General features: G+C 70.9%; 196 protein-coding genes, 6 tRNA genes, 2 pseudogenes and 2 riboswitches (2 of these 206 running past the window's edge). Of the genes and pseudogenes, 95 read left to right on the top strand and 109 right to left on the bottom strand.

What is annotated here, in order from left to right:
* Positions 1 to 417, top strand: partial view of a helix-turn-helix transcriptional regulator gene (locus AC0VY3_RS06325; protein ID WP_475549160.1) — the 3' portion only. It extends 618 nt beyond the left edge of the window; only the last 417 of its 1,035 coding nucleotides appear in the window; the start codon falls outside the window, past its left edge; the stop codon is at positions 415 to 417.
* Here the strand turns inward: AC0VY3_RS06325 and AC0VY3_RS06320 are convergent.
* Positions 378 to 737 carry a hypothetical protein gene (locus tag AC0VY3_RS06320; protein ID WP_475549159.1) on the bottom strand — a complete coding sequence of 120 codons (360 nt, stop codon included), beginning with the start codon at positions 735 to 737 and terminating at the stop codon, positions 378 to 380. The two genes, AC0VY3_RS06325 and AC0VY3_RS06320, sit on opposite strands and share 40 nt — an antisense overlap.
* Before the next feature lie 133 nt (positions 738 to 870).
* Between AC0VY3_RS06320 and AC0VY3_RS06315 the strand changes: the two genes are divergently transcribed.
* Together AC0VY3_RS06315 and AC0VY3_RS06310 are read left to right on the top strand one after the other, a co-directional pair.
* Positions 871 to 1,668, top strand: a complete 798-nt coding sequence (locus tag AC0VY3_RS06315; RefSeq protein WP_475549158.1) for a helix-turn-helix domain-containing protein — start codon at positions 871 to 873, stop codon at positions 1,666 to 1,668.
* Complete coding sequence (locus AC0VY3_RS06310) at positions 1,661 to 1,882, top strand: DUF397 domain-containing protein (RefSeq protein ID WP_475549157.1); 222 nt, start codon at positions 1,661 to 1,663, stop codon at positions 1,880 to 1,882. Before AC0VY3_RS06315 ends, AC0VY3_RS06310 begins: the two co-directional genes overlap by 8 nt.
* 38 nt (positions 1,883 to 1,920) lie before the next feature.
* On the opposite strand, the gene AC0VY3_RS06305 is transcribed toward AC0VY3_RS06310, so the two are convergent.
* The 3 genes from AC0VY3_RS06305 to AC0VY3_RS06295 form a co-directional block, all read right to left on the bottom strand.
* Positions 1,921 to 4,308, bottom strand: coding sequence for an ATP-binding cassette domain-containing protein (locus AC0VY3_RS06305; protein WP_475549156.1), 2,388 nt, complete (start codon positions 4,306 to 4,308; stop codon positions 1,921 to 1,923).
* A 111-nt stretch (positions 4,309 to 4,419) separates the two neighbouring features.
* Positions 4,420 to 4,833: a VOC family protein gene (locus AC0VY3_RS06300; protein WP_030085396.1), complete on the bottom strand. Its 414-nt coding sequence runs from the start codon at positions 4,831 to 4,833 to the stop codon at positions 4,420 to 4,422.
* A gap of 10 nt (positions 4,834 to 4,843) precedes the next feature.
* Complete coding sequence (locus AC0VY3_RS06295; protein WP_030085393.1) at positions 4,844 to 5,263, bottom strand: helix-turn-helix transcriptional regulator; 420 nt, start codon at positions 5,261 to 5,263, stop codon at positions 4,844 to 4,846.
* Positions 5,264 to 5,492: 229 nt separating this feature from the next.
* Between AC0VY3_RS06295 and AC0VY3_RS06290 the strand changes: the two genes are divergently transcribed.
* Genes AC0VY3_RS06290 through AC0VY3_RS06280 form a run of 3 tightly spaced genes read left to right on the top strand, consistent with a single transcriptional unit; the run spans position 5,493 to position 8,562 of the window.
* A complete protein-coding gene (locus tag AC0VY3_RS06290) occupies positions 5,493 to 6,650 on the top strand; it encodes an acyl-CoA dehydrogenase family protein (RefSeq protein WP_103511841.1) in 1,158 nt (385 codons plus the stop codon).
* 17 nt (positions 6,651 to 6,667) lie between these two features.
* On the top strand, positions 6,668 to 7,552 hold the full coding sequence (gene tesB / locus AC0VY3_RS06285; protein WP_103511840.1) for an acyl-CoA thioesterase II: 885 nt from the start codon (positions 6,668 to 6,670) through the stop codon (positions 7,550 to 7,552).
* A gap of 38 nt (positions 7,553 to 7,590) precedes the next feature.
* Complete coding sequence (locus AC0VY3_RS06280) at positions 7,591 to 8,562, top strand: cation diffusion facilitator family transporter (protein WP_103511839.1); 972 nt, start codon at positions 7,591 to 7,593, stop codon at positions 8,560 to 8,562.
* Positions 8,563 to 8,615: 53 nt separating this feature from the next.
* On the opposite strand, the gene AC0VY3_RS06275 is transcribed toward AC0VY3_RS06280, so the two are convergent.
* On the bottom strand, positions 8,616 to 9,437 hold the full coding sequence (locus AC0VY3_RS06275) for a phosphatase (RefSeq protein WP_103511838.1): 822 nt from the start codon (positions 9,435 to 9,437) through the stop codon (positions 8,616 to 8,618).
* A gap of 387 nt (positions 9,438 to 9,824) precedes the next feature.
* Between AC0VY3_RS06275 and AC0VY3_RS06270 the strand changes: the two genes are divergently transcribed.
* Both AC0VY3_RS06270 and AC0VY3_RS06265 read left to right on the top strand, forming a co-directional pair.
* Positions 9,825 to 11,597, top strand: a complete 1,773-nt coding sequence (locus tag AC0VY3_RS06270; RefSeq protein ID WP_475549155.1) for a glycosyltransferase family 2 protein — start codon at positions 9,825 to 9,827, stop codon at positions 11,595 to 11,597.
* 23 nt (positions 11,598 to 11,620) lie between these two features.
* Positions 11,621 to 14,656: an acyltransferase family protein gene (locus AC0VY3_RS06265; RefSeq protein ID WP_475549154.1), complete on the top strand. Its 3,036-nt coding sequence runs from the start codon at positions 11,621 to 11,623 to the stop codon at positions 14,654 to 14,656.
* Here the strand turns inward: AC0VY3_RS06265 and AC0VY3_RS06260 are convergent.
* From AC0VY3_RS06260 to AC0VY3_RS06250, 3 genes and pseudogenes are all read right to left on the bottom strand, one after another.
* A pseudogene (locus tag AC0VY3_RS06260) lies at positions 14,634 to 14,816 on the bottom strand (SbtR family transcriptional regulator); the annotation flags it as partial. The gene AC0VY3_RS06265 and the pseudogene AC0VY3_RS06260 sit on opposite strands and share 23 nt — an antisense overlap.
* Positions 14,817 to 14,872: 56 nt before the next feature.
* Positions 14,873 to 15,538: a GOLPH3/VPS74 family protein gene (locus AC0VY3_RS06255; RefSeq protein WP_475549153.1), complete on the bottom strand. Its 666-nt coding sequence runs from the start codon at positions 15,536 to 15,538 to the stop codon at positions 14,873 to 14,875.
* Positions 15,539 to 15,657: 119 nt separating this feature from the next.
* Positions 15,658 to 16,275: an SACE_7040 family transcriptional regulator gene (locus AC0VY3_RS06250; protein WP_103511834.1), complete on the bottom strand. Its 618-nt coding sequence runs from the start codon at positions 16,273 to 16,275 to the stop codon at positions 15,658 to 15,660.
* Positions 16,276 to 16,395: 120 nt separating this feature from the next.
* Between AC0VY3_RS06250 and AC0VY3_RS06245 the strand changes: the two genes are divergently transcribed.
* From AC0VY3_RS06245 to AC0VY3_RS06230, 4 genes are read left to right on the top strand one after another with little or no spacing between them, the layout of a single operon-like run.
* Positions 16,396 to 18,018, top strand: a complete 1,623-nt coding sequence (locus AC0VY3_RS06245; RefSeq protein ID WP_475549152.1) for a carboxyl transferase domain-containing protein — start codon at positions 16,396 to 16,398, stop codon at positions 18,016 to 18,018.
* Between the two features lie 7 nt (positions 18,019 to 18,025).
* Complete coding sequence (locus tag AC0VY3_RS06240; RefSeq protein WP_475549151.1) at positions 18,026 to 19,978, top strand: acetyl/propionyl/methylcrotonyl-CoA carboxylase subunit alpha; 1,953 nt, start codon at positions 18,026 to 18,028, stop codon at positions 19,976 to 19,978.
* Positions 19,975 to 20,946 (top strand): hydroxymethylglutaryl-CoA lyase, encoded by a 972-nt coding sequence (locus tag AC0VY3_RS06235; protein WP_181011061.1) that lies wholly within the window; start codon positions 19,975 to 19,977, stop codon positions 20,944 to 20,946. Before AC0VY3_RS06240 ends, AC0VY3_RS06235 begins: the two co-directional genes overlap by 4 nt.
* Positions 20,947 to 20,954: 8 nt before the next feature.
* Positions 20,955 to 22,121, top strand: a complete 1,167-nt coding sequence (locus AC0VY3_RS06230; RefSeq protein ID WP_103511830.1) for an acyl-CoA dehydrogenase family protein — start codon at positions 20,955 to 20,957, stop codon at positions 22,119 to 22,121.
* Between the two features lie 234 nt (positions 22,122 to 22,355).
* Here the strand turns inward: AC0VY3_RS06230 and AC0VY3_RS06225 are convergent, their stop codons facing one another.
* The 3 genes from AC0VY3_RS06225 to AC0VY3_RS06215 form a co-directional block, all read right to left on the bottom strand.
* A complete protein-coding gene (locus AC0VY3_RS06225) occupies positions 22,356 to 26,705 on the bottom strand; it encodes a GH92 family glycosyl hydrolase (RefSeq protein WP_475549150.1) in 4,350 nt (1,449 codons plus the stop codon).
* A 228-nt stretch (positions 26,706 to 26,933) separates the two neighbouring features.
* Positions 26,934 to 27,476, bottom strand: coding sequence for a DUF1707 SHOCT-like domain-containing protein (locus AC0VY3_RS06220; RefSeq protein WP_475549149.1), 543 nt, complete (start codon positions 27,474 to 27,476; stop codon positions 26,934 to 26,936).
* Positions 27,477 to 27,529: 53 nt separating this feature from the next.
* Positions 27,530 to 27,976 carry a winged helix-turn-helix transcriptional regulator gene (locus tag AC0VY3_RS06215; RefSeq protein WP_103507833.1) on the bottom strand — a complete coding sequence of 149 codons (447 nt, stop codon included), beginning with the start codon at positions 27,974 to 27,976 and terminating at the stop codon, positions 27,530 to 27,532.
* Positions 27,977 to 28,193: 217 nt separating this feature from the next.
* Between AC0VY3_RS06215 and AC0VY3_RS06210 the strand changes: the two genes are divergently transcribed.
* The 10 genes from AC0VY3_RS06210 to glmS all read left to right on the top strand — a co-directional run bounded on the left by AC0VY3_RS06210 (position 28,194) and on the right by glmS (position 39,937).
* On the top strand, positions 28,194 to 29,621 hold the full coding sequence (locus AC0VY3_RS06210; protein WP_475549148.1) for an MFS transporter: 1,428 nt from the start codon (positions 28,194 to 28,196) through the stop codon (positions 29,619 to 29,621).
* Positions 29,622 to 29,753: 132 nt separating this feature from the next.
* Positions 29,754 to 30,413: a GNAT family N-acetyltransferase gene (locus AC0VY3_RS06205; RefSeq protein WP_475549147.1), complete on the top strand. Its 660-nt coding sequence runs from the start codon at positions 29,754 to 29,756 to the stop codon at positions 30,411 to 30,413.
* A 119-nt stretch (positions 30,414 to 30,532) separates the two neighbouring features.
* Complete coding sequence (locus AC0VY3_RS06200; RefSeq protein ID WP_475549146.1) at positions 30,533 to 31,447, top strand: siderophore-interacting protein; 915 nt, start codon at positions 30,533 to 30,535, stop codon at positions 31,445 to 31,447.
* A gap of 156 nt (positions 31,448 to 31,603) precedes the next feature.
* The gene (locus AC0VY3_RS06195; RefSeq protein WP_103507829.1) at positions 31,604 to 33,052 is read left to right on the top strand and encodes a pyridoxal phosphate-dependent decarboxylase family protein; all 1,449 of its coding nucleotides are present in this window, start codon (positions 31,604 to 31,606) and stop codon (positions 33,050 to 33,052) included.
* Positions 33,036 to 34,313, top strand: coding sequence for a lysine N(6)-hydroxylase/L-ornithine N(5)-oxygenase family protein (locus AC0VY3_RS06190; protein ID WP_475549145.1), 1,278 nt, complete (start codon positions 33,036 to 33,038; stop codon positions 34,311 to 34,313). The genes AC0VY3_RS06195 and AC0VY3_RS06190 overlap by 17 nt, the downstream gene beginning before the upstream one ends.
* Positions 34,310 to 34,894, top strand: coding sequence for a GNAT family N-acetyltransferase (locus AC0VY3_RS06185; protein ID WP_242741943.1), 585 nt, complete (start codon positions 34,310 to 34,312; stop codon positions 34,892 to 34,894). Before AC0VY3_RS06190 ends, AC0VY3_RS06185 begins: the two co-directional genes overlap by 4 nt.
* On the top strand, positions 34,891 to 36,669 hold the full coding sequence (locus AC0VY3_RS06180) for an IucA/IucC family protein (RefSeq protein ID WP_103507826.1): 1,779 nt from the start codon (positions 34,891 to 34,893) through the stop codon (positions 36,667 to 36,669). Before AC0VY3_RS06185 ends, AC0VY3_RS06180 begins: the two co-directional genes overlap by 4 nt.
* A gap of 119 nt (positions 36,670 to 36,788) precedes the next feature.
* Positions 36,789 to 37,670 carry a DUF4429 domain-containing protein gene (locus AC0VY3_RS06175; protein WP_103507825.1) on the top strand — a complete coding sequence of 294 codons (882 nt, stop codon included), beginning with the start codon at positions 36,789 to 36,791 and terminating at the stop codon, positions 37,668 to 37,670.
* Positions 37,671 to 37,756: 86 nt separating this feature from the next.
* Positions 37,757 to 38,032: a hypothetical protein gene (locus tag AC0VY3_RS06170; protein WP_103507824.1), complete on the top strand. Its 276-nt coding sequence runs from the start codon at positions 37,757 to 37,759 to the stop codon at positions 38,030 to 38,032.
* Between the two features lie 75 nt (positions 38,033 to 38,107).
* On the top strand, positions 38,108 to 39,937 hold the full coding sequence (gene glmS / locus AC0VY3_RS06165) for a glutamine--fructose-6-phosphate transaminase (isomerizing) (RefSeq protein WP_475549144.1): 1,830 nt from the start codon (positions 38,108 to 38,110) through the stop codon (positions 39,935 to 39,937).
* A 153-nt stretch (positions 39,938 to 40,090) separates the two neighbouring features.
* On the opposite strand, the gene AC0VY3_RS06160 is transcribed toward glmS, so the two are convergent.
* Positions 40,091 to 40,612: a universal stress protein gene (locus AC0VY3_RS06160; RefSeq protein ID WP_103507822.1), complete on the bottom strand. Its 522-nt coding sequence runs from the start codon at positions 40,610 to 40,612 to the stop codon at positions 40,091 to 40,093.
* 1,039 nt (positions 40,613 to 41,651) lie between these two features.
* Between AC0VY3_RS06160 and AC0VY3_RS06155 the strand changes: the two genes are divergently transcribed.
* The 3 genes from AC0VY3_RS06155 (at position 41,652) to AC0VY3_RS06145 (ending at position 43,678) form a co-directional block, all read left to right on the top strand.
* Entirely contained in the window at positions 41,652 to 42,869 is a 1,218-nt protein-coding gene (locus tag AC0VY3_RS06155; protein WP_103507821.1) for a helix-turn-helix domain-containing protein, read from the top strand.
* A gap of 10 nt (positions 42,870 to 42,879) precedes the next feature.
* Positions 42,880 to 43,485 carry an oligoribonuclease gene (orn, locus tag AC0VY3_RS06150; protein WP_030085331.1) on the top strand — a complete coding sequence of 202 codons (606 nt, stop codon included), beginning with the start codon at positions 42,880 to 42,882 and terminating at the stop codon, positions 43,483 to 43,485.
* 120 nt (positions 43,486 to 43,605) lie between these two features.
* A tRNA-His gene (locus AC0VY3_RS06145) sits at positions 43,606 to 43,678 on the top strand.
* Positions 43,679 to 43,775: 97 nt separating this feature from the next.
* On the opposite strand, the pseudogene AC0VY3_RS06140 reads toward AC0VY3_RS06145, so the two are convergent.
* The 10 genes and pseudogenes from AC0VY3_RS06140 to AC0VY3_RS06095 form a co-directional block, all read right to left on the bottom strand.
* Positions 43,776 to 44,010 (bottom strand): annotated as a pseudogene (locus tag AC0VY3_RS06140) (lytic polysaccharide monooxygenase); the annotation flags it as partial.
* Between the two features lie 134 nt (positions 44,011 to 44,144).
* Complete coding sequence (locus AC0VY3_RS06135; RefSeq protein ID WP_475551646.1) at positions 44,145 to 46,232, bottom strand: TerD family protein; 2,088 nt, start codon at positions 46,230 to 46,232, stop codon at positions 44,145 to 44,147.
* A 197-nt stretch (positions 46,233 to 46,429) separates the two neighbouring features.
* Positions 46,430 to 47,467, bottom strand: a complete 1,038-nt coding sequence (locus AC0VY3_RS06130) for a LacI family DNA-binding transcriptional regulator (RefSeq protein ID WP_242741948.1) — start codon at positions 47,465 to 47,467, stop codon at positions 46,430 to 46,432.
* Positions 47,468 to 47,634: 167 nt separating this feature from the next.
* The gene (locus AC0VY3_RS06125) at positions 47,635 to 49,104 is read right to left on the bottom strand and encodes a GH1 family beta-glucosidase (RefSeq protein ID WP_103507819.1); all 1,470 of its coding nucleotides are present in this window, start codon (positions 49,102 to 49,104) and stop codon (positions 47,635 to 47,637) included.
* Positions 49,105 to 49,173: 69 nt separating this feature from the next.
* Positions 49,174 to 50,094: a carbohydrate ABC transporter permease gene (locus AC0VY3_RS06120; RefSeq protein ID WP_103507818.1), complete on the bottom strand. Its 921-nt coding sequence runs from the start codon at positions 50,092 to 50,094 to the stop codon at positions 49,174 to 49,176.
* Positions 50,095 to 50,108: 14 nt separating this feature from the next.
* Positions 50,109 to 51,107 (bottom strand): carbohydrate ABC transporter permease, encoded by a 999-nt coding sequence (locus AC0VY3_RS06115; RefSeq protein WP_103507817.1) that lies wholly within the window; start codon positions 51,105 to 51,107, stop codon positions 50,109 to 50,111.
* A 151-nt stretch (positions 51,108 to 51,258) separates the two neighbouring features.
* Positions 51,259 to 52,581, bottom strand: a complete 1,323-nt coding sequence (locus tag AC0VY3_RS06110) for an ABC transporter substrate-binding protein (protein WP_103507816.1) — start codon at positions 52,579 to 52,581, stop codon at positions 51,259 to 51,261.
* Between the two features lie 688 nt (positions 52,582 to 53,269).
* Positions 53,270 to 54,745 (bottom strand): glycoside hydrolase family 18 protein, encoded by a 1,476-nt coding sequence (locus AC0VY3_RS06105; protein ID WP_475549143.1) that lies wholly within the window; start codon positions 54,743 to 54,745, stop codon positions 53,270 to 53,272.
* A gap of 183 nt (positions 54,746 to 54,928) precedes the next feature.
* Complete coding sequence (locus AC0VY3_RS06100) at positions 54,929 to 56,368, bottom strand: sensor histidine kinase (RefSeq protein WP_475549142.1); 1,440 nt, start codon at positions 56,366 to 56,368, stop codon at positions 54,929 to 54,931.
* On the bottom strand, positions 56,365 to 57,096 hold the full coding sequence (locus AC0VY3_RS06095; RefSeq protein WP_475549141.1) for a response regulator transcription factor: 732 nt from the start codon (positions 57,094 to 57,096) through the stop codon (positions 56,365 to 56,367). Before AC0VY3_RS06095 ends, AC0VY3_RS06100 begins: the two co-directional genes overlap by 4 nt.
* A 134-nt stretch (positions 57,097 to 57,230) precedes the next feature.
* On the opposite strand from AC0VY3_RS06095, the gene AC0VY3_RS06090 reads away from it, so the two are divergent.
* Complete coding sequence (locus AC0VY3_RS06090) at positions 57,231 to 57,785, top strand: hypothetical protein (RefSeq protein WP_242741952.1); 555 nt, start codon at positions 57,231 to 57,233, stop codon at positions 57,783 to 57,785.
* A gap of 39 nt (positions 57,786 to 57,824) precedes the next feature.
* Here AC0VY3_RS06090 and AC0VY3_RS06085 read toward each other — a convergent pair whose 3' ends face one another.
* Both AC0VY3_RS06085 and AC0VY3_RS06080 read right to left on the bottom strand, forming a co-directional pair.
* Positions 57,825 to 58,778 (bottom strand): spermidine synthase, encoded by a 954-nt coding sequence (locus AC0VY3_RS06085; RefSeq protein ID WP_475549140.1) that lies wholly within the window; start codon positions 58,776 to 58,778, stop codon positions 57,825 to 57,827.
* 77 nt (positions 58,779 to 58,855) lie between these two features.
* Positions 58,856 to 59,344, bottom strand: coding sequence for a hypothetical protein (locus AC0VY3_RS06080; RefSeq protein WP_308462578.1), 489 nt, complete (start codon positions 59,342 to 59,344; stop codon positions 58,856 to 58,858).
* A gap of 243 nt (positions 59,345 to 59,587) precedes the next feature.
* On the opposite strand from AC0VY3_RS06080, the gene AC0VY3_RS06075 reads away from it, so the two are divergent.
* The gene (locus tag AC0VY3_RS06075; protein ID WP_475549139.1) at positions 59,588 to 61,060 is read left to right on the top strand and encodes a tetratricopeptide repeat protein; all 1,473 of its coding nucleotides are present in this window, start codon (positions 59,588 to 59,590) and stop codon (positions 61,058 to 61,060) included.
* 342 nt (positions 61,061 to 61,402) lie between these two features.
* On the opposite strand, the gene AC0VY3_RS06070 is transcribed toward AC0VY3_RS06075, so the two are convergent.
* On the bottom strand, positions 61,403 to 61,999 hold the full coding sequence (locus AC0VY3_RS06070) for a histidine phosphatase family protein (RefSeq protein WP_103511155.1): 597 nt from the start codon (positions 61,997 to 61,999) through the stop codon (positions 61,403 to 61,405).
* Between the two features lie 248 nt (positions 62,000 to 62,247).
* Between AC0VY3_RS06070 and AC0VY3_RS06065 the strand changes: the two genes are divergently transcribed.
* The 7 genes from AC0VY3_RS06065 to AC0VY3_RS06035 all read left to right on the top strand — a co-directional run bounded on the left by AC0VY3_RS06065 (position 62,248) and on the right by AC0VY3_RS06035 (position 68,967).
* Positions 62,248 to 63,273: a phosphatase PAP2 family protein gene (locus tag AC0VY3_RS06065; RefSeq protein WP_103511156.1), complete on the top strand. Its 1,026-nt coding sequence runs from the start codon at positions 62,248 to 62,250 to the stop codon at positions 63,271 to 63,273.
* A 106-nt stretch (positions 63,274 to 63,379) separates the two neighbouring features.
* On the top strand, positions 63,380 to 64,414 hold the full coding sequence (locus AC0VY3_RS06060) for a hypothetical protein (RefSeq protein WP_475551645.1): 1,035 nt from the start codon (positions 63,380 to 63,382) through the stop codon (positions 64,412 to 64,414).
* On the top strand, positions 64,405 to 66,069 hold the full coding sequence (locus AC0VY3_RS06055) for a hypothetical protein (protein WP_475549138.1): 1,665 nt from the start codon (positions 64,405 to 64,407) through the stop codon (positions 66,067 to 66,069). Before AC0VY3_RS06060 ends, AC0VY3_RS06055 begins: the two co-directional genes overlap by 10 nt.
* Before the next feature lie 67 nt (positions 66,070 to 66,136).
* Entirely contained in the window at positions 66,137 to 67,471 is a 1,335-nt protein-coding gene (locus AC0VY3_RS06050; protein WP_475549137.1) for an AAA domain-containing protein, read from the top strand.
* 199 nt (positions 67,472 to 67,670) lie between these two features.
* On the top strand, positions 67,671 to 68,012 hold the full coding sequence (locus tag AC0VY3_RS06045; protein WP_098025437.1) for a hypothetical protein: 342 nt from the start codon (positions 67,671 to 67,673) through the stop codon (positions 68,010 to 68,012).
* Between the two features lie 204 nt (positions 68,013 to 68,216).
* Entirely contained in the window at positions 68,217 to 68,903 is a 687-nt protein-coding gene (locus AC0VY3_RS06040) for a bifunctional DNA primase/polymerase (protein ID WP_103511159.1), read from the top strand.
* A tRNA-Lys gene (locus tag AC0VY3_RS06035) sits at positions 68,894 to 68,967 on the top strand. The genes AC0VY3_RS06040 and AC0VY3_RS06035 overlap by 10 nt, the downstream gene beginning before the upstream one ends.
* A gap of 64 nt (positions 68,968 to 69,031) precedes the next feature.
* Here the strand turns inward: AC0VY3_RS06035 and AC0VY3_RS06030 are convergent.
* Positions 69,032 to 70,273, bottom strand: coding sequence for a M6 family metalloprotease domain-containing protein (locus tag AC0VY3_RS06030; protein ID WP_103511160.1), 1,242 nt, complete (start codon positions 70,271 to 70,273; stop codon positions 69,032 to 69,034).
* 386 nt (positions 70,274 to 70,659) lie between these two features.
* On the opposite strand from AC0VY3_RS06030, the gene AC0VY3_RS06025 reads away from it, so the two are divergent.
* The gene (locus tag AC0VY3_RS06025; RefSeq protein WP_103511161.1) at positions 70,660 to 72,600 is read left to right on the top strand and encodes a putative bifunctional diguanylate cyclase/phosphodiesterase; all 1,941 of its coding nucleotides are present in this window, start codon (positions 70,660 to 70,662) and stop codon (positions 72,598 to 72,600) included.
* Positions 72,601 to 72,636: 36 nt separating this feature from the next.
* Here the strand turns inward: AC0VY3_RS06025 and AC0VY3_RS06020 are convergent, their stop codons facing one another.
* Positions 72,637 to 73,782, bottom strand: a complete 1,146-nt coding sequence (locus AC0VY3_RS06020) for an LLM class flavin-dependent oxidoreductase (RefSeq protein ID WP_475549136.1) — start codon at positions 73,780 to 73,782, stop codon at positions 72,637 to 72,639.
* Between the two features lie 142 nt (positions 73,783 to 73,924).
* On the bottom strand, positions 73,925 to 74,689 hold the full coding sequence (locus AC0VY3_RS06015; protein ID WP_103511163.1) for a maleate cis-trans isomerase family protein: 765 nt from the start codon (positions 74,687 to 74,689) through the stop codon (positions 73,925 to 73,927).
* Positions 74,690 to 74,938: 249 nt separating this feature from the next.
* Between AC0VY3_RS06015 and AC0VY3_RS06010 the strand changes: the two genes are divergently transcribed.
* Positions 74,939 to 75,958, top strand: a complete 1,020-nt coding sequence (locus tag AC0VY3_RS06010; protein WP_475549135.1) for a D-2-hydroxyacid dehydrogenase — start codon at positions 74,939 to 74,941, stop codon at positions 75,956 to 75,958.
* Here the strand turns inward: AC0VY3_RS06010 and AC0VY3_RS06005 are convergent.
* Positions 75,930 to 76,397 (bottom strand): hypothetical protein, encoded by a 468-nt coding sequence (locus AC0VY3_RS06005; protein ID WP_475549134.1) that lies wholly within the window; start codon positions 76,395 to 76,397, stop codon positions 75,930 to 75,932. The genes AC0VY3_RS06010 and AC0VY3_RS06005 overlap by 29 nt on opposite strands.
* Positions 76,398 to 76,620: 223 nt before the next feature.
* On the opposite strand from AC0VY3_RS06005, the gene ehuB reads away from it, so the two are divergent.
* From ehuB to AC0VY3_RS05970, 7 genes are all read left to right on the top strand, one after another.
* Positions 76,621 to 77,523, top strand: coding sequence for an ectoine/hydroxyectoine ABC transporter substrate-binding protein EhuB (gene ehuB / locus AC0VY3_RS06000; protein WP_103511166.1), 903 nt, complete (start codon positions 76,621 to 76,623; stop codon positions 77,521 to 77,523).
* 18 nt (positions 77,524 to 77,541) lie between these two features.
* Positions 77,542 to 78,273: an ectoine/hydroxyectoine ABC transporter permease subunit EhuC gene (gene ehuC, locus AC0VY3_RS05995; protein WP_103511167.1), complete on the top strand. Its 732-nt coding sequence runs from the start codon at positions 77,542 to 77,544 to the stop codon at positions 78,271 to 78,273.
* Positions 78,270 to 78,911, top strand: coding sequence for an ectoine/hydroxyectoine ABC transporter permease subunit EhuD (ehuD, locus tag AC0VY3_RS05990; RefSeq protein WP_103511168.1), 642 nt, complete (start codon positions 78,270 to 78,272; stop codon positions 78,909 to 78,911). The genes ehuC and ehuD overlap by 4 nt, the downstream gene beginning before the upstream one ends.
* Positions 78,901 to 79,758, top strand: a complete 858-nt coding sequence (ehuA, locus tag AC0VY3_RS05985; protein ID WP_103511169.1) for an ectoine/hydroxyectoine ABC transporter ATP-binding protein EhuA — start codon at positions 78,901 to 78,903, stop codon at positions 79,756 to 79,758. The genes ehuD and ehuA overlap by 11 nt, the downstream gene beginning before the upstream one ends.
* Positions 79,759 to 79,926: 168 nt before the next feature.
* Positions 79,927 to 80,685 carry an IclR family transcriptional regulator gene (locus AC0VY3_RS05980; RefSeq protein WP_475549133.1) on the top strand — a complete coding sequence of 253 codons (759 nt, stop codon included), beginning with the start codon at positions 79,927 to 79,929 and terminating at the stop codon, positions 80,683 to 80,685.
* Positions 80,686 to 80,748: 63 nt separating this feature from the next.
* Entirely contained in the window at positions 80,749 to 81,309 is a 561-nt protein-coding gene (locus tag AC0VY3_RS05975; protein ID WP_475549132.1) for a hypothetical protein, read from the top strand.
* 86 nt (positions 81,310 to 81,395) lie between these two features.
* Positions 81,396 to 81,469: transfer RNA gene (locus AC0VY3_RS05970), tRNA-Lys, on the top strand.
* 60 nt (positions 81,470 to 81,529) lie between these two features.
* On the opposite strand, the gene AC0VY3_RS05965 is transcribed toward AC0VY3_RS05970, so the two are convergent.
* From AC0VY3_RS05965 to AC0VY3_RS05950, 4 genes are all read right to left on the bottom strand, one after another.
* Positions 81,530 to 83,182, bottom strand: coding sequence for an AMP-binding protein (locus AC0VY3_RS05965; protein ID WP_475549131.1), 1,653 nt, complete (start codon positions 83,180 to 83,182; stop codon positions 81,530 to 81,532).
* Positions 83,183 to 83,208: 26 nt separating this feature from the next.
* A complete protein-coding gene (locus AC0VY3_RS05960) occupies positions 83,209 to 83,799 on the bottom strand; it encodes a lytic polysaccharide monooxygenase auxiliary activity family 9 protein (protein WP_069757057.1) in 591 nt (196 codons plus the stop codon).
* A 227-nt stretch (positions 83,800 to 84,026) separates the two neighbouring features.
* The gene (locus tag AC0VY3_RS05955) at positions 84,027 to 85,778 is read right to left on the bottom strand and encodes an SPFH domain-containing protein (RefSeq protein WP_475549130.1); all 1,752 of its coding nucleotides are present in this window, start codon (positions 85,776 to 85,778) and stop codon (positions 84,027 to 84,029) included.
* Between the two features lie 761 nt (positions 85,779 to 86,539).
* Entirely contained in the window at positions 86,540 to 87,832 is a 1,293-nt protein-coding gene (locus AC0VY3_RS05950; protein WP_475549129.1) for a peptidoglycan-binding protein, read from the bottom strand.
* Positions 87,833 to 88,024: 192 nt separating this feature from the next.
* On the opposite strand from AC0VY3_RS05950, the gene AC0VY3_RS05945 reads away from it, so the two are divergent.
* The 3 genes from AC0VY3_RS05945 to glxA all read left to right on the top strand — a co-directional run bounded on the left by AC0VY3_RS05945 (position 88,025) and on the right by glxA (position 92,489).
* Positions 88,025 to 88,098, top strand: a tRNA-Lys gene (locus tag AC0VY3_RS05945).
* 534 nt (positions 88,099 to 88,632) lie between these two features.
* On the top strand, positions 88,633 to 90,555 hold the full coding sequence (locus tag AC0VY3_RS05940) for a glycosyltransferase family 2 protein (protein WP_475549128.1): 1,923 nt from the start codon (positions 88,633 to 88,635) through the stop codon (positions 90,553 to 90,555).
* Positions 90,552 to 92,489 (top strand): radical copper oxidase GlxA, encoded by a 1,938-nt coding sequence (gene glxA / locus AC0VY3_RS05935; protein WP_475549127.1) that lies wholly within the window; start codon positions 90,552 to 90,554, stop codon positions 92,487 to 92,489. Before AC0VY3_RS05940 ends, glxA begins: the two co-directional genes overlap by 4 nt.
* Positions 92,490 to 92,588: 99 nt before the next feature.
* Here glxA and AC0VY3_RS05930 read toward each other — a convergent pair whose 3' ends face one another.
* The 14 genes from AC0VY3_RS05930 to AC0VY3_RS05865 all read right to left on the bottom strand — a co-directional run bounded on the left by AC0VY3_RS05930 (position 92,589) and on the right by AC0VY3_RS05865 (position 107,249).
* Positions 92,589 to 93,635, bottom strand: a complete 1,047-nt coding sequence (locus AC0VY3_RS05930) for a glycoside hydrolase family 6 protein (RefSeq protein WP_103512130.1) — start codon at positions 93,633 to 93,635, stop codon at positions 92,589 to 92,591.
* Between the two features lie 328 nt (positions 93,636 to 93,963).
* Positions 93,964 to 94,707 (bottom strand): class F sortase, encoded by a 744-nt coding sequence (locus AC0VY3_RS05925; protein ID WP_475549126.1) that lies wholly within the window; start codon positions 94,705 to 94,707, stop codon positions 93,964 to 93,966.
* Between the two features lies 1 nt (position 94,708).
* Positions 94,709 to 95,275: a hypothetical protein gene (locus AC0VY3_RS05920; protein WP_475549125.1), complete on the bottom strand. Its 567-nt coding sequence runs from the start codon at positions 95,273 to 95,275 to the stop codon at positions 94,709 to 94,711.
* 107 nt (positions 95,276 to 95,382) lie between these two features.
* The gene (locus tag AC0VY3_RS05915; protein ID WP_103512133.1) at positions 95,383 to 96,234 is read right to left on the bottom strand and encodes an HAD-IIA family hydrolase; all 852 of its coding nucleotides are present in this window, start codon (positions 96,232 to 96,234) and stop codon (positions 95,383 to 95,385) included.
* A 74-nt stretch (positions 96,235 to 96,308) separates the two neighbouring features.
* Positions 96,309 to 97,850 carry an alkaline phosphatase family protein gene (locus tag AC0VY3_RS05910; RefSeq protein WP_475549124.1) on the bottom strand — a complete coding sequence of 514 codons (1,542 nt, stop codon included), beginning with the start codon at positions 97,848 to 97,850 and terminating at the stop codon, positions 96,309 to 96,311.
* Between the two features lie 134 nt (positions 97,851 to 97,984).
* A complete protein-coding gene (locus AC0VY3_RS05905) occupies positions 97,985 to 99,040 on the bottom strand; it encodes a 2-aminoethylphosphonate ABC transporter substrate-binding protein (protein WP_475549123.1) in 1,056 nt (351 codons plus the stop codon).
* Positions 99,041 to 99,076: 36 nt separating this feature from the next.
* Positions 99,077 to 99,874 (bottom strand): ABC transporter permease, encoded by a 798-nt coding sequence (locus AC0VY3_RS05900; RefSeq protein WP_103512136.1) that lies wholly within the window; start codon positions 99,872 to 99,874, stop codon positions 99,077 to 99,079.
* The gene (locus AC0VY3_RS05895) at positions 99,861 to 100,793 is read right to left on the bottom strand and encodes a 2-aminoethylphosphonate ABC transporter permease subunit (RefSeq protein ID WP_103512137.1); all 933 of its coding nucleotides are present in this window, start codon (positions 100,791 to 100,793) and stop codon (positions 99,861 to 99,863) included. Before AC0VY3_RS05895 ends, AC0VY3_RS05900 begins: the two co-directional genes overlap by 14 nt.
* Positions 100,790 to 101,914 carry an ABC transporter ATP-binding protein gene (locus AC0VY3_RS05890; protein ID WP_475549122.1) on the bottom strand — a complete coding sequence of 375 codons (1,125 nt, stop codon included), beginning with the start codon at positions 101,912 to 101,914 and terminating at the stop codon, positions 100,790 to 100,792. The genes AC0VY3_RS05895 and AC0VY3_RS05890 overlap by 4 nt, the downstream gene beginning before the upstream one ends.
* Positions 101,911 to 102,642, bottom strand: coding sequence for a phosphonatase-like hydrolase (locus AC0VY3_RS05885; protein ID WP_103512139.1), 732 nt, complete (start codon positions 102,640 to 102,642; stop codon positions 101,911 to 101,913). The genes AC0VY3_RS05890 and AC0VY3_RS05885 overlap by 4 nt, the downstream gene beginning before the upstream one ends.
* A gap of 23 nt (positions 102,643 to 102,665) precedes the next feature.
* The gene (locus tag AC0VY3_RS05880) at positions 102,666 to 103,790 is read right to left on the bottom strand and encodes a TIGR03364 family FAD-dependent oxidoreductase (protein ID WP_475549121.1); all 1,125 of its coding nucleotides are present in this window, start codon (positions 103,788 to 103,790) and stop codon (positions 102,666 to 102,668) included.
* Positions 103,791 to 103,930: 140 nt separating this feature from the next.
* Positions 103,931 to 104,737: a GntR family transcriptional regulator gene (locus AC0VY3_RS05875; RefSeq protein ID WP_475549120.1), complete on the bottom strand. Its 807-nt coding sequence runs from the start codon at positions 104,735 to 104,737 to the stop codon at positions 103,931 to 103,933.
* A 121-nt stretch (positions 104,738 to 104,858) separates the two neighbouring features.
* Positions 104,859 to 105,932, bottom strand: coding sequence for a peptidase (locus AC0VY3_RS05870; RefSeq protein WP_475549119.1), 1,074 nt, complete (start codon positions 105,930 to 105,932; stop codon positions 104,859 to 104,861).
* Positions 105,933 to 106,136: 204 nt separating this feature from the next.
* Positions 106,137 to 107,249, bottom strand: a complete 1,113-nt coding sequence (locus AC0VY3_RS05865; protein WP_103512142.1) for an ROK family transcriptional regulator — start codon at positions 107,247 to 107,249, stop codon at positions 106,137 to 106,139.
* A 74-nt stretch (positions 107,250 to 107,323) separates the two neighbouring features.
* Between AC0VY3_RS05865 and AC0VY3_RS05860 the strand changes: the two genes are divergently transcribed.
* Complete coding sequence (locus tag AC0VY3_RS05860) at positions 107,324 to 108,478, top strand: Gfo/Idh/MocA family oxidoreductase (RefSeq protein WP_103512143.1); 1,155 nt, start codon at positions 107,324 to 107,326, stop codon at positions 108,476 to 108,478.
* Positions 108,475 to 108,954, top strand: coding sequence for a heme-degrading domain-containing protein (locus AC0VY3_RS05855; protein WP_103512144.1), 480 nt, complete (start codon positions 108,475 to 108,477; stop codon positions 108,952 to 108,954). Before AC0VY3_RS05860 ends, AC0VY3_RS05855 begins: the two co-directional genes overlap by 4 nt.
* 66 nt (positions 108,955 to 109,020) lie before the next feature.
* On the opposite strand, the gene AC0VY3_RS05850 is transcribed toward AC0VY3_RS05855, so the two are convergent.
* The 4 genes from AC0VY3_RS05850 to AC0VY3_RS05835 all read right to left on the bottom strand — a co-directional run bounded on the left by AC0VY3_RS05850 (position 109,021) and on the right by AC0VY3_RS05835 (position 112,266).
* Positions 109,021 to 109,881, bottom strand: coding sequence for a fumarylacetoacetate hydrolase family protein (locus AC0VY3_RS05850; RefSeq protein WP_103512145.1), 861 nt, complete (start codon positions 109,879 to 109,881; stop codon positions 109,021 to 109,023).
* 137 nt (positions 109,882 to 110,018) lie between these two features.
* Positions 110,019 to 110,789, bottom strand: coding sequence for a YidC/Oxa1 family membrane protein insertase (locus AC0VY3_RS05845; RefSeq protein ID WP_103512146.1), 771 nt, complete (start codon positions 110,787 to 110,789; stop codon positions 110,019 to 110,021).
* Between the two features lie 151 nt (positions 110,790 to 110,940).
* Positions 110,941 to 111,273 carry a DUF6412 domain-containing protein gene (locus AC0VY3_RS05840; protein WP_103512148.1) on the bottom strand — a complete coding sequence of 111 codons (333 nt, stop codon included), beginning with the start codon at positions 111,271 to 111,273 and terminating at the stop codon, positions 110,941 to 110,943.
* A gap of 249 nt (positions 111,274 to 111,522) precedes the next feature.
* Positions 111,523 to 112,266, bottom strand: coding sequence for a class E sortase (locus AC0VY3_RS05835; protein WP_475549118.1), 744 nt, complete (start codon positions 112,264 to 112,266; stop codon positions 111,523 to 111,525).
* A 356-nt stretch (positions 112,267 to 112,622) separates the two neighbouring features.
* Between AC0VY3_RS05835 and AC0VY3_RS05830 the strand changes: the two genes are divergently transcribed.
* The 6 genes from AC0VY3_RS05830 to AC0VY3_RS05805 all read left to right on the top strand — a co-directional run bounded on the left by AC0VY3_RS05830 (position 112,623) and on the right by AC0VY3_RS05805 (position 121,130).
* Complete coding sequence (locus tag AC0VY3_RS05830; protein WP_475549117.1) at positions 112,623 to 113,627, top strand: SEC-C domain-containing protein; 1,005 nt, start codon at positions 112,623 to 112,625, stop codon at positions 113,625 to 113,627.
* Between the two features lie 211 nt (positions 113,628 to 113,838).
* On the top strand, positions 113,839 to 115,368 hold the full coding sequence (locus tag AC0VY3_RS05825) for an ATP-binding protein (RefSeq protein WP_475549116.1): 1,530 nt from the start codon (positions 113,839 to 113,841) through the stop codon (positions 115,366 to 115,368).
* 474 nt (positions 115,369 to 115,842) lie between these two features.
* The gene (locus AC0VY3_RS05820) at positions 115,843 to 118,332 is read left to right on the top strand and encodes a Z1 domain-containing protein (protein WP_475549115.1); all 2,490 of its coding nucleotides are present in this window, start codon (positions 115,843 to 115,845) and stop codon (positions 118,330 to 118,332) included.
* Between the two features lie 13 nt (positions 118,333 to 118,345).
* Entirely contained in the window at positions 118,346 to 118,786 is a 441-nt protein-coding gene (locus AC0VY3_RS05815) for a very short patch repair endonuclease (RefSeq protein ID WP_475549114.1), read from the top strand.
* Positions 118,783 to 119,736 carry a DNA cytosine methyltransferase gene (locus AC0VY3_RS05810; protein WP_475549113.1) on the top strand — a complete coding sequence of 318 codons (954 nt, stop codon included), beginning with the start codon at positions 118,783 to 118,785 and terminating at the stop codon, positions 119,734 to 119,736. The genes AC0VY3_RS05815 and AC0VY3_RS05810 overlap by 4 nt, the downstream gene beginning before the upstream one ends.
* Positions 119,737 to 119,807: 71 nt before the next feature.
* The gene (locus AC0VY3_RS05805; protein ID WP_475549112.1) at positions 119,808 to 121,130 is read left to right on the top strand and encodes a DNA cytosine methyltransferase; all 1,323 of its coding nucleotides are present in this window, start codon (positions 119,808 to 119,810) and stop codon (positions 121,128 to 121,130) included.
* On the opposite strand, the gene AC0VY3_RS05800 is transcribed toward AC0VY3_RS05805, so the two are convergent.
* Genes AC0VY3_RS05800 through AC0VY3_RS05790 form a run of 3 tightly spaced genes read right to left on the bottom strand, consistent with a single transcriptional unit; the run spans position 121,052 to position 125,063 of the window.
* Positions 121,052 to 121,954: a DUF6339 family protein gene (locus tag AC0VY3_RS05800; RefSeq protein WP_475549111.1), complete on the bottom strand. Its 903-nt coding sequence runs from the start codon at positions 121,952 to 121,954 to the stop codon at positions 121,052 to 121,054. The two genes, AC0VY3_RS05805 and AC0VY3_RS05800, sit on opposite strands and share 79 nt — an antisense overlap.
* Positions 121,951 to 122,943 (bottom strand): hypothetical protein, encoded by a 993-nt coding sequence (locus tag AC0VY3_RS05795; RefSeq protein ID WP_475549110.1) that lies wholly within the window; start codon positions 122,941 to 122,943, stop codon positions 121,951 to 121,953. The genes AC0VY3_RS05800 and AC0VY3_RS05795 overlap by 4 nt, the downstream gene beginning before the upstream one ends.
* Positions 122,940 to 125,063 (bottom strand): helix-turn-helix domain-containing protein, encoded by a 2,124-nt coding sequence (locus AC0VY3_RS05790; protein WP_475549109.1) that lies wholly within the window; start codon positions 125,061 to 125,063, stop codon positions 122,940 to 122,942. Before AC0VY3_RS05790 ends, AC0VY3_RS05795 begins: the two co-directional genes overlap by 4 nt.
* 609 nt (positions 125,064 to 125,672) lie before the next feature.
* On the opposite strand from AC0VY3_RS05790, the gene AC0VY3_RS05785 reads away from it, so the two are divergent.
* The 5 genes from AC0VY3_RS05785 (at position 125,673) to drmB (ending at position 137,920) form a co-directional block, all read left to right on the top strand.
* Positions 125,673 to 126,026, top strand: coding sequence for a hypothetical protein (locus AC0VY3_RS05785; protein ID WP_475549108.1), 354 nt, complete (start codon positions 125,673 to 125,675; stop codon positions 126,024 to 126,026).
* Positions 126,027 to 126,142: 116 nt separating this feature from the next.
* Complete coding sequence (locus AC0VY3_RS05780; protein ID WP_475549107.1) at positions 126,143 to 130,915, top strand: DEAD/DEAH box helicase; 4,773 nt, start codon at positions 126,143 to 126,145, stop codon at positions 130,913 to 130,915.
* On the top strand, positions 130,912 to 132,825 hold the full coding sequence (locus tag AC0VY3_RS05775; protein ID WP_475549106.1) for a UvrD-helicase domain-containing protein: 1,914 nt from the start codon (positions 130,912 to 130,914) through the stop codon (positions 132,823 to 132,825). Before AC0VY3_RS05780 ends, AC0VY3_RS05775 begins: the two co-directional genes overlap by 4 nt.
* A complete protein-coding gene (locus AC0VY3_RS05770; protein ID WP_475549105.1) occupies positions 132,822 to 136,079 on the top strand; it encodes a helicase-related protein in 3,258 nt (1,085 codons plus the stop codon). Before AC0VY3_RS05775 ends, AC0VY3_RS05770 begins: the two co-directional genes overlap by 4 nt.
* The gene (gene drmB, locus AC0VY3_RS05765; RefSeq protein WP_475549104.1) at positions 136,076 to 137,920 is read left to right on the top strand and encodes a DrmB family protein; all 1,845 of its coding nucleotides are present in this window, start codon (positions 136,076 to 136,078) and stop codon (positions 137,918 to 137,920) included. Before AC0VY3_RS05770 ends, drmB begins: the two co-directional genes overlap by 4 nt.
* An 8-nt stretch (positions 137,921 to 137,928) precedes the next feature.
* Here the strand turns inward: drmB and AC0VY3_RS05760 are convergent, their stop codons facing one another.
* Positions 137,929 to 138,543 carry an ATP-binding protein gene (locus tag AC0VY3_RS05760; RefSeq protein WP_475551644.1) on the bottom strand — a complete coding sequence of 205 codons (615 nt, stop codon included), beginning with the start codon at positions 138,541 to 138,543 and terminating at the stop codon, positions 137,929 to 137,931.
* Positions 138,544 to 138,789: 246 nt separating this feature from the next.
* Here AC0VY3_RS05760 and AC0VY3_RS05755 point away from each other — a divergent pair, with 246 nt between their 5' ends.
* Positions 138,790 to 139,635, top strand: a complete 846-nt coding sequence (locus AC0VY3_RS05755; protein WP_475549103.1) for a helix-turn-helix domain-containing protein — start codon at positions 138,790 to 138,792, stop codon at positions 139,633 to 139,635.
* A complete protein-coding gene (locus tag AC0VY3_RS05750; protein WP_475549102.1) occupies positions 139,635 to 139,823 on the top strand; it encodes a DUF397 domain-containing protein in 189 nt (62 codons plus the stop codon). The genes AC0VY3_RS05755 and AC0VY3_RS05750 overlap by 1 nt, the downstream gene beginning before the upstream one ends.
* A 126-nt stretch (positions 139,824 to 139,949) precedes the next feature.
* On the opposite strand, the gene AC0VY3_RS05745 is transcribed toward AC0VY3_RS05750, so the two are convergent.
* Both AC0VY3_RS05745 and AC0VY3_RS05740 read right to left on the bottom strand, forming a co-directional pair.
* The gene (locus tag AC0VY3_RS05745; protein WP_475549101.1) at positions 139,950 to 140,798 is read right to left on the bottom strand and encodes a helix-turn-helix domain-containing protein; all 849 of its coding nucleotides are present in this window, start codon (positions 140,796 to 140,798) and stop codon (positions 139,950 to 139,952) included.
* Between the two features lie 25 nt (positions 140,799 to 140,823).
* The gene (locus AC0VY3_RS05740; RefSeq protein ID WP_475549100.1) at positions 140,824 to 141,576 is read right to left on the bottom strand and encodes a DUF6879 family protein; all 753 of its coding nucleotides are present in this window, start codon (positions 141,574 to 141,576) and stop codon (positions 140,824 to 140,826) included.
* A gap of 282 nt (positions 141,577 to 141,858) precedes the next feature.
* On the opposite strand from AC0VY3_RS05740, the gene AC0VY3_RS05735 reads away from it, so the two are divergent.
* The 8 genes from AC0VY3_RS05735 (at position 141,859) to AC0VY3_RS05700 (ending at position 149,237) form a co-directional block, all read left to right on the top strand.
* The gene (locus AC0VY3_RS05735) at positions 141,859 to 142,101 is read left to right on the top strand and encodes a DUF397 domain-containing protein (RefSeq protein WP_475549099.1); all 243 of its coding nucleotides are present in this window, start codon (positions 141,859 to 141,861) and stop codon (positions 142,099 to 142,101) included.
* Positions 142,102 to 142,191: 90 nt separating this feature from the next.
* Positions 142,192 to 142,641, top strand: coding sequence for a hypothetical protein (locus AC0VY3_RS05730; RefSeq protein ID WP_475549098.1), 450 nt, complete (start codon positions 142,192 to 142,194; stop codon positions 142,639 to 142,641).
* Positions 142,642 to 142,692: 51 nt separating this feature from the next.
* Positions 142,693 to 143,310 carry a hypothetical protein gene (locus AC0VY3_RS05725; protein WP_475549097.1) on the top strand — a complete coding sequence of 206 codons (618 nt, stop codon included), beginning with the start codon at positions 142,693 to 142,695 and terminating at the stop codon, positions 143,308 to 143,310.
* 575 nt (positions 143,311 to 143,885) lie between these two features.
* On the top strand, positions 143,886 to 144,248 hold the full coding sequence (locus AC0VY3_RS05720) for a CU044_2847 family protein (protein ID WP_475549096.1): 363 nt from the start codon (positions 143,886 to 143,888) through the stop codon (positions 144,246 to 144,248).
* Positions 144,249 to 145,667 (top strand): S1 family peptidase, encoded by a 1,419-nt coding sequence (locus tag AC0VY3_RS05715; RefSeq protein ID WP_475549095.1) that lies wholly within the window; start codon positions 144,249 to 144,251, stop codon positions 145,665 to 145,667.
* A 119-nt stretch (positions 145,668 to 145,786) separates the two neighbouring features.
* Complete coding sequence (locus AC0VY3_RS05710; protein WP_475549094.1) at positions 145,787 to 146,770, top strand: endonuclease/exonuclease/phosphatase family protein; 984 nt, start codon at positions 145,787 to 145,789, stop codon at positions 146,768 to 146,770.
* Positions 146,771 to 148,072: 1,302 nt separating this feature from the next.
* Positions 148,073 to 148,627 (top strand): hypothetical protein, encoded by a 555-nt coding sequence (locus tag AC0VY3_RS05705; protein WP_475549093.1) that lies wholly within the window; start codon positions 148,073 to 148,075, stop codon positions 148,625 to 148,627.
* 286 nt (positions 148,628 to 148,913) lie between these two features.
* Positions 148,914 to 149,237, top strand: a complete 324-nt coding sequence (locus AC0VY3_RS05700; RefSeq protein WP_475549092.1) for an Ig-like domain-containing protein — start codon at positions 148,914 to 148,916, stop codon at positions 149,235 to 149,237.
* On the opposite strand, the gene AC0VY3_RS05695 is transcribed toward AC0VY3_RS05700, so the two are convergent.
* Both AC0VY3_RS05695 and AC0VY3_RS05690 read right to left on the bottom strand, forming a co-directional pair.
* A complete protein-coding gene (locus AC0VY3_RS05695) occupies positions 149,228 to 149,728 on the bottom strand; it encodes a hypothetical protein (protein WP_103511380.1) in 501 nt (166 codons plus the stop codon). The genes AC0VY3_RS05700 and AC0VY3_RS05695 overlap by 10 nt on opposite strands.
* A gap of 158 nt (positions 149,729 to 149,886) precedes the next feature.
* Entirely contained in the window at positions 149,887 to 150,723 is an 837-nt protein-coding gene (locus AC0VY3_RS05690) for an alpha/beta fold hydrolase (RefSeq protein ID WP_475549091.1), read from the bottom strand.
* A gap of 140 nt (positions 150,724 to 150,863) precedes the next feature.
* Between AC0VY3_RS05690 and AC0VY3_RS05685 the strand changes: the two genes are divergently transcribed.
* Positions 150,864 to 151,172, top strand: coding sequence for a hypothetical protein (locus AC0VY3_RS05685; RefSeq protein ID WP_242742005.1), 309 nt, complete (start codon positions 150,864 to 150,866; stop codon positions 151,170 to 151,172).
* Between the two features lie 158 nt (positions 151,173 to 151,330).
* Here the strand turns inward: AC0VY3_RS05685 and AC0VY3_RS05680 are convergent, their stop codons facing one another.
* Entirely contained in the window at positions 151,331 to 152,782 is a 1,452-nt protein-coding gene (locus tag AC0VY3_RS05680) for a DUF445 domain-containing protein (protein ID WP_475549090.1), read from the bottom strand.
* A 142-nt stretch (positions 152,783 to 152,924) separates the two neighbouring features.
* Here AC0VY3_RS05680 and AC0VY3_RS05675 point away from each other — a divergent pair, with 142 nt between their 5' ends.
* Positions 152,925 to 154,172, top strand: a complete 1,248-nt coding sequence (locus AC0VY3_RS05675) for an SGNH/GDSL hydrolase family protein (protein ID WP_475549089.1) — start codon at positions 152,925 to 152,927, stop codon at positions 154,170 to 154,172.
* A gap of 89 nt (positions 154,173 to 154,261) precedes the next feature.
* On the opposite strand, the gene AC0VY3_RS05670 is transcribed toward AC0VY3_RS05675, so the two are convergent.
* From AC0VY3_RS05670 to AC0VY3_RS05655, 4 genes are all read right to left on the bottom strand, one after another.
* Positions 154,262 to 154,981 (bottom strand): DUF1707 SHOCT-like domain-containing protein, encoded by a 720-nt coding sequence (locus AC0VY3_RS05670; RefSeq protein ID WP_475551643.1) that lies wholly within the window; start codon positions 154,979 to 154,981, stop codon positions 154,262 to 154,264.
* Positions 154,982 to 155,127: 146 nt separating this feature from the next.
* On the bottom strand, positions 155,128 to 156,147 hold the full coding sequence (locus tag AC0VY3_RS05665; protein ID WP_242742008.1) for an ABC transporter ATP-binding protein: 1,020 nt from the start codon (positions 156,145 to 156,147) through the stop codon (positions 155,128 to 155,130).
* A 17-nt stretch (positions 156,148 to 156,164) separates the two neighbouring features.
* Positions 156,165 to 157,049: an ABC transporter permease gene (locus AC0VY3_RS05660; RefSeq protein WP_475549088.1), complete on the bottom strand. Its 885-nt coding sequence runs from the start codon at positions 157,047 to 157,049 to the stop codon at positions 156,165 to 156,167.
* Complete coding sequence (locus tag AC0VY3_RS05655) at positions 157,042 to 157,842, bottom strand: ABC transporter permease (RefSeq protein ID WP_475549087.1); 801 nt, start codon at positions 157,840 to 157,842, stop codon at positions 157,042 to 157,044. Before AC0VY3_RS05655 ends, AC0VY3_RS05660 begins: the two co-directional genes overlap by 8 nt.
* Positions 157,843 to 158,054: 212 nt before the next feature.
* Between AC0VY3_RS05655 and AC0VY3_RS05650 the strand changes: the two genes are divergently transcribed.
* Entirely contained in the window at positions 158,055 to 160,442 is a 2,388-nt protein-coding gene (locus AC0VY3_RS05650) for a transglycosylase domain-containing protein (RefSeq protein WP_475549086.1), read from the top strand.
* 48 nt (positions 160,443 to 160,490) lie between these two features.
* Here AC0VY3_RS05650 and AC0VY3_RS05645 read toward each other — a convergent pair whose 3' ends face one another.
* The 3 genes from AC0VY3_RS05645 to AC0VY3_RS05635 form a co-directional block, all read right to left on the bottom strand.
* Positions 160,491 to 160,811 (bottom strand): DMT family transporter, encoded by a 321-nt coding sequence (locus tag AC0VY3_RS05645; RefSeq protein WP_018488630.1) that lies wholly within the window; start codon positions 160,809 to 160,811, stop codon positions 160,491 to 160,493.
* Between the two features lie 36 nt (positions 160,812 to 160,847).
* Positions 160,848 to 160,906: riboswitch (guanidine-III (ykkC-III) riboswitch) on the bottom strand.
* A 74-nt stretch (positions 160,907 to 160,980) separates the two neighbouring features.
* Positions 160,981 to 161,322, bottom strand: coding sequence for a GroES family chaperonin (locus AC0VY3_RS05640; protein ID WP_103511390.1), 342 nt, complete (start codon positions 161,320 to 161,322; stop codon positions 160,981 to 160,983).
* A 67-nt stretch (positions 161,323 to 161,389) separates the two neighbouring features.
* Positions 161,390 to 161,710 (bottom strand): DUF3618 domain-containing protein, encoded by a 321-nt coding sequence (locus AC0VY3_RS05635; RefSeq protein WP_103511391.1) that lies wholly within the window; start codon positions 161,708 to 161,710, stop codon positions 161,390 to 161,392.
* Between the two features lie 142 nt (positions 161,711 to 161,852).
* Between AC0VY3_RS05635 and bcp the strand changes: the two genes are divergently transcribed.
* The 5 genes from bcp (at position 161,853) to AC0VY3_RS05610 (ending at position 165,743) form a co-directional block, all read left to right on the top strand.
* Complete coding sequence (bcp, locus tag AC0VY3_RS05630; RefSeq protein WP_103511392.1) at positions 161,853 to 162,320, top strand: thioredoxin-dependent thiol peroxidase; 468 nt, start codon at positions 161,853 to 161,855, stop codon at positions 162,318 to 162,320.
* A 200-nt stretch (positions 162,321 to 162,520) separates the two neighbouring features.
* Positions 162,521 to 164,017 carry a glycine betaine/L-proline transporter ProP gene (proP, locus tag AC0VY3_RS05625; RefSeq protein WP_103511393.1) on the top strand — a complete coding sequence of 499 codons (1,497 nt, stop codon included), beginning with the start codon at positions 162,521 to 162,523 and terminating at the stop codon, positions 164,015 to 164,017.
* 169 nt (positions 164,018 to 164,186) lie between these two features.
* Positions 164,187 to 164,822 carry an HNH endonuclease signature motif containing protein gene (locus tag AC0VY3_RS05620; protein WP_475549085.1) on the top strand — a complete coding sequence of 212 codons (636 nt, stop codon included), beginning with the start codon at positions 164,187 to 164,189 and terminating at the stop codon, positions 164,820 to 164,822.
* Positions 164,819 to 165,655, top strand: a complete 837-nt coding sequence (locus AC0VY3_RS05615; protein ID WP_475549084.1) for an HNH endonuclease signature motif containing protein — start codon at positions 164,819 to 164,821, stop codon at positions 165,653 to 165,655. The genes AC0VY3_RS05620 and AC0VY3_RS05615 overlap by 4 nt, the downstream gene beginning before the upstream one ends.
* Before the next feature lie 12 nt (positions 165,656 to 165,667).
* Positions 165,668 to 165,743: transfer RNA gene (locus AC0VY3_RS05610), tRNA-Leu, on the top strand.
* Positions 165,744 to 165,799: 56 nt separating this feature from the next.
* Here AC0VY3_RS05610 and rdgB read toward each other — a convergent pair.
* The 4 genes from rdgB to AC0VY3_RS05590 all read right to left on the bottom strand — a co-directional run bounded on the left by rdgB (position 165,800) and on the right by AC0VY3_RS05590 (position 168,076).
* Positions 165,800 to 166,402: an RdgB/HAM1 family non-canonical purine NTP pyrophosphatase gene (gene rdgB, locus AC0VY3_RS05605; RefSeq protein WP_103511396.1), complete on the bottom strand. Its 603-nt coding sequence runs from the start codon at positions 166,400 to 166,402 to the stop codon at positions 165,800 to 165,802.
* Positions 166,403 to 166,445: 43 nt separating this feature from the next.
* A complete protein-coding gene (locus tag AC0VY3_RS05600) occupies positions 166,446 to 166,835 on the bottom strand; it encodes a hypothetical protein (protein WP_103511397.1) in 390 nt (129 codons plus the stop codon).
* A gap of 123 nt (positions 166,836 to 166,958) precedes the next feature.
* Positions 166,959 to 167,696, bottom strand: coding sequence for a ribonuclease PH (gene rph, locus AC0VY3_RS05595; protein WP_018512386.1), 738 nt, complete (start codon positions 167,694 to 167,696; stop codon positions 166,959 to 166,961).
* Between the two features lie 146 nt (positions 167,697 to 167,842).
* Positions 167,843 to 168,076, bottom strand: a complete 234-nt coding sequence (locus tag AC0VY3_RS05590; RefSeq protein ID WP_010062050.1) for a PTS sugar transporter subunit IIB — start codon at positions 168,074 to 168,076, stop codon at positions 167,843 to 167,845.
* Positions 168,077 to 168,295: 219 nt separating this feature from the next.
* Here AC0VY3_RS05590 and AC0VY3_RS05585 point away from each other — a divergent pair, with 219 nt between their 5' ends.
* Both AC0VY3_RS05585 and AC0VY3_RS05580 read left to right on the top strand, forming a co-directional pair.
* On the top strand, positions 168,296 to 169,555 hold the full coding sequence (locus AC0VY3_RS05585; protein ID WP_103511398.1) for a PTS transporter subunit EIIC: 1,260 nt from the start codon (positions 168,296 to 168,298) through the stop codon (positions 169,553 to 169,555).
* Positions 169,556 to 169,817: 262 nt separating this feature from the next.
* On the top strand, positions 169,818 to 171,083 hold the full coding sequence (locus AC0VY3_RS05580; RefSeq protein ID WP_103511399.1) for a PTS transporter subunit EIIC: 1,266 nt from the start codon (positions 169,818 to 169,820) through the stop codon (positions 171,081 to 171,083).
* A 96-nt stretch (positions 171,084 to 171,179) separates the two neighbouring features.
* Here AC0VY3_RS05580 and AC0VY3_RS05575 read toward each other — a convergent pair whose 3' ends face one another.
* A complete protein-coding gene (locus tag AC0VY3_RS05575) occupies positions 171,180 to 171,671 on the bottom strand; it encodes a GNAT family N-acetyltransferase (protein WP_181011021.1) in 492 nt (163 codons plus the stop codon).
* Positions 171,672 to 171,714: 43 nt separating this feature from the next.
* A complete protein-coding gene (locus AC0VY3_RS05570) occupies positions 171,715 to 172,467 on the bottom strand; it encodes an MBL fold metallo-hydrolase (RefSeq protein ID WP_103511400.1) in 753 nt (250 codons plus the stop codon).
* 214 nt (positions 172,468 to 172,681) lie between these two features.
* Between AC0VY3_RS05570 and AC0VY3_RS05565 the strand changes: the two genes are divergently transcribed.
* Positions 172,682 to 173,197: a type II toxin-antitoxin system PemK/MazF family toxin gene (locus AC0VY3_RS05565; RefSeq protein ID WP_103511401.1), complete on the top strand. Its 516-nt coding sequence runs from the start codon at positions 172,682 to 172,684 to the stop codon at positions 173,195 to 173,197.
* Positions 173,198 to 173,462: 265 nt separating this feature from the next.
* On the opposite strand, the gene AC0VY3_RS05560 is transcribed toward AC0VY3_RS05565, so the two are convergent.
* From AC0VY3_RS05560 to clpS, 10 genes are all read right to left on the bottom strand, one after another.
* Complete coding sequence (locus tag AC0VY3_RS05560; RefSeq protein ID WP_475549083.1) at positions 173,463 to 174,413, bottom strand: PLP-dependent cysteine synthase family protein; 951 nt, start codon at positions 174,411 to 174,413, stop codon at positions 173,463 to 173,465.
* A complete protein-coding gene (locus AC0VY3_RS05555) occupies positions 174,413 to 174,691 on the bottom strand; it encodes a MoaD/ThiS family protein (RefSeq protein WP_006124874.1) in 279 nt (92 codons plus the stop codon). The genes AC0VY3_RS05560 and AC0VY3_RS05555 overlap by 1 nt, the downstream gene beginning before the upstream one ends.
* Positions 174,692 to 174,803: 112 nt before the next feature.
* The gene (locus AC0VY3_RS05550) at positions 174,804 to 174,917 is read right to left on the bottom strand and encodes a putative leader peptide (RefSeq protein WP_475549082.1); all 114 of its coding nucleotides are present in this window, start codon (positions 174,915 to 174,917) and stop codon (positions 174,804 to 174,806) included.
* Between the two features lie 69 nt (positions 174,918 to 174,986).
* Complete coding sequence (locus AC0VY3_RS05545; protein WP_103511403.1) at positions 174,987 to 175,784, bottom strand: ABC transporter ATP-binding protein; 798 nt, start codon at positions 175,782 to 175,784, stop codon at positions 174,987 to 174,989.
* A 94-nt stretch (positions 175,785 to 175,878) separates the two neighbouring features.
* Positions 175,879 to 176,919, bottom strand: a complete 1,041-nt coding sequence (locus AC0VY3_RS05540) for a FecCD family ABC transporter permease (RefSeq protein WP_242742022.1) — start codon at positions 176,917 to 176,919, stop codon at positions 175,879 to 175,881.
* Positions 176,916 to 177,908 (bottom strand): ABC transporter substrate-binding protein, encoded by a 993-nt coding sequence (locus tag AC0VY3_RS05535; protein WP_103511405.1) that lies wholly within the window; start codon positions 177,906 to 177,908, stop codon positions 176,916 to 176,918. Before AC0VY3_RS05535 ends, AC0VY3_RS05540 begins: the two co-directional genes overlap by 4 nt.
* Positions 177,909 to 177,966: 58 nt before the next feature.
* A riboswitch (cobalamin riboswitch) is annotated at positions 177,967 to 178,080 on the bottom strand.
* Between the two features lie 77 nt (positions 178,081 to 178,157).
* Positions 178,158 to 178,580: a M67 family metallopeptidase gene (locus AC0VY3_RS05530; protein ID WP_030087623.1), complete on the bottom strand. Its 423-nt coding sequence runs from the start codon at positions 178,578 to 178,580 to the stop codon at positions 178,158 to 178,160.
* Between the two features lie 136 nt (positions 178,581 to 178,716).
* On the bottom strand, positions 178,717 to 180,171 hold the full coding sequence (locus AC0VY3_RS05525; RefSeq protein ID WP_475549081.1) for an amino acid permease: 1,455 nt from the start codon (positions 180,169 to 180,171) through the stop codon (positions 178,717 to 178,719).
* Positions 180,172 to 180,586: 415 nt separating this feature from the next.
* A complete protein-coding gene (locus AC0VY3_RS05520) occupies positions 180,587 to 181,198 on the bottom strand; it encodes a DUF2017 domain-containing protein (protein ID WP_103511407.1) in 612 nt (203 codons plus the stop codon).
* Positions 181,199 to 181,259: 61 nt separating this feature from the next.
* On the bottom strand, positions 181,260 to 181,577 hold the full coding sequence (gene clpS / locus AC0VY3_RS05515) for an ATP-dependent Clp protease adapter ClpS (RefSeq protein WP_010062069.1): 318 nt from the start codon (positions 181,575 to 181,577) through the stop codon (positions 181,260 to 181,262).
* Between the two features lie 79 nt (positions 181,578 to 181,656).
* Between clpS and AC0VY3_RS05510 the strand changes: the two genes are divergently transcribed.
* Positions 181,657 to 182,982, top strand: a complete 1,326-nt coding sequence (locus tag AC0VY3_RS05510; protein WP_103511408.1) for a nicotinate phosphoribosyltransferase — start codon at positions 181,657 to 181,659, stop codon at positions 182,980 to 182,982.
* A 218-nt stretch (positions 182,983 to 183,200) separates the two neighbouring features.
* Complete coding sequence (locus AC0VY3_RS05505; RefSeq protein WP_103511409.1) at positions 183,201 to 183,791, top strand: isochorismatase family protein; 591 nt, start codon at positions 183,201 to 183,203, stop codon at positions 183,789 to 183,791.
* 34 nt (positions 183,792 to 183,825) lie between these two features.
* Here AC0VY3_RS05505 and AC0VY3_RS05500 read toward each other — a convergent pair whose 3' ends face one another.
* Both AC0VY3_RS05500 and AC0VY3_RS05495 read right to left on the bottom strand, forming a co-directional pair.
* Complete coding sequence (locus AC0VY3_RS05500; protein WP_103511410.1) at positions 183,826 to 184,251, bottom strand: hypothetical protein; 426 nt, start codon at positions 184,249 to 184,251, stop codon at positions 183,826 to 183,828.
* A gap of 124 nt (positions 184,252 to 184,375) precedes the next feature.
* Entirely contained in the window at positions 184,376 to 186,778 is a 2,403-nt protein-coding gene (locus AC0VY3_RS05495; protein WP_242742029.1) for an immune inhibitor A domain-containing protein, read from the bottom strand.
* Positions 186,779 to 187,201: 423 nt separating this feature from the next.
* Here AC0VY3_RS05495 and AC0VY3_RS05490 point away from each other — a divergent pair, with 423 nt between their 5' ends.
* Positions 187,202 to 187,516 carry a hypothetical protein gene (locus AC0VY3_RS05490; RefSeq protein ID WP_242742030.1) on the top strand — a complete coding sequence of 105 codons (315 nt, stop codon included), beginning with the start codon at positions 187,202 to 187,204 and terminating at the stop codon, positions 187,514 to 187,516.
* Positions 187,517 to 187,523: 7 nt separating this feature from the next.
* Here AC0VY3_RS05490 and AC0VY3_RS05485 read toward each other — a convergent pair whose 3' ends face one another.
* Positions 187,524 to 188,192, bottom strand: a complete 669-nt coding sequence (locus AC0VY3_RS05485) for an RDD family protein (RefSeq protein ID WP_475549080.1) — start codon at positions 188,190 to 188,192, stop codon at positions 187,524 to 187,526.
* 132 nt (positions 188,193 to 188,324) lie between these two features.
* A complete protein-coding gene (locus AC0VY3_RS05480) occupies positions 188,325 to 189,935 on the bottom strand; it encodes an RDD family protein (RefSeq protein WP_475549079.1) in 1,611 nt (536 codons plus the stop codon).
* 247 nt (positions 189,936 to 190,182) lie between these two features.
* Here AC0VY3_RS05480 and AC0VY3_RS05475 point away from each other — a divergent pair, with 247 nt between their 5' ends.
* A complete protein-coding gene (locus tag AC0VY3_RS05475) occupies positions 190,183 to 190,665 on the top strand; it encodes an SsgA family sporulation/cell division regulator (protein WP_103511592.1) in 483 nt (160 codons plus the stop codon).
* A 22-nt stretch (positions 190,666 to 190,687) separates the two neighbouring features.
* On the opposite strand, the gene AC0VY3_RS05470 is transcribed toward AC0VY3_RS05475, so the two are convergent.
* On the bottom strand, positions 190,688 to 192,055 hold the full coding sequence (locus tag AC0VY3_RS05470) for an FAD-binding oxidoreductase (RefSeq protein ID WP_103511593.1): 1,368 nt from the start codon (positions 192,053 to 192,055) through the stop codon (positions 190,688 to 190,690).
* A gap of 97 nt (positions 192,056 to 192,152) precedes the next feature.
* Here AC0VY3_RS05470 and AC0VY3_RS05465 point away from each other — a divergent pair, with 97 nt between their 5' ends.
* Positions 192,153 to 193,868, top strand: coding sequence for a tetratricopeptide repeat protein (locus tag AC0VY3_RS05465; protein WP_475549078.1), 1,716 nt, complete (start codon positions 192,153 to 192,155; stop codon positions 193,866 to 193,868).
* Between the two features lie 113 nt (positions 193,869 to 193,981).
* Here the strand turns inward: AC0VY3_RS05465 and hppD are convergent, their stop codons facing one another.
* Entirely contained in the window at positions 193,982 to 195,127 is a 1,146-nt protein-coding gene (gene hppD / locus AC0VY3_RS05460) for a 4-hydroxyphenylpyruvate dioxygenase (protein WP_103511594.1), read from the bottom strand.
* A gap of 122 nt (positions 195,128 to 195,249) precedes the next feature.
* Between hppD and AC0VY3_RS05455 the strand changes: the two genes are divergently transcribed.
* The 8 genes from AC0VY3_RS05455 (at position 195,250) to AC0VY3_RS05420 (ending at position 201,952) form a co-directional block, all read left to right on the top strand.
* Positions 195,250 to 195,729, top strand: coding sequence for an Lrp/AsnC family transcriptional regulator (locus AC0VY3_RS05455; RefSeq protein WP_103511595.1), 480 nt, complete (start codon positions 195,250 to 195,252; stop codon positions 195,727 to 195,729).
* 53 nt (positions 195,730 to 195,782) lie between these two features.
* A complete protein-coding gene (locus tag AC0VY3_RS05450) occupies positions 195,783 to 196,430 on the top strand; it encodes an ABC transporter permease (protein WP_030087600.1) in 648 nt (215 codons plus the stop codon).
* Entirely contained in the window at positions 196,423 to 197,691 is a 1,269-nt protein-coding gene (locus AC0VY3_RS05445) for a betaine/proline/choline family ABC transporter ATP-binding protein (RefSeq protein ID WP_475549077.1), read from the top strand. The genes AC0VY3_RS05450 and AC0VY3_RS05445 overlap by 8 nt, the downstream gene beginning before the upstream one ends.
* Positions 197,688 to 198,557: an ABC transporter permease gene (locus AC0VY3_RS05440; RefSeq protein ID WP_103511597.1), complete on the top strand. Its 870-nt coding sequence runs from the start codon at positions 197,688 to 197,690 to the stop codon at positions 198,555 to 198,557. Before AC0VY3_RS05445 ends, AC0VY3_RS05440 begins: the two co-directional genes overlap by 4 nt.
* A gap of 86 nt (positions 198,558 to 198,643) precedes the next feature.
* Positions 198,644 to 199,534 carry a glycine betaine ABC transporter substrate-binding protein gene (locus AC0VY3_RS05435; RefSeq protein ID WP_258047348.1) on the top strand — a complete coding sequence of 297 codons (891 nt, stop codon included), beginning with the start codon at positions 198,644 to 198,646 and terminating at the stop codon, positions 199,532 to 199,534.
* A 76-nt stretch (positions 199,535 to 199,610) separates the two neighbouring features.
* Complete coding sequence (locus AC0VY3_RS05430; RefSeq protein ID WP_475549076.1) at positions 199,611 to 200,264, top strand: helix-turn-helix domain-containing protein; 654 nt, start codon at positions 199,611 to 199,613, stop codon at positions 200,262 to 200,264.
* 64 nt (positions 200,265 to 200,328) lie between these two features.
* Entirely contained in the window at positions 200,329 to 200,535 is a 207-nt protein-coding gene (locus tag AC0VY3_RS05425) for a hypothetical protein (protein WP_103511599.1), read from the top strand.
* 25 nt (positions 200,536 to 200,560) lie between these two features.
* The gene (locus AC0VY3_RS05420) at positions 200,561 to 201,952 is read left to right on the top strand and encodes an MFS transporter (protein WP_475549075.1); all 1,392 of its coding nucleotides are present in this window, start codon (positions 200,561 to 200,563) and stop codon (positions 201,950 to 201,952) included.
* Here AC0VY3_RS05420 and AC0VY3_RS05415 read toward each other — a convergent pair.
* From AC0VY3_RS05415 to AC0VY3_RS05400, 4 genes are all read right to left on the bottom strand, one after another.
* Positions 201,912 to 202,700, bottom strand: coding sequence for a S16 family serine protease (locus tag AC0VY3_RS05415; RefSeq protein ID WP_475549074.1), 789 nt, complete (start codon positions 202,698 to 202,700; stop codon positions 201,912 to 201,914). The two genes, AC0VY3_RS05420 and AC0VY3_RS05415, sit on opposite strands and share 41 nt — an antisense overlap.
* A 204-nt stretch (positions 202,701 to 202,904) precedes the next feature.
* Positions 202,905 to 203,549 (bottom strand): IclR family transcriptional regulator, encoded by a 645-nt coding sequence (locus tag AC0VY3_RS05410; RefSeq protein WP_030087587.1) that lies wholly within the window; start codon positions 203,547 to 203,549, stop codon positions 202,905 to 202,907.
* A 500-nt stretch (positions 203,550 to 204,049) separates the two neighbouring features.
* Complete coding sequence (locus AC0VY3_RS05405) at positions 204,050 to 205,834, bottom strand: DEAD/DEAH box helicase (protein ID WP_103511606.1); 1,785 nt, start codon at positions 205,832 to 205,834, stop codon at positions 204,050 to 204,052.
* 197 nt (positions 205,835 to 206,031) lie between these two features.
* Positions 206,032 to 207,543, bottom strand: a complete 1,512-nt coding sequence (locus AC0VY3_RS05400; protein WP_475549073.1) for an MFS transporter — start codon at positions 207,541 to 207,543, stop codon at positions 206,032 to 206,034.
* A 218-nt stretch (positions 207,544 to 207,761) separates the two neighbouring features.
* Between AC0VY3_RS05400 and AC0VY3_RS05395 the strand changes: the two genes are divergently transcribed.
* Positions 207,762 to 207,836: transfer RNA gene (locus AC0VY3_RS05395), tRNA-Cys, on the top strand.
* A 79-nt stretch (positions 207,837 to 207,915) separates the two neighbouring features.
* On the opposite strand, the gene AC0VY3_RS05390 is transcribed toward AC0VY3_RS05395, so the two are convergent.
* From AC0VY3_RS05390 to AC0VY3_RS05315, 16 genes are all read right to left on the bottom strand, one after another.
* On the bottom strand, positions 207,916 to 208,665 hold the full coding sequence (locus AC0VY3_RS05390; RefSeq protein ID WP_475549072.1) for a hypothetical protein: 750 nt from the start codon (positions 208,663 to 208,665) through the stop codon (positions 207,916 to 207,918).
* Between the two features lie 64 nt (positions 208,666 to 208,729).
* Positions 208,730 to 209,428, bottom strand: coding sequence for a hypothetical protein (locus AC0VY3_RS05385; protein WP_475549071.1), 699 nt, complete (start codon positions 209,426 to 209,428; stop codon positions 208,730 to 208,732).
* Between the two features lie 5 nt (positions 209,429 to 209,433).
* On the bottom strand, positions 209,434 to 211,815 hold the full coding sequence (locus AC0VY3_RS05380; protein ID WP_475549070.1) for a hypothetical protein: 2,382 nt from the start codon (positions 211,813 to 211,815) through the stop codon (positions 209,434 to 209,436).
* A 17-nt stretch (positions 211,816 to 211,832) separates the two neighbouring features.
* Positions 211,833 to 212,267 carry a hypothetical protein gene (locus AC0VY3_RS05375; RefSeq protein WP_475549069.1) on the bottom strand — a complete coding sequence of 145 codons (435 nt, stop codon included), beginning with the start codon at positions 212,265 to 212,267 and terminating at the stop codon, positions 211,833 to 211,835.
* A gap of 227 nt (positions 212,268 to 212,494) precedes the next feature.
* Complete coding sequence (gene mycP, locus AC0VY3_RS05370; protein WP_475549068.1) at positions 212,495 to 213,829, bottom strand: type VII secretion-associated serine protease mycosin; 1,335 nt, start codon at positions 213,827 to 213,829, stop codon at positions 212,495 to 212,497.
* Positions 213,830 to 213,852: 23 nt separating this feature from the next.
* Positions 213,853 to 215,268: a hypothetical protein gene (locus AC0VY3_RS05365; protein ID WP_475549067.1), complete on the bottom strand. Its 1,416-nt coding sequence runs from the start codon at positions 215,266 to 215,268 to the stop codon at positions 213,853 to 213,855.
* A gap of 72 nt (positions 215,269 to 215,340) precedes the next feature.
* Positions 215,341 to 215,883, bottom strand: coding sequence for a hypothetical protein (locus tag AC0VY3_RS05360; protein ID WP_103509849.1), 543 nt, complete (start codon positions 215,881 to 215,883; stop codon positions 215,341 to 215,343).
* Between the two features lie 127 nt (positions 215,884 to 216,010).
* A complete protein-coding gene (locus AC0VY3_RS05355; protein WP_181010915.1) occupies positions 216,011 to 218,371 on the bottom strand; it encodes a xanthine dehydrogenase family protein molybdopterin-binding subunit in 2,361 nt (786 codons plus the stop codon).
* Between the two features lie 58 nt (positions 218,372 to 218,429).
* Positions 218,430 to 220,082, bottom strand: coding sequence for a (2Fe-2S)-binding protein (locus AC0VY3_RS05350; protein ID WP_475549066.1), 1,653 nt, complete (start codon positions 220,080 to 220,082; stop codon positions 218,430 to 218,432).
* On the bottom strand, positions 220,079 to 220,975 hold the full coding sequence (locus AC0VY3_RS05345; protein ID WP_242742056.1) for an FAD binding domain-containing protein: 897 nt from the start codon (positions 220,973 to 220,975) through the stop codon (positions 220,079 to 220,081). The genes AC0VY3_RS05350 and AC0VY3_RS05345 overlap by 4 nt, the downstream gene beginning before the upstream one ends.
* 339 nt (positions 220,976 to 221,314) lie before the next feature.
* A complete protein-coding gene (locus AC0VY3_RS05340) occupies positions 221,315 to 223,018 on the bottom strand; it encodes a beta-N-acetylhexosaminidase (protein WP_475549065.1) in 1,704 nt (567 codons plus the stop codon).
* A gap of 4 nt (positions 223,019 to 223,022) precedes the next feature.
* On the bottom strand, positions 223,023 to 223,871 hold the full coding sequence (locus tag AC0VY3_RS05335) for a carbohydrate ABC transporter permease (protein WP_010062110.1): 849 nt from the start codon (positions 223,869 to 223,871) through the stop codon (positions 223,023 to 223,025).
* Positions 223,868 to 224,854 carry a carbohydrate ABC transporter permease gene (locus AC0VY3_RS05330; RefSeq protein ID WP_242742058.1) on the bottom strand — a complete coding sequence of 329 codons (987 nt, stop codon included), beginning with the start codon at positions 224,852 to 224,854 and terminating at the stop codon, positions 223,868 to 223,870. The genes AC0VY3_RS05335 and AC0VY3_RS05330 overlap by 4 nt, the downstream gene beginning before the upstream one ends.
* 2 nt (positions 224,855 to 224,856) lie before the next feature.
* Entirely contained in the window at positions 224,857 to 226,161 is a 1,305-nt protein-coding gene (locus AC0VY3_RS05325) for an extracellular solute-binding protein (protein WP_242742059.1), read from the bottom strand.
* Positions 226,162 to 226,404: 243 nt separating this feature from the next.
* On the bottom strand, positions 226,405 to 226,701 hold the full coding sequence (locus tag AC0VY3_RS05320; protein ID WP_006124925.1) for a DUF3039 domain-containing protein: 297 nt from the start codon (positions 226,699 to 226,701) through the stop codon (positions 226,405 to 226,407).
* A 40-nt stretch (positions 226,702 to 226,741) separates the two neighbouring features.
* Positions 226,742 to 227,302 (bottom strand): YqgE/AlgH family protein, encoded by a 561-nt coding sequence (locus AC0VY3_RS05315; RefSeq protein ID WP_103506921.1) that lies wholly within the window; start codon positions 227,300 to 227,302, stop codon positions 226,742 to 226,744.
* A gap of 287 nt (positions 227,303 to 227,589) precedes the next feature.
* Here AC0VY3_RS05315 and murA point away from each other — a divergent pair, with 287 nt between their 5' ends.
* Positions 227,590 to 228,088, top strand: partial view of a UDP-N-acetylglucosamine 1-carboxyvinyltransferase gene (gene murA / locus AC0VY3_RS05310; RefSeq protein WP_007450559.1) — the start only. The gene runs 842 nt beyond the window's last position; the window shows 499 of its 1,341 coding nt (coding positions 1-499); its start codon is at positions 227,590 to 227,592; the stop codon falls past the right edge of the window.

Below are 228,088 nucleotides of genomic sequence, written 5' to 3'. Positions count from 1 at the left end.
ACCCTGGACGAGCCGTTCGAGCCGCCCATCGCCTTCGACCTGGCCGCCTACTGGGGCGACCACCTCACCGGCTTCCATGCCCGGCTGCACACGGGCGAGGCCGTCGTACGCCTGTCGCCGCGCGGCGTCGCCCGGGTCCGCGAGCGGCTGGGCCAGGTGACGGACAGGGCTGTCACCGAGACCGGGACGGCCGAGGCGGACGGCTGGATCCGGGCCACCATCCCCATCGAGTCGCTCGACCACGCCCATGCGGAGTTCCTGAAGCTGGCCGCCGATCTGGAGGTAGTCGAACCCGCCGAACTACGCGACCGCCTCGCCGCCACCGCCCGCGAACTGGCCGCCCTCTACGGCACGGAGGCAGCCCCCGTACCGCGGCCTCAGGGCCGCAGCCGGACCATCCCCGGGCCGGACGGATGATCGGGCTCGAAGGCGTCCGGAATGCCCAGCCTCAGGCCACGGCTCCGGGCGACCCGGTGCACGTCCCGCAGCGAGTGCGCCAGTGCGGCGGCGACATGGCGGAGCTGTACGGTCGTGGACCCGTCGTCCGCGACCATGTCGTCCGCGACCATGTCGTCCGCGTGGTCGAGGAGTTCGTACGCCATGCCGAGCTGCATGGCCTCGACCTTGTCGGCCTCACGCGAGACCTTGCCTTCGCCGTTGCCGACGACGTAACACGGCCTGCCCGTCGTTCCGGTCCAGGGGAGCAGGCGGACGGTGTCCAGCGGTTGTTCCTTCATGAGGGCGTCAACTCCGTGAGCGGTGGGGGTGAATTCTTCGCTGCGTAGCGATCCACTCACAGCGTGCGAGCGGCGCGGCTAGGCTCGCCAGAGGGTTTGTGGTGACACCGCGTTCGTCGCACGGGAGTTGGCTGTGAGTAACACCTATGGCACATGGTTGAAGGCGCAGCGCGAAGCGGCCGGCCTGACGCAGCAGCAGCTCGCGGACCTGGCGTTGATGACGCGGTCGCACATCTCGCACATCGAGGCGGGGCGTCGCATGCCGAGCGAGGAGGATGCCCGGCGGCTCGACATGGCCCTGGGGACGGGCGATGTGCTGACCACCTTCCGGCCTGGCGCGGACAATGAAGTACTAGCGAATTACTTCGCACCTGTACAACACCTTGAGCAGCAAGCGACGGTGATCCGAGAGTTCGCGCCCTCGTTGGTTCCGGGAATCCTTCAGACCGAGGCGTATGCACGAGCGGTTCTCGGCAGGGCGTTTCCCTCGATGAGCCCTGCCGAACGTGACAGGGCGGTTGTCGCACGCCTGAAACGCGCCCAGATCCTCGAGAACCCGGCAACACCAGTGGTCTGGGCAGTGCTCGACGAGGCAGTGCTACGACGCCCGGTCGGCGGTGCCGCAGCCATGGCCGAGCAGATCGACCACATCGTCGCTCTGACGGAATCGGAACGCATCCGTACGCATGTACTTCCGCTGGGACTCGGATACCACCCGTTGCTGGACGGGATGCTGACGTTGATGTGGTTCGACGACCAGCCTCCGGTCGCCTACAGCGAAGGGCTGCGGATGGGGAAGCTGCACGATTCGCCGTCCGTGGTCGAGGCGTTCCAGGGCAACTACACTCTCGGCCTGAGCGACGCGCTGCCGCTGAAGGAGTCTCTGGCAGCGATGAAGGCGACATCGAAGGGCTTCAGAGACCATGGCTAGCGAAACCGTCCCGATGACGCCGCTCCTCGACAACTGGCGCAAGTCGTCCTACAGCAACGGTGACAGCGGCAGCTGCCTGGAGGTCCAGGACCACCACCCCACCGCCGTCCCCGTCCGCGACTCCAAGGTCCCCGGTGGGCCCGCCCTGCTCATCCCCGCCGCCGGGTGGGCCTCCTTCGTGGACGCGGTCAAGCGCGGGGCCCTCTCCGCCTGATCCGCAAGACGGAAGACAGGCGGAGAGGGCCCGACGCCTCACTCCCCCACGTACTCCGCCAGGTGCTCGCCCGTCAGGGTCGAGCGGGCCGCGACCAGGTCGGCCGGGGTGCCCTCGAAGACGATCTTGCCGCCGTCGTGGCCCGCGCCGGGGCCGAGGTCGATGATCCAGTCGGCGTGGGCCATGACCGCCTGGTGGTGCTCGATGACGATCACCGACTTTCCGGAGTCGACCAGGCGGTCCAGCAGGCCGAGCAACTGCTCCACGTCCGCGAGGTGCAGGCCGGTGGTCGGCTCGTCGAGGACGTAGACGCCGCCCTTGTCGGCCATGTGCGTGGCCAGCTTCAGGCGTTGGCGTTCGCCGCCGGACAGGGTGGTGAGCGGCTGGCCGAGGCTGAGGTAGCCGAGGCCGACGTCCGCGAGGCGGTCGAGGATCTTGTGGGCCGCCGGGAGGGCCGCCTCGCCGGAGCCGAAGAACTCCTCGGCCTCGGTGACCGACATCGCGAGGACCTCGCTGATGTCGCGGCCGCCGAGGTGGTAGTCCAGGACCGACGGCTGGAACCGCTTGCCCTCGCAGTCCTCGCAGGGGCTGGAGACGCTGGCCATCATGCCGAGGTCGGTGAAGATGACGCCCGCGCCGTTGCAGGTGGGGCAGGCGCCCTCGGAGTTGGCGCTGAACAGGGCGGGCTTCACGCCGTTGGCCTTGGCGAAGGCCTTGCGGATCGGCTCCAGGAGGCCCGTGTACGTGGCCGGGTTGCTGCGGCGGGAACCCTTGATGGGGCTCTGGTCGACCGAGATGACGTTCTCGCCCGCCGGGATCGAGCCGTGGACGAGCGAGCTCTTTCCGGAGCCGGCGACACCGGTGATGACGGTGAGGACGCCGAGCGGGATGTCGACGTCGACGTTCTGGAGGTTGTGCGAGGTCGCGCCGCGGATCTCCAGCGCGCCGGTGGACTTGCGCACCTCGTCCTTGAGGGCGGCCCGGTCGTCGAGGTGGCGGCCGGTGACGGTGTCGGAGGAGCGGAGGCCGTCCAGGGTGCCTTCGAAACAGACGGTGCCGCCCGCCGTACCGGCCCCGGGGCCGAGGTCGACCACGTGGTCGGCGATGGCGATGGCCTCCGGCTTGTGCTCCACGACCAGGACCGTGTTGCCCTTGTCGCGCAGGCGCAGCAGGAGGTCGTTCATGCGCTGGATGTCGTGCGGGTGGAGGCCGATGGTGGGCTCGTCGAAGACGTAGGTGACGTCGGTGAGCGAGGAGCCGAGGTGGCGGATCATCTTGACCCGCTGGGCCTCGCCGCCGGACAGGGTGCCGGAGGGGCGGTCCAGGGCGAGGTAGCCGAGGCCGATCTCCACGAAGGAGTCCAGGGTCTGCTGGAGGGCTTCGAGGAGCGGCGCGACCGAGGGTTCGTCCAGGCCGCGGACCCATTCCGCGAGGTCCCGGATCTCCATCGAGCAGGCGTCGGCGATGGAGATCTCCTTGATCTTCGAGGAGCGGGCGCCCTCGGTGAGCCGGGTGCCCTCGCACTCGGGGCAGGTGGCGAAGGTGACCGCGCGGTCGACGAACTCCCGGATGTGGGGCTGCATCGCCTCGCGGTCCTTGGACAGGAACGACTTCTGGATCTTGGGGATCAGTCCTTCGAAGGTGAGGGTGGAGCCCTCGACCTTCACCTTGGTCGGCTCCTTGTGGAGGAAGTCCTGCATCTCCCGCTTGGTGAACTTGGCGATCGGCTTGTTCGGGTCGAGGAAGCCCGACTCGGCGTAGATCCGTACGGTCCACCAGCTGTCCGACTTCCAGCCGGGGATGGTGAACGCGCCCTCGGCGATCGACTTGGAGTCGTCGTAGAGCTGGGTGAGGTCGATGTCGGAGACCGTGCCCCGGCCCTCGCAGCGCGGACACATGCCGCCGGTGCGGCTGAAGGTCGCCTTCTCCGCTTTCTTGTTGCCGCGTTGGACGGTGATCGCGCCACTGGCCGTCACCGAGGGGACGTTGAAGGCGAACGCGCCGGGCGGGCCGATGTGCGGCTTGCCGAGCCGGCTGAAGAGGATGCGGAGCATGGCGTTGGCGTCGGTGGCGGTGCCGACGGTGGAGCGGGGATCGCTGCCCATGCGCTGCTGGTCGACGATGATCGCGGTCGTCAGGCCGTCGAGCACGTCGACGTCGGGGCGTGCCTGGGTGGGCATGAAGCCCTGGACGAAGGCGGGGTAGGTCTCGTTGATCAGCCGCTGGGACTCGGCGGCGATGGTGCTGAAGACCAGTGAGCTCTTGCCCGAGCCGGAGACACCGGTGAACACCGTCAGCCGGCGCTTCGGCAGCTCGATGCTGACGTCCTTCAGGTTGTTCTCCCGCGCACCGTGCACGCGGATCAGGTCGTGGCTGTCGGCAGCGTGCGGCGCGGGCGGCTGCTGGGTCTTCGTTCGCGGAGCCATGCTCGTCGTCTCTCCAAAACTGGCCGTTGCTGGTGCGCGGAGCCTGCTGTCCGTGCATGGGGGCCGGGGCCCGACGTGCCGGGCTCCGGCCCCTGGGGGCGGGGGCGGGTGTTACTTCTTGGCCTGGGTGATGCGCAGCATGTTGCCGGAGGGGTCGCGGAAGGCGCAGTCGCGGACGCCGTACGGCTGGTCGATCGGCTCCTGGAGCACCTCGCCGCCCGCCGCGCGGACCTTCTCGAAGGCCGCGTCCACATCGTCCGAGGAGAGGATGACGCCGCGCAGCATGCCCTTGGCGAGCAGCTCGGCCATGGTCTGGCGGTCGGCGGCCGGGGCGTTCGGGTCGGCGAGCGGGGGCTCCAGGACGATCTCCACGTCCGGCTGGGCGGGAGACCCGACGGTCACCCAGCGCATGCCTTCGAATCCGACATCGTTGCGTACCTCCATTCCCAGGGCGTCGCGGTAGAAGGCGAGCGCCTTGTCGTGGTCGTCGACGGCGATGAAGCACTGCGAGAGCTTGATGTCCATGGATTTCACGCTACGGGCGGGGCCTCCGATCCGCTTCTCCATTCCTGACCGGTCGCGTGAGCATCTTGGCGACGCAGGCGGGGATGGTCTCCCCGGCGTCGTGGGGGCGGGCCCGGTAGGCGCTCGGGGTCTCGCCGACCAGCTCCGTGAAGCGGGAGCTGAAGGAGCCCAGCGACGTACAGCCGACGGCGAAGCAGACGTCCGTGACCGACAGGTCGCCCCGGCGCAGCAGGGCCTTGGCCCGCTCGATGCGGCGGGTCATGAGGTAGCTGTACGGCGTCTCGCCGAAGGCAGCGCGGAAGCTGCGGGAGAAGTGGCCGGGGGACATCAGCGCGTCGCGGGCCAGCGCGGGGACGTCGAGCGGCTCGGCGTACTCGCGGTCCATGCGGTCGCGGGCCCGGCGCAGCCGGACCAGGTCCTCCAGCCTCACTCCCCCACCGTCCTCCCGCCGACTTCGCCGTCTCCCCTCGATACTCCCCCACTCCACTGACAATCGGGCCGCCCCTTGGCCTTCTCGGCCTCCGCCGGGTCCGTCGCGTGCCGAGCATCACCCTGGACAGCGACCACAACCGGCGGGTAACTTCGAAGGGAGTCTGAGCAAGCGCTTAGCCATGTTCCGCGAGTTTCCGCGAATCGACTGCCGATCTAGGAGGCATCCCGTGCGCCGTACGGTATTCAACGAGGACCACGAGGCGTTCCGGGAGACCATCCGCGCCTTCATCGCGGCCGAGGTCGTGCCGGTCTACGACGAGTGGTTCGCCGCGGGCCAGGCGCCGCGCGACTTCTACCTCAAGCTGGGCGAGCTGGGCATCTTCGGCATCGAGGTGGACGAGGAGTACGGCGGCGCGGGCATCGACTCGCACAAGTACGAGGCCGTGATCTACGAGGAGACCGCCCGTGCGGGCGTCTCCTTCGGCGGCTCCGGCGTGCACACGCTGCTCGGCCTCCCGTACATCAAGATGCTGGCCACCGGCGAGCAGAAGAAGCGCTGGCTGCCGAAGTTCGCGAGCGGCGAGGAGATGTGGGCCCTCGCGATGACCGAGCCGGGCACCGGCTCCGACGTCGCGGGCATGAAGACCACCGCCAAGCTCTCCGAAGACGGCACGCACTACGTCCTCAACGGCTCCAAGACCTTCATCACCGGTGGCGTCCACGCCGACCGCGTGATCGTCTGTGCCCGCACCGCCGCCCCGCGCGAGGACGACCGCCGCTTCGGCATCTCCCTCTTCGCCGTCGACACCAAGTCCGAGGGCTACTCCGTCGGCCGCAAGCTCGACAAGCTGGGCCTGCGGGTCTCCGACACCGCCGAGCTGGCGTTCGTCGACGTCAAGGTCCCGGTCGAGGACCTGATGGGCGAGGAGAACAAGGGCTTCGGCTACCTCGGCACCAACCTGGCCTCCGAGCGCTGGGGCATCGCCTTCGGCGCGTACGCCCAGGCCGCGGCCGCCGTCCGGTTCGCCAAGGAGTACGTGCAGGACCGCACGGTCTTCGGCAAGACCGTCGCCTCCTTCCAGAACACCAAGTTCGAGCTGGCCGCCTGCCAGTCCGAGGTGGACGCGGCCCAGGCCGTCGCCGACCGCGCGCTGGAGGCCCTGGACGCCGGTGAGCTGACGGCGGCGGAGGCCGCCTCCGCGAAGCTGTTCTGCACCGAGGTCGCGCACCGCGTCATCGACCGCTGCCTCCAGCTGCACGGCGGCTACGGCTTCATGAACGAGTACCCGATCGCCCGCCTGTACGCGGACAACCGGGTCAACCGCATCTACGGCGGCACCAGCGAGGTCATGAAGTCGATCATCGCCAAGTCCATGGGCCTGTAAGGGATTATCTTCCTTCCATGAACGAGAGCCCCGATCCCCTGCTCGATCTGCTCCACCTGCTCGACCTGGAGCAGATCGAGCGGGACATCTTCCGGGGCGAGAGCCGCAGCGCGCTCGTGCCCCGGGTGTTCGGCGGCCAGGTCGCGGCCCAGGCGCTCGTCGCCGCGGGCCGCACCGTCCCCGCCGAACGGGGAGCCCACTCCCTGCACTCCTACTTCCTGCGGGCCGGCGACCCGGGCGCGCCCATCGTCTACACCGTCGACCGGATCCGCGACGGACGGTCCTTCACCACCCGCCGGGTCGTCGCCGTCCAGCACGGGCAGCCGATCTTCCACCTCTCCGCGTCCTTCCAGACGCACGAGGAGGGCATGGAGCACCAGGCCCCCATGCCCGCCGCCCCGGACCCGGAGACCCTGCCGACGGCCGCCGAGATGCTGCCCCGGTACGCGGACCGCTTCAGTGATCCCGGCGTCGTGGACCGGCTGATCGAGGCGCGCCGGGCGGTGGACCTGCGGTACGTGGACGAGCCGCCGTTCGCGACGGTGGGCGAGGCGCGCGAACCGCGTTCCCAGGTGTGGTTCCGGACGAACGGCAAGCTCGCCGACGACCCGCTGCTGCACGTCTGCCTGGCCACGTACGTCTCCGACATGACCCTGCTCGACTCGGTGCTGCTCGCCCACGGGCGGGGCGGCTGGACGGTCGGGGACGTGGTCGGCGCGAGCCTGGACCACGCGATGTGGTTCCACCGGCCGTTCCGGGCGGACGAGTGGCTGCTGTACGACCAGGAGTCGCCGTCGGCCTCCGGTGGCCGGGGACTGGGCCAGGCCCGTATCTACACCGCCGACGGACGCCTGGCGATCACGGTCATCCAGGAAGGCGTGGTCCGCGTTCCCCGGGGATGAGCACCGTCTGAGGTGTCATTTCGGACATACTCCCCACCATGAGTGACGCGGAAGCGGGCAGTGAGGCGGCTGATGGCGGGGAGTCCACTTTCACGGTGATCGTGGCGGCCGCCGCCAACCTCGGCATCGCCGTGGCGAAGGCCGTCGCCGGGCTGATCAGCGGCTCCAGCGCGATGCTCTCCGAGGCGGCGCACTCGGTCGCCGACACCGTCACCGAGGTCATGCTCCTCACCGCGCTCAAGCGCAGCGGGAAACCGGCCGACGAGGACCACCCCCTCGGTTACGGCCCCGAGCGCTACATCTGGGCGATGCTCGCCTCCATCGCCACCTTCGTCGGCGGGGCCGTCTTCTCGGTCTACGACGGGGTGCACACGCTGGTCGCGGGCGAGGAGCTGGGCGATCCGCTCGTCTCCTACCTCGTCCTCGGCGTCGCCTTCCTGCTGGAGGGCTACTCGCTGCGCACCGGGGTCAAGCAGGTGCGGCGCGAGGCGTCACGGCTGCGGGTGCCGGACACGTACTACCTGCGGCACACCCCGGACACCGCGGTGAAGGCCGTGGTGATGGAGGACTCGGCGGCCCTGATCGGCCTGCTGCTGGCGGCCGGCGGCCTGCTGGGCGGGCAGCTCTCCGGCTCGGGCGTCTGGGACGGGATCGCGTCCTGCCTGATCGGGGTTCTGCTGGTGTACGTGGCGTGGGTGCTGGGCCGCTCCAACGCGCAGCTGCTCATCGGGCGGCCGCTGCCCCGGGCGATGCGGCTGGGGGTGCGCGAGGAGCTGCTGTCGGTGCCGCACATCGTGGACGTACTGGAACTGACCACGCTGATCCAGGGGCCGGCCGAGATCCTGATCGCCGCGAAGATCGACTTCCGGGACATGGCCACCGCCCCGGAGGTCGAGTGGGCCTGCGAGGAGGCGGAGGCACAGCTGCGCGAGCGGTTCCCGTCGGTCCGGCGGGTGTATCTGGACCCGACACCGGGGCGGGCGCAGCGGCTGCGGCGCGGCGGTTCCTGAGCGACACCGGTCGCGGCGGGCCGGAGCCCGGCCGCTCCTGAGGCCCGCAGCGCCTACGCGGCCGGCTCCTCGGCGACCGGCTCCAAGGGCTCCTCCTCCAGCAGCCCCGCCGCGTGCAGCAGGTAGTCCGTCATCGGGTCGTAGAAGCGCGGGTCGGTGACATGGTCGTCCAGCGGGACCGTGACCTGGAGGGCGCCCTCCGACTCGCCGAGGAAGAGGGCCGGGTCGTTGCAGTCCGCGTAACCGATCGCGTCCAGCCCGCGCTGCCCCGCGCAGCCCGCCCAGCCGTGGTCGGCGACGACCAGGTCGGGCAGCGGGCGGCCCAGGTGGGCCAGGGCGTCCAGGACGGCGGCCATCGGGGCCGGGGAGTGGGTGTGCCAGAGGGTCGCGCCGCGTTCCAGCATCGCGACGTCGGCGAACTGGACGACCAGCCCCTCGTCCGCGATCAGCCCGGACGGGATACGGACGATCTCGCAGCCCGCGCGGCGCAGCGCGTCCGCCGTCTGCCGGTGCACGTCCAGCAGGCCGCCCGGGTGCCCGGTGGCGAACAGGACCCGCTCGCGGCCGTCGGCGGCCTTGCGCAGCCGGGCCGCCATCCGCTCCAGGGCGTCGACCGTCAGCTCGGGGTCGATGGTGTCCTGGCCCTGCCGGTGCGCCGGGTCGTCGTTGACGCCGCAGCGCTCTGCCATCACGGCGAGCACGTCCTGCTCGTCGGTCCAGCGGTCGCCGAGCTCCAGGCCCAGCCAGTAGTGGCGGTCACCGTTGGCGAGCTTGCGGTAGTGGGAGAGGTTGTTGTCGCGTGGCGTGGCGACGTCCCCCGCGATACGCGTACGGACGAGGTGGTCGACGAGGGCGGCGCGGCTGGGTATCGGCATGGACCCATTGTGCCGCCCGGTGTGCGGGGCGTGCCCGGTGTCTTGACCGTCGGACGGTCCGGGGCCCGGCGGGCGTGCGGTCAGCGGCCGGTCCGCGCCGGCTCCGGCTTCCGGCCCCGGCGTGCGGTCCGCGCCCGGTCCACGCCCGGCCCGGCAAGTCTTCCGGGACTGTTCACCCTCGCGTGACCTGCCTCTTCCCCCGCCGGACGGGCGTCGGGCTCGAATGGAATCACCCAGAGGTCTGGACCAATTAAGTCGCGCCAATCCGATGTCTCATTCCGTCCGCCGCAGCCCTACCGGGCAAGTGGTCTATACCTTTGACAGTAAGGTGGGCCACCCGGAGACGGGCACAGAAAAACGGGTACATACGCAGCCGTGGGGGGCTTTATGACCATGCATCACCTTCCGCAACCTCCGTCCGACGACGAGCTCTACTGGTACTTCGGGCCACAACACCGGTGGGTGCTGGTGAGCAGCTCGCTGGCCTTCGTGTTCACGGCGGCGACGATGTTCACCTTCGCGTTGCGGACCCCCGCGCTGTGGGCGTTCCTCGCGGTCCTCGGGCTGAACCTGGCCGCCCTGCTGCTGTCCTCCGTCAACAGCCTGCGGCAGCGCCGGCTGACCCGGGCCTCGCACGAGGTGCTCGTCCGCGCCTGGCGGCCCGCCGCGCTGCCGGCCGTCGACCTCTACCTGCCGACCTGCGGCGAACCCCTTCCCGTCCTCGCCAACGCCTACCGCGCGGTCGCCGCCCTCGACTGGCCCGACGCGCTCACCGTCTGGGTGCTGGACGACGCCGACCGGGCCGAGGTGGCGGCCCTGGCGGCCGAGCACGGCTACCGGTACGTCGTCCGCCCCGACCGGGGGCACCTGAAGAAGGCCGGGAACCTCAACCACGCCCTCACCCTGTCCGACGCCGAGTTCATCGCGATCCTGGACGCGGACTTCGCGCCCCGGCCGGACTTCCTGCGCCACCTGGTCCCGTATCTCGCGGACCCCGCCGTCGGCATCGTGCAGAGCCCGCAGTGCTTCGACACCGACGCGGGCATGGACTGGATCCAGCGCGCCGCCGGGGCCGCGCAGGAGTGGTTCTTCCGCTGGATCCAGCCCTCGCGGGACGCCAGCGACGCCGCGATCTGCTGCGGCAGCAACGCCGTCTACCGGCGCGCCGCGATCGACCTGGCGGGCGGCTTCGCGCGGCTCGACCACAGCGAGGACCTGTACACCGGACTCGCCCTGCACGAGCGGGGGTTCCGCACCCAGTACGTCCCGGTCCTGGTCGCCAAGGGCACCTCGCCCGACACCGTCACCTCGTTCGTCAACCAGCAGTACCGGTGGGCGATGGGCAACCTGCACCTCCTCGGCACCCCGGTCCTCAAGCGGATGAAGGCACCCTGGCGGATGCGGCTCTGCTTCTACGAAGGCGTCGTCGGCTACCTGACCACGGCCGTGAACACCTTCGCCGCTCCGCTGCCGCCGCTGGTGATGATGTTCTGGTACCCCGACCACGTCCGGCCCTGGCACGTCCTGCCGCTGCTCGCGCCGCTGTGGCTGTGGCATGTGCTGCTGCCCCGGATCAGCCGGACCCGGTGGCGGGTGGAGGTGATCCGCGCCAACGTCCTCACCAGCGTGGCCGCCGCCACCGCCTTCTGGCACACCCTGCGCGGCCGCAGTGCCGCCTGGGTGCCCACGGGGGCGCGGAGCAGCGGGAGTTCGGGCTCGATGGCTCGCCGGGTGGTGGGCGTCTCGCTGGTCTGGCTGGTCCTGTCCAACGGGGCAGCCGCCGGTGGCCTCGCGCTGGCCGTGGCCCGTAACGGCTGGGAGCCCAACTGGGGCCTCGGCCTCTATCTCCTGGTCCAGTTGCAGATCAACATGCCGCTGATCCGGGACCTGTCGGCCGAGCTCCGCCCGCCCGCGCCGACCGGGAAGCCCCTCGCCGAAGCCGGGCCCCGGTCCGGGTCCAGGTCCGGGTCCGGGTCCAGGTCCAGGTCCGGGTCCAGGTCCAGGCCCCGGTCCTGGTTCACGTCCGGGTCGCGGTCGGTCGCCCGTACGGGCATGCTGCCCCGCCGCTGGCCCGAGGCACTCGCCGCCTCCGCCGTCCTCCTGCTCACCGGTCTGATCGCCTCCGGGTGGGTCAACCCGATGCTCCCGTGGCTGAGCTGAGCCATACCGAAAGGCGCCACCCGATGCCCTTCCTCCTCGCCCACGGCCCACGCCGTAAGCGATCCACCGCCCCCCACCCGGCCGACCCGGGCGGTCCGGCCCGCCCGATCCGCTCGGGCGGCGAGTCCGGGCCCAGTCCGCACCGGTCCACGTTCCGGCCCGACATCGAAGGGCTGCGCGCGGTCGCCGTCCTGGCCGTGCTCGCCTTCCACGCCCAGATACCGGGAGCGGCGGGCGGCTTCGTCGGCGTGGACGTCTTCTTCGTCATCTCCGGCTACCTGATCACCGGGCTGCTGGTCCGGGAGGCGATCACCACCGGCCGGATCCGGCTCGGCGACTTCTTCTCCCGCCGGGCCCGCCGGCTGCTGCCCTCCGCCGCCGTCGTCCTCGCTGCGGTCGCGGTCGCCGGGGCGTGGCTGACCGTACCGCTGCTCCGCGCCGACCTGGAGCACGACGTCCTCGCCGCCGCGCTGTCGGTCGCCAACTGGCGGTTCGTCTCCCAGCAGACCGACTACCTCGCCGCCGGGCACGACCAGAGTCCACTGCTGCACTTCTGGTCGCTCGCCGTCGAGGAGCAGTTCTATCTGTTCTGGGCCCCGCTGCTGGCGGTGATCGTGCTGGTAGCCGCCCGTGCGGTGCGCCGGGGCCGGGCCGTGCGCGCGGTCGTGGCGCTCGTCACCGCTGCCGTGGCCGTCGCCTCGTTCGCGCTGTCCCTGCACTGGACGCGGGACTCCGTCTCGCTCGCGTACCTCGGAACGCCGTCGCGGGTCTGGCAGTTCGCCGTCGGCGCGCTGCTGGCGCTGCTGCCCTGGCATCTGCTGCGCGGGCCGCGTCCGCTGCGGCTGGTGTGCGGATGGGCGGGGGCCGCGGCGATCGTCTGGTGCGTCGTGGCGTACGACGCGTCGACCCCGTACCCCGGTCACGCGGCGCTCGTCCCGACCCTGGGCGCGGCCGCCGTCATCCTCGCCGCGATCCCGGGTCGGGGCGAGCGCGACGCCCAAGGGGCCCACGGCGTCGGGCGGTTGCTCGCGGGACGGGCCCCTCGGGCGGTCGGGCGGCTCTCCTACACCCTGTATCTGTGGCACTGGCCGGTGCTCGTCCTCGCCGAGGCGCGGCTCGGCTCGCTCGGCTGGCCCGCGAAGACGGCGCTGACGCTGGCCGCCGTGCTGCCCGCCCTCGCCACGATGCGCTGGGTCGAGCAGCCGCTGCGCCGCAGCCGTACCGTCTCCGAACTCCCGCGCCGGGGACTGGCGGTGGGGATCTCGGCCATCGTCCTGCCGGTCGTCCTCGCACTCGTCGTCGGCACCACGACCCTGCAACTGATGGACCCGGCCACCCAGGTCGACGTCAAGGGCCTCCCGCCGGGTGCGGTCGCCGGACCCTCGCTGCTCGCCCGCGCCGACGGCTCCCCGCTCACGGACGGCCCTCCGGTGCCGGGCCCGGCCCAGGCCCGCAAGGACTTCCCGCCGGACGGGGCCTGCCAGGTCGCCCCGGCGGTGACGCGCAGCCCGGAGTGCCTGTTCGGGGCGGTGGACAGCCCGGACCGCATCGTGCTGCTCGGCGACTCGCACGCCGGCCAGTGGTTCTCCCCGCTGCTCTCGCTGGCCTCCCGGCGCGGCTGGGCGCTCCAGGAACTGGTGAAGCAGGGCTGCCCGCTGCCGGAACTCACGGTGAGAAGCCCTCAGTTGGGCCGCGTCTACCGCGAGTGCGACAGCTGGCGGGCCGACGCCCTGGACCGGCTGCGTACGGGGCCGAGGCCCCGGCTCATCGTGATCGCCTCCCTCAACCGCTACACCGCCGACGAGAAGGCCCTGATCGCCGCCTGGGAGAAGACGCTGGAGCCGCTGCGGGCGACCGGCGCCCCGATCGTGTACATCGAGGACACCCCCGTACCGGGCACGGACGTTCCGGCGTGCGTCTCCGGCGCCCCGGACGACGCCGCCGGCTGCGCGTTCAGCCGGGCCGACGCGCTTCCGGCCGACCCGCTGGCGCGGCGGATCGCGGCGGGCGCGGTGCCGGGTGTACGGTCCGTCGGCGTGAACCCGGTGCTGTGCCCGGGCGACGGCCCGACCTGCCCCGCGGTACGGGACCGGATCCTGCTCTACCGCGACGACGCCCATCTGACGAACGTGGCGGCCACCGTGCTGGCCCCCCGGCTGGAGCGCCTGCTGACGGAGTCGGGCGCGCTGCCTCCGGCCGGTGCCACCGGCCCCGCAGCACCCGCTCCCGGGAAGGACGGCTGGGCCGAGCTGCTGCGGGACGACTTCGACGGGCCGAAGGGGAGCCGCCCCTCCCCCGCGAACTGGCAGTACGACCTGGGCACGTGCTACCCCGGATGCCCAGCGCCGCAGTGGGGCACCGGCGAGATCGAGACCATGACCGACTCGACCGACAACGTGCGCCTGGACGGCCGGGGCGTACTGGAGATCGTGCCCACCCGGAAGGCCGGGCAGTGGAGTTCGGGACGGATCACGACCGTACGTTCCGACTACGCGCCGCCGCCCGGCGGAGTGCTGCGGATCGAGGCGTCCATCGCCCTGCCGGACGTGACCGGGCCGGAGGCGGCGGGCTACTGGCCCGCGTTCTGGACCCTGGGCGGCTCGTTGCGCGACGGATACACCGGATGGCCGGGCGTGGGTGAGCTGGACGTGATGGAGTCGGTCAACGGCCGCGACAGCGTGTTCGGTTCGCTGCACTGCGGGGTCCTGGACGGCGGCCCGTGCGAGGAGCCGGTGGGGCTGACATCGGGTCCGCAGCCCTGCGCGGACTGCCGTACGGCGTTCCACACGTACGCCGTCGAGGTCGACCTCTCCCCCGGCGCGGAGGAGGTCCGCTGGTACCGGGACGACCGGGTGTACCACCGGGTGCGGGCCGACACGATGGACACGGAGACCTGGAAGCGGGCGGTGGACCACGGGGTGTTCCTGATCCTGAACGTGGCGATCGGCGGCAAGCTGCCGGAGGCGGACGGCGCGACGGCGGGCCCCGCGACCGAGCCCGGCCACCCGATGCGCGTCGACCACGTCACCGTCTCGGTCAGGAGGCCGGGCTCGGGCTGAGGCCTTCGACGGCGAGGGTGAAGAGGCGGCCGGCCCGGACCGACGGTTCGGCGTGGTGCTCGGTGGCCGGGGCGATCCCGACGACGAGGGTGATCAGGTCGTGGAAGGTGACGCCCGGCCTGACCACGCCGTCGCGCAGGGCGCGGTGGAGCAGCGGGGCGGGCGGCGCCCCGAAGACTCTGTCCGGCGGCCTGAGGGCGCTCGGAGGACCCTGTTCTACGACACCACGGTGAGGACCGTCACCACGGTCACCGCGGAGATCGCCGCCTGAAGGTTGCGGATCGCCTCGCGCACGCTCACGCCCGCCCAGTGGCCCTCGACGATCTCGGCCATGCGCGGGGCGACCTGCTTCTTCGGCAGGCCGGGGAACGTCTGCGGGTGCATGCCCGTCGCGTGCACCAGGGCGACGAGCGCGGTGGTGCGGGCGTCCGGCTCGGCGCCGTGCAGCACCACGGCGGCCAGCCGGGCGCGCAGCTCGCGTTCGACGGTTCCGTCCGCCTCCGGGTAGCGGCGCACCGGGAAGACGCCGAGGGCCCGGTGCTTCTCCTCGGTCACCAGACCGCGGGCGCAGAGGCTCGCCACGACGTCCTGCGAGCCCTTGGCGTGTTCCCGGGTCAGCCAGTCGGTCACCTTGCGGCTGCTGGAGGCCCCGTGGACCCAGCGCGCCAGCCGGTCGAGCCGGCCGTCCAGCAGGGCGTCGCCGGTCGGCGTGGGGTCGAAGACCTCGACGCGGCCGCCCCTCACCGTGACGCGCCCCGCCATGACCAGCTCCAGGAGCATGCCGGCCGCCACGCCCCAGCGGGCGGCGGTCTCCCCCTTCGCCGCGCCGGTCTCGTCGTCCAGCGACAGCAGCATGATCTCTTCGCCCAGTGAGACGGTCATGGTGCGGCTCCCCGATTTCGTAGCGTTGCGACCGGTCGTGGCGTGTCGACCGGAGAGACGTACGCACCCCGCCCGGGGTTGCCCGGAACCCGGTGCGGCCCGGGAGAGGAAGCCGCTGCTCAGGAGGGCTCCGCCGCGGCGAAGGCACCCCGGGCCAGCCGGTGCAGCAGCGCGGCGGTCGCCGCCCGGCCGGGCAGGGCGTCCGGGCGGGCCAGGTGCGGGGTGGAGTTCAGCAGGCCGAAGACGGCGTGCACGGTGACGCGGGCCCGGTTCTCGGCCAGCGCCGGATACAGGGCGCGGACGACGCCGACCCAGACCTCGACGTACTCGCGCTGAAGCCGGCGCACCCGCTTGCGGTCCGTGTCGCGCAGCCGGTCCAGCTCCCGGTCGTGGAGGGTGATCAGGGGGCGGTCGTCGAGGGCGAAGTCGATGTGGCCCTCGATGAGCGCGTCCAGCAGGGCCTCCGGGGAGCCGTCGCCCCGGGACTCGTCCTCCGCCACCCGCAGCCGTCCGCCCTCCAGGAGGCGCTCGCTGATGCCCACCAGCAGTTCGGCGAGCATCGCGTCCTTGCCGGGGAAGTGGCGGTAGAGGCCGGGGCCGCTGATCCCGACGGCGGCGCCTATCTCGTCGACGCCGACACCGTGGAAGCCGCGCTCGGCGAAGAGGCGGGCGGCCTCCCGGAGGATCTGCTCGCGGCGGGTGGGAGCCGCGACGCGGGCGGCGGCATGGGTGCTCATGAGGATTCATTCTAGACAGGGTCGTTAGCGCTCGTTAACCTGAGGGAAACGCGTTAACGCTCATTAACAGCATGTCAACGCCATTTCACTACTGCGGTACGGGCAAGGGGGCTCGACACGATGCAGCAGGCACCGGTCCTGGCGAGCGCGGCCGATCCCGCCTCGGAGGCCTGGCAGGCCAACGAGGCGGCTCATCGCGCGCTCTCCGACGAGCTGACGGGACGGCTCGCCACGGCGCGGCTGGGCGGGGGTGAGAAGGCGCGGGCCCGCCACGAGGCGCGCGGCAAGCTGCTCCCCCGGGACCGGGTGGACACCCTTCTCGACCCGGGCTCGCCGTTCCTGGAGCTGGCCCCGCTGGCGGCGAACGGGATGTACGGGGACCAGGCGCCCGCCGCGGGCGTCATCGCGGGCATCGGGCGGGTCTCGGGCCGCGAGTGCGTGATCGTCGCCAATGACGCGACCGTCAAGGGCGGCACGTACTACCCGATGACCGTGAAGAAGCACCTGCGCGCGCAGGAAGTGGCGCTGGAGAATCGTCTCCCCTGCCTCTATCTGGTCGACTCGGGCGGCGCGTTCCTGCCCATGCAGGACGAGGTCTTCCCCGACCGGGACCACTTCGGGCGGATCTTCTACAACCAGGCCCGGATGTCGGGGGCGGGCATCCCGCAGATCGCGGCGGTGCTGGGCTCCTGCACGGCGGGCGGGGCGTACGTCCCGGCGATGAGCGACGAGGCGGTCATCGTGCGCAACCAGGGCACGATCTTCCTCGGCGGCCCGCCGCTGGTGAAGGCCGCGACCGGCGAGGTCGTGACGGCGGAGGAGCTGGGCGGCGGCGAGGTCCACTCCCGTACGTCGGGGGTCACCGACCATCTCGCGGAGGACGACGCGCACGCGCTGCGGATCGTCCGCAACATCGTCGCGACCCTCCCGGACCGGGCCCCGCTGCCCTGGCCGGTCGAGCCGGCCGAGGAGCCGAAGGTGGACCCGGCGGGGCTGTACGGGGCCGTGCCCGTGGACTCCCGCACCCCCTACGACGTACGCGAAGTGATCGCGCGCGTGGTGGACGGCTCCCGCTTCCAGGAGTTCAAGGCGGAGTACGGCCAGACGCTGATCACCGGCTTCGCCCGGATCCACGGCCACCCGGTCGGGATCGTCGCGAACAACGGCATCCTGTTCTCCGAGTCGGCCCAGAAGGGCGCGCACTTCATCGAGCTGTGCGACCAGCGCGGCATCCCGCTGCTCTTCCTCCAGAACATCTCCGGCTTCATGGTCGGCCGGGACTACGAGGCGGGCGGCATCGCCAAGCACGGCGCGAAGATGGTCACGGCGGTGGCCTGCACCCGGGTGCCGAAGCTGACGGTCGTGGTCGGCGGTTCGTACGGCGCGGGCAACTACTCCATGTGCGGCCGGGCCTACAGCCCCCGCTTCCTGTGGATGTGGCCGAACGCCAAGATCTCGGTGATGGGCGGCGAGCAGGCGGCCTCCGTCCTGGCCACCGTCAAGCGCGACCAGCTGGGCGACGACTGGAGCGCCGAGGACGAGGAGACGTTCAAGGCCCCGATCCGCGCCCAGTACGAGACCCAGGGCAATGCGTACTACGCGAGCGCCCGGCTCTGGGACGACGGCGTGATCGACCCCGTGGACACCCGCCAGGTGCTGGGCCTCGCCCTCACGGCCTGCGCCAATGCCCCGCTGCCCCAGAAGGACCCGGCCGGTCCCGGCTTCGGCGTCTTCCGGATGTGAGGAACAGATGACGATGTTCGACACCGTTCTGGTCGCCAACCGCGGCGAGATCGCGGTCCGGGTGATCCGGACCCTGCGGGAGCAGGGCGTGCGCTCGGTCGCGGTCTTCAGCGACGCGGACGCGGACGCCCGGCATGTACGGGAGGCGGACACGGCGGTACGGATCGGCCCGCCGGCCGCGTCGGAGAGCTATCTGAACGTGCCGGCGCTGCTGGAGGCGGCCCGCCGCACGGGCGCGCAGGCGGTCCACCCCGGGTACGGATTCCTGGCGGAGAACGCCGAGTTCGCCGCCGCCTGTACGGACGCGGGGCTGGTCTTCATCGGCCCGCCCGCCTCGGCCATCTCGCTCATGGGCGACAAGATCCGGGCCAAGGAGACGGTCGCGGCGTACAGGGTCCCGGTGGTGCCTGGCTCCTCCGGCAGCGGTCTGACCGACGCCCAACTGGAGGAAGCCGCACGGGAGATCGGCACCCCGGTCCTGCTGAAGCCCTCCGCGGGCGGCGGCGGGAAGGGCATGCGCCTGGTCCGCGACGCGGCGGTGCTGGCGGAGGAGATCGCGGCGGCGCGACGGGAGGCCCGCGCCTCCTTCGGTGACGACACGCTGCTCGTCGAGCGGTGGATCGACCGCCCGCGCCACATCGAGATCCAGGTGCTGGCCGACGCCCACGGCAACGTGATCCACCTGGGCGAGCGCGAGTGCTCGCTCCAGCGCCGCCACCAGAAGATCATCGAGGAGGCCCCGAGCGTCCTGCTGGACGCGGAGACCCGGGCGGCGATGGGCGAGGCGGCCGTGCAGGCGGCGCGCAGCTGCGGCTATGTCGGTGCGGGGACGGTGGAGTTCATCGTCCCGGGCAACGACCCGGCCTCGTACTACTTCATGGAGATGAACACCCGCCTCCAGGTCGAGCACCCGGTGACCGAGCTGATCACCGGCCTGGACCTGGTGGAGTGGCAGCTGAGGGTGGCGTCGGGCGAGCACCTCCCCTACACACAGCAGGACATCGGCCTGACCGGCTGGGCGATCGAGGCGAGGGTCTGCGCCGAGGACCCCGCCCGGGGCTTCCTGCCCTCCGGCGGTACGGTGCTGGCGCTGCGCGAACCGCAGGGCGGCGGGGTGCGGACGGACTCGGGGCTCAGCGAGGGCGTGCCGGTGGGCAGCCTGTACGACCCGATGCTGTCGAAGGTCATCGCGTACGGCCCCGACCGCGCGACGGCCATCCGCAAGCTGCGGGCGGCCCTCGCGGACACGGTGATCCTGGGCGTCCCGACCAACGCGGGCTTCCTGCGCCGCCTGCTGGCCCATCCGGACGTGGTCTCCGGCGACCTGGACACCGGGCTGGTGGAGCGCGAGGCGGAGGGCCTGGTGCCGGACGGGGCGCCGGACGAGGTGTACGCGGCGGCCGCGGCGGTGCGCCGGGAGGCGCTGGAGCCCCGGCCGGACGCGGACGGCTGGACGGACCCGTTCTCGGTGCCGAGCGGGTGGCGTACGGGGGGTGTGCCTGCGGCTCTCAGGTTCCCGTTGCGCGTGTCGGGACATGAACCCGTTACGCACAGCGCCCCCGTCGGCGCGAAGGTCACGGCCGACCGGGTCACGGTCGAACAGGACGGCGCAGTAGTTCACTTCCACCGCTCCGGCGACTGGCTCGGCCGGGACGGCGACACCTGGCACGTCCAGGACCACGACCCGGTGGAGGCGTCCCTCAGCGGGGCGGGCCGGGGCGGGGCGGACACGCTGGCGGCCCCGATGCCGGGCACGGTCACGGTGGTGAAGGTGGCCGTTGGCGACGAGGTCGAGGCGGGTCAGAGCCTGCTCGTGGTGGAGGCGATGAAGATGGAACACGTGATCGCGGCCCCGCACGCGGGGACGGTCACCGAGCTGGACGTCACGGCGGGCGCGACGGTGGCGATGGACCAGATCCTGGCGGTCGTGGTCCCGGTCGCCGACGGGGAGGACGCATGAGCGCGCGAGGACTCCCCATGAAGGTCCCGGCCCCGGGTCTTCCCTCCCGGGTCCGCATCCACGAAGTGGGCGCACGTGACGGCCTGCAGAACGAGAAGGAGACTGTCCCGACCGAGGTGAAGGCGGAGTTCATCCGCCGCCTGGCGGTGGCGGGCCTGACCACCATCGAGGCGACGAGCTTCGTGCACCCGAAGTGGGTGCCCCAGCTGGCCGACGCTGAAGCCCTGTTCCCGCTCCTCGGCGACATCGCGGACGTGGGCGACGTCTCGCTCCCCGTCCTCGTGCCGAACGAACGCGGACTGGACCGGGCGCTGGCGCTCGGGGCCCGGTCGATCGCGGTGTTCGGCTCGGCGACGGAGACGTTCGCGGCCCGCAATCTGAACCGTACGGTCGACGAGTCGCTGGCCATGTTCGAGCCGGTGGTGGCCCGCGCCAAGGCCGACAAGGTGCATGTGCGCGGGTATCTGTCGATGTGCTTCGGCGACCCGTGGGAAGGCGCGGTGCCGGTCGCCCAGGTGGTGAAGGTCGCCAAGGCGCTGATGGACCTGGGCTGCGACGAGCTGTCGCTGGGCGACACGATCGGAGTGGCGACGCCGGGCCACGTCACGGCACTGCTGTCAGCACTGAACGATTCCGCCGTGCCCACGGAGGCGATCGGCGTCCACTTCCACGACACGTACGGCCAGGCGCTGTCGAACACCCTGGCGGCGCTCCAGCACGGCGTGAGCACGGTCGACGCCTCGGCGGGCGGTCTGGGCGGCTGCCCGTACGCGAAGAGCGCCACGGGAAACCTCGCCACCGAGGACCTGGTCTGGATGCTCGACGGCCTGGGCATCGAGACGGGCGTCGACCTGGCCGAACTGACCGCCACCAGCGTCTGGCTGGCCGAACACCTGGGCCGGCCGAGCCCATCCCGCACGGTCCGAGCCCTGACCCCTCCCCCTTCTTCCCCCTCCCACAAGGAGTGAGTCACCCCATGTCCCTGGATCACCGGCTGACCGCCGAGCACGAGGAACTGCGCCGCACGGTCGAGGCGTTCGCGCACGACGTGGTCGCGCCGAAGATCGGCGACTTCTACGAGCGCCATGAATTCCCGTACGAGATCGTGCGCGAGATGGGCCGGATGGGCCTGTTCGGGCTGCCGTTCCCGGAGGAGTACGGCGGCATGGGCGGCGACTACCTGGCGCTCGGGATCGCCCTGGAGGAGCTGGCCCGGGTCGACTCCTCGGTGGCGATCACCCTGGAGGCCGGGGTCTCGCTGGGCGCGATGCCGCTGCACCTGTTCGGCACGGAGGAGCAGAAGCGCCAGTGGCTGCCGAAGCTGTGCGCGGGCGAGGCGCTGGGCGCGTTCGGCCTGACCGAACCGGACGGCGGCTCGGACGCGGGCGGCACGCGCACGACGGCGGTGCTGGACGAGGCGACGAACGAGTGGGTGATCAACGGCTCGAAGTGCTTCATCACCAACTCCGGCACGGACATCACGGAGTTGGTCACGGTCACCGCCGTGACGGGCCGCAAGGAGGACGGCCGCCCGCTGATCTCCGCGATCATCGTCCCCTCCGGCACCCCCGGCTTCACGGTCGCGGCTCCCTACTCCAAGGTCGGCTGGAACGCCTCGGACACCCGCGAGCTGTCCTTCACGGACGTCCGCGTCCCGGCGGCGAACCTGCTGGGCGAACAGGGCCGGGGCTACGCGCAGTTCCTCCGGATCCTGGACGAGGGCCGTATCGCCATCTCGGCCCTGGCCACGGGTCTGGCGCAGGGCTGTGTGGACGAGTCGGTGAAGTACGCGGCGGAGCGCCACGCCTTCGGCAAGCCGATCGGCGCGAACCAGGCGATCCAGTTCAAGATCGCCGACATGGAGATGCGCGCCCACATGGCCCGCGTGGGCTGGCGCGACGCGGCCTCGCGCCTGGTGGCCGGTGAACCGTTCAAGAAGGAGGCGGCCATCGCGAAGCTGTACTCCTCGACGGTCGCGGTGGACAACGCCCGCGAGGCGACGCAGATCCACGGCGGCTACGGCTTCATGAACGAGTACCCGGTGGCGCGGATGTGGCGCGACTCGAAGATCCTGGAGATCGGCGAGGGGACGAGTGAGGTCCAGCGGATGCTGATCGCCCGGGAGCTGGGGCTGCCGGCCTGACCCCTTGACGCTCCGACCTCTGCCCCGGCCGCCGTGGATGTGCTCACGGCGGCCGGGGCGGAGGTGCACGTACGCCACGGCCCGCAAGCTGTGGCCGGGGGTCGACGTCGTGAGCGCTTCGAGTCCGATGATTCGGACGGCTCCCACCAACGCAGGAAGCCCGGACGCCACGATGAGCCCGAATGGGGTGCGGCTGTCCGCCTCGGACGACCGCACCCCTTTCCGGGCCGGACCCTAATCGCGGCCCGGCACCGCCACCCCGTCCTCCGTCACGTACTTCACGCCGTCGTCGTTCTTCGTGATCGTGAACGCGTCCAAGGTCTCCCCCACCTCCTTTTCCGTCGTCGACCTGTCGTCCCACTTGGCGCCGATGACCGCCTCGTAACGGATCGTGTCCTTCGAGACCGTGATGCCCTGGAACGTCGACGTGTGCGCCGCGCGGGCCACCTGGGTCGCGCCGTTGCGGGTCCAGACGTTGTCGTCGGCCGGGGACAGCTCGTAGTACTTCGGGCCGGACATGGCGACGGCGTAGACCGGGCCCGTCGTCACGCCCGGCGTGTCCGTCGCGTCCGCGTCGACGTAGCCACGGGCGTACACGTGGTCGTGGCCCATCAGGACCAGGTCGATGTCATTGCGCTGGAAGACCGGCAGCCAGGCGTCGCGGACCGGCTTCTCGTCGCGGCCCACGGCCGCCGAGAAGACCGGCTGGTGGAAGGTGGCCACCGACCACTTCTGGGGGTTGTCCGCCAGGATCGTGTCGAGCCAGCGGGCCTGGAGGTCCAGCCACAGCCTCTGCGGGTCCGGGCAGCCCTCGGAGCACGGCGGCAGGTCCGGCGGGGTCATCAGCTCGCGGGCGTCGTGCGTGCTCGCGTTGAGGGTGATGAAGCGGACGTTCTGGTAGTCCGTGTAGTACGCCGTCTCCACGATCGACTTCGCCATGTGGGCCTCGTACGCGGCCCGTTGGCGCTCGGCCGGGGTCTCGTCCTTCGCCGGTGCGGCGGTGGGGCCGTTCGCCGGGTACGCGAACGTGGACTTCCACGTCTTCAGGAACAGGTCCGCGTTGTACTCGTGGTTGCCCGGCGCCGCGATCACGTTGGTCGTCTGGCTGTGGCCGTTCATCGCGCCGAACCACTCGTCCCACAGGCCGTCGTTGCCGCCCGAGTCCACCAGGTCGCCCGCGTTGACGCTGCCGATCGCCTTCGGGAAGCGCTTGTACGCCTGGTCGACGACCGGGGCCCACTTCGCCTTCAGATCGTTCTGGGCGTCGCCGAAGTAGAGGAACGTGAACTCCTCGCCCGGTTTTCCGGCGGAGGTGAAGGTGTACCGCTCGCTCAGCATGTCACCCGTGCCCACCCGGTACTCGTACGGCGTTCCCGGCTTCAGGCCCCCCATCACCGCCGAGTGCGTCCGCGTCGGGACTCCGCTGCTCAGCAGCTCCTCGTTCGTCGTCGCCTTCGCCTTGCGCCAGGCCGCGTCGGAGCCCCGCTCGCGGTACTGGGCCTCTCCCCGCGTCGTGCCGCTGCCCGTCCGCCACGTCACCGCCTGGGAGGTGGAGGGGGCTTCCGTCGGGGTGAGGACGATGCGCTCCGGGGTCACGCCCGGCGCTTCCAGGTCCGGGTTGGTCGTCAACGCCACGTCGAAGATGTGCATGATGCCCCGGTCCGTGCCCTGCGGCAGGACCACCGACTTCACGCGCTTCTTGCCGTCCAGCACCTGCGGGACCGTGCCGAAGACCACCGTGCGCGTCGTGTCCGACGTGCCGTTCACCTTGTTGCGACCCTCCGTGGCCACCAACGGGACGTTGCCGTACAGGTAGTTGGTGCCGGGCGTCCAGTCCGTGAACTGCACCGCCACGTTCTGCGTCGAGCCGTCCTCGTACTCCACCGTCGCCAGGCCCTGCGAGGGCCCGTTCGTCGCCAGGCCGAGGAAGGAGATGCCCGTCGCCTTGACGCCCTTGCCGTTCCGGCCCGCGAGGTCCACGCGCTGGCCGTGCGGGATCCAGTTGTCCGGCTGGGCCTGCCGCGTCTTCGGCCACGTGAAGGTGACCCCGGTGTCGCCCAGCGGCAGCTTCGCACCCGGTGCCGCACCCGCCGCCGCCAGCTTCTCGCGGGAGAGGGAGTTGTCGCTGAGGTCGAGCGAGCCCAGCCGGCCCTGACCGTCGGGGGTCGAGCCGATGTTGTTGCGGGTGTCCGAGCCCTCCGTGTACGAAGGCGGCACGTCGGCGGCTCCCGTGCCCCAGGTCTTCGGGGTCTCCCCCATCGTGAAGGTCAGTACGCCGCCCGACCGCGCGAAGTCCTCGTTCAGCCAGGACTTCGTCGTGGGCTTTCCGTTGACCTTCAGGCCGGTCACGTACGGCTTGTCGGCCGCCGCGCCCGCCGCCCTGATCGTGATCCGGCGGTCGCTGTCCGCGCTGTCGATCGTGACCTTGTCGAACATCGGCGAGCTGAGCACCAGGTTCGCCGTGCCGTACACCGCCGGGTTCATCCCGAGGCCGGCCCACACGTACCAGGAGCTGAGCGAGCCCAGGTCGTCGTTGCCCGGCAGGCCCGACGGCGTCGTGCCGTACATCTCGTCCGTCGCCCGGCGCAGCACCTCCGACGTCCGGTGCGGCTGCCGCAGCCAGTTGTAGACGTACGGCATCGAGAAGCTCGGCTGGTTGGAGAGGTACGCGCCCGTGGTGTTGTAGACGCCCGCGTCCAGGGCCTTGGTGTGCTCGTCGAGGTCACGGGTGACGGCATCGATGCCGCCGCGCTTCTCGACCAGCGTGCCGATGTTCTGCGGGACCATCCAGCCGTACTGGTAGCCGGTCGCCTGCTCGAACTGGCTGCCGCGCTCACCGAGGTTGAAGCCCCGGTCGAAGCCGTTGCGGCCGCGCGGGCGGATCCGCTGCGTCTCCGGGTCCAGGAGGTTCTGCCAGTTCTGTGCCCTGGTCATGAACTGCTCGTGGGTCGCCTTCTCACCCAGGCGGTACGCCAGTTGGGCGATCGCGAAATCGTCGATGGCGTATTCGAGGGTCTTCGACGTCGCCGAGTCGCCCTTGCCGTTGTCGATGAAACCGGCGCTGAAGTACTGCTGCGCGTGCGCCCGCTTCGTCGTGTCGGCGGGCAGCTGCTGCGTCTTCCGCATCGACGCGAGCGCCGCCTTGCGGTCGTAGTCCACACTGCCGAACGCGTCGATCGACGACAGCACCACCTGGAGCGAGTCGCCGCTCATCTTCTGCTGCGACTGGTTCAGATGCGGCCAGTTGGGCCACGCACCCGTCTGCTTCACCAGATCCACCAAGGACTGGTTGATGTCCGAGCCGACCTTCGGGAAGAGCAGCGCGATGAGCTGCGCCTGCCCCCGGTACATGTCCCAGCCCGCATAGGTGACGTAGTGGTGCCGGCCGGCCGCCACCTTGCGGACCTTGCCGTCGTGGCCCGGGTACTGGCCGTTGACGTCGTCGGCGATGTTCGGGTGGAGGAGGGAGTGGTAGAGCGCCGTGTAGAACTTCACCCGTTCCGACTTGCTGCCGCCGGTGGCCTTCACCGTGCGCAACGTGTCCTTCCAGACCTTCGCCGTCGCCTTCCGCACCTGGTCGAAGGTCCGGCCACCGGTCTCCTCCTCGGCGTTGCGGGCCGCGTTCGCCACGCTGACGTAGCTCAGCCCGGTCCGCGCGGTGACCGTCGCACCCTTCGGGAAGACGAGGTACGCGCCCGAGCCGTGCCTGGCCTCGCCGCCGCGCGCGCTCGCCGTGCCCGGGGTGACCTCGCCGCCCTGCCAGGTGCCGAACGAGGTGAACGCGCGGTCGAACGTCGAGGAGAAGTAGGCGCGGTAGCGGCCGCCCTCGTCGCACACCGACGCCGTCTCGACCCAGCCGCTGACCGTACGGCCCTCGACCTTCACCTCGCTGTCGAAGACCCGGTTGTTGGAGCCGGCGACGTCCAGGATGAGGGTGGAAGAGTCCGTGCGGGCCGGGAACGCGTACCGGTTGACGGCGGTACGCGTCGTCGCCGTCAGCTCCGTCTCCACGCCGTTGCCGAGGCCGACCGTGTAGTGGCCGGGGGCCGCCGTCTCGTCGCGGTGGTCGAAGTCCAGGTAGTACGGGTCGGCCTTCGTGCCGGGACTGGTCGGCAGCGCGCCGTCGTCGAGGGTGCCCGTGTACGGCAGTACCGGGAAGTCGAAGGCACTGAACCGGCCCTCGCAGCCGGTGCCGGACAGCCGCGTCATCCCGAAGCCGCGGATCTTGTCGGCGCTGTACTCGTAGCCGCCCTTCTGGTCGCCGTCCGACGAGCGGTACGTGGTCGGGCTCGACTGGACCATGCCGAACGGGGTCGTCGCGCCCGGCCAGGTGTTGCCGTACGCGCTGTTGCCCTTGTTCTGCTTCGGGTCCAGCTCCGTGCCGATGAACGGGTCGACGGCGTCGTACGGGCTGATGGCCGAGGCTCGTGGGGTGACGTCCGCGGCGGTGGCGGTGACGGTGGCCGTGGCGGGTGCCAGCCCTGCGACGAGCGCGCCCGCCGTCAGCGCGGCCACGGCGACGGCGCGCAGCCGCCCCCGTCTCGGCCGGGGCGGCGGGTGGGCGGCGGCGGTGGGTTCCCGCATGAGCGGTCCTCTCGGGGGGCGACGGAAGCAGGCAGGAGCATGCGCTCCAGGCGGGGGACGGACAGCGATGACAACGTTGTCCAGATCCCGTTCGGGCGCGTGCACCACAGTGCTCGGCACAGTTTTCCCGGAGTGGGCCGCCAGGGGAAGACCTGACCAACAGGCGGCTTCCCGCGACCTCTCGCGCCGTGCGCCCCGGAGGCCTCGGCGCCGTCCGGGCCGGACGCCTCAGCGCCGGGCGTGGCGGATCTTCAGCCGGCCGTATCCCATCGCCCCCGAGAAGCGGATGCGCGGCGCGTCGGGGCGGCTCGGCTGCCGGGGCCGGTAGCGCAGGTCCTTCCACCCGGTGTTCAGGTCCTCGACCTCGACGATCGCGTTCCGCGGCACCGTGACGCTCGCGTTGCCGGTGCCGAGGCTCAGCTCGATGTCGATGACCGGGTGTTCGAGGATCGACCGGGACAGGTCCAGGCGCACCCGTCCGAAGGCGGACTCGACCTTGAGGACCCTGGGCACCCGCCAGGCCCCGCGCCGCTTGATGCGCCCACCGGCGGCGGCGATCGTCGACGTGGTGCCCGGGTCCTCCGCCGGGAGGGAGTCCAGGGCCGCCACGAGTTCGCCGCGGGTCGCGGCGGCCAGTACCTGGCCCAGGCGATCGTCCATCTCCTCGTGCGAGATGCGCTCCTCGGCGTACGCCTCCCGCACGCGCCGCACCGCGCCCTCGCGGTCGTCCGCTCCCACGCGCGTCGAGTCGCTTCGCCCAGGTGTGGTCACCTCTTCACTCTAATGCGGCGGCGGCCGGACGGACATGGCACTGCCGTGCGGTCTCAGGAGACCGACGCCGCCTCGGCCTCCTGACGGCTGTCGTAGTCGGCACGCGCCTTCGCGATCTCCTGCTGGTGGCTCTCGGTCCAGTCGACGAGCGACCTGATCGTCGTGTGCAGGGTCGCGCCCAGTTCCGTCAGCTCGTACTCCACGCGCGGCGGGACGACGGGGTAGACCGTGCGCCGCACCAGACCGTCGCGTTCGAGCTGGCGCAGGGTCACCGTCAGCATGCGCTGGCTGATGCCCTCGATGAGCCGGCGCAGCTCGGAGAAGCGCAGGGTGCGGCGCTCAAGGTGGGCGATGGCGAGGAGCGACCACTTGTCCGCGACGCGGTCGAGGATCTGCCGTACCTCGCAGCCCTCGCGGACGTCCCACTGGCTGATGTCGTAGTCCGGACCGGCGCCGGTATCGGCGCAGTGACTCGGTGACTTCGAAGTGCCTTCTTCCATACCGCCCCACGGTGCCGCAAGCTTCGAGTGGTTACAAGAGGGAACCGACCGGCAATCCGGTAACTCACCGCTGTTTCGCGTTGCTTGAGGCCATGGCACGCGAACCCCACTCCAGGCGACCGCCGTTGGCGGCTGTTCGCCATGCCCGCTCCGTCCGTGTACAAGGAGAAGTCCCGTGTCCTCATCACCGTCCCTTCCGAGATCGAGCAGTGACCGCATGACCGGGCGCGCCTGGGGTGTGCTGCTCGTCCTGTGCGGCGCGATCTTCCTCGAAGGCATCGATGTGGCCATGCTCAATGTGGCCCTGCCCGCGATCCGTGAGGATCTGGACCTGTCCACCGGCACGCTCCAGTGGGTGATGAGCGCGTACGTCCTGGGCTACGGCGGTTTCATGCTGCTGGGCGGACGGGCGGCCGACCTGTTCGGCCGCCGGCGGATGTTCGTCCTCTGGCTCGTGGTGTTCCTGCTCTTCTCCGGGCTGGGCGGGCTGGCCACCGAGGGCTGGATGCTGATCACCGCCCGCTTCGTCACCGGCGTCGCCGCGGCCTTCATGACCCCGGCCGGTCTGTCGATCATCACCACCGGCTTCCCCGAGGGGCCGCAGCGCAACAAGGCCTTGCTCGTCTACGCGGGCACCGCCGCGGGCGGCTTCTCCATCGGTCTGGTCGTCGGCGGGCTGCTCTCCGCCGTCGACTGGCGCTGGGTGTTCTTCGCGCCGGTCATCCTCTCCTTCGGCATCCTGCTCGCCGCGCTCGCCCTGATCCCCGCCTCGCCCCGCCCGGACCGCACCGGCAAGGGCGTCGACCTGGCCGGCGCGGTCACCGTCACCGCCGGAATCCTGCTCCTCGTCTTCGGTGTCGAGCGGGCCACGCACGCCTCGGCCGGCTGGACCGTCGGCACGATCGGCGCGGCCCTGCTGCTCTTCCTCGCGTTCGTCCTGATCGAGCGCGCCTCGTCCTCGCCGCTGGTGCGCCTGGGCATCTTCCGCAGCGGGGCGCTGGTCCGCGCCAATGTGTCGGGGCTGCTGTTCGCCGCGGGGTTCTTCGGCTTCCAGTTCATCGCCGTGCTCTACCTCCAGGAGCTGCGCGGCTGGTCGTCCCTACGGACCAGCTTCGCGCTGATCGTCATCGGTGTGGACGCGGTCCTCTCGCCGCTGCTCACCCCGAAGCTGGTGGCCCGGTTCGGCAACGCCCGGGTCATCTTCGGCGGGCTGCTCGTCGCCTCGCTGTCGTACGCGCTGTTCCTGCCGATCGCCGCTGACTGGACGTACGCGGCGATGTTCCCGGGCCTGCTCCTCCTGGGGGTCGCCTTCTCGCTGGTCTACGGGCCGCTCACCATCACGGCCACCGACGGCATCGCCGAAGAGGAGCAGGGTGTGGCGGGCGGACTGCTCTACACCTCCTTCCAGTTCGGGGCCGCGCTGGGGCTGTCCGCGGTGGCCGCCGTCAATATCGCGGCCATGGGAGGGAGTTCGCCCGCCGACCTTCTCGACGGCTACCGGGCGGCTCTGGTCGTCCCGCTGGCCGCCGCCCTGATCGCCGCCGCCGTCAGCGCGTTCGGACTGCGCACCCGGCGGGCGACGACTCCGGGCAGCACCTCGGCCGACGTCGGCGGGGTCGAGCAGCCCGCCGGGGTCGGGGCCTGAACGCGCGGAGGCAGGAGCTGAACGCGGGGGGGGCGCGGGGGTACGGCCGGGGTCACTCGGGCGTGCCCCCGCCGCCGTGTGCCGCCGCCTATTCGGTCGACACCCCTCCCCCGTGTCCGGCAGAGTCCCGTCATGGACCACAGGGAGACCACCACCCTCCGGCACTGGCCGCTCCACGGGCTTCGCCTCCGTACCCCGCGCCTCGAACTGCGCCTGCCCGGACTCGAACTCCTCGACGAGCTGGCCTCGGTGGCGGCCGACGGGGTGCACGATCCGGACCGTATGCCGTTCACCGTGGCGTGGACCGACGGTTCGCCCGAGGCCGTGGGGCGGGCGGTGTTCCAGCATGTGCTGGGGACCGTGGCGGGCTGGTCCGTGGACGACTGGATGCTCGGCCTGGCGGTGCTGCACGAGGGGAAGGTCGTCGGGCGGCAGGATCTGATGGCGCGCGACTTCGGGGTGCGACGGGAGGCGGAGACCGGTTCGTGGCTCGGACTCCCGTACCAGGGACGGGGTTTGGGTACGGAGATGCGCGCCGCCGCCCTTCACCTCGCGTTCGCCGGGCTCGGCGCGCGGTACGCCGTCTCGGCCGCCATGACCGACAATCCGCGTTCGCTCGGGGTCTCGCGACGGCTCGGGTATGCGGACGACGGCCTGGCGACGGACGTCGTGCGCGGGGCTCCCGTCACTCTTCGGCGGTTGCGGCTGGACCGGGCCCGGTGGGAGGCGCACCGGAGTGTGGACGTGACCGTGGAGGGGCTCGACGCCTGCCGGGCGGAGTTCGGGGCCTGAGAAAGGCGTGTCGACACCTCCCCTCATCAAGCAAGGTTAGGCTAACCTTCCTGCGGATCGCCTCAGCCGGAAGCCGGGCCCGTCCGCCCGCCGCTCCGGCCCGTCCGGAGGAGCTCCCGTTGACGTCGACGACCGCCACCACTCCCGAAGTCGCCCCGTTCCGGCTCTTCGACCTGGCCGTTCTGCGGACCAGGCGACTGGGCCCCTCCATCCTCCGGATCACGCTCGGCGGCCCGGGAATCGAGGGTTTCAGCAGCGGGGGCCGCGATCAGAGCCTGTCGGTCCTGCTGCCCCGCCCGGGACAGAACGAGGCCGTGGCCCCGGCGGGCGGGAGCGGGACCTGGCACGAGGAATGGCGGGCGCTGCCCGAGGGCGAGCGGGCGGTGATGCGGACGTACGCCGTACGGGCCCAGCGGCTCCGGGCCGACGGTTCGACCGAGGTTGATCTCGACTTCGTGCTGCACGGTGACGGCGGGCCCGCCTCCCGCTGGGCGCGGGCGGCCGCACCCGGCGACCGGCTCAAGGTGCTGGGGCCCGCGGCGGCGGACAACACCGCCGTACGTTTCCGTCCGCCGGCCGACACCGACTGGGTGCTGATCCGGGCCGACGAGACCGCCCTGCCCGCCGCGGCCGCCGCGCTGGAGTGGCTGCCCGCGGGACTGCCGGCCCGGGTCTGGCTGGAGATTCCGCGCACCGAGGACCGGCAGGCGCTGAACACCGCGGCGAAGGCCCGGATCAGCTGGCTCGTCCGGAGCGAAGAGGCCGACTGCGGCGTGGAGGCCGTACGCGCCGCCGAGCTGCCCCAGGGCACTCCGTACGCGTGGATCGCGGGCGAGGCGTCCGGGGTGCGGGCACTGCACCACCATCTGATCCGGGAGCGGGGCTTCGGCCGGGAGCGGGTGACGTGCACGGAGTACTGGCGGCGCGGGCTCAGCGAGGAGCAGTCGCGGGAGGCGGCGGCCCTGGCGGGGGCCGCCGGGAGCGGGGCCATGGATCGGCCGGAAGGGGGAGACGCGGGCCAAGCGGAGGGATAGGGGCGGCAAAGCCGACAAGCCGCCCACCCTCAGGGGTGCGGGGAATGATCGATTCCGCATTAGGTTAGGCTCACCTTACTTCGGCATCGCGCCCTCGTCCCCCCTTCCTGCCCGGAGGGCCGCGATGAAGTTCCCCTCACCCGGGAGGACCCTTTCATGCGTGCGCACCTGCTCAACAACACGACTGCGGAGCGCTATCGGAGCACCGTCTCCGCAGGAGTGGAACGGGTAGCGGCCACTCTCGCCGCCACCGATCGCCCCTTCAGCGGGGTCGGTGTCGACGAGCTCTCCCCCGTCGTCGACGCGATCGACCTCGACCGGCCGCTGGGCGATGCCGCCGCCGCCCTGGACGAGCTCGGCGAGGTCTACCTCCGCGATGCCGTCTACTTCCACCACCCCCGCTACCTGGGACACCTCAACTGCCCCGTCGTCATACCCGCCGTGCTCGGCGAGGCCGTGCTCTCCGCGATCAACTCCTCCCTGGACACCTGGGACCAGAGCGCGGGCGGCACCCTCATCGAGCGCCGGCTGATCGACTGGACCACCGAGCGGATCGGGCTCGGCCCGGCCGCCGACGGGATCTTCACCAGCGGCGGCACCCAGTCCAACCTCCAGGCCCTGCTGCTGGCGCGGGAGGAGGCGAAGATCCGGCCGGAGCACTTCACCCGGCTGCGGATCTTCACCTCCGAGTGCAGCCATTTCAGCGTGCAGAAGTCCGCCAGACTCCTCGGCCTCGGCCCGGACGCGGTCGTCTCCGTACCCGTGGACCGCGACAAGCGCATGCAGACCGTGGCCCTCGCCCACGCGCTGGAACAGTGCGTGGACGAAGGAGCCGTGCCGATGGCCGTCGTCGCCACCGCCGGCACCACGGACTTCGGGTCCATCGACCCGCTGCCCGAGATCGCAGCGCTCTGCGAGCAGTTCGCCGTCTGGATGCATGTGGACGCCGCGTACGGCTGCGGGCTGCTCGCCTCCCGTGAGCGCGGCGGCCTCCTCGAAGGCATCGCGCACGCCGACTCGGTCACCGTGGACTACCACAAGTCCTTTTTCCAGCCCGTCAGTTCCTCGGCCGTGCTGGTCCGCGACCGGGCCACCCTGCGCCACGTCACGTACCACGCGGAGTATCTGAACCCGCGCCGGATGACCGAGGAGCGGATACCCAACCAGGTCGACAAGTCCCTCCAGACGACCCGCCGGTTCGACGCGCTGAAGCTGTGGATGACGCTGCGCGTCATGGGCGCGGACGGGATCGGCGAGCTGTTCGACGAGGTCTGCGACCTGGCCGCCGAGGGCTGGCAGCTGCTCGCCGCCGATCCGCGCTTCGACGTGGTCGTCCAGCCGCAGCTCTCCACGCTCGTCTTCCGCTACATCCCGGCCGGTGTCACCTCTCCGGGCGACATCGACCGCGCCAACCTCTACGCCCGCAAGGCGCTGTTCTCCTCCGGCGAGGCGATCGTCGCGGGCACCAAGGTGGGCGAGCGCCAGTACCTGAAGTTCACCCTGCTCAACCCCGAAACGACCGTGCACGACATCGCCGCGGTCCTCGACCTGATCTCCGGCCACGCCGAGAAGTACCTGGGAGACTCCCTTGACCGCGCTTCCTGAACCCCACGACTTCATCGGGATCGGGCTCGGCCCGTTCAACCTCGGCCTCGCCTGTCTGACCGAGCCGATCGACGAACTGAACGGTGTCTTCCTGGAGTCCAAGCCGGACTTCGAGTGGCACGCCGGAATGTTCCTCGAAGGGGCCCATCTCCAGACGCCGTTCATGTCGGACCTGGTCACCATGGCCGACCCGACCTCGCCGTACTCCTTCCTCAACTACCTCAAAGAGCGCGGCAGGCTCTACTCCTTCTACATCCGGGAGAACTTCTACCCGCTGCGGACCGAGTACAACGACTACTGCCGGTGGGCCGCCGCGAAACTGAGCAGCATCCGGTTCGACGAGGCCGTCGGGACGGTGACGTACGACGAGGGCTCCGGGCTCTACACCGTGACCACCGTCTCCGGTGAGGCGTTCCGGTCCCGGCATCTGGTCCTCGGCACCGGAACGCCGCCGCACATCCCGGACGCCTGTCAGGGGCTCGGCGGCGACTTCCTGCACAACTCCCGTTATCTGGACGGGAAGGCCGAGCTCCAGAAGAAGAAGTCGATCACCCTGGTCGGCAGCGGGCAGAGCGCGGCGGAGATCTACTACGACCTGCTCTCCGAGATCGACACCTACGGCTACCGGCTGAACTGGGTCACCCGCTCCCCGCGGTTCTTCCCGCTGGAGTACACCAAGCTGACGCTGGAGATGACCTCCCCGGAGTACATCGACTATTTCCACGCGCTGCCCGAGGAGACCCGCTACCGGCTGGAGACCGGGCAGAAGGGGCTGTTCAAGGGCATCGACGGGGAACTGATCGACGCGATCTTCGACCTGCTCTACCAGAAGAACCTGCCGGGCCCCGTGCCGACCAGGCTGCTCACCAACTCCGCGCTCGTCAGCGCCCGTTACGACGATGAGGGTGGTGCGTACAGCCTCGGTCTGCGCCAGGAGGAGCAGGGCAAGGACTACGAGCTGACCACCGAGGGCCTGATCCTCGCCACCGGCTACCGCTACGAGGCGCCCGCCTTCCTCGCGCCGATCGCCGGCCGGCTGCGCCACGACAGCCGGGGCCGCTTCGACGTGGCCCGCAACTACAGCATCGACACCACCGGGCGCGGGGTCTTCCTCCAGAACGCCTCGGTGCACACGCACTCGATCACCTCGCCCGACCTCGGCATGGGCGCCTACCGCAACGCGTACATCATCGGCGAACTGCTCGGCCGCGAGTACTACCCGGTCGAGAAGTCCATCGCCTTCCAGGAGTTCGCCGTATGAACCGCCCCGAGAAACAGCGTCCTGACGGACACCGCCCCGGCACGCTCGGCACGTTCACCGTCCGCCCGCTGGACCCGGCCGCCGACGCCGCGCTGGTGCACGGCTGGGTGACCCACCCCAAGGCCGCGTTCTGGCTGATGGGCGACGCCGAACTCCCGGACGTGGAGCGGGAGTACCGCGACATCGCGGCCCACCCGCACCACGACGCGTTCATCGGGCTGCACGACGGCGAGCCCGCTTTTCTGATCGAGCGCTACGACCCCACCGAGGTCGAGCTGAAGGGGCTGTACGAGGCGGAGCCCGGCGATGTCGGGATGCACTTCCTCGTCGCCCCCACCGACACCCCGGTGCACGGCTTCACCCGGGCCGTGATCACCGCCGTGATGGATTTCCTGTTCGCCGACCCGTCGGTGCGCCGGGTCGTCGTCGAGCCAGACGTGACCAACAGCGCCGTCCAGGCCCTCAACAAGGCCGTCGGCTTCGAGGTGCTCCGGGAGATCGCCAAGCCGGAGAAGGACGCACTGCTCAGCGCCTGCACCCGTGAGCAGTTCGAAGCAGCAACCGGAGGTAACGACCGATGACGACCGCCCTCACCGACAGCGTCGCCCACCTCTCCCCGGGGCGCTGGGCCACCGCAAACCGACTGCTGGTACGTAAAGCACTGGCGGAATTCAGCCACGAGCGGCTGCTGGCGCCCACCCCGATCGGCGACGACCGCTACACCGTCCGTAGCGACGACGCCTCCACCGAGTACCGTTTCACCGCGCGCCTCTTCGCCCTGGACCACTGGCAGGTCGAGGCCGAGACCATCACCCGGCACCGGCACGGCTCCGACCTCCCGCTGGACACTCTGGAGTTCTTCGTAGAGATGCGGCACACCCTCGGGATCTCCGAGGAGATCCTGCCGGTCTATCTGGAGGAGGTCTCCTCCACCCTGGCCGGAACCGCCTACAAACTCACCAAGGAACCGGCCACCTCCCGCCAGCTCGTGGCCGCCGGCTTCCAGGCCGTCGAGACCGGGATGACCGAGGGCCACCCGTGCTTCGTCGCCAACAACGGGCGGCTCGGCTTCGGCGTGGACGAGTACCGGGCGTACGCCCCCGAGACCGCCGCGGAGATCCGGCTGGTCTGGCTGGCCGCCCGCCGGGAGCGGGCCACCTTCACCGCGGGCGCCGGTCTCGACTACGACACGCTGATCACGGACGAGCTGAGCGAGGCGACCCGGGAGCGGTTCGACGGAGCCCTGCGCGGGCTCGGCCTCGCCCCGGAGGACTACTTCCTGCTGCCGGTCCACCCCTGGCAGTGGTGGAACAAGCTCGCGGTCACCTTCGCCGGAGAACTGGCCGAACGGCATCTGGTGGTGCTCGGCGAGGGCGAGGACGCCTATCTCGCCCAGCAGTCGATCCGGACGTTCTTCAACGCGGACCACCCCGAGAAGCACTATGTGAAAACGGCGCTGTCCGTGCTCAACATGGGCTTCATGCGCGGGCTCTCGGCCGCGTACATGGAGGCCACTCCGGCGATCAACGACTGGCTGGCCGGCCTCGTCGAGCGCGACGACCTGCTGCGCGGGGCCCGGTTCTCGATCATCCGGGAGCGCGCCGCGATCGGCTACCACCACCTGTCCTACGAGGCGGCCACCGTCAAGGGCTCCCCGTACCGGAAAATGCTCGCCGCCCTGTGGCGCGAGAGCCCGGTGCCGGGCCTCCAGCCGGGCGAGCGGGTCGCGACGATGGCCTCCCTGCTCCACACCGACCACGAGGGCGGCTCGGTGGCCGGGGCGCTGATCGCCGAGTCGGGGCTGGACCCTCAGGCGTGGCTGCGGCACTACCTGGACGCCTATCTGGTGCCGGTGCTGCACAGCTTCTACGCCTACGACCTGGTCTACATGCCGCACGGCGAGAACGTGATCCTGGTCGTGGAGGACGGGGTCGTCACCCGGACGATCTTCAAGGACATCGCCGAGGAGATCGCGGTGATGGACCCGGACGCGGTGCTGCCACCGCGGGTCGAGCGGATCCGGGCCGAGGTTCCCGAGGACATGAAGCTGCTGTCGGTCTTCACCGACGTCTTCGACTGCTTCTTCCGCTTCCTGGGCGCGGGGCTGGCCACCGAGGGCGTCCTGGACGAGGACACCTTCTGGCGGACGGTCGCCGCGTGCGTACGCGACTACCAGGAGTCGGTGCCGTATCTCGCGGACAAGTTCAAGCAGTACGACCTGTTCGAGGCGGAGTTCGCGCTCTCCTGCCTCAACCGCCTTCAGCTGCGCGACAACCAGCAGATGGTCGATCTCAACGACCCGGCCGGAGCACTGCAGTTGGTGGGACGCCTGAAGAACCCGATCGCCGGGTTCTGAGCCCCGGCCCCCGGTCGTGGCAGCCCTTCGACCGGTGAGCGCCCGAGGACGGTCCCCCGGGCGCTCACCTTCGTCTCCTGACTCCGTGGGCGGCGCGGCGGGCTGGCAGAATCGCGGCCATGGCGGAAATCATCCAGCGGGACGGAACGTGGACGTTCGACGGCGACACCGTGCGCATCGTGCCGGGAGGAAAGGCGCACCCGGTCCGGCAGGCGCTGGGTGAGACGGCCGTGCCCCTGGAGGCGGTGGCGGGCATCTCCTTCGAGCCGGACCGCAAGGGCGGGCGGCTGCGGCTGCGGCTGCGCGGCGGCGCCTGCCCGGTGCTGCGGGCCGCCGACGGGCGGCTCAAGGACGGCGCCGACCCGTACGCCCTGACCGTGGAGAAGGACCGCACGGGGGTCGCGGAGTACTTCGTCGACGAGGTCCGCAACGCGCTGCTGATCGAGCAGGTGCCGGACGGACCCGTGGACCGCTTCCTGCTGCCCGGCCCCACCCTGCCGGTCTCCGGCGGGGGCGGCGACGGCACGGCCTCCTTCGACGGCGAGACCGTCCGGCTGACCTGGAACTGGAAGGCCGAGGAGTCCAAGACCTCGGCCGGTCCGACGTCCTTCCCGCTGTCACGGATCGCGGGCGTGCGCTGGCTGCCCTCGATCGGGCTGGAGAACGGCTACCTGCGCTTCGAGCCGGCGGAGGGCCCCTCCTCCGCGCCGCCGAAGTACGACACGTACTCCCTGGACCTGTGGGGGATCTCGAAGAAGGAGTACACCGCGGTGGTGGTCGCGGCGGCGGTCCTGATGCGGCTGCCCGGGGCCCGTGCGGTGCCGGCCGCCCCGGAGGCGCCCCCGGCCCTGACCGAGGCGGCCGGGCCCGCCGCCCCGGCCGCGAGCGACCACGACGCGCTGCTGCGGCGGCTGCGGGAGCTGGGCGAGCTGCACCGGGCCGGGGTCCTCACCGACGAGGAGTTCAGCACCGCGAAGCAGGCCGTTCTGCGCAGCATGTGAGGCGATCCGAGGGCTTTTACCGACTCCCCTGCCCGATATCGGGCAGATTTCTTGCATAAGCGCGCCCCGGCAAGCAATATCGACGGGTGCTTGAACGCCGCTCGTCGCACGACGACCTCATCGACCACCTCGTACGCTCCACCGCGCTCCAGCGCGGTGAGGCGGCCCGGGTGATCCTCGACGTGCTGGCGTACTTCGACGAGAGCACCGACGACTTCGTCCGCCGCCGCCACCGCGAACTGCAGTCCGGCGGCATGGTCAACACGGAGATCTTCGAGCGGATCGCGGCCGAGCTGCCGCACCGCGCCGTGGCGCCGCCGGAGCTCTCGCTCCGCCAGCTGCGCCGCATCGTCTACGGCTGAGCGGGCCGGGCGCCCGTGCGCGGGGCGCCGCAACGCATGCAGATACGTGTACGTCGATGGAGGGGCAGAGAATCCATGTGCGGGATCGTCGGATACATCGGAAAGCGTGACGTCGCTCCGCTGCTGCTGGAAGGGCTGCAGCGGCTGGAGTACCGGGGCTACGACTCCGCGGGCATCGTCATCACGAACAAGGCCGCGGCGGGCAAGCCGGGCACGCTGAAGGTGGTCAAGGCCAAGGGCCGGGTCCGCGAGCTGGAGGCCAAGGTCCCCAAGCGGTTCGCCGGCACCACCGGCATCGCGCACACCCGCTGGGCCACCCACGGCGCCCCGAGCGACGAGAACGCCCACCCGCACCTGGACGCGGGGAACAAGGTCGCCGTCGTCCACAACGGGATCATCGACAACGCCTCCGAGCTGCGCGCCAAGCTCATCGCCGACGGCATCGTCTTCCTCTCGGAGACCGACACCGAGGTGCTGACCCACCTGATCTCCCGCGCCCAGGCCGAGACGCTGGAGGAGAAGGTCCGCGAGGCGCTGCGCCACGTCGAGGGCACCTACGGCATCGCCGTGCTGCACGCCGACTTCAACGACCGCATCGTGGTCGCCCGCAACGGCTCCCCGGTCGTCCTCGGCATCGGCGAGAAGGAGATGTTCGTCGCCTCCGACGTCGCCGCCCTGGTCGCCCACACCCGCCAGGTCGTCACGCTGGACGACGGCGAGATGGCCACTCTGAAGGCCGACGACTTCCGTACGTACACCACGGAGGGCTCGACCACGACGGCCACGCCGACCACCGTGGAGTGGGAGGCCGAGTCGTACGACATGGGCGGCCACGACACGTACATGCACAAGGAGATCTCGGAGCAGGCCGACGCCGTGGACCGGGTGCTGCGCGGCCGGATCGACGACCGGTTCTCCACCGTGCACCTGGGCGGCCTCAACCTGGACGCGCGGGAGGCGCGCGGGGTGCGCCGGATCAAGATCCTCGGCTGCGGCACCTCGTACCACGCGGGCCAGATCGGCGCCCAGCTGATCGAGGAGCTCGCCCGGATCCCCGCCGACGCCGAGCCGGCCTCCGAGTTCCGCTACCGCAACCCGGTCGTGGACCCCGACACCCTGTACGTGGCGGTCTCCCAGTCGGGCGAGACGTACGACGTGCTGGCCGCCGTCCAGGAGCTGAAGCGCAAGGGCGCCCGGGTCCTCGGCGTGGTCAACGTGGTCGGCTCCGCGATCGCCCGCGAGGCCGACGGCGGTACGTACGTCCACGCGGGCCCGGAGGTCTGTGTGGTCTCCACCAAGTGCTTCACCAACACCGTGGTCGCCTTCGCGCTGCTCGCGCTGCACCTGGGCCGGATCCGTGACCTGTCGGTCGCGGACGGCAAGCGGATCATCGACGGACTGCGCCGGCTGCCGGAGCAGATCAGCGAGATCCTGGCGGGCGAGGACGAGATCAAGCGGCTCGCGGCGGAGTACGCGGACGCCAAGTCGATGATGTTCATCGGCCGGGTGCGCGGCTACCCGGTGGCCCGTGAGGCCTCGCTGAAGCTGAAGGAGGTCTCGTACATCCACGCCGAGGCCTACCCCGCCTCCGAGCTGAAGCACGGCCCGCTCGCGCTGATCGAGCCCGCGATGCCGACCGTGGCGATCGTGCCGGACGACGATCTGCTGGAGAAGAACCGCGCCGCGATGGAGGAGATCAAGGCCCGCAGCGGCCGCATCCTCGCCGTCGCCCACCAGGTGCAGGAGAAGGCCGACCACACCATCGTCGTGCCGAAGAACGAGAACGAGCTGGACCCGATCCTCCTGGGCATCCCGCTCCAGCTGTTCGCGTACCACACGGCCCTCGCGATGGGCCGCGACATCGACAAGCCGCGCAACCTGGCGAAGTCCGTGACGGTCGAGTAGACGGCGGCGCACAGACGTTGGGCCCCGTACCGTCACGAAGACGGTGCGGGGCCCAACGCGTGCCGCCGCAGGGCTTTCTGGCGGCCACTCAGGTCGCTCGGGTGTCGTGCGGGTCGTGCGGGTCGTGCGGGTCGTGCGGGTCGTGCGGGTCGCTCAGGGGATGACGATGACGGGGCGTTGCGCTCGGCGGGCGAGGCGGCCGGCCACCGATCCGAAGATCCGGCCGACGATGCCGTGCGTGGAGCCCACGACGATGGCGTCGGCGGCGTACTCCCGGCCGACCTCCTCCAGCTCGTGGCAGATGTCGCCGCCGCGCTCGACCAGCACCCAGGGCACCTCGGAGAGATAGTCCGCGCAGGCCAGCTCCAGGCCGAGGACCTCGGTGCGGTGATCGGGGACGTCGACGAAGACGGGGGGCTCGCAGCCCGCCCAGACCGTGGTCGGCAGCCGGTTGGCGACATGGACGATGATCAGGCCGGAGCCGGAGCGTCCGGCCATGCCGATGGCGTAGGCGAGAGCCCGCTCGCTCGACATGGAGCCGTCGAAACCGACCACGACTCCGTGCCGGAAGGCGGGATCGCACGCATGGCGTGCTTCTTCGACCGTCCGCGGCTCCGACCCGGGGTCGGCTACCGGCTTGCGGTCTTTGGGTTCAGGGATTTCGTGACCGGCCATCGGTGTCTCGGCGAAGAGAGTCCTCGTGAGGAGGGAACGGTTTCGAGAGGTGCATCAGCAGGTGGTGAAGCTCTGTCCGGGAATCATCTTCCCAACCCCATACCCCCAAGGGTACGGCGTCATACCTCCACCGCCCAGACCCCCGCAAAAGCGTGCGCGACGCTGCACGGAGCATGCCCGAGGCTGTCCGGGATGGCAATGCCGGATGTGTCGTACACGGGCCTCGGAGGAGTGGAACACCGTCGGCCGTCCTGTTTCTCACGACGGCCTCAGGCCCCCCGCCGTACCGCCCTCCGGCACCCGCACCCGGTCCCCGTTGGCCACGCCGCCGCCGGCCCATCGCCCCGAGAAGTGACTCCGCTTCGCCGTCGCAGCGACCTCCGTACGGAACGAGCCCGGCGGTGGCGCCCGGAGCGGCATGCGGACCGGCGGGCGACACGCTCCGGAGGCCTCCGCCGGACACCCGTCCGCCCCCGCGGTTCTCGTGTTTCACAGCACATCGGTCGATGGTCCGGTCCCGTACGACCTCGGCCCCGGCCACACCGCGACGGTCCGCCGCGCCCTCCCCCGGGCAGCCCGAACCCGCCACGGTTCACCGGGATCGGGGAGCGCACCGGCGCGGCCTCCACAGGCCGGTTGTGCGCCCGGCGTGACCGGATACAGCACACACAACCGATGGTTTTCAGCCAACTTCGCCCGGGGGCCGGACCCTTCGCCGTATGGCCGGACACCCCACCGCCCACCAGGCAGGAACGGACCGCGCGGTACGCTTTCACCCGACGCGGACGGGCCACGTTGTCGAAGGGCACTTCCCTGTGCGCTTCGCAGGTGGAACGCTTCGTGATCGAACGCTTCACGCCACGTTTCCTTATCGACATTGAGCTGGTGGGGGAAGGTGTCACGGCGGGACCACGCGACGCAGTAGATTCGATCTTGGAAATCGGAGACTGGGGACACGTGCGACACCGAGGGGAAACGTGCAGGAGCGACAGGCCCGTAAGGACCAGGGAGACGCGAACACCGAGGGGGGCTTAGCGTCATGAGCCAGGACTCCGCCGCCGCGACGGAGGCCGCACGCAAGCTGACCGGGCGGCGACGCCGGGAAGTCGTTGCCGTGCTGCTGTTCAGCGGCGGCCCTATCTTCGAGAGCTCCATCCCGCTCTCCGTTTTCGGAATCGATCGGCAGGACGCGGGAGTTCCCCGCTACCGCCTGCTGGTCTGCGGTGGCGAGGAAGGACCGTTGCGCACGACCGGTGGGCTCGAACTCACCGCGCCGTACGGCCTGGAGGCGATCAGCAGAGCAGGCACCGTGGTGGTGCCCGCCTGGCGGTCGATCACCTCGCCGCCGCCCGCCGAGGCACTGGACGCGCTGCGGCGCGCCCACGAGGAGGGCGCCCGCATCGTCGGTCTGTGCACGGGAGCCTTCGTGCTCGCGGCCGCCGGCCTGCTGGACGGCCGGCCGGCCACCACACACTGGATGTACGCACCGACGCTGGCCAAGCGCTATCCGTCGGTGCACGTCGATCCGCGCGAGCTGTTCGTGGACGACGGCGATGTACTCACCTCCGCCGGAACGGCGGCGGGTATCGATCTCTGCCTCCATATAGTCCGCACCGACCACGGCACGGAAGCCGCCGGGGCACTCGCCCGCCGGCTCGTCGTGCCGCCGCGGCGCAGTGGCGGGCAGGAGCGCTACCTGGACAGGTCTTTACCGGAGGAGATCGGGTCCGACCCGCTCGCCGAGGTCGTGGCCTGGGCGCTGGAGCATCTGCACGAGCAGTTCGACGTGGAGACGCTCGCGGCGCGCGCCTACATGAGCAGGCGGACCTTCGACCGCAGGTTCCGCTCGCTCACCGGCAGCGCACCGCTCCAGTGGCTGATCACCCAGCGGGTGCTTCAGGCACAGAGGCTGCTGGAGACCTCCGACTACTCGGTCGACGAGGTCGCCGGCCGCTGCGGCTTCCGCTCACCGGTCGCGCTGCGCGGACACTTCCGCCGCCAGCTCGGCTCCTCCCCCGCCGCGTACCGGGCCGCCTACCGGGCCCGTCGTCCGCAAGGGGTGGCGGAGAGCGCCGCGACGGTGGTCGAGACGATGGTGCCCAGCCAGGGGCCGCCGTCCGGACGCCGGGGCACGCCCATGTCCTCCGCACCCGTCGCCGTGGCGGCGTCGGTGGGGCCCGGGGAGCACTCCCTGCCGGGTCCTGACGCGTACGTTCCCGGTCGCCCGGCCCTGCCGGGACAGCGGAGTGCCCCGTAGGGTGGGGCTCATGAACGACCGCATGGTGTGGATCGACTGCGAGATGACCGGGCTCTCGTTGGCGGACGACGCACTCATCGAGGTGGCCGCCCTGGTCACCGACTCGGAGCTGAACGTGCTCGGCGAAGGGGTGGACATCGTGATCCGCCCGCCGGACGCGGCCCTGGAGACCATGCCCGAGGTGGTGCGGCAGATGCACACCGCCTCGGGCCTGCTCGACGAGCTGGCCGGGGGCACCACCCTGGCGGACGCCGAGGAGCGGGTCCTGGCCTACGTCCGCGAGCATGTGAAGGAGCCCGGCAAGGCCCCGCTCTGCGGAAACTCGGTCGGTACCGACCGCGGGTTCCTGGCGCGGGACATGCGGGATCTGGAGAGCTACCTCCACTACCGGATCGTGGATGTGTCCTCCGTCAAGGAGCTGGCCCGGCGCTGGTATCCCCGGGCGTATTTCAACAGCCCGGACAAGAACGGCAACCACCGGGCGCTGGCGGACATCCGTGACTCCATCACGGAGCTCCGCTACTACCGGGAGGCGGTCTTCGTGCCGCAGCCCGGCCCGGACTCCGAGCGCGCCAAGGAGATCGCGGCGCGTCTGGCGGCTCCGGCCGCACCGTAGGAACCCGCTGGTCACGAGCGCGGACGCGCCCGTGGACCGGCCCCGGGAAACGGGGGCGCGAGCACCCTCCCGGACCCTGTACACTTTTTCTCGGCCGGTCGGAAACGACCGGGCGACATGGTGGGTATAGCTCAGCTGGCAGAGCACCTGGTTGTGGTCCAGGATGTCGCGGGTTCAAGTCCCGTTACTCACCCTGAAGGAAGGGCCCCGGTCTTCGGACCGGGGCCCTTCCGCGTACGCGCTCTCCCGCTCAGACGGTCAGACGGTCAGACGGTCAGACGGTCAGACGGTCAGAACGTGACGTCGGAGCAGGTAGAAGGCGTTGCCGGTGTCCGCGACGGTCCAGACGACGAGTATCAGGTGCTTGCCCGACTTCTGCGGCAGTGTGCCGGCGTGCGTGACGGTGGAGCCGGGCCGGCGGCCGGCGAAGGGCACGGTCAGGAAGGGCTGCGGTTCCAGGTCCGCCCGGGTGAGGGGCTTCGCCGGGTCGTAGCCGTCCTTGGTGACGTAGTACCGGAAGCCGGTCGGCGACGGCCCGTCGCGGTTGGTCCAGACCAAGACCGAGGCCAGGCGGGCCGGAATCATGGTCATGTCCATACCGATGAAGACGGCGGCGAAAGGCCCCGAACGGCCGCCGTCCGGCCGTCCGGGGCCCCGGGTCAGACCGCCGGCGCCTCCACCTGGGCGACGACCTGGGCGTGGAAGCGGTCCACGGCCTCGTCGACACTGCGGATGAAGCCGGTCTCGGCGCTGCCCCGGCCGTTGCCCATTCCCTTGAACAAGGAGAGCCGGAAGCCGGTGATCTGCGCCCCGTCCTTCGGGAGGAGGTCGGCGGGCTCCGGGCGCAGCCGCTCCAGCGTGCCGCGGGGGCCGGGGCCCTGGCCGTCGACGAGCGTCTCGATGTGCAGGTCGGCGGGGGCCTCGGTGAGCCGCCGGACCAGCCGCTTCGCCCGAGTGAGGGGGTAGCCCGTCTCCTCGGCGGGCACCTCGATGGACGTACGGAGCTTGGCGGTGCGCAGATCGGCGGTGATGGCAAGGACGCCGGGCGTGCCCTCGATGCGGATCTCGGCGTTCAGCCTGCCCTGCTCGCAGAGGTGGTCGGCCAGCTCGGCACGGCGGGCGCCCGGGTCGGAGCCGCGCCGGGCGCGCTGGACCGGCAGGACCTTCTGCCCCAGCTCACCGCCCAGCCGCAGACACACCTGCCGGACCAGCCGCTCCCAGTTCTCGATGACCTCCAGGGCCCGGGCATCGCCCTGGCACAGGGTCTCCTCGTCGATGCCCCGGCGGACGGGCACCCAGGCCGCGCCCATGTTCTGGAAGCCGTGGCAGCCGGAGTTCTCGTGCTGGAGGTACAGCAGCAGCTCCTGGAGCAGCCAGGCGTGCGCGGCGTTGCCGACCCCCTCGTGACGGATCAGCATCTGCGCCTGGTGCACGACCTCCGCCCAGGACAGATGCCAGAGCGCCACCTTGTGCTTGCGCCGCCGGTCGATCCGCACGTCGACGAGCGGGCTGCCTTCGAGTGCGACGTCGTTGGACAGGGTGATCACGGCCTCGTAGCCGCGCCGGGCGGCGATGTCCATGTACGCCTGCACCTGGTCGGGCTTGAGCGCGTTCCCGTTGGTCTTGGTCTCGACGAGCGCGGTCCACAGCTTGCCCGCCCGCTCGACCCGGACCACCCCGTCCGGGCGGCGCGGCGACTCCCCGTGCGGCAGGGTCACCTCGGTGTACGTCTCCATCCGGCCCGCCGGGGCGCCGAATCCGGCGGTGAGCCGGCGGCCGAACTCCGGCACCTGGGCCATCACGGACAGCACGACGGAGGTGGCCCGCGTCTCGCGCTCACGGTCGCTCTTGAGCGCCGACACGGGGAACAGCCGGGCGGACCGCCACGACTCGTTGTCGGCGAGGCTCTTCTTGGCCGTACGGGGAAGGGTGACCTTCTTCTTCGCCGTACGCGGGCGGCGAGCGGGCTTCGGTACGGGCGCGGGGTCGGCGGGCCCCGGCACGGCGGGAGCCTGCGGCGCGACGGAAGCCTGTGGTGCGGCCGGGGCCGCGGCCGGGGTCGTCGCCCTGATGCCCCGGCTCTGGGCGGGAACCACCGCGGGCGGCTCCGGCGCGTCCGGTCCGGTCGTGGCCGGCGGCTGCGGCGCGAACGCTTCCACCTCCGGTCCCGCTTCCTCCTCCGGTCCCGCTCCCGGCGACTCCTCCGCCGCGTCGTCGTCGATGTCGACGCCGTAATCGGTGGCCAGCCCGGCCAGCCCCGAGGCGTAGCCCTGGCCGACGGCGCGGAACTTCCACTCCCCCGAGCGCCGGTAGAGCTCGCCGAAGATCACCGCGCTGACCTCGTCGGCCCCCTCCACGGCGAACCGGACCAGGCCGTCGCCCGCGCTGTCCGCGAGGGTGAGGCGGAGGTCGTCCAGTTCACCGAAGCGGGAGCCGGCGTAGCGGCTGGCGGCGACGACCACCTTCTCGATCTCCTGCGGAACGGCGTCCAGATCGAAGCTGATCCGGTCCTCGCTGCCGTCCGCCGTGGGCGTCTTGCCGAGCAGCTGAACGCTTCCGTTGCCGGCCACGGGGTTGTTGTAGAAGCAGAAGTCGACGTCGCTGCGGACCTTGCCGTCGCCGTCGAGCAGAAGTACCGAGACATCGGCGTCGCCCTCGCCCGTGGCGCTGCTCCACCCCAGGCTGACCACGACGGAGCCGACGTCCTCGCTCAGCGTCGCAAGACCGACGTTGGCGCCCTTGACCATCTCGTGCACGAGGCCCCCCAGATGCACAGCCGCCTGGAACGCACTCCGGCAGCCCGCTGTGTGACGTGTGTGGTGCGTCACACATTCGCCGTACTCCGCGAACATTAGCCGCCGGAGCCGGGGAGCGTGAAGAACTCGTGAAATCCGGAGGTCAAGCCACCGTGAAGACGATCAGGGAGGACAGTCCCGGAGGACGGTCACGACGAGTCGCGGACCACCAGTTCCGTGGGCAGCACCACCGAAGGGCGCTCGTCGCCCGGCGCGCGGCCCGCGATCTCGTCCAGGAGGAGCTGGGTCATACGGCGGCCCATCTCCTCGATGGGCTGGCGGACGCTGGTGAGGGGCGGGTGCATATGGCGGGCGACCACCGAGTCGTCGAAGCCGATCAGCGCCACGTCCTCGGGGATACGGCGGTCCGCCTCGCGCAGGACCTGGCGGGCCCCGGCGGCCATCACGTCGGAGGCGACGAAGACCGCGTCCAGATCGGGGCGGCGGGCCAGGAGGTCGCGCATCGCCCGCGCGCCGCCCTCCTCGGTGAAGTCGGCGGGGGCGATGAGGCGTTCGTCGGGGGCCAGGCCGGCGGCGGAGAGGGCCGCGCGGTAGCCGTCCAAGCGGCGCTGGGCGCCGTAGACCTCCAGGCGGCCGGTGATCGTGGCGACCTGGCGGCGGCCCCGGGAGACCAGGTGTTCGACGGCGGCCCGCGCGCCCTCGAAGTTGTCGGAGTCGACCGAGGGCAGCGTCTCGGCCGCGTGCCGGGCGCCGCTGATCACACAGGGCATGCCCAGCTGTTCCAGGAGCTCCGGCAGCGGGTCGTCGGCGTGCACGGCGACCAGGAGGACCCCGTCGACACGGTGGGCGGTGAGGTACTGGGCGAGGCGGCGGCGCTCCCGGTCGTTGCCGACGAGGGTGAGGAGCAGCTGCATCTCGGTGTCGGCGAGGGCCGCGCCGACACCACGCACGATCGCGGAGAAGTACGGCTCGGCGAAGAAGCGGGTCTCCGGCTCGGGCACCACCAGGGCGATGGCGTCGGTGCGGTTGCCCGCCAGGGCGCGGGCGGCGCGGTTGGGGACGTATCCCAGCTCGGCCACGGCCGCCTCGACCGCCTCCCGGGTCGCGCTGCTGACCCGGGGCGAGCCGTTGATGACCCGCGAGGCGGTGCCCCGGCCGACCCCGGCCCGGGCCGCCACCTCTTCGAGCGTGGGCCGCCCGCCGCTCCGTACTCGCGCTGCCGCCATGGCTGCCTCCCCGTTCCCGGTCAATTTCTCACAGCCGTAACGTCAATCCAAGTCCTGGATCGATCACCTCGACGAGCGTACGGACAGTGTATTGGGAGCGCTCCCAAGCGGCGGAAAACGAGCTGCGGGCCGGTCGGAAGCAGCCGGCCCGCAGCTGGGTCACGAGGTCAGGCGTCCGGGGCGGCCGCCGGCGGCAGTGCGTGGCGGGCGATCACGTCGCCGTACCAGTGGGCGCTGGACTTCGGCGTACGGAGCTGGGTCGCGTAGTCGATGTACACCGCGCCGAACCGCTTCGCATAGCCGTAGCCCCACTCGAAGTTGTCCATCAGGGACCAGAGGAAGTAGCCCCGTACGTCGGCGCCGTCGGCCGCCGCCCGGCGCACCGCCTCCAGATGGCCGTGCAGATAGGCGATCCGCTCGGGGTCGTGGACCCGGCCGTCCGCGTCCGGGGCGTCGTCGAAGGCCGCGCCGTTCTCGGTGACCATCAGCGGCAGGTCCGGGTGTTCGCGCGAGACGTCCATGAGGAGGTCGTACAGGCCCTCCGGCTTGACCGACCAGTTCATCGCGGTGACCGGGCGGCCCTCGGCGAGGTGGAAGGCGACGTGCTCCGAGCCGGGCCACGGGGAGTGCGCGCTGCTGCCGTGGCCGTCGTTGCGGGTGTCGCCGGCGCCGTCGGCGGGTGTGGAGACGATGGTGGGCGTGTAGTAGTTGACGCCCAGCACGTCGATCGGGTGGGCGATCGCGGCCAGGTCGCCCTCCTGGATCAACTCGGTCCAGTTCACCAGGCGTTCGGTGTCGGCCAGCAGGTCTTCCGGGTACGCGCCCTTCAGCATCGGACCGGTGAAGATGCGGTTGCCCACCGCGTCGATCCGGCGCGCGGCGTCCGCGTCCGCCTCGCTGTCGGTCAGCGGGCGCACCTGGTGGAGGTTGAGGGTGACCGAGGTCTGCGCGGCAGCGGGGAGGTTCGCGCGCAGCGCCTCGGCCGCCCGGCCGTGGGCGAGGTTGAGGTGGTGGGCGGCGCGCAGCGCGGCGGCCGGTTCGGTGCGGCCGGGGGCGTGGACCCCGGAGCCGTAACCGAGGAAGGCCGAGCACCAGGGCTCGTTCAGCGTGGTCCACATCGAGACCCGGTCGCCGAGTGCGCGGGCCATGATGGCCGCGTAGTCCGCGAACCGTTCGGCCGTCGCGCGCTCGGGCCAGCCGCCCGCGTCCTCCAACTCCTGGGGCAGGTCCCAGTGGTAGAGCGTGGCGACGGGCTTGATGCCGGCCGCCAGCAGCTCGTCGACGAGCGAGCGGTAGAAGTCGAGGCCGCGTTCCACGGCGGGGCCGCGGCCGGTGGGCTGGACGCGGGACCAGGAGATGGAGAAGCGGTACGCCTGGAGGCCGAGGCGCTTCATCAGGGCGACGTCGTCGCGGTAGCGGTGGAAGTGGTCGGCGGCCACGTCCCCGGTGTCGCCGTTCAGGACCCTGCCGGGCGTGTGGCTGAAGGTGTCCCAGATGGAGGGGGTGCGGCCCCGCTCGGTGGCCGCGCCCTCCACCTGGTAAGCGGCGGTTGCGGCGCCCCAGAGGAAGCCGGTCGGGAAGGGGGCCGTGGCGGCGGGCGCCTGCTGCGGGACCGTGTCGGGTCGGACGGCTGTCATGCGGGAGCGCTCCCTGAGAAGTGAGGGGTGAAGGAAGAAGGGGGCAAGCAAGGGGGAAGCAGGGGGCGGTCAGCCCTTGACGGCGCCGGACATGATCCCGCCGACGATCTTCTTGCCGAAGACCACGAACACCACCAGCAGCGGCAGCGTGCTGATCAGCGCGCCCGCCATCACGATGGACTGGTCGGGGGTGTACGAGGCGCTGAGCTGGCCGAGGGCCACCTGAAGGGTCGGGTTCTGCTGGTTGAGGGCGAGGTAGGGCCAGAAGAAGTCGTTCCACGCCTGGACGAAGGTCAGCATCCCGAGCACCATCATCGCGGGGCGCGCCACCGGCAGCACCACGCTCACCACGATGCGGAAGTTGTTCGCGCCGTCGATCTTGGCCGCCTCGATCAGCTCGTACGGCAGCGCCTCGATCAGGTACTGGCGCATGAAGAACACGCCGAACGCGCTGACCAGCGTCGGGAAGATCACCGATTCGAGCTGCCCGCCCCAGCCGAGGCCGGACATCATCATGAAGAGCGGCACGACGCTGAGCTGCGGCGGGATGGTGAGGGTGGCGATGACGGCGGTCATCAGCCAACCGCGGCCCCGGAAACGCATCTTGGCGAAGGCGTAGCCGGCGAGCGTGCAGAAGAAGAGCGTCGCGAGGGTGATCGAGGACGAGACGATGACGCTGTTGAGGATCGCCTTGCCGAGGTTGGCCTGCTCCCAGGCGGTCTGGACGTTCTCGATCAGCTTGCCGCCCGGGAGGAACGGCGGGGTGGAGGCGAGGACTTCGTCCTGGGTGCGGGAGGCCGCGACCAGGGTCCAGTAGAGCGGCAGGAGCGAGCCGAAGCCGACGACGGCGAGCGCGACGTACGCGAACGGTCCGCCCTTCAGCTGCTGGCCGGCGCCCATCCGGAAGCGGCTCGGGCGCTTCGGGGCGCGGTTCTCCGGGGCCGGTGCGAGCTTCACGGGGGCGGGGTGCGTGGGGCTGGTCATGGTCATGGATGCGCTCCCGGTCAGACCGCGGACTTGCGGACGAATCGGCCGATGAACCAGTTGGCCGCGGCGATGATCAGCAGGAGGGCGAGCATCGCCCAGGCGACGGCGGCGGCCGGTCCGAGATGTCCGAGGTTCCAGCCGTAGTTGTAGAGGTAGATGCTGAGCGTCTCGTACTGGTTCTCGTTGCCGCCGGTGGCGCCCAGCGCGCCGCCCTCCAGCAGCAGCGGTTCGCCGAACAGCTGCATGGAGCCGATGGTGGAGATGACGATGGTGAACAGGATCGTCGGCCGCAGCGAGGGAATGGTGACCTTGCGGAACTGCTGCCAGCGTGAGGCGCCGTCCAACGAGGCCGCTTCGTAGAGGTCGTTGGGGACCGCCTGCATCGCCGCCAGGTAGATCAGCGCGTTGTAGCCGGTCCAGCGCCAGATCACGATGATCGAGATGGCGAGCTTCGACGTCCAGTGCCCGTTCGCCCAGTTGACCGGGTCGAAGCCGACGAGACCCAGGGTCCAGTTGAGCAGGCCGCCGTCCGCCCGGAAGACCAGCGCGAAGACGAGAGCGGCGGAGGCGACCGAGGTCGCGTACGGGGTGAGGATGATCGTGCGCCAGAACGTGCTGGCCCGCAGGCGGTAGTTGAGGAGATGGGCGAGGCCGAGCGCCATCAGGAGCTGCGGGACGGTGGAGATGACGCCGATCAGGAAGGTGTTGCTGACCGAGGTCCAGAACTCGGGGTCGTGCAGGATCTTGTCGAAGTTCTCCCAGCCCACCCACTCCATCGAGTCCAGACCGGTCATCGAGACCCGGTGCAGGGCGATCCAGCCGGTGTAGAGGAGCGGGTAGAGCCCGAAGGCGCCGAAGACGAGGAAGAACGGCGCTATGTACGCGTACGGCGACGCCTTGTCGTCGAACCGCCACAGCCTGCTGCGCCACAACTGCCGCCGCTCGCTGGGGGGTTCCTTCTTCGGTTCGCGGGGCGCTTTCGCGTACGCATCCCGGGTGGAGGTCGAGGTTGCCACGGGCGGGGAGTCCTTCCCTGGGTGCGCCGACGGACGGCCGGGGCGGCTGAAGAGGCGGCTGGAGGGGCGACGGGAGGTGGGCGGGCGGCCGGGGCGGGCGGGTGCCGCCCGCCCCGGCGCTCCGACCGGCTGGGTCCGGTCGGGTGTCAGGTCAGCCGATGGCCTTGTCGATCGTCCGCACGGCCGCGTCCCAGGCCTTGTCCGGGCTGGTGCCGCGCTGCTCCATGTTGTTGATCTGGGTGGAGATGGAGTCCTTGATCACGCCGTCCTTCGGGCCGAGGACCGCCTCGGGGATGGACTTCGCACCGTCGGCGTAGATCTGGCCGATGGGGGCGTTGTTGAAGTACGGCAGGGTCGCGTTCTTCACGTCGGGCAGCTCGTAGGCGCCCTGGTTGGACGGGAAGACGCCGATCGCCTTGAAGACGGCGGCCTGCTGCTCGGGGGCGGTCAGCCACGCGACGAGCTTGGAGGCCTCGGCGACGTTCTTCCCGGACTTGGGAACGGCGAGGAAGGAGCCGCCCCAGTTGGCGGAGGTGTTGCCGGGGGCGCTGGTGATGTCCCACTTGCCCTTGTTGGCGTCACCGGCGTACGTGGAGATCTGGCCGGCCATCCAGGCGGGGCAGACCACGGTGGCGACGGTGCTCTTGCGCAGGGCCGCCTGCCACTGGTCCTCGAACTGGGCCAGGCCCTGCGTCAGCTTCTTGGACGCGGCCTCGGCGGCGAGGTTCCAGCCCTTCTTGACGCTGGCGCTCGTGTCGTAGATCGGCTTGCCGCTCGCGTCGTAGTACTGCTCGGGACTGGAGCTGACGACGGCGTTGAACATGGCGCTCGCGGAGTCCATGAAGTACGTGCCGGCGGGGGCCTTCTTCTTGTACTGCTCGCCGAGCGCGAGGAAGTCCTCCCAGCCGCCCTCGGTCAGCTTCGCGACCTCGGCACGGTCGGTGGGCAGCCCGGCCTTCTCGAACAGCTCGCGGTTGTAACAGAGCGACATGGGGCCGATGTCGGTGCCCGCGCCGATGACCGAGCCGTTGGGGGCGGTGGCCTGCTTCGCCTTCCACGACACCCACTCGTCCACGCCGATCGACTTGGAGAGGTCGACGAAGGAGTCCGCCTTGGTGTCGACGATCTCCTTGATCCGGCCGACCTCGATGCCCTGGACGTCGGCGAGGCCGCTGCCGGAGTTCAGCTGCTGGAGGAGCTTGGGGTAGTAGTTCTTCTCCTCGGCGGTGGTGTCCTCCTTGACCGTGATCTTCGGGTTCAGCTCGTGGTACTTCTCGAAGAGCCCGGCCTCCTTGTACCCGAACTGCCCGAAGTCGGCGACGGTCAGGGTGATGTTCCCGTCCGCGTCGGCTCCCTTGTCCGAGTCGGACGAGCCACCGCATCCGGTGAGCAGGAGGGCCGTGACCGTGAGGCCCGTGGTGGCCACGAGGGCGGTTCTGTGGCGTCGACCGGCAACGCTGCGGGTGATGCGCATTCCACTGCTCCTTGTTCCGGGGATCCGGCAATGGCGCATGGGAGCGCTCCCATGCATCGTTGCCGGAAGGTTGCTGCCTCAAGGGGGTGGGTGTCAAGAGTTGAAGACGATTCCGTTGCCGAGGGATGTCCGGCGCGTCACGGAGGGGCCGTTGGGCCACCCTCCCGTCGGAAGGTGAACGAGGGCCTGGCCGGTCCGAATGCGGCGCCGGGGCACTTCCCCCCTGCCAATTCCCCCTTATGCACCTTTTGATCATCCCGGTCGCCGACACCGGTCCCGGTGAGTGAGGCGGGATGGGCGTCCCGCGTGACCATCCCGAACCGGCCCTCTTCTTCTGCCTCGCGGCCGGCTACCTCGTCGGCAGACTCCGCGTCGGCCCGATCACGCTCGGAGGCATCTGTGGCGCCCTGATCGGCGCCCGGGGCGGACTGAACCGGCTTCGGCGCGAAGCTCGGCGCGGTCATGAAGAACGACGCCACCGACCGGGACGCCCCTCGTGCACGAGCCGGCGGACTCCTCGATCGGCGACAACCAGTGGCGGGCGGGTGATTCCAGCCCGTCCGGCGTTTGAGGGCATCTTTTCGGGCGCGGGTGCCGGGCGTGGGGACGCGCCCCGGCCGGAGGTGGGGTGGGGTCCGGCCGGGGCGCGCGGTGGGGGGCTCGATGGTTCGGGGTGGGGGCGTGCGGGCTACCGGTAGGCCGCGAACGCCTTCGTGAAGGCGAGCGGCTCCTGGTCGATCGAGCTGCAGGTGGCGTCGGCCGCCGGCTTGGGGCCGCCGGGGCAGGCCTCGTCCCGGGTGCCGGACCACATCGCGAGGCGGCCGATGCCCTTCTGTCCGGCGAACTTCACCAGCTGGCCCGCGTCCTCGACGGTGAAGATCTCGGTGACGACGTCGTTGACACCGATCATCGGGGTGACCGCGACGGTCTGCCACGCGGCGGCGTCCGAGAGGCCGAGGACGCCCTTGAGCTGGGCCTGGGTGGCGGTGGCCGCCTGGATCGCGTACGCACCCATGTCGTCGCTGTAGGCGGGCCCGTAGTCCATCGCCATGATGTTGACCCCGTCGACCCGGACGCCGTTCTTCTTCGCGTCGGCCAGCAGGTCCACGCCCGGCTGGGTCAGACCCTCGGGCATGACGGGCAGTGTGAAGGCGACATCGAGGTCCGGGTACTTCTTCTGGAGCTGGGCGATGGCCTGGGAGCGGCGGGTGTTGGCGGCCGTGTCGGGCAGGGCGGCGCCCTCGATGTCGAAGTCGACCTTGGTGAGGCCGTAGGCGTCGACGACCGTGCCGTACGCGGCGGCGAGATCCTCGGCGGAGGAGCAGTTGAGGGCCAGTTCGGCGCCGGCCGCGCCGCCGAAGGAGACCCGGACGTCACCGCCCTTGTCCCGCAACGCGCCTATCTGGGAGGCCACTTGGTCGTCACCGAGACCGGTGACACCGCCCCAGAGCGGGGCGCAGCCTCCGCCGGAGGTGATGAAGGCGAGGTGGAACTCCTTCACACCGGTCTTCGTCGCGGTGTCCAGGAGGTCGTAGGCGGGATGGAGGGACGTGTCGACGTACGGGGCGAACCGGGCGCCGGTTTCCCCACCGCCACCGGGGCGGCCGGTGGCGGTGGGGGTCGGCGTGGGGGGGCTGGTGGGGGCGGTGGCGGAGGGGGTGGCCGTCGGCGTGGGGGCCGTGGTCGGGGTGTCCGTGGGGCGGCCGCTGGGGGTGGGGGTCGCGCCGCCGTCCACGGAGCAGGCCGCGTCGTTGATCAGGCAGCCGGCCGGGTCGCCCGCGGTGCCGGAGGCGGAGGTGACGAAGCCGACGGTGACGGACTTGCCGGGGGCGAGTTCCTTGTCCCAGCTCGCGGGCTTCACGGTGACCTGCCCGTCCTTCACCGTGTGCTCGCCGTTCCAGAGCGAGCCGATGCTCGTGCCCGCCGGGAGGTCGAACTCCAGCGTCCAGTCGGTGAGGGGCTTGTCGGTCTCGTTGGTGACGACGTACTGGCCGGTGTAGCCGCCGTTCCAGTCGCTGGTACGGGTGTAGGCGGCGCCGATCGCGGCGGCCTGCGCCGTGCCGGTCAGCGCGAGGACCGTGCCGCCGATGACGGCGGCGGCCACGATCGCGCCGATCACCCCGGTGTGGGTGGTCGTCGTGCGACGGTGCGTACGGGAAGCCATCAACGTGCCCTGCCTGCCTCTGTGTTCTGCGGATCTGCCCGGGGTTGCGGTCCCGGGGATTTCGAGAGCACGCTAGCGGCAGCGGAACGGGCGAAGAGGGCGTTACGGACGCGAGTTGATGTTCTTAGGGCGCGCTTAAGGAACGCATGGGCGCGGGTTAATGCTGGGGGGGGCGGCGGTGGGTCAGTGCCGGGGGCCGGTGACCGTGCGGGGCTCGCCGCCGCGTTCGCCGCCCCGCTGGCGGCCGAGTCGGCGGCCGACCCGGCGGCCGTGTCCGCGGCGGCCGCGCTCGGGGCGGCTGCCGTGCAGGCCGATCCAGATCCGGACCTCCGTGCCGCCGAGGACGGACCGGCCGATGCGCAGGTCGCCGCCGGTGGACTCGGCGACCCGGCGCACGATGTCCAGGCCGAGGCCGGTGGAGCCGACGGACCCGCCCGCCCCGTCGCGGCCGCTGGCGCCCCGGGCGAGGGCCGCCTTCGGGTCGTCGATCCCCGGGCCCGCGTCGGAGACGAGCACGATGACCGCGTCGCCGCTGTGGTGGACGTCGACGGCGAAGGCGGTGCCCTCCGGGGTGTGGCGGAAGACGTTGCCGAGCAACGCGTCGATTGCGGCGGCCAGTTCGGGCCGGGCCACCGGAATCCGTACCGTCCGGTCGACTCCCGCGAGGCGCACCTCGCGGCCCTCGTCCTCCGCGAGCGCCGACCAGAAGCCCATGCGTTCGCGGATCACCTCGGAGGCGTCGCAGCCCGCGCCCGTCTGCACTCCCTGGGTCTGCGGGCGCTGTTCGCGGGCGGTCCGGATGATCGTGTCGACCTCGTGCTCCAGCTGCTGGACCGCCGCCCGGGTCTGCTCGGCCGCCGGGCCCTCGCCGAGCGAGGCGGCGTTCAGCCTGAGGACGGTGAGCGGGGTGCGCAGCCGGTGCGAGAGGTCGGCGGCCAGCTCGCGCTCGTTGGCCAGGAGTTGGACGACCTGGTCGGCCATGGAGTTGAACGCGACGGCCGCGGAACGCAGTTCGGTGGGCCCGTCCTCCGGCACCCGGGTTCCGAGGCGCCCCTCCCCCAGGTCCTGGGCGGCGCCCGCGAGGCGCTGGGCGGGCTGCACCATCCGTACGCCGAGCCGGTCGGCGACCGCGACCGAGCCGACGATCAGCGCGACGCCGACGCCCGCCAGCATCAGCCAGGCGGTGGCGACCCCGTTGGAGACCTCGCCCTCCGCCACGAACACCTCGACGACGGCGATGTCCCCGGTGCTCAGCGCGGTCGGCTGGAGGAGTGCGAACCCGCCGGTGACCTCGGTGATGGAGGCCCGACCGGCCTTGCGCACGGTCTCCACGTCCTTGGGGGTGGCGCGCCGGGTGCCGATGTCCAGGGGTCCGTCCTCGGCGGGGACATGGACGGCGAGGCGGCCCCGGTCGCCCGGTTCGGTGGACAGGACGGCCCGGGTCAGCTCCTCGCGGTCGGTGGTGATGGAGAGGGCCGGGGCGATCGTCGCGGCCTGGCGTTCGGCGTCGGAGAAGGCCCGGTCGCTGGCCATCTCCCGGATGACGAGTCCGAGCGGTACGGCGAAGGCGATGACGACCATCGCGGTGACCGCCAGGCAGACCTTGACCAGGGCCCATCTCATGCGGGCGGCTCCGCGACCGGGGCATCGGGGTGCGGGGCGTCGGCGGGCGGCTGGAGCTTCACGCCGACGCCGCGCAGGGTGTGCAGATAGCGCGGACGGGCGGCGGTCTCGCCGAGTTTGCGGCGCAGCCAGGAGAGATGGACGTCGATGGTCTGGTCGTCGCCGTAGGACTGCTGCCAGACCTCGGCCAGCAGCTCCTTGCGGGCGACGACCACGCCGGGCCGCCCGGCCAGGAAGGTGAGCAGGTCGAATTCGCGTCGGGTCAGGTCGAGTTCGGCCCCGTCCAGCTCGGCGCTGCGGCGCAGCGGGTCGATGGAGAGCCCGCCGACACGGATGACCCGGGGCGGCGGCGCCTCGGCTCCGGTGGAGCGCGAGCGGCGGAGCACGGCGGCCATCCGGGCGGAGAGGTGTTCGACGGAGAACGGCTTCGTCAGATAGTCGTCGGCGCCGTCGTTGAGCAGCCGGACGATCTCGCTCTCGTCGTCCCGGGCGGTGGCGATGATCACGGGCACATCGGTGATGGACCGCAGCATCTTCAGCGCCTCGGCGCCGTCCAGGTCGGGCAGCCCGAGGTCGAGGATGACCACGTCGAAGCGGAAGTGCGCGACCTCGCGCAGCGCTTCGAGCGCGGTGCCCACGCTCCGTACCGTGTGGGAGGCCTCACTGAGGTGCCGGATGAGGGCGGAACGTACGAACTGGTCGTCCTCGACCACGAGCACACTTGCCATGGGCGGCACCGTACGCCATGCCGGCGGGCCCGGTCCCGGCCCCGCCGGAAACCTCCGCAAAGGCCGGAGAAGGGTGATTGTCCGTGGCCCCCGGGCGGGAGCGGGGGCACGCCGGGTGGTGCAGGATGTGCCCGATGCAACGAGGACTCGTACACGCGCTGGCGTGGTCGCTCGCCACCGGCGCGGCGGTCACGCTCTCGTGGTGGGGTGTGCACACGGTCATGACGGGGACGGCGTACGACCCGCCCCGGGCGGTGCCGATCTCGGTGGGCGCGGGGCCGCCGCAGCGCATCGGGCAGTCCACCGAGCCGCCGCTCGTCTCCTCGACGCACCGGGCGTCGCCCTCGCCCTCCTCCTCCCCGCGCACCGGCGGCGCGAGCCCGTCGCCGTCGGCTCCGCGCCCTTCCCGTACGCCTTCGGCCACCCCGGCGAAGCCACCCGCACCGACGGGTTCGGGCAAGGTGAAGAGCTATCGCACCGACGGCGGCCGGGTGGTGTTCGAGCTGGGCGCCGACTCGGCGAAGCTCGTCTCGGCGACGCCGGAGCCGGGCTGGTCGATGCAGGTGTGGACGAACGACGCCTGGATCCGGGTGGACTTCGGCGACGGGGGCGGGAAGGACGGCACGACGTACTCGGTGTTCTGCACCTGGAACGGGACGCCGCCGACGGTGCAGATCGTCGAACCGTAGTCCGGACCCGGGATTGGTCAGGGGTTGGTCAGGGGTTGGTCAGGGGTTGTCGAAGACCGAGGGCGGCGGCGCGGGGGACGGCTTGGCAGCGGCGTCGGTGACGACGGCCGCGCCGCCGGTGAAGTCGGTGAGATCACGGCCGTGTTCGACCCGGCCGGGGTGCGGGTCGCTCGCCACCCGCCGGGTGAACTCCGCGACCGGGAGCGGCAGGGCCGAGGCGAGCAGGACCGCGTTGCCGAACCGGCGGCCACGCCACACCACCGGGTCGGCGGCCAGCGCCAGTTCGGGGAAGACGGCGGCGGCGGTGGCCACCTGACCGCGCAGATGGGCGAGCGGGGGCCCGTCGGCGAGGTTGGCCGCGTACCGCCCCTCGGGCTTCAGGACCCGGCGGACCTCGGTGAGGAATTCCGCCGAGGTGAGGTGGGCGGGGGTACGGGCCCCGCTGAACACGTCCGCGATGACCAGGTCCGCCCAACCGTCCGGGAATCTGCCGAGCCCTTCGCGGGCGTCGGCCGCCCGGACCCGGACGCGGGCCTGGGGGTCGAGCGGGAGATGGTCGCGGACGAACTGCACGAGGGGCGCGTCGAGCTCGACGATCTGCTGGGTGGAGCGGGGGCGGGTCGCGGCGGTGTACCGGGCGAGGGTGAACGCGCCGCCGCCCAGGTGCAGCACGTGCAGCGGCTGGAGCGCGGGGGCGGCGAGGTCGATGACGTGGCCGAGGCGGCGCTGGTAGGCGAAGGAGAGGTACGCGGGGTCGTCGAGGTCCACGTGGGACTGCGGGGCGCGGTCGATCAGGAGCGTCCAGCCGTGCGGGCGTTCCCGGTCGGGTATCAGCTCGGCGAGCCCGCCGCCGACCTGCCGCGAGACCGGCTCGCGCTCGCCCCGCCGTTCCAGCGTCCGGTCACCCGTGCCCTTGCCCTTGTTCCGGCCCGTGGCTCTGTCCGTGCCCGCGGCTTTGTTCCTGCCCCGGGCCGACGCTCCTCGACGTGCCACGTTCGCTGATCCTTGCTGGTGGGGGCCCGGGTCGCCGGCCGCGGCGGAGGTGTTCCGCCCGTCCGGCCATTATGGGCTCAGCAGCAGTTGTCGGCCGCCTCGATCAGCCGGGCGGCCTGGTCGAGGGCGGCGCGGAGCACGGCCGGATCGGTGACCGGGGCGTCGTCGGCGGGCGGGAGCAGCCAACCGGAGCCGGCACCGGTGGCGGGCGGCTCGGCGGGGATGCGCAGCCCGCGCCCGTCGGTCCTCGTACAGGCGCTGCCCGGTACGTCCCAGGCGTCGGCGGTGCCCGGCGGCACGAGGAAGCCGAGGGTGTCGCAGGCGCCGTCGTGCAGGACCGGGCCGACGGCCTCCTGGTCCCGTCCCCGGCGGAGGATGTCGACGGCTTCCAGCCCCTGGCGCGCCGGGACCGTGACGAGGTCGCAGGACTGGTCCCCCGGTGCGGAGGCGGCGGGGGCCGCGGGGACGAGGGGGTTCCTCGAACCGGTCCGGGTCGTCGGGGCAGGCGGGGGCATCGGTTGCGTCGCGGTCGTCCGTGAGCCGGTCTCCCTGCCGAGGTGCAACAAGGGAACCCCTCCTCTCATCGCCGAACGGAGCCACACTCCGTCTCCACGTGGACCAACGCCGCTGGTGCGTCAAGGGCTACGGGCGCACACCGCTGCAAAGGGTGGCAGTTCATGGCGGATCAGAGGCGGAATGCCCCTTTCGCGAAGAAACGCTGTGTGTGCATCCCGTCACAGCAGGTACGTTCTTGCTCCGCCGGGACACCGGGAACCACGGATCCCGGCCGCACCAGAGAGGGGCCGGCCATGGTGTCGACAGCGGCAGTTCCCAACCTCGCCTTCCGTCAGCTGCGCGGACAGCGCTCCGCCGGGGAGTTCGCGGCGGCCGTCCGCAGAGCGGCACGGGAGATCGGGGAGCAGGTCGCGTGCGACGCCCGGTACATCGGGCGCGTGGAGTCCGGGGAGATCCGCTGCCCCAACTACGCCTACGAACGTGTCTTCCTGCACATGTTCCCCGGGGCGACCCTCGCCGACCTGGGGTTCTCGGCCCGCGAGAGCGTACGGGGGCGGGGCGCCCGGGTCGTGTCCGAGCCGCCGCCCGCGCCGGCCGCCGGGCCGGTCCTCCCCCACCGCGACACCGAACCCGAACCCGAACCCGGACCCGGACCCGGACCCGGACCCGACGACATCACCGTCCCCGTCCCCATCCCCGAGGAGAGCGACGTGCTGCGTCGCGTGTTCATGATGAGCGGCACCGCCACGATGGCGGCCGCTTCCCTGGGTCTCGGCGGGGCGCCCGCCTCCGCCGCCCGGGTCTCTCTGCCCGCGCAGCGCCGGGTCGGCGAGGCGGAGGTGAGCGCCGTCGAGAAGGCCGTACGGCAGATCCGGCTGCTGGACGACCGGCACGGCGCGGACGGGCTCTACCGGCGGGCCGCGCAGCCGCTGCGTGCGGCGTACGAGCTGCTGGACGCGGGGACCGCCGCGCGGCGCGCCACCTCGGACCGGCTGCACGCCGGGGCCGGTGAGCTGGCGATCTCGGTGGGCTGGCTGGCCCATGACTCGGGCCGCTTCGACGACGCCCGCTCGCACTACGCGGAGGCGCTGGCCACGGCGCGGCTGGCGGGGGACGCGGGTCTTGAGGCGCACGCGTTCTGCAACACGTCGTTCCTGGCCCGGGACGCGGGGCGGCCCCGGGAGGCGGTACGCGCGGCGGAGGCCGGACAGCGGGCCGCCCGCGGGCTGGGGTCACCCCGGCTGCTGGCCCTGCTCGCGCTGCGGGAGGCGGGGGGCCGGGCGGGGCTCGGTGACCGTACGGGGTGCGACCGGGCGATCGGGCGGGCCCGGGCGGCGTTCGAGCGGGGGCCGGCGACGGGTGATCCGGAGTGGATGAGCTTCTTCCGGGAGGCGGAACTGGAGCTGCTGGAGGCGCAGTGCTGGTCGGCCCTGGGCGACTGGTCCCGGGCGGCACGGCACGGGCGGCGGGCGGTGGTGCTCCAGGACGCGCACTTCACCCGGAACCTGGCGCTGTACCGGGCCCAGCTCACGGGCGACCTGGCCCGGGCGGGGCGGGCGGACGAGGCTGCGGCCACGGGGCACCAGGTGCTGGATCTGCTGACCCGGGTGCAGTCCTCGCGGATCCGGGGGATGTTGGCGGGGGCCGCGCGCGTGCTGGAGTCCCGGGCGGGGGCGGGCCCGGTCACCACATTCCTGACCCGCCACCAGGACGCGACCACCACGGACCGCCCGCCCGCCGCACCCTCTGGCCCGCCCGGCGTTTGAGGACGGAACCGTTCAGCACGTTCCCGGTGCGCACAACCAGCCCGTCCGGCGTTTGAGGACGGAACCGTTGAGCGTGTTCTCGGGTACCGATCAGAGGCTCCCGCGCCCCGGGGTCCGTGAAGAGCCGCCCACCCTGCCGAAGGGTTCCGTCCTCAAGCCCCGGACGGGCTGGGTGGGCCAAGGGTTCCGCCAAGGGGACGCCCGCCCGAGCAGGGGAGACTCCATCCTCAAACGCCGGACGGACTGGGTGGCCCGAGGGTTCCGCCAAGGGGGCGCCCGCCCGAGCAGGGGGCTCCGTCCTCGATCGCCGGACGGGCTTGAGCGCGTGGCGCAGCCGGGACGCTAGCGCTCCAGGTGGCCCGTGTCGTTCCACCGCTCCACGGCCGGCAGGCCGTACGCCCAGCCCAGGACCGACAACGACGTCGGCTCCAGGCGGACGCGGGCGCCGAAGGACAGGTCCTCGCCCAGCCACCGCGCCCCCAGCGCCCGCAGGATGTGGCCGTGGGCGAAGACCAGGACGTCCCGGTCCGCCGAGCGCGCCCAGTCGACGATCTCGTCCGCGCGGGCGGTGACGTCGGCCACGGACTCCCCGTCCGGCACCCCGTCGCGCCAGATCAGCCAGTCCGGCCGGTCCGCCTTGATCTGGGCCGGGGTCAGCCCCTCGTACGCCCCGTAGTCCCACTCCATCAGCGCGTCCCACGGCTCGGCCCGCTTCCCGAACCCGGCCAGTTCGCAGGTCTCGGCGGCCCGGACGAGCGGGCTGGTGCGGACCTCGACGCCGGGCAGCCCCGCCCAGGGCTCCCGGTGCAGCCGTTCGCCGAGCAGTGCGGCGCCCTCGCGCCCGCTGTCCAGGAGCGGGATGTCCGTCCTGCCGGTGTGGTTGCCCCGGACCGACCACTGGGTCTGGCCGTGCCGGGCGAGCAGGATGCGCGGTGCCATGACGGCTCTCCCTGAAACGCTGAATCGCTGGTGATGGGCCTTCCATCATCCCGTACCGGGCGGAAAGGCAACCTCCGGGGCCGTGCGGGCGTCCCTCCCTGAGCAGCCGCCCGCCGACCGCTTCGACCACGGCGGGGAGCGCTGCGTACGGGATGTCCGGAAGGGACCCCCGGGGGAATCGGCGGCACGGTGCCGCCGTACGGTTGAACGCTTGCCGTCGGCCGCATGAACATGGGGAGAGCTACCGGATGCCGCACGCCACCGCGCCGCCCGTGACCGGTCATCGGCCCCGCTGGTGGACGGAGCTGCCACTGATCGCGGTGGTGTACGCGCTGTACTCGGTGGGCCGGCTCCTGGTGCGCGGCGATGTGTCGACCGCGGTCGACCACGGCCTGGCGATCCTGCGGCTGGAGCAGGCGCTGTACCTCAACGCCGAGCACCCGCTCAATCGTCTCTTCACCAGCACCCCGTCGCTCGGGATACCCGCCGACTTCGCGTACGCGTCCCTGCACTACCTGGTCACCCCGGCCGTCCTCATATGGCTGTTCCGGCGCAGATCGTCGGCGTACCGGGCGGCCCGGGTCTGGCTGATGAACTCCACGCTGCTGGGGCTGGTCGGCTTCACGCTGATGCCGACCTGTCCGCCCCGGCTGCTGGACGCGAGCCACGGCTTCGTCGACACGATGGCGCAGTACAGCGCGTACGGCTGGTGGGGCGCGGGGGCGAGCGCCCCGCGCGGGCTGAGCGGGATGACCAACCAGTACGCGGCGATGCCCAGCCTGCACGTCGGATGGTCGCTGTGGTGCGGGATCCTGCTGTGGCGGCACGGCCGCCATCCGCTGGTCCGGGCGGCGGGCATCGCCTATCCGCTGATCACCACGATCGTCGTGATGGGCACCGCCAACCACTACTTCCTGGACGCCGTCGCGGGCGCCGCCGTGATGGGTGTCGGAGCCCTGCTGACCAGGCCGGTCATCCGGCTGGCCGACCGGTTCAAGGTCTGGGCCGGAGCCCGGGTCACCGGCCCGCTCGCGGCGCTGTTCGACGGCCGGTCCGCGAGCGGCCGGAGCACCGTTCCCGCGGACGTTCCCGAGGCCGTTCCGGCGACCGTGCCCCCGAATGTCAGTGCCGGGTGCAAGACTTCCCCGGGTGAGCGAATCCCCGGCCAGCGGACCACCTCCGCAGATCCCCCCGGCGCGGCAGTCGGCGGCCCGGCAGACAGAGACGCCGCCGACGCGGCCGCGAGCGACGACGCTCCGGCAGCGGCTCGCTGAGCTGCGCGGCCCGTCCGTCGCACCGCATCCGCTCGATGCCAGAGCCCTCGCCGCGCTGGCCGCCAATCCCGGCTGCAAGCGGCGGGCCCTGCTCGACGGCGCCGGGGTGGACAAGGGCGTGCTGGCCACCGCGCTCGGCTCCCCCGCCCCTTTCGGGCAGTCCCAGTTCGCCTTCATGCGGGGCAACGCGTTCGAGGCGAAGGTCAAGGCCGACGGCGGGGCCGAGCTGCTGCGCCTGCTGTACGAACGGCTCGGCGGCGGCGCCCCGGCCCCGGCCGGTGACGTCGCCACACCCGATCTGAGCGCCGCCGGTCCCGAGGGCCGGGCCGCGCGCACCGCGCTGGCCCTGCGGGAGGCCACGGCGGCGGGCGGCTGGGCGCTGCTGGACCATCCGATGCTGGCCCTGGAGGTGGCGGGCTCCCCCGCCTATCTGGAGCCCGACGCGGTGGTGGTGCATCCCGACGGCCGGTGGACGGTCGTCGAGATCAAGTCGTTTCCGATGATCGACGCCTCCGCCGACGCCTCGAAGGTCGGCGCCGCCGCCCGGCAGGCCGCGGTGTACGTGCTGGCGCTGGAGCGCGTCGCGGCGGTCACGGAGCGTGCCGAGGTCGGGCACCGGGTGCTGCTGGTCTGCCCCAAGGACTTCTCGAACCTGCCGACCGCCTCCGTCGTGGACGTGCGCAAGCAGCGTGCCGTGACCCGCCGGCAGCTGACCCGGCTGACGCGCGTCGAGGACATCGCGGCGGCGCTGCCGGAGGGCACGACGTTCGACCCGGCGTGCCCGCCCGAGGAGCTGGACGCCGCCGTGGCGGCGGTGCCCCCGGCGTACGCCCCGGAGTGCCTGGCCGCCTGCGAGCTGGCCTTCCACTGCCGGGCGAAGTCCCGGGCCGAGGGCGCGGTGGAGGCGCTGGGCCGCAGTGTCCGCGGTGAGCTGGGCGGGCTGACCACGGTGGCCGGGGTGCTGGCGGCCGCCGCGGGCAAGGAGGGCGATCCCGCCGATCCGACGGTCGCCGCGCTGCGCCGGGCCGCCGCCCTGCGCTCCGAGGCCCTGGAGAGCTCCGCCGTCCTGCGGGCCGGGGCCCGGGAAGCCGCCTCGGTCGCGGGCGCCGGAAATCCGGAAGGTGCGGCCGCATGTCGCTGATCACCACCCTGGCCCGGCTGGAGGCCGTCGACACCGGCCGCGCCCAGCCGCTCGCGACCGTACGGCACCGCCATCTCACCGACCGGCCGCTGGTGCTGGTGCCGCTGACCACCGCGGGTGAGGCCGGGGCCCCGCTCGGGGCGCTGGTCGGCACGGACCGGGAGGCGCCCCGGCTGCTGGCCGTCGCCCAGCCGCGCGACCGGGACCTGCGGTTCGCGTTCCTGGCCGAGCTGGCGGAGGCGGTCCTGCCGCACATCGAGGCGTACGCGGACGTCGTCGAGCCCGCCGAGCGCAACGAGACCGATCCGGCGACCGGCAGGAAGACCAAGGTCGAGGTCGAGCTGTGCACGGACGCCGCGCAGCTGATCGTGCCGAGCCGGGCGGGTGTCGAGTTCGTGCGGCTGCTGGGCCGGTCCATGCGGTTCCGCCGCACCGCCGAGGACGATCCGGACACCCCGTATCCGGCCCCGGCCCGGGTGCCGCTGCTCGGCCGCTGGCTGACGCACTACGGGGAGCGGGCCCGGGTGCCCGGTTCCTCGCTGCTGCCCGCCGCCACGGATCTGCTGAACCGGCACTGGGCGACCGGGCAGAGCAGCCTGGAGGACCAGCACCTGGGCGCGCTGCTGGCCTGGATCGACCCGCCGGCCGGTTCCTCGGGGGCCGAGGCGGCGCTCCGGGCGGAGCTGGCCCGGGACGGCGAGGGCCAGCTGCTGTGCCCGCCGGCCGGTCCGGCCACCGATCCGGACTTCGACAACCGTCTCCTCGCCCCGGCGATCGAGCGGTACGACCGGGCGCGTACGGCGTTGGCGTCCGCCGAGGACGGTCTCGCGGCGGACGCCCGCCTCGGCGAGCTGAGCGACGCCGAGCGGGCGATCCGTTCCCTGCTGGCGAAGGTGATGCTGCCGACCTGGGACGCGGTGTGGCGGAGCCTCGATCTGCTGCGGGAGCTGCCGGAGGGTTCCCGGGCCGAGGACCGCTGGACCCGGGACCGCTGGTCGTTCACCGCGCACCGCGACCGGGTGCGCTCGGGCGAGCCGCCACAGCCGCGCCGCGACGACGCGGTGACGGCGGCCCAGAAGCTGGCCTCCCGGGAGACCGCCCAGGCCCAGCTGGAGGCGCAGGAGGCGCTGGACGATCCGCTGGTGCTGGCGGGCCGGCGGCTGGCGGGCGAGGCCTTCCTCGCCACGGTGACCGAGGTGGAGATGGCGTACACCGAGTCCAAGCGGCCCTCCCCGCGCCCGCTCGTCACCGTCCGCACGGACGAGCGTCCGCATCTGGGCGAGCGGACGAAGGTCTACCGCTCGCTGGACGGCAAGCCGCAGACGGCGGAGTTCGTGCGGTACGCGGACGCCTCCCCCGCCGACGCGGACGCCGGCTCCGCCGACGTGTACGCCTCCCCGGTGGCCGAGGACGGCGAGATCCTGCTGGTGCTGCGGATCCTGGACCGGATGGGCCGGGGCAAGGAGCCCGCGCCCGGTTCGGTGCCGGAGCCCGGGGAGCGGATCGCCTGGACCCTGTTCGAGCACGACCAGCGCGGCGGCCCGAAGCTGCCGGACCCGGAGGAGACGCCGTGGACCCACGGCGGCCCGCCGGGCGCGGACGCCGCGACGCGCGCGGAACACCCCGACCCCGTGACCCCGGAGGACCTGCTGTGATCCCGACCGCCGTCGCCACCGCCACGGAGGGACCGCTGTGACGACCGGCCACCCGGGAGGACCCGCTGTGCGTGCCGTCTTCGACCCGGGCGCGGAGGCGGCGCGCGCGACCGGCGCGATCCTCGACGACACCCTGCGCGGCTCCTCCCGGGGCATCGTCGTGGACTCGCCGCCCGGCGCGGGCAAGTCGACGCTGGTGGTCCGGGCCGCCCTGGAGCTGGCCGCCGCCGGGCATCCGCTGATGGTGATCGCGCAGACCAACGCCCAGGTCGACGACCTGGTGGTGCGGCTCGCGGAGAAGGACCCGGAGCTGCCGGTGGGGCGGCTGCACAGCAGCGACTCCGACCCGTACGACAAGGTGCTGGACGGGCTGTCCAACGTGACGAAGTCGGCGAAGGCGGCGGATCTGGCCGGACTCGACGTGGTGATCTCGACGGCCGCCAAGTGGGCGCACGTGAAGAACGTGGAGCCGTGGGGGCACGCGATCGTCGACGAGGCGTACCAGATGCGCTCGGACGCGCTGCTGGCCGTGGCCGGGCTGTTCGAGCGGGCGCTGTTCGTCGGCGATCCGGGCCAGCTGGACCCGTTCTCGATCGTCGGCGCGGACCAGTGGGCGGGGCTGAGCTACGACCCGTCGGCGAGTGCGGTGTCCACGCTCCTCGCGCACAATCCGGAGCTGCCGCAGCACCGGCTGCCGGTGTCGTGGCGGCTTCCGGCGTCGGCGGCCCCGCTGGTGTCGGACGCGTTCTACCCGTACACCCCGTTCCGCAGCGGTACGGGCCACGGGGACCGGAAGCTCTCGTTCGGGGTGGCGTCGGACGGATCGGGGCCGGACCGGGTGCTGGACGTGGCGGCGGAGTCCGGGTGGGGGCTGCTGGAGCTGCCGGCCCGGCACACCCCGCGCACCGATCCCGAGGCGGTACGGGCGGTGGCGCTGGTGGTCCGGCGGCTGCTGGACCGGGGCGGCGTCGCCACCAGCGAGCGGGCGGAGGGTCCGGTGCCGGTGACGGCGGACCGGGTGGCGGTCGGTACGGCCCACCGGGACCAGGCGGCGGCGGTGCGGGCGGCCCTCGCGGAGCTGGGCGTCACCGGGGTCGCGGTGGACACGGCGAACCGCATGCAGGGCCGCGAGTTCGACGTCACGGTGGTGCTGCACCCGCTGTCGGGGCGGCCCGACGCCACGGCCTTCCATCTGGAGACGGGCCGGCTGTGCGTACTGGCCTCGCGGCACCGGCACGCCTGTGTCGTGGTGTGCCGGGAGGGGGTCGCGGATCTGCTGGACGAGCATCCGTCCACCGAGCCGGTCCAGCTGGGCGTCACGGTGAAGTTCCCCGACGGCTGGGAGGCGAACCACGCGGTGCTGGCCCACCTCGCGGAGCGGCGGGTGCGGTGGCGGCCCTGAGCGGGGGCCCGTTCCCGGAGCCCCGGGGCCGCAGCGTGTTCCCGCAGTCCGGAGCCCGGGGCGCACGGTCACGGCCCCGAGCGGGCGCCGCTCCCCCGCGCCCCCGACGCACACCCCGGCCCCCTTGCGCGGGGTTGGACAATGGAGGGTGGCCGTCCGGGTCTTCCGGTCATCAGGTCGCCCGAGGGAGGAACACCACATGACACAGTCCGAGCGGAACGAACGGCAGCGGCTGCGCCCCGCGCCACTGCTCTTCGAGCCGTCTCAGGCCACGGCGGATCCGGAGCACTTCTTCGACCTGGAGTCGATGGAGGACCCCCGCGAGCTGCTGGCCCGTGCGACCGAGCTGACGCAGGCCTTCCGGGCGGCGACGGACCGGTCGGTGGAGTTCCAGGCGCTGGCGGCGGCCCAGCTCGCCGACCCGCGCCGGTTCGACCGGCTGACGGCGGCGGATGTCGCGGAGCGCGCGGAGTGGACCGAGGACTACGCGAAGAAGATGATCGAGTTCGGCCGCACCCTGCTGGACGCGCCCAGAGCCTGATCCACGGGGTGTCCTCCCGGGCAGGCGCCGACCCATGGGGCCGGTGTGACGTGTGGGGCGGGCGGGGCAGGTGCTGTTCCGGCAGGCCGGTGGTCAGGTCCCGTGGCATATTCCGGCGCGCAAGATACCCCTCCCTCTCCGGCCCTGTCCCGGTTTCCCGCAACTCTCGGAATCCTTTCCGTCACTCCCGGTAGACCTTTCTCCATGAGCGCATGGCTGAAAGACGAAACGACCCTGCAGGCCGGTGCCGCCCCGCACCACGGCGTCGACATCTTCGCCCTGCTGCGGGACCAGTCCGGACCCCAGGCCGCCCAGGTCACGGCGGCCGGCGCCGCCTGGCTGGCGGGGGCCGCCCCCTACCCGCGCAGCACGCTCTCCCAGTGGGAGGAGCGCCCCACGGCGCCCGGGGTGCTCCCGTGCGGTTCCGCCTTCGACGTCGTGAACGTGCCGGCGCTGTTCGGGCGACGGATGCTGGAACAGCTCTGGGCCGAGGGCCCCGGCTCCGGTCCGGTCGCCACGCACCGGGGCCGGATGCTGCTGTTCGCCGCCCCCGGAACGGCCCAGCGGCTGCCCTCGCTGCTCGCCTGGGAGGAGTGGGGGTCCGGTGGTGCGGCGGGCACCGGCGAGCGGCGCGGGGAGGTGCCGCCGCTGCTCTGTCACGGCACCGGTGACGCCGTGACCGTACCGCCGCTGACCTGCGCGTCGTCCGACGGCGGGCCGCGCTGGGTGGTCGCCCCCGACACCCGCAACCCCTGGCTGCCGGGCCCCGACGTGCTGCTCTGGGCCTGTGTGCGGGTGAGCCGGTCCGGGGCCTCCCGGGGTGCCGCACCGACGATTTTTCCTCGGGCGGATCAGGATGCTAATGTCTACGACGTCAGCAGGCGCCGTTAGCTCAGTTGGTTAGAGCAGCTGACTCTTAATCAGCGGGTCCGGGGTTCGAGTCCCTGACGGCGCACAGACGGAAGAAGCCCTTCGCGGAAGCGGGGGGCTTCTTCGTGTTCCGGCACCGGGCGGTGCGGTCAGACGCCGGTGGTGATCCGGACGGTCCAGGAGCCGGACGGGGTACGGTCGGCGACCTCGACGCGGGTGCCGGCGCCCGGCACGGTGAAGGTCTCCCCGACCCCGAGCGGGGCGTCGGCCAGGGGCGGGTAGACGGAGCGGTCCCAGCAGGCCCCGGTGTTCGGATGGGTGTCGACCACCTCGACGGGTCCGCCGCCGGAGGCCGTACCGCTGCGGACGCGGTAGATCAGGATGCCCTCGGCGCAGGTGCCCCGGTCGTTCCCGGTGGCGCTGCGGGCCTCGATGGCCAGGGCGCTGTCGCTGCCGGTACGGACGACGGCGAGGCGGGTGCCGATCGACCCGCCGGGCACCGGGGCGGCGGCGACCGGTTCCAGGGTGAGGTCGGCCGAGCCCTGGACGCAGACGACCTGGCGGCCGCCGAGCCAGCCGAGCTTCCACTTGTGCCAGCCGAACAGGTCCGGGGCCAGGCCGAACTGGCTGCCCATGACGTCCCAGTCGCCGACGTGGGTGTCCCAGTCGCCCTTGCCGTCGGTGGGCCGGTGATAGAGGTCGGCGAGGTCGAAGACGTGCCCGGTCTCGTGGGCGAGGACGTTGCGGTCGGGCGGGTGCTGCTCGAAGACCGTGACCACGCGCCGGATGTCGCTGCCGTCGGCGCGCAGCGGCCGCTCGAAGTTGACGACCTTCGTGGCGTCGGAGTCGACGCCGGGGGCGTCCGGGTCGGCCACCAGGTAGACGACGTCGTACCGGGAGAAGTCCACGTCCGCGTCGGCGGCGTCGATGGCGTCACGCAGGTAGGCGGTGCGCCGTTCCGCGTCCCAGTCGCGCTCTATGCCGTACCAGGTGGAGTCGCGCGGCATCCGGGTCCAGGTCCGCTGCGGATGGGCACGCAGGGTGAACCGGCCGTAGCTGGCGCGTTCGAAGAAGCGGGTGGTGGCGGGAAAGTGGTCGGCGGTGAGCGTCTCGGGGGTGAGCGTGGGCTCGGAGTCCGGGAAGGACAGGAAGATCATGACCGCGTCGAGCCCCCGGCCGGGGCGCGGGTAGGACCCGTTCCAGGTGTTCAGGCCGAGCGAGTGGTGCGCCGCCGTCCGGGGCAGGGCGCAGGGAGTGGCGTCCCCCGTGGCGGCCGCGGCGGGGCCCGCGACCAGGGACATGGCGGCGAGGGCCAGCAGCGAGGTGGCGGCGGCGGCCAGGCTGCGCAGGGGCGGCCGTTCCGCTCGCTCCGGTCCGCGACGGGACGGCACATCGACCTCCGGGTGGGGAAACGCGGTCCTTCCCGTCCACCCTGTGCCGCTTCACCACGGCATGCCCTGTTGTGCTGCCCCACACGGGTCAGCGGTCAAAATCACCACCCACACCTTCACGGAACGTCACCATCGGTCAGCTTGGCCATCCGATGCAACAGATCCGTGCAGAACCGATCAGGACCGGGCAAAGCGGAACGCCTGCTACCAGCCATTCACGGACCCGCGCGATGGCCCGGACCGGACGGCGAGCTGGAACGGCCGACGCGGCACCCTCTATGCTTCACCACGCTTTCCCGCGTGGAACGGGTCCCTTCACGGAACCGCCACCCGGTGGCCTGTCCGACCCCACCAGTTCACGACGACCTTCACAGCGGGAGCGAGCGGTGAGCGGAACCTCCGAAGGGCCGGGCGCCCCGGCAGGCACAGCCTCCGGCGTGCCGTCCGCGCCGGTCACGGAGCGTCATGCGACGGCGGCCCCATCCCCGGCGGACCTGCCCCCGGCGGACCTCCCGCAGACGGCGACGGAACCGCACCCGGACCCGTTCCCGGCCGGTGACGGTCCCACCGCCGCCGAGCTGCGCGACTACCGGGCCGCCTTCAACGCCGCCACGCTCCCCATGGGCGTCGTCGACGGCCGGGGCCACGTCGTACGCGCCAACGAGGCGCTCGGCGGGCTGCTGGGCGCCCCGGCGGCGGTCCTCGCCGGACGGCAGGCGTGCGAACTGCTCGACCTCGCCTCCGACGACCGCACCTGGCACGCCTACCGCGAGGTCCTGCTGGGCCGCCGTTCCCGGTTCCGCTGCACCCGCCGCCTCAAGCACCCCGACGGGCGCTCGCTCTGGGCCGAGATCACCGTCGTACCGATGACGGGAGCCTCGGCGGCGGAGTCCGCCCGGGTGCTGCTGACGGTCGCGGACGTCAGCGACCGGCGCGAGCTCCAGGAGCGGCTGCGCCACCTGCAGATGCACGACCCGGTGACCCGGCTGCCCAACCGGACGCTGTTCTTCGAGCGGCTCGCCTCGGCCCTGGAGACCCCGCCGTACCAGGACGACTCGATGCCGCCCCGGCAGCACGGCCGGATCGGGCTCTGCTACCTGGATCTGGACGGCTTCAAGGCGATCAACGACACCCTGGGCCACCGGACCGGCGACCGGCTGCTGGCCGCCGTCGCCGCCCGGCTCACCGACTGCGCCGAGAACGACGCCTCCCGCAATCCCGGCGGCAGCCGGCTGGTGGCGCGCCTGGGCGGCGACGAGTTCGCCATCCTGGTCGAGGACTCGGCCGGTACGCAGGAGCTCACCGACCTGGCCCGCTCGGTCCTCGCCGCGCTCCAGCAGCCGTTCGACCTCGCCGGGCAGCGGCTCTCGGTCTCCGCGTCGATCGGCGTGGTCGAGCGGACCGCGGCGGGCACCTCGCCCACCGGTCTGATGCAGGCCGCCGACACCACGCTGTACTGGGCGAAGGCGGACGGCAAGGCCCGCTGGACCGTGTTCGACCCGGAGCGCAACGCCCACCGCATGACCCGGCAGTCCCTCTCCTCCACGCTCCGGCCCGCCGTGGAGCGCGGCGAGTTCACGCTGGAGTACCAGCCGCTGGTCGGGATGGCGGACGGGGTGCTGCGCGGGGTCGAGGCGCTGGTGCGCTGGAACCACCCGCAGTTCGGCGTGCTGCCGCCGAATCGGTTCGTCCAGATCGCCGAGGAGGACGGCTCGATCGTCCAGCTCGGCCGCTGGGTGCTGCGCACCGCGTGCCGGCAGGCACGGCGCTGGCAGCTGGACCACCCGGACGAGCCGCCGCTGTTCATCAGCGTCAATGTCGCCGTACGGCAGGTCTGGGACTCCGACCTGGTCGCCGATGTGGCCCGGATCCTGACGGAGACGGAGCTCGCCCCCGGGCTGCTCCAGCTGGAGCTGACCGAGTCGGCGGTGATGGGATCGGGCGGCCGTCCGCTGCGGGCGCTCCAGGCGCTGAGCGACATGGGCGTACGGATCGCCATCGACGACTTCGGGACGGGGTACAGCAACCTCGCCTACCTCAGCCGGCTGCCGGTCTCCGTGCTGAAGCTGGACGGGGCGTTCGTGAAGGGCTTCCGGTACGAGGACGGTACGCATCCGAGCCCGGCCGACGAGACGATCGTGGAGGCCATGGTGCAGCTGGCGCACCGCCTGGGCCTGACCGTCACCGCGGAGTGCGTGGAGACGGCCGGGCAGGCGGAGCGGCTGCGGCGGATCGGCTGCGACACCGGGCAGGGCTGGCTGTACTCACGGGCCGTGGCGCCGGAGCAGATCGCCGGGCTGATCGGGTCCCGGCCGCTGGAGGGCTGACGCCCCCGGACGCCCGGGACCCGTGGGAGGACGGGCCTACGAGGCGTTCGGCAGGCCGTACGCGTCCGCGATCAGGTCGTAGCTGCGCAGCCGCGCGTCGCCGCCGTGGGCATTGGCGGTGATCATCAGCTCGTCGGCGCCGGTCCGCTTGGCCAGGTCGTCGAGGCCGCCGCGGACCTCGTCGGCGGTGCCGTGGACGACGTTGGAGAGCCAGCCGTCGACGAACTCCCGCTCCATCGGGGAGAAGTCGTACGCCTCCGCCTCCTCCGGGCTCGGAATGAGCCCCGGGCGGCCGGTGCGCAGCCGGACCATGGACAGCGCGCCGGTCAGCACCTGGCGGCGGGCCTCGCGCTCGTCGTCGGCGGCCAGCGCCGAGACCCCGATCAGGGCGTACGGGGCGTCCAGCACGGCGGAGGGCCGGAAGGACTCGCGGTACAGGTCGAGCGCGGGGATGGTGTTCTGCGCCGAGAAGTGGTGCGCGAAGGCGAACGGCAGCCCGAGCGTGCCGGCCAGCCGCGCGCTGAAGCCGGAGGAGCCCAGCAGCCAGACCGGCGGCCGGTGCGCGGACTGCACGCCGCCGGCGGCGGTCGCCTGGACCGGGCCGGGCACGGCGTGGATCCGGCGGTACGGGTGCCCGTCCGGGAAGTCGTCGTCCAGGAAGCGGATCAGCTCGCCGAGCTGCTGCGGAAAGTCGTCCGCGCCCTCGTTGAGCCGGTCGCTGCGGCGCAGGGCCGCCGCCGTCGCGCCGTCCGTGCCGGGGGCCCGGCCGAGGCCGAGGTCGATCCGGCCCGGGGCCATCGCCTCCAGGGTGCCGAACTGCTCGGCGATCACCAGCGGCGCGTGGTTGGGCAGCATCACGCCGCCGGAGCCGAGGCGGATGCGGTCGGTGTGGGCGGCGATGTGCGCGAGGATCACGGCCGGGGAGGACGAGGCGACCCCGGGCATGGAGTGGTGCTCGGCGACCCAGAAGCGGTGGAACCCGCGGCTCTCGGTGAGCTTCGCGATGTCCACGCTGGTGCGCAGGGCCTGGGTCGCGGTGCGGCCCTGCCCCACGGTGACCAGGTCTAGGACGGACAGCGGAACGGCGGCCGTTCCGGCTGCGACGCCCCGGATCCCGTCACCGTCGCTCGCGCCGCCCCTCGCGCCGTCGTCGCGGGTCTCGTCGCCTCGGATCTCGTCCACGTGTCGGCCTCTCCCGGTGCTGCTGTCGTACGTCTGCGTATCGGAGAGAGACAACAGGAGGGCGACTCCGTTTTATTCCCGGAGGTCCGGCGCTCGCGCGGAGGGTCCGGGCTCGCGCGGCCCCGGCACGGGCGCGGTGGTGCTACTCCCGTACCTCGATGCCCTTCGGCTCCAACTGCCGCAGCACCGGCTCACGGGTGGCGAACAGGGTGCCGAGCGTGGGCGCCCAGGTGCGGCGGTCGGTGAGGCGCAGCCCCTCCCACACCGTGACCTGGTTCGCCGTGAGGACGGGCTTGCCGAGCAGCTCCTCCAGCTCGGGGACGTACGCGGCGGTGTGCAGAGCGGTGTCCGGGACCAGCACCACCTCGGCGTCCGGGTGGTCGGCCTCCCTCACCAGCCGTTTCACCTCGTCCGGGCCCCAGGACCCGGCCTCTGCCGAGGAACCCGCCCCGCCGGACGCGGCGGCCACCACCTCGACGCCCGCCGACGCCAGGAACTCCGCGAAGAGGCCGGTGACGTCCTCGGGGTAGGGCGAGGCCACGGCGACCCGTCCGGCGCCCAGCTCCCGTACCGCGTGACCGAAGCCGATGGAGGTGCTGGAGGCAGGGAGGCCCGCCGCCCGGGCGAGCGTGGCGACCTGCTCGTGGGCGCCCTCCCAGCCCTGCGCGAAGCTGCCGCCGCTGGAGGCCCACAGCAGCGCCTCGGCACCGGCGAGACGCAGTTCCTCGACGCCCTCGGCGAGCCGTGCGGGGGCTCCCTGCTCGCGCAGCGCGTCGGCGCGGTAGGCGTCCTCGCCGGGCTCGGTGGCGAACAGGGGCAGCCGGATGTCGGTGTCGAGCAGGATCTCGATCCGTGGGAAGTCGTCCTCGGCGGCGTGGCCCGGGTAGAGAAGTCCTACGGTCGTCATGTCCACCCTTCCTGTGCGTCGACGGCTCGCCGCGCGGCGAGCGACCCCGGCACGGGGGCGCGGCGGCCCCCGGACGCTCCGGCGGCCGTGACCGCGCGACCGGTCACTCTTGCCCCGACTTGTTCCCAGTATTCCCCCGCGCGAGCGCCGGGGCGCGCGGCCGGGCCTCGTTGACGCGGGGGTGGCCTGCTGCGAGCGTGGCGGTCGTTCACATCCGTATCCGTATCCACCGCGGAGGGCCGACCGCCGATGCCGGATCCCGTCCTGCTCGTCCTCGACGCCGAACCGTCCCCGCGGCTCGGCCGGCTGACCGGCAGGGTGGACGTACGGTACGCGGACGCCGCCTCGCTCGCCGAGCGGCTGCCGGCCGCCGATGTGCTGCTGGTCTGGGACGTCGCGTCGGACGCCGTACCGAAGGCCTGGCCGGGGCCAGGGCGGCGGCCGCGCTGGGTGCATACGGCGAGCGCGGGCGTGGACCGGCTGCTCTGCCCGGAGCTGGTCGCCTCCGACACCGTGCTCACCACCGCGCGGGGCGTCTTCGAGCGGCCGGTCGCGGAGTACGTGGCGGGTCTGGTGCTGGCCTTCGCCACGGACCTCCCCGGCACGCTGGAGTCCCAGCGGCAGCGGCGCCGGCACGACCGGGAGGGGCAGGGGGTCGCCGGATCGCGGGCGGTGGTCGTGGGGGCGGGTCCAATCGGCCGGGAGATCACCCGGCTGCTGCACGGCCTGGGGGTCACGGTGGCGCTGGTGGGGCGGACCGCCCGGCGCACGATCCACGGGGTGGCGGATCTGGACCGGCTGGCGGCGCGGGCGGACTGGGTGATCGCGGCGGTCCCGCTGACGGAGTCGACGCGCGGAATGTTCGACACCCGGTTCTTCGGGCTGCTCCAGCCGTCGGCGCGGTTCATCGACGCGGGGCGGACGGCGACGGTGGTCGAGGCCGACCTGGTGGACGCGCTGGACCGCCGCTGGCTCGCGGGGGCGGCGCTCAGCACCTTCCAGGAGGAACCGCCGGACGCCGGAAGCCCGTTGTGGGACGCCCCGGGGCTCGTGCTCACCCCGCACCTGGGCGGGGACACCGCGGGCTGGCGTGACCGGCTGGGCGAGCGGTTCGTGGCGATGTACGAACGGTGGTCGCACGGCGAGCCATTGCCGAACGTGGTCGACAAGGCCCTGGGCTACGTACCCTCGCCGGACCTGCCCGACGGCTCGGGCCCGCCCAGCGCCTCCGGCCCCCACGTCAGCGGGTCAGCGGCGCGGCCCGGGTGATGAACTCCTCGATCGCCTGCCTCGCCCCGGCGTCCAACGCGTCGTGCTCGGCCTGGTCCTGTGCGGTCGACACGTCCCGTGTGCACTGATAGGCCCGTTCGGCGGCGAGGATCACCTCGTGGTCGTCGGTGAGCAGTTTGACCCGGTAGAGCACGTTCCTGCTGGCGGTCCGAAGGCGGTGGGCCTCGTCGCGGGCCTCGATGAAGGCGTCTTCCGTACGCCCCTCCCGCATGCGGTACCAGCGGCCCGCCTGGCCGTGGCGGTAGTCCTCCACCGCCGCGGCGAACGAACCGTAGGCGGCCGTGCGCTCCTGCCGGAGCGCCTCCGACCGCGCGAACCGCTCACTGCGCGTGGCCGCGAGGCGCTGGAAGAGGTGCGTGACCACCGCGCCCATGAGCGTGCCCCCGACCGCTACGACGCTTGTCCGTATGGCAACCATGACGCCACCTGATCACAGGAATGACTGATGCGGAGTCATGAGTCGCGCGTGACGGGGGAACACGCCCCGCACACCGACGGTCGCCCTCCGCCCCCCTTCGGGCACGGGAAGGTCACCTTCCGGCCACTGTTGGGTTACATGCCCCGGCTTCCTGCATAGACGTACGGGATCGGGCAGGCGCTCACCCTGTCCGGACTGTTCGACCTCCAGGAGATTGCGAACCATGGCTGAATTCCCGAACCTGTCCCGCCGGGGTTTTCTCAACGGATCGGCGGCCGTGGGCGGCCTCCTCGTCGTTCCCGGCCTCCTCACCGCGTGCAGCAAGACCGACTCCGGCTCCGCGACCGGCGAGGGCGCCCTGGACAAGCTCCGTAAGCAGGGATTCGTACGGGTGGCGTACGCCAACGAGGCCCCGTACGGGTACCTGGAGGGCAAGGAGCTCAAGGGCGAGGCCCCGACGCTGCACCGGGAGATCTTCAAGGCGCTGGGCGTGGACGAGCTGAAGCCGACGCTCTCCGAGTGGGACGGACTGATCCCCGGGCTCCAGGCCGGGAAGTACGACGTGGTCAGCGCGGGCATGGCCATCACCCCGGAGCGCTGCGGCAACGCGATCTTCTCCGAGCCGGAGTTCATCTCGCCGACCGCGCTGATGGTGAAGAAGGGCAACCCGAAGAAGGTCACCGACCTGGCCTCCGCGAAGGAGGCGGGGATCACCGTCGGCGTGATGTCGGGTGCGGTGGAGGGCAGTTACGCCAAGGGGGCGGGCATCCCCGAGGACAAGATCAAGACGCTCCAGAAGCCGCAGGACGGGGCCGACGCCGTCAAGGGCGGCCGGATCGACGCCTTCCTGCTCACCGGCATCTCGCTGCGCTGGCTGGCGAAGACCAACACGGACACCGAGGTCACCGAGGCGTTCGTACCGGAGCTGGACGGCAAGGAGCAGTTCTCGCCGGGCGGCGCGGTGTTCCGCAAGGGCAACGAGGACCTGCGGGACTCCTTCAACCGCGAGCTGAAGAAGATCGTGTCGGACCGCTCGCGCTATGTGCAGCTGCTGGAGCCGTACGGGTTCGGGGAGACGGAGATCCCGCCCGCCGACCTGAAGACCGCGGAACTGTGCAAAGGCTGACGGGGCGGACGCGCACGCATGAGTGACTTCTTCTCCCTCCTCTTCGAGGAGCTCCCGAGAGTCCGGTCGGGTCTGTGGGTGACGCTCCAGGCCACGGTCCTGGGCGCGCTGCTGGCCGGAGTGCTGGCCTTCGCGCTCGGGCTGATGGCGGGCAGCCGGCTGCTCCTGGCGCGCGGGTTCTCCCGGGTGGTCGTGGAGTTCTTCCGCGGCACCTCCCTCTACGTCCAGCTGTTCTGGCTCTACTACGCGATGCCCCTGCTGACCGGCTACGAAATGGAGCCGCTGGCCTGCGGGGTGGTCGCGTTCGGCCTCAACTTCGGTGCGTACGGCGCCGAAGTGGTGCGGGGCGCCGTCAACTCCGTACCGCGCGGTCAGTACGAGGCGGCGATCGCCCTCAACCTGAGCCCGACCAGACGGCTGTGGAAGGTGATCCTGCCCCAGGCGTGGGTGCAGATGATCCCGAGCTTCACCAACCTGCTGATCCAGTTGCTGAAGGCGACCCCGCTGCTGTGGCTGCTCTCGGCCGCCGATCTGATGACGGTGGTGCAGCAGCTGCGCGACCGTACCGGTGAGACGGTGACCGCCTATCTGACCCTGCTGGCCGTCTACTTCGTGCTGGCGTACGCCCTGACGATGCTGATGAATCTGCTGGAGCGGAGCGCCAAGCGGCGGCTCGGCCTGGACGCCGGCGCGAAGGGCCTGTTCAAGAGCCGCAGCGCGTCCACGACCGCCGCGGGAGGTGCCCGGTGAACGAATTCGACTGGAACGCCGTCAGGGAGTCCCTGCCCGACCTGCTGAACGGGTTCAAGATCACCCTGCTCGCAACCGTCCTCGGCACCCTGGTGGCGGCCGTGCTGGGTCTGGCCGTCGCGATGGCCGGACGCGCGCCCAGCAGGTTCGTGACGGTGCCGGTGCGCGCCGTCACGGAGTTCGTCCGCTCCACTCCGCTGCTGGTTCAACTGGTGGGTGCGGCAGCTCTGTTCAACACGGTGGAGCCGCTGTACATCGGCATCGCGGTGCTGGGCATCCACTACGCCGCGTACACCTCCGAGGTCTACCGGGCCGGGATCGATGGTGTGCCGAAGGGCCAGTGGGAGGCGTGCCGCGCGCTGTCGCTGTCGCCCCGGCGCACCTGGCAGGCCGTGATCCTGCCGCAGGCGGTGCGCAACGTGCTGCCCGCGCTCGGGAACTACGCGATCTCGATGTTCAAGGAGACGCCGTTCCTCGCCGTGATCACGGTGCAGGAGATGGTCTTCGAGGCCCGGAAGTACGGGGCCGACCACTTCGCGTACACCGAGGTGTTCACCCTCGCCGGCCTGATCTTCCTGGTCGCGAGCTACCCCACGTCGCTGTTGATGAGAAAGCTGGAGAAGCGCCTTGGCCACTGAACCCCTTCCCCTGAAGAAGACGGAGTCGCCGGGGCCGGCCGCAGCTCCGCAGGACGCCGTCCCGGCGGCCGCCCGCACGGGCGAGCCGCTGGTGCGGTTCGACAAGGTGGTGAAGCGCTACGGCGACCATGTGGTCCTGGACGAGCTGGACTTCACCGTGGACCGCGGCGAGCACGTCACCCTGATCGGGCCCAGCGGTTCGGGCAAGACCACGATCCTGCGGTTGCTGATGACGCTGGAGAAGGTCAGCGGCGGGGTGATCTGGGTCGACGGCTCACCGCTGACCCACGTCCGCACCCCGGGCGGTGCGCTGAAGCCCGCGGGCGAGAAGCAGCTGCGCGAGTCCCGGAAGAAGATCGGGATGGTCTTCCAGCAGTTCAACCTCTTCCCGAACATGAAGGTGATCGAGAACATCACCGAGGCCCCGGTCAGCGTGCTCGGCAAGAGCCGCGAGGAGGCGGAGGTCCGGGCCCGGGAACTGCTGGACCTGGTCGGGCTCTCGGCGAAGGTCGACGCCCACCCCTCCCAGCTCTCCGGCGGCCAGCAGCAGCGGGTCGCCATCGCCCGCGCCCTGGCCATGGAGCCGGAGATCCTGCTGCTGGACGAGGTGACATCGGCGCTCGACCCGGAGCTGGTGGCGGGCGTGCTGGAGCTGCTGGAGGACATCGCCCGGAACACCGACATCACCATGCTCTGCGTGACCCACGAGATGAGTTTCGCCCGGGACGTCTCGGAGAAGGTGCTGATGTTCGACGCGGGGCGGGTCGTGGAGTCCGGATCCCCGGAAAAAATCTTCTCCGATCCGTCGCACGAACGCACGCGCGAATTCCTCAACGCGGTCCTGTGACCTCGCAGTTGAGTCACCGCCCATGACATTGGCATATGCCAGACGGGTGCGCCCCAGATGACAGCTCCGGGGCGCACCTACTGACTCGTCAACTGCCGCCCCGTACCGGCGGTTCGGCGGCTATCGTGGGGCGAAAGCTTGCGGTCACAACCTGGTAGGGGGGACACCGTGGCGTTGAAGCCCGAGCCGACCGCACCGTTCCACTCGGTGCAGTACGCCCTGCGCGTGCTCGAAACGGTCTCCAAGCACGGCGACGGCGTGACCGATGCCCAGATCTCCCGCGAGACGGGGCTGCCCACCGGCCACCTCTCCTCCCTGCTCCTCACCCTGCGCCGCGAGGGCTATGTGGAGCAGGTCAGCGACGGCGCGTACGTCATCGGCGCCTCACTGCTGCTGCTCGGCTCCGGGGCTGCCCGCCGCCAGGCCCTGGAGGACCGCCTCCAGCTCACCCTCGCCGAGCTGCGCGACTCCGTCGGCGCGGCGGTCTACCTCAGCCGGTACGTCGACGGCGAGGTCAGCGTGACCCAGGTCGCGGACGGCCCGCTCACCCCGGCGGTCAACGAGTGGGTGGACTTCCGCTCCTCCGCGCACGCCAGCGCGGTCGGCAAGTGTCTGCTGGCCCAGCTGGACCACGACGGGCGGCGCGACCACATCTCCCGGCACCGCACGGCCCGGCTCACCTCGCGGACGATCACCAACGAGAAGATCCTCTTCTCGCAGCTGGACGCCCAGTCCGCCACGGTCCCGGTGCTGGACCTCCAGGAATACGCGGTGGGCACCGTCTGCGCGGCCGTGCCGCTGACGGCCGGCTCCTCCGCGGGCTGCCTCGCCCTGTCGCTGCCGATCGAGGACGCGCACCGGCTGAAGTCGGCGGCCGAGACGCTGAGCCGCCGGGCGGCTCCGGTGCTGCTGTCGCTGGCGCTGTAGGGCCTCTCCCGCCGGGTCCGGCCGGGGCGGCCACTGTCCGAGGCCCCGGGTAGCGTCACCGCCATGCGGACACCGACCCCCACCCTGGACCTGCTCGCGGAGTTCGACGCGGGCGTCGACGACTACTACGCCCCCGGCTTCGAGCTGATCGAGTTCGGGCACGACGACGGTGGCTACCCCCAGCTCTCCGACCGCATCCGGCCCTTCGCCCAGGCCACCGGCTCCGGCTCGACCTATGCGTTCTGGCTGCTCGACGACCGCGCCGGCCTCGCCACCCTGCCGGTGCTCCTCCTCGGCGACGAGGGCGGCGTCCACGTCGCGGCGCGCGACCTGCCCGAGCTGCTGCGCATCCTCGCCTCCGGCTGGGAGCCGATGTGCGGCTGGGACCACCTGGACTACTTCGACGAGCGCGGGGCGGAAGGCGGGGAGCAGGGCGGGGACGGGTACGACCCCTGCCCGGAGAACCCCGCGTTCCGGACCTGGCTGCGCGAGCGCTTCGGCCTGGAGGCCGCCGAGGATCCGAACGAGATCGTCCGGGCGGCGGGCGAGGAGCTGCGGGAGCCGTTCGCCGCCTGGATCGGGCCGCTGATCCCGGACGCGGTGGGCGGGCACGGGGCGGCCTAGGCGGGCCTTCGGCGGCCTCCGGGAGGTCCCGGACGGAGGGTGTCATCAGCACCCCTGCGGACCAGGTATTATTTTCGAGTCAGCAGGCGCCGTTAGCTCAGTTGGTTAGAGCAGCTGACTCTTAATCAGCGGGTCCGGGGTTCGAGTCCCTGACGGCGCACGACACGGGGTGGCGGTCTTCTTCACGAAGGCCGCCACTTCGCTTTTCCGGCCGCACCGCTCACACCGCCCTGCCGTGCTCCTCGTACCGTCCCAGCAGGGCAGCGAGCCCCTCGGCGTCCAGGGGGACGTAGGCCCCGTCGCCGTCCCGGTCCCACCAGACCGGGTCCGGGCAGCGGAAGCCCGCCCGGCGCAGCGCCACCCGGTGGATCTTGTTCGTCGCGGTGACCGGCATCCGGTGGAGGATCCGGACGAAGCGCGGGGCCATCTTCGTCCCCAGGTCCGGCTGGGCGCGCAGAAAGGCGGCGAAGGCCGCCGGATCGAAGGCCGCGCCCGCCCGGAGCGTCAGGGCGGCCATCACCTGGTCGCCGGTGACCGGGTCCGGGACGGCGTAGACGGCGGCGGCCGCCGCCTCCTCCCAGCGGGCCAGGATGTGCTCGATCGTCGCGGCGGCCAGGTTCTCGCTGTCGACGCGGAGCCGGTCGTCGGTGCGGCCGGCGAAGTAGAGGAAGCCGTGGGCGTCCCGGTAGAAGAGATCGCCGGTCCAGTACCAGCCGCGCCGGGCCCGCTCCGCGTCCGCCGCCGGGTTGCGCCAGTAGCCCTCGAAGGGCGTCGGGCCCCGGTTGACCAGCTCGCCGATGGCCTCGTCGCCGTTGAGCAGCCGCCCGCCCGGGCCGAAGCGGGCCGGGGCCCGCTCCGCTCCGGTCTCCGGGTCGACGACGGCGAGATCGTCGCCCGGGGCGGCCCGGCCGATCGCGCCCGCCGGGGTGCCGGGGGTGTGCTGGATGGCCGCGCCGCCCTCGGAGGAGCCGTACCCCTCCACCAGCCGCACCCCGAACCGCTCCCGGAAGCGGTCCGCGTCCACCGCGCCCGCCTCGGTGCCGAAGCCCAGGCGCAGCGGGTGGTCCCGGTCGTCGGGGCGCTCGGGGGTGGCGAGCAGGTACTGCACGGCCCGCCCCACGTAGGTGAAGTACGTCGCCCCGTAGGCGCGTACGTCGTCGAGGAAGGCGGAGGCGGAGAAGCGGGGGCGCAGCGCTATGGCGGCTCCGGCGGCCAGCGCCGGAGCCCAGTCGGCCAGGACCGCGTTGCCGTGGAACATCGGCATGCAGATGTAGTGGGTGTCGGAGGGCCGTACGTCGAAGTGTCCGGCGAGGGAGGCTCCTGCCCCGGCGAGCCGGCCCTGGGTGCAGATCGCGGCCTTGGGCGCGCCGGTGGAGCCGGAGGTGAAGTAGAGGAGCATGCGGCTGTCGGGGCCGACCGGGGCGAGCACGGCGTCGCCGGGGCGTGCGCCCGCGTACGGGGCGAGCAGGGCGGCGTACGCCTCGGTGCCGGTGACCACCACCCGTACGCCCGGCAGCTCCAGATCCGCGAGGAGCGGCAGATGGGCGCGCTCGGTGATCAGGATCGGGGCTTCGGTGTGCAGGATGTCGCGGGCCAGCTCGGGGCCCCGCCGGGTCGGGTTGATGCCCGCGACGGCGGCCCCGGCCAGGGCCGCCGCGCTGAGCCACAGCGGGAACTCAGGGGTGTTGTCGAGCAGTACGCCGAGGTGCGGTTCGCCGCCGCGAGGCAGCAGATCCGCGAGGAGCGCCGCCCGTGCGGCGGCGCCCTCGACCACCTGGTGATGACTGAGCACGGTGGGGCCGTGCTTCAGGGCGGGCCGGTGGTCACCCCATTGACGTCGTACGAGTTCCGCGACGGTGCCGGTACTCCTCATGGCGCCGCACGATAACTGATGAAGCGTCAGAACTTAACGTCGGAGCAGGCGTAGAACGCGTTGGTGGTGTCCGCGACGTTCCACACGGCGAGGATGATGTGCTTGCCGCTCTTCTGGGTGGGGATCGTGCCCTGGTGGGTCAGCGTGGCCGGCGGCTGCTGGTTCCCGTAGGGCACGGTCATGAAGGGCTGCGATTCGAGCGCGGCCCGGGTGAGCGGCTTGGTGGAGTCCCAGCCGTTCTTGGTGATGTAGTAGCGGAAGTCGCTGGTGGAGTGGCGGGCGGTGAACTGCCAGCGGAAGCTGTAGCCCTGTCCGCCGGTGACCTGGGTGGCGGGCCAGTTGCCGCCGCGCGGGTCGTCGAGCTGGGCGAACTGTCCGTTGCCGCCGGAGCAGATCTTGCCGTCCGCCGGTCCTGCCGCCGGGAAGCCCTTGGGCCCCTCGACACTCTGCGGCTCCCACTGGATGTTGCCGCAGCCGGTCACCGTGCCGTTGGCACAGAGCTTCTGACGGCTGATCGGGGAGTCCGTGTAGCCGTGGCTGCTGGCACTGGTGGTCGCGAGCACCGAGACGCCCGCTATCGCCAGACCGATCACGGCCGCGCTTGCCTTTTTCCGCATGGGCTGTCGCTCCTCTAGAACGTGGGGGAGGTTCCATGAGCATTGCTCGACTGCTGCGCGCTTGGTGCGTGTGCGTGGTGCCGGTGTGACACCTGTGCGGTGCCTGTGCATGCGGTGCTGCGGTCTAGACCAAGTCTTAGATTATTGACGCGGCGTGAACATGTCCAGACCAATGAGCGTCATATTCCGACGGTCCGCCGAACCCGCGCCGAACCTCCCCCGCACGCTCAGGCCCCGTCTCCTCCCCCGCTGCGACCGGTGTAGAAGGCAACGGTCAAGTCCTTGACGAGTGCCTTGCGTTCGTAGTCGTCGAGCTCGACGATGCCGCGCGTGGTGAGCCGGTTGACGGTGTCGTCGACCGCATCCACCACGGAGGTGAGCACGCTGTCGCGGTGCTTGGAGTCGATCGCGGCGATCCTCCGCCGCTGCATCGCCGCCGCGACCTCGGGGGCGTACTCGATGCCGGTCGGCTGCGCGGAGTACACCTCCACGCCCACGGGTTCGCAGTCCGCCTTCAGCATCCGGGTCAGCGCGTCGCCGACCGCCTCCGCGTCGCGCAGGCTCGGGGCGTCCTCATGGAACGCGTCGGCCGGCAGCTGCGAGAGGACCCGGGCCATGGCGGCCTCGACCTGGGCGCTCAGATACGCCTCGTGGTCCTCGATGCCGAGGACGGCCCGGACCGTGTCCTTGATCCGCCACACCACGAGGACGACCACACGCAGTGCGGTGCCGTTCGCGTCGACGGCGGGCAGCGGTTCGCTGCGCCAGTGCCGCAGCCGTACGTCGACGCGGCGGCGCAGCAGCAGGGGCGAGACCCAGACGAGGCCGGTGCGGCGGACGCTGCCCCGGTAGTCGCCGAACAGCGTCAGCACCCACGCGTACCCGACCCGGCCCCGGCCGAGGCCGCCGAGTGCGAGGAGCACCACGGTGGCGAGGAGGGCGAGCAGGGCCCAGGCGCCGGCGCCGATGCCGAGGTCGGGCCGGGAGGTGAGGCCGACGGCGTTCTGCCAGGCGGCGGGCAGTGCGCCGCGCCACCACAGGACGGCCAGTCCGCCGGCGATTCCGGCCGCGCCGGTGAGGAGGGCGGCGTAGCCGGGCAGGGCGGGTCCGGGCCGTTCGGCGAGCCGGGGGTCGGCGACCGGGGCGGGCCGGGTCGACGGCTGCACCCGGGTCTGCGGCGAACGCGGCACCGGGGGCCGCCGGGTGGCGGGCGCGCGGTCGCCTCCGGCGGGGCGACGCACGACGGACGCGGGCAGGGCCGCCGCATCGGCCGGCTCCTGGTCGTCACGGAAGAGGAGGTGTACGGGGATGGAGGCGGTGGTCTCGTTGGCGATGACGGAGTGGCGGCGGGCGGGGTACGGAGGGGTCGCCGCGGCCGTGGTGGCCGGTGTCCCGGTCCTGCTCCCGGCCCCGGTCCCGGTCCCGGAAGCCGGTGCCGACGCGGGCACGGGTGCCGTCCCGGACGCGGGTACGGGTACGGACACCGGCACGGAGAAGGTGGCGGAGGCGGCCCGGTCGCCGGGGGCCAGGTCCAGGACGAGATCCAGCTCGGTGTCGGGTCCGGAGTCGTCCACGGGGCCCTTCGCGGGGGCGGCCTGGCCCTCCCGTTCGACGGAGGCCTTCTTGGCCGACCCCTTTCCGGCCCCCGGCTCGGCCCCGTAGGAGGGATGCGGGGTCCACTCCGCCGAGGGTTCCGTCCTCGAACGCCGGACGGGCTTGAGATGGAGGTTCCCGTCCAGCGGGACGGGGCGCGCGGGGGCGGAGGCCGAGGCCGGCCGGTCCGAGGCCGGGTGCGCGGGGGCCGGGCGGTCCGAGGCCGGGTGCGCGGGGGCCGGGCGGTCCGAGGCCGGGTGCGCGGGGGCCGGGCGGTCCGGGGTCGGACCCCCGGCCGGCTGGACCGGACGACGGTCCGGGGTGCGGCCCTCCGCGGTGGAGCCACCGGTCGGCCGGTCCGGGGCCGGGCCCAGGGGCAGGCTCACGTTCGGGGGCTCCGGGGTGAAGGTCCGGGGCGGCACGGGCGGGGTCTTGCCGGCGCGCGGCGCAGGCCCGGGCTCGACGTCCGCCGCGGGTGCGGACTCGGCGCGCGGCGCAGGCGCGAGCCCACCGTCCGCCGCGGGTGCGGAACCGGCTCGCGGCGCAGGCGCGAGCCCACCGTCCGCCGCGGGTGCGGAACCGGCTCGCGGCGCAGGCGCAGGCCCGGGCTCCGCATCAGCCGCGGGTGCGGAACCGGCGCGCGGCGCAGGCGGAAGCCCACCGTCCGACGCGGGCCTGCGCTCACCGTCCGACCCGCGCGGGCGCTCGCCCTCCTGGCGCGCGGCCTTGTCGCCGATCGGGCCGAAGAGCGGCGGCGGGGCACCCCGGTCCGCGCGGCCGAACAGCGAAGGCGGAAGCTCGGCGTCCGGCACCGGCGCAGGCGTCGGCTCGGCGCCCGGTGCGGGCGGAGTCTCAGAGCCCGGCGCAGCCCGAAGCCGACCGTCCGGCGAGGCCCGAAGCCGACCGTCCGGTGCGGGCCGAGGCCGACCGTCCGGCGCACCCGGAAGCTCACCGCCCGGCACATCCGCTCGCTCGCCCGCCGGCCCCGCCACGGCCGGCCCGAACAGCGGGGGCGGGCTTCCCTTGCCCGGTGGGGCGAAGAGCGACGGGGGGAGGTGGTCGTCCAGGGGGTGGGGGGTGGGGGTGGTCCGGGGGGTCTGGTCGTTGTTGGGGGTCACCGGTTCCCGATTCCTTTCCGTCACGTCCGTCACGCGAAGAGCCGGCGCCAGGTCTCCGGCCCCGGGTAACCATCGGCCGCACCGCCGCGCCAGCCCTGGGCCCGCTGGAACGCCTCGACGTTGCGGCGGTCCGCCTCGGTCCAGAGCGGGCCGGGGCCCGACACGTAGTGCTTGCCGTATCCCTTCTTCACCAACTGTTTGCCGAGCCGGTCGACATGGCTGTTGGACTGACCCGGCTTGAAATAGCCGCGTCCGGGGAACGCGACGGCCGTATTCGGGCTGCCGCCCGCGCCGGCGGCCGGAATGTTCCGTCCGGCGCCGGTGGTCAGCAGGCGCCAGGTGTCCGGGCCGGGGATGCCGTCCGCCTCCTTGCCCTTCCAGCCCTGCGCCTGCTGGAACGCCTGGGTCGCCCGCCGGTCCGCCGTTCCCCACACGGGCCCGGGGCCGACCGCGTAGAACCGCTTGCCGCCCCGCTGGACCAGCATCCGGCCGAGCTGGGTGACGTACTTGTTGTCGGCGCCGGGGCCGAACTGCTTGGCTCCGGGGAAAGCGGTGGAGGAGCCGGAGCCGGGCGAGCCGCCGGTGACGCCTTTGTACCGGTAGGCAACGTATCGGGATGAGTTGTTCCAGTACGCCATGGGTGTCGACCGCTTCCGCGTCTGCGGGCGCGCCTGCTCGTAGGCCACGTAATGGGTGCGCGTGTGGTCGGTCCAGCCGCCGAAGATCGTGACGTGCGATCCCTTGGCGGGGTCGGCCGGGTTGTGGAAGAGGAGGATGTCGCCGGGCTGGAGGTCGGCGCGGGCGATCCTGGTCCCGTAGGCGGCCAGGCTGCCGGTCCACTCGTTGGTGCCGAGGTTCCAGGCCATCGACACATAGCCGGAGCAGTCCTGGCGGTAGCCGTCCGACCAGTACTTCTCCATGCTGTACGGGACCTTCGCCGACACCCACCTCTTGGCCCGGTTGATGATGTCGGCCCGGGTCGTCTTCGGCGCGGCCGCTCCGGCGGACGGCGGGCCCGAGGCGCCGCTGCCCTTCAGCGGGCCCTTCTCGCCCTGCGGAGTGGCCGGCTCCGGGTCGGCACCCCCGTCGGCGTGCGGGGTTTCCGGGGCGTGGCCGCCTGCGGCCGCCGCACCCGCCGCCCCGCAGGAGAGGACCACCCCGGCGGCCGTCGCCAGCACCAGGGCCCGCCGCGCGCCGTGCGCGGCGGGGTGTCCGCCGTGCCGCACCGGCAGCGCCCTCGCGGCGGTGCGCCGCCGCGCGGCGCACCCCGCGCATCCGCAGTCGATGGCGGGTTCGTACTCCTCGAAGACCGGCACAGTCATGCGATTCCCCTCCGCACTCGTCATTCGTCAAGATCTTTGGGCGCAGCCGCAACGGGCGTCAGTGTTTCAACTATCCCGACATATCGCATTTTGACGGAACAAAAGAAAAAAACGACTATCTGACGGGGCGTGGCGGCCGGTAAATGGTTCGGAGCACCCCTGAAGGTCCGGTAGAGTTCTCCAGGTCAGCAGGCGCCGTTAGCTCAGTTGGTTAGAGCAGCTGACTCTTAATCAGCGGGTCCGGGGTTCGAGTCCCTGACGGCGCACGCACGGTCGAAGCCCCCTCACGTTCAGTGAGGGGGCTTTGATCATTCCCTGTCCGGTATCCGGTGACACCCGGCGGCGCCCCGCGACCGCACACGAACAGCTACGCGTCGAACTGCACTCCGTCACGAGGCAGTGACGGAGGGGCTCGCGAGCGCCGGTCTCCACTTCGTCACACCCCCTCCACAACTGGGGTCCAAATCGTGCGTATGACCGGTAAACAGTCCGTTTCACCCTTGCGATCCCGTTCCATGTCGGACAATCTGTCTGGGGGCCCGACGGGCGCCAAGGGGGCTGCTGATCCGTACAGTTGGCACAGCAGAGCGTGACGTTCCGGTTGTCCGTTCCGCGGGGTGGGGGTCCCGCTCGGTGACGGACGCCGAGGGGGCATCATGCAACCGGAAGGCTTCCGAACCATGTCTGTGGGGACGGTGGCTTGCCACCGTGTGCGTACCCGGTGAAGAACGGGGGCCACCGCGCACGCACAGGAGAGACCGAACAGTCACGCACCAGCATGCGTGCGGGGGGATGTACCCATGACGTCGACGCCGCCAGGCGACCGGCAGGAGAACGACGCTTCCCGGACGACGCAGCTCCGGATACCGGCGCAGCTGCGGGCCGGCGCGGCGAGGCGGCGCGCCAGGAAAGAGCTGCCGCGCTACGACTACGAGCACTACAGCCGGCTCGCCGGACCGCTGACGCAGCCCCCCGCGGGCAAGCCGTACAAGGTCCAGTACCGCTCGCTCATATCGCAGGAGCCGCACCGCGTGCGCGCGGCGCTCCTGCTCGGCGCGGCTCCCCTCGTCTCGCTCGGTCTCTTCGCCTGGCTGATGCAGCCCGGCCACTGGACGGACCGCGACCCGAACCTGGACAACGACCTCCTGCTGGTCCTCGACATCGTCATGCTGGTCTCGATCGGTCTGATCGAGCTGTTCCGCACGATGAACGTCCTGTCGAACGCGCATGCCACCCTGGTCGCCCGCGACCCGGTCCCGGTGATCCCGGAGTCCGGCACCCGGGTCGCCTTCCTCACCTCCTTCGTTCCCGGCAAGGAACCGCTGGAGATGGTGACGAAGACGCTGGAAGCGGCCGTGAAGATCCGCCACCGCGGTCTGATGCACGTCTGGCTGCTGGACGAGGGCGACGACCCGGCGGTCAAGGAGGTCTGCGCCCGGCTCGGTGTGCACCACTTCTCCCGCAAGGGCGTGGCGCACTGGAACCAGGCCAAGGGCCCGCACCGCGCCAAGACCAAGCACGGCAACTACAACGCCTGGCTGGACGCGCACGGCGGCGACTACGACTTCTTCGCCTCGGTCGACACCGACCACATCCCGATGGCGAACTACCTGGAGCGGATGCTCGGCTACTTCCGCGACCCGGACGTCGGCTTCGTCATCGGCCCGCAGGTCTACGGCAACTACGACACCTTCGTCACCAAGGCCGCCGAGTCGCAGCAGTTCCTCTTCCACGCGCTGATCCAGCGCGCGGGCAACCGCTACGGCGCGCCCATGTTCGTCGGCACCAGCAACGCGGTCCGGATCTCGGCGCTGAAGCAGATCGGCGGTCTGTACGACTCGATCACCGAGGACATGGCCACCGGCTTCGAGATCCACCGCCACCGCAACCCGGCCACGGGCAGGAAGTGGCGCTCGGTCTACACCCCGGACGTGCTGGCCGTCGGCGAGGGCCCGACCGCGTGGACGGACTTCTTCACCCAGCAGCTGCGCTGGTCGCGAGGCACCTACGAGACGATCATCGGGCAGTTCTGGAAGGGCTTCGGGACCATGCCGCCCGGCAAGCTCTTCAACTACACGATGATGATCATCTTCTATCCGATGTCGGCGTTGAACTGGATCCTCGCGGCGCTCAGCTGCGCGCTCTTCCTCGGCATGGGCGCCTCCGGTGTCCAGATCGACCCGACGATCTGGATGATGCTGTACGGCAACGCCTCCGCGCTCCAGATCGGCCTGTACATCTGGAACCGCCGCCACAACGTCTCGCCGCACGAGCCCGAGGGCTCCGGAGGTCTGGCCGGCATGGTGATGTCCGCGCTCTCCGCGCCGATCTACGCCCGCTCGCTGATGGACGCGGTGCTGCGCCGCAAGAGCTCGTTCGTGGTGACCCCGAAGGGCGACTCGTCCAGCCCGGACACCCTGTTCGGCACCTTCCGGATCCATCTGTTCTTCATCGTCGTCTTCGGCGCCTCGATGATCTCCTCCTTCTTCCTGGGCCACAGCCACCCCGCGATGGTCACCTGGGCCACGCTGGCGCTGCTGATCACCGCCGCGCCGATCATCGGCTGGCGGTACACGATCCGCGCCGAGAAGAAGAAACGCCGGTCGGGCGGAGGGTCGCACCGCAGCGGCGGACCGGCCCCGGAGCCGAGGCCCCAGCCGCTGCCCGGAGCACCCGGAAACGACCAGACCATGCAGATCTCCCTGGGGGGACGTAAGAAATGAAGTACCGTCCGAGCCGCCGTACCCGCCGCCTGGCGATCAGTACGGCGGTGGTTCTCGCGCTCGCGGGGGCGAACGGGCCGTGGCTGTACCGCTTCAGCACCGAGCGCTATCACGAATACAAGATCAACCAGCCGGACTACAAGGCGGCCAACGGGCACTGGGACTTCCTGGACGTCCCCTCCGAGCACCGGATCAACACGATCCACGCGGCGCTGCTGCACACCGGCAAGGTGCTGCTCGTCGCGGGCTCCGGGAACAACCAGAAGAACTTCGACGCGAAGAGCTTCCGCTCGGTGCTGTGGGACCCGAAGACCAATGTCTTCAAGGACATCCCCACCCCCAAGGACATGTTCTGCGCCGGGCACACCCAGCTGCCCGACGGCAAGCTCCTCATAGCCGGCGGCACCAAGCGGTACGAGAAGCTCCAGGGCGATGTCACCAAGGCCGGCGGCCTGATGATCGTCCACAACGAGAACCCGGACAAGCCGATCACCCTGCCCGCGGGCACCCGGTTCACCGGCAAGGAGAACGGCAAGACGTTCGTCTCCAAGGACCCGATCCTGGTCGAGAAGGCCACCAAGGTCTTCGACAAGGAGACCGGCGCGTTCCTGCGCAACGACCCCGGGCTCGGCCGGATCTACGTCGAGGCTCAGCAGACCGGCAAGAAGTACGAGACCGGCACAGAGGACAACTACCGGGTGGCGGGCCTGTCCGGCTCGGACACCCGCAATGTGTACGGCATCGCGCAGAAGCTGGCCCTGGACAAGAAGGACTTCCAGGGGATCAAGGAGGCCTTCGAGTTCGACCCGGTCGCGGAGAAGTACATACCCGTCGACCCGATGAACGAGGCCCGCTGGTACCCGACGCTGACGACGCTGGAGGACGGCAAGGTCCTCGCCCTGTCGGGTCTGGACGAGATCGGGCAGATCGTCCCCGGCAAGGACGAGATCTACGACCCGGCGACCAAGGAGTGGGAGTACACCGGCATCGAGCGGAAGTTCCCCACCTACCCGGCGGTCTTCCTGCTGAACGACGGCAAGCTCTTCTACTCCGGCTCCAACGCCGGATACGGTCCGGCGGACGTGGGCCGCGACCCGGGCGTCTGGGATCTGGCGACGAACAAGTTCAAGAAGATCCCCGGGCTCAGCGACCCGGACCAGATGGAGACCTCGGCGACGGTACGGCTGCCCCCGGCCCAGGACGAGAAGTTCATGGTGATCGGCGGCGGCGGGGTCGGCGAGTCGGAGAAGTCCAGCGAGAAGTCCCGGCTGGTCGACCTCCAGAAGAAGAACCCGGAGTTCACCGACGGGGCGTCGCTCTCCGAGGGCACCCGCTACCCCAGCGCCTCGCTGCTGCCCGACGACTCGCTGCTGGTCACCGGCGGCTCCAGCGACTACCGCGGGCGCGGCGGCTCGGACGTGCTCCAGGCCCGGCTGTACGACGCGAAGACGGACACGTACAAGAAGGTCGCGGATCCGGCGGTCGGCCGGAACTACCACTCGGGTTCGGTGCTGCTGCCGGACGGCCGGGTGATGATCTTCGGTTCGGACTCGCTCTTCTCCGACAAGGCCAACACCCGGCCCGGCGTCTTCGAGCAGCGCATCGAGATCTACACCCCGCCCTACCTCTACCGTGACTCCCGGCCGGAGCTGACGGCCGGGCCGAAGAAGATCGAGCGCGGCTCCACGGGGCTGTTCACCACGCAGCACGCCTCGAAGATCACCTCGGCGAAGCTGATGCGGCCCTCGGCGGTCACCCATGTCACCGACACCGACCAGCGCACCGTGGCGCTGGAGATGAAGAAGTCGAAGGACGGGATCACCGTCACCGTGCCGGAGAACCGGGCGCTGGTGCCGGCCGGTTGGTACATGCTCTTCGTCACCGACGACCAGGGCACCCCGTCCGAGGGCATGTGGGTGGAGGTGCCCGAGTAACGGCGCGGGCGAGAGCGCGGGCGCGTACCGCGTCCGTACGCGGCGGAGGCCGCACACCGGGAGATCGGGCTCCCGGTGTGCGGCCTCCGGCCGTTGCCGCTACTTCGTGGCGCCGGCCAGGCCCAGGGCGTACTCCGGCCACCAGTCGCCGGCCTTCGGGCCGCCCTTGCAGTCGCCGTCGGACTCGCCGGGGCGCTTGATCCACAGATAGGCGTCGACCAGCTCGTCGCCGGTCCGGGTGGTCGGCGCCTCGCCCAGCGCGCGGCCGGGCGGATTGCACCAGCTCTCGGCGGGGTCGCCGCCCGTGTAGGGGCCGTTGCCGTTGCGGCTGGTGTCGATGACGAAGGGCTTGTTGCCGATCTTCTCCGACAGCTTCTTGCCGAACTCCGTGGAGACGGCCGTCGTCTGGAAGTTGGAGACATTGAGCGAGAAGCCGTCCGCCTCGGCGATCCCGGCCCGCTGGAGCGGCTGGAACAACGCGTCGGGCGACTGCCAGCCGGCGTTGCCCGCGTCCAGATAGACCTTGGTGGCGGGCTGCTGCTTCAGCCGCTGGATCGCGCCCTTGAGGAGGTCGTAGCGCTCCTCGTGGAACTCCTGCGGTGTGCAGCCGTCGACCAGGTGCAGCAGGGCGTCCGGCTCCAGGATCACGGTGGCGCTGCGGTCCCCGATGCCCTTGGCCACTCCGTCCAGCCAGGAGCGGTAGGAGTCGCCGTCGGAGGCGCCGCCCTTGGAGAACTGGCCGCAGTCGCGGTGCGGGATGTTGTAGAGGACCAGCAGGGCGTCCCGGTCGGCCGCGGCTGCCGCCTCGGTGATGCCCCGCACCTGGGACTCCGGATGGTCCGGGGTGATCCACTCGCCGACCGGCTGCTGCGCTATCTTCCGGATCAGCGCGGCGTTCTTCGCGTCGCCGTCCTCGGTGTACGCGGCGACCTGACGGGCCGCGTTGCCGTCGGGGTTGACCCAGTACGGATCCTTGTCCTTGGGCTGCTGCTCGACGGTCGGCGCGCTCTTCTTCCCGCCGCCGTCCCCGTCACCGGAGCATCCCGCCAGCAGCAGGGCCGCCCCCAGCGCCGCCGCCGTACCGGTCGTCCGCAGGCCCGCCGCGCGCCTGCGCGTCCGGGACCGGCCGGTGTAACTGCCGTACATCCACTCCCCCTTGGGTGCACTGCCTGCACTGTTGCTCACTGGTTGCACCGATGTGCTGCCGGTCCGATCCATCCTGGCACAGCGGCCGGGCGCCCACGCTCCCACCCGTACAACGGTCACACCCGGGCACCGGTTCCGGACATCCCGTTCGAAAGCCGGTCATCCGTCCGGCGGGGCCCCTACAGTGGCGAGGGATCGGGCTTCCCACCGCACCGACCTCCCGTACCGCGCCGGGCGACTCCCGCGGCCTGGCGCACGCGGTCGAGGACCGGCCCGGCCGGCACGCCCCGTGAGCGGCGGCCGGCCGGGCCGGGTTGAACGGGGTGCGTCAGCCGCGTCCCTCGTGGGCCACGGCCTGTACGCGCTCCCCTGCGTCCCCGGCGTCTCGGGCGTCCCCGGCGTCTCGGGCGTCCTTCGCGCCGGTGAGGTACGCGGAGACGACCACGTTCGCCGTGTAGGAGCGGGTCCTGTGGTCGTACGTCCCGCCGCAGGTGATCAGCCGCAGCTCGGCCCGGCCGTCCTGGCGGGGCCCGTACGCCTTCTGCGCGTCGAACCGTTCGCGGGTGACGACCTGGACGTCGTCCACGGTGAACTCCGCGACACTGCCGTCGGTCCGGGTGACCTCGATCCTGGCGCCCGGCTTCACCGCGCTGAGCCCGTAGAAGACCGCCGGCTTGGTGTCGGTGTCGACATGGCCGACGAACAGGGCCGCGCCCTCCGCCCCGGGCTGGATGCCGTCGCCGTACCAGCCGGCGGTCTTCGGCATGCCGTACGGGGGCGGGTCGATGGCCCCGTCGCGGTCGAGGCCGCGTGCGATGACAGGGGCCGTGATCCCGACGGAGGGGACCTCGACGCGTTCGGGGGCGGCGCCGGCGACCGGGTCGTGGGCCGGGGGCAGCTCGGCCCCGAAGGGGCGGCCGACCGCGGCCACGTCGCCGGTGGTGGGCCCCGACAGGCCGCCGAGCCCGCCGCCCGCCTCCTTGCCCCAGAGCCACAGGCCGAGCAGCAGCACGGCCCAGGTCACTCCGGTGAGCAGTCGCCCGTTGCCTGCCGGGCGGTCCTGGGCACTCATGTCAGCTGCCGGCCGGGTCGCGGCGCCGGCGCGTACTGCGCAGGGCGACGGCGACGGCCGCGACGGCGGCGAGCACCAGGCCGATCACCGCATGCCGGGTGCCGGGCCCCTCGGCCTCGGTGGACCGTTCGGCGAGGGTGGCGGTTCCTCCGCCGCCCGCCTTGACGGGTGCGGCGGGCGAGGGGCGGTTGTGGTGGACGACGGTGAGGGTGCCGGTCGCCTTGCCGTCGCTGTCCTCGCACGTCACCCAGACGTCGTAGGAGCGGGGTTCGGCGTCGGACCGGATCCGGGCCTCCGCGAAGAGGCCTTTGTCGTCGGCCGGGCGGAAGTGGGCGACCGAGGTGAAGGCGTCGGAGTTGCCCTTGGCCCGGCGGCCCTTGCCGCAGACGTCGACCCACAGTTCCACCTGCCCGCCCGGGGCGGTCGTGGACGGGGTGACCGAGACGGTGCCGGTACGCCGGTCGTCGTCGCCGGCCGGTGCGGCCGGGGATGCCAGCGCTGCGGGCGCGGGCACGGCTATGAGTGCGGCCGCCGCTGCGGCACAGAAAGTGATGGGCGTGAAACGCATCGTGAACCTCCTACGGGAAGGTTCACGCCTGCGACGGCGGCCCGCATCCGCAGTCCTCCGTTCGAGCGACTGCGGATGCGGTCCGCGCAGGTCAGCGGGGTGCAGGGTCAGCGGGGGTCCGCCGGGACGGCCCTGGCCGCCTTGGCTGCCTTGTCCGCCTGGTCGGCCTGGTCCGGCAGGTCGATGAGGTCGACCAGGTCGGCGATGGACTCGACGACGTGGGACGGGCCGAACGGGTAGCGGTCGATGTCGGCGACGGTGGTGAGCCCGGTGAGGACCAGGAAGGTCTGCATGCCCGCTTCCAGGCCGGCCAGGACGTCGGTGTCCATCCGGTCGCCGATCATGGCGCTGGTCTCGGAGTGCGCGCCGATGGCGTTGAGCCCGGTCCGCATCATCAGGGGGTTCGGCTTGCCCGCGAAGTACGGGTCCTTGCCGGTGGCCTTGGTGATGAGGGCGGCGACCGAGCCGGTGGCGGGCAGCGGGCCCTCGGCGGACGGGCCGGTCTCGTCGGGGTTGGTGCAGATGAAGCGGGCGCCCGCGTTGATCAGCCGGATCGCCTTGGTGAGCGCCTCGAAGCTGTACGTACGGGTCTCGCCGAGCACCACGTAGTCCGGGTCGTGGTCGGTGAGGACGTACCCGATGTCGTGCAGGGCGGTGGTGAGACCGGCCTCGCCGATGACGTACGCCGTGCCGCCGGGCCGCTGGTCGTCCAGGAACTGGGCGGTGGCGAGCGCGGAGGTCCAGATGTTCTGCACGGGCACGTCGAGGCCCATGCGCTTGAGCCGGGCGTGCAGGTCGCGCGCAGTGTAGATGGAGTTGTTGGTGAGGACGAGGAAGGGCAGCCCGGAATCCCGCAGCCGCTTGATGAAGGCATCGGCGCCGGGAATGGGCGTGCCCTCGTGGATGAGGACGCCGTCCATGTCGGTGAGCCAGGAAGTGATGGGCTTGCGGTCTGCCATGTGTCGGGACTCCTGCCGTACGCACTGCGTGCTGGGGGTGCCCGGACCGCGCCGTCCCGGCACCCCCAGCATAATTAGGAGGTCGTGATCGTGACCCCGTCGATCACCCAGTACCAGTTGTTGCTGCCGGTGTAGTGGAACCGGAAGCTCACGTTGGCGGCCCCGGGCGGGACGTCCAGGGTCAGCGCCTGGGGCTGTGAGATCACGTCCGAGGTGTAGCGCTTCACCTCGACGGGTGTTCCGCCGTTCCAGGAGGCGAGGATCCGGGCGCTCTGGCTGCCCTCCTGCCGGTACAGGGTGGTGAAGCCGAGGGTCACGGTGGACCTGCCGCCGACCGCGTACGCCGGAGTGACGAGCGTGGAGTCGTACGGTCCCGAGGACGCCTTGTCGTCCCACTCGTCGGAGTCGGCGACCGCGAAGATCCCGCGCGAGCGGACGTTCAGCTCACGGGACTGGTCGCGCTGGCTGCGGCTCCAGAACTCGTCGGTGGCGAAGGTCCAGCCGCGCCACTCGGTGACGCCCCCGGTGCCCATCGCGGAGTTCACGACGGACCAGCCGCTCGGCGCGGTGTGGGTCCAGCCGAGGACGCCCGCCGGGATCCCGGTCTCGTCGACGCGGGCGGACAGGGCAGGGTGGAGGGCCTCGAAGGGGTCGGTGGAGCGCTCCTGGACCGGCTTGCCGTCCAGGCCCCAGGCGGGGTCGGGGACGATGCCGAGCTGCTTGAAGACGGTGGCGGCGACGTCCACGAGGCGGGTGTCGGCGGGGCGGGCGCCGGCCGCGATGCCGGGGCCCTGGGCGAGGACGAAGGTGCGCCGCTCCTCGATGGCACTGCCGCCGTGGCCCCCGGAGTCGGTGTGGCCGTGGTCGGTGGTGACGATGACGGTCCAGCGTTCGGTGGCGTACGAGGGCCGGGCCCGGATCGCGGTCAGGAGGCGGCCGAGGTAGCCGTCCTGGACGTCGATGGCCTGGCGGTAGGCGGTGCTGGCGGCGCCGGAGTTGTGGCCGACGATGTCGGTCTGGCCGAAGTAGACGAAGAGCACGTCCGGGTTCTGGTTCCGGAGGATCGACTCGGTCTCTGCGGCGATGGTGGCGTCGTGGCCGGTGTAGCCGTCGCGGTCGCCGTCGAGGACGAGCTTGGCGTCGGCGCCCGGGGTGACGGTGCCCTGGGTGTCCAGGGGCTTCCAGTCGACGGCGGCGTAGGTGGAGAGCTGGGGGCGGACCTGGGCGAGGCGGGCGAGGAAGCCGGGGTAGCGCGCGTAGTTCTTCCCGGCGAAGGAGTTCTCCTTGACGCCGTGCTTGTCGGGCCAGACGCCGGTGGAGATCGTCGACCAGCCGGGGCCGGAGGAGGTGGCGGCCATGGGGTTGGCGTACAGCAGCGAGGTGCCGTACGTGCCGTTGGCCATCATCGCCTTGAGGTGCGGGGCGTTCGCGGCGGCGATGACGTCGTGGCGCAGCCCGTCCATGCCGACGACGAGCACCTTGTCCTTGCTGGTGCCGTTGGGGAGGGTGGGCGCGGCGTACGCGGCGGGGGCGGTGACGAGCGGGCCGACGGCGGCGGCCGTGGCCGCGGCGGCGGTGGTGGCGAGCACGGAGCGGCGGGACAGGGACCGGGTCACGTGATCCTCCGGAGAGAGGGCGGGTCGGGCGGGGGCGGGACGTGAACTTCCGTCTGGACCAGACCCGTTACCATGACGAGATAACCGGGCCGGGTCCAGACCTTCGCAGGAATCCGTGGCCGGAAGATGGCCGGTCAGCTTCCGGTGGCCGACTTCCAGGCGTCGATGTACGTGTCCAGGTTGGTCCCGATGTCCGACCAGTCGGGCTCGAAGATCTCCACGCCCTCCATCAGTCCGGCCAGTTCGACGGCGTTGGCGTCGGTGGCCTTGATGTCCTTGCGGGCGGCGAAACCGCCGCCGACCGCGCTGACGTCGCGCTGGGCCTGCTCGGAGAGCATGAAGTCGAGCAGCTTCTTGCCGTTCTCGCTGTGCGGGGCCTTCGCGACGAGCCCGGCGGCGTACGGCAGAGCGAAGCTGGTGGGCTTTCCGTCGCCCTTGGCGGGGAACCAGATGCCGAGGTGGGGCATGTCCTTGGACTGGGCGAAGTTCATCTGCACGTCCCCGTTGGCGACGAGGAGTTCACCCTTGTCGACCTTGGGGGCGAGCTTGCCGGTGGAGGCGGACGGGCCGACGTTGTTGGTCTGGAGCTTCTTCAGGTACGCCATGGCCGGCTCCTGCCCGCCGAAGTCGTGCATCGCCTTGATGAGGACGGCGGTGCCGTCGCCCGCGACGCCGGGGGTGGAGTACTGGACCTTCTCCTTATACGCGGGGTCGAGCAGGTCCTCCCAGGTGCGCGGCGGGTTCTTCAGCTCCTTGGTGTTGTGGATGAACCCGAAGTAGTTGTTGACGACGGAGGTCCACTTCCCGTCGGCCGCCCGGCCGGCGCCGTCGACCTGCTCGGCGCCCTTCGGCTCGTACGCGGTCAACAGGCCCTTGGCGTCGGCCTGCTGGATGAAGGGCGGCAGGGTGACGAGCACATCGGCCTGGGTGTTGGACTTCTCGCGGGCGGCGCGCTGCACCATCTCGCCGGAGCCGCCCTCGACGTACTTCACGGTGATGCCGGTCTTCTTCTCGAAGTCCTTGAAGACCTTGTCGTACCAGCCGTCGCCCCTCTCGCCCTTGAGGCCGTCGGCGCTGTAGACGGTGACGGACTTCTCGTCGGACGCGGCGGAGGAGCCGCCGCAGGCGGTGAGGGTGACGGCGGTGAGGGCGGCCAGGGGGAGGGCGAGGGTGCGGGCGGGGTTGCGCATGGGTTTCTCCAGAAGACGGGAGGTGGTGGTGGGGTTTCAGCGGTAGGAGGCGCGGGTCCGGATGCGGGAGACGGCGGCCAGGACGAGGAGCGTCGTCGTCATCAGGACCACGGCGAGGGCCGCGCCGGTGAAGAGCGAGCCCCGGTCGGTGGCGGCGAAGATCTGCACCGGCAGCGGGGTCCAGTCCGGCGGGTAGAGCATCATCGTGGCGCTCAACTCCCCCATGGACAGGGCGAAGCAGAGCCCGGCGGCCGAGGTGAGCGAGGGCAGCAGGAGCGGCAGCCTCACCCGCCACAGAACGCGTGCGGGGCTCGCGCCGAGGCCGGCGGCGGCCTGTTCGTACATCGGGTCCAGCCGGCGCACGGCGGCGGCGACCGACTGGTGGGCGAAGGCCGTGACGAGGACGGTGTGGGCGAGTATCACGATCCACCGCGTCCCGTTGAGCAGGACCGGCGGCCGGCTGTAGGCCACGAGCACCGCGAGACCGACGACCACCGAGGGCACGGCGACCGGCAGGATGAACAGGGCGTCCAGGAGCCGCTTTCCGCGCGTACGGAGAGAGGCGGCGGCGAGCGCGGCCCAGCCGCCGAGGGTGAGGGCCAGCACGCTCGCGGCGAGGGCCGTGACGAGGCTGGTGGTCAGCGCCTGGAGCGCGTCGCCGCTCGTGGCGGCGGCGTAGCGCTCGACGGTGGGCCCGGAGGGGAGGGCCCCGGACCAGTTCGTGGCGAGGGACGCGGCGAGGATGACGAGCAGCGGCACCGCGAACAGCGGGACGAAGAGGAGCAGGAAGACGGCCCAGGTGGCCCACTTCCCGGCCCGGCTATGCACCAGCACGGCGGCTCACCACCCGGTAGAGGCCGTAAAGGCCGACGGAGATCGCGATGTTGACGACGGCGACGACACAGGCGGCCGGATAGTCCGACTCCAGGATCGCCTTGCTGTAGACGAGCATCGGCAGCGTCGTGACGCCCTTCGCCCCGGTGAACAGGACGATCCCGAACTCGTTGAGGCACATCACCAGGACGAGGCTGCCGCCCGCCGCGAGCGCCGGAAGCGCCTCGGGCAGGATCACCTGCCGGATGATCCGCACGGGTCCGGCGCCGAGCGAGGAGGCCACTTCCAGCTGCCCGGTGTCGAGTTGGGAGAAGGCGGCGAGCAGCGGGCGCATCACGAACGGCGTGAAGTAGGTGATCTCGGCGAGCAGGACACCCCATGGGGTGGTCAGGAAGTGGAAGGGGCCGTCGGCCGCGCCGGTGACGTCGGTCCAGAGCCCGTTGGCCATCCCGACCGAGCCGTAGATGAACAGCAGGGCGAGCGTGATGAGGAAGGACGGGAAGGAGAGGAAGACGTCGACGAACCGGGCGACCGCCTTCCCGCCGGGGAACGGGACGAACGCGATGACCAGCGCGAGGACGAACCCGAGGACCAGACAGCCCACGGTCGAGCCGACGGCGAGCCACACGGTGGTGGTGAGCGCGTCACGGAAGACGGCGGAGGCGAAGACGTCGGCGTACGGGTCGAGCGAGACGCCGCCCCCGTCGTCCGGGGTGAAGGACTGCTGGACGACGAGGGCCAGCGGGTAGAGGAACGCGAGCGCGAGGACGGCGACGGGCGGCAGCGCCCAGACCCAGGCGGGGACGGTACGGGAGCGGCCGGGGCCGGGGCCGGGTGCTGCGGGGGCCGGTTGGCCGGAGGTACCGGGGGCCGGTTGGCCGGAGGTACGGGGTACGGCGGCGGTGGCGGCGGCGGTCATGGGCCGACCCCCGCCGGGTCTCCCGCCCTCGCAGGGTCTCCCGCCCCAGCCGGGAGCAGCACCGCGTCCTCAGCGGCGAAGTGCAGGGTGACGGGGTCGCCGATGGCCGGGGGCTCGCGCAGTTCGCGGAGGTCGGCCATCACGTGGTGGCCGTCGACGTCGGCGTGGACGCGGTGGGTTGAGCCGCGCCACTGGACCTCGGTGACGCTGCCGGTGAGGGCGTTGGGCCCGTCACCGAGGCCGACCAGGTGCGGCCGGACGCAGAGGGTGGCGGTGGCGCCGCGTGCGGCGGTGCCGGTGGGGGCGGCGAGGGGCCGGCCGCCGAACCCGACGGCTCCTTCACCGGCGACCGTGACCGGGAGCAGGTTGGCGTTGCCGACGAACGAGGCGGTGAACTCAGTACGGGGACGGCGGTAGAGCTCCTGCGGGGTGCCGCAGTCCTGGAGCCGGGCGCGGTCCATGACGGCGATCCGGTCGGCCAGGGTGAGCGCCTCGACCTGGTCATGGGTGACGTACAGGATGGAGACGTCCGGCAACTCGCGGTGCAGCCTGGCCAGTTCGGCGAGCATGCCGGAGCGGAGCCGGGCGTCGAGGGCGGAGAGCGGTTCGTCGAGGAGTAGGACGCCGGGGCGGATGGCGAGCGCGCGGGCGATGGCGACGCGCTGCTGCTGGCCGCCGGAGAGTTCGCGCGGGTGGCGCTCCGCGTACGCGGCCATGCCGACGAGTTCGAGGGCCTCGGTGACCCGGCCGGGGATCTCGGCCTTCGCGGTGCGGTGGGCCTTGAGCCCGAAGGCCACGTTGTCCTTGACCTTGAGGTGCGGGAAGAGGGCGTACTGCTGGACGACCATGCCGATGCCGCGCCGGTGCGGGGGCAGGGCGGTGACGTCCCGGCCGCCGAGGAACACCCGCCCGGAGGCGGGGCGGACGAACCCGGCGACGGCCCGCAGGGCGGTGGTCTTGCCCGAGCCGGAGGGCCCGAGGAGGGCCATCACCTCGCCGGGTTCGACGGTGAGGTCGAGCCGGTCGAGGACGACGTTTCCGCCGTAGGCGACGGTGACGCCGTCGAAGCGGATGCCGCTGGGGGCGGTGGAGGTGACGGGGGCCGGGGCGGGCGCGCTCATGCCTCGGCCCGCGCGATGAGGTCGGGCAGTTCGGCGACGGACCCGAGGACGTGGGTCGCGCCGTGCCGGGTCAGCCGGTCCTTGTCGTGGGCGCCGGTGAGGACCCCGGCGACGATCCCGGCACCGGAGCGTACGCCGCCGAGCATGTCGTACGAGGTGTCGCCGGCCACCACGGTCCGGCGGACGTCGGCCACGGCCCCGGTGCGCAGGAAGGCGGCCAGCACCATGTCCGGGAAGGGCCGGCCCCGGCCGCCCGCGTCGGCGGGGCAGAGGGTGAGCGGGACGAGGTCCTGCCAGCCGAGGGCGGTGAGGATGGCGTCCTGGGTGGTGCGGGCGAAGCCGGTGGTCAGGACGACGGTGCGGCCCTCGGCGGTGAGCCGCTCGACGGCCTCGCGGGCGCCGGGGAGCGGGGCGATGCGGCCGCCGTCGACGAGTTCGCCGTACGCCTCCTCGAAGGCGGTGTTGGCGCGCTGGGCCGTCTCCTCCTCGCCGAAGAGGTGCCGGAAGACGGAGATCTTGGACTCGCCCATGGTGGCGCGTACGTAGGCGAGTTGACGGGCGTGCTCGTCGGATTCCGGGCGTACGCCGAGGCGTTGGGCGGCGGCGGAGAACGCCTGCTCGACGAGGCCGCCGTCGGCGACGGTGGTGCCGGCCATGTCGAGGACGACGAGGTTGTAGGGGGCGCGCGTGATGTCGCTCGGGGAGGTCGTATCGGTCGGGGAAGTCATGCCGGTCGAAGACGTCATGTGGTTCACCAGCCCAGTTGGTCGGCGGTCGTTTCGGCGATGGCGGGCGAGCACGTCATGCCGCGCCCGCCAGGTCCGGTGACGAGCCAGACCCCGTCGCGCACCTGCTGCCGGTGGACGACGCGTGCGGTGTCGGTGCACTGGGCGTAGACGCCCGCCCAGCGGTGGCGGATACGCGGCAGCGGGCGGCCGAGGAAGGCCTCGACGACCCGGGTGAGGTGCTCGTAGGGCTCCTCGACGGTGTCGAAGGCGAAGGGGTGCTCGTACTCATGGGTGTCGCCGATGGTCAGCCCGCCGTCGCGGCGCTGGACCATGAGGAGTTGCATGCGGTGCTCGGCGGCGACCGGGTCCTGGGGCTGTCCGGCGTCGAGGGCGTCGAGCGCCTCGCCCCGGTAGGCGGGGTAGTAGCGGAAGCTGTCGGCGTCGGCGACGGAGGTGGTGAGCGGCTCGCCGAGCGGGTCGGTCTGCATCATCTGGAGGCGGACGCGGCGCACCGGCAGTTCGGGCCCGGCGAGTTCGCGGACGAGCCCGCCGAGCCAGGCGCCGGTCGCGAGGATCACGGCGTCGCCGGTGTGGACGTCGCCGTGGTCGTCGCGCACCGAGGCGGTCCCGACGACCTCACGGACCTCGCGGCCGCCGAGGTAGGTGTACCGCCCGGAAGCCAGCAGCTCTTCCTTCAGAGCGAGTTGGGCGGTGCGGGGTTCGACCGCGGCGTCCCGCTCGCACCACAGGGCGGCGGTGAACGCGCCGCGCAGGGCCGGGTTGAGGGCCCGGGCCTCGTCGGCGGTGAGCAACTTGTAGCCGCGCGCCGCCGCGTCGGGCCGGGCGACGGCCGCCTCGGCGACGGCGACCTCGTGCGCGGTGCGCAGCGGGGTCAGCGAACCGCAGGCCCGGAAGCCGAGACCGGGCACCCGCTCTCCGATGGCCTCCCACAACTCGCGGGCGCGCAGGGCGGTTTCAAGCTCTTCGCCACCGGCCCGCCCGCTGATCCATATCTGTCCGAAATTGCGGAGCGATGCCCCGCGCGCCTCGCTCTCGCGCTCGATCTGTACGACCTCGTGGCCGCGGCTGACTGCGTGCCGGGCGTGCATGGTTCCCACCACGCCGGCTCCTACGACGATGACTCTCACGGCGGCCACGCTCCTCGGGACGGGTGTCCCGGACACGTCCGGTCGCCGACGGGACGGTGAACGACCCCGCAAGTTTGGACCAGACCCGTTACGCTTCCGTTACCATAGGTGCGGCTCAGTGAGCTTCGGCACGGGTTCTCTCAGCCCCGGCCCTCGTCCCGCTCCTCGCTCCGCCCCTCGTCCCGCCCTTCACCCCGCAGATGGGCGGAGAAGGAGAAGCGGTCGCCCCGGAACAGCGTCCGCACGCGCTCCAGCGGACGGCCGTCGGTGTCCCGGGAGAGCCGATGGATCAGGAGCATCGGCAGGGCGGGCGGAGTCCCGATGAGCAGGGCCTCGCGGGGGGTCGCGAGCACGGTCTCGATCCGCTCGTCGGCGTCGCCGAAGACGATCCCGAGGCGGTCGCGGAGGTAGGCGTAGAAGGAGGAGTCAGGGTCGAACCGCGCGTCCAGGTCCGGGACGCGGGCGACGCCGACGTACGTGCTCTCCAGGCCGACGCGTTCGTCGTCGGCGAGCAGCACCCGCTCCAGATGCCAGACCGGCTCGCCCCGCTCCACGCCGACCTCGGCGGCCAGCGCATCAGGGCAGGGGAAGCGCTCCAGGCCGATCAGGTGGCGGCCGGGCCGCCTGCCCTGGCGACGGACGCCTTCGGTGTAGCTGGCCAGCGAGAGCGGCTGCTCCAGCTTGGGTCCGGCGACGACGGTGCCGCGCCCCTGCCGTCGCAGCCGCCCTTCCAGGAGGAGTTCGCGCAGGGCCTGGCGGACGGTCTCGCGCGAGACCTCGTGCCGCTGGGCGAGCTCCCGCTCGGTGGGCAGGAGCCCGCCCTCGCCCAACTCGTCCAGCAGCACCGCGATACGGGCCTTGAGCGCGTAGTACTTCGGGATTCGGCCGTGCTCGGGGATGCCGGAGCGGATCGGTGCGCCAGGTGCCTGGTCGTTCGGGTAGTCCACCGCCCGATGGTGGCAGACGCGGGTGAACAGGCCGGTACGGGCACGGCCCGGACGCCCTTGAGGCCCGCGCCGGTCAGCGCCTCCGTCAGCACCCTGGGCGGCGCCCCGGCCAGTCCCCTGGTCAGTCCTCCGTGCGGCGGACCCGGCGGGCGTGCCGCAGCAGGGCGGCCCCGGCCAGCAGGAGCGTCCCGGCGGCGGCCCCGGTCCAGGCGATCGACGCCGGTCCGGTGCGGGCGAGTTCGGGGAGCGGGCGGCCGAGTCCGTCACGGGGCGGCAGCCCGGGGCTCTCCTCGCCGCCGCTGTCTTCTTCTCCTGCGCCGGAGTCGCGGTCCGGTGACGGGTCCCGGCCCGTACCGGGGTCCGTACGCGAACCGTCGGGATCGCCCGGCCGCTCCGTACGGGTGCCGGCACCCGACCCGGAGCGCTCCGGGTCGGGACGCTCGGACCGGGAATCCTCCGGCCGGGGGTGCTCGGTCCGGGGGCCGTCCGGTTCGCGGATGCCGCCCGTGGCGCCGTCGACGATCACGAAGGGGTACTTCTCCGACTCCCCCACCCATTCGCCGTCCTCGCGCCCGCCGCCCTTGGCCTTGTCCTGGTGGCGGCGCTGGACGACGGCGGCGTGCGCGGTGACCGGGCCGGGGGCGGTGTCGGAGGTGAAGGCCATGCGGACGCGTACGGAGACGGTCTCTCCGGCGGGCACGGTGAACCCGAGGAACGGATCACTCTGCTCCCCCTCCCCGCTCTCGCCGAAGACGCCGATCTGCTCGTCGCGGTCGGTGCTCTCCCAGGTGACCCGGTGCTCCGTTCCCGGGCTGCCGGGCTCGGAGAACTCCAGCTGGATCTGGTCCGGCGTCAGCCTGCGGTCGCGGTCGGCGAGCACGAGGACCGGGTGCAGGGCCCGGCAGGACGTGTCGGTGGTGTTGGTGAGGTCGAGGAACCAGGTGCCGTAGCCGCCACCGGAGGCGTACCGGTCGGGGGCGTCCTGGATCCGGGTCTCGATCGGGAAGTCCTTGGCCTTCGGGTCACCGCACACGGGCTGCTCGTCGGCGGATAAGGAAGCGGCGGCGGGCGCGGCCGGCAGGGCGGCGGCCTGCGGGCCGCCCAGGAGCGCGGCGGGGACGGTGATCCCGGCGGCCAGCCCGAGGGCGGCGAGCGCACGGGCGTCACGCAGCCGTGCGCAGGAGGTGGGAAGCATGAGGGGTCACCCTTCACTGCTCGCGGACGACCGGGGCGGGGGCCGCCGGTGGTGTCCTCCGACGCCATCACGCGCGCGCGTGATCAGAGTGTCGACATGCCGACTTGATTCATACGATCACCCGACTGCACTTCCTCTCGACCTCTCGACCTCTCGACCAAGCGTGCTCCTACGGGAAGGCGGGCCCCTCGGGAAGGCGAGGCCCTACCCCCGCTCCCCCACCCGCCCGAACACCGGCGCGAGCACCAGCTGCGCGGCGCCCTCCGCGACCGGCCGGTCACCTCCCCCGGCGACCGTGACGGTCACCCCCGCGCCCGCCCCGCCCCGGGCGGCCCGCTCCTCGATCACGGCCCGGACGCCCCGTACGTACGCGTCCTCGTCGGCGGCCACCGTCCGGCCGCCCAGGACCACCCGGTCGATGTCGAGCAGGCCGACCAGGTTCGCCGCGCCCGTACCCAGGGCCCGGGCCGCCTCCGCCCGGTCGCCGCGCGCCTCGGCGGCCAGGCACAGCGCCTCGATGCAGCCGCGTCCGCCGCAGCCGCAGAGCGGGCCGTCCAGCTGAAGGGTCTGGTGGCCGAACTCGCCCGCGCCCGTTCTCGCCCCCCGGTGCACCTCGCCGCCGAGGACCAGGCCCGCGCCGAGCCCCGTACCGAGGTGGAGGTAGGCGAAGTCGCCACCGCCCGCCCCACCGAGAGCGAGGGCGAGGGCGGCGGCGTTGGTGTCCTTGTCCAGGACCACCGGCAGCCCGGTCCGCTCGGCCAGGGCGGCGCGCAGCGGATAGCCGTCCCACTGCGGGAAGCCGGTGACCCGGTGCAGGACTCCGTCCCGGTGGTCGAGCGGGCCGGGCACGGCGACGCCGAGGCCCAGCACCGGCTTGTGCGGTTCGGCCGCGCACAGGTCGCGTACGGCGTCGGCCGCGTCCGCGAGGACCCGGTCCGCCGGAGCGCCGAGGTCCAGGGGTGCGCGGGTGACCGCGACCGGCCGGCCCGCGAGGTCGACCAGGACGGCGGTGAGTCCGTCGCGGTCCAGGTGCAGCCCGACGGCGAACTGCGCGTCGGGCACGAGCCGCAGCACCGTGCGCGGCTTGCCGCCGGTGGAGGGGCGCAGGCCGGCGCCGACGGCCAGACCGTCCTCCCGCAGCCGGGCGGTGATCTTGCTGACGGCCTGCGGGGTGAGGCCGGTGCCCTCGGCGAGCTCCAGCCTGCTGATGCCCTCCGCCCCGGCCGCCCGCAGCAGGTCCAGCACCAGCGCGGCGTTGTGGTGGCGCAGGGCCGGCAGGTTGACCCCGGCCTGGGTCCTCGTCCGGCTCCCGTTCACGGCTCACTCCTCTTCACCGGTCCCATTGTGCCGGTCGCTTGCACTTTGGCAACAGCGTTGCTTAAGTGGAATGCATGACCCCCAACGCCCCCGACGCCTCCAACGCCACCGGCCTCGCCGGCACCACCGGCGCGCCTCTCCGCGTCGCCCTCGTCGGCTACGGCCTGGCCGGCTCCGTCTTCCACGCCCCGCTGATCTCCGCGGCCGACGGGCTGGTCCTCGACACGGTCGTCACGTCGAACGAGGAGCGCCGGGCCGAGGCCCGTGCCGCGTTCGGCGACGTCCGCTTCGCCGCCTCGCCGGACGAGCTGTGGGAGCGCGCCGACGAGCTGGACCTCGTCGTGATCGCCACCCCGAACAAGACGCACGTCCCGCTGGCGACGGCCGCGCTGAAGGCCGGGCTGCCGGTGGTCGTGGACAAGCCGGTCGCCGGGACCGCCGCCGATGCGCGCGAGCTGGCCGCGCTCGCCGAGGAGCGCGGGCTGCTGCTCTCGGTCTTCCAGAACCGCCGCTGGGACAGCGACTTCCGCACGCTGGCCGCGCTGATCGCCGACGGCGAGCTGGGCGAGGTGCAGCGCTTCGAGTCCCGCTTCGAGCGCTGGCGGCCGCAGCCGAAGGGCGGCTGGCGCGAGTCGGGCGACCCGGAGGAGATCGGCGGTCTGCTGTACGACCTGGGCAGCCATGTCGTCGACCAGGCGCTGACGCTGTTCGGCCCGGCGGTCCAGGTGTACGCCGAGTCCGACGTACGGCGTCCCGGCGCGGCGGCGGACGACGACACGTTCATCGCGATCACCCACGTCAACGGGGTCCGCTCGCACCTGTACGTCAGCGCCACCACGGCCCAGCTCGGCCCGCGCTTCCGGGTGCTCGGCTCGACGGCGGGCTATGTGAAGTACGGCCTGGACCCGCAGGAGGCTGCCCTGCGCGAGGGGCTGCGCCCGGTGGCCGGTGCGCCGTGGGGCGAGGAGGGCGAGGAGCTGTGGGGCCGTATCGGCTCCGGCGAGTCCCCGCTGACCGGCGGCGGCACCCCGGTCCGTACGCTGCCCGGCGACTACCCCGCGTACTACGCCGCCGTCGCCGCCGCGGTCCGCGGCACCGGCGACAACCCGGTCACCGCGCTCCAGGCGGCCGCCGCGCTGGACGTGCTGGAGGCCGCCCGCCGCTCGGCCCGCGAGGGCGTCTCGGTCACCCTTCTCCCGCACCACGACGAAGAGGAGCGGCACGCATGAGCACCGCCTCGCCCACGATCTCCGAGCTGATCGCCCAGGAGCGCCGGCTCACACTGCCGCACTTCTCCTACGACGACGCGTTCGCGCTCGGCAGCCTGCTGGTCGCGCTGGCCCGGGAGCGGCACGCACCGGTCGCGATCGACATCCGGCGCGGTGCGCAGCAGCTGTTCCACGCGGCGCTGCCGGGTTCGAGCGCGGACAACGACGCGTGGATCGACCGTAAGCGCAAGGTCGTCGAGCGGTACGGCGAGAGCTCGTATCTGGTCGGCACCCGGTTCCGGTCCAAGGGCACCACGTTCGAGGAGTCCTCGCGCCTGGACCCGGACACGTACGCGGCGCACGGCGGTTCGTTCCCGATCGCGGTGGAGGGCGCGGGCGTGATCGGCACGGTCACGGTGTCCGGACTGCCGCAGGCCGAGGACCACGCGATGGTGGTCGAGGCGCTGGAGCAGTTCGCGGCGACGCGGGCGGCGTAAGGGCCGTACACGAAGGGGGCGCCGTCACCTACGCACAGCGACGGCGCCCCGCCCCCCGCTACTCCCCTACGCGTCCTTCAGCTCCTGCCGCTGCCGGCCGAGCCCCGCCACCTCCAGCTCCACCACATCGCCCGCTTTGAGGTACGGCTTCGGCTCGGGCTGCCCCATCGCCACCCCGGCCGGCGTACCGGTGTTGATCACGTCGCCCGGGTAGAGCGTCATGAAGTGGCTGAGGTAGCGGACGACCTCGCCGACCGGGAAGATCTGCTCGGCCGTGGTGCCGTTCTGCCTCAGCTCGCCGTTGACCCAGAGCCGCAGCGACAGGGCCTGCGGGTCGGGCACCTCGTCGGCGGTGACGAGCCAGGGGCCCAGCGGGTTGAACGTCTCGCAGTTCTTGCCCTTGTCCCAGGTGCCGCCGCGCTCGATCTGGAACTCGCGCTCGGAGACGTCGTGCGCGGTGGCGTACCCGGCGACGTGCGCGAGGCCCGCCTCGGCCGACTCCAGATAGCGGGCGGTGCGCCCGATGACGACGGCGAGCTCGACCTCCCAGTCGGTCTTCCGGCTGCCGCGCGGCACCAGGACCGTGTCGTCGGGCCCGACGACGGTGTCGGGGGCCTTGAAGAACAGGATGGGTTCCGCCGGGATCTCCGCACCCGTCTCGGCGGCGTGGTCGTGGTAGTTCAGCCCGATGCACACGATCTTGCCGATGCGGCCCAGCGGCGGGCCGATCCGCAGCCCGGTCGCGTCCAGGGCGGGCAGCACACCGGGCGCCTCGGCGGCCGCCCGTACCCGGGCGAGCGCGGGGGCGTCGGCGAGCAGCCCGCCGTCGATGTCGGGAACGATCCCCGACAGATCACGCAGAGTCCCGTCGCGGTCGAGAAGTGCGGGGCGCTCGGCGCCCGCCGTACCGACTCGAAGCAGCTTCAACGGTCCAACTCCTCTTGGTCGAGGTGGGGCCCTCCGGCGGGGTGCGGGCCGACGGAGGACTTGGCCGATCGTCCAAGAGATGCGATCACTCCGCAAGACCTCGTTCACACACTGGACCGGCGCACCGGACGGCCCGACTACGCCGCCGTGGCCATGGCGGCGCCGCCGACCGGCATGTCGCGGTAGAGCCAGGCCCGCTCGACGGCGGTCCAGGTGGTCGTGGTGACGACGTAAAGGGCGGCGGCCAGCGGCACGACGGCCACGGTGATCAGGGTGAAGAAGGACAGCAACGGCATCAGCTTCGTCATCGCGCCCATGCCGGGCACGGCCTGTCCGTCCGGGCCCGCGGCGGGCGTCATCGGGTTGGCGGCCATCTGCCGCTTGGTGCGTCCGTAGTTGAACGTGGCGACGGCGGCGACGATCACGAAGAGCCCCAGGTAGACCAGCCCCTGCCCGCCGAACATCCCGCCGTGCGCGAGCGCGTCGTGCCAGCGCCCGCCGAGCGGTGCGCCGAGCAGGTCGTGGCTGAGCAGCGCGTTGGGCTCGCCGCCGATCGAGCTGCTGGAGAACAGGTGGTAGAGCAGGAAGAACGCGGGCATCTGGAGCAGGCTCGGCAGGCAGCCGGAGAGCGGCGACACCTTCTCGGCGGCGTGCAGCTCCATGATCGCCTTCTGCATCCGCTCCGGGTTCTTGCCGTGCTTCCTGCGGAGTTCGGCGATCTGCGGCTGGAGCCGGCTGCGGGCCTTCTGCCCGCGTGCGGCGGCCCGCGACAGGGGGTGGACGGCGAGCCGGACGAGCGCGGTGAACAGGATGATCGCGGCGGCGGTGGACGCGGTCTGGAAGAGCGGTTCGAGCAGATCGGCGATGGAGCCGACCAGGTTCGCGAAAGCGGACATGAAGGCGGACATGGGTGAGCCCTCCGGGGGTCTCGTCGTGCCGGGAGGCACCTGTGCGGCAGGCGGACAGGTACGGGGTGATCACTCGGCAGGACGACCGGCGCGGGGGCACCCGCACGTAAGACACGTACGAAGCACGTACGAAAGGTGGTGCGGAGGTGCGCTACGCGGCGGCCGTCAGGAGGGCGTGCCCGGGTGCTCGGGGCCTGGTGCGGCCCCGGGCGTCGGGGTCGCGTTGCGGAAGGAACGCGGTGCGCTGCTCCCGGTCCCTGATGGCCGTGCGGACCCGGGTGCGGGGCACCGGGGGCGCGCAGCGGGCGCTGATGACGGAGCAGGCGAGGAGCGCGGAGCCGGCGGCCGCGGTGGCGGCGAGCGCGACGGCGGCGGAGAGGCTGCCGCCCTCGGCGAGGAGGACCTCGGTGAGGAAGAGGACGAGGAGTCCGGCGGGCCGGAGCAGCCGGGCGAAGGCGCGGCGCAGGGCGTTGACGTTCCGCACGGTGAACACCTCCCGTCCCTCGAACTGCTCCTCGTACCGTGCCCGCGCGCCGTTCGTCGAAGCGGTCGGCACTCCATTCGTTATACAGGATGATCGGATGCGCCCCGGGCGTCCGGACGCACCCGGGAGGCACCAGCGGGCGCGACGACCGCGATCAGCCCGCTGAACACGCCACGCCCCGGAGGTGAGCCACCGACCTGGCCCCGGTACAGAAGGCGGGCCGGGACCCCACACCCACGTGCGCGCTGCTCACCGCGGGCGCATCGCGGTGAGCTTCCCCCAGACGACGAGCCGGTAGCGGGAGCTGAACTCGGGGGTGCAGGTGGTCAGGGTGAGGTAGTGGCCGGGCTCGCTGTAGCCGGCGGAGGTGGTGATGTTGCTGCGCGGCACGGGCGCGATGACCCCGCTGTCGGACGGGGCGGTCCGCGCGAGGCGTTTGCCGACGGTGTACGTGTAGACGGCGTCGCGGGTCTCGACGGTGATCCGGTCACCGCTGCGCAGCCGGTCGATCCGCCGGAAGGGCTCGCCATGGGTGTTGCGGTGCCCGGCGAGCGCGAAGTTCCCTGCCTGCCCGGCCTGCGCGGTGCGCGCGTAGTGCCCGACGTACCCCCGGTCGAGCACCCCGCCCTTGCTGGTCCCCTCGGCGACGGGAGCGGTGAGCCCGATCCGGGGGATACGCAGCACGGCGTACGCCTGGTCCCAGCGGTGGGTGGTACGGGGGCGGGTGGCCGGGGCGGGCGCGGCCTCGGCCCCACGACCGGAGGCCGAAGGACGGGGCTCCGCGTCGAGCGCGCCCTCACCGCCACCCGGGTCGGGCGCGGGGGCGGGGGCGGCCTCGGGGGCGGGCTCGGGGGCGGGCTCGCCCCACTCCCGCTGAAGGCTCTGGACGGTGCGCCCGGCGTCGGCGCGGGCCTCGCGGTTGGTCCACCAGAGCTGATGGACGACGAGGAGGAGCAGCAGGACACCGAGGGTCACGACGACTTCGGCGGACACCCAGAGCCCCCGGCCGAGAAGATACGAACCCCCACGGCCACGGCCACCCGACAACACCCCACGCCGTCGCCCTCGCCCGAAACCCCGCCTCCGCATCGACGTCACCCTCCCGCACGGTAAGGACACGGAACGCAGGGACGCGCACCGCGAACAGGGAACAACACGGCCCCGCGCGCACCGCACACACGGAACGCACGACCGTGCGCGGACCGCAAGCCTCGGGGCGCACGGTCGCGCACCGCTGACGGCTCGGGGCGCACGGTAGGGGCAAACCTCACAACTCTCCAGACTTCTCCCCCTTCTCATCCCCCGACCTCTCCTCCCCGCCGTCGCCGTCCGGCAGTACCGTGTGGTCCATGCGCCCCGACACGCCTGCCGACCACACCACCGAAGCCGAGCGTCTGCTCCGCACCGCGGCGCAGTACCCCGAGGACCACGAACCACTGATCCTCCAGGCCGCGGCCCACCTGGAACTCGCGGGCGACCGCGCCCGCGCGAGCACGCTCTACGACGACCTGCTCACCGCCCCCGAGTCCACCGTCGACAACCCGCACCTGATCAAGGCCCTGAAAGCGGCCAACCTCTGGGAGTACGGGCACGAGGCCGAGGCCCGGGCGATCATCGACGGCATCCGCACGGCGGGCCCGCTGGACGCGGCACCGTGGCAGGTGGCCGCGGAGACGCTGGAGGCGCACGACGAGCTGGAGTCGGCGCACGACTTCTTCTCGACCGCGTTGACCCTGCTGCTGGCCCCCGGCGAGGAGGTCCCGTACGCGACGCAGTCCCTGCTGACCGGCCGCCACCGGGTGCGCAGGCTGATGGGCCTGGACCACGACGCGTGGGACGAGCTGGCCGGCGCGCTGCACACGGCCGCGGTGCCGCTGGACGAGCTGCACGACCCGAAGCGCCTGTGGTCGCTGGGCTCCTCGGACCCGGTCGAGCTGAAGGCCGAGATCGCCCGCCTCCGCGCGGAGCTGGGCACGTACCGCACGGCCCTCTCCCGCCCGTTCCCGGTGGCGGTCCTGCACTGGCCGGAGAGCGAACTCCGCGAACTCCTGACGGCATACCCGGAGTTGACCGAGGAGTACGTGGACCGGGAGACCCACCTGAACCGCCTGGAGGCCGCACTCCGCGACCTCCACGCGACGGGCACCCCGAACCTGGGCATCGTGACGGGCACGGTCCCTTCGTACGAGGCGTTCGCCGCCTCGGAAGCCGCCTCCCCGTCCGACCCGGGCCTCCTCCCCCAGTACGCCACCACCCTCGCCGCCCGAGGCCGCGCCATCCCCTGGCCCCCGTCCCGCACGGCCGCCTGCTGGTGCGGGTCGGGGGAGGCTTACGGGGTGTGCCACGGGGTCTGAGCCTTAAGAACCACCGGCTGCGGCCCGGAACCGCGCACGGCACGTGCGGGGTTCCGGGCCGAGCCGTGCGCTCTGCCGCGGCCGGCGGGTCGAGGCAGTTCACGTAACGATTCCCGGGCGTGCCGCCCTTTCCCATACGATCACATTTCAACAGCCGTCTCAGGGCCGACGTCCCCACACGGGCCCCGGTCCAGTGTGCGAGGAAGTCTTCATGTCGCCCTATCAGCCTTCCGCGGACTGGCAGTACGAGATCCCCACGGCGGGGAGCAAGCGTCTGCCGCCCGCGGCCCGTTACGTCGAATCACTGACGCACCAGGGGTACGGTTTCGAGGCGGCCGTCGCCGACCTCGTGGACAACTCCATCGATGCGGGCGCCCGTAACGTCGTGGTCAGCTTCCTCAGGGACGATCAGCGGCTCGTGGGGCTCCTCGTGGTGGACGACGGCTCCGGCATGAACGACGAGGCGCTCGACACCGCCATGACGGTCGGCGGACGCCAGGAGTACGGGGACAGCGCGCTCGGCCACTTCGGCGCCGGCCTCAAGGCCGCCTCGCTCTCGCACGCCGACTCCCTCACTGTGATCAGCCGTACCAAGCGCAGTCCGTCGACCGGTCGCCGCTGGCTGACCGCCAGCGCCCGGGCCGACTTCACGTGCGACATCGTGGACCCGCGCTACTGCCAGGCGCTCGTGGACCGCTACGACGGCCTGATCGAGTGGCACGGCACGATCGTCCGCTGGGACCGGGTCCGGGCCTTCGAGACGATCACCACCGGTCAGGCCGACCGCTTCCTGAACGACGCCATCGAGAAGCTGGAGACCCACCTCGGGCTCCACCTCCACCGCTTCCTGGCCCGCGACGACTTCAACGTCGACATCGTCGTCGAGGACGTGACGACCCGGGAAGAGCTCGATCACCGCGGCGTCGAGCCGATCGACCCGTTCGGGTACCGGATCTCCGGCCGGCCCGGCTACCCGCGCACCTTCACCGCCCCGGTGGAGGGTGTCGGCGAGGTCGCGCTGACCGCCCACATCTGGCAGCCCAAGTCCCCGCTGGTGAGCTTCCGGGGCATCGGCCCGCTGGCCGAGCGCCAGGGGTTCTACATCTACCGCAACGACCGGCTCGTCCAGGCGGGCGGCTGGAACAACACCCGCAGCCCCGAGGGCCACCTCGCCCTGGCGCGCATCGCCGTCGATCTGCCCGCCGAGGCGAACGACGTCTTCAGCCTCACGGTCAAGAAGGACGGAGTGACCGTCACCCCGGCCTTCGCCCGTGGCCTGGAGCAGGCGACCGACGCTGCCGGGAACGACTTCGCGTCCTACGTCCAGGAGGCGGTGGCGACGTACCGGGAGGCCGCGAAGCGCGCCACCGAACCCCAGCGCAAGGCGGTCCTCCCGGCGGGCAAGGGCCTGGACCCCCGGCTGAAGCGGACGCTGCGCGACGAGCTGCCCGAGCTGGAGGGCGAGGACCCGATCACGTTCCGCTGGGACAGCCTGCACTCCGAGCTGTTCTTCGAACTCGACCGCGAGGAACGGGTGGTGAAGCTCAACAAGGAGTACCGCCAGGTCTTCAACGGCGGTCGCCGGGGTGGTCTGAACGATGCCCCGGTGGTGAAGAGCATGCTCTACCTCATGGTCAAAGAGATCTTCCAGAAGGAACGGGTCCGGGCCACCCACCTCGACACCATCGCCCTGTGGAACAGCGTCCTGGTAACGGCAGCGCGCTGCGAACTCGCACGCTGACCGCTTCCGTCCGAGCCGCCCCCGTCCCCGCCCAGGAAGAGATCCTCCCCGTGACCGACCACCTGCTCCAGCTCCACGGAGACGTCCTCGCCGCGATGCGCCGAGGACCAGGAGCCGACCGACACGGACCAGGGCAACTTCCGGGACCGCGTCACGGCCGCGGGCGCGGGGGACGAACTGACCGCGCTGTGGCACCGTACGCTCACCGGCTGGGACCTGGCTGAGCAGGCGGACTGGTCGACGTCCGCGCCCCGTACGGACGAGCGGCGCGCGGACGCGTACGACCGCCTGGGCTTCGACACCGCGCTGCGCAAAGTCCTCGACCACGCCGTCCCGGTCTTCAAGGAGCCCGGCCCCACCATCATCAGCACCACGCCGACCTGGTGGTACTCCCGCGACACCGCCGCGGTCCGGTCCTTCTACTGGAGCGCGTACGAACAACTCCTGCGCCGCAAGGGCTGGTCGGACGCCGCCGTGGCGGGCCTCGACGAGGCGAGCCACGCCGTGGTCGAGCGGCTCGCGGACCCGACGCGCCCCGATGCCTACGGCGCCCGGGGCCTGGTTGTGGGCTACGTCCAGTCCGGCAAGACCGCCAACTTCACGGGCGTCACGGCCAAGGCCATCGACGCGGGCTACCGCCTCGTCATCGTCCTCGGCGGCACTCTGAACCTGCTGCGCGGACAGACCCAGCGCCGCCTGGACATGGAGCTGATCGGCCAGGAGAACATCCTGCGCGGCGCGGACCCCGCCGATCAGGAAGCCCTGATCGGCGTCGACTACCAGGACGACGAGGACTGGCCCGAGAAGTTCGTCAGCCACCAGGGCCGACCCTCGGTGCGAGGCGCCTTCGACATCGAGCGCCTCACCACCCGGGACGACGACTACAAGAGCCTCGCCACCGGAATCCGCGCCCTCGAATTCGACAAGCAGATCCGCACGCAGCCGCTGTACGCACCGGACAACCTCCACCGGGCCGCAGCCCGCGTGATGGTGGTGAAGAAGAACAAGTCCGTCCTGGACAAGCTCATCAAGGACCTCAGGAAGATCGGTGGCCCGCTGCTCTCCGAGATCCCGACGCTGATCATCGACGACGAGTCGGACCAGGCGTCCGTCAACACGACGGACCCGAAGAAGTGGGAGGAGGGCAAGGTCACCCGTACGGCGATCAACGGCCAGATCTCCCAGCTGCTCGGACTCCTCCCCCGCGCACAGTACGTCGGATACACCGCGACGCCCTTCGCCAACGTCTTCGTCGACCCGGGCGACGGCGACGACATCTTCCCGCGCGACTTCCTGATCTCCCTGCCGCGCCCGACCGGTTACATGGGTGTCCAGGACTTCCACGACCTGGACCGCCCCGACGAGTCGGCCGTCGGGAGCGCCGAACGGACGCACGTACGCGGCATCTACGACGACGCCCACGGCGACCGGCTCGCGGAGGCCCTCGACGCCTTCATCCTCACCGGCGCCCTGAAGCTGTACCGCGCAGCCCACGACCCGTCCCTGGAGAACCACTTCCGGCACCACACGATGCTGGTCCACGAGTCCGTGCGCATGGCTGAACACAAGGTGCTGGCCCAGCGGATCACCTCGATATGGCACCAGGCCGCCTACACGGGCCAGGAGGGCCACACCCGTCTGGAGGCCCTCTTCACCTCGGACTTCCAGCCCTTCGCCGACGACGGACTGCCCACGCCCGCTTCGTACGAGGAACTGAGGCCGTACGTCTCCCGCGCCCGCCAGCTGATCAACTCGGGCGGAACGCCGGTGCTCGTCGTCAACGGCGACACCGAAAGCGACTACGACCAGCCCGACCTCGACTTCGACCGCACCCCGAACGTGTGGAAGATCCTCGTCGGCGGTACGAAGCTGTCGCGCGGCTTCACGGTCGAGGGCCTGACGGTGACGTACTACCGCCGCAGGACCCAGCAGGCCGACACTCTGATGCAGATGGGCCGCTGGTTCGGCTTCCGCCCCGGCTACCGCGACCTGGTCCGCCTCTACATCGGCCGCGCGGAACCGGCGGGCAGGACGAGGAAGGTCGACCTGTACGAGGCCTTCGAGGCGATCTGCCGCGACGAGGAGACGTTCCGCGCCCAGCTCACCCGCTACGCCACCCTGATCGACGGCAAGCCCCAGGTGACCCCGGCCCAGATACCGCCCCTGGTCTCCCAGCACCTCTCCTGGCTGAAGCCGTCCGCCCGCAACAAGATGTTCAACGCGGAGCTGGTCGAGATCCGCTCCCCGGGCGAATGGGTCGAGCCGACGGCCTACCCGACGGCCCCGGCGGACCTGCGCCACAACGTGGAGGTGTGGCGGCCGGTGCTGGAGCTGCTCGGGGCTGACCCCATCACGCTGCGGCGCAACGCATCCGCCGGGGGCGACAGCTTCGAGGCGCAGGTCGGCACGCTTGATCACGAGGAGTTGCTCAAGGTCCTCTGTGACCTGCGGTGGTCGGTCCCCTCCCAGTTCTCACCCCATCTGGAGTCGCTCCTCTCCACCAACAAAGGCGGCGAGAGCATCGACGACTGGCTGGTGGTCTCACCGCGGCAGACATCGTCCCGTCGTGTCGAAGCGAGCGTCCTGGGGTCCTCCCCCCTCTCCCTGGCCCACCGCTCCCGGCGGCGTGGCGATCTGTTCGGCGCCATCGGTGAGCCGAAGCACCGCGAAGCCGCGCTCCGGATCGCCCGCGCAAGCGATGCGGCAAGCCGGTCCGGTGACGAGACCCTGGAATCGTTGGCGGGTGATCGGCGCGGCGTGGTCGTCCTGTACCCCGTGGTGGAGGAGAAGCCCCCGGTCGTTTCCCCGGACGGAGCGATAGCCCCGGAGCGTCTCGTCATGGCCTTCGGTCTGGTCGCGCCCGGTTCGTCGAGCGCCCCGAAGAGGAATCTGGTGCGTTTCCGGACCATCGATTCGACCAGAAGAGACTTCGCGATCATCGAACGCGGGGCGGACGGTTCGTAGGAGACTGGTGGTGATGAGCACGGTCAAACCCTCGTCCCCCGGCGTCTCCGCCCGGATGAGCCGCCAGGTGAGCCGCGACACCACGCCCGAGGTCGCGGTGCGGAAGTTGTTGCACGCGGCGGGCTACCGCTTCCGGGTGAACACCCGGGTGCCGGACATGCCCCGGCGCACGATCGACATCGCCTTCACCCGGGCCAAGGTCGCCGTGATGATCGACGGCTGCTTCTGGCACGGCTGCCCCGTGCACGCCACGCAACCGAAGGCGAACGCCCAGTGGTGGCGGGAGAAGCTGGACCGGAACATGGCCAGGGACCGGGAGACGACCGAGCATCTGGCTGCGGCGGGATGGACCGTGCTGCGATTCTGGGAACACGAGGCGCCGGCCGGCGCCGCCGAGCGGGTAGCGGCGGCCGTCGAGCGACGGCGGACAGAGATCAAGGGCGGGGGCCTGTGAACAAGCTGCGGTTCGTCGATGTGTGCGCCGGTGCCGGAGGACTCGCGCTGGGACTCGAAGGGGCGGGCTTCGAACCCGCGCTGCTGCTCGACAAGAAGCGGATCGCCTGCGAGACCCTGCGGTTGAACCGGCCCGAGTGGAACGTCCTGGAGATGGATCTCCTGAACTTCGACCCCTCCGAGCACCGGCACACCTACGACGTGGACCTTCTGTCCGCGGGTCTGCCCCGGGTGAAGTCCAGCGCGACCGTGGCGAGGACGGAGACGGAGGAGGAACTGCGGCTCCTGGAGGCCGCGGTGCTGCTCGCCCCCTCCATCCAGCCCCGTGCGCTGATCATCGAGAACGTTCCGGGCCTCGTGGACTCCCCCAAGTTCGAGGGCACGCGGGAGTTCATCCGCAAGGAGCTCGAACACCTCGGCTACCGCTTCCGCTGGTTCGTCCTGAACGCGGCCGACTTCGGCGTACCGCAGGACCGCAAGCAAGGGGTGCTCGTCGCGCTGAAGGAGCAGTACTTCGACGCGTTCGTGCCGCCGGCCCCGGCGGTCACGGAGCATCTGCCGGTGGGTCGAGCATTGCGCCGGTCCATGGGCGCCCGCGGTTGGCCCGGGGCCGACGCCTGGGCGGCACAGGCCATCAGTGTCGCTCCGACCCTGGTGGGCGGCTCGGACAACCGGGGAGGCGCGGACCTGGGGCCGACGGGGTCGAAGAAGGCGTGGGAACGGATGAGGGTCAACGGCGGAGCCTTGGCCAATGCGGTTCCGGGCCCGGACGACAACGTGTCGGGGATGATCAAGCTCACGGACGCGCAGGCGGCTTGTCTCCAGTCCTTTCCGGAGGAGTGGCGGTTCGCCGGCAAGAAGACCGCGCGCTACCGGCAGATCGGGCACGCTTCTCCCCCGCCTGTCGGAAAAGCGCTCGGAATGGCCGTTGCCACGGCCCTGAACAGCTGATTCGCGGGCAGGTACCGGCCCCTCCCGGGATGGGGATGAGTGATCTTGATCGCCGGCTACACTTGCACACCATGACCCACCCCTCTCCCCCTTCACTTCCCCCTGCGAAATTCGGGATCGTAGATCTCTTCGCAGGGCCCGGCGGCCTCGACATCGCCGCCAGGATCATGAAGGACGAGGGCGTCGAGAGCATCGGCGTCGAGTGGGACGACGCCACCCGTGCCACGCGTGCGGCGGCCGGCCTCCTGACCACCGACGTGAAGGACGTCGCCGCGCTCGGTCCGTGCGACCCCTCGGTCGTCGAGGCGACCGTGCTCACCGGCGGGCCGCCCTGCCAGTCGTTCTCCGTGGCCGGCAGCCGCAAGGGGCATCAGGCTCTGGACGACGTACTGCGCCTGGCCACGCGGCTCGCGGACCACGAGGACGAGGCTTCGTTCGATGTGGCCTGGAAAGAGGTCAAGGTCGAGACCGACGCGATGTCGGACGACCGGACCGGCTTCGTGCTGCAGCCGCTGCGCTGGATCATGGAGGCGAAGCTCAAGCGCCGCAGGCCGTACGAAGTGGTCGTGCTGGAGCAGGTGCCCACCGTGCTGCCGGTGTGGAAGCACTTCGTGGACATCCTCCGAAGGACGGGGTACGCCGCCGAGGCCCACGTACTGCACACCGAGGATTTCGGTGTCCCGCAGACGCGGCGCAGGGCGGTCCTGATCGCGCAGTTCGACCCGGGGAACGAGCACCGTAGGGTCCGCTTTCCCGAGGCGACGCACCAGCGCTACCGGAAGGGCGCCGAACGGCTGCCACCGACCCACGACCACCAGGACGGATCACTGTTCCGCACGTCGCGCAGTGGGGGCGACGTCGAGCCCTGGGTGTCCATGGGCGACGCGCTGCGTGCCACGCGGAGTTCCGATTTTGTCATGGTCTCCAACTACGGGTCCGGCGGCGATCCGAAGAATCGCGGACGCCGTGAGTCCGGGGAGCCCGCTCCGACAATCACCGGCAAGGTGCGCCGCAACCGCCTCTACCCCCTGAAGTGGGACAGGTCGGGCGAGCTGGTGATCAGGGACGAGGACGAGCTGGAACGCCTCTCCTTCGCGGAGGCCGGGCTGCTCCAGTCCTTCCCTGCCGCATACCCCTGGCGCTCCACCGACGTGGCACAGCAGATCGGCAACGCCATTCCGCCCCGCCTGTCGCTGCACATCCTGAGCATGGCGCTGCTCCGCGAGCCGCCGCAGGAGAAGTGGTACGCGCTGTTGAAGGAGTGGCGACCGGAGGCACTGGCGATGCCGGCGGCCGCTCGGCGGTCGGGACCGCCTCAGACCTCGCTGCCGGTCTCCTCACCGGCGTCCCGCCGTCCTCGTACCGGAGCCCCGGCGAAGAGCTCCGCGAAGTGATCGACGAGTACGTCCACCGAACGCTCCGGAGTCTTCTCCTCGTACGGCCCGACGGGCAGCTCCCTGCGCGGGACGGCCGGAGCTGACTCCGCCGCCTCGATCCACTCCCGCAGGGGCCTGCCGTCCCGTTCCGCATCGGGCGCGACGACGTCGTACATCAGCGTCGCGGCGGAGGCGTTGATGGCCGCCACCAGTGCGTTCACCTCGCGGCCCGTCCGGACAGTGCCGCGCTCCATGAGGCGAACCGTCGCCTGCGCCGTCGGCCGGTGGTCGATCACGTCGACCCGCAAGGCGGTGTTCAGCATGTCCTGGTTGGAACACACGGTCACCACCGGTCCGTAATCGGGGCCGTCGCGGAACAGCTCGGCGGCCCACCACAGTCGGGCGAACGCCTGGGTGTAGGCCGGTCCTCGGAACCGCCGGGCTGCGACCTTGGGCGGAGCGTCCTCCGATTTGGCCACGAGGTGGCGCCAGACCACGTAGTCCGGAGCCACCCCCAGGGCCAGGTAGTTCCAGATCCTCCGGTCGGCCGCCTCCCGACGGGTGAGCCTGAGCGTCGCGTGGAGGCGGGGTGCCAACCAGGCGTCGGCGCTGGTCGACCGGTCGTCCCGGAACCGATACATCGCGTCGTCGATCAGGTCGCGCACCGGGGCCAGTTCCCCACGGCTCTCACCGTCGTGCGGCAGTGGTTCGGTGGTCTTGTTGAGCGCTATGGCGGGCGCGTCCTCCTTGCCCGACAGCAGCCCTTCGGTGAGGTACTGCGCCGCGTTGAGGTCCGCGAGCAACGCCAGGCGCTCCGGGAGGAAGTTCGGCTTGTCGGTCATGCGTCGGCCCCCCGGTGGATGCTGTCCAGGCCACGAATGGTGGCGCTCAGCGCCTTGGGCACGTCACCCCTGCGCGTGGCGGCGTAGTGGATGCGCGGTTGGAGATCGGTCCAACCGGATGTTCCGGTCCGTCGCCGATGGACCTCCCCCAGCGCGTCCTCGACCGGGAGGTCGGGCACGACGTCGGGCAACATCTCGCGCAGCACCTCGCCTCTCCAGTCGCGGGGGAACAGCGGTGTGCCGTCGTCCTCGATCTCCAGGTCACCGATGGCGGTGTGGAAGACGGCGGTCCACACGTCCGTGCACATCTGGGCCAGAAGCAGGTCCCGCACCATGTTGTCGACCGAGGTGCCGTTGCCACCGACCAGGTCGGACACTCCCTCGAAATCCTTGTTGATGTGCACGACGGGCAGGTCGCCGGACGTGTCCACGGCCCAAGGCACCTCCTTCAGGCGACGCAGCCAATCCGGGCCCTCGCTGAATCCGACCTCGACGACCTCGAGTTCCCTTTCGCGCAGGGGAGCTTCGGCCTTCAGGTCGATGATCCAGTCCTTGGTCGAAGCGGCGATCTCGCGTCCCGCCACGCCGTCCACCGTGGCGACGACGTGGACGGACATGGTCGCCCGGTCCAGGTGGTCCGCACGCCACAGGTCGAGCTGCCCCTCCCACTTCCGCCCGCTCTCCGCACCGGGGGCGAGCGCCGTGGAGATCCGCGTATTGGTGGCGCCTTCGCTCAACACGACGACGACCGCCAGATCGGTCCACGGGCTGTCGGGAGCGGTCGCCCTGCCCGGCACCGTGGCCGAGACCTTCATGCGGAGCCACTCCCAGTCGTCCCGTCCCGACGAACCGGGTGCGACGACCTGCTCGACCACGGAGAAGGCGCTGGTGTCGAGAGGGTCCCTGATGTCGTCCGGACCTCGCAGTTCGACGGAGGTGACCCGGAGCGACACGACGCCGGGAAGTCGCTGATACGGGTATGCCCTCATGCCTGGGCCCCCTTGTCGGTGCGGAGTTCGACGACGAGGCCGCTGAACTGGGCGCGTACAGGGTGGGTGGTGACGTCGGTGGTTCCCCGGAACGTCGCGGTGCGCGCGCCGGGGGCGAAGCGGATCGTGCCGTCGACGACTTCGCAGTTGTGCACGGCGACCAGCTCCGACCAGGCCAGAACCGGCCGGGGCCCGGAGCGCACGTCGAGTTTGGCCACCGGTGCGGGGCGCCAGGAATCACCGCCGGCCGGGATCTTCATCTCGGCCGTGACGCACCACGCACCGCTGTCGTCGATCAGGGCGTCGAGCTCCTCCAGCGTCGGCGGGCCGGCCGGGGGCATGGGTCGAGCCGTGCTGCGCCCTCCCACGGACAGCCGTTTGCGCAGCCGTTCCGGGCCACCCTTGCGACTCTTCTTGGGCAGGGCGACCAATTCGCGCACGGCCTTGTTCGCCTGGTTCGTGAGCGCGCCGATCCGCCGGTACGCGGAGGGCGAATACAGCATGCGCAGTTCCTCGGTCTGCCCCCACTTGTCGTGCTCGGGCGGTTCGGAGGCGCGCAGGAAGGCCTCGGCCTCGTCCGCGAAGGGAGCGTCGTCCCCAGCCGCTCTGCCCGCGAGCAGGACTGCCTGGAACGGGTTGGTGCCGACCGGCAGACCCGGCACCCAACCGATCTTGACCGTCATGCGGTTGCCCCGCATGGTCGTCACCCGGTTCGGCTTTCCGTCGTCGCCGTCCTCGGCCTCCGTGACCAGTACGACCGCCCGGTGCTCGACCGCGTTTCCGCGACCGGCGGGGGCGGGCACCATCAGAGGCACGGTCGCCATGGCCACCTGCCCGGACTCCGTGATCCTTTCGACGGTCGTACCGTCCAGGAAGGCCTGCAGTGCGCGCGTCCGGGAGGGTTGGGTCTCCCGGGGGTCGACCCGCGTCTCGGGGATGATCTCCACGCCGTTGCGGAGGGTCCTCACCGACGCCTCCAGCAGGGGCCGCTGCTTGCCTCCGCCGGTCATGGCCGCCCAGAAGTTCCGACCGAGTGCGTCCTTGAGGCGGTGGTGCATGCGGTGCACGCTGTCGTCGTCCTCGACGTCGGCATCGGTGTCGGTGCCTTCGACGAGGCTGGCGACGTCGTGCGCGCCGACGATGAGGAAGGACGTGCCGGGCTCGGCGCTCTCCCGCGTGAGGTGGAGGCGCTCGACGCTCTCCTCGTCCGCCCACCACGAGCGGGCCACGTTCACGTCCTCCGCGTCCGGGTCGGGCCGACCGAACCAGGCGGGACCCGCCCACGGCTTTCCGTCGACCTTCCGCCAGGGCAGGTCGAGGCGTCCGACGAGCCGACGCTCGGTCCGTCCCTCGTGCGGCTCGGACAGCGTGGAGTTCATGAGAACCAGACCGAGACGGCTGGTCGCCCAGAGCGTCGCCTTCCCGAGACCGTAGGACCCACCGGCACCACTCACCGACTTCTGGCTGTCGAGCTGCCGACGCACGACCGCGGCGAAACGACCGGTTTCGTAGTCGTCGCCCGTGAGCCCGGAGGCGTTGTAGTCGTCGATACGGAGGAGCACCAAGCGGTCCCGGTCGTACATGTCGCTCAGGCCGGCCGCGATCATGCGCCCGACCTTCTGGTCCTGCTGCGCGGCCGCCTCGTAGTGGGGCAGCAGGTCGTCCCAGCGAATCTCGTCCCGGAATCGGGCCAGAGCCTCGCCCGACAGTTCGTGCAGGGTGTACCGGACCCGGACCGGCTGGGCGAGATCGAGCCGTTCGTCGAGGCTGTTCTGGGTTGCCTCCCGGGCCAGGACGCCGACGTCGGCCTCGAAGGCGAAGGCTGCCGCGTTCCCGAACTCCCGCCCACCGTCGGCGTGTCCCGGACGGTGGTACCAGGAGATCGGCAGGCCGGCCAAGGTGTCGGCGGTGCGGGTGTGGATCGTGCCCAGGTCCGTGCCGAGGGCCTCGGCGATCTTGTGGATCGTCTCCTCACGAGGAGTCGCACGGCCCGTGATCCAGGCGGAGACAGCAGCTCGCGTCATCCCGACCCGCTGGGCGAGGTCCGCCTGACTCATGCCCGACTGCTTCAGCTGGCGGGCGAGCCAGGGGCCGAAGTCCATCCCGGTGTCCAACCTCATCACTCCTCAGCTGCGGCGTAGGCCATGACCTGCACGATACACGCGCCATTTGACACTGACGATCCGTCCGACAAAGACGTTTGACACCTCTCTCCGGCGGCCCCTTCGCAGTTCCAGCTCCTTGGCAATAAGTTCAGATATGCACTGTATTCGAAATTAGCGCAGAATACCCCCCTCGCCCCACTGATCCTTTCGCGCCCGAAATGCACCCCGCGCGAGCGCTCCGACAGAGAAGGGGATCATCTTCAACAAGGCCTTGTGGACGAGTGTTCCGCTCCTGTAGTTTCGGAGCGGGGACGCCTCACCCGGCGCCACCAACCCTTTCTTTTCCGGGGCCTTGTTTCGCGTGCCATAAATCGATTCGCCGACCACAGGCGCATTTTTCAGGGAAATCATCATTTCCCTTGCCCCGACCGAAAGAATGCGCTTGGCTTCTGGAACGCTTATCGCCCACGTTCTTTCGCCCCGACCCGCCACCGAGTTCCCCGCTTCCGAAGAAACCTTCCTCCTGGCGATCGCACCCGTCACCCCGGGCGCTCCCGCCCCTCTGCACGTGCGCCATTTCCCGTCACACCCGGTACACATCCTCAGAGCCCAGGGGGCACTGTCATGAACATCGACCCGCCCGATTCGGACGACGGCCCCTTCGGACTCGTCGAACAGTACGACTCCATCGAAGACCCGTACCTGCAGTCCGAGTTCCTCGATGCCGTCGGTACGACGCGTTCGTACATCAACGCCCTCCGACTCCGGCGTGACAAGGAGGCGGCCCGCAATGCCTCCGCCCCCGAAGCCCCCTTCCCGCCGGATGACAAGGGTCCGCGGCACCGCGTTCCGCGTCCGCCGCTCCGCGGCCGCGGCATCACCACCCGCCCCCCGAAGTACGCGGGCTCCGTCCGGAACGAGCGTCGCCGGAACCGTGCGCGTCCGGAGTTCGTCATCATCATCTTCAAGCTCGACTGACCCGGCACATCGTCGGACCCGGAACTCCTATCGTGGAGTCGGGGCAGGCCGCATCCCCCGCTGCCGCCGGCCCCGACTCCCCCCGCGCTCAGCTCACGGACACGGATTGGAAGACTTTGAACCACCCCTATGTGACGGACAGTTCGGGCGAGACCTCCGTCATCCGGACGATCATCGATCAGTCGGCGCGCGTACTCGCGGCGTATCGGATCGATCCGGGGCTGATTCTTGAGCATGCCAACGGTGAACGCCGAATCACTCAAGGCGGTTACGGGGACCGCCAATTGTTCGAGCTCGTGCAAAACGCCGCGGACGAGATCGCATACTCCCCCGGCGGCAAGGTCCACGTCGTTCTCACGAATGCGCACCTGTACTGCGCGAACGAGGGCAAGGAGGTCACGGTAGAAGGCGCCGAGACCATTCTCCGCATGAGCGTTTCGAAGAAGCGGGGAGGTCAGATCGGTCGCTTCGGTGTCGGAGTGAAATCGGTTCTCGCCGTTACCGACACGCCTCAATTCTTCAGTACCTCAGGAGCATTCGGATTCGACCGGACCTGGTCGCACGAGGAGATCCGGAAGGCCGGCGGCAATGCGTTGGACGCCGATTTCGAGGCTCCCGTCCTGCGCATGGCACGCCCGATGGAGGCCGCGAAGGAACGCTCTGCCGACCCGGTCCTCGACGAACTGCTCGGCTGGGCCACGACCGTTGTGCGCCTTCCCCTGCTGCCCGGAGCGGCCGATCGACTCGGGCACGACATCCACGCGGTCGCCGGCAGCCACGAAGCGCAGCGGGAGTTCCCGGCACGCTTCCAGTTGTTCTCCCACCACGTGGGCACGGTGGTTCTGGAAGACCGTCGACCCATGCCGCAGATCCGGCGGGAGATCACGGTCGAGCACGAGGGCGTCCTGCACACGATCCACGAGGCCCGTACGGGCAAGCCGGAGTCCCACGCGACCTGGAAGGTGTTCACCCACGCCCACCAGCCCACCCCCCGCGCGCGGGCCGGCGCGGGAGAAATGCACGATCGCGCGACGATCGACATCTCGTGGGCCGTACCCGAGTACACCGGTGACACGGTCCTCGCCATCCCCAAGGGGCGGGGGGAATTCTGGTCGTTCTTCCCGACCAAGTACCCGATGACCCTGGCAGGCATCCTGAACGGAGCCTGGAAGACGAACGAGGACAGACAGAACCTTCTGGACTCCAGCCCGTTCAACGAGGAGATCATCCAGGTCGCGGCGAAGCTGGTCGTCGAATCGCTGCCCCAGTTGGCACCGGCCGAGGACCCCGGCGCCTATCTCCCCCTCCTCCCCGGTCGGACCAGGGAGTCGGAGACCCTCAACTGGGCCGACAAGTACCTCACCGAACAGATCTGGAAGCTGACCGCCCAACTCCCGTCCCTTCCCAACCAGGACGGCGTCCTGCGGATTCCCCGCGAGTTGCGCGTCCACCCCGCGCCGGTGGGCAAGACACCGCTCAGGCTCGAATGGCTCCGGATGTGGAACGCCTACCCCGGGCGCCCGACGGACTGGGTCCACCCTTCCGTGGAAGCCGCCGAGTTCCGTGCCGGCAAGGTGGGGCACATTCTGGAGCAGACGAGGCAGGGTCGGGCGACCGTTCGGGAATGGTTGGAGGCTCTGGTCGCCGACGGTACGGCCGAGGCTTCCGCCGTCGCGATCCGCATCTTCGCAGCGATGGTCCGCGACGGGTCGCCCTTCGCGGACCAGGCCCGCGCGGCCCGCATCGTGTTGACCGAGGAGAGCGGACTGGTGCCCGCCGTGGTGGGCAAGGTCTTCCGAAGAGCCGTCCAGGACGGACTGCGGGACGGCACGACGTACGTGGACCCCGCGCTGTCCGAAGACCAGTCGCTGATCCACGACCTCAACACCATCGGTATTCGGGAGGCCGATTCCCGAGGACGATTCATCGGAGTCCTGGAGCAGGGCTTCACCGGCTACGGTCCCCAGGACTGGGCACGGTTCTGGGAGCTGTTCCACAGTGCGGGCGGCAGCCAGGTTAGCGGCGAGGTGATCGCCCGCGTGCCCGACCCGATGTCGACGCTGTCGGTCCGCACCGTGGACGGACGCTTCCACCGCATGCGCGACTGCCTCCTGCCCGGGCCCGTGGCGCCCTCCGACGGGAGCCGGGACCGGTCCGTCGCGGTGGACCTGGACTTCCACTCCGACGACCGGATGGTCTTCCACGAGTTCGGCCTGCGTGCGACACCGACCGCCGGCCACCGTCCGTCCGAGGACGAAGCGTGGTTCGGCGAATACTCGACGGCGATCTACGACAGCTACTGCCGCACCCTGAGCAGCAACGCCTCCCGTCCGAGCATCAGCAGGCTCAAGCTGGAGGGCTCCCCCGTCGGCGGGCCGTTGCACCTCCTGGAGCTCCTGTCGGACGAGGGGCGAGCGGCTTTCGTGAAGGCGCTGCCCGACGGAAGCGTCATCGACACGTGGACCATGCAGTTCGGCACCCAGGTGTCCACGCGCAAACCCGTCTACTCCCCGCTGCGCTGGATGCTGGCACGGCTCGGCAGGGTCCCCACCTCGCAGGGCGTCGTCCCGCTCTCCGACGCCGTGGGTCCCCAGCTGCACGCGTACGCCGATGTCCTGCCCGTCGCGGACATCAGCGCGGAGAAGGCCCGCAAGCTCCACCTGCCCACGCTGGTGGAGGACGTGCCGCCGAAGCAGTGGGCCCGGCTGCGCGAACAGCTCGGCACCAGCGACGACGACTCCTTCGTCGGGCGTACGTACGTGATGCTGACCCGGCTGGGGGTCGACTTCCCCGAGGGGGAGCTCACCCGTTGCCGGATCGGCTCGGAGTGGTCCACGCGGGAGGACGACAAGATCGCCGTCGCGGCCTCCGAGGCGGAGTACCGCACGCTGCGCGCGGAGCAGATTCCGGCGCTGCTCGCAGGCAGCGACGAGGACGCCGCCCTGCTCGTCAAGACGTGGGGCATGCTCCGGTACAGCGACGTCGTCAGCAAGGAGACGCGGCATGTCGGGATCGGCGAGCCCACACTGCTGCACGACGAGTTCCCCACGCTCCGCCAGCGGATGGGTAATACCGTCAACAACTATCGGCTGCAGCCCTGTTCCGAGCTGGAGGAGGTGACACGTACCCCCCAGGGCACCCGGTCCACGCCTCTCAAGAGCGCGCTTCAGGGAAACACCGTGCTCGTCCTCGAACCCGCGGACCGGCTTGCTGCCCTGGTCGCGGTCGACCGTGAGTTGCGCTGGGGGCTGCAGGAGGCCGGATGCCGGGCGGTGCTCGACGCCCAGGAGCGGCAGGAGGCCGACCAGCAGCTCCAGGCGGCCCTGCGCCGGGTCCGGGAGGCGGAGAGCGTCGAGGAGAAGCTGGAGCTGCTCATCGGCGAAGCCGCGCTCCGGGCGGGCCTGCCGCCCGGCCTCCTGGAGAGCGAGCGGGCGGAGTTGGGGGACGTCGAGCCGTCGGCCCGCCGGATCGCGCGGATGGCGTACAACGCCCACGGGGACGGCGTTCTGCAGATGCACGCCCGAGATCTGCTGGCCGCCTATCCGAGCCATGCGCCGTCCGGCTTCACCGGCTCCTCGCCCGCGGTGAAGTTCGTCTCCGACTTCGGCTTCCCCGACTCCTTCGCCGGCACCAGGACTCCGTCGCTGCCGCCGAGGATCGAGATTCCGGGGCCCACCGAATTTCCCCGGCTGCACGACTATCAGGAGCGCCTCGCGGCGAAGGTCTTCGCGATGCTCGACCGGTTCGCACCGCAGCGCGGAATGCTGTCGCTGCCCACCGGCGCGGGCAAGACCCGAGTGGCGGCGGAGGCCGTGATCCGCTGGGTCAAGTCCGTGGGGGAGCTGGACGGTCCCATCCTCTGGATCGCCCAGACCGAGGAGCTCTGCGAGCAGGCTGTCCAGAGCTGGAGCTTCGTCTGGTCGAAGGTCGGCGCGGAGAGCCCGCTCACCATCAGCAGGCTGTGGACCACCAATGAAGCGGGTCCGGTGAGCGATCGCCCCCACCTGGTGGTCGCGACGGACGCCAAGCTCCGCAACTGCCTCGACACCGAGGGATACGCCTGGCTCCGGCAGGCGAGTCTGGTCATCGTCGACGAGGCGCATGTCGCCATCTCGCCCCAGTACACGAGAATCTTCGAACAACTCGGCCTGACGGCACGGGAGACGGGTCGCCATCTGCTGGGGCTCACCGCGACCCCGTTCCGCAACACTAACGACGAGGAAACCCGACGCCTGGTCCAACGCTTCGGTGGGCAGCGCCTCGACGACGGTGTCTTCACGACGGGTGACGCCTACGGGGAACTGCAGGAACTCGGCATGCTGGCCAAGGTCGATCACCGGGAACTCCTGGGCGGCACCATCGAGCTGACCAACGACGAGAAGGAGCGGGCCGACCAGATGAGCCTGCTCTCGAAGGCCGCCGAGCAGCGTCTCGCCGACGACCACGACCGCAACAAGCGCATTCTGGAGGAGATCGGCGAAATGCCCGCCGACTGGCCCGTCCTGGTGTTCGCCACCTCCGTGGCGCATGCCAAGTTCCTCGCCGCGAAGCTCAAGGACCGGGGCATCACCGCCGCTTCGGTGGACTCGGCCACCTCGGCGGGCGAGCGCAGGAAGAGCATCGACGACTTCCGTCGCTGCCGCGTGCGCGTCCTCACGAACTACGGTGTTCTGACACAGGGGTTCGACGCTCCGGCCACCCGGGCCGTGGTCGTCGCCCGCCCCACCTACAGCCCGAACGTCTACCAGCAGATGATCGGGCGCGGTCTGCGCGGTCCCGGCAACGGGGGCAAGGAGACCTGCCTGATCCTCAATGTCCGGGACAACATCACCAACTACGGCAAGGCGCTCGCCTTCACGCAGTTCGAGCACCTGTGGAGGGCCAAGTGACCGACGCGTACCACGACAGCCCGCCCTTGACCGAGGAACAGCGGGCCGTGGTCGAGCAGCCCTGGGACGCCCGGCTGCTGGTCACCGCCGGTGCGGGAGCGGGCAAGACACACACGCTGGTCCGCCGTCTCGACGCGCTGATGGGGCACGAGGACGACGCGCTGGAGGCCGGCGAGATCCTGGTGCTCAGCTTCTCGCGCGCGGCGGTCCGCGAGCTGCGCGAGCGGATCGCGCTGCACGCCCGGGAGGCACGACGCGTCCGGGTGCAGACGTTCGACTCCTGGGCGTACTCGGTGCTGCGCGCGGAGCAGCCCGATCGGGACTGGGGCGCGCTGCGCTTCGACGAGCGGATCAGGGAGACGACCGAGGCCGTTCTCCGGGGCGCGGTCGAGGAGAGCGAACAGGGCGCCCCCGCCCACGTGGTGATCGACGAGGTCCAGGACCTGGTGGGTGACCGTCGGGACATGGTGGAGACGCTGCTGGACCGCTTCCAGGAAAACTGCGGGTTCACGGTGGTGGGGGACGGTGCCCAGGCCATCTTCGGCTTTCAGGTTTCCGACCAGGATGCCCGTGCCGCGGAGACCAACTACTTCTTCGACTGGTTGCGGGGCTCCTATCCGGACGATCTGGTCGAGCTGCATCTCACCACCAACTTCCGGGCCCGGACCGAGGAAGCGCGCACGGCGCTCTCTCTCGGCGACGCGCTCAAGAGGCTGCCGTCGGAGCCCGCCGAGTCGGACGCGGCGGGCGAGAAGTTCCACCGACAGCTGACCGATCTCCTGCGGTCATGCCCCGATCTCAGCCCTCTGGAGGAGCGGTCGACCGTCGAGTCGCTCCGGGGCTACCCGGGCACCTGCGCCATTCTCTGCAGGGACAACCGCCAGGCTCTGGTGCTGTCCGAGAAGCTGTTCTCCCTGGGCGTGCCGCACCGGGTCCAGCGTGCGTTGCAGGACCGACCTGTCCCGGCCTGGGTCAGTCACGTCCTGCGGAACACCGGTAGCACCACGTTGACCGAGGAGCGCTTCCTGGAACTGCTCACCACCGGTCCGACCCCGCCCGTCGGCGACCGTACGCGGATCTGGCGTTCCCTGCGGGGCGCCGCCCGCGCGCCCAGGGGGCTGATGGATGTCTCGGCTGTGCGGCGGCTGGTGGCCGAGGGGCGTTTCCCCGACGACCTGGCAGCCGTGGAACCCTCGGGCCTGGTGGTGGCGACCGTGCACCGCGCCAAGGGACTCGAGTTCGATCGGGTGATCGTGGTCGAACCGGCCACCACCGCGGAGCTGCGCAAGCAGCACAGCCACGTGGACCCGGCGGCCGAGGCTCGTTCGCTGTACGTCGCGATGACCCGCGCCCGGGACGACCTGTTCCGCATCGCGGCACCGGACACGGCACTCGTGCGCCAAGACCGGGTGACCGATCGGTGGTATCTCGGCGGGTGGAAGACGTACATCCGCGACGGCATCGTCGCCGGTGGGCAGGACGTGTGTCGGGAGCACCCGCCCGGCACGGACGGCTTCGTCGACGACGCGGCAGGCGTGCAGGACTACCTGGCGTCGTCGGTCTCGCCCGGTGACGTACTGACGCTCCGCCCTCAGCACGAGATGACCATGGCAGCCGACCAGAGCCCTCCGTACACCGTCTTCCACGGGGATCGCGCGATCTCCGTCGTCTCCGAGCGGTTCCGCAAAGACCTCCACACCTCCCTGAAGATCAACAAAACCTGGGAGATCAACTGGCCGGTGGAGATCACCGGTTTCCGGGTCGACTGTCTGGAGAGCGTCGCGGGCAGCACCGCGTCCGGTGCCCGCGCCGGGCTGGGCGACCACGGCGTCTGGACGGTGCCCCGCATGTCAGGACTCGGGCGCTACAGGCGCGCCGCAAGGAACACCCAGGAAGGCATCGTCGGATGACGGACGGGACCAGCACGCACGCCGCCCACTACGCGCTCCGGGAAGGTCTCGTCGAGCAGCTCCGCAGGGACCTGCTCGGCCCGGGCTCCGCCGACGAGGTCCTGACCCAGGATCCGCCGATCACCACCTATCCGATAGGGGTGTTGTTCCCGAGGGCCTCCGATCCCGAGTCCGGGCGGGCGCTCCAGGAGGACGCGGCCGAGAACGACGGACTCGACGACGCTCCGCTCGTGCGGAGGGGCCGGGACATCGAAGACCCGCTGCCAGAACTCGGTACGGCTCATATCGGCGACCGACGCCCCTCCTCCATGGGGCTGACGTTCGCCGTGGACCCGACGGTCGCACCGAGGCTTCTCGTGCGCACGGAAGTCGCGGCCTACGATCCGGTCGACGCCGAGGGACGCCCGGTGGCCGCCGAGCGGGCCGAGGCCCGGACGGTGTCCGAGCAGAAGGAACGGTGGCGCCGGCGCGAGCTGTCCGTGCGTACCGTGACCGTCGATGCGACCGTGCCCCGTCGCTATCGGGTGGAGGACCTTCGCCCGGACAGGGCCGCGGACGATCTGCTCGCCGGCCCGGCGTTGGACGTCGTCGTCCGACCGAAGGCTCCGGGAAGCGGCACGGTCACCGTGACGATCACGCTGATCAATACGCATCGCGTGGGCAAGTACGCCCTCCAGGACGCGTTCTGCCTCTATCAGCCCCGCCTGACCGTGACCACCGAGTCCGGCGAGCCGGGCCTGGTCGACCGCCCGTCCGAACGTACGACGTACGACCAGGAGGTCGCGACGAGTCGGCTGTTGCACCGGCACGCGCCGACCTTCGCCGTCGGTCACGGCTGCTCGGCGGACTGGGACTGGACCCCGGCCCCGATCGGCGACCCGAACACCCGACGCGCGGCGATCACCACTGTACGCACGGAGTTCGTCCCGGCGCACGATGTGCTCCTCACCGACTCCAACCCCGACATCGACGACTCCGCCCTCACCATGGAGGGCCTGGCGACCCGTCCCGAGAGCGAGGTCCTGGCCGCCCTCAACGACCTGATGGCCGGGTATGCGGAGTGGATCGACCGCAAGGAGGCGGAGGCGGAGGCCTTCCGGGGCACACCGCACGAGGCTCCGGCACGGAAGCAGATCGAGCACTGCCGTGCGGCTCTGGCCCGCATGCGTCGAGGCATCAGGGTTCTCGGTACGGACAGCGAGGCGATGCGGGCGTTCCGTCTCGCCAACCGTGCGATGTCGCAGCAGCGGGGCCGCAGCGAGTGGGTGAAGAACGGCCGGGTGGGCGATCCGGACACGTCCGCGAGTCGGTGGCGACCGTTCCAGATCTCCTTCGTGCTTCTCTGCCTCGAAGGGATCGTGGCCCCGGAGCACGACGACCGCCACATCGCCGACCTCCTCTGGTTCCCCACCGGTGGCGGCAAGACCGAGGCGTATCTCGGTCTGATCGCCTTCACGACCTTCCTGCGCCGTCTGCGGCACACGGAGCGGGGCGGGGGCGTGACCGTGCTGATGCGCTACACCCTGCGACTGCTCACCCTGCAGCAGTTCGAGCGTGCCGCGTCCCTGATCTGCGCCATGGAGCGCATTCGTCTCGGTGACGAGCGGACGCTGGGGAGGGAACCCATCTCCATCGGCATGTGGGTGGGCCAGTCCGCCACCCCGAACAAGCTGTCGGTCGCCGAGGAGAGCCTCGTGGAGCTCCGGAAGGAGAAGGAGCTCCAGGAGAAGAACCCGGTCCAACTGCACGCGTGCCCCTGGTGCGGCGCACGCATCGACGCGTTCCAGTACGAGGTCGACGAAGAAGCGAAGCGGATGCACGTCCGCTGCCCCGAAACCTGGTGCGACTTCCGCGACGGGCTGCCGGTCCACCTGATCGACGAAGCCGTCTACGACGCGCGCCCGACGCTGGTGATCGCGACCGTCGACAAGTTCGCCGCCATGCCGTGGCGTGAACAGACCGCAGCATTGTTCAACCGTGACCGTGAGGACGGCACGCCTCCCCCGGAGCTGATCGTCCAGGACGAGCTGCACCTCATCTCGGGGCCGCTCGGAACGCTCACCGGGCTGTACGAGACGGCGGTGGACCTGCTCGCGGACGAACCGAAGATCATCGCGTCGACGGCGACGATCCGCCGGGCGTCGGAACAGGGCAACAGTCTGTTCGCCCGCGAGGTCGCCCAGTTCCCGCCGGCGGGCATCGACGCCAGGGACTCGTGGTTCGCCGTCGAAACCCCCAAGGAACGCAAGGCGAGTAGGCAGTACGTCGGCCTGCTCACGCCGAGCACGAGCCAGTCCACGCTACTCATCCGTACGTACGCCAACCTGCTCCACCGGGCCGCGCAGGGCAAGGACGACGAACAGGTCCGGGACGCCTACTGGACGCTCGTCGGATACTTCAACAGCCTCAGGCTGTTGGCCGCGGCCGAACTGCAGGTCCACGACGACGTCGAAGCGCACCTCGGCTACCTGGCCGACCGCGACGGGAACCTACGGCGAAAGATCCTGGAACAGACCGAGCTGACGAGCCGCGCCAACTCCAGCGAGGTGCCGAAGCGCCTGAAGCAGGTGGAGCAACGGTTGGGGCACCCCGATGCCGTGGACGTTCTTCTCGCCACGAACATGATCTCGGTCGGCGTCGACGTGGACCGACTCGGGCTGATGGCCGTCATGGGGCAGCCGCAGACCACGGCCGAGTACATCCAGGCGACCAGTCGCGTGGGCCGCCGCCACCCCGGCCTGGTGGCCGTGATGCTCAACTCGAGTCGTTCCAGAGACCGTTCGCACTACGAGAGCTTCCAGCACTTCCACTCGGCGCTGTACCGCGAGGTGGAGTCGACCAGCGTGACGCCGTTCTCCTCCCGCTCCCGCGAGCGTGGCCTGCACGCCGTCGTCGTCGCGCTCGCCCGGATCATGATCCCCGAGGCCCGTCCGAACGACGGTGCGGGACGGATCGACGAGTTCCGCGACGAGTTGGACCGACTCGTACGGTCCACGCTGCTGGCTCGGGTCGAGAAGGTCGACATGGAGGAGTACGAGGCGACGGCGGACGCCTACGACGAGTTCGTCGATTGGTGGTCGGACCTGGCGGCATCCCACGGCGGCCTGCTCTACGAGCCGAAGCGGAGCAAGCGGACCCCCTCGCTGCTCTGCTCGTTCGACGACGAAGACCCCGACGAGAATGCCTGGCAGACGCTTTGGAGTCTGCGCGATGTCGATGCCGAGTCCGGTCTGTTCATGGAGGCGACCCGATGACCCCACCCCCCTCCCGACGCCGCCGGACCGGAGCGCCGGAGCGCAGCTATCCCCGTCGCGGTTCCGTTCGGCGCGCCCAGATGATCACGACCTACGGCGTCGGGTCGATGGTCGCTGTGGACAACGAATCGTTCATAGTGGCCGGAACCGACTCCTGGAACATCAGCGACGCGCCGACCATCCACGAGCACCGGTTGGCCCGTGTCCTCGGCGTGAAGTCGTTCCGCCTCCCACCGGCATCGGACGACACGAGCAAGGACGGCGTGCACGTCCGCCGGTTCCCTCTGTGGCACTCCTGCCCGAAGTGCCAGGCCCTCCAGCACGTACGACAGTTCAACTCCCCCCCGGGAAAGAACGAATGCGGTGACTGCGAGGAAGACCTCGTTCCTTCGCGCTTCGTCATGGCCTGCGCGAAAGGCCACATCGACGACTTCCCGTACTGGAAGTGGGTGCACCGCAAGAACCGGCAGGAGGGCGAGACGGGTCTCTGCGGCGGAGCGATGCGACTGCGCACGAGTGGAAAGACCGCCTCCCTCCGCTCGGTCCTGATCTCCTGCACCTGCGGAGTGCCCGAGGTGTCGATGGAGGGCGCGTTCAGCGGTACGGCTCTGTCGGACCTGAAGGTGTTCTGCAGCGGCAAGCGGCCCTGGTTGAAGGACGCGCCGACCGATCACTGCTCGGAGAGGCCGCGCACGCTGCAACGCGGTTCGTCCGTCGCCTGGCAGCCGATCGTGCGGACGGCGTTGTCGATCCCTCCGTGGAGCGACGAGCACTTCACCCGGCTCGAAGACCACATGGACGACCTGCGCAAGATGTACGAGGAGGGCGACGAGCGCGGCATCCGCGGCTTCCTCAAAGCCCTCACACTGACGCAGCCGTATGAGTTCTCGGCCGAAAGGGTCATCGCTCTGCTCGAAGCGGAGAACCAGGAGGACACGGATGCCGACGGCGATGCCTCCGTGGACAGTGCCTTCATCGCGCTGCGGAAGCAGGAGTACGAACGACTGATCGCGGGGCAGCCCGAGAAGGGGACCGGTCGAGAGGACCGCTTCGTCTGCGAACCCCCTCGTTCCTCTCCGACCGTGCTGACCCCGTACGGGGTCACGGGTCCGATGCTGGTGAAGCGACTGCGGGAAGTGCGTGCCCTGAAGGCGTTCTCGCGGGTCGACACCCCGGACACCCGCGCGGACGTCCACGAGGCGGCCCTGTCCCTGATGGAACTCGACTGGTTGCCCGCGATGGAGGTCCAGGGCGAGGGCGTCTTCCTCCGGCTCGACGAGGAACGGCTGGACACCTGGGCCCGAAGCGTCGCCGTGGCGGCGCGTGCCGATCGCATGCGGGCCAACCACACCCGGATGATGCACGAACGCGCCCAGGATCCGGACACCGTGCCCGAATCGCCGGCCTCCCCCCGCATGGTTCTGCTCCACACTCTGGCGCACTCGCTGATCAATGAGTGGAGTCTGGACGGGGGCTATCCCGCGGCGTCCCTGCGGGAGCGGCTCTATACGAGCGACACCATGGCGGGCATCCTCATCTGCACCGCGACAAGCGACTCCGCGGGCAGCCTGGGGGGCCTGGTCGCACAGGGCGAACCCGACCGCCTCCGGAAGTCCTTGGACTCGGCTCTGGACAGGGCGCGTTGGTGTTCCGCGGACCCCCTCTGCGTCGAGTCGGAGGGAAGCGGCGTCGGCGGGATCAACATGGCGGCCTGCCATGCCTGCGTGCTGCTGCCGGAGACGAGTTGCGAGCACAACAACGGCCTGCTCGACCGCGCTCTCCTCGTCGGCACGCCGGAAGACCCGTCGATCGGATTCTTCAGCGACGTACTGAATCACTGATCCGGCGGTCACGCGGCTTCGGTCAATTCCGCCTCGAAGTGCGCCTGCGCGCGGTCCAGGGCCCCGTCGGGATCGCACCCGTGGGCCCGAAGCCAGTGGAGGAGGTCGGCGATCACATCGATGGCCGACTCCTCCGCGTGCGCCACGGTCACCGGCCCCCGCTCGACGCCCTTGTCCCGCCCGGACACTCCGAGCAGCCCGAGCAGCGCTTCGGCCCTCGCGACCCGGGGCCCGTCCATGTGGTCGACCGACGACCGCAACCCGGTGACCAGCTCGCACCAGGTGGCCTTCGAGTCGGCCCGGAGGACGACACCCCAGCGGTCGGCGAGAGCGTCCACGAGAACCAGCCCGCGGCCGTGCTCCTCCCCGTCCTCCCGTGTGGCGAGGACGGGGACACCGCGTGTGTCAGGGTCGCTCACCTCGATGCGCAGGCGACCACCGTTCATGGAGACGGCAAGACGTGCGCACGTGCCCGGCCCCACGTGCTTGATCACGTTCGCCGCAAGCTCCGAAGCACAGAGCTGAGCATCGGCGGCGATGCCGGCCAAGCCCCAGAGGTCCAGCCGAAACCTGACGGCGTTTCTCAGCCCTGCCAACCCCGCCGGCTCCGCCAGGAAGGGCATCTCCCAGGCCTTGCACACCACACCGAAACGACAGCCGTCCATGTCGATCACCGCTCCCAGCAGACTCGATATCACCAAGCGTGACAACGCGTAAGAGAAGAGTGTCACTGGAACTCTCATTTTGGAACTCTCACCAACGACTCTCGGGAGCCCACCCTCGTCCCGCACGCCCCCGGCGCACGCCCACTTGCCCGTACAACGATCAGCCGTGCACGCTCTGAAGCGTCGACGTGAGGAACCACAGCCATGACAGTCGGACCCACCACCCGCAGGCGCCAACTCGGTGCCGACCTGCGCCGCCTGCGTGAGCGCAAGGGCCTCACCCTGGAGGAGGCGGGGGCGTTGGTCGGCATCTCCAAAGCGACCCTGAGCCGCTACGAGCGGAAGGAGGGCGCGGTCAAGTGGCCGGCCGTGGACGCCCTATGCCGCGAGTACGGCACCACGGACGACGAACGCTCCTCACTCGTCGAGCTGGCCAAGGGCGCACGCATCCAGGGCTGGTGGCGTTCGCTCGCGGATCCCGTCCCCGAATCCATGAACCTCATGCTGACCCTGGAGGACGAGGTGGTCAGCGAGGACCACTACGCCTGCATGTACGTCCCCGGGCTGCTCCAGACGCGCGCCTACGCCGAGGCCGTGCACCGCGCCTCGGAGATGCGGTGCTCGGACCAGGAGATCGCCCACATGGTGGACATCCGCATGAAGCGACAGGAACTGCTCGAACGACCCGAGCCGCCCCACATCTGGGCGGTGATCGACGAGGCGGTGATCCGCCGCGTCGTGGGCGGACGCGAGATCATGTGGGCACAACTGCACCACCTGCTCGAACAGGCCCGACGCCCTCATGTCACCGTGCAGATCCTGCCGTTCGAGACCGGCGCCCATGCGGCGGCAGTGGGCAGCTTCGTCGTCCTCGGCGGACCGACGCCCGAGCTCGACGTCGTGTACGTGGACATCATCGGAGGCGGCCTTTTCATGGAGAAGCCCCAGGAACTGTCACGCTATAAGTTGGCGTTCAACTATCTGCGCGCGCAGGCCCTGAACATCGAGCGGTCTGCCGCGCTCCTGGATCAAGTGGGCAGGGAGCTTTGATGGTTCACCGCGTCGGTCAGTGGTTCAAGTCGTCGTACAGCGGGGGCAGCGGTACGGAGTGCGTGGAAGTCGCCGACCTGTTCGCGACCGTGGAAGTACGCGACTCGACGAGGCCCGACGGTCCACGCATAGCTGTCGGCCATGCTGCCTGGTCCGGTTTCGTCGCCGCTGTGCGGGGGCGACGGTAGCAGCCGTCGCGGCGCTGGTTCCGTGACGCGGGTTTCTCTCAGGCGGGGCCGACATCACCGTACCTGCGGTTAACTCTTCATCCCCAGCGAACCGCCACGTGCAGGGTCACACACCTCCGCGTACCCCTACGCAACCATGGCCTGACGGGCCCGAGCGATGACGCGTTGCGCCGCGGCGCCGAACACGGCGGACTCGCCCAGGGATTCCCAGACCCGCCGGTACAGGGCCACCGTGTCGGCGTCGTCCAGCCAGAGTTCCGCGTGCCAGTCCTCCGTGATCACCAGCCGCTCATCGACGACCCAGAACGCGTTGGCAGGAGGAATACGCAGGGCGGCGTTCAGCGGGATGATCCCCAGTCGGACGGTATCCATGCCGACGACCCCCAGCAGGCGGTCCAGCTGCCCGGCCAGAGCTTCCGGAGGGCACACCTGTGCCCGTAGTGCGCCCTCCCACATGAGGAGATTGAGACACCGCCCGGGCTGGTACAGCCATCGTTGGCGGTCCATGCGGGCCCGTACCGCGTCCTCGGTGTCGCGGGGCGAGTTCTGGAGCGTCGCGTAGCGCTCGAACATGTGCCGCGCGTAGTCCGGTGTCTGCAGTAGTCCGTTGACGGCGAAGGAATCCCAGACGTGCAGTACGCGGGCTCCCTGCGTCACCGAATTCCACGTCTCCTGTACCGGGCGGTGTCCCGACGACAGCTGTCGTCGCCAGGACCGGATGTGCGACTCGAAGCCCTTCAGTCGTCCGTGCAGTTCGTCGTACGCTCCAGGGTGCCCGGTGGCGTCGGCCCATGCCCGGAGGTCGTCCGCAGTGGGTGTCTGGCGTCCGTTTTCCAGCTTGCTCACTTTGCTCTGCGCCCAGCCGAGGGAAACGCTCAGGGCGGTACCGGTGAGAGGGCCACGAGGGCACTCAGTTCGGAGGGCTCGAAGCCGTCGCCCCAAGTCCTCACGAGCCTTCTGAAAGTCAGTGCTCACCGGTACGCGTCTATTCCTTCTGCTCTTACTCGCTGCTGGTCAGCTTCGCCGCGAACTCTTCGTGCGATATGGCGTGATGCCATGCCGCATCACGGACGACCGAGTACCTGACGATCTCGGCCGGCTCCGTAATCAACTCGACGTCCGCGAGATGGTCGCTGTCGTCGAATCTCAGCCGTGCGGCAAGTCGACTGTCGAACAACCAGAAATCTTCCGGGGGCAGTTGAAGGCGATCAGCGTCCGCCCGCCATACGTTGCGAATATCCTCCCCCAGACCTCTGTTCCGCTTGGCGTTGTCGAGGAGATAGAGCTGCCCTGCAGTCGGCGGCTGATCGATGATCCGTACTCGTTCGACGCGCTTGCCCTGCGCGGTCTGGGACCGGATCAGCTCGCAGTACGGATCACTCTCGTCCCATTCGACCTCGCCGGTCTCGACGAACTGGCGGTAGGTGTCGGTGACTTCGTCACTGGCGTAGCGTCCCCGGGTCTCCAGCCGCCAGGCCGAGTGGTTGAACGTACGAAACAGCCCCTCGAATTCGTCCAGGTCGATGATCCGGGCCTGCCGAGTCGTGTCCTTCGGTGTCCAGTCGACCAACAGTTCACGTGGTACGACCACCGCCACCTCGCCTTCGGACAGGTGCCGTAACTGGGCGATGTCGCCGGCATCGGCCAACGGCGGGCCATGGACGATGACTTCGCCGCTGTCCATGTCCTCATGGACAGCGGGACACCCCGTACCGCCACTACCTGTGCCGTTGAACCGTAACTGACGTGCCATAACAAGCCGCCTCTCACCTCGGAGGTGTTCCGTCCGCAGCTCCAAGGTTGTCCGCTGCTCCACGTGAATGTCGAGGGATCACCGCGCCCCGCACGAGAATATTCGCGAATAGCGGCCATGACCGTCGGTCTGCTCCCCCGACCATGAACTGCATGACCGAGCCCACCAGATACAACACACCGCCCGGCTGTCCCCATTGACGGTCGGCAGCTGGCGGGTGCAGGAGCACGACGGTGCGGAGACCGTATCTCCGCGACATCAGCACCGGAAGGGGACTTCCCCATGAATGGAAACCTCTATGCCCTGTCGGCCCCCGCGGCCGACGCCTTCGCCGACTTCTGCGGGGGCAACGCGGGTGGCCCCCACGAGACCTGCGTGAGCCTCGCCGCACTCCCCGGCGCGGAGGCCACCTTCGTGATCCGCGACAGCAAGCCCGAGGGCGCCGGCAAGGAGCTGCGCTTCACCGGGAGCGAGCTCGACGACTTCGCCGCCGGGTGGGTCAGGACCAGGGGCCTGACGCTTTAGTCTGGCTCCCTTCCTGAGCACGAAGCACCACGTAAAGGGCCGGACCGGACATGCTCCGGGCCGGCCCGTCTCCCCTAGTGAAGGGCGCAGATGACCTGGTCAGGACACTGGCACGGCTACGGTCCGTGGACCGGCAGCAGGGACGCGTACGGCCAGGAGGCCCTACGCCGTCCGGGTGCGGAACCGAACTCCGAACAGACCCGCGCGTTCGTCGCCTCGACGCTGCCGCCCCTTATGACCGGGCACTGGCTCCTGCGGCAGAACCAGACCGCGGTGGAGCGCACCTGGACGCGTGTGGTGGGTGCCGTCACCTGGCTGCAGAGCACATACGAGGCGAATCCCCCTGGCGAGAGGGATGACGGCGGGCGCGCTCACATCACCCTCGAAGACAAGATCGCGTACGCGTTGGACGCCCTTCCCCGAGGCGTCGACGTCTGCTGGGTCCACTACACGAAGTCCCAGAGCCTGATCTCCTTCTCCGTGGTCTGCTGCCTCAACCACCACCATCCTGGCCTCCCGTGCCCCCTTCCGCCCGCCTGACCGAGGAAAAGCTCGGCCTTGGCCCGATGGTGGTTGTGGCAGGGTGCTCGCATGTCCAACCCCATCGGGTACCCGGTCTTCCGTACCACGGACCCGGTACTGGCCCTGCGCGTGGCACGTCAGCTTGTGGCAGTGGGTGACGTGCAGTACGCGCAGGTGTCGGTGGACATCGAGCTGCGCACCGTCCCGGAAGTGTTGCGGATACGCGAAGCGCTGCCGGATGCCTGGTTCCGGAAAGAGGTTGTCGAGGACTGGAAGCGGGACCCTTCCGATCCGACGGGTTTGCACGCCGGCGTCCACGCGCCCGAGCTCTCCGGTGATCCGGACTTCTTCTCATCCCATCTGCCACTTTGGGCGTCGATATTGGATCAGCCCCTCGGCAGCATCGAGGAAGAGTTCGCCGCCTTGGTCGGACCGAACATCGGCGAGATCTGGTGGTCCAGCTTGGAGTGGCCCGACGTACCTGATCGCGAGATCCATCGCGAAGCCAACAATGCCCGGGTTTCGCTGCTGCTCAACTCCCGCAGCCTGGAACGTGACGCCCACTCCGGCGGCCACACCGTCCTCGTTCATGTACGCCGCGCGAATCGCGACGGGTCGGAGCTGCGGCACGCCTCCTGGCTGGCGGAGCAGATCGGCCAGGCCGTCATCGGCCCACCGCAGGAGTAGCCCGGAATCCTCCAACTGGCCGACCCGCCCGTCGGCCAGTGCCCCCATTCATGCCCGGACGCCCTTGGCGAGGAATGCCCGCATGGACCTCGCTCCGTCCTGCTGGCGTCTGCAACATGAAGCGCGCTGCGATGACGACGCCGGAGAGTGTCCCGGCGCGCCGGCAGACGATTCGACCAAGCACGACCACCGCAAGCTCGGCCGTGAACTGGATCCCGGGGAGTCTCCAGCGCCGGGTGGTGGATCGATCACTGGCGTCGCGTGTGATCGGCGGAGGACAGGGGTATGCAGAGTTCCCAAAAGGGTGCCCAGGCGCCCAAAGTGTTCCCCAAAAGGACTATGAGATACGGCAGTTCGGGTACTGCGCGTTGCGCGGAATCCTCCCGCACAACCGCTGTCTTCAGGAAACTTCGCTCCGTCCTTCGCCTCCGCCACTGCCGCAACTGCCGCCACTGCCCGACGCCATCACAGCAAAGGTCCGTGTCCACCCGTGGACGGACATGCCCCATCGTCCCAGCCCCAGCCCGGACCCCGCCCGTGTGCGGTCCGCCACCCACCAGTGGAAGCGAGTTGCCATGACCGACGATGAGCAGCTGACTCCGGAACCGGCCTCGGAGGACATGCTGTGGGACGTCTCGATCCTTGTGCAGAACCCGGACGACGGACGCCAGATCTCGACCACCGAACAACTCACCGACCGGCTGCGCGACCGGCTGGACGACGTCCGTCAGGGGGTCCGCGCCGGTACGGCGGCCGCGCTGGCGAGCATCCGCGATCTGCCGAGCGCGTCCGGGTGGTCGGCGCAGGAGGTCGAAGTCGAGTTCTCGCTGACGCTCCAGGCGGAGGCGGGGGTCGTCATCTCCAAGATCGGCGGGGAGGCCGCACTGGGCATCACCGTGCGATTCGCCCGGTCGGCCGCTGCCGAACAGGAGGCCTGAGTGCAGGGCAGAGTCGTCATCACCCGGAACGGGCGCGCCGAGGCCCAGGGCAGTGGAGTGGTCATAGCGCAGCGCAGGGCCGTCACCGCAGCCCACGTCGTCAAGCACTACGCCCCCGAGGACATCGTGCTGCGCCTGGAGGGCGGCGCGGGAGACATCGGCGTGGTCCACGTCGAGTCGGACCAGGAACTCGACATCGCGATCCTGCACCTGGCCGCCGACACACCGGCCATCTCGCCTGTCACCACGCTCGGCGACGGGGAGCGCTGGCGGGTCTCTCTCCCCGTCACCACGACCGACCCGCAACTCACAGGGCGGGTCACATCGGCCGGTCGGCCGTACCGCACCCGCAGCAGCGACGGCACCATCTTCGCGATGCAGCTCCACGTCAATGAGACGATCAAGGACTACAGCTCGTATTCAGGCAGCGCGGTCCTGCTCGACGGTGGCCAGGGGCGGGTTGCGGGAATCCTCGTCGAACAACAGCTGGTCCGGTATCGAGGCGGCGGTACGGGCGGCCGTCCGGCGGCCAACGTTCTCTACGCCGTCCCGATGGTGGCCGTACTCCTGCGCTTCAACATCCTCGTACCGACGGGGCGGGTACCGGAACCGGGCGGGACGCCGACCGAGTACGACGTTCTGGACCAGACGACCGACCTCTTCCGACAGGCCGCCGAATCCGTGGAGATGCCGGCGTTGCCGCCCCGGGAGGCCATCGTCCAGGCCGCGGTGGCTCTCCAGGATGCCGAGGCCTTCATGCGCGGTCAGAGCTGGGACCCGCGCGTTCTCCTGGTGCCGCATCTGACCTCGGCGCAGTGGTACGAAGTGCTCAGGGGCTACCAGGGCGCGAAATGGTCCGCGCTGTCTCCCACTCTTGCCGCGGTGAACTCACTGGTGCAGGACGGCAAGGAGGACGGCACCGCGCGTTGGCGGATGTGGGTCGTCTCCGGACGGGAGACCAACCCCTTCACCGGGTTGGTCATCTCCGGGACCCGGGTGTACAACCAGCGGCTCGCGGACGCCCTGACCCGCTGCCAGCGCATCCCCGGCGTGGTCAACAAGCGCACAGACCAGGGAGGCGTCGCACGCGGCGTGAGCCCCACCGTGGGCGCGTACCTGACTCTCCAGTGGGCACGTCTGCATTACGGCGAGGGTCCGGTGGACTTCGGCTCCCCGACGCTCCTCAGGGCCGAGCCCCGGCACACCCTCTTCTACGGCCTGCGGCACCTGCTCGCCAAGTTCGACTCGGGAGAACGGTCCTACACCGTCGGCGAGGGCGACTTCCTCGATCGCACCTACTACACCGACGCCAGAGTGACCATCTTCGAATCAACTCCGGGCTACCGGCGTTTCGGTATCCGTCCCGCCGTTCCCGGCACGGCACTGGAGTCGGCGCCGCCCGACCGGCCGGGCGATTGACAGCAAGGGCACGCCGAGACCGCTGACACAGCCGACTCGGTCCGGCCGGCGCGGGCGCGTCCGGAACCTGATCCTTCCGTCCACTCGTCCTACGGGACAGGCCTAGTGGACGGAAAGACATGGTGGAACGGGCAGACAGCGGTGCGGCGGTGTCGGAGGCGCCGGTGGTGCCTGGGGTGGGGAAACGGCGGGGGTGGGGGGTCGCCGGGGGTGCCGTCGTCGTGGCCGGGGTGCTGGCGTTCCATCGGGGTGTGCCCAACTGGCCCGGACGGGTGGGGAGTCTACTGGAGTCCTTTCTGCCCTGGGCCGGCGTCCTCGTTGTCGTGCTGTTGGTCGTCGCCCTCGTGCGGCGGTCCGCCGTCGCGCTCGTGGCTCTGCTGCTGCCGGTGGGCGTGTGGGTGCATCTCTTCGGGGGACTGCTCCTGCCCTACGAGGAGAGCGGCGGGCGGGAGCTTGTCGTCGTGCAGCACAACGTCAGTGATGAGAACCGCGATCCGGCGGCGACCGCCCGTACCCTGATCGGGGCCGGGGCCGATCTCGTCGCGCTGGAGGAGCTCGTGGTTCCGCAGCTGGCGGTGTACGAGAAGGCCCTCGCCTCCGACTATCCGCATCACGTCGTACGCGGCACCGTCGGGCTCTGGTCCACGTACCCGCTCAGCGGCGAGCGGCTCGTCGACATCAAGCCCCCGAGCATCGAGGAGGGGTGGAGCCGTGGTGTGCGCGCCGTGGTCCGTTCTCCGTACGGGGACATCGCTGCGTACGTCGCCCATCTGCCCTCCGTCCGGGTGGGAGTGGGCGGGCTCGCGTCCGAGCGGAGGGACGAGAGCGCAGCGCTGCTGGGGCGCGTCATCGCGGCCGAGAGCGTCGATACGGTGATTCTGCTCGGGGATCTCAACGGGGCTGTGGAGGACCGGGGGTTGAGCCCTCTCACCTCACGGTTGAACGTCGCCGAGCGCGGGTTCGCCCTCAGCTTCCCCGCCGCCCTTCCGCTGGCCCGGATCGATCAGGTGATGGCCCGCTCCGCCGTCGTCGGCCGCATCCGGGCCCTGCCCGCCACCGGCAGCGACCATCTGCCCGTCGTCGCCCGGGTCGCCCTGGGGTGAGTGCGCGGCCCGCAGCGCGTCCGCCTTCCGTACGGCCGCCACCCGTTGCCGCCAGGTCATGTCCTCGGGGAACTCGTACGTATCCGTGTCGACCATCCAGCTCGCGTACGCCGTCGCCCTGCGGCAGTCCGCGCACTCCGGCTCATCGCCCAGCGGGCGGAAGGCGTGCTCCTCCCCCGGGCCCGCGCACGCGATCAGCTCCCTGACCGGCGGGGGCGGCATCTGCGGCACCGGGGTCACCGGGCATTTCTGGATCAGACGATGGCGCAGAAAGCCCACCGCCGAGCGCACCCCGCCCTCCGGCGGGTCGGCCAGGAGCGCCTGCCGCAGGTCTCCCTCCGGCAGGCCGCCCTCAAACCACTTCACGGCCTCCACCGCCAGGGCGCGGGCCTCCCCGACGCCAAGCAGCAGATCGCGGCGTGTGTGGCGCAGGGACAGCAGCAGGCGTTCGGCCTTGGCCAGTTGACTCGGAGACGCCTTGGCCGGGGCCCCTTCCACCGGCGCGCCCGCCGGTTCGATGTCCGAGGCCCGTTCGGTCGAAGCCTCCGCCAGTTCCGGGGTCTGCGTCGGTTCCGGGGCCGGTTCCGGAACCGACGTCGGCTCCGCCCGATCCCGGTCCGGGTTCACTACCCGGTTCCGCCCCCGCTCCGCTTCGGAGGGTGGGCGGGGAGTGGTCTTATCACTGTGGTCTTCCTCGGGTTGATAGCCACCGACCGACCGAAGAGTCGGTTCACCGACCGCCGGATACCGCACACCCGGAGAGCGCCCCGCGTCCGGCTCCAGCCTCTCCCAGACCGTCCTGGCCTCCGTGCCCGTCAGCGGCGTGTTCGTGAACAGCTGGGCCGTCTTCCAGAGCCCGTCCTCCCGCTGGGTCCGCCACTCGTGCACGTAACCGTGCTCCACCAGCTGCTTCTTGGCCTGCTGGTACGGGCGGCCCTTCATGTCCAGCTTCAGCGCCAGTTCGCCGAGCGGGCGGTTCGTGGCGGCGTCGGGGAGGCCCTGGACGTACAGGATGAGAATCTTCGCGTTGCTGTTCATCCGCCGGTCGCGTACGACCGTGTGCGAGGCCTTCGTCCAGCCCGAAGAGGGCGCGATAACATGACGCAGCATTTCTGGTGGCTCCTGACCACTGGGGGTGTAGGCCCTCGGGTGGTGTTCGCGCACCTCCGGGGGCCGCCCTTTGCGCGCGGGCGCGCACTGAGCGTGATGACCTCATCACCGTATCCCACCGTTCTGACGCATCACCACATCGAAGATTCGTTCGCCGAACCACCCCCACGCCGGCGTCCGTACCATGCCCTCATGATCGCTGTGGTCGTCACCATCGCCCTGGCCTTCGTCGGATACGTCGCGGCCTACCTCAACGGGCTGCGGCTCGCCCAGCGCAGCGAGCGGCTCGCGCGGGTCAACCGGCAACTGAGCGACTTCTACGGACCTTTGTTCGCCATCACCGAGGCCAACGGCCGCGCCTTCGACGCCTTCGCCCAGCGCAACGTCCGCCCCGACGGGCGCTCCCCCTTCAACCACGAGGATCCGCCCACCCAGGAGGAACTCGCCGAGTGGCGGCTGTGGGTCACCACCGTCTTCCTGCCGAACATCCGGACCATGCGTGACCTCGTCGTCACCCACGCCGATCTGCTGCGCGAATCCGAGATGCCGCCGATCCTGCTCAAGCTGTGCGCCCACGTGTCCGGTTACGAGATCACGGCCGCCCGCTGGGCGCAGGGACAGTTCGACCAGCACCAGTCCGTCGTGTCGTTCCCGAGCCAGGAACTCGCCGACTACGCGCGGGAGGGGTTCACCTCCTTGAAGGCGGCGCAGGGTCGGCTGTTGGGGCGGTCGCGGTCCGCCGGCTGAGGCCCGCCCTCCACGTTCTGTCCACGCTCTCATCACAATTCCGCTTCGCTTCCCGTATGCCTCTGATGTGCGCCCGTACGCCCTGCGAGCATCGGCTGCTCCACCGCACCTAGTTCGGCCTTGGGGGCAACACATGCAGACGAGGAAGCAGGCACGGCAGTCCTTGCGCGGAGCCCTCCGGATACGCACAGCGGTGGGAGCAGGCGCGCTTGTCCTGGTCCTGGCGGGATGCGGTGGGAGCGACGAGGGCGCGAAGGGATCCTCCGTCGAGCGGACGCTGGCACTCATGGACGACCAGCACACCGTGGACGCGGGCGACAGCCTGGACGTGGACGTCCTCGACAACGACTCCATCACCCTGGAGAGCGGCGTGCGGGCGGGCCTGCTCGACGCCTACGACCCCGCCGAACTGACCCTGACCATCGACACTGAGCCCGGCCACGGGTCCGCGTCGGTGTCCTCGGCCACGGTGACGTACACCGCCAGGGGCGGGCACACCGGCGAGGACGAGCTGACGTACGAGGTCCGTGTGAAGGGCACCGACGTTCCCGCCGCCACCGCCGTCGTCCGCATCACCGTCGAACCGCCGTCCCCAGACGTTCAGCGGTAATCGTCGGGGTGGTCCTGCATCCAGGTGTTGATGCCGTCACGGGTGCCGACGATCTCGGAGAAGTACTTCTCCAGATGCACCTCGGACCGGTCGTCGCCCAGCTTGTCGAACAGGACCTTCATGTCGGCGAGCGGCTTCTTGAAGTGGCCGGGGCCCTTGGCGTCCGCCCGCATCGACTCGTCCAGTTCGGTGAGTTCCCGGGTCACCCGGCCGAGGAAGTAGGCGCAGTCGCCCGCGCCCGGCGTGCAGGTATCGTTCAGCGTCGCCTGGAGCGCTGCGAAGGCGTCGCGGACCAGTGCGGGGCCGGGTGACGGGACGGCGCTGGACTCCTCCGCGGCGGCTTCCCGCTCGGCCTGGTCCGCCTTCTCGGTGTTCTCCTCGATACGGGCCAGGTCCGCGGCCGGATCCGCAGCCGCGCTCGGCACGTCCGCGCCGGGGCCGCCACCGCTCGACGCCTGGGTGCAGGACACCAGCGCGGCGGCCACGACCACGGCAAGTGCGCCTGCGCTCAGCCCCGTTCGGGCCGCACGATGAGCGCCGGTACGGGCACCCGTGCCGGTACCAGCGGTCGTGCGGGCAGCGCTTCGGAACAGCATGAGGCCCCTCTCGTGTGAAGGGTCCAGACCTTGCACAGGCCCTCCGCCGGGGCTCACGCCAGGAAGGCCGCCATCTCCCCGTACACCGCGGCCGTGTTGTCCAGGTGGGCGTCGTGGCCGGCGTCCGGGACCACGGCGATCCGCGTCTCGGGGTGCCGCGCCCGCATCCGGTCCGCCTCGTCCGGCTTCATCGCGCCCCTCTCGCCCCGCAGCACCAGCACCGGGCAGCGCACCCGGTCCCAGTCGTCCCAGTAGTGCCGCTGCGCGTTCTCCTGGACCGTGGCCACCATCACGTCCCGGTCGACGCGGGGGTGCAGCCCGCCGGGGCCCGGTGCGAGGCCCGCCGCCCAGGCCCGGCCCGCCGGCCCGCCGTCGAAGAACGCCTCGGCCGCCGCCCTGTCCGGGAACGGCACCGGCCAGGAGTCCAGCCAGCGCCCGATCTGCTCCGGCAGCCCCGGGCTCGGGCCCGCCGGTCCCGCCTCGATCAGGACCAGCGCACGGCACACCTCCGGGTGCGCCGCCGCCGTCAGCAGTGCGGTGAGGCCGCCCATCGACTGGCCGGCCAGCACCGTGTCCGGGCCGGCCAGACCGAACCGGCGCGCCACCGCCAGTACGTCACGGACGTGCGCCGCCCGCGTCACGTCGCCGGGGCGGCGGGTGCTCGCCCCGCTGCCCCGGGCGTCGAAGGCGATCACCCGGTGCGTGGCCGCGAACCGGGCCGCCAGCGCGTCCCACTCGCCGCGGTGTCCGGCCAGCCCGTGCAGCAGGAGCAGGGGCGGGCCCTCGCCGCCGTGGTCGGTGCAGAAGAGGCGTACGGGACCGGCCCCGGCCGCTTCGCCCTCGCCCTCGCCCTCGCCCGGGACTGTCACCGTCACCGTGGTCGTCCCCATGGCCGCTTCCATCCGGACCCCCGCCTCCCCCGTACCGCCCACCGGCCGCGTCGCCCCGAACGCTAGCCTCGGGCTGAGGAGCCGGCCACAGATATACCGACGGCTCGGCCGATGACTCACAGAGAGCGATGGTGGCGGCGATGGCGAAGGTTCCGGCAGCGGCGGTGGCGGCGAGCGGGCTCGTCGGGGGGTACGGCGTCGCCCGGTGGACCAGGAAGCGGCCGCTCGGCGGCGTCGCGCTCGCCGCCGCCGGATCCCTCGCCGCGTACGAGTGGAACCGCCAGGCCGGGCCGCGTGCCGCCGCCGGGCTGAGCGTCGCCTACGTCGCCGCCTTCGCCGGATCGCACCCGCTCGCCAAGAAGGTCGGCGCCTGGCCCGCCGTGTTCGCCGTCGCGGGCGGCGTGGCGGCCGCGTCCTGGGCCGTCACCCGCCGGGCCGCCCACGGCTGAACCCGTCGCGTCTCCGGCGGGAGTCCGGAAGAATCACGCGCCGGACTGAACGCCCGCCGCCCCGCGCCCGTACTACCGGGCAACTCCCCCGCGTAAAGCCGGGTGCGTACCCGTACGACAGGACGGGTACGCACCCGGAACCCCCGGCCCGCGAGGCCTCAGCCCCCCAGCGCGTGCGACACCGTGTAGATCGCCAGGCCCGCCAGCGCGCCGACCACCGTGCCGTTGATCCGGATGAACTGAAGGTCGCGGCCGATGTGCGCCTCGATCTTCTTCGAGGTCTGGTCCGCGTCCCAGCCCGCGACCGTCTCGCTGATCAGCGAGGTGATCTCCGCGCGGTACGTCGTCACCACGTACACCGCCGCGTCCTCCAGCCAGCCGTCCAGCTTGCCCTGGAGCCGTTCGTCGCTCGCGAGCCTGGCGCCCAGCGACATCAGCGAGGCGCGGGCGCGCAGCCGCAGTTCGCTGCGCTCGTCCTCCGCCGCCGAGAGGATCATCGTGCGGACGGAGGACCATGCGGAGGCGATGACGTCCTGGACCTCGCCGCGGCCCAGGATCTCCGACTTCAGCCGCTCCACGCGGGCCCGGGTGTCGGCGTCGCTCTGGAGGTCGGCCGCGAAGTCGGTCAGGAACGTGTCGATGGAGCCGCGCGCCGGGTGCTCCGGCATGTCCCGCATCTCCGTGACGAACCGCAGCAGTTCCTTGTAGACCCGCTCCCCCACCCGCTTGTCCACGAACCTCGGCGTCCAGCCGGGCGCCCCGCCCTGCACCGCGTTCATCACCGAGTCGCCGTGCTCCACCAGCCAGTCGTGCGCCCGTACGCAGACGAGATCGACGACCTTGCGGTGGCCGCCGTCCGTGACGACCTTCTCCAGCATCTTGCCGAGGCCCGGGCCGACCTCGACCGCGTCCGCGCGCCGGGTGATGGCCTCGCCGACCACCGCCTGCACATCGGAATCCCGAAGGACCGTCAGCGCACCGCGCAGCGCCGTGGCCAGCTCGGCTGTCACCCGGTCCGCGTGGGCCGGCTCCGCGAGCCACACGCCGAGCCTCCGGCCGACCCCCAGAGCGTGAATTCGGTCACGAATGACGTCCCCGGAGAGAAAGTTCTCGCCAACGAAGGAACCGAGGGACTGTCCTAGCTGATCCTTCTTGGTGGGGATGATGGCCGTGTGCGGAATGGGCAGGCCGAGCGGGCGCCGGAAGAGCGCCGTCACGGCGAACCAGTCCGCCAGCGCGCCCACCATCCCCGCCTCGGCAGCCGCCGCAACGTAGCCCGGCCAGCCCCCCACGCCTGAGTTCTTCGCCCAGGTGGCCAGGACGTAGACGATCGCGACGAGCAGAAGGAGGCCGGTGGCCGTGAGCTTCATGCGCCGTACGCCGCGCTGTTTCTCCTCGTCGGCGGCGGTGTACGCGAACGAGGCCAAGGGGCCCGCTCCGCGCGGCGGCACCCCGGAGCCCTCAGAGCTCCCGGTGCCTCCGGTGCCTCCGGTGCCTCCGGAATCGCGCACCGCGACCGGCGCCTGTCCTGGCCCCGGCGACTGCTTCGACTCCTGCACCGCGCCCTCGCCCTCGCCCTGCTCCTGCTCGCCGGATCCGGTCCGTTCCATCCGCTCCACCCGTCCGCGTACGTCTCGCCCCCGTGACGTACGCATTGTCCCTACCTCCCCTACTCCCGGGCCGCACGTCGAGTTCCCGACGGCCTGTCGCATCATGGGACCAGCACGATCATCACAAGGAGAAACACCGCACATGCCCAGGCGCCAGGGGTATGCCCTGCTCATCGCCCTAGTGGCGGGCACCGCCGTGCTCGCCGCCGCCGTCGCCTTCGGTACGACGCTGCTCTCCGGTCCCCGGTCGACACCGCTCCCGCCCGCCGAGACCCAGGCGGCGGCCCGTAACCCGGTCGACCCCGCCGCCTCGGGCGGCACCTGGGTCGCCACCTGGACCGCCGCTCCCGTCCGCGGCGAACCGGGCACCGAGGGCGGGCTCCCCGGGCGCACCATCCGTAACGTCGTGCACACCAGCATCGGCGGGAACGTCGCCCGCATCACGCTGTCGAACCTCTTCGGTACGGCCCCCCTGGTCATCGACCAGGCCACCGTCAACACCCGGCCGGTGACCTTCAAGGGCGCCGCCGCCGTCACCGTCGCCGCGGGCGGACGGGTCATCAGCGACCCGGTCGTGGTGCCCGTGGCCCCCGACTCCGACCTCCAGGTCAGCTTCCGCACCCCGCAGGCGGGCGGCCCGGTCACCTACCACCCCAAATCCCACCAGACCTCGTATCTGATCGACGAACGCGGCACCTGGAGCACCACCCACTGGCGCTATCTGACCGCCGTGGACGTCCGCAGCGAGCGGGCGCGCGGCGCGGTCGTCGCCCTCGGGGACTCCCTGACCGCGGGCAGCGGCTCCACCACCGACGCCAACGCCCGCTGGCCCGACGTCCTCGCCGACCGGCTGGGCGGCCGGTACGGGGTCGCCAACGCGGGCATCGCGGGCAACCGGGTCGTGGGAGTCGGCCGCGGCACCGGGGGCCAGGCGGGCACCGACCGGCTCGACCGCGACGCGCTGTCGGTCGCCGGAGCCCGGACGCTCGTCGTGGCGCTCGGCATCAACGACGTACAGCAGTCCCCGCAGGAGGCCGACCCCCGGCGCATCGTGGACAGCCTGCGCGCCCTCGCCGACCGGGCGCACGCCCGCGGGCTCTCGGTCGTCGGCGCGACCCTGACCCCGTTCGAGGGCTTCGCCACCTGGACACCGCAGCGCGAGGCCGTGCGCCAGGCGGTCAACGAACAGATCCGGGCGGGCACGGTCTTCGACGCGTACGTGGACTTCGACGCGGCGGTACGCGACCCCGCCGCGCCGAGCCGGATCCTCACCTCGTACGACTCCGGCGACCACCTGCACCTCAACGACGACGGCTACCGCGCGCTCGGCGACCACGTGGACCTGAAGCTCCTGGACCGGGCCGGCGCGCCCCGGTCCGACGCGCTGTGAGCCGCTGAGGCCGCGCGGAGGCGGCGCGTCCGCCTCCGGCGTCAGGGTCTCCGGCGCTCAGCAGCTCCGGCGCTCGAAGCCTCCTGCGCTCAGAGCTCCTTGCGTCCGCCGCCGCCACCGTCCGCGCCGCCGTCCGGGCCCTCCAGCCCGCGCCGGCGGCGTGCCTCCAGTTCCGCTTCCTCCGCGGCCTTCAGCCGGCGGCGCTCCGCCTTCGTCCGCTTGCGCTCCACGCCGACGCCGCCCATCAGGGCGAAGCCGGTGATCCGCACACGCGGGGAGTCGGGGGCGATCTCGCCGTCCTCGTTGGGGCCCTCGCCGAAGCCGCCCATGATGCCGATGCCCCGGACCTCGACGTTCAGCTCCGGCGGCGCGGTCACATGGAGGCCGCCCATGATCGTGAAGCAGCGGATGACGACCTCGCGGTCCTCGAAGTCGGCCTCGCGCAGATCGATCTCGCCGCCGCCCCACATCGCGAACGCGGTGAACTTCCGGGCCACCGTCCAGCGGCCCTTCCGGTTGAACCCGCCCCAGAAGGCGAACGCCCCCTTCGAGGTGGCGTTGCCGCCGATCCGCGCGGGCCAGTTGGCCGCGGAGCCCCGCAGCGGGGCGGGCGCGGACGAGCCGACCGGCGCGACCACCGATCCCGGTGCCGGAAGGTCCTGGACCAGCGGCTCCAACTCCCCGTGCGTACGGGCCTTGTAGGCCGTTTCGAGGCGCTGGTCGAACTCGTCCATATCCAGTCGGCCCTCGGCCACGGCCTCGCGCAGCAGTTCCGCGATCCGCTCACGCTCGGCGTCGGAGGCGCGCATTTCCGGACGTTCACTTGTCATACCGCGCAGCCTATTGAACGGATCCGTTCCCGGCACAGACCTGCAGGCCCACGACCTGCGCGCGCCGCAATCCGGAAGCCCCCCGAGGTCCCCCAGGTCCCCGCGGCCCTCAAGATGGGTGCCCGTCAGGGCGCGGACTCGTACATCCTCGCGATCACGGCCTCGATGTCCGGCTCCCGCACCGACAGGTCGACCAGCGGGTACTCCGCGGCGATCCGCGCCACCAGCGGGGCAGCCGACACGGCGGCGGGGAACGCCAGCCACTGGCGCGGGCCCTCCACCTTGACCGCCCGCAGCGCCGGGGCCCCGCCCGCCGCCTCCGGCGCCAGCACGATCGGGGGGAGTTCGCTCGCCAGGTCCACCACGAGCATGCGTTCGCTCTCCCCCACCTCGTGAAGACCCGCCAGCGAACCGTCGTACATCAGCCGGCCGTGGTCGATCACCATCACCCGGTTGCACAACTGCTCGATGTCGGTGAGGTCGTGGGTCGTCAGCAGCACCGTCGTCCCGCGCTCGGCGTTCAACTCCTTGAGGAACTGCCGCACTTTGGCTTTGGAGATCACATCCAGGCCGATCGTCGGCTCGTCCAGGTACAGCACCTCCGGATCGTGCAGCAGCGCCGCCGCGATGTCGCCGCGCATCCGCTGCCCGAGCGAGAGCTGCCGTACGGGGACGTCCAACAGCTCTCCCAGGTCGAGGAGTTCGACGCAGCGGTCCAGGTTCTCGCGGTAACGCCGGTCGGGAATGCGGTACATGCGGTGCATCAGACGGTACGAGTCGCGCAGCGGCAGGTCCCACCAGAGGGTCGTCCGCTGGCCGAAGACCACGCCGATGCGGTGGGCCAGCCGGGTGCGTTCGCGTGAGGGGTCGATGCCCGCGACGCGCAGCCGGCCGCCGCTCGGGGTGAGGATGCCCGTCAGCATCTTGATCGTGGTCGACTTGCCGGCCCCGTTCGGGCCGATGTAGCCGACCATCTCGCCGCGCGCGACCTGGAAGCTGATCCCGTCCACGGCCCGGACCTCGTGCCGTTCCCTGCGCACCAGGCCGGCCTTCCGGCGGACCTGGAAGACCTTCTCGACACCGTCGAGAGTGATGAAGCCGTCGTCCGCCATGCCCGTGCTCTCCCGCGTAGTCCCGTCCGACATGGTCGGCTCCCGATTCCTCAACTGCCCGTGCTCCGGTACGCCCGCAGCCCCGCCCGCCACGCGAGGCCCGCCAGCACCCAGCAGGCCACCGCCACCAGCGGCGGCAGGAACGCCACCCACCGCGGAAGGCCGACCGGGTACTCCCGGCCGAGCACGTACAGCGCGGGCAGCCAGCTGACGAAGGCCAGCGGCACCACGAACGTCACCCCGCGCACCAGGTCCTTGGCGAAGATCGTGGGCGGGTACTGGAGCAGCGTCGTCCCGCCGTACGTGAAGGAGTTCTGCACCTCCGAGGCGTCCTGCGCCACGAACTGGAACGCCGCCCCCATGACGAAGATCGCCCCGAAGATCGCCGCCCCGCTCACCACCATCATCGGCAGCATCAGCACCTTCAGCGGCGTCCACGCGATGTCCAGCGAGAGCAGCGCGTAGCCGAGCACCAGCAGCCCCTGGGTGATCCGCCCCAGCCGGCGCAGCGCGAACCGGTCCGCCGCGACCTGCGCCAGCACCGGCACAGGCCGCACCAGCAGGGTGTCGAGCGTGCCGTCGCGCACCCGGCGGCCCACCCGGTCCATCGAGCCCAGCAGCAGATCGCTCAGCCCGAACGCGGTGGCCGACACCCCGTACAGCAGGGCGATCTCCGACAGCGTGTAGCCGCCCAGCGCGTCGACGTGCGAGAACATCAGCAGGATCGTCACGAAGTCGAACGCCGTCACCGCGAGGTTCCCGAACGTCGTCATGGCGAACGAGGCCCGGTACGCCATCGTCGAGCGCACCCACATCGCCATGATCAGCCCGTACGCGCGCACGCCCTCCAGCAGCCGCGGCCGCTCCTCGAACGCGAAGCCGTTCGGTTCCGGGGCCTGTTCCCCGCCGGTCCGCACCGCCACCGTGTCAGCCACCCTGCACCACCACCCTCCTGGTCGCCGCGGTCTGCAGCAGCCGGCCCGCCAGCAGCAGCACCACCGCCCAGCCGCCCTGGAACGCGTACGCCGCCACCAGCCCCCACCCCGTGTGCTTGCCGAGGAACACATCGGCCGGGACCTGGAGCAGCGAGGACCACGGCAGCGCCCGCGCCACCTCGCCGAGCAGCCCGGGGAAGAGGTTCAGCGGCAGCAGCATCCCGGAGAAGAACAGCCCGGCCAGCGACACGATCTGCAGCGCGCCCGCCCCGTCCATCAGCCAGAACGCCGACAGCGCGACCAGATAGCGCACCGCGAAGCTCACCACCACGCCCAGGAACACCGAGAGGAGGAACGCCGGCCAGGTCCACAGCGAGCCGGGCAGCGCCAGGTCGAAGGCGAGCGCCCCCAGGAACATCGGTGCGATCCCCCGGCCCAGCAGATGGAAGGCCGCCCGGCCCAGGTCCCCCGCCAGCCACCACAGCTGGAGGTCGGCCGGCCGGTACAGGTCGACGGCGATGTCCCCCGTACGGATCCGCTCCATCAGCTCGTCCTCGAAGCCGCCGCCCATCATGGCGCAGGTCATCAGCAGGGCCTGCCCGAGCCAGACGTACGTCAGCGCCTGGGACGTGTCGTACCCGCCGAGCTGCGGACGCGCGTCCCAGAGGGCGATGTAGGTGTAGGCCATGATGAAACCGAAGACCGTGTTGGTGAACACCCCCGCGGCCGTAGCCGTCCGGTACGTGGCATAGCGCCGGAACGCACCCCCCGCCACCACCGCGTAGAGCCGCACGCCGTCCCCTCTCCCCCGCCGCCACCGGCTCCCGACACCAAAGCGCACGAGCCTAATGCACGGGTGACGGCGGCCGCGAACGTATTTCGCGCACGCGTCTCGCGCACGTGGGGGGTGACGCCGGAGGAGGGAACGGACCGTCAAGAACCGAGGCTTTTCCGGCGAAACGGGCACTATGGGAGAACCGACCACGCCCGAGGAGCCCCACGGACATGAGCGACGAGCCACAGCACTGGGCCCCCCGCGAGCCCTCGGACGCGGCGGCCACCCCCGGCAGCGACCGGGGCGAGCCGCCCGGGACGGACGCGAGGAGCGGAAAGAAGCGGCGGCCCCGGCGCACCGGCTGGCGGCGTGCCGTCCCCACCTGGCGGATGGTCCTCGGCACCGTGCTGGGCCTGGGCCTGCTCCTCATCGGCGGCATCTTCGCCGGATACCGGCTCGTCGACATCCCGGCCGCCAACGCCTCGGCCACCGCCCAGTCCAACGTCTACCTCTACAACGACGGCAGCGTCATCGCCCGCGACGGCGACGTGAACCGGGAGAAGGTCAAGCTCTCCCAGGTCCCCATGACCGTCCAGCACGCGGTACTGGCCGCCGAGGACCGGGACTTCTACTCAGACGACCGCGCCGTGGACGTGAAGGCGATGGTCCGGGCAGGCTGGAACACCGTGACCGGCAAGGGCAGACAGGGCGGCTCGACGATCACCCAGCAGTACGTGAAGAACTACTACCTCGGCCAGGAACGGACCGTCCTGCGCAAGGCCAAGGAAGCCATCATCGCGGTCAAGCTCAACCGCGAGGTGACCAAGGACCAGATCTTCGAGGGCTACCTCAACACCAGCTACTTCGGGCGCAACGCGTACGGCATCCAGGCCGCCGCCCAGGCCTACTACGGCAAGAACGTCGAGGAGCTCAGCACCGCCGAAGGCGCGTACCTCGCCGCCCTCCTCAACGCCCCCAGCGCCTACGACGTCGTCGCCCGCCCCGACAACAAACCCGCGGCGCAGCGCCGCTGGAACTACGTCCTGGACGGCATGGTCAAGGAGGACTGGCTCCCTGCCGCCGAACGGGCGACGACGCGGTTCCCCACCCCCGGCGAGGCCAGACCGTCCACCGGGCTCTCCGGCCAGCGCGGCTACATCGTGCAGGCCGTCGAGGACTATCTGAACCGGCGCGGCATCCTCGACGAGAAGACCCTCGCCACCGGCGGCTACCGCATCACCACCACCCTCGACAAGGCCAAGCAGGACGCCCTCGTCAAGGCCGTCGACACCAACGTGATGTCCCGGACCAGCACCGGCCGCGAGGCCGACCGCAACCTCCGCGTCGGCGGGGTCTCGATCGTCCCCGGCAGCGGCGCGGTCGTCGCCCTGTACGGCGGCATCGACTACACGAAGCAGTACGTCAGCAACGCGACCCGCCGCGACTACCAGGTCGGCTCCGTCTTCAAGCCGTTCGTCCTCACCTCGGCCGTCGTCAACGAATCCACCACCCAGGACGGCCGCCCCATCACGCCCAACACCGTCTACGACGGCACCAACAAACGCACGGTCGTCGGCCCGCAGGGCGCCACCGACTACGCCCCCGCCAACGAGGACGACGTCGACTACGGCGACATCACCGTGCGCACCGCCACCGACCGGTCCGTCAACTCCGTGTACGCGCAGATGGCCCAGGACGTCGGCCCCGGCAAGGTCCGGGAGACCGCGGTCGCCCTCGGCATCCCCGCGGACACCCCCGACCTCACCGCCTCCCCCTCCATCGCGCTCGGCCCCGCCAACGCCAGCGTCCTGGACATGGCCGAGGCGTACGCCACCCTCGCCGACCACGGCCGGCACGGCCCGTACGTCCTCGTCGACAAGATCACCAAGGACGGCGCCGAGGTCGAACTGCCCGAGCGCACGACCGACCAGGCCGTCAGCCGCGAGGCCGCCGACACCACCACCGCCGTCCTGCGCAGCGTCGTGGAGGGCGGCACCGGTACGGCGGCCCAGGCGGTCGGCCGCCCCGCCGTGGGCAAGACCGGCACGGCGGAGGAGGACCGGGCCGCCTGGTTCGCCGGATACACCCCGGACCTCGCGACCGTCGTCGCCGTGATGGGCCAGAACCCGGACACCGGCGCCCAGACCTCGCTGTACGGAGCCCTCGGCATGCCCCGTATCAACGGCGGCGGCGCACCGGCCGAGACCTGGGCCGCCTATACGGAGGCGGCGCTGCGCTCCTCCCCGGCCCAGGAGTTCGACCTGGAGACGATGCCGGGGGCCGACGAGGAGGACGAGCCCCTGCTCGACGAGGACCCCGACGGAAGCACGGAGCCGTCCGCCGCGTCGGACTCCACCGCACCCTCCGCCACCGCCCCTTCCGGCACCGCACCGAGCAGCCCGGCCGTCGGCTCCGCACCCACACCCGGCACGGACACCGGCGGGACGGACGGGACAGGCGGTACGGGCGGGACCACCGGGGGAAACGCCTCCGGCGGCTCGGGAGAGACAGGGGACACCGAGAGCGGCGGGGCGGGCGGCACAGGCAGCACCGGCGGCACGGACGGCTTCATCGAAGGCGCCCGCGGCCCGGACTTCCCGCACGGCCGACCGGTGTGACCGCCCGGCTCGACCGCCCGACGTGACCGGCCCCGCCCTCGGCGCGCCTCAGTGCCCGGACGTCGCCTTCAGGCCGACCACCGCCACCAGCAGCAGACAGACGAAGAAGATCCGGGCGGCGGTCACCGGCTCGTTCAGCACGACCATGCCCAGGATCGCCGCACCGGCCGCGCCGATACCGACCCACACGCCGTACGCCGTACCGATCGGCAGCGTCTTCGCCGCATGCGACAGCAGCACCATGCTCGCCACGATCCCGAGGCCGGTGAACACGCTCGGCCACAGCCGCGTGAACCCCTCGGTGTACTTCATCCCGATCGACCAGCCCACTTCGAGCAGACCGGCGATGATCAACAGAACCCACGCCATGACAGGCACCTCCGACGAAACCACGCGAACAGAACGGGTGCGTCGTCTTTGCCAACCCGGTACGGCGCGTCTCGTCGGGGTGGTCCCACCGTAGCAAAAACCGGGGAAAGGCCTGGTGACACCGGTCACCAGGCCCTGAACAGCCCTGCTGCGCGGTCCTGCAGACGTCCTACAGATACAGCCCGGTCGAATCCACCGAACCCTCGAACCGGTCGGCGGCCACCGCGTGCAGATCGCGCTCCCGCATCAGGACGTACGCCACGCCCCGCACCTCGACCTCGGCACGGTCCTCGGGGTCGTACAGCACCCGGTCGCCGGGCTCCACCGTCCGTACACTCTGCCCGACCGCCACGACGACGGCCCAGGCGAGGCGCCGGCCCACCGCGGCCGTCGCCGGGATCAGGATGCCGCCGCCGGAACGCCGCTCGCCCTCGGACGTGTCGTTCCGCACCAGCACCCGGTCGTGCAGCATCCGGATGGGCAGCTTGTCGTCGTGGGTGTTCTCGCTCACGCCCGCAACCTACCTGGCGTGCCCGGCGCCGTACGCCTCCGGGTTCCGCTCACACGCGACGTTCCGGTCACGCGCGACGGCGGCGCTTGGACACGGTGAGCAGCCCCACCACGCCGACCACCAGCAGCGCCGCGGGAATCACGCGCTCCAGCCGCGGAGAACCGTCCTCCGCGACGAACTGCGCCTTCACCCCCGACACCGAGCGGTTCACCGCGACGAAGGCACGGCCGGCCGTCCGGTCCACGGACTGGGCCGCCTTCGCCTTGGCGTCTGTGATGATCGTCTTCGGGTGTACGCGCACCCCGATCTCGTCGAGCACCACAGCGAGCTGCTCGCGCCTGCTGATGATGTCCGCCTCGATCTGCGCAGGGGTCCTGGCATCCGACACTGCGCCGCCTCCGTGGTCGTCGTCCGGTAAACCTTCGTCTGGGCCTTCGTCGACAGTCTGTCAGCTCGAACCTCCGCGCACCCGGCGGCACCCCTATTACCCTCGGTCCCGTCCGACCCGTGCACCACCCGAGGAGAACCACATGAGCGAGCGACTGAAGCCCGGCGACACCGCTCCCGCCTTCACCCTTCCCGACGCCGACGGCAACGAGGTGTCGCTCGCGGACCACAAGGGCCGCAAGGTCATCGTGTACTTCTACCCGGCCGCTCTTACCCCCGGATGCACCAAGCAGGCCTGCGACTTCACGGACAACCTCGACCTCCTGGGAGGCGCCGGGTACGACGTCATCGGCGTCTCGCCCGACAAGCCGGAGAAGCTCGCGAAGTTCCGCGACACGGAAAACCTCAAGGTCACCCTGGTGGGCGACCCGGCCAAGGAAACTTTGGAGGCGTACGGCGCCTTCGGCGAGAAGAAGCTCTACGGCAAAGTGGTGACGGGCGTGATCCGTTCGACCGTCGTCGTCGACGAGGACGGCAAGGTCGAGCACGCGCTCTACAACGTGAAGGCGACCGGTCACGTCGCGAAGATCATCAGGGATCTGGGCATCTGACGCCCGCCCGGCCCGGGGTTCCGGCCCCGGGCCACCCCTCGCACGATTGCGGCGGTACCGGCGATTCCGGGCGGCGACCGGCCGGAGAACGTGTTCAGATCATGTGAGGGAGATCGCATCGGCCCACGAAGTCGGTTTGCGACCGCCATGACTGCGCAGAAGTCTTTCCTGGATACACACTCCGAGGAAAGGACCCGGCCATGGCGGCCCCCGACCCCCACCAGGCGGCCGACCCCGCAGCGGTCAAACGCCACCCCACGCTCTTCCGGGCCATCCGGAAACGGCGTAATCCTCGGCTGCGCCGGACGGACATCACGGTCACGGACGACGCCGCGGTCAAGCGGGCCGTGAAGGCGGCCTCGCTGGGCAACGCCATGGAGTGGTTCGACTTCGGTATCTACTCCTACCTGGCCGTCACGATCGGACATGTGTTCTTCCCGTCCGGGAACGACACCACCCAGCTCCTCTCCTCGTTCGCGACCTTCGCGGTGGCCTTCCTCGTACGGCCGCTCGGCGGCATGTTCTTCGGCCCGATGGGCGACAAGGTCGGCCGCAAGAAGGTCCTCGCGCTGACGATGATCCTGATGGCGGTCGGCACGTTCGCGATCGGCCTGATTCCTTCGCACGACACGATCGGCGTCTGGGCCGCGGTCCTGCTGATCTTCTTCCGGATGCTCCAGGGCTTCTCGACGGGCGGTGAGTACGGCGGCGCGTCCACGTTCATCGCGGAGTACGCCCCCGACAAGCGGCGCGGCTTCTTCGGCAGCTTCCTGGAGTTCGGCACGCTGGCGGGCTACGTCGGCGCGGCGGGCCTCGTCACGGCCCTGTACGCCCTGCTGAACGACGCCCAGATGGAGGCCTGGGGGTGGAGGATCCCGTTCCTCGTCGCGGGCCCGCTGGGCCTGGTCGGCCTCTACCTGCGACTGCGCCTGGACGAGACGCCGGCCTTCCAGAAGCTGGAGGGCGGCACGGCGCACGCGAGCGAGGCGGCGGACGGCGTCGAGTCCACGGCCAAGGGCGACCTGGCGAAGATCTTCCGGCAGTACTGGCCGACGCTGATCCTCTGCATCTGCCTGGTCGGCGCGTACAACATCACCGACTACATGCTGCTGTCGTACATGCCGACATACCTCTCCGACGAACTCGGCTACAGCGAGACGCACGGTCTGCTGATCCTGCTGGCGGTGATGGTCTTCCTGATGACGATCATCGCCCAGATCGGCAAGCTCTCCGACCGCTTCGGCCGCAAGCCGCTGCTGATGACGGGGATGCTGGGCTTCCTCTTCCTCTCCCTCCCCGCGTTCCTCCTCATCCGGGTGGACGGCATCTTCCCGATCACGGTCGGCATGCTGTTGCTGGGCCTCTCCCTGGTCTGCATGCTCGGCACCATGTCGGCGGCGCTGCCGGCCCTGTTCCCGACGAACGTCCGCTACGGGTCCCTGTCGGTCGGCTACAACCTCTCCGCGTCGATCTTCGGCGGCACGACCCCGCTGGTGATCACGGCCCTGATCAGCTGGACCGGCTCCAACCTGATGCCCGCGTACTACGCGATGGCGGCCGCCCTGGTCGGCGTGATCGCGGTCGCCTGCATGAAGGAGACCGCCCAGCAGCCGCTGATCGGCTCCCCGCCGTCGGTCGAGACGGACGAGGAGGCGGCGGAACTGGTGCAGGCGCAGGCGCCTGAGCCGAAGTTCTGACGTCGCCTCCCATTCCCGGAGGAACGGCCCGTACCGCTCACGTCGAGCGGTACGGGCCGTTCGCCTTCCTGCCAGCTGCTAGCCGGATTTCGGGCGTGACTGTCCGATAAACGGTTCGTTGCTCCGTACGGGGCTGCGAACGTACTCGCGGCCGGGATCGGAGGGGGACATGGGGACGGTTCGCTACACGCGCGAGCTCCTGGAAGAAGCGGCGCGCATGACGACCAACGCCACGGACGCGGTGCTGTGGTGCGGTGGGACACCGACACCCGGCAGCCGGCGCTATCTGCGCAAGAAGATGGTGGAGGCGGGCCTGGACATCTCGCATTTCGCCGACACGTGGGTCCGCCACACGGAAGAGACGCTGCGGAGGCTGGTCGCCTGCTCCACGAGCGTCGCGGAAGTCGTGCGCAAGCTGTGCATCAGTCCGGTGGGCGGCAATCAAGCCCACATCGGCCGCCGCATCGCCGCGCTGCGCATCGACACCTCACACTTCGCACCCGTACCGCCGGGCCGACGCAGGGCCAAGGGTTCCCTGGGAGACCACCTGACGCTCCGTACGCCTGCCGACGGCAGAGTTCCCGGCGAACGGCTCCGCAAGGAGCTTGTCCGCAGGGGAGTTGAGGATGAGTGCGCCGAATGCGGCAACACCGGAGAATGGCTGGGGCAACCCCTCCGGCTCGAAGTGGACCACGTCAACGGCGACTGGTGGGACAACCGCCCCGACAACCTGCGCCTCCTCTGCCCCAACTGTCATGCGACCACCGATACTTATCGCGGCCGTAAGCGCAGGAGGGCGGCGTGAGCGTCAGATACCCCCGCGACACGCTGGTACAGACGGCAGCGGACGCGAGCAGCCTCGTCGATCTCCTGCGCCGCCTCGGCGCTCCCCTGGGCAGCCGGACGCTCCGCTACGTACGGGACCGGCTCGCGCACTACGGCATCGATACGTCCCACTTCGTGGAGGAGGAACTTCCGGAGCGGGAGCGCTGCTCCTACCCACGCGAGCTCCTGGTCGAAGCCGCCGCCCGCTCCCACAGCATCCGGGAGATGCTCACGTACATGGGTTTGCCGCCGACTGACAGTCCCTACGGCTACCTGCGCAAGAAAATGGACCGGCTCGGCATCGACACCTCCCACTTCACCAGCGGACGCCGGTACGGAACGCCCTCGACGCCGCGCACGGCGCTGGCACGAGCGGTTGCCGGGTCCCACAGCCTGGCCGGTGTTCTGAGGGCTCTGGAGCTAGGCTCCAACAACAGCACTGCGCGCGCTCGTGTGAAGCGGGACATCGAAGCCTTCGGCCTGTCCGTGGCCCACTTCACCGGACAGGGGCATGGTCGCGGAACGCGCTCCCCGAACCGCAAGACCGCGGCGGAGATACTCCAGCGTCTGGCCTCCGGAGCCTCCCGGACCAAGACGGCACAGCTACGGAGGGCCCTGCACGACATCGGAGTTCCTCACCTCTGCGCGAAGTGCGGCACAGGTGACACCTGGCATGGCAGGCGGCTCGTCCTGGAAATCGACCACATCAACGGCGACCGGCTCGACAACCGCCGCGAGAACCTTCGATACCTGTGCCCCTCGTGTCACAGCCAGACGCAAACCTTCTCGAAGCCGCGCAAGCTCGCACAGTAGAGTGGGGCACGCGGGTCCGTACCCCAGCTGGCCTAGAGGGCGCCGGTTTAGGTCCGGTGTGTCGTGGGTTCGAGTCCCACCGGGCCCACAGGTGTGGGGCGGCTGCGACCTTCGTTTCGAAGGTCGCAGCCGCCCTCACTGCTGTCAGCCCACCAACTCCCGCACCACCGGCACCAGCGCCCGGAACGCCTCCCCCCGGTGGCTGATCGCGTTCTTCTCCGCCGGGGTCAGCTCCGCGCAGGTCCGGGTCTCGCCCTCCGGCTGGAGGATCGGGTCGTAGCCGAAGCCGTTGGCGCCCGACGGGGTGTGGCGCAAGGTGCCGTTCAGGCGGCCCTCGACCACGCGTTCCGTGCCGTCGGGGAGGGCCAGGGCGGCGGCGCAGGCGAAGGAGGCGCCGCGGTGTTCGTCGGCGATGTCGCCCAGCTGGGCCAGGAGCAGGTCCAGGTTGGCCTTGTCGTCGCCGTGGGTGCCGGACCAGCGGGCCGAGAAGATGCCGGGGGCGCCGCCGAGGACGTCCACGCAGAGGCCGGAGTCGTCGGCGACGGCCGGGAGGCCGGTGGCGCGGGCCAGGGCGTGGGCCTTGAGGAGCGCGTTCTCGGCGAAGGTGACGCCGGTCTCCTTGACGTCGGGGATGTCGGGGTACGCGTCCGCGCCGACGAGGTCGAGGTCGAGGCCCGCGTCGGCGAGGATGGCGTGGAGTTCGGTGATTTTCCCGGCGTTGCGGGTGGCGAGGATCAGGCGCTTCATGGGCCCATTGTCGCCGGTCGCCGTCGGCCCGGGGCTGCTCCCCCTACGGCGTGCAGACCTTGCCGATCTCCGTCGCCGCGTCCGTCACCGGGGCGATGTCGGGGGTGGCGTCGCCGGCCTCGATGGACTTGCGGACGTCGGTGACGCCCGCCTGGAGGTCGTCGACGGCCTTGGAGAGATCGGCGTTGTCCGTGGTGTCGTCGAGCTTCTTCAGCTCGCGGTCGATCTCGTCCAGGGACTCGGAGGCCTGGGTGATGTCCTCGGAGGCGCTGGACACGGCCTGCTGGAGGTTCCCGACGCTGGTGGCGATGGCGTCGGCGGTTCGGACGCAGTCGAGCGCCTTGTCGAGGCCGGCGCAGCCCACGGCCGTGGTCAGCGTCAGCAGGGTGGCGGCGGTGGCGAGTGCGAGGCGTTGGTGGCGGCGCGAAGCCATGGTGCGGTCCCTCCCCGGGGATCGTTGCGTGGACGGGCGCACGGTTCGACCCGTGCGCCCGTATCCGTGACGACGCTCTGTGGTGCGTATTTGGTTGCTTCTTTACCCGGGGAGGGCGAGTCGCTACGCGTTCCGCGTGGTTGCGAGTGCGTCACGCTGGAGTGCGGCGAGGTCGACGCAGCCCGCGGTGGCGAGGTCCAGGAGGGAGCCCAGTTCCTTGCGGTCGAAGGGGGCGCCCTCGGCGGTGCCCTGGACCTCGACGAAGCGGCCGTCGCCGGTGCAGACGACGTTCATGTCGGTCTCGGCGCGGACGTCCTCCTCGTAACAGAGGTCGAGGAGCGGGGTGCCGTCGACGATGCCGACGCTGATGGCGGCGACGGTATCGGTGAGCGGCTTGCGGCCGGCCTTGACGATCTTCTTGCCCTGGGCCCAGGCGACGGCGTCGGCGAGGGCGACGTAGGCGCCGGTGATGGCGGCGGTACGGGTGCCGCCGTCGGCCTGGAGGACGTCGCAGTCCAGGACGATGGTGTTCTCGCCGAGGGCCTTGTAGTCGATGACGGCGCGCAGCGAACGGCCGATCAGGCGGCTGATCTCGTGGGTGCGTCCGCCGATCTTGCCGCGTACGGCTTCGCGGTCGCCGCGGGTGTTGGTGGAGCGGGGCAGCATGGAGTACTCGGCGGTGACCCAGCCTTCGCCGCTGCCCTTGCGCCAGCGCGGGACGCCTTCGGTGACGGAGGCGGTGCAGAAGACTTTGGTGTCGCCGAAGGAGATGAGGACTGAGCCCTCGGCGTGCTTGCTCCAGCCGCGTTCGATGGTGACGGGGCGGAGCTGTTCGGGCGTGCGGCCGTCGATGCGAGACATGGGTCCGACTTTATCCGCTGGCGGGGGTGGCTCCGTTCGGGTGCGGTGGGCGGCCGTCCGGGGGAACCGTCCGCGTACGGCGCAGGCCCCGCACCGGGTCGGGTGCGGGGCCTGCGCGGGTGTGGGGCCGGCGTGGGGTCAGCCGGTCACATCATGTCTTCGATGTCGGCGGCGATGGGGTCGGCGTCGGTGCCGATGACGACCTGGATCGCGGTGCCCATCTTGACGACGCCGTGCGCGCCGGCGGCCTTGAGGGCGGCTTCGTCGACCTTGCTGGGGTCGTGGACCTCGGTGCGGAGGCGGGTGATGCAGCCTTCGATCTCGTCGATGTTGTCGATACCGCCGAGCCCGGCGACGATCTTCTCAGCCTTGGTGGCCATGTCCTTCTCCCTGTTTCACGCGCAGACGGCCGCCCGCTGCGGGTCCGTTTCGTCACGGTAACGCACGGTTGGCCCAACTTCGCGGGCGGGTAACCGGACGATCCCGAAAGATGACGATCACCGGCGCCCTGCCTTCGGGACGGACCCCGGACCGTGACGCAACTGGTCTACACCAGTTTGCAACGCCCGCCAAACGTGAAGTGTTCCGGGAGGACGCCCATGAGTTCGAGCGCCGCTGCGGTACCGCAGCAGAAATGGTGGAACGGACCGGTCCAGGGCCTGCAGAAGGTCGGGCGGAGCCTCCAGCTCCCGGTGGCCGTCCTCCCTGCGGCCGGCCTGCTCGTCAGCCTCGGCAATCTGTTCGGGTCCTATCTGCACGGCGCCTTCTGGGACAAGACCTCCAAGGTGCTGCTCAACGGCGGCACCGCGATCCTCGACGGCCAGCTCGGCCTGCCGCTGCTGTTCTGCATCGGGGTCGCCATCGGCTTCGCGAAGAAGGCGGACGGCTCCACCGCACTGGCGGCCGTGGTGGGCTTCCTCGTCTACCGCGGGGTGCTGACCGCCTTCCCCATGGACGGCACGGTCACGGACGAGCTGCCCAACGGTGAGCCGCAGAACCCCGGCGTCCTCGGCGGCATCCTCATCGGCCTGCTGACCGCGGTGGTCTGGCAGCGCTACCACCGGACCAAGCTGGTGGACTGGCTGGGCTTCTTCAACGGACGGCGTCTGGTGCCGATCCTGATGGCCTTCCTCTGCGTGATCCTCGGCGTGCTGTTCGGGCTGCTGTGGCAGCCGGTGGGTGACGGGCTGACCTGGTTCTCGGAGCGGCTGATCAACCTCGGTTCGTGGGGTGCGGCGATCTTCGGCTTCGCGAACCGGCTGCTGATCCCGGTCGGCATGCACCAGTTCCTGAACACGTTCTTCTGGTTCCAGGCGGGCGAGTTCGTCGGGGCGGACGGCCAGACCGTACAGGGCGACATCTCCCGGTTCTTCGCCGAGGACCCGTCGGCAGGACAGTTCACCTCGGGCTTCTTCCCGATCATGATGTTCGGCCTGCCGGCCGCGGCCCTGGCCATCACCCACACCGCGCGGCCCGAGCGCCGCAAGGAAGTGGCGGGCCTGATGGTGTCGGTGGCGCTGACCTCGTTCGTCACGGGGGTGACCGAGCCGATCGAGTTCTCGTTCATGTTCGTCGCACCGCTGCTGTACGGCGTGCACGCGGTGCTCACCGGGGCCTCGATGGGCATCACCTGGCTGCTGGGGGTGCATGCGGGGTTCAGCTTCTCGGCCGGGTTGATCGACTACGTCGTCAACTGGCATCTCGATACGAAACCCTGGCTGATCATCCCGATCGGCGCGTGCTTCGCGGTGATCTACTACGTGGTCTTCCGCTTCGCGATCACCGCGTTCGACCTCAAGACACCGGGGCGCGAACCGGAGGAGGTCGAGAAGGAGATCGAGAAGGATCTGACGAAGTAGCAGCACACCGGGGCTTTGCCCCGGACCCCGCAAGGCCCTCGGACCACCCGGTCCGGGGGCCTTCGGCATGTCACCGAACGTATCGCGTCTGCTACTGCGAATGAGATAGGGAATTGAAGGTTCCTTATCTAACCCTCACCGTGCTAAAACTGGTCTACACCACTGAGTGGTCCAGACCACGGCGCTCTGCCGCAGGGTCTGTCGAGTCGCCGCCTCCCCGCATCAACGACCTGGGCGGCACCGTGTCCCATGGAGGAAGTTGATGACCACGGCTGAGACCGCACCCGCGGCAGAGAAGAAGAAGGGCGCCGGCGCGATGGCCGTCATGCAGCGCATCGGCCGCAGCCTCATGCTGCCGGTCGCCGTGCTGCCGGCCGCCGCGCTCCTGGTCCGCCTCGGCAACGGCGACATGCTGGGCCGCGACTCGTTCCCGACCTTCATCACGAAGCTCGCCGGCTACATGGCCGCGGGCGGTGGCGCGATCCTCGACAACATGGCGCTGCTGTTCGCCGTCGGTATCGCCATCGGCTTCGCGAAGAAGTCGGACGGCTCCACCGCGCTGGCCGCCGTCACCGGCTACCTGGTCTTCCAGAAGGTGCTCGCCACCTTCACGGACAGCAACCTGCCCCAGGTCGCGAGCGTCGTCGACGGCAAGATCGTGATGAACGACGCGCCCGTCAACGCCGGTGTCCTCGGCGGTGTCGTGATGGGCATAGTCGTCGCCCTCATCTACCAGAAGTTCTACCGGACGAAGCTGCCCGACTGGGCGGGCTTCTTCAGCGGCCGCCGTCTGGTCCCGATCCTCTCCGCCTTCGCGGGTCTCGTCATCGGTATCGTCTTCGGTCTGATCTGGCCGGTCCTCGGCGCCGGTCTGCACAACTTCGGTGAGTGGCTCGTCGGCTCCGGCGCCGTCGGCGCGGGCATCTTCGGTGTCGCCAACCGTGCGCTGATCCCGGTCGGCATGCACCACCTGCTGAACTCCTTCCCGTGGTTCCAGGCGGGCGAGTACAACGGCGCTCACGGTGACATCGCGCGCTTCCTGGCCGGTGACCCCGACGCCGGCCAGTTCATGACCGGCTTCTTCCCGATCATGATGTTCGCCCTCCCGGCGGCCTGCCTCGCGATCGTCCACTGTGCCCGTCCGGAGCGCCGCAAGGTCGTCGGCGGCATGATGTTCTCCCTCGCGCTGACCTCGTTCGTCACCGGTGTGACCGAGCCGATCGAGTTCACGTTCATGTTCATCGCCCCGGTGCTGTACGCGATCCACGCGGTGCTGACCGGTGTGTCGATGGCCCTGACCTGGGCGCTCGGCATGAAGGACGGCTTCGGCTTCTCGGCCGGTCTGGTCGACTTCCTGCTGAACCTCGGCATCGCGTCGAAGCCGTGGCTGCTGGTCCTGGTCGGCCTCTGCTTCGCGGTGGTCTACTACGTGGTCTTCCGCTTCGCGATCATCAAGTTCAACCTCCCGACCCCGGGCCGGGAGTCGGACGAGGAGCTCGCCGAGCTGCAGAAGGCCGAGGCGAAGTAGCCTCCGCCGCCCCCGTAGGCACCTACGCCGAAGCCCCCGCCACCCGAGATGTTCTCCGGGTGGCGGGGGCTTCGGCGTGCCTTCCGTACGGTCGCGTCATCCCTGGCTCACGGGCACGTCCAGCCGGTAGATCTGGCGGGAGCCGCCCTCCGGACCGGGCTCGGTGGACTCGCCGGGCGCGAAGCCGAGCTTCTCGTAGAAGGCCCGGGCCCCGCTCTCCACCGCCCCTGGATGGTCGGGCCCGAAGGTGACCACCTCGACGGTGCCGGGCCCCTTCACGTACCGGCGCATCGCCTCCGCCATCAGCAGGCGGCCCACGCCCGTGCCCCGGGAGCGCTCGGAGGTGACGAGCCAGTGCACGTGGTACGCGGGTGGCTCGGCGCCGAACAGCAGACCGCCGACCGGGCCGGGCGGGTCGGCGGGCTCCGTGGACTCGGCGAGCAGGGCCGCTCCGTCACGGATGTGGGCGTTCACCGCCCGGTGGAAGCCCGGCTCCCCGACCATCGGCACGAACCAGTGCTCGACCTGGGACGCCAGGGTCAGGAAGCCGTCGAAATCGCCCTCCCGGGCAGGTCTGATCGTGATCATCCCGGGAGTCTCGCAGAGCGGGCCGCGGTGCGGTGGCCGGCTCTCAGATCTCGTACACCGCGCCCGGAGCCGCCAGCTCCACCGGGCCCGGGTAGACCGCGCGGGCGTCGGCGGCGTTGCGGTCGGCGTCGGTCCACGGCGGAATGTGGGTGAGGACGAGCCGGCGCACTCCGGCGCGGGCGGCCGCCTCGCCGGCCTCGCGGCCGTTGAGATGCAGGTCGGGGATGTCCTCCTTGCCGTCGACGAACGACGCCTCGCAGAGGAACAGGTCCGCGTCGGTGGCCAGGTCCTCCAGCGCGTCGCAGGTCCCCGTGTCGCCGGAGTAGACGAGGGAGGAGCCGCCGTGCTCGACCCGGATGCCGAAGGTGTCGACGGGATGGCAGACCTTCTCCGTACGGACCGAGAAGGGGCCGATCTCGAAGGATCCCGACTTGAGGGTGTGGAAGTCGAAGACCTCGCTCATCGCCCGGTCGGACGGGGTGTCGCCGTGGGCGGCGGTCAGGCGCTGCTCGGTGCCCTCGGGGCCGTAGACCGGGAGAGGGACGGGGCGGGCGCCGTCGTGCCGGTAGTAGCGCACGACGAAGTACGCGCACATGTCGATGCAGTGATCGGCGTGCAGATGGCTGAGGAAGATCGCGTCGAGGTCGTAGAGACCGACGTGGCGCTGCAGCTCGCCGAGGGCGCCGTTGCCCATGTCGAGGAGCAGCCGGAAGCCGTCGGCCTCTACGAGGTAGCTCGAGCATGCCGAACCCGTGGACGGGAACGAGCCGGAGCAGCCGACGACGGTGAGCTTCATGGAGCGTGAACCTCCGAGACGTGGGACGGGGAGGGTTCGTGCGATGCCGCCGGAGCTTCGTACGGTTCCTGCGGTTCCTGCCGGACGGGTTTTGCGGTTTGTCGAGCGTAAGGCGCGAAACTCCACGTCGCTCCTCCGCTGCCCGCCGTTGTGGGGGAACTCACCTGCTCTGTCACCGGTTCGATGGAAGCGCGCCCACGGGTACGGTCGGTGGATGGACACGTTCTGGTGGGTGGCGCTGGCCGCCGTGGTTCTGCTCGCGCTCGTCGCCGCGGTGGTGGACGGGCGGGGGCGGTCGGACCGCGGGCCCCGTTCGCGGCGGCCCCGGCAGCCGGTGGGGTCGGCCCGGCCGCCGTCGCGGCCTGCCGGTCCGGACGCGCGTGGGGGCGGGCGTGAGGAGGGGCCTGCACCGAGGGCCGGTGAGGTGTGGTGGGCCGATGTGCCGTACGAGGACGGGCCCGGGTCGAAGGACCGGCCGTGTCTGGTGATCTCGGTGCGGGGGCGGGGCCGGGGGCGCACGGCGCTGGTCGCCAAGATCACCAGCAAGCACCACGAGGAGCGGCCCGGGGTGATCGCGCTGCCCGCCGGGACGGCCGGGGACCGGCAGGGGCGGCAGAGCTTTCTGGAGACGGATGAGCTGCGGGATGTACCGGTCGCCGGGTTCCGGCGGAGGGTGGGGGCGGTGGATCCCGAGCTGTGGGAGCGCGTGCGGAAGCTGGGGGCGGGGTGAGGGGCGGGGCCTTTCGGGGGCGCTGCCCCGGGCCCCGCTCCTCAATCGCCGGAGGGGCTCGAAAGGTGTCCTCAATCGCTGGAGGGGCTCGAAAGGTGTCCTCGAGCGCCGGACGGGCTGGGAAGGCGCGCGCCCGGCCGGGCTTGAAGGATGTCCTCGAACGCCGGACGGGCCGGGTTTGCGCGGACGGGCTGAGAGGTGCGCCCGGCCGAGCTGGGCTTGAAAGACGGGCTCGGGCGCAGGGTAGGCCTTGGAGGAGACGGGCTCAGGCCCAGAGTTGGCCCTGGAGGGTTTCGATGGCTGCTTCTGTCGTCTCCGCCGTGTAGACGCCCGTCGACAGGTACTTCCAGCCGCCGTCGGCCACCACGAAGACGATGTCGGCGCTCTCCCCCGCCTTGACCGCCTTCCTCCCCACGCCGATCGCCGCGTGGAGGGCGGCGCCGGTGGAGACGCCCGCGAAGATGCCCTCCTGCTGGAGGAGTTCGCGGGTGCGGGTGACCGCGTCGGCCGATCCGACCGAGAAGCGGGTGGTGAGGACCGAGGCGTCGTAGAGCTCGGGGACGAAGCCCTCGTCGAGGTTGCGGAGGCCGTAGACCAGGTCGTCGTAGCGGGGTTCGGCGGCGACGATCCGGATGCCGGGGCGGTTCTCGCGGAGGTAGCGGCCGACGCCCATGAGGGTGCCGGTGGTGCCGAGGCCCGCGACGAAGTGGGTGATGGACGGGAGGTCGGTGAGGATCTCGGGTCCGGTGGTGGCGTAGTGGGCGCCCGCGTTGTCCGGGTTGCCGTACTGGTAGAGCATCACCCAGTCCGGGTGCTCCGCCGACAGTTCCTTCGCGACGCGTACGGCGGTGTTCGAGCCGCCCGCGGCCGGGGAGGAGATGATCTCGGCGCCCCACATGGCGAGCAGGTCGCGCCGTTCCTGCGAGGTGTTCTCCGGCATGACGCAGACGATGCGGTAGCCCTTGAGCTTGGCCGCCATGGCGAGCGAGATGCCGGTGTTGCCGCTGGTGGGCTCCAGGATGGTGCAGCCGGGGGTGAGCCGGCCGTCCTTCTCGGCCTGTTCGACCATGTGGAGCGCCGGGCGGTCCTTGATCGAGCCGGTGGGGTTGCGGTCCTCCAGCTTGGCCCAGATGCGGACGTCCTCGGACGGGGACAGCCGCGGGAGGCGGACGAGGGGAGTGTTCCCCACGGCCGCCAGCGGGGAGTCGTACCGCATCAGCGCATGCCGCCGGCGACGGCCGGAAGGATCGTGACGTTGTCGCCGTCGCTGAGCTTGGTGGAGATGCCGTCGAGGAAGCGGACGTCCTCGTCGTTGAGGTAGACGTTCACGAAGCGGCGGAGCTGCTCGCCGTCGACGATGCGCTCACGGATGCCGGTGTGGCGGCTCTCCAGGTCGGCGAAGAGGTCGGCGAGGGTGTCCCCGTTGCCTTCGACGGCCTTCGCGCCGTCGGTGTAGGTGCGGAGGATGGTCGGGATGCGGACCTCGATGGCCATGGCGTGGGCTCCTGTCGAAAGCGGAGTGGTGGCGTGGGGCGCGCGTTTCTGCCCCCGCGCAGGGGGTGGTGCGTGTGGATGGGCGCGCGGACCGCGGCTCAGGCCGGGCGGCTCACGGGCAGGCTGCGGTGGGACAGATCGCGCTCGCGAGCCTGCACAGGTCGACGTGCAGCCGCGCGACGAGCAGCGTGCCCGGCGTCTTGTTGCTCACGTCTTGGGGAACCATGCGGGCATCGTATCGATTCCCTGTGCGGAAACCCGAGTACCGTCCCGCATGGTGGATGTTCGGCGACCGCTATGTGGACTGCTGTCGTGCGGTGCGGTCCTGCGGGAGGTAGACCACCGTGGGTGCGCCGGTCTTCGGGTGGGTGCTGACCTCGGCGGCCACGCCGTACACCTCGCTCAGCAGCTCGGCCGTGAGGACCTTCTCCGGGGTGCCGGAGGCGACGACGCGGCCGGCCTGGAGGACGTAGACGCGGTCGCAGTAGTACGCGGCGAGGTTGAGGTCGTGCAGGGCGAGGAGGTTGGTGGTGCCCAGGCCGCGTACCAGGGAGAGGATCTCCAGCTGGTAGCGGATGTCCAGGTGGTTGGTCGGTTCGTCCAGGACGACGAGCGAGGGCCGCTGGACCAGGGCGCGGGCGACCAGGGCGCGCTGGCGTTCGCCGCCGGAGAGGGAGGCGAACGTACGGGGTTCGAGTGCGGCGATGCCGACCCGGGCGAGGGCCTCGGTGACGAGGGTGGCGTCGGCGGCGGTGTCCGCCTCCCAGAACCGCTTGTGCGGGGCGCGGCCCATCGCGACGACCTGGCCGACGGTGAGCTCGAATCCGGCGTGGCCGTCCTGCGGGACGGTGGCGATGCGCTGGGCGCGGGCCTTCACCGGGAGGGTGGCGAGGTCGTCGCCGTCGAGGAGGACGCGGCCGTGGGTGGGGCGCAGGGTGCCGTAGACGCAGCGCAGGAGGGTGGTCTTGCCGCTGCCGTTGGGGCCGACGAGGCCGACGGTCTCGCCGTCGGCGGCGGTGAGGTCGACGGCGTCGACGAGATGGCGGCCCTCGCCGGTTCCGTACGAGAGGGCTTCGGTGCGCAGGGTGGTCACGGGTGGGCTCCCTCGGCGGAACATGCGTGTGTCGTCGTGCGGGTGCTCCTGGTGGAGAACGGCCTCAGGCCGGCGTCCCGGAGGGGAAAGGGCCTCATGCGGGCGCTCCCTCGGGCCTGCGGCGCAGCATCCAGAGGAAGAACGGGCCGCCGGTCAGGGCCGTGAGCACGCCGACCGGAATGTCCTGCGGGGCGGCGAGCGTCCGGGCGGCCAGGTCGGCGAGGACCAGGAACACCGCTCCGCCGAGGGCGACCACGGGCAGCAGTGCGCGGTGGGCCGCTCCGACGACCATGCGGGCCATGTGCGGGACCATCAGGCCGACGAAGCCGATGGCCCCGCTGTACGCGACGAGCACGCCGGTCATCAGGGAGGCGAGGACGAAGACGGCGGCCCGGAAGCGGGCGGTGTCGAGGCCGAGGACGGTGGCGCCCTCCTCCCCCACCAGGAGCAGGTCGAGCGGCCGGGCCAGGGTGAGGAGGACGGCGGTGCCGGCGACCAGGGTGATCGCGGGGAGGGCGAGCATGTCCCAGCGGGCCGCGCCGAGGCCGCCGAGGGTCCAGTAGAGGACTTCCTGGAGGTGGTCGGCGCGGGCCGAGGTGACCAGGATCAGGCTGGTCAGGGCGGACAGGACGTAGGAGACGGCGACCCCGGCGAGGACGAGCCGGTTGGTGGTGAGACCTCCTCCGCCGCGCGCCAGGGTGTAGACGAGCAGCAGCGAGAGCAGGGCTCCGGCGAAGGCGGCGGCGGGGATCGTGACGGTGGTGGCGAGAGACGCGCCGATGCCGAGGACGATCACCAGGACCGCGCCGGTGGAGGCTCCGGAGGAGACGCCGAGGAGGAACGGGTCGGCGAGCTGGTTGCGTACGAGGGCCTGGAGGACGGCGCCGATGACGGCGAGTCCCGCGCCGACGACGATGCCGAGCAGGACCCGGGGCAGCCGCACGTCCAGGACGATCGTGCGGAACGGGCTCGCCTCCGCCCGCCCGGTCAGGATGTCGAGGACCTGGCCGGGCGGGATGCGGACGGAGCCGAGAGCGAGGGCGGCGAGCACGGCGAGGGCCAGGAGCGCGGCGAGGACGCCGAGCACCAGGACGTAACCGAGCGGCCGCCGCGGTGCGGAGGCGCGGCAGCTCACGGGGTGGTGGCCGCCGGGTGGAGCTGGGCCGCGAGCTTGTCGACGGCGGCGGGGACGCGGACGCCGAGGACCGCGTCGGAGAGCGGCATGACCGCGAAGCGCTTGTTCTTGATGGCGGGGACGTCGGCGAGGGCCGGGTCGGTCAGGAGGCGCTTCTTCTTCTGTTCGACGGTGGTGGAGCCGTAGTCGTAGATCACGATGGCTTCGGGCTTGCGGGCGACGACGTTCTCCCAGGAGGCGTCGCCGAAGGGCTTGTCGAGGTCGGCGAAGACGTTGGTGCCGCCGGCCCGCTCGATCAGCTCGTTGCCGATGCCCTCGCCGCCCGCGGTGAAGGCGGTCTTGTCGCCGCTGTCGTAGACGAAGACGGGGAGCGGCTTGAGGTCCTTGAGCTTCTTCGCGGTCGCTTCGTTGTCGGCCTTCGCCTGCTTGATCCAGGCCTCGGCGCGGTCGGGAACGCCGAAGGTGCGGCCGACCTCGCGGATCTCCTCGTAGAGGGTGTCCATGGGCCGGTCGCCCTTGGTGCAGCTCTCGGTGTTGAGGCGGGTCTCGATGCCGGACTTCTCGAACGCCTCGCGGCCGCGGCCGTCGCCCGCGGTGAAGGCGCTGCCGTAGCCGCCGTAGACGAAGTCGGGGTTCGCGGCGAGGACCTGCTCGTAGGAGGGGTACTCCTTGGCGAGGACCGGGACGGCTGCGTAGTCCTTCGCGTACTTCGGCAGGACCTGGTCGTCGAGGTAGGCGGTGCCGACGAGGGAGCTCTTCAGGCCCAGTTCCAGCATGATCTCGGTGACGTGCTGGTTCATGGTGACCACGCGCTTCGGCGGGGCCTTGTACGTCGTGGTGACACCGCAGTTCTTGACGGTGTACGGGAAGCCGTCGCTCGTGGACGCGGCCTCGGGCTCGGCGTCGGCGCTCTCCGAGGCCGAGCAGGCGGTGAGGGCGAGCGGGAGCAGCACGGCGGCGGCTATGAGCGCGGGGGTGCGCCAGGACATGGCAGGGCCTCTCCGGGGGATTTCCGCGTCCCCTGGTCGATGCGAGAAGGCGGCGGGCCAGTTCCTGGCTTCCGGGCCGCCCTCCGGTGCGGAGTGGTCCGTGGGGAGTCGTCCGTACGGGAGGGGGCCGGTCACAGTGGCGGGACCGTGCCGGATTCGCACCGGCTTCCTGATTCCTGCCGCCTTGTGGTCGGGTCTGGGGTGCAGTGTGCCAGACCCGTGCGGCGGGTCCGCGAGCTACCCGGGTGCTCAGTACGCCTCGACGACCTGCACGTCTTCCTCGGTGATCTCGCCGTCCACGATGCGGTACGAGCGGAACTGGAAGGGGCCGGAGCCGTCGGTGTCGGCGGTGGAGACGAGGACGTAGTGGGCGCCGGGCTCGTTGGCGTACGTCACGTCGGTGCGGGAGGGGTAGGCCTCGGTCGCCGTGTGCGAGTGGTAGACGATCACGGGCTCCTCGTCGCGGTCGTCCATCTCACGGTAGAGCTTGAGGAGGTCGGCCGAGTCGAACTCGTAGAACGTGGGCGAGCGCGCGGCGTTGAGCATCGGGATGAAGCGCTCGGGCCGGTCCGTCCCGGCCGGACCCGCGACCACTCCGCACGCCTCGTCGGGGTGGTCGGCACGGGAGTGGGCGACGATCTGGTCGTAGAGCGTCTGGGTGATGGTCAGCATGGCGCCAGGATATGCAGGCGGGCCGTCGCGTACCGGTGGGTGGTACGCGACGGCCCGCATGCTGGACGCCGTCGGCCTTTGGGGAGGCCGGGGGCGGTCCGGGAGGAAGGGGGCGGTGTGGGGCCCGCCGCCCGGGTCAATGGGTGCCGGAGGTGGCCTTCCCGGTCTTCTCCGGGGTGCGCGCCTGGAGCACCCGGTAGGAGACGAAGAGGATGAGCGCCCACAGCGGTGCGCAGTAGAGCGAGATCCTGGCGTCCTCGTCGATCGCCATCATCACGATGACCATGCCGATGAAGGCGAGCGCGAACCAGCTGGTGTACGGCGCGCCGGGGGCCTTGAACGAGGACTGCGGCAGCATGCCCGCGTCGGCCATGCGGCGGTAGCGGATCTGGCTGATCAGGATCATGATCCAGGCCCACATGCCGGAGATGGTCGCGAAGGAGACGACGTAGTTGAACGCCTCGCCCGGCCACTGGTAGTTGATCCACACGCCGACGAGCATCAGGGCGGCGGAGAAGGTGGTGCCCACCAGCGGCAGACCGTTCTTCGTCAGCTTGGTGAAGGCCCGGGGGCCCTGGCCGTTGAGGGCGAGGTCGCGGAGCATGCGGCCGGTGGAGTACATGCCGGAGTTGCAGGAGGAGAGCGCCGCGGTGAGGACGACGAAGTTGACGATGGCGGCGCCGACGCCGAGGCCCATCTCCTCGAAGGCCTTCACGAACGGTGAGACGCCGGGCTTGAAGGTGGACCAGGGCACGACCGACAGGATCATGATGAGCGCGCCGACGTAGAAGACGGCGATGCGCCACGGCACGGTGTTGATGGCCTTGGGCAGCACGGTCTCGGGGTCCTTGGACTCCCCGGCGGTGACGCCGACGAGTTCCACGGCGAGGAAGGCGAACATGACGATCTGGAGCGTCATGAGCGTGCCGGTGATGCCGTTCGGGAAGAAGCCGCCGTCGTTCCAGAGATTGGAGACGGTCGCGGTGTCGCCGGCGTCGGAGAACCCGACGGTGAGGACGCCCGCGCAGATTAGGATCATGCCGATGATGGCGGTGACCTTGACCATGGAGAACCAGAACTCCAGCTCGCCGAAGAGCTTCACGGAGATCAGGTTCGCGCCGTACAGAACGGCGGTGAACACCAGGGCGGACAGCCACTGCGGAATGTTCCACCAGTACGTCATATAGGTGGCCGCGGCGGTGACTTCGGTGATTCCGGTGACGACCCAGAAGAGCCAGTACGTCCAGCCGGTCACGAATCCGAAGAACGGGCCGATGAATTCCCGGGCGTACTCCGAGAAGGAGCCGGAGACGGGGCGGTACATGAGGAGTTCGCCCAGTGCCCGCATGATGAAGAAGATGACCAGGCCCGCGATGACGTAGGCCAGGATGAGGCTGGGTCCGGCCCGGTCGATGGCCTTGCCCGCGCCGAGGAAGAGCCCGGTGCCGATGGCTCCGCCGATGGCGATCATCTGAATCTGACGAGCTCCCAGACCGCGCTGGTATCCCTCGCCACCGGTTCCGGCGTCCCCGGCGTCGCCGCCGGGCCGGCCCTTGTCGACCTGTCCCTCGTCGACCTGCGCCGATGTCATGGTGGTGCGCCTTTCTCCACGCCGATCCGCGCCGTGAAGGCTACGGATCAGGTCCTGATCCCCCCGGATATGGATGGAGTGCGACCGGCGTTCGGCCGGTGTGCAGCGCCCCCGGGAACAGGGGTGGCGTCCCCGGGCGGTCGTGAAGATCTATCACGGCCGTCGAGGGACACCGTGGGACATTCTGTGGCGCACGCCACAGGGAAAAGCGGACAAGGGGTTCTATGCACCACAAGTGCCACGTATCACTTGGTGCGATCGTTATGCGGATCTGAGCGTCCGTTGAGCGAACAGGACGGCCCCTCCGACGGCTCGAAGGAGCCGCGAAGGGGCCGTGGAAGGCTCTGCAGGAAGGACCGCGGGGGGGAAGAGCTGTGGACCGTACGGGAAAGGACCGCGGTGGAAGCGTCGCGGATTACGGCATCAGTGTTTCGACCAGCGTTTCCTGGAGTGCGCCGAGCCAGAGATAGGCCATCACCATGGGCTTGCGCGGATCGGTGTCCGGGAGCCGGTAGAGGGAGCCCTCCTCACCCTGGTCCTCGTCGGCGACCTCCAGCCGGGCGCCGATGGTCAGGCGCAGGTCGTTGAGGGTGCCCAGCCAGCTGCGGCACTCGTCGCCGGTGAGGGTGAGGACCGCGCCGCCGTCCCCGACGGGCGAGAGCGCGTCCAGGGTGCGCACGACGGCGACGGCGTCGTCGCGCTTGCGCGAGCGCAGGTCAATCTCGGTGAAGCGGCGGAACTCCGCGGACAGTGCGCGCAGCTCCTCCTCCGGCGTTCCGTCGTCGGCGGGCCGGTCGGGGCCGTTGTAGGCGTCCGGGAAGAGCCGGGCGAGCGCCGGGTCGGAGGGCGGTTTGCTGGGGCCCTCGGCGAAGAGGGCGGCGAGCGGGTCCTCGCCGTCGGCGGGCTGGTCGCCCGGGCCGATCAGTTCGAGCAGCTGGACGACGAGGGAGCGCAGGATGGAGATCTCGACCTCGTCGAGCGCGACGGCCGCGCCGCCGCCTGGGGTGGCCTCGAAATGGCCGGCCATGGATTCTCCGATGGTGGGTCGAACGGGGCGGGTGGGGGCGGAGCGGGTGACGCTCGCAGGGTCAGTTGCGGTCCTGGGTGAGGGTGGCCCACAGCCCGTAACCGTGCATGGCCTGGACGTCGCGCTCCATCTCCTCGCGGCTCCCGCTGGAGACGACGGCGCGGCCCTTCTGGTGCACGTCCAGCATGAGCTTGTGGGCCTTGTCCTTCGGGTAGCCGAAGTAGGCCTGGAAGACGTAGGTCACGTAGCTCATGAGGTTGACCGGGTCATTGTGGACGAGCGTCACCCACGGGACGTCCGGCTCGGGGACCGCGAAGGTCTCCTCGGCCGAATCGGGACGTTCGATCTCTAGCGGGGTAGCAACGCTCACCTGTCCCATGCTGCCACCCGGGCGGGTCCGGCGCACAAACGGACCCCACATCTCGTCACTTTGACGAATAGGGGGTAGCATCCCAGCCATGAACACAGCGGACCTCGGGCGACGGGTCGGCGTTCCGTCGACCGCGCTCTTCACCGACCAGTACGAGCTGACCATGGTGCAGGCGGCCCTCAAGGCCGGCACCGCCGACCGGCACTCGGTCTTCGAGGCGTTCACCCGCCGGCTGCCCGAGGGGCGGCGCTACGGCGTCGTCGCGGGCACCGGGCGGGTGCTGGACGCGGTGGAGAACTTTCACTTCGACGACGAGATGATCGGTTTCCTGAGGCAGCAGGAGATCGTCGACGAGCCGACCCTCGAATGGCTGGCCGACTACCGCTTCAGCGGCGACATCTGGGGCTACCCGGAGGGCGAGGTCTACTTCCCCGGCTCCCCGATCCTGCGGGTGGAGGGTTCCTTCGCCGAGTGCGTGCTGCTGGAGACGGTGATCCTCTCCATCCTCAACCACGACTCCGCCATCGCCGCGGCCGCCTCGCGGATGTCGGCCGCCGCCGGGGGCCGCCGGCTGATCGAGATGGGCGCGCGGCGCACCCACGAGCTCTCCGCGGTGGCCTCGGCCCGCGCGGCGTACGTCGGCGGCTTCGACGCCACCTCCGACCTGGCGGCGGGCTTCCGCTACGCGATCCCGACCGTCGGCACCAGCGCCCACGCCTTCACCCTGCTGCACGACACCGAGCGCGACGCATTCCGGGCGCAGGTGGACTCGCTGGGCCGGGGCACGACGCTGCTGGTCGACACGTACGACGTGGCCGAGGCGGTCCGGGCGGCCGTCGAGATCGCTGGCCCCGAGCTCGGCGCCGTGCGGATCGACTCCGGGGACCTGCTGCTGGTCGCGCACCGGGTGCGGCAGCAGCTGGACGAGCTGGGAGCGACGGGCACGAAGATCGTGGTGACCTCGGACCTGGACGAGTACGCCATCGCCTCGCTGGCCGCCGCGCCGGTGGACGCGTACGGGGTCGGCACCCAGCTGGTCACCGGGAGCGGGCACCCCACCTGCTCGATGGTCTACAAGCTGGTGGCCCGCGCCGGCTCGGCGGAGCCGGACGCTCCGCTGGTGCCTGTGGCGAAGAAGTCGCTCGGCGCGAAGTCGTCGAAGGGCGGTCGCAAGTGGGCGGCGCGCCGGACCGACGAGCACGGCGTCGCCGAGGCCGAGGTGATCGGCACCGGCCCGGTGCCCTCGTCGGCCGGCCGGCCGCTGCTGGTGGAGCTGGTGCGCGGGGGCGAGGTGGTCGTCCGGGAGCCCCTGGAGGCCGTCCGCGAGCGGCATGTGGCCGCGCGCTCGGAGCTGCCGATGTCGGCGATCCAGCTGTCGCGGGGCGAGCCGGTGATCCCGACCGAGTACGCCTGAGCACGCCGGAGAACCCCCGGGGCGGCCCGCGGTGGGCGGCCCCGGCCGTCCGGACCGGCCCGCTCCGCAACCGGGGGTTTGGCCGACGGGCTTGATTGTGACGTTCCAGTGCCTAGGCTCGAACCCTCGGAACCACCGGGCGTCCCCGTCCCGGCCCCGCCGCTCCGGCATCCGCTCCCGCCCCCATCCGCTCCCGCCCCCACCGAAGGACACCCGCCATGCACCGCGCATTGATCGTCGTGGACGTTCAGAACGACTTCTGCGAGGGCGGCAGCCTCGCGGTGGCGGGCGGTGCCGACGTCGCCGCCGCCATCACCGACCTGATCGGCGACGCCCAGCCCGCCTACCGCCACGTGGTCGCCACCCGCGACCACCACATCGACCCGGGCGGCCACTTCTCGCCGAACCCGGACTACGTCGACTCCTGGCCGGTGCACTGCGTCGCCGGTACGGAGGGCGTCGGCTTCCACCCGAACTTCGCGCCCGCCGTCGCCTCCGGTGCGATCGACACGGTGTTCGACAAGGGGGCGTACTCGGCCGCGTACAGCGGGTTCGAGGGCTCCGACGAGAACGGGACCCACCTCGCCCAGTGGCTGCGCGACCGCGAGGTCACCGAGGTCGACGTGGTCGGCATCGCCACCGACCACTGTGTGCGGGCCACCGCGCTGGACGCGGCCCGTGAGGGCTTCGTCACGCATGTGCTGCTCGATCTGACCGCGGGCGTGTCCGGGGCGACCACCGAGCGGGCCCTGACGGAGCTGCGTACGGCGGGCGTGAAGCTCTCCGGCACGCCCGTCGTCGCGTCGTAGCCCTCTCCGGCCGCCGGCCCCCGCCCGCCGTGCCCTACGCGGCCGGGCGGGCCGGTCCGGCGTACCCGCCGGAGCCCAGCAGCGCCCTGATCGGGTGCCACAGCTCCTGGCACGACGACACCGGCGGGGCCGCCTGACGCCCCAGGCCGCCGGGCCGCCCGGGTGGGTCCACCGGTGGCGCGGCCCGCCAGAGCAGCCCGTCCGGATGGTGCAGCACCGCCGTGACCTCGTCCGGCGTCGGCGGCTGGTCGTTGCCGCGCAGATAGACCGCCCGCAGCCCCAGATTGCGCAGCCTGGTCAGGGCGCGCGCCCGGTTCACCGCGTGCACCAGCACCCGTACCGGGGCTCCGGGCCCGGCTTCCGTACCGCCGCAGGATCCGGTGCCGTCGGCCGGTCTGGTCAGGGTCAGGGCGACCACCACCGTGCCGTTCGGCAACCTGCAGAAACCTCCGCCTGCCATGCTCCGCACTCCCCCGTGAGACGTCGTGTCAATAAGGATGTGAACAAGACGCACCTAAACACGATCGGCCGCCGCCCGCTAGAGGGCGACGGCCGATCATGCTTTGACCTGCGGTTTTACTTGATCAGCGACCCGAGGGGCTGACCAGGACGGTCATCGTCCGGCCGTTGCGGGGCTCGTGCACGATGGAGATGCGGGTGTTCGTGTCAGAAACCTTGACACTGCCCGTGGGGTTCTCCTTGTACCAGTAGGTGCCCCTGCGGTCGTCGAAGACCGGGTTGCCCAGGCTGGGCTTGATGTACTGCGGGACGTCCGCGTTGTGGAGCGTGAAGCCCTTGTTCGGGTACCAGCTGAACGGCGCGTCGAACGGCTGGATCTTGTTGCGCAGGAGCGAGCCGTCCTTCCACTTGAGCGGCTTGGCGTGCGCGTCGATCGGCAGGATCAGACCCTGGCCCGGGTGGACGGAGGTGTTGTTGTCCTTCTGGGAGGTGTCCCAGAGCCAGACCAGCAGACCCGTCTGGTACGCGTAGTGCTCGACCCAGTCCGGACGCGTGCCGGAGAAGCCGAAGTTGTACGGGCCGACCTTCAGGGTCTCGTCGTACGAGACGTACTGGCGGTTCTCCGCGATGTAGTACTGCGGGTAGTCCTGGGTGAAGGACTCGCCGATCCGCGAGAAGCCCTTGACGGTCCAGCCGTTGTCGTCGCCCTCGGCGTTGTCCGAGAAGAGCTCGGCGCCGTCGGCGGTGACGGTGATGGCGTCGGCCGCGAAGCCCTTGCCGCCCGCGCCGCCGTCCGTCTGGTAGCGGAAGCGGAGGTCGACCTTCTTGCCCGCGTAGGCGTCCAGCGAGTACGAGAGCTTCTTGTACGCGCCCGAGACGTCGGTCAGGGCCGGCTTGTCACTGGCGTCGCGCGGGATGGCCTTGCCGTCGGCGGTGCCGTCGAGCGCGGTCCAGCTGGTGCCGCCGTTGTCGGACACCTCGGTGTAGAGGTAGTCGTAGTCGGCCTCGATGTCGTACCAGCCCGAAAGGTCCAGCGTGGCCTTGGACTTGCCGGTCAGGTCGACCGAGCGGGTCAGGGTGTTCGACAGGTCGTCGCCCATGTCGCTCCACCACTGCTTCTCGCCCTCGGCGGGCTTGACGACGGTGGTGGTGACGGCCTTCTCCGGCAGCTCGACGACGAGCGCCTGCGGGTTCTTGGTGTTGTACTCCGAGACACCCAGCTTGTGCAGCGAGGTCTTGCCGGCCTTGGCCTTGTCGTAGTCGAGCCAGCCGAGCTGGAGCTTGTCCCACGAGGTCATGTCGCCCGGCAGGTTGCCGATCTCGCCCTGGCCGGTGCCGAGCCAGGAGCCCGCCGACATCAGGGACCAGAAGCCGACCGAGTTCTCGCCGCCGCCGGAGGTGTCGTACAGGTCCGGCAGACCGAGGTCGTGGGCGTACTCGTGGGCGAAGACGCCCAGTCCGCCGTTCTCGGGCTGGACGGTGTAGTCGCCGACCCAGATGCCCGTGTCGCCGATCTGGGCGCCACCGGCCTTGTTGTTCGCGGGGCCGGTCGCACCGGCGTTGGTGCCGTACGCGTACCAGCGGTGCGCCCAGATGGCGTTGGTGCCCTCGGCGCCGCCGCCGGCCGACTCGTCCTCGCCGGCGTGGACCAGCTGGAAGTGGTCGATGTAGCCGTCGGGCTCGTTGAAGTTGCCGTCGCCGTCGAAGTCGTAGCGGTCCCACTGGTCGTACTCGGCCAGGTTCGCCTTGATCTCGGCGTCGGTGCGGCCCTTGGCCTGCTGGTCGGCGACCCAGGCGTTCACGCCGTCGCGGACCGCGTCCCACACGTTGGCGCAGTTGGACTGGCCGCAGTAGTTGGAGCCGTAACGGGCCTCGTTGTAGGGCACCTTGACCCAGTCGGAGACCTCGCCCTCGACCGAGTAGCGCCCCGAGGAGGTCTTCTCGTAGTAGGTCTTGAGCGAGTTGACGCCCTTGCCCTCACCGAAGTAGAGCTCCTGGAAGTGCTCCTGGTTGTAGTCGTCCTTCCAGGCGGTGCTGTTGTCCTTCTTCGGGTCCGGCTTGGCGATCTCGTTGTGCGCCGGGCCCGGGGCGCCGCCGTACTTCTTGACGGGCGGCTTGGGGCCGTCGCCGTCGGGGTCGAACATCGTGGTGTCGTCGACCTCGTCGCCGAACTCCAGCAGGATGGTGAAGATCTTGTCGGTCTTCTCCCGGCCGAGCTCCACGTACTTCTTGTCGCCGAGCTTGACGACCTTGGAGCCGCTCTTGTTCGCCACCTTCTTGTCTCCGGACAGCACCTGCTCCAGCGCGGCCTCGCGCTGGGCGGCCTGCTGCTCGCTGAAGGGGCCTTCCAGGTTGTGCTCCACATGCCCCTTGGCCGGTGCCGGGTCATGGCGGTCGACGGTGGTGACACCGGAACCTGATGATCCGTCATGCGCCTGGGCGGTGGCGAAGGTCGACGCCGTCGCAGCGGTCGCAGCCATGGCCACGACAACGGCGGCGGTACGAAGCGCCTGTCTCTGATTGGTCACTTGATGCAGTCCTCCCCGGGCGTCCGCGCAGCGGCCAGGGGGGTATGTAGCGGGCCGCGCGCGTAAACGCGTCACAAGTGACGACATTCGATCGGAGTTATGAGAGAAAAGACAGACCTTGACTTGAACAGACCAAGTGCACTATGCGGAGCACTCATCCGGTATGCGGACGGTATGAGGAGGGCATGGGAACGGTAAAAGAACGACGGCGGTCCGGACCAGGCCGTCCGCGGTTTCCAACAGGCGCGCTCCGCTGTCCGGTTGGTGAGAGACGTGACTCCGTGCGCCCCCTGTGCACCGGTACCGTGGGTTAGGTCACGCTTACTACCGGTCCGTGTCGGGCATCCACCGTCGTAGGGTCGTTCGGCGCCTTCACCCGTGTCGACCGCCCGCCCATCCGACGTCCCGAGGACGGAAACCGTCATGCCGCGTCCGACTGCCGCACAGTTCGCCTACGGTTCGGCCACCGTCGTCGTCACGACGCTCGCCCTGCTGCTGCTGTTCCGCACGGAGTCCGGCATCGGCGTGGCCGCCGTCGGCGCGACCGCGCTGGCCCTCGGCCTGCTGGTGGCCGTACGGCTGCCACTCCCCCGCCACCGCACCACGGAGGGGACCGGGCGGCCGGCGGGCGGCCACGCCGCCCGGACCCACCACGCCCTGGAGAGCATCGGGGTCCGGGAGCGCGTCCCGGCGGGCCGCTCGTCCGCGCGGGTGAACGAGCACTCGCTGCGCCGCTAGCGGTCCGCTAGCGGGCGACCACCACGACCGTCTTCGCCGCCTTGTCCTGGAGCCCCTGCCGGTAGGGCTTGTCGGTGAACATCAGCACGATGTTGATGAGCCACCACAGGCACGGGCAGCACAGCAGCGCCGGGGCCCACAGCACGACGGCCCGCATCAGCGCGGCCCCGGTGTCGGGCACCCGCCCGTCGTTGAGCATCGCCACGCGCAGCTTCAGCAGCCGCTTGCCCACCGTGCGGCCGTCCTTGTGGGTGAAGTACGTGTCGTAGGCGACGTAGACGACCAGGCCGATGATCGACCACAGCAGCTGGTGCCCGCTGTACCCGCCGGCGACCGCGTCCCCGAACCCGTCGTCGCCGTCCCCGTTGACGTCGACCGCGCCGCCCCAGGGCAGCGAGATCAGGTACAGCGGGATCGAGATGATGAGGAAGTCGATGAGCCGCGCCAGGATCCGCTTACCGGGCTCGGCGAGCGGCGGCATCCCGGCCAGCGGATCGGGCGCCCCGAAACCACCGCCGCTGCCGTACGGGTCGTTCGGCGGGGGCGGAGGAGGCGGCGGGGGCGGCGCACTGCCGTACGGCTGACCCTCGGACGGCGGCGAGGGCTCCTGCGGCTTCTTGAGGAACGGATCGTCGTCCTCGGGCGGCTGGCCGGGCGTCGGCTGGTCGTTGCTCATGGGGGCAGTGCATCCCGCACCACCGGGGCCCGCAACGGCTCAGGTGCGTTCGGGGGACGCGGGGCGGCATACGAGTCTAAACGGGCATGTCGCCACGCGCCCGGCCACGCCCTGGGCAGTCGGGTGACCCGCTCAGCCGGCGACGAACGTACGGGCGGCCTTGTCGTGCCAGCACTGGCGCCAGGGGCGGTCGATCAGGCACCAGAGGACGTTGACCACACCGATGACGAGCAGCCCCAGCACGCCGTAGACGAGCCAGCGGCGCAGGGCCGCGCCCAGGGACGGGGAGTCTTGGGACTCGATGTCCCGTACGTCGAGCCCGAAGAGCTTCTTGCCCAGCGTCCGGCCCCACTTGGCCGTCGGCAGCGCCTCCAGGAGGAAGCCGAGCAGCAGGAACGCGGCGAGCAGCGCGCCCAGCAGCGCCCCGGTGGTGGAGTCCAGCAGCCAGACGGTGACGGTCTCCCCCGTCTCCTTCGCCGCGGTGATCTTCCGGTCGATGTGGTCGAGCGCCCGGGTGGTCAGCGGGACGGCCGCCGCGCCGACGATCGCGCCGAGCACGAGGTTGTCGACCAGCCGGGCGGCGAACCGCTTGCCGAGACCGGCGGGCCGGGCCGAGGCCTGGTTGCGGGCGAGTTGCTGGAAGGGGTCGTCGACCGGCGGCTTCCAGGGCACGACGGGCTGGTCCGCGCCCGGACCGAGCCCCTGTTGCTGGTGCGGCAGTTGGTGCTGCTGGGGCGGCTGGGACTGCTGCTGCGCTTCGGGCTGGGCCAGTTGGTGGACCTGCTGCGCCCAGGAGGCCGAGCCGCCGCCGGGGCCGGGCGTCAGGGGCGTGTGCAGGGCCGCCGGGGGCTCGGGCGCGGGAGCCGCCGGGGACGGCGTCACGGGCGTCGCGGCGGGGGCCTGGACCGGCCCCTGCCGTACTTCCCGCGGGGCGGGCGCGGGGGCCGGGACGGGCGCGGGAGCCTCGGCCTGCGAGACCTGCTGCGCCTGTGCCTGCTGGGCCTGCTGTACGTGCGGGGACTGGGCCCGGGCCGGGAGAGCGCGGGGCTCCGGGGCCGGGGCGATGCTGTTCTGCGGCGCGCCCACGTTCTGCGGGCCCTGCGGCGTAACGGAGTTCGGCGGTACGGCTTGGGGCGCCGGGGTGCTTCCCCGTACCGCCTTCGGCTGCTGCCCCACCGCGCGGATCGTGACCGTCCCGTCGGCCGGCGGACGGGTCCCGGCCTCCTCGGCGGGCCGTCCGCCGCTCTCGCGCATCCCCGGCAGCGCGCCGCCGGTCGGGTCCTGGGCCAGCGGCGCCCTCGGGTCGGCGGGCTGCGCCGGACGGCCGGGGCCCGCGGGCTCCCGCGCCGGTCCGCCCCACTCCACCCGGCGGTCCCGTTCGCCGCCGAAACCGCTCTGGCGTGCCGTGTCCGCCTGCCAGACGGACCCGGCGTCACCGCCGGCCGGCTGGTCCGCGGGGGCGGCACCGGGTGCGCCGGGTCCGGCCGGGGCACCCCGGCCGGACCCGACGCCGTCCTCCTCGTCGAAGAAGATCGGCCCGGTCTCCTCCACCGGCGCGGTCTGCGCACCGGCCGCCGGGGCGGGGGCGGTTGCGGCCGGTCCCGTCTGCCGGGGCGCGGGCCGGCTCGTACCCGGGACCCAGGACGCGCCGTTCCAGTACCGGACGTAGCCGGGGATGGAGGGGTCGGGGTAGTAGCCCTCGCGGGGGCTTTCGTCACCGGGTGCCGGAGTTGGCGCGCTCATCAGCGGGTCCCGTATCTCTTCGAGGCCTCAGGCCGTCCCCGCCGGGCGGGCGGACGGCCTCAATACAAGGGTCCACATCTATCAGACAGCCGCCCGCCCCCGGGCCGGTCCACCTGTTTGGGACCACTTTCGGGACGGCCCGAAGTTTTTTTGAGAAGTCGCGTAATAGGTGGCGGGGAGGGCGCTCTCTCCTTGTGCGGGACGGTCACGGGACCGGCCCATGAGCACCGGAAGGTTGTGCATTCTCATGATGAGCATCGTGGAACGTGAGCTGGAGCTGCGCCTCGTCCTGTCCCCCGAGCGGTCCATCCCGGTTCCCGCCCGGCTGACGTATCGCACCGACGACCCGTACGCCGTGCACATCGCCTTCCACATCGGCTCCGAGTCCCCCGTGCACTGGACGTTCGCCCGGGAGCTGCTGGTGGAGGGTGTGTTCCGGCCGTGCGGGCACGGGGACGTACGGATCTGGCCGACGAAGGTCGCGGGCCGCAGCGTGATCTGCGTGGCCCTCACCTCCCCCGACGGCAACGCCCTGCTGGAGGTGCCCTCGGCCGCCGTGTCCGCCTGGGTGGAGCGGACCCTGCGCATCGTGCCGCCGGGCACCGAGGGCGAGCGGCTCGGCATCGACGAGGCGCTGGCGGAGCTGCTGGCCCCACTGCCGGCCGACGACCTGTGGCTGAGCGACCCGTGGTCGGCGGACGAGTCGCCGTCCCAGGACGGTGAGGTGTGAGGGCCGCCGCGAAAGGCGGTGATCAGAAGAGCTTGCCGGGGTTGAGGAGACCGAGCGGATCGAAGGCGGCCTTGATTCCGCGTTGCAGTTCGACGCCGGTCTCGCCCAGTTCACGGGCGAGCCACTCCTTCTTGAGGACTCCGACGCCGTGTTCGCCGGTGATGGTTCCGCCGAGTTCGAGACCGAGCGCCATGATGGCGTCGAAGGACTCGCGGGCCCGGCGGGACTCGTCGGGGTCGTGGTGGTCGAAGCAGACGACGGGGTGGGTGTTGCCGTCGCCCGCGTGGGCGCAGACGCCGATGGTGAGGTCGTACTCCTCGGCGATGGCGGCCGTGCCCGCGAGCATCGCGCCGAGCTGCGAGCGCGGTACGCAGACGTCGTCGATCATCGTGGCGGACTTGACGGTCTCCAGCGCGGTGAGCGACATCCGGCGGGCCTGGAGGAGGAGTTCGGACTCGGCCGGATTATCGGCGGGGACCACTTCGGTGGCCCCGGCGGCGGTGCAGAGCTCTCCGACGGCGGCGAGATCGGCGAGCGGGTCCGGGGTGTCGAAGGCGCAGAGGAGGAGTGCCTCGGTGGTCTCGGGCAGGCCCATGGAGGCCATCGCGTTGACGGCACGCACGGTCGTACGGTCCATCAGTTCGAGGAGTGACGGGGTGTGACCGCGCTCCATGATCCGGCACACAGCGTCACAGGCGGCGGTCGCGGAGGGGAACTCGGCGGCGAGGACGAGCTGCTGGGGCGGCTGCGGTTTGAGCGCGAGGACGGCCTTGACGACGATTCCGAGGCTGCCCTCGGAGCCGACGAAGAGCCGGGTCAGGTCGTATCCCGCGACGCCCTTGGCGGTGCGCCGGCCGGTGGTCAGGAGCCGCCCGTCGGCGAGGACGACCTCCAGGCCCAGCACGTATTCGGCGGTGACCCCGTACTTCACGCAGCACAGACCGCCGGACGCGGTGCCGATGTTGCCGCCGATGGTGCACGTCTCCCAGCTGGAGGGGTCCGGCGGGTAGTACAGACCGTGTTCGTTCACAGCGCGTGAGAGCACCGCGTTGACGACGCCCGGTTCGACGACGGCGATCCGGTCGACCGGGCTGATCTCCAGGATCCGGTCCATCTTCACCAGGGAGAGCACGATGCAGCCGTCCGAGGCGTTGGCCGCGCCGGACAGGCCGGTACGGGCGCCCTGCGGGACGACCGGGACGCGCAGCGCGGTGGCGGTGCGCATGACGTGCTGGACCTGCTCGACCGTGCGCGGGAGCACCACGACGGCCGGGGTGCCGGCCTCGCAGAAGCTCGCCATGTCGTGGGCGTAGGACGCGGTGACGTCCGGATCGGTGATCAGCGCCTCGGGAGGCAGTCCCGCGCGCAGCCGTTCGAGGAGATCGCTCATGATCCAAGCGTGACACCCGGGGCCAAAGGTGTGAACCCGTGGGCGGCAACGATCCCAAGGCGCGGTGTGCTCGTATGACTGACGCACAGTGATGGCCATGGATGTCATGCCCCAGCAGGATCCCGAGTCCCGCCGGCCGCCCGAGCAGTCCCCGCAGGACCCGACGAACGCGCAGGACCCGCAGGACCCGCAGGACGCGATGGCCAGGCAGGATCCTTACGCGATGCCCGCCGAAGGCGCCACCGCCGTACCTCCGCCGCCTCCCACCCTGCGGACGACGTTGCGGCGGGCCGCGGTCGGCGCGGTGGCGGCCGGGGTGCTGCTGGCCGGAGCGCTGGTGGCGGTGGACGACGGGGAGGGCGACGGGCCGAAGGAGCCGGGTCCGGTCGAGCGGGCCGAGGCGGCGACGACCGCGGGCTCGCCCGCCTCGCTCTCGGACCTCACCGCACTGATCGGCGACCGGCAGAAGTGGGTGGAGTCCCACCCGAAGGACGCCCCGTCCCTGGCGACGCTCGGCACGGCGTACGTGGAGTGGGCGCGGCGTTCGGCGGACACCGCGTACTACGCCCGCGCGGAGCAGGCCCTGAAGCGCTCGCTGGCGGCGCAGCCGGGCGAGCGCGGCAACGGGGAGGCGTGGGTGGGTCTTGCGGCACTGGCCAACGCCCGGCACGACTTCCTCGCGGCGAAGCGGTGGGGCGAGACGGTACGGAAGCAGCAGCCGAAGAGCTGGAGCGTGTACCCGGTCCTCATCGACGCCTACACCGGGCTCGGCGACCGGAAGGCGGCCACCGCGGCGACGGAGAAGTTCGGCGAACTGCGCAAGGGCGTTCCGGCGCTGGCCCGCACCGCCGATCTGTACCGGGGCCAGGGCTGGCGCGAGGACGCGCTGGCCACCGCCCGGGAGGCGGCGGACCGGGCGACCCAGCCCGCCGAGAAGGCCGAGGCGCTGCACCGGCTGGGCGAGCTGGCCTGGGAGCGGGGCGAGGCGGCGGAGGCGGTGGCGCAGTTCGACGCGGCGCTGCGCACGGACGCCGGCCACCTCCCCGCGCTGGCGGGCCGGGCCCGGGCCCTGGTGGCGCTGGACCGCACCGACGAGGCGCTGGCCGCGTACCAGAGCGCGCTGGAACAGTTTCCGCGCCCGGAGTACGCGCTGGAACTGGGCGAGCTGTACGAGTCGCTGGGGCTGGACGGTGACGCCCGCACCCAGTACACGAAGCTCCGGGAGATGGTGGCGGAGGCGAAGAAGGCCGGGGTCGACGAGTCCCTGGTGCTGGCCCGCTTCGAGGCCGACCACGGGGACCCGGACGCGGCGGTGGAGCTGTTGCGCGGCCAGTGGGCGAAGCAGCACCGCAGTGCGGCGGTGGCGGACGCGCTGGGCTGGGCGCTGCACCGGGCGGGAGAGTCCGAGGAGGGCCTGGAGTACGCGCAGCGGGCCGCGGACACGGGCGTGCGGAACGCCTCGTACGCGTACCACCTGGGCGTGATCCAGCGGGAGCTGGCGGACCACGGTCCGGCGCGCCGCAATCTGGAGCAGGCCGTGCGCACCAACCCGGCCTTCTCGCCGCTCGCCGCGCCGCTGGCCCACAAGGCGCTGGACGCGCTGGGCGAGCCGCCGCCGGGCGGGCCGGGCGACATGCAGCCGCCTCCGCCCCCGCCGCCGGCCCCCGAGCCGAAGCCGGAGCCGAAGCCGGAGCCGAAGCAGGAGCAGGAGAAGAAGCCCAAGGCCCCGGCCCCGGCTGCCTCGAAGACGGCAACCGCCCCCTCGGAGTCCCCGTCGCCCTCCCCCTCGCCCGCCGCGGCGAAGAGCCCGTGAACCGGAGGACGTGAAGCGCAGGACGTAAAGCGGAGGCCGTGAACGGCGAACGCCGCCGTGGTCCGAGGTACTGCCTCGGACCACGGCGGCGTTCTCCACCGTCCGCGAGCGGATCAGAGGTTGCCGCGCTTCTCCTGCTCGCGCTCGATCGCCTCGAACAGGGCCTTGAAGTTGCCCTTGCCGAAGCCCATGGAGCCGTGGCGCTCGATCATCTCGAAGAAGACGGTCGGCCGGTCCTGGACCGGCTTGGTGAAGATCTGCAGCAGATAGCCGTCCTCGTCGCGGTCGACGAGGATCTTCAGCTCGCGCAGGGTCTCGACCGGCACCCGGGTCTCGCCGGCCCACTCGCCGAGGGTGTCGTAGTACGAGTCGGGGGTGTCCAGGAACTGCACACCGGCGGCGCGCATCGAGCGGACCGTGGAGACGATGTCGTTGGTGGCGAGCGCGATGTGCTGGACGCCGGCGCCGCCGTAGAACTCCAGGTACTCGTCGATCTGCGACTTCTTCTTCGCGACGGCCGGCTCGTTGATCGGGAACTTGACCTTGAGCGTGCCGTCGGCGACGACCTTCGACATCAGGGCGGAGTACTCGGTGGCGATGTCGTCGCCCACGAACTCCTTCATGTTGGTGAAGCCCATGACCTGGTTGTAGAAGCCGACCCACTCGTTCATCCGGCCGAGCTCGACGTTGCCGACGCAGTGGTCGATCGCCTGGAAGGTGCGCTTGGCGGGCGGCTCGACGATCGGGTTCGCCGCGGCGAAGCCGGGGAGGTAGGGGCCCTCGTAGCCGGAGCGCTCGACCAGCGTGTGGCGGGTCTTGCCGTACGTGGCGATGGCGGCGAGGACGACGGTGCCGTGCTCGTCCTTGACCTCGTGCGGCTCGGTGATGCCGCGCGCGCCGTGCTCGACGGCGTACGCGTACGCGGCCCGGGCGTCCGGGACCTCGATCGCGAGGTCGACGACGCCGTCACCGTGCGCGGCCACATGGTCGGAGAGGAAGGCGCCCCACTCGGTGGACGCCTTGATCACGGAGGTGAAGACGAAGCGGGCCGAGCCGTTGGTGAGGACGTAACTCGCCGTCTCGCGGCTGCCGTTCTCCGGTCCGGAGTAGGCCACGAGTTTCATGCCGAAGGCGGTCGAGTAGTAGTGCGCGGCCTGCTTGGCGTTGCCCACGGCGAAGACGACCGCGTCCATTCCCTTGACCGGGAAGCGGTCGGCCTGCGCTGCGGTTTCGGGGCTGGTGTGCAGAGTCTCAGTCATGTTCGAAGGCTCTCCCCACATCGCAAGGTGCGCAATAGTTCGCGCATTCACTGGTCAATATGACCAGCCGAACGCCATGATGGCCGGACTATCTGTACAGGCTGACCACCGGAGGCAGGACCGTGGCGATCGACCATCTGGACGGCCGGCTCATCGTGCTGCTCGCGCGTGAGCCGCGCATAGGCGTCCTCGAAGCATCCCGGCGGCTCGGCGTGGCGCGCGGGACCGTGCAGGCGCGGCTGGACCGCCTTCAGTCGAATGGCGTCATCCGGGGGTTCGGCCCCGACGTGGACCCGGCGGCGCTCGGCTATCCGGTCACCGCGTTCGCCACCCTGGAGATCAAGCAGGGCCAAGGGGCCGACGTACGGGCCCATTTGGGCGGCGTACCGGAAGTGCTGGAGCTGCACACCACCACCGGGCACGGCGACATGTTCTGCCGGCTCGTCGCCCGTTCCAACGCCGATCTTCAGCGGGTGATCGACCGGGTTGTCGGATTTGATGGCATTGTCCGGGCCTCCACGGCGATCGTCATGGAGAACCCGGTTCCGCTGCGGATCATCCCGCTGGTGGAACAGGCGGCCGAGGACACCGACCGAGCGTAGGGACCGACCGGGCGGCAGGGCTCGGGGAGGTCATCGATCCGAAGGAGCGCCGTGTGAGCTTCTGGGAGTACCTGAACACCCGCCACCAGCAGCTCCTCACGGACGCGTTCCAGCATGTCAGCGCGGTCTTCCAGTGCATGGTCATCGCCACCGTGCTCGGCGTGGTCATCGGGGTGGTGAGCTATCGCAGCGGCTGGGGCGGCTCGCTGGCCATCACCTCCACGGCGACGATCCTGACCATTCCGTCCCTCGCCGCGATCGGTCTGCTGATCCCGCTGGTCGGCCTGGGCGTCGCCCCGACCGTGATCACCCTGACCCTGTACGGGCTGCTGCCGATCGTCCGGAACTCCATCGTCGGGCTGCGGGGTGTCGATCCTTCGCTGGTCGACGCGGCGACGGGCATCGGGATGTCGCGGCTGGCGCGGCTGTGCCGGGTGGAGCTGCCGCTCGCCTGGCCGCCGATCCTCACCGGGATCCGGGTCTCCACCCAGATGCTGATGGGCATCGCGGCGATCGCCGCGTACGCCTCCGGGCCCGGCCTCGGCAACGAGATCTTCCGCGGCATCGCCTCGCTGGGCAGCGCCAACGCGATCAACCAGGTCCTCGCAGGCACGCTCGGCATCGTGGTCCTCGCCCTGCTCTTCGACGCCGCGTACGTCCTGCTGGGACGGCTGACCATCCCGAGGGGGATCCGTGCCTGAGACCGAGACCGGCGTCGTCGCCGTGGAGGAAGGGGCCGAGGCCGCCTCCGGGGCCACCATCCAGCTTGAGAACCTCACCAAGAAGTACCCGGGCAACCCGAACCCGGCCGTCGACAACGTCTCCATGGAGATCAAGGCCGGCGAGACGGTCATCTTCGTCGGCCCGTCCGGCTGCGGGAAGTCCACCACGCTGAAGATGATCAACCGGCTGATCGAGCCGACCTCGGGCCGGATCCGGATCGGCGACGAGGACGTCACCGACATCGACCCGGTGAAGCTGCGCCGCAAGATCGGTTACGCGATCCAGTCCTCCGGCCTCTTCCCGCACATGACGGTCGCGGACAACATCGCGCTGGTCCCGAAGATGGTCGGCTGGTCCAAGTCCCGGGTGAAGGACCGGGTGGAGGAGATGCTCGACCTGGTGGGCCTGGACCCGCGCGAGTTCCACGGCCGCTATCCGCGCCAGCTCTCCGGCGGGCAGCAGCAGCGGGTGGGCGTGGCACGGGCGCTGGCCGCCGACCCTCCCGTCCTGCTGATGGACGAGCCGTTCGGGGCGGTCGACCCGATCACCCGGGACCACCTCCAGGACGAGCTGATCCGGCTCCAGCACGAGCTGCACAAGACGATCGTGTTCGTCACCCATGACTTCGACGAGGCGATCAAGCTGGGCGACCGGATCGCGGTGCTGCGGGAGCGCTCGCACATCGCGCAGTTCGACACCCCGGAGGCGATCCTCACCAACCCGACGGACGACTTCGTCTCCGGTTTCGTCGGCGCGGGCGCGGCCCTCAAGCGCCTCAACCTCACCCGCGTACGGGATGTGGGCATCGCGGACTTCCCGACGGTCACGGTCGAGGACCCGCTCCAGACGATCTTCAACAAGCTGCGCAACGGCCCGCACAACGAGCTGCTGATGCTGGACCGCAGGAACCGCCCGTACAAGTGGCTGCGGCGCGGCGACCTGATGCGGGCGCGCGGTTCGCTGGCGCGGGCCGGGCAGCTGGTGCACGACACGGTGACCCGGGACGCCACGCTGCACGACGCGCTGGAGGCGGTGCTCACCGACAGCGGGGGCCGGGTCGCGGTGACCGGGCGGCGCGGCGAGTTCATCGGGGTCGTCGACATGAAGACGCTGATGGACAACGTGCAGGAGCTGCTGGAGACCGACCGGCTGACCGCGATGGAGCACCAGCACGAGCTGGAGGAGCAGCGCGTCCACCAGACGGAGCAGGAGCTGGAGGGGGGTGGCGGCGGAGTATGAGCCCCAGCCATCAGTCGGGCTCCGGCAAGGGCCCGGCCACTCCCACCCGGCCGCCGGGCGAGCACGACGTCAAGGGCCACGCGTTCCACGACGAGGAGAGCGACCCCTCCCCCGCCCCGGCCGCACCGGCCCGCCGGATCACCTGGCGGAAGCTGGTGCTCCTGCCGGCGGTGCTGGTGGTCGTCCTGGTCATCACGTACGTGTGGATCACCAACATCCACCTGGACTCGATCGCGGAGAACTCGCTGACCGGCGGCAACGTACAGCTGCGCTGGTGGCAGCACGTACGGCTGACGGCGATCTCCACGTTCTGGGTGCTGATCATCGCGATCCCGCTCGGTATCGCGCTGACCCGGCGGCGGCTGCGCAAGGCGGCCCCGGCGTTCACGGCGCTGGCCAACATCGGGCAGGCGACCCCGGCGATCGGCCTGCTGGCGCTGCTGGTGATCTGGCTGGGCATCGGCCCGCGGACCGCGATCATCGGCATCGTGATCTACGCGGTGCTGCCGGTGCTCTCCAACACGGTGGCGGGCCTGCGCGCGATCGAGCCGAACATGATCGAGGCGGCGCGCGGCATGGGGATGTCCGGGCGGGGCGTCCTGCTGAAGGTGGAGCTGCCGCTCGCGGTGCCGCTGATCCTGGCGGGGGTCCGGACGGCCCTGGTCCTGAACGTCGGTACGGCGACGCTGGCGACGTTCGGCGGGGGCGGCGGTCTCGGCGACCTGATCACCTCGGGGATCCAGACGCAGCGGATGCCGGTGCTGATCATCGGCTCGGTGCTGACGGTGGTGCTGGCGCTGCTGGTGGACTGGCTGGCCTCGCTGGCCGAACTGGCGCTGACGCCGCGCGGGCTGGAGGAGCGGTGAGGACCACGACGTGCGGAATCCGGGTCCTGGCGGCCGCGTCCTTGGTGCTGCTGGTGGGCGGCTGCGGGCTGAAGAGCGGTTCACCGATGGTGGACGACGTGTCGCCGGGGTCGGTCGGGCAGGGCGAGCCGCTCAAGGGCGCCACGCTGACGGTGACCTCGAAGAACTTCAGCGAGAACATCATCCTGGGCCAGATGACCGGCCTGGTGTTCAAGGCGGCCGGGGCGGAGGTCCTGGACCGGACGAACCTGCCGGGTTCGATCAGCGCCCGCGAGGCCATCATCAACGGCGACGCCGACGCGCAGTGGGACTACACCGGCACCGGCTGGATCACCTTCCTGGGCCACGCGGACCCGATCGTCGACCCGCGGAAGCAGTACGAGGCGGTGCGGGACGAGGACCGGGGCAACGGGGTGGTCTGGCTGCCGCCGGCCCCGCTCGACAACACGTACGCGCTGGCCATCAGCAAGAAGAACAACGCCGAGTACCGGCTGAAGACCCTCTCGGACGTGGCGGCCCTCGCGAGGAAGGACCCGGGCGCGGTGACGATCTGCGTGGAGAACGAGTTCGCCTCGCGCGACGACGGACTGCCCGGGATGGAGAAGAAGTACGGGATGAAGATCCCGGCGGGCAACATCCGGAAGATGGACGCCGGAATCATCTACACCCAGGTCTCCGAGTCCAGCTCCTGCCTGCTGGGCGAGGTGTTCACCACCGACGGACGCATCAAGGCGATGAACCTGGACGTCCTGGAGGACGACAAGAACTTCTTCCCCAACTACAACGCCTCCCCCGTCGTCCACGAGGCCACCTTCGAGAAGTACCCGGTGATCGCGGAGCTGCTGGACCCGCTCGCGAAGAAGCTGACGACCGAGGTCGCGCAGACGCTGAACGCCAAGGTGGACGTGGACGGCGAGGACCCGCACGAGGTGGCGAAGGACTGGCTGGTGGCGGAGGGCTTCATCGAGGAGGGCTGAGTTACAGAGGATCGTTGCAAAGATATCGTTGCAAAAAAACCTTGCAAAGGTCTCTTTGCATCTCTACCGTCAAAGCATGACGGAGAACGAGAACGAGAACGAGAACGAGAACGAGAACGAGAACGAGAACGCCCCTCGCCCCTACCGCCACGGCGGCACCGACCGGAGGATCCACAACGTCGACGCCCGCACCCTGCGCGCGGTGGCGCACCCCCTACGGCTCCGACTACTGAACACACTGCGGGAGTTCGGCCCGGCCACCGCCTCCAAGCTCGGCGAGCGGCTGGGCGAGTCCAGCGGAGCGACCAGCTACCACCTGCGCCAGCTGGCGGAGAGCGGCATGGTCGAGGACGCCCCGGAGCTGGGCAAGGGCCGCGAGCGCTGGTGGCGGTCGGTGCACGACGGCTCGATGTTCAACGCCGCGGACTTCAAGGCGCACGCCGACCCGGAGGTGCGCGGGGCCATCGACTTCGTCCTGCACGAGACGGCCACCGCCCACGCCCAGGAGCTGAACACCTGGCTGGGCACGGTGGGCGACTGGTCGGAGGAGTGGCAGCGGAGCTGGGACCTGAGCGACTTCAAGATCCGCCTCACCCCGGAACTCGCGCTGGAGCTGTCCACGAAGATCCACGAACTGGTGGAGAGCTACCGCGACGTCGTCCCCGAGGACACCGAGGGCTCGGCCGTGGTCCGCACCCATCTGCACACGTTCCCGCGCCCCTCCGAATGACCTCGCCGCGCACCGCAGCTCCCCGCACTCCCCGAACTCCCCGCCACCCGAAGGGAAGCCCGTTATGCATGCCGACGTCCACCACCTCCTGCACACCGCAGAATCCGCCGAACTCCGCTCCAGAGCAGCCGGGTTCCGCCTCCCCCGCACCAGTCTGCGCACCCGGGTCGGCTGGACCCTGGTCGAGGTGGGTCTGCGACTGACGACCCAGAGCCGCGAAGCGACCACGACCGTGAACGCGCCTGGCAGCGCCGCCTTCCATCCGGCGTAACCATCGACTCCGGGGGGACAGAACCATGGGGCACCGCACCCCGCTCGCCGCCACGCTCGCCGCCAACTCCATCTCCACCGCAGGCACTTCGCTGACCCTGATCGGCGTCCCCTGGTTCGTCCTGGAGACCACGGGCAGTGCGGGCCGGGCAGGCGTCGTCGCCTTCTGCGCGACCCTGCCGATCGTCGTCGCCGCACTGATCGGCGGACCGGTCATCGACCGGATCGGCCGCCGCCGGGTAGCCATCGCCTCCGACGCCGTGTGCGCCCTGGCCATCGCCGCGATCCCGCTGCTGCACTACGCCGGCGTCCTCGACTTCTGGATGCTGTGCGCGTTGATGGCGCTGAACGGCTTCGCCCACACCCCGGGCAACACCGCGCGCTACGTCCTGATCCCGGACCTGGCCGAGCACGCGGGCACCACGCTCGCCCGGGCCGCCAGCCTCTTCGACGCGGTCTCGCGCGGCGCCCGGATGGTCGGTGCGGCGCTCGCCGGGGTCCTCATCGCCTTCGCCGGCGCGGAATCGGTCCTGCTGCTGGACGCGGCGACGTTCGGGCTGTCCGCCCTGCTGGTCGCCGCAGGGGTACGGGGCATCCGCGCGGCCGAGCCGCGGAAGGCACGGGCCCCGGTCTCCGTACGCGCCTACGGCACCGAACTCCGCGAGGGTTACGCCCACTTGCTGAGCAACCGGCTGCTGCTGTCGGTCGTGGTCATGGTGATGTTCATGAACGGCCTCGATCAGGGCTGGTACGCCGTACTGCTGCCCGTGCACGCCGAGGCCGAGCTGGGCGGCGCGCGGGACATCGGGCTGCTCACCGCGCTGTTCGGGGCGGGCGGGCTGACAGGAGCCCTGCTGTACGGGGCGGTGGGGCACCGTTTCCCGCGCCGGGCGGTGTTCACGGCGTGCGTGATCCTGTGCGGTGCGCCGCGCTTCCTGGTCGCCGCGGTGACCGGGACGACGCTGCCGCTCGCGGTGACCATGCTGCTCGGCGGGATCGCGGGCGGCGTGCTGAACCCGATCCTGACGACGGTGGTCTACGAGCGCGTACCGGACCGGCTGCGGAGCCGGGTCTCGGGTGCGCTGACGGCGGGCTGCGAGTTCGCGATGCCGCTGGGCGGGCTCGCGGCCGGGCTGCTGGTGGAGGGCGCGGGGGCGACGGGGGCGCTGCTGGTGATGGGCGGGATCTACTTCCTGGCCACGCTGAGCCCGCTGGTGTTCCCGTCCTGGCGAACGCTGGACGACGTGCCGGAGGCGGAGGCCGGGCCCGTACAAGACACGCCGGAGGCGGAGGAGGCCAAGGAGTCCGAGAAGACCGAGGAAACCGAGGAGACCGGGAAGACCGGGAAGACCAGGGATCTGTCCGTACCGCCGCAGGTCAGCAGCTCGGCACCTTCCCGCCCGTCTCCAGGGCCTTGAGCGAGCCGACCGCGTCCTTCAGCGTGGAGACGGGCACGATCCGCAGCCCGTCCGGCCGCTCGGTCTCCGCCTGACGGCACTCGGCCTTCGGGACGAGGAAGACGGTCGCCCCGTCGCGGTGGGCGGCCTGTGTCTTCATCGACACCCCGCCGACCGCGCCGACCTTGCCGTCCGCGCTGATCGTTCCCGTACCGGCGATGGTGCGGCCGCCGGTGAGACCGCCGCCGGAGCCGTTGCCGTCGAGCTTGTCGATGATGCCGAGGGAGAGGAAGAGCCCGGCGCTCGGGCCGCCGATGTCGCCGAGGTCGACCTCGACCCGCATCGAACCGGGTTCGCGGTCCAGGTAGTCGAGGGCGGCGTCGACGGCGACGTTCTGCGACTCCTTCATGTCGTCGAGGTTGTGCTTCTCGATCTCCTTCTCGGAGCCGCCGGTGGGGTAGACGGAGTCGCGCGGCATGACCGCCCGGTCGGTGCGGAACCAGCCGTCGATCACCTCGCCGATACGGACGTCCGCCTTGGGCCCGGTGGCGAGGATCGTCGTCATCCGCAGCTGCCCGTCGGTGGCCCGGGTCTCGGCGCCGGTGATCGTGATCACCGGCCGCCCGTCGTCCTTGCCGAGCACGTCCGCGGTCACGCCGGGCCGCGCCAGGGTGAACGGCAGCGGCGCGAGGGCGACCGTACCGAACAGGGCGAGGACGGGCAGCGCGCAGAGGACGAGGGCGCGGGGGCGCGTGAGACGAGTGAGCACGCACCCAATCTAACCGGCGCACCCGACGGGGAACGCGCCAGGCGTACGCCCGCCTCCAGCCGCCCTCACCGCCCCCAGGGCCTCCGCAGCCTCCGCAGCCTCCGCGAGGGAGTGCCCGCGCCCGGGCACTCCTTGTCCGGTACGTACACGCGACCCTCGTCCGGTACGTACACGCGGCCCGGCCGCTCCCCGGCCGGTCCACGCCTACCGCAGCGCGTCGGCCACTTCCCGGGCGGCGTCGAGCACACGGGGCCCGACCCGTTCCGGTACGGCGTCGGCGAGCATGACGACGCCGACGCTGCCCTCCACGCCCGAGACCCCGACCAGCGGCGCGGCCGCCCCGCTGGCGCCGGCTTCGAGTTCGCCGTGGGTGAGGGTGTAGCCGGGGTGGCCGTTCTCCGTGGTCTGACGGGCGGACAGGATGGCCCGGCCCGCCGCGCCCCGGTCCAGCGGATGGCGGAAGCCGGCCCGGTAGGCGACGTGGTAGTCGGTCCAGGTGGGCTCGACGACGGCGACCGCGAGGGCGTCGCTGCCGTCGACGAGGGTGAGGTGGGCGGTGGCCCCTATGTCCTCGGCCAGGGAGCGCAGCGCGGGCAGCGCGGCTTCCCGGACGAGCGGGTGCACCTGTCGGCCGAGCCGCAGCACACCCAGGCCGACCCGGGCGCGGCCGCCCAGGTCGCGGCGGACCAGGGCGTGCTGCTCCAGGGTGGCGAGCAGTCGGTAGACGACGGTCCGGTTGACACCGAGTTTGTTGGACAACTCGGTGACGGTCAGTCCGTGATCGGTGTCGGCGAGCAGTTTGAGGACGCGCAGTCCTCGGTCGAGCGTCTGGGAAGTCTCCGCTGTCACGACGCCCTCTCCTCTTCGGGGTGAGCGACGACGGTCCTGCTCCGGCGGTTGCGACGCCGGTCCCAGCGGCGACGCACGGAGAGGCCGCCGGCCTGGCAAGGCACCGGCTGCGCTCCGCGGCGGCGTTGCCACGGGGCGTTCATATGGCGGGGACAGTAGCGAGCCGGTCCGCTCAGCGGAAGTCCTCGTCCAGAATCCGGTCTCCGGACGCGGAGCCCCGGTACGGCCCGCGCATAAGGGCCGGTCAGCGGGACGACGTCCGGTAAGCGAACATCTACGCGCGTTCACGTGTCACGACACGGTCGGGGCACCGCGTCCACGGATGTGAACCATCGTTAACAGTGTGTGAACGGCCACCGGAGAAATTTCCCGGCGCCGCCGACCGGAAACGTCGCGGCGCCGCCCGGACGTCCGCCCGGGAGACCGCCCGGAAAAGCCGTCGGCCCGTACGGAGGAGGGAACCTCCGCACGGGCCGACAAGAACCGGAACGCCACCGGGATCACGTCATCCGGGTGGCCCACTCCTGGACCTTCGCGATGCGCGTCTGGATCTGGTGGGCCGTCGCCTCGGCGCTCGGCGGGCCGCCGCAGACCCGGCGCAGTTCGGTGTGGATGACACCGTGCGGCTTGCCGCTCTGGTGGGTGTAGGCGGAGACCATCGTGTTGAGCTGCTTGCGCAGGCTGAGCAACTGCTTGTGGGTGACGACGGGCCGCGCCTCGGCGGGCTTCTCCAGGAGGTCGGCCTCCTCGGCCGGCTTCTGGCGGCTGTGCGCGATCTGCCGGCTCTGCCGCTTCTGGAGGAGCAGCTGGACCTGGTCCGGCTCCAGGAGCCCCGGGATGCCGAGGTAGTCCTGCTCCTCCTCGGAACCGGGGTGGGCCTGCATGCCGAACTCGGCGCCGTCGTACAGCACCCGGTCGAATACGGCGTCGGACTCCAGCGCCTCGAAGGGCAGCTGCTCCTCGGTCTCCTCGTCCTCCAGCTTCTCCGCGTCGGCGAGGAGCTTGTCCTCCTCCGAGAACGGGTTCTCCTCGTCACTGCCCTTCTTCGGCTTGTCGAGCACGTGGTCGCGCTCGACCTCCATCTCGTTGGCGAAGTCGAGGAGCATCGGGATCGTCGGTACGAAGACGGACGCGGTCTCGCCGCGCCTGCGGGAGCGCACGAAGCGGCCGACGGCCTGGGCGAAGAAGAGAGGCGTGGAGATGGTGGTCGCGTACACGCCGACGGCGAGCCGCGGCACATCGACACCCTCCGACACCATGCGCACGGCGACCATCCAGCGCGACTCGTCCGCGCTGAACTTGTCGATCTTCTTGGAGGCGGCCTTCTCGTCGGAGAGGACGACGGTCGGCGTCTCGCCGGTGACCTTCTTGAGGATCTTGGCGTACGCGCGTGCCGAGTCCTGGTCGGTCGCGATGACGAGCCCGCCCGCGTCGGGGATGCCCTTGCGGACCTCGGTGAGCCGCTTGTCGGCGGCGGAGAGCACGTTGGGGATCCACTCGCCGGTGGGCGCCAGCGCGGTGCGCCAGGCCTGCCCGATGGCGTCCTTGGTCATCGGCTCGCCGAGCCGGGCGGCGATCTCGTCGCCCGCCTTGGTGCGCCAGCGCATGTTGCCGCTGTAACTGAGGAAGATGACCGGGCGGACGACGCCGTCGGCGAGCGCGTTGCCGTAGCCGTAGGTGTAGTCGGCGGAGGAGCGGCGGATGCCGTCATTGCCCTCCTCGTAGGCGACGAACGGGATCGGGTTGGTGTCCGACCGGAACGGCGTACCGGTCAGCGCAAGCCGCCGGGTCGCCGGGTCGAACGCCTCCTGGCAGGCCTCGCCCCAGGACTTCGAGTCACCGGCGTGGTGGATCTCGTCGAGGATCACGAGCGTCTTGCGCTGCTCGCAACGGTTGCGGTGCAGCATCGGGCGGACGCCGACACCCGCGTAGGTGACGGCGACCCCGTGGTACTCCTTGCTGAGCGGACCGGCGCTGTAGTCGGGGTCGAGCTTGATCCCTATCCGGGCGGCCGCCTCCGCCCACTGCTTCTTGAGGTGCTCGGTCGGGGCGACGACGGTGATCTGCTGGACGACATGGTGGTGCAGCAGCCACGACGCGAGCGTCAGCGCGAACGTGGTCTTGCCGGCGCCGGGCGTCGCGACGGCGAGGAAGTCGCGCGGCTGCTCCTGGACGTACCTCTCCATGGCGCCCTGCTGCCAGGCTCGCAGCTTGCCGGCGGTGCCCCAGGGGGCACGGCCGGGAAAGGCGGGTGAGAGGTGGTGGGAGGCGGTGGTAGTAGTCACGGTCTCCGGTTCGGGGCTCTCGGGTACGTGGGTCGCTGCCGGCACCGGACCGGGCCCGTACGTCCCGGCCCGCGATACGACAACCGGGCCACCTTACCGGGGGCCCGGTGGAAACCCGGTACGAACGAGCCGCGCCGAGGTCCGACGAGACGGTGCTCACATCACGTCGACGGCCAGGTCCGGCAAGCCGGGGGAAATCACTTCTCCCGTGTCCCGACGACGACCCTCGTCGCCACCCACACCCCCACCAGCGCCACCCCCGCCATCGGCAGGAACACCGCCGCGAACGCGCCAGGGTGCGAGCCCGCGGACCCCGCCTGCACCGCGCCGTGCGCGGCCGCGCCCACCGCACCGCCGCCGAGCGCGGCGAAGGCCGCACCGCCGGTGGCCAGCAGCAGCACGTTGGAGAGGCCGTCGGAGATCTGGAGGGCGGCGGAGTTGGATCCCGCCTCCTCGGGGGCGGACAGCTTCAGCAGCAGCACGCTGGTGGAGGCGATCACCATGCCCATCCCGAAGCAGCCGAAGGCCCAGGCGACGGCGACGGTCCAGACCGGAACGCCCTCGATCAGCACGGAGGGCGCGACGGCGATGGAGGCGGCGACGAGCGCCATGCCGGTCACCATCAGCCGCTCCCGGTGCGCTTCCATGCGCGGCCGGGACTGCACGAACGAACCGAGCGCCCAGGTCGCCCCGCCCACGGCCAGCGAGAGCCCGGCCATCGTCGGGGACAGCCCGCGCTGGGTGACCAGCATCAGCGGTACGAAGGACTCGGCGGCGATGAACGACCCGGCGGCGACCCCGCGCAGCAGAACCACCGAGGGCAGCCCGCGCCCCGCCCGTACGGTCCCGGCGGGCAGCAGTCCGCGGACGGCGGGCACCAGCAGGGCGGTGCCGAGGGCGGCCGGCAGGAGGGCGAGCCAGTTCAGCTCCTGCCCCGCGTACTGGAGCAGCCCCGCCCCGGCCGAGATCCCGAGGGCCAGCCGGATCCGGCGGCGGTCGTACGGCTCGGTGGCGGCGGCCGGATCCGCGGGCCCGGAGGCGGTCCGCCGGATCGCCGGGAGGGCCAGGGCAAGCGGAATCACGATAAGAACAGGAATGCCGACGAAGACCCAGCGCCAGCCGAGGTGCTCGGTCACCGTCCCGGAGGCGAGCGGCCCGACGACGGAGGGAATCACCCAGCTCGCGGCGAAGGCGGCCAGAATCGCGGGCCGGATGCGCTCGGGGTAGGCCCGCCCGATGACGACGTACAGGGCGACGATCACCAGCCCGCCGCCGAGGCCCTGGACCGCCCGTCCGGCGATGAAGATCCACATGCTGGAGGCCGCCCCGGAGAGCAGCAGGCCGGCGCCGAACGCGGTGATCCCGGTGGCGAGCGGCTGGAGCGGCCCGCGCCGGTCGGCCCACTGCCCGGAGAGGACCATGGCGAAGAGGCTGGTGGTGAAGTACGCGGAGAAGGCGAACGCGTACAGCGGGATGCCGTTCAGCTCGCGGGCGGCCACCGGCATGGCCGTGCCGACCGCCGTGGCCTCGAACGCGATGAGGAACACCACGGAGACGATGCCGATGCTCAGCGCCCGGTAGGTGCGCCCGAGGACCCCTTCGACGGCCGCGAGGGGCACGTCGGACAACGGGTCCGGGTTGTGATCGTCGGTCGCGGGCGGCGTGAGGCGGGCGGCATCGGTGCCGTCGCGCGGTTCGAGGGCGGTCATGGCCTCAGAGTAAGGGGCATGGGCCGGTTTGAACCCTGTCGATGTACGGTCCCGGGCTCGGCCCTTGGTCGTAGGCCTCGGGCCCCGGGTATGAACGGCGTATGGCAGTCGCGTTGCGGGCGGGCCGGATTCCTTGAGGCGACGGACGGGTGCCCGTAGCGTCGTGGACAGAGCAAAGAGAACACACCACCGCGGCACTGCACCACCGCACCACACCCGACCGTGTACCCGAGAGGCTCAGGGGCTCGACTGCAACTCGAGTTACACCGGTTCGAATCCGGTCACGGTCTCCACCACGCGGAAGTGGCCGCCCCTTGTGTATCGGGGCGGCCACTTCCGCGTACTCCTCGCACGGGCGGGCCGATCACGGGCTCACGCCTTGAGCGCGTCCAGCACATCGTGCGCATCGCTGATCAAGTCGCCTTGGTACGGTGCCAGCTCCGGAACCTCGACCTCGCCCTCAGGCAGATCCTCGCCGTCGTACACCGTCGATACGGACATGCCGATCGTGATGACGGCACCACCGTCCCGCACGGACACCTGCGAGGAATCGTCGTCCAGCGTCACCAGATAGGCGCTGTCCCCGAGACCGACGATTCCCTCCACCTTGGCGACTTCGTTCCCGAAAAGGTCCACCTTCGTGTTCAGGGCTTCGAATTCAGGCCCCGGGTCGGTCTCCTTGTGCAGTTCGACCCTCATCGTCACGGCGATCTGGACGGACCACCCGTCCACCGCCTGCTTCTCCCCGGAACCCGTGAAGGGAGCGAGCGAGACCGCGCAGTCGACCCGGTCGACGGCGGGATGCTCGATCCGCCCGGGCTGTTCGGTCGGCTTGTGCTCCGCCTTCCCGACGGATCCGGAGAGCGCCTTGAGCTTCATCGCAGCGCAGGGCTTCTCCCCCAGCCGATACTCCCGCACATCCGGCTTCCCGTCGCCGAACCCGTACACGAACACCGCCGCCGCCCCCACCACGGAAGCCACCAACGCACCGGCCGCACCCCAGAGCAACCCCTGCCCCTGCCCCCGCCGCCGCCCGGCCGCAGGCTTCCGGTCGAAACCGCTCACCACGTCCTGGGACGAGCCCGGCCCGTCCTCCCCCACCAACTCCGGCTCGGAAATCACACCGGCACCTCCCCCTGGTCAACGGCTACGGTACTGGCCACCGCCCCCACCACCGCGCCGCGCGTCACGCGGGATCGAGTACCGGCCGAGGCTCCAGCCCTCCGTCGTTCTCGCAACGCAGTTCCTTCGCCATGGCGAGGGCGAAGGAATGGGCGACGGTCGCGTAGGCGTCCCTCAGCTTCTCCGGATCACCCTCGGGGTCCTCGGGCGACCAGCGCTCCACACCGATGTCGATGTGAGCCGGTTGGGAGCCCGGCAACTTCTGGCTGCGGCAGGCGAATTGGACCGAGCCGGCGTCCACGGCGGTCAGGGCGCGCTCCCCCATCCGGAGCACCGTGAACTTCGAAGCAAGGTCACGCACCGGCCGGCCGTCGGTCAGCTCCCAGGTCACCTCCAGCCGATCGCTCAGGGCCGCGCCGATCGCGAACACCTGGCAGATGTCCCCGTCAGCGGTGAAGGACGAGGTGAACTCTCGGCTCAACGACTTCGCCGCATACGCGACGGTGGACTTTTCGTCCGACCCCTCGAACCGGGAGGACCCCGTGATTGTTCTCAACGATGAGGCCGCCTCGGCGGAAACAGCAGTGCCACCGCAGAGCCGTGTCCCCGCCACGGACTTGTCGTCACCCTTCCGGACCTCGTCCCCTGTGCTGCAGCCGACAGCTCCGAAAGCCAACGCGCCGACCACCGCTACCGCGACGAGTCCATCACGTACCGCCTTGCGACTGCTCACATCTGCATCCTTCTGCTCCTCGCCCGGCACCGTTCTCAGCCGGTCTCCGAGTCATTTCCCTGCTGTTCCTCGCGGGCATTACCGGTGGAATAGCCGACTCTCATGGATTCCTTCAGGTCCTGCCCGAAATCACTCTTAATGCTCACACCATGCTTACGCCTGAACTCCTCCATAGGCGACTCGGCCAGACTCTCACCGGCCGTGTACACCTTCTTCCTCTCTTCCTCATTAAGCTCTTCGACCTTCTCCTTGTGCCCATCCACCGAGTTGTCGGAGACGTCACCGATCACCTGCCCGATGACTTGCTCCAGAGCGCCACTGGCCGTGTCGGTTGCCAACGGGATAAGGACGGCGGCGGTACCCACAGCTGCCGTCGCCGGCAAGAAGGCCACACCCGCCGCCACGCCGGCCACGGCCCCGAATTCGACCCAGCCCGCCCGCGCGGCCACCGCCTTCTCGTAGTCCTCGTGCGTTTTGAGGTTCGTCGCCTGGACCTGGTCCGCCCGGGACTGGTCGAGCATGCCTTGCACCTCGGACCCTGTTTGCACAGCCGCCCGCGCCCCACCTTGAGCGATCTTTCCGTCCGGGCCTACCTGCGCTTCCAGCACACTGCGGGTGTAGACCTCCTCGGCAGCCGAGACGGTCGCGTAGGCATCCGGATGCTGGCCGAGCGAGCTGAGGAATTCGCGGGCGATGCCGCGGCCGTTGTGATCCGCGGTGCCTGCGAAATCGAGACGTCCCTTCTGGTTCTCACCGGGGGCGAAGACGCTTTCCAAGTCATTCTTGTCCAGAGCCCAGTTGATGTCGTCGATATATCCCGCACCCATGACGCCCATACTGTCCGCCAGGCCCTCCTGGTGCTTGAGCAAGCCAGCGTCTGACCCGTACTTCTCCATGACCTTCTGCATGATCGCGGCATTGTCGGCATCCCGCTGCACACGCACGTCCGGCTCACCCGCCGGGTAGCCCAGCGTTGCCGCCTCCAGTGCATGACCCAGTGCGTCCGGCATGTACTGAAGAGTGGGCCCCAGTTTGTCCGGATCGGTAGAGTTGGAGTCCGGGAACGATTCCCACTTCTCGTTTCCGAAGAAGTCGAGGTAGTTGTCGATGGCCACCTCTTTTTTCTTGCCGAGGCCGTTTTCGACGGTCTCGACATCCATTTTTCCGAGTTCGGCCGTGGCGCCTCGGTTGACCGTGCCGTCCTCGTTGTAGGCGGTCGGCTCATCGGTGAAGAACTTCTTTGCCGCGTCAGGACTGTTCCCCAGCGCCTCCAGCATGGCGGTGGTCGGGTCATAGCCGGACCCGTTCTTCCCTGAAGGGTTGAACGGGTTGTCCAGGAAGCCGTTCACCTGCTTGTTGCCGGCGAACCGATAGGGGTCCTTCTGATGCAGCTGCGCCACGTGCTCGGCGATCGGGTTGAGGAACTTCGCGTCATAGTCCCCGTACCGCATGATTCCGCCGAGCAGTTGATACCCGTACGGGCCGCCGCTGTTGTCGTACTTTGACAGTGGGATCTGCTGGGTGCCCATCTTGCGGAGCTCCGGCCCCCACTCCGCGGTGAACGCCTTGTCGTGCGAGGCGGTGGCCAGGTTGAGGCCGAGGTTGCGCTGGAGTGCCTGGACGTCTGCCAGGCGCTCCTTGTCGACCTTGCTGTAGTCGTGCGTGTCCGTGGCGAGCTGCCCGAAGAAGGCGAGTGCCTTCTCCGGGCCGAGCTTCTCGTAGAAGCCCTTGGCGAACTCTGGCGAATTGGCGTTGTCACGCAGCAGTTCGTTGAGCGCCTGGAGTTGGGCGTGTGTCAGGTCGCGTCCCTTGCGCGCGAGGTCGGCGGCACGGGCGGCTTCCTCCTGATCCAGGTTCTTGTACTTCGGGGTGCTGAAATCCTTGCCTTCGGTGACGTTGGCCTCGAGCGCGTTCTTGAAGGCGACGTCGGTGTCGTTGCAGTTGTCGACGATCAGGTCGATCTTCTTCTGCCAGCTCTCGACGGCTTCCTTCTGCTTGCGCAGCGCTTCGGGATAGTCGGGATCGTGCCGCGCAGTCACGTCTTCCTCCAGCGGCCTCCGCGGCGTGACCTTGCCCTTGGCATCCACATGGATGCCCGCCGCGCGCCCTTCGACGTCGCGGATGTTCACCAGGTCGTCCTTGGCCTTCTTGAAGGCGGTGTGCGCGTCCTCCAGAACGAGCTTGACGCCTTTGGCCTCGGCGACCGCGTCCCTGAACTCCTTGGCTGTCTTGCCGATGAACCCTTTGGTGACGCCTGCGTTCACGCCGTCCCACTCGGCCTTGTCCGCCTTGACCTTCATGCCGTCATTGGCTACCTCGGCAAGGCGTTGCAGCTTGGTGACCATCTCCGACCAGTCGTCGGCAGCCTCCTTCAGCTTGCCGAGCGGCGCGTCGATGATGTCCTCGTACTTCAGCATGCCGACTCCCCCGTGACTTACTTCAGATACTCATTGAGCTTCGACACACTGAGCAGGTCGCCGACGATCTGAACGTCGTCCTTGTGATGGGCGGCCTTGGAGTAGTCGAGGTGGTTCGAGATCTGTGCGCAGGCATCGAGGAGCGTCTTGAGGTGCGTCTGCCAACGGTCGTGAACCTTCAGCAGCCCGGACCCGCTCACGAAGTTGCCATTGGTGAGCGCGATGGCCGCGTCGAAGGTCGCAGACCGGGCATGATCGCCGTCCTTCGACAGCCGCGTGCGCAGCTCGTACGCGTCATGCCCGATCGCGCCCAGGTCGTCATCGTTGACGGCAAGGTCAGCCTGAGGCGGGCCCTTCGGAACTCCTGGTTCGGCAGGTACGCCATTGAGGCGCATATCAACCCTCTGGGTCGATTCCGTGCGAAGTTCTGACCATTCCGCATCAAACGTCATGGATTCCCCGTGATGGTCTACTCAAGCGGCCGAGGCCTTGGACAGATTCACTGACTCAAGACACCAACACTAGTCGCCGGGATTCACGAAGTGGCATCAGAACAAGACATCTCTGAACCCCCACCACAGACCACCGAAAAGCAACGCGCGAACTCGGATTACAAACCTTTTCGGGCACCGGGTAGCTGATTCAAGCCATGGGCCGGCGCGACCGTGAGACCGATGGCCTAGTGCGAGGTGTTCTCTGGCGCACCAGGAGGAGGAGACACTGGCGGATACGGCGGCTGGAACTGCGGCTGCCCATACCCGTACGGGGGCTGATACGCCGGCGGAGCCTGTGCGGCAACAGCCTTTCGCCGACGGAAGCGGAGCACCGCTGCCGTCACGCCGCCGCCCACCAGAACTGCCGCGGCAACCCCCAGGCCAATCCAGAGAGCGCTATTGCCGCTTCCGTCCGCAGCCGCGGCGGCAGGCGCCTCGCTCTGATCGGCGCCGCCTCCAGCCTTGGACGGCTGCGGCGAAGGCGCATCGGACGCCGCTGCGGCGAGATCCGGAAGCGGGTACACATCGGCCGGCCCGGGGTCCCCGGGCGTCTTGAGCGCGATACGCGGACGAACGATCCCGTAGCCGATCCCGTCGGACCGCTTCTTGCCGCTGACGGGACCACCTGCGGTGTTCAGCATGACCCGCAGGACCTGGTTGTTCGTCCAGTCTGGATACTTGGACCAGATGAGGGCTGCGGAGGCGGAGGCGAGAGCCGTCGCGTCGCTGGTGCCGTAGGACTCACACAGCCCAGACCCGCCGCCACAGGCATGGATCATGTCCTCACCTGGCGCGGCCAAGTCGACTTGGGGACCATAGTGCGAAAAGTCCGCCCGCGCGAGGTCGCGACCTACAGCGCCAACGCCGACCACTCCAGGTGTGGCCGCCGGAAACATGAGATTGTTTCCTTTTTTGGCATCATTCCCAACACCTGCAAAAATAAGAGATCCCTTATTCAGGGCGTATTCGACGGCTTCATCGAGATTTCGTGAACCTTGAATTACGGCCAGAGAGATGTTAATTACCTTGGCGCCCGAATCGACAGCAAAGCGGATACCTCTCGGTACCGACTGATTGAACTCCGCGAGTCCCTGTGCCTGATTATTCGCCTCGGCTTCAGTGAGACGAATCGGCAAAATCTTTGCCCCAGGCGCCAGACCGAATGCCCCCTTCCCCCCGTCCCTCTCACCCGTCCCTGCAATCAGTCCCGCCATCCCGGTGCCGTGCCCGTCAGTGTCCGTGTGCTCGTCTCCGGGATCCCCTTCCGCCAGGTCCTTCCCTTTGAGGACACGCCCCCGCAAATCGGGGTTGGAATCGTCGACACCACTATCAATAACCGCGACCGTGATGCCCTCTCCTGTGCTGGAAGTCCACATCTCGTCCGCCTTCATAACATCGAGATGCCACTGCCTCGGCCTCATCGAATCCGCATGAGCAGGTGCGGGAATTCCTACGAGTAGTCCGACCAGCGAGGCGAGCACGACACGGACATGGATTCTGCGGCGACTGCCGGTAGGCATACGGTTCCCTTAGCAGGTGTTGGTCAGTCGATGACCGGCGGCACGACGCGTCGCGCTCCGTGCTGCCACGTCTCTTCATCCTCGGTCAGGTAGTCAGGCCTCTCGCTGCCTTCGTCCCGGCGCGGGTCACCAGCACGTTGCGAACCAACGGCACCACGACCCATCGCACCAGTGCTGCGTGCGCCTTCGCCGCCTGACGCCGCGCCTCGCACGAGCCCTGTCCCGCCGGGTGTAAACGGCCGTGCACCGGGCTGGCCCGGCTGCTGTGGGCGGCCGCCCACCATCCCTCCGGCTTCGCCGGCGAGCCGCCGTCCGCCGACGATGCCGCTCTGTCCACCCCCAACAGCACCGCCTGGCCCGTGCGTCATCGGTGCACGACCAGCGTGAGATCCTTCGCCGCCGACCACTGTTCCTCTCGGCAACCCGGCCACCGGTCGACCTGAGGTCTGCGGGACAGGCCGACCACCGACGATGCCGTTGGCTGGCGAAGGGCGTCCCACTTGCCCGTTGCCAGGACTGCTTGGCCCTGGCATGGCCAGGGAGGGACGCGTAGGGCTCACCGGTCGACCAGGACCGTTCGTCGACGGGAGCGGGAGGGCGCCCTTGTTCAGAAGTGGTGGAGTTCCGCCGACTACAGGAGGCAGGCTGACATCGGGCCTTCCTCCGCCAGCCTGACTGATTACCGGAGTGGTTGTCGGCACTGTAGGCGCCTCCGGACGCGTCACTACGCTGTCGATGCCCATGTACACCGGAGAGCCAACTGGCGACGCCCCGTCAAGGCCGGGAGACCCAAGAGATCCTGCAGAACCAACACTTCGCGGCATATTCTCACTGGGCCCGAGCACGAGAGCCTGTGCCTCACCACGCACGGCGCCTGGACTAGCATTCGAGGCGAGTGGGTCTAGGCGCCCTGGGCCATTGACCTTGTTGTTGTTGTCTGGCATGACAACTTGAGGCGGAGGCGGAAACGTCGGCCGCTCCAGCTTGTTCAGCTGGGCCACCGAGTGCGTGTACGTCTGGGAGAGCTTCCGCATCTCCGCCGCCGCAGCCTCCCGCTCCCCGTTCAGCTTTCGGATCAGGTCCGCGGAGTCCGGGTCGTTCCGTGCCGACTCCGCGGCCTTGAGGCTGGCCTCGGGGTCTCCGGTGGGGCGGGGGATCGCCGCCTTGGCCTGGGCGATCGCCGTGGCGGTTTCGCCCAGGCGCTTCGATGCGTCCTTGCTGAACTCGCCCAGGCGCAGCGTGGCGTTGGCCAGATCCGCACTCCAGGTGCGGAACGACTCGGCTCCGTCGCCCTTCCACTTCACGATCTGCGGGCGGATCTTCAGCTCTTCGCCGATTTTCGAGATCTCTTTCGCCGCACTCGACAGACGATCGGCCACGCCCTGGACCGCCGCGCTGTTGGCCTGGTCCAGCCACGCGATCATCTGCTTGTGCGACATGCCCTCGAACGATGTCGAACCCATCTCACTCCCCCGTTCGTACCGCTGATCGCCACGCCGTCCCGACCGCCATCAGGCACCCCCGGTGTCGTCGGTCGTCGAAGGCTGAGGCGTGGGCGGCGTCCTGTCGCCGCTTCCGCTCTGCTTGTCCCCGCCCGGAACCGGGTTGTACTCGCCGGGGTAGTGCTTCTCCGCACCCGTCTTGATGGCGAGCATGCGGTCGCGGATGTCCTGGTCCATGTTGTCGTAGCCCTTGTGCGCGGCCAGGACCGCGATGCTCATGCCCTCGATGGAGTCCGAGAGGAGCTTCGACAAGGTCTCCAGCTCGCCGACGACCTTCTCGTACGAGGCGAACATGCCCTTCGCCTCCGGCCAGGACACGTCGCCGAACTGGCTGTCCTTGATGGAGATCTCGCCCAGCTTCTTGGCGTCCGCCGGGGACGCCTTCAGGTCCACGAGGATCTCGTCGATACGGTCGCGGAACTTGGTGAAGGACTCCAGCTCGGTGTAAAGCTCTGCGACCGCACTTTGCGCCGCAGCGACGGCGCCCCCAATGAATCCCCCGAAGAGCCCCCCGGAGGAGCCGGCCCCTTCGGAGCCCTCTCCCGTCGCCACAACACCCTCCCCGTTGTCCTGCTGGTACAGCTTCGAGGATCACTGTAGCCAGCATCGGTGACAGCTCGCACCCTTTGATTGCACGTGCAATGCGCATCACACCGGTCCGACGGCGGTAACGAGCCAGTCAGGGCTTGGGTGTTGCCACCGCCGCCTGGGGTCTGATGGGGAGTCGGTTCACCGGGCGGCCCGTTGCGGAGCGGACCGCCGAGGCCACCGCCGCGGGGGCCGTGACGACCGGGACCGCCGAGGCCGGTTTCGCGCCGAACGGGGCCACCACGTCGCGCTCCTCGACCAGTTTCACGATGCGGATGTCGGGGGCGTCCAGCGAGGTCGGGAGTGCGTAACCGGTCAGGTCGGGGTGGCGGATCAGGCCTCTCGCGGTGCGGAGGTTCTCCGTGAGCGCCGCGCCGATGCCCTGGGTGATGCCCGCCTCGATACGGATCGCCAGCTGGGCGGGGTTGAGGGCCCGGCCCACGTCCTGGGCGACCGCCATCTCGACCACGCGGATCGAGCCGAGCTCGATGTCGACGTCGACCACCGCCCGTACCGCGCAGAACGCCAGGCCGACGAACGCGTCGCCCTGGCCCGACTCGTCCAGTGGTTCCGTGGGATGCGGGCGGCACTGCGCGGTGGCCCAGAGTTCCTTGCCGTCCAGCGCCTCCGTGACGGTGGTGGAGAGCACGCCGTCGTACGAGGTGATCTTGCCGTCGGCGATCTGGAGCAGTTCCGTGGACATGCCGAACTTGTGCGCCAGCGGCTGGAGGAGCTGGGTGCGGACCATCTTCGCCGCCCGTTCCACCGCCCCGCCCGACACCCAGGTGTGGCGGCCGTGTGTCGCCGGGCCCGCCGGGGGCTGGTCGGTGTCCACCGCCGCTACGTGGACCTCCTCGACGCCCAGGGTCTCCTGGACGATCTGGCGGGCGAGGGTGGTGAAGCCCTGGCCTGTTTCGACCGCCGCGCAGATGACGGTGGCCACGCCGTCGTGGACCCGGACCGTGGCCGTGGAGACCTCGTCCGTGCCCTCGGCGCCGAGCATGTGGACCATGCCCAGGCCGTAGCCCACGCCCCGGCGCACCGCCCCCGGCTCCCCCGCGCCCTCGGGGCCGCCCGGCAGCAGCCAGTCGTCCTCCGGGGCGTCCTTGGGGAGGGCGGGGAGGGGGTAGTCGCGGACCGAGCGGAGCAGTTCGGCTACCGGGGCCGGGCAGGTCACCGTCTGGCCGGTGGGCAGGATGTCGCCCGTGGAGAGGGTGTTGCGCAGGCGCAGTTCGGCCGGGTCGATGCCCAGCTTGGCGGCCAGCTTGTCCATCTGGCCCTCGTACGCCGCGCAGACCTGCATCGCGCCCTCGCCGCGCACGTGGCCCGAGGGCGGGTTGTTCGTCCGCACCGCCCAGCCCTCGATGAAGGCGTGCGGGACCACGTACGGGCCGCAGGCGAAGGCCACGGCCGCCGCCAGGGACTCCGAGGAGGCGTCGGCGTACGCGCCCGCGTCCAGGAGGATCTGGGCCTCCACCTTGACCAGCCGGCCCTCCGCGTCCGCGTGGTGGCGGTAGCGCAGGAGCGTGGGGTGGCGGTGGGTGTGGCCGAGGAAGGACTCCTCGCGGCTTGCGGCCAGCTTCACCGGGCAGCCGGTGCGCAGCGCGAGCAGGCCCAGCGGGATCTGGAAGCCCGGGTCCTCGCGGTCGCCGGTCGCACCCGGCACCCCGGTCACGACGACCTTGACCCGGTCCGGTTCCAGGCCGAAGCAGGCGGCGATCAGGTCGCGGTCGGTGTGCGGGTCGGTGGAGGCGGTGTAGATCTCGACGCCTCCGTCGGGCCTCGGCACGGCGAGGCCGGCCTCCGCGCCGATCGGGGCGGGGTCCTGGCGGCCGATGCGGTACAGGCCCTCCACCACGACCTCGCCCGTCGCCTCCGCGTCGCCGTAGCGCAGCGGGATGTGGCGGATCAGGTTGCCGTCGGGGTGCAGGGGCTCCGCCGCGAACGCCTTCTCCGGGTCCGTGACCGGCTCCAGCACCTCGTACCGTACGGCGATGGCGGCGGCGGCCAGCCGTGCGGTGTCCGGGTGGTCCGCGGCGACCGCGGCGATCGGCTCGCCGTGGTGGCGGACCAGATCGGAGGCGAACACCGGGCGGTCCACCACATGGCGGCCGTAGTTGCTTTCCCCCGGCACGTCCTCGTGCGTGACGACCGCCCGCACCCCGGGCATCTCCTCGGCCGCCGAGGTGTCGATGGACAGGATCCGCGCGTGCGGGTGCGGGGAGCGCAGCACGGCCGCCCACAGCAGGCCCTCGGCCCAGAGGTCGGCGGCGTACGGGAAGGTGCCCTCGGTCTTCGCCCGGGCGTCGGCGGCGGGGAGCGACGCCCCGAGGCCCATCCGGGGCTGCTCCTGGCCCTGGTCCGGGCCGCCGCCGGGTCCGCCGCTCAGCGCGTCGATCCTGGGCAGGCCGGTGCTGGTCGCATTGGCCGCGGTGGCCGCGTCGCCGCTCACGCCGCCTCCTTGTCGTTCGCCTGGTGCTGCTGCTGTACGGCGGGGCCGCGGGCGTGCCTCACAGCGCCTCTCCCTCGTGCGGGTGGGGCACCTGCTGCACGCCGCCGGCGCCCGGCTCGGCCTGATGCGGGATAAGCGCCTCGTCCTGGAGCGCCGTGGCCGCCTCGGCGGTCGCCTCGCGGGCCGCGACGACGTCCGCGACCGCGTCGAGCACGCCCCGGTAGCCGGAACAGCGGCAGAGGTTGCCGCAGAGGGCCTGGCGGGTCTCCAGCTCGCTGGGGGCGTGGTTGCCCTCCAGCAGATCGTGAACGGTCATCGCCATGCCGGGGATGCAGAAGCCGCACTGGACGGCTCCGCAGGCGGACAAGGCGCGCTGGACGTCGGACGGTTCGCCGTCGACGGCCAGGCCCTCGACCGTACGCACCTCGCTGCCGGCAGCCGTGGCCGCGGGGACCAGGCAGGAGGCGACCAGCCGGCCGTCGACCTGGACGTTGCAGGCACCGCACTCGCCCTGCGAGCAGCCGTCCTTGGCCCCGGCCAGGCCGAGACGCTCGCGGAGCACATAGAGCAGGGACTCGCCGATCCAGGCGTCGCTGACCGGGCGGTCCACGCCGTTCACATGGAGCAGGTAGGACGCGGAGGGGTGCTCGCTCGGGGAGTCGAGCAGGGCGGGGGCCGGGTCCGGGGCGGGGTGCGAGGTGGGGTCCTCGGCGAGCGTGAGGACGGTGTCCTCGTTCGGAGGTGCCGTCGGATCCGATTCCGCTTCCGGGCCGGGCACCGGCTCCGTTTCAGGCTCCGCTTCCGTTTCCGCTTCCGTTTCCGGAGTTGCTGCCGCATCGGTCGCGGCAGCCGTGGCCGCCGCCGGGTCGGGTTCCTCCGTGTCGGGCCGGGTGTCTCCGGACGCCCCAGTCGCCGCCGGTTCGGCCGTCGCCGGTTCCGGGGCTTCTTCCGTTACGGGTACGGGGGCGGCCTCCGGTTCCGGCGTGGCCCAGGGGGCGGGGGCGCCGCCGGGCAGCGTTGCCGGGCGGGCGCTGTCCGCGTACCACTGCGGGGTGTGCGCCGAGGCCAGGAACTCGCCCGATTCGTCCGGGAGATCCCCGTCCGCCACCGGGATCGTCCACTGGCCGGTGTGGCCCGTCTGGCTGGTGTGGCTGGTGTGGTCCGTCTGACCGGTGTGGTCGGAGACTCCGGGGACATCGGAGGCACCGCGAGCGCCGGGCGCTTCCGGGGCTCCCTGCTGCGGAGCTGCCGGTGTCTCGCCCAGGGCCTCGGTGAAGTTCCACTGGGCCGTGGCGTGCGACGTGTCCTGGTAGGGGCCCTGGTATCCGCCCTGCCCGCGCTGCTGGTTCGGGTCCGGCCAGTGGACCGCGCCGGTCTCCCGGGCGGCGGCCTCGTGCGCGGCGGCGGCCTCCTGGGCGCGCTGCTCGGCCTGTGCCTGCTGGGTCTGCGTCTGGATCACCCAGCTGCCCGTCGCCGCCGGGTCCAGACCGGCGGCCGGGGTCAGCGGAACGATCATCGGCGGGACGTACCCGTGGCCGGGCGCGGCCAGCGGGATGTTCGCCAGGTCCTCCGGCGGCAGGTGGACGAACGCGGTGGCGTCGGCGTCGAAGCCGTCGCCCTGCGGGGTCGGCTCCCAGCCTCCGTAGCGCGGGTCCGGGCCCTCGGAGTGCCCCTGCCCGTGCTGCTGGTGGGGGTTTTCCTCATTGCTCACGACAGTGCCCTCCCCAGCGCGCGTCGGGCGAGCGCGGCGACGGTGCGCCGCAGGTGCAGGACGGCCGGGGACAGCGGCGGGGCCTCTGTGCCGTCGGCCGGTGGTGCGTGGTCCGGGATGCAGGCCGCGGCGACGTACTCACCGAAGGCCGCCAGCGCGTCGGGGGCCAGGCCCCGCTCGCCGTCCCAGTCGATCAGCGAGGCGATCCAGCGCTCCGCCTCCAGCGGGCGCAGCGGCATCGGGGCGATCGCGCCGACCGCGCAGCGCACGCCGCGCCGGGCCGGGTCCAGGACGATGGCGACCGAGGCGGTGGCGCGGCCGGGGCCGGTACGGCCGGTGGCCTTCAGGAACACCTGCGGGGCGTGCAGCAGCGGTACGCGGACGAAGCCGATCAGCTCCGCGGGCTCCAGCAGTTCGCGGCCGGCGAGCAGGTGGGAGACGGGGATCTCACGGCGGGCGCCGCCGGGGCCGGCGATGACGAGCTCGGCCTCCAGCGCGGCCAGCACCGGCAGGGCGTCGCCGGTGGGCGCGGAGGTGACGATGTTGCCGCCGAGCGTGCCGGCGTTACGGATCTGGGGCGGGCCCGCGGCGCGGGCGGAGGCGGCGAGGGCGGGGATGAGGGCGGCGAAGTCGGGGCGGCCCATGCGGGCGTGGGTGAGTCCGGTGCCGAGCAGGGCGTGGCCGTCCTGGTAGTGCCAGCCGCGCAGCTCGCTGATCCGGCCCAGGCCGACCAGCCCCGAGGGGCGCAGGAGCCCCTTGTTGACGGCTGCCATCAGGTCCGTGCCCCCGGCAACCGGTACGGCTGCGGGCATGGCGCCGAGTGCCGCCACGGCCTCGTCCAACGAGGTCGGCAGTGTCACCGACTGCGTCGCCTGCGGTGCGTGCGTGGTCAACCCAGCTGCCCCTTCCCGGTCTCCCGGCTGTCCCGCCTGTTCCGCCGTACGGTACGTGTTCACAGCCCGGACGTGGCAACTCTGGCACATCTTCCGATCGGACCGGCGCGAGGGTCCGCGAAGGGTGGATCCGTCCCTGACCTGCGGGATGTTCCGGTTTCGCATGTCTTCGGCGCAGAGGGTGAATTGCCACTCTTCAGCGAGGCTTGTACGACTTATTCCGTTCGCGCCCTCGCACGGGAGCGGACGGAAGGGCGGCCGGCCCCGGACGCGCGTCGGCCGCAGCGGTCCCGGAGAGCTCCCCGGAGGACGGCTGCGGCCGGCGGGCCGGTGCGCGGGTCACACCACCGGAGGCTCTCCCTCCAGCGGGCGGCCGAGGATGCCGGGGCGCTGCTGGCGGGGGTACGGGCCGGCCGGCGGGCGGTAGTCGACGCCGAGGGCGTCGAGCCGGGCGTAGTGGGCGGTCATCCGGGCGTCGAAGGCGGCGAAGTCCCGGTCGGCGGGGGCGGGCAGGGCGGACCAGGCGACCTCGGCGAAGGCGGCGAGGCGCGGGAAGACCTGGTAGTCGACGCGGGCCCGGTCCTGCATGACCTCGGTCCACACGTTGGCCTGGGTGCCCAGGATGTGACGGGCCGCCTCCTCGCTCAGGCCCGGCGGTACGGGCTCGAAGCGGTAGACGTTCTCCAGGGTCCTGACGTACCCGATGGGCATCGGCTCGTCGGGGCCGGCGTCCTGACGGTGGTCCAGATACACCTGCTGCTCGGGGCACATGACCACGTCGTGCCCGGCCTCGGCGGCCGCGATGCCGCCGGCGTAACCGCGCCAGGAGGAGACAGCGGCCCCTTCGGCGAGGCCGCCTTCGAGGATCTCGTCCCAGCCGATGAGGCGGCGGCCTCGTGCGGTGAGCCAGGCGTCGAAGTGCCGGATGAACCAGGACTGGAGCCCGTCCTCGTCCTTCACGCCGAGTTCGGCGATCCGGGCCTGGGCGAGCGGGGACTCCTTCCACTGGTCCTTGGGGCACTCGTCGCCGCCCATGTGGACGAAGGGCGAGGTCTCGGCGGGGAAGAGTTCCAGCACCTCCTCCAGGACGCCCTCGAAGAAGCGCAGGGTGTTGTCAGTGGGGGCGAGTACGTTCGGATTGACGCCCCAGGTGTCCCAGACGGAGAGGGTGGTGGTGTCGATGACGTCGGTGTTGCCCAGTTCGGGGTATGCGCTGATCGCGGCCTGCGAGTGGCCCGGGATGTCGATCTCGGGGACGACCCGGATATGCCGCTCGGCGGCGTAGGCGACGATCTCGCGGATGTCGTCCTGGGTGTAGAAGCCGCCGTAGGGGGTCTCGTCCCAGAGTTCGGAGGCGCGGTGGCCGTATTTGGTGCGCGAGCGCCAGGAGCCGACCTCGGTCAGGCGCGGGTGGCGCTTGATCTCGATGCGCCAGCCCTGGTCGTCGGTGAGGTGGAAGTGGAAGACGTTCAGCTTGTGGGCGGCCAGCAGGTCCAGGTAGCGCAGGACGTCGTCCTTGGGCATGAAGTGCCGGGAGACGTCGAGCATCAGGCCGCGCCAGCCGAAGCGGGGTTCGTCCTCGACGACGACCGGCGGGACCTGCCAGGAGCGCCCCGGGGCGAGCGGTGCGCGGCGGAAGGCGTCCGGGCCGAGGAGCTGACGGAGGGTCTGGGCGCCCCGGAAGACGCCCGCCGCGGTGCCGCCCGTGAGGCGTACGGCGTCCGTTTCGACGGCCAGGCGGTAGGCCTCGGGGGCGAGCGCGGCGTCGAGGGCCAGCACGATGCCCCGGCCGCCCGTGCCCGCACCCGTGTCCGTGACGGCACGCGTGCCGCCGGCCTCCGGAAGGGGCAGTCCGGTGGCCGCGCCGAGGGTGGTGCGCAGCCAGTGGGCGACGCCCTCCGTGCCCGGTGCGGCGCTCAGCGGGGTCTCGCGGTCCAGTGCGTACGGTCCGCAGGGGGCGGCGGTCAGGGTGCGCGGGGCCGGGATCAGACCGAGCGCGGCGGGGTCCGCGGTGTCCGTCGCCGTCCTGTCCTCGGGTGTCATGACATCAGTCCTTAACCGCTCCGCCCAGTCCGGAGACGAGGCGTCGCTGTACGAGTACGAAGAAGACCAGTACGGGGATGGTCATCACCGTCGAGGCTGCCATGATCCCTCCCCAGTCGTTCTCGTCCGGTTTGAAGAAGACCAGCAGCGCCATCGGCAGCGTCGACTGGGAGGTGTCGCTGATGATGAACGACTTCGCGAACAGGAAGTCGTTCCAGGTGGTGATGAAGGAGAAGACACTGGTCGCCACGAGGCCCGGGAAGACCAGCGGGAAGAGGATCTGCCACAGGAAGCGGGTGCGGCTCGCCCCGTCGATGTAGGCGGCCTCCTCCAGGGCTTCGGGGACGGCCTTCACGAAGCCGCGCAGCATCCAGATGGCGAACGGCAGCGAGAAGGCGAGGTGCGGCAGGATCAGCGAGCCGAGGGTGTTCAGCTGGCCGAAGTCGCGCATCAGGAAGAACAGCGGGATGGTCAGCGCCTCCACCGGCACCATCTGCGCCACCAGGAACATGATCAGCAGCGTGGTGCGGAACTTGAAGCGGAAGCGGGTCACGGCGGTGGCGGCCAGGAAGGCGACCAGCGCGGAGAGGATGACGACCGTGCCCGCCACCAGCAGGCTGTTGAGGAAGTAGCGGCCGAAGTCCTGTTGTTCGAAGACCCGGCGGAACGAGTCGAGCGAGGGGGCGAGCGTCCAGGGGCGGGCGTCGGTGGACTGGATCTCCCCGGCCGGTTTGAACGCGGAGAGCACCATCCAGTAGAGCGGGAAGGCGACCGCGACGGCGATCAGCAGGGCGGCGGCCTCGGCCATCAGCCTGCCGGGCCGCTTGACGCGCAGGAGCGTGCGTGCGCTCACAGTTCCTCCCCCTGGCGGCGTACGAGACGCAGATAGACGAGCGTGACGGCGAGCAGGATCACCAGCATCACGACGCCGATCGCCGATCCGAGGCTGTACTGCGAGGACGCGAACGCCTTCTGGTAGGCGTACACGTTGAGCACCAGGTTCTGGCCGGCGATGCCGCCGCCGTTGGTCATGACGTAGATCTGGGTGAAGACCTTGAAGTCCCAGATGATCGACTGGATGGTGACGACGATCAGGATGGGCTTGAGCATCGGCGCCATGATGGTGCGCCAGATCCGCCACTGGGACGCGCCGTCCAGCGAGGCGGCCTCCAGGACTTCGGTGGGGATGGCCCGGATGCCCGCGTACACGGTGACCATCACGAACGGGAACGAGCACCACAGCACTTCGAGGAGCACGAGCGCGAAGGCGCTGTAGCGGCCGTACGTCCAGGAGAAGTCGCCGAGCCCGAGCACCTTGTTGACCGGTCCGAAGTCGGGGTCGAAGAGGAAGACCCAGACGGTGGATCCGGTGATCGCGGGGGTGGCCCAGGCGCCGAGCGCGGCCATCATCAGCGCGAGGCGGGGCAGGGCGCGGATGCGGGTGAGCAGGACGGCGAGCGCGCAGCCGACGAACAGGGTGGAGACCACGCAGGCCGCGGCGAACAGCACGGTGGCGAGGAGGACCTGCCAGAACTGGCTGTCGTCGAAGAGCGTGGCGTAGTTGCCGAACCCCTGGAAGGTGGTGGGTTCGCCGCCGCTGACCTGGGCCTGGGTGTACTCCAGGAACGAGATCAGGCCGAGCTGGTAGATCGGGTAGACCAGCAGTCCGGCGAGCAGGACGAGGGCCGGCAGGAGGTAGAGCCAGGGGGTCCAGCCGGAGTGCCCCCTGGGGGACGCGGACCGGCCGCGCCGGGGCGGGCGGGCGGCCTGCGAGCCGCGGCCCGCCCCGGCGGCGCCCGCGGGCGCCGCCTTGAGCGGAGAGGTGTGCGTGGTCATCGTCAGCCGGCTTCGGTGAAGGCCGCGTCCATCTTCTTCGCCGCGTCGTCCGAGGCCTTCGCCACGTCCTTACGGCCGGAGACGATCTCCTGGAACATCGTCGGCAGGATCAGCGAGGCGTCGATCTGGCCCCAGGCGGGCGAGGCGGGGACGAACTTGGCGCCCGCGCCGAGGGTCTGGACGAACGGGGCGACGAAGGGCTCCTTCTTCGCGGCGTTGTCCAGGACGTCGGTGTAGGTGGGCAGGAAGCCCATCGCGTCGAACATCTCGGCCTGGGTCTTCTTGCCGGTCAGCGACTTCATCAGGTCGACGGCGAGGGTGCGGTGCGAACTGCTCTTGAGGACGCCGAGGTTGTTGCCGCCGGCGAAGGCGGGGGCGATGGAGTTCGGGGCGACGCCGGGCAGCGGGACGACGGCGTACTTGCCCTTGACCGCGCCCGCCTCGACGGCGGCGTGGCTGAAGTCGCCGCCGATGGCCATGGCGGCCTTGCCGGAGGCGAAGGCGGTCACGGTGGCGTTGCCGCCCATGGAGGCGCACTTGGCGGCCGGACAGTTGTCGTCGCCGAAGAGCGAGGTATAGGCCTCGATGCCCTTGCGGGCCTTCTCGCTGTTGATGCCCGACTTGTACGTGCCGCCGCTCTCGCCCGCGAGTTCGCCGCCGTTGGCCCAGATGAAGGGCATCGCTCCGTAGGTGTACGCGCCGCCGACCGCGAGGCCGTAGAGGTCGGGCTTCGCCTTGTGGATCTTCTTGGCGGTGGAGACCAGCTCGGCCTGGGACTTGGGGGGATCGATGCCGAGGTCCTTGAAGACGTCGGTGCGGTAGTAGAGGGCCCGGACGCCGACGAAGAAGGGCGCGCCGTAGACCTTGTCCCCGACGGTGACGGACTGCTTGGCGATCGGGTCGGTGTCCTTGGCCTCGTCCCAGGCGCCGAACTCCTCGGTGACGTCGGCGAGTCCGCCGTCCTTGACGTATCCGGCGGTGTCGCTGTTGCCGTACTCGATGAGGTCCGGGGCGCTCTTGGGGTCGTTGAACGCGGCCTTGATGCGCTGCGCGCGGGTGTCGACGGGTATGTACTCGACCTCGACCTTCGCGCCCTTGTGGGCCTTCTCGAAGTCGGCGACGGCCGCGTCGACGACCTTCTCCTTGGGCTTGTTGCCGACCTCCTGGAAGAGCCAGACACGGAGCGTGCCGCTCTTCTCGTCACCCTTCGCACTGGTGTCGGAGGTCTGCGGCGCGCAGGCGGTGGCGGTGAGGCCGGCCAGCACAAGCGCCGCAGCCGGGGCGGCAATTCGGGCAGAAAGCTTCATCCGGAACCCCTACCGGTCATGCGTTGCATCATGTGCAACGTGCGTTTCGTTCTGCACAACTGGCAGGAGAGTAGATCCGCGCCCCGGAGACGACAAGTGGTCTCGACCACTCTGTGACCAGCGGATGCAGCCCGTGCAACGCGACCGTCCGGTCACCTTCCGTGAGCGGACATGGAGAAGGCCCCCGGGGCGCGCGGTGACGCGCGCCCCGGGGGCCTTCCGGCGAAGCGGTGGGAGCCGGACCTACTTCTTGTCCTTGCCGCCGCCCTTGCCCTTGTCCTTGTCGCCACCGGCGCCCATGGACTCGTAGATCTCCTTGCACATGGGACAGACCGGATACTTCTTGGGGTCGCGCCCCGGTACCCAGACCTTGCCGCACAGCGCGACCACGGGAGTGCCCTCCAGGGCGCTCGCCATGATCTTGTCCTTCTGGACGTAATGGGCGTAGCGCTCGTGGTCGCCGTCGCCCCTCGACACCTGCGGCGTCGGTTCGACGAGGGTCCCCGTACCTGCCCCGCGATCGGGCTCAAGAGTGCTCATAACCGCCAAGGGTACTGAAAGCCGCGGCCTTCAGCGGCCCTCAGTTGAGGGAAGGGTCGTCCGGATACGTGGCGATCATCGCGAGCTCGCTGCGCTGACGGCGGAGCACCGCACGCCAGAGCCGCTCCGGGTGCGGGGAGGAGACGTCGCCGGGCTCCGACTCGACCACGTACCACGCGCCCTCGTTCAGCTCGCCCTCCAGTTGACCGGGGCCCCAGCCCGCGTATCCGGCGAAGATCCGCAGCGAGCCGAGGGCGGGGCCGAGCAGCTCCGGCGGGGTCTCCAGATCGACCAGGCCGATCGCCCCGTGCACCCGGCGCCAGCCGAGCGGGCCCTCGTCGCCGGGGATCACCGCCACGCCGAGCGCGGAGTCGAGCGAGACCGGGCCGCCCTGGAAGACGACGTCCGGCTCGCCGGTGAGGCCGGCCCAGGACGCGAGGATGTCACCGACGCCGACCGGGGTCGGGCGGTTGAGGACCACGCCGAGGGAGCCCTCCTCGTCGTGGTCGAGGAGCAGCACCACCGCGCGGTCGAAATTCGGGTCCGTGAGGGCGGGTGCGGCCACGAGCAGTCGCCCTGTGAGCGAGGACACCTCGGTCATGGCAGGAATGATCCCGCATCTTCGCCCTCCGCGGGGGCCGAGTGACCGTGATGACGCCCTCAGCAGACCGAGCGCAGCTCAGGGCGCACGGAGGCACGGGGAGCGCACTGTCCGGCGAGGATGCGGTGGGCCATCCGGACGGTAACCCTCCGCAAGATCGGATGCGCGGAGGGTGTTGTGGCGGATTCATGACGTTCGTACACCCCCCTTCGCCTTACGGAAGGGGGGTAGGAGGCCATTACCCTTTTCGTTGGCCCCCTGCCCGACCACTCCGGAACGCGAGATACATGACCGGCACAGACGATGTCCTGCTTGTCCACGGCGGCACCCCGCTGGAGGGCGAGATCCGCGTCCGAGGCGCCAAGAACCTGGTGCCGAAGGCAATGGTCGCCGCGCTGCTCGGCAGCGGGCCCAGCCGTCTCCGCAACGTTCCCGACATCCGTGACGTACGGGTCGTCCGGGGACTGCTGCAGCTGCACGGCGTCACCGTCCGCCCCGGTGACGAGCCGGGCGAACTGATCCTCGACCCCTCGCACGTCGAGTCCGCGAACGTCGCCGACATCGATGCCCACGCGGGTTCGTCGCGCATCCCGATCCTCTTCTGCGGCCCGCTGCTGCACCGCCTCGGCCACGCCTTCATCCCGGGCCTGGGCGGCTGCGACATCGGCGGCCGGCCGATCGACTTCCACTTCGAGGTGCTGCGCCAGTTCGGCGCGACCATCGAGAAGCGGGCCGACGGCCAGTATCTGGAGGCCCCGCAGCGGCTGCGCGGCACCAAGATCCGGC

It is taken from the genome of Streptomyces sp. iso_384, assembly GCF_056172905.1.
Note: the sequence above shows the minus strand (reverse complement) of the source record. Positions and strands in the feature narration are given on the sequence as shown.

Coding starts and splice junctions, on each gene's coding strand:
- AC0VY3_RS05825 (WP_475549116.1), top strand. CDS start 113,839: ATGTCGCCCTATCAGCCTTCCGCGGACTGGCAGTACGAGATCCCCACG.
- AC0VY3_RS05720 (WP_475549096.1), top strand. CDS start 143,886: ATGACCGACGATGAGCAGCTGACTCCGGAACCGGCCTCGGAGGACATG.
- AC0VY3_RS05915 (WP_103512133.1), bottom strand. CDS start 96,234: ATGGCAGACCGCAAGCCCATCACTTCCTGGCTCACCGACATGGACGGC.
- AC0VY3_RS06100 (WP_475549142.1), bottom strand. CDS start 56,368: ATGAGATGGGCCCTGGTCAAGGTCTGCCTGGCGGTCACCGCGATGGTC.
- AC0VY3_RS06075 (WP_475549139.1), top strand. CDS start 59,588: ATGGTGTCGACAGCGGCAGTTCCCAACCTCGCCTTCCGTCAGCTGCGC.
- AC0VY3_RS06130 (WP_242741948.1), bottom strand. CDS start 47,467: ATGGCGGCAGCGCGAGTACGGAGCGGCGGGCGGCCCACGCTCGAAGAG.
- AC0VY3_RS05670 (WP_475551643.1), bottom strand. CDS start 154,981: ATGCGCGCCTCCGACGCCGAGCGTGAGCGGATCGCGGAACTGCTGCGC.
- rdgB (WP_103511396.1), bottom strand. CDS start 166,402: ATGAAGCGCCTGATCCTCGCCACCCGCAACGCCGGGAAAATCACCGAA.
- AC0VY3_RS05510 (WP_103511408.1), top strand. CDS start 181,657: ATGAACACAGCGGACCTCGGGCGACGGGTCGGCGTTCCGTCGACCGCG.
- AC0VY3_RS05790 (WP_475549109.1), bottom strand. CDS start 125,063: ATGAGGTTGGACACCGGGATGGACTTCGGCCCCTGGCTCGCCCGCCAG.
- AC0VY3_RS06240 (WP_475549151.1), top strand. CDS start 18,026: ATGACGATGTTCGACACCGTTCTGGTCGCCAACCGCGGCGAGATCGCG.
- AC0VY3_RS05885 (WP_103512139.1), bottom strand. CDS start 102,642: ATGACTTCCCCGACCGATACGACCTCCCCGAGCGACATCACGCGCGCC.
- AC0VY3_RS05435 (WP_258047348.1), top strand. CDS start 198,644: ATGGTGGACGACGTGTCGCCGGGGTCGGTCGGGCAGGGCGAGCCGCTC.
- AC0VY3_RS05830 (WP_475549117.1), top strand. CDS start 112,623: ATGCGCCCCGACACGCCTGCCGACCACACCACCGAAGCCGAGCGTCTG.
- AC0VY3_RS05555 (WP_006124874.1), bottom strand. CDS start 174,691: ATGGCCATCGAGGTCCGCATCCCGACCATCCTCCGCACCTACACCGAC.
- AC0VY3_RS06105 (WP_475549143.1), bottom strand. CDS start 54,745: ATGGCTTCCCGTACGCACCGTCGCACGACGACCACCCACACCGGGGTG.
- AC0VY3_RS06270 (WP_475549155.1), top strand. CDS start 9,825: ATGACCATGCATCACCTTCCGCAACCTCCGTCCGACGACGAGCTCTAC.
- AC0VY3_RS06195 (WP_103507829.1), top strand. CDS start 31,604: ATGCGTGCGCACCTGCTCAACAACACGACTGCGGAGCGCTATCGGAGC.
- AC0VY3_RS05505 (WP_103511409.1), top strand. CDS start 183,201: ATGCACCGCGCATTGATCGTCGTGGACGTTCAGAACGACTTCTGCGAG.
- AC0VY3_RS05845 (WP_103512146.1), bottom strand. CDS start 110,789: ATGTCCGCCTTCATGTCCGCTTTCGCGAACCTGGTCGGCTCCATCGCC.
- AC0VY3_RS06310 (WP_475549157.1), top strand. CDS start 1,661: ATGGCTAGCGAAACCGTCCCGATGACGCCGCTCCTCGACAACTGGCGC.
- AC0VY3_RS05920 (WP_475549125.1), bottom strand. CDS start 95,275: ATGCGTTTCACGCCCATCACTTTCTGTGCCGCAGCGGCGGCCGCACTC.
- AC0VY3_RS05750 (WP_475549102.1), top strand. CDS start 139,635: ATGGTTCACCGCGTCGGTCAGTGGTTCAAGTCGTCGTACAGCGGGGGC.
- AC0VY3_RS06320 (WP_475549159.1), bottom strand. CDS start 737: ATGAAGGAACAACCGCTGGACACCGTCCGCCTGCTCCCCTGGACCGGA.
- AC0VY3_RS05480 (WP_475549079.1), bottom strand. CDS start 189,935: ATGAGCGCGCCAACTCCGGCACCCGGTGACGAAAGCCCCCGCGAGGGC.
- AC0VY3_RS06070 (WP_103511155.1), bottom strand. CDS start 61,999: ATGGCACCGCGCATCCTGCTCGCCCGGCACGGCCAGACCCAGTGGTCG.
- AC0VY3_RS05645 (WP_018488630.1), bottom strand. CDS start 160,811: ATGGCGTGGGTTCTGTTGATCATCGCCGGTCTGCTCGAAGTGGGCTGG.
- AC0VY3_RS05735 (WP_475549099.1), top strand. CDS start 141,859: ATGAATGGAAACCTCTATGCCCTGTCGGCCCCCGCGGCCGACGCCTTC.
- AC0VY3_RS05440 (WP_103511597.1), top strand. CDS start 197,688: ATGAGCCCCAGCCATCAGTCGGGCTCCGGCAAGGGCCCGGCCACTCCC.
- AC0VY3_RS05575 (WP_181011021.1), bottom strand. CDS start 171,671: ATGATCACGATCAGACCTGCCCGGGAGGGCGATTTCGACGGCTTCCTG.
- AC0VY3_RS06180 (WP_103507826.1), top strand. CDS start 34,891: ATGACGACCGCCCTCACCGACAGCGTCGCCCACCTCTCCCCGGGGCGC.
- AC0VY3_RS05960 (WP_069757057.1), bottom strand. CDS start 83,799: ATGCGGAAAAAGGCAAGCGCGGCCGTGATCGGTCTGGCGATAGCGGGC.
- AC0VY3_RS05925 (WP_475549126.1), bottom strand. CDS start 94,707: ATGAGTGCCCAGGACCGCCCGGCAGGCAACGGGCGACTGCTCACCGGA.
- rph (WP_018512386.1), bottom strand. CDS start 167,696: ATGTCTCGCATCGACGGCCGCACGCCCGAACAGCTCCGCCCCGTCACC.
- AC0VY3_RS05585 (WP_103511398.1), top strand. CDS start 168,296: ATGAGTTCGAGCGCCGCTGCGGTACCGCAGCAGAAATGGTGGAACGGA.
- AC0VY3_RS05755 (WP_475549103.1), top strand. CDS start 138,790: ATGACAGTCGGACCCACCACCCGCAGGCGCCAACTCGGTGCCGACCTG.
- AC0VY3_RS05760 (WP_475551644.1), bottom strand. CDS start 138,543: ATGCCCTTCCTGGCGGAGCCGGCGGGGTTGGCAGGGCTGAGAAACGCC.
- mycP (WP_475549068.1), bottom strand. CDS start 213,829: ATGCCTACCGGCAGTCGCCGCAGAATCCATGTCCGTGTCGTGCTCGCC.
- AC0VY3_RS05685 (WP_242742005.1), top strand. CDS start 150,864: ATGGCGAAGGTTCCGGCAGCGGCGGTGGCGGCGAGCGGGCTCGTCGGG.
- AC0VY3_RS05530 (WP_030087623.1), bottom strand. CDS start 178,580: ATGCTGACCATCACCCAGACGCTCTACGACCAGATCGTCGCCCACTCC.
- AC0VY3_RS05430 (WP_475549076.1), top strand. CDS start 199,611: ATGACGGAGAACGAGAACGAGAACGAGAACGAGAACGAGAACGAGAAC.
- AC0VY3_RS05590 (WP_010062050.1), bottom strand. CDS start 168,076: ATGGCCACCAAGGCTGAGAAGATCGTCGCCGGGCTCGGCGGTATCGAC.
- AC0VY3_RS06225 (WP_475549150.1), bottom strand. CDS start 26,705: ATGCGGGAACCCACCGCCGCCGCCCACCCGCCGCCCCGGCCGAGACGG.
- AC0VY3_RS05535 (WP_103511405.1), bottom strand. CDS start 177,908: ATGTCCTGGCGCACCCCCGCGCTCATAGCCGCCGCCGTGCTGCTCCCG.
- AC0VY3_RS05375 (WP_475549069.1), bottom strand. CDS start 212,267: ATGACGTTTGATGCGGAATGGTCAGAACTTCGCACGGAATCGACCCAG.
- AC0VY3_RS05680 (WP_475549090.1), bottom strand. CDS start 152,782: ATGGAACGGACCGGATCCGGCGAGCAGGAGCAGGGCGAGGGCGAGGGC.
- AC0VY3_RS05380 (WP_475549070.1), bottom strand. CDS start 211,815: ATGCTGAAGTACGAGGACATCATCGACGCGCCGCTCGGCAAGCTGAAG.
- AC0VY3_RS05805 (WP_475549112.1), top strand. CDS start 119,808: ATGACCCACCCCTCTCCCCCTTCACTTCCCCCTGCGAAATTCGGGATC.
- AC0VY3_RS05560 (WP_475549083.1), bottom strand. CDS start 174,413: ATGCGGTACGACTCCCCGCTGGCGGCCGTGGGGAACACTCCCCTCGTC.
- glmS (WP_475549144.1), top strand. CDS start 38,108: ATGTGCGGGATCGTCGGATACATCGGAAAGCGTGACGTCGCTCCGCTG.
- AC0VY3_RS05975 (WP_475549132.1), top strand. CDS start 80,749: ATGCGGACACCGACCCCCACCCTGGACCTGCTCGCGGAGTTCGACGCG.
- AC0VY3_RS05570 (WP_103511400.1), bottom strand. CDS start 172,467: ATGAAGCTCACCGTCGTCGGCTGCTCCGGCTCGTTCCCGTCCACGGGT.
- bcp (WP_103511392.1), top strand. CDS start 161,853: ATGAGCGAGCGACTGAAGCCCGGCGACACCGCTCCCGCCTTCACCCTT.
- glxA (WP_475549127.1), top strand. CDS start 90,552: ATGAAGTACCGTCCGAGCCGCCGTACCCGCCGCCTGGCGATCAGTACG.
- AC0VY3_RS05815 (WP_475549114.1), top strand. CDS start 118,346: ATGAGCACGGTCAAACCCTCGTCCCCCGGCGTCTCCGCCCGGATGAGC.
- AC0VY3_RS05580 (WP_103511399.1), top strand. CDS start 169,818: ATGACCACGGCTGAGACCGCACCCGCGGCAGAGAAGAAGAAGGGCGCC.
- ehuC (WP_103511167.1), top strand. CDS start 77,542: ATGAGTGACTTCTTCTCCCTCCTCTTCGAGGAGCTCCCGAGAGTCCGG.
- AC0VY3_RS05520 (WP_103511407.1), bottom strand. CDS start 181,198: ATGGCCGGCCATTTCGAGGCCACCCCAGGCGGCGGCGCGGCCGTCGCG.
- AC0VY3_RS05550 (WP_475549082.1), bottom strand. CDS start 174,917: ATGGTTCCCCAAGACGTGAGCAACAAGACGCCGGGCACGCTGCTCGTC.
- AC0VY3_RS05470 (WP_103511593.1), bottom strand. CDS start 192,055: ATGAGCGATCTCCTCGAACGGCTGCGCGCGGGACTGCCTCCCGAGGCG.
- AC0VY3_RS05700 (WP_475549092.1), top strand. CDS start 148,914: ATGGACGACCAGCACACCGTGGACGCGGGCGACAGCCTGGACGTGGAC.
- AC0VY3_RS06265 (WP_475549154.1), top strand. CDS start 11,621: ATGCCCTTCCTCCTCGCCCACGGCCCACGCCGTAAGCGATCCACCGCC.
- AC0VY3_RS05400 (WP_475549073.1), bottom strand. CDS start 207,543: ATGACCGCCCTCGAACCGCGCGACGGCACCGATGCCGCCCGCCTCACG.
- AC0VY3_RS06095 (WP_475549141.1), bottom strand. CDS start 57,096: ATGGCAAGTGTGCTCGTGGTCGAGGACGACCAGTTCGTACGTTCCGCC.
- AC0VY3_RS05600 (WP_103511397.1), bottom strand. CDS start 166,835: ATGGCTTCGCGCCGCCACCAACGCCTCGCACTCGCCACCGCCGCCACC.
- AC0VY3_RS05320 (WP_006124925.1), bottom strand. CDS start 226,701: ATGAGCACTCTTGAGCCCGATCGCGGGGCAGGTACGGGGACCCTCGTC.
- AC0VY3_RS05315 (WP_103506921.1), bottom strand. CDS start 227,302: ATGACCGAGGTGTCCTCGCTCACAGGGCGACTGCTCGTGGCCGCACCC.
- AC0VY3_RS06250 (WP_103511834.1), bottom strand. CDS start 16,275: ATGAGCACCCATGCCGCCGCCCGCGTCGCGGCTCCCACCCGCCGCGAG.
- AC0VY3_RS05785 (WP_475549108.1), top strand. CDS start 125,673: ATGAACATCGACCCGCCCGATTCGGACGACGGCCCCTTCGGACTCGTC.
- AC0VY3_RS05525 (WP_475549081.1), bottom strand. CDS start 180,171: ATGACATCGGCGCAGGTCGACGAGGGACAGGTCGACAAGGGCCGGCCC.
- AC0VY3_RS05950 (WP_475549129.1), bottom strand. CDS start 87,832: ATGACTGTGCCGGTCTTCGAGGAGTACGAACCCGCCATCGACTGCGGA.
- AC0VY3_RS06275 (WP_103511838.1), bottom strand. CDS start 9,437: ATGCCGATACCCAGCCGCGCCGCCCTCGTCGACCACCTCGTCCGTACG.
- AC0VY3_RS06110 (WP_103507816.1), bottom strand. CDS start 52,581: ATGCGCATCACCCGCAGCGTTGCCGGTCGACGCCACAGAACCGCCCTC.
- orn (WP_030085331.1), top strand. CDS start 42,880: ATGAACGACCGCATGGTGTGGATCGACTGCGAGATGACCGGGCTCTCG.
- AC0VY3_RS05800 (WP_475549111.1), bottom strand. CDS start 121,954: ATGACCGACAAGCCGAACTTCCTCCCGGAGCGCCTGGCGTTGCTCGCG.
- AC0VY3_RS06090 (WP_242741952.1), top strand. CDS start 57,231: ATGCAACGAGGACTCGTACACGCGCTGGCGTGGTCGCTCGCCACCGGC.
- hppD (WP_103511594.1), bottom strand. CDS start 195,127: ATGACTGAGACTCTGCACACCAGCCCCGAAACCGCAGCGCAGGCCGAC.
- AC0VY3_RS05905 (WP_475549123.1), bottom strand. CDS start 99,040: ATGCGCAACCCCGCCCGCACCCTCGCCCTCCCCCTGGCCGCCCTCACC.
- AC0VY3_RS05930 (WP_103512130.1), bottom strand. CDS start 93,635: ATGTACGGCAGTTACACCGGCCGGTCCCGGACGCGCAGGCGCGCGGCG.
- AC0VY3_RS06215 (WP_103507833.1), bottom strand. CDS start 27,976: ATGGAAGAAGGCACTTCGAAGTCACCGAGTCACTGCGCCGATACCGGC.
- AC0VY3_RS06205 (WP_475549147.1), top strand. CDS start 29,754: ATGGACCACAGGGAGACCACCACCCTCCGGCACTGGCCGCTCCACGGG.
- AC0VY3_RS06015 (WP_103511163.1), bottom strand. CDS start 74,689: ATGACGACCGTAGGACTTCTCTACCCGGGCCACGCCGCCGAGGACGAC.
- AC0VY3_RS06245 (WP_475549152.1), top strand. CDS start 16,396: ATGCAGCAGGCACCGGTCCTGGCGAGCGCGGCCGATCCCGCCTCGGAG.
- AC0VY3_RS05725 (WP_475549097.1), top strand. CDS start 142,693: ATGTCCAACCCCATCGGGTACCCGGTCTTCCGTACCACGGACCCGGTA.
- AC0VY3_RS05870 (WP_475549119.1), bottom strand. CDS start 105,932: ATGCTTCCCACCTCCTGCGCACGGCTGCGTGACGCCCGTGCGCTCGCC.
- AC0VY3_RS06055 (WP_475549138.1), top strand. CDS start 64,405: ATGTCGCTGATCACCACCCTGGCCCGGCTGGAGGCCGTCGACACCGGC.
- AC0VY3_RS05485 (WP_475549080.1), bottom strand. CDS start 188,192: ATGAGCAACGACCAGCCGACGCCCGGCCAGCCGCCCGAGGACGACGAT.
- AC0VY3_RS06135 (WP_475551646.1), bottom strand. CDS start 46,232: ATGGTCAAGGGCGCCAACGTCGGTCTTGCGACGCTGAGCGAGGACGTC.
- AC0VY3_RS05465 (WP_475549078.1), top strand. CDS start 192,153: ATGGATGTCATGCCCCAGCAGGATCCCGAGTCCCGCCGGCCGCCCGAG.
- AC0VY3_RS06300 (WP_030085396.1), bottom strand. CDS start 4,833: ATGGACATCAAGCTCTCGCAGTGCTTCATCGCCGTCGACGACCACGAC.
- AC0VY3_RS05620 (WP_475549085.1), top strand. CDS start 164,187: ATGGGGACGGTTCGCTACACGCGCGAGCTCCTGGAAGAAGCGGCGCGC.
- AC0VY3_RS06160 (WP_103507822.1), bottom strand. CDS start 40,612: ATGGCCGGTCACGAAATCCCTGAACCCAAAGACCGCAAGCCGGTAGCC.
- AC0VY3_RS06175 (WP_103507825.1), top strand. CDS start 36,789: ATGGCGGAAATCATCCAGCGGGACGGAACGTGGACGTTCGACGGCGAC.
- AC0VY3_RS05325 (WP_242742059.1), bottom strand. CDS start 226,161: ATGAAGCTTTCTGCCCGAATTGCCGCCCCGGCTGCGGCGCTTGTGCTG.
- AC0VY3_RS05365 (WP_475549067.1), bottom strand. CDS start 215,268: ATGTCGCACAAGCAGATGATCGCGTGGCTGGACCAGGCCAACAGCGCG.
- AC0VY3_RS05770 (WP_475549105.1), top strand. CDS start 132,822: ATGACGGACGGGACCAGCACGCACGCCGCCCACTACGCGCTCCGGGAA.
- AC0VY3_RS05475 (WP_103511592.1), top strand. CDS start 190,183: ATGATGAGCATCGTGGAACGTGAGCTGGAGCTGCGCCTCGTCCTGTCC.
- AC0VY3_RS05665 (WP_242742008.1), bottom strand. CDS start 156,147: ATGTCGGACGGGACTACGCGGGAGAGCACGGGCATGGCGGACGACGGC.
- AC0VY3_RS06280 (WP_103511839.1), top strand. CDS start 7,591: ATGAGTGACGCGGAAGCGGGCAGTGAGGCGGCTGATGGCGGGGAGTCC.
- AC0VY3_RS05650 (WP_475549086.1), top strand. CDS start 158,055: ATGAGCGACGAGCCACAGCACTGGGCCCCCCGCGAGCCCTCGGACGCG.
- AC0VY3_RS06155 (WP_103507821.1), top strand. CDS start 41,652: ATGAGCCAGGACTCCGCCGCCGCGACGGAGGCCGCACGCAAGCTGACC.
- AC0VY3_RS05340 (WP_475549065.1), bottom strand. CDS start 223,018: ATGACACCCGAGGACAGGACGGCGACGGACACCGCGGACCCCGCCGCG.
- AC0VY3_RS06305 (WP_475549156.1), bottom strand. CDS start 4,308: ATGGCTCCGCGAACGAAGACCCAGCAGCCGCCCGCGCCGCACGCTGCC.
- AC0VY3_RS05490 (WP_242742030.1), top strand. CDS start 187,202: ATGCCGCGTCCGACTGCCGCACAGTTCGCCTACGGTTCGGCCACCGTC.
- AC0VY3_RS06235 (WP_181011061.1), top strand. CDS start 19,975: ATGAGCGCGCGAGGACTCCCCATGAAGGTCCCGGCCCCGGGTCTTCCC.
- AC0VY3_RS05855 (WP_103512144.1), top strand. CDS start 108,475: ATGAGCACCGCCTCGCCCACGATCTCCGAGCTGATCGCCCAGGAGCGC.
- drmB (WP_475549104.1), top strand. CDS start 136,076: ATGACCCCACCCCCCTCCCGACGCCGCCGGACCGGAGCGCCGGAGCGC.
- AC0VY3_RS06185 (WP_242741943.1), top strand. CDS start 34,310: ATGAACCGCCCCGAGAAACAGCGTCCTGACGGACACCGCCCCGGCACG.
- AC0VY3_RS06040 (WP_103511159.1), top strand. CDS start 68,217: ATGAGCGCATGGCTGAAAGACGAAACGACCCTGCAGGCCGGTGCCGCC.
- AC0VY3_RS05690 (WP_475549091.1), bottom strand. CDS start 150,723: ATGGGGACGACCACGGTGACGGTGACAGTCCCGGGCGAGGGCGAGGGC.
- ehuB (WP_103511166.1), top strand. CDS start 76,621: ATGGCTGAATTCCCGAACCTGTCCCGCCGGGGTTTTCTCAACGGATCG.
- AC0VY3_RS05710 (WP_475549094.1), top strand. CDS start 145,787: ATGGTGGAACGGGCAGACAGCGGTGCGGCGGTGTCGGAGGCGCCGGTG.
- AC0VY3_RS06230 (WP_103511830.1), top strand. CDS start 20,955: ATGTCCCTGGATCACCGGCTGACCGCCGAGCACGAGGAACTGCGCCGC.
- AC0VY3_RS05705 (WP_475549093.1), top strand. CDS start 148,073: ATGATCGCTGTGGTCGTCACCATCGCCCTGGCCTTCGTCGGATACGTC.
- tesB (WP_103511840.1), top strand. CDS start 6,668: ATGAACGAGAGCCCCGATCCCCTGCTCGATCTGCTCCACCTGCTCGAC.
- AC0VY3_RS05890 (WP_475549122.1), bottom strand. CDS start 101,914: ATGAGCGCGCCCGCCCCGGCCCCCGTCACCTCCACCGCCCCCAGCGGC.
- AC0VY3_RS05425 (WP_103511599.1), top strand. CDS start 200,329: ATGCATGCCGACGTCCACCACCTCCTGCACACCGCAGAATCCGCCGAA.
- AC0VY3_RS05500 (WP_103511410.1), bottom strand. CDS start 184,251: ATGGCAGGCGGAGGTTTCTGCAGGTTGCCGAACGGCACGGTGGTGGTC.
- AC0VY3_RS06010 (WP_475549135.1), top strand. CDS start 74,939: ATGCCGGATCCCGTCCTGCTCGTCCTCGACGCCGAACCGTCCCCGCGG.
- AC0VY3_RS05940 (WP_475549128.1), top strand. CDS start 88,633: ATGACGTCGACGCCGCCAGGCGACCGGCAGGAGAACGACGCTTCCCGG.
- AC0VY3_RS05895 (WP_103512137.1), bottom strand. CDS start 100,793: ATGACCGCCGCCGCCACCGCCGCCGTACCCCGTACCTCCGGCCAACCG.
- AC0VY3_RS05420 (WP_475549075.1), top strand. CDS start 200,561: ATGGGGCACCGCACCCCGCTCGCCGCCACGCTCGCCGCCAACTCCATC.
- AC0VY3_RS05730 (WP_475549098.1), top strand. CDS start 142,192: ATGACCTGGTCAGGACACTGGCACGGCTACGGTCCGTGGACCGGCAGC.
- AC0VY3_RS06045 (WP_098025437.1), top strand. CDS start 67,671: ATGACACAGTCCGAGCGGAACGAACGGCAGCGGCTGCGCCCCGCGCCA.
- AC0VY3_RS06255 (WP_475549153.1), bottom strand. CDS start 15,538: ATGACCGTCTCACTGGGCGAAGAGATCATGCTGCTGTCGCTGGACGAC.
- AC0VY3_RS05330 (WP_242742058.1), bottom strand. CDS start 224,854: ATGACCACGCACACCTCTCCGCTCAAGGCGGCGCCCGCGGGCGCCGCC.
- AC0VY3_RS05860 (WP_103512143.1), top strand. CDS start 107,324: ATGACCCCCAACGCCCCCGACGCCTCCAACGCCACCGGCCTCGCCGGC.
- clpS (WP_010062069.1), bottom strand. CDS start 181,577: ATGGGACAGGTGAGCGTTGCTACCCCGCTAGAGATCGAACGTCCCGAT.
- AC0VY3_RS05795 (WP_475549110.1), bottom strand. CDS start 122,943: ATGAGGGCATACCCGTATCAGCGACTTCCCGGCGTCGTGTCGCTCCGG.
- proP (WP_103511393.1), top strand. CDS start 162,521: ATGGCGGCCCCCGACCCCCACCAGGCGGCCGACCCCGCAGCGGTCAAA.
- AC0VY3_RS05675 (WP_475549089.1), top strand. CDS start 152,925: ATGCCCAGGCGCCAGGGGTATGCCCTGCTCATCGCCCTAGTGGCGGGC.
- AC0VY3_RS05965 (WP_475549131.1), bottom strand. CDS start 83,182: ATGAGGAGTACCGGCACCGTCGCGGAACTCGTACGACGTCAATGGGGT.
- AC0VY3_RS06005 (WP_475549134.1), bottom strand. CDS start 76,397: ATGGTTGCCATACGGACAAGCGTCGTAGCGGTCGGGGGCACGCTCATG.
- AC0VY3_RS06120 (WP_103507818.1), bottom strand. CDS start 50,094: ATGACCATGACCAGCCCCACGCACCCCGCCCCCGTGAAGCTCGCACCG.
- AC0VY3_RS05565 (WP_103511401.1), top strand. CDS start 172,682: ATGGACACGTTCTGGTGGGTGGCGCTGGCCGCCGTGGTTCTGCTCGCG.
- AC0VY3_RS06210 (WP_475549148.1), top strand. CDS start 28,194: ATGACCGGGCGCGCCTGGGGTGTGCTGCTCGTCCTGTGCGGCGCGATC.
- AC0VY3_RS05740 (WP_475549100.1), bottom strand. CDS start 141,576: ATGGCACGTCAGTTACGGTTCAACGGCACAGGTAGTGGCGGTACGGGG.
- AC0VY3_RS06065 (WP_103511156.1), top strand. CDS start 62,248: ATGCCGCACGCCACCGCGCCGCCCGTGACCGGTCATCGGCCCCGCTGG.
- AC0VY3_RS06125 (WP_103507819.1), bottom strand. CDS start 49,104: ATGACAGCCGTCCGACCCGACACGGTCCCGCAGCAGGCGCCCGCCGCC.